This is a genomic window from Bifidobacterium sp. W8112 (assembly GCF_016101425.1).
GTDB classification, from domain to species: Bacteria; Actinomycetota; Actinomycetes; order Actinomycetales; family Bifidobacteriaceae; genus Bombiscardovia; species Bombiscardovia apousia.
Genome location: NZ_JACFQN010000002.1, coordinates 288,358 through 519,043 on the forward strand (window position 1 = coordinate 288,358; position 230,686 = coordinate 519,043).

The following is a 230,686-nucleotide window of genomic DNA, read 5'->3' on the forward strand; positions in this document are numbered from 1 at the left end:
CCTGGCTCCGGTCGGCATAGACACCGGCCTTGACCAGGGCATCGGCGATATGCGGGCGGCCCACCGTGGTCTTCGACCCCTCCTTGACCTGGTCCAGCACATCCTGCCAGGTGATCGGATAATCCCGGGAGATCCGCTCGACCATGGTCCTGGTTCTGGTCAGCCTGGCCTCCCTGGTCTTGGCGAAGAGCCCGGCGATGACTGGATCCTTGGGATCGTAGAGGTAGGCCAGCATGTGAACCGAGACGCGGCCGTCCTGCGCAGTGATTTCGGTGCCCGGCAGCAGGGGCATTCCCAGGGACTGGGCCGCCCGACGGGCCTCATCCCAGCCCGCATTGGTGTCATGGTCGGTGATGGCCAGACCTTCCAGTCCCAGTTGCTGCGCCTGCTCGACCATCCCCCGGGGCGTCACGGTGCCGTCGGAGAACACGGTGTGGCAGTGCAGGTCCCAGCCGGAGACCGTGACAGTATCCTCATGCGTCATGCCTCCATCCTAAACTCGTGAACGCGTTCCCGTCTCAGAGAACCCTCCCGACCATTGAGGTGATGGACCCCATGAGCGAACCGACCTCGTCAGCCCCTTCCAGCTATCTGATTGCCGCCCTGACCTCGTTTGCGGCGCTCTACGCCAGCCTGGTCCTGTCAGCGGAAACCCTCCAGCTGGCACGCCACCCCCAGGGCCAGCTCAGTTGTGACATCAACTCGGTGGTCTCCTGCTCAGCCGTGGCCCAATCCCCCCAGGCCGAGCTGATCCGCCTGGGCACCCTGCCGGTACCCAATGCCTTTCTGGGACTGATAGCCGAATCCGTCTTCCTGACGCTGGCCATAGTGGGCCTGTGCCGGATCAAGATGCCCGCACTGCTGGCGGCAGGGACCTGGCTGGCCTCCCTTACCGCCCTGGCCTATGCGCTTTGGCTGTTCACCCAGTCGCTCTTCGTCATCCACGCCCTCTGCCCCTGGTGCCTGGTCATGACCCTCGCCACCAGCCTGCAGTTCATGGCCTTCAGCCACGCCACAGTCATCCAGCAGGGTCTGCCGCGCAAGAGGTCGGGATGGCTGCAGACATACTATCAGCGGCACTTCGATCTGATGGTCGACCTGGTCTGGCTGGTCGCCCTGGCCACTATCGTCCTAGCTGTGGAAGGATCCGCCCTCTTCGGCTGATCAGCAACCGGGAATATGCTCCAGGGTCAGGCGGGCCACCATTCTGGCCGGTCCGGTCAGCCAGACATCCTGCGGATCCACGTCCACCTGCAGACGTCCTCCGCCCACCTGGATAGTCCAATGGTCGACCCCGGTCAGGGCTCGCAACAGCACGCCGCTGGCGCACAGACCGGTCCCGCAGGACAGGGTCTCGCCCACGCCACGTTCATAGACCCTCATGGTGGCCCGACCGTTGCCATTGTCGGCATCCAGGGCATCCAGACGCAGGAATTCCACATTCTGCCCTTCGGCCAGCCCGGGCCTGACCCTCGGCGGGGCCGACAGATCCAGATCGCCCGGATCGGGCAGATCGGTCCTGGCCAGCAGGTCGGTCACGGTTTCAGGCAGTCCACCGGCCTCCAATTCGGCATCGACTGCAGTCAGAACGACTGCATGAGGATTGCCCATATCCACCATGGTGCCAGGAGCCGAGCCACCTAGGGCGCCGCCGTCGACCAGCTGTTGCCCCACCGGGCCCATCCGCCAGGCCCCGACCTTGACCTTGAACACATGCTCGCCGTCGCACTTCATCGGACTGCGCGAGACGATCCGCTTGACCCCGGCCCGGGTCCCCAGCAGGAAGGAGGAGCCCTCCATGGTCGGTGTCAGCCCCTGCTTCTGGGCGAAAAGGGTGACAGCCCGGGTCCCGTTGCCGCACATCTGGGCCAGTGATCCGTCCGCGTTGCGGTAGTCCATGAACCACTGACAGCCGAAACGGTCGCAGGCATCCACCTGGTCCTGATTCAAGTCGCTGACATCAGCCGGATGGGTCAGCCGGATGACCCCGTCGGCCCCGACCCCGAAATGACGGTCGCACAGCCAGCGCACCTGGTCGGCTGTAGGCTCCAGATCCCCCCGGGGATCGGCGTAGACCACAAAATCGTTGCCGGTGGCTTGCATTTTGTAAACAGTCCGGGGAATACTCATGCTTGTAGCGTACGGCCCTTCGGCGACAGGCTAGGCTGGTTCTTCGGCTGCGAAAGGAGCGGATCAGATGACATCAGATGCACCGATCGGGATCTTCGACTCCGGACTCGGCGGTTTGAGCGTCACCGCAGCCATCCGCAACCTCCTTCCTCAAGAAAACCTGCTCTACTTCGGCGACTCCGCCTACGCCCCCTACGGCACCAAGGAGCCGGACCAGATCACCCAGCGCTGCCAGGTCATCGGCGACCGGTTCATGGACCAGGGCATCAAGGCCATGGTCATCGCCTGCAACACCGCCACCAGCGTCTGCGTGGATGACATGCGCCGACGTTACCCGATCCCGGTCATCGGCATGGAGCCGGCACTGAAACTCGCTTGCACGCGCGGCGGAGGTCGACCCCAGCGGGTTCTGGTCACGGCCACCCCGCTGACCTTGAAGGAGGCCAAGTTCTCACGCCTGATGGCACGGTTCTCCGGCAGGCACACCATCCTCACCCAGCCCTGCCCGGACCTGGTGACCATTGTGGAGTCTGACAGGCTGAACGACCAGGCCCTGGTCGACGCCACCCTGCACCGCTATTTGGACCCCTATGATCTGCAGACCCTGGATGCCCTGGTCCTAGGCTGCACCCACTTCGTCTTCTTCCGACAATCCATCGCCCGCATCTGCCCGCCGGGCCTGGCACTGGTCGACGGCAACCCTGGAACGGCCCGCCACCTCAAGGATCTGCTGGCCCAAGCCGATGCCCTCAACCCGGGCCCGGGCCCCGGCAGCGTACAGATCGCCAACTCTGATTCCTCACCGGCCATGCTGGATCTGTCCAAGAGGCTGCTGGCCTCCTGTCGCCCCTGAACGGCTTGTCCAACGTTCACGCATAAGCTGTCATCAAGCTCGGATATCTGTCAGGAAACGAGGTGCCCATGGTACGCAAAAGAACAGCCGTCATCGACGTAGGCGGCGGCTACCGGTCCATCTTCGGCGCCGGCGTCTTCGACCGCTGCATGGAGCAGGGCATCACCTTCGATCACTGCTACGGGGTCTCGGCCGGCAGCGCCAATCTGGCCTCGTTCCTGTCGGGCCAGCTCAGGCGCTGCTACCGCTTCTACACCGTCTACTCCTCCCGCAAGGAGTACGCGAGCGTGAGCAACTTCCTGACCAAGCACACCTTTGTCGATCTGGACTACGTCTACGGCAAACTGTCGGCCCACGACGGGGAATGCCCGCTGGATTACCAGGCTCTGAAGGCCAATCCGGCCCTGTTCACCGTAGTCGCCTGCAAGGCCACTGACGGATCCACCGTCTACTTTGACAAGTCCGACCTGGCCCAGGACAACTATGACATCCTCAAGGCCTCATCCACCGTGCCGGTGGCCAACAAGCCCTACATGATCGATGGGGTGCCCTATCTGGACGGCGGCATCGCCGACCCGGTCCCGGTCCGCAAGGCCATGGACGAGGGCTACGAGCGCATCGTCCTGGTCCTGACCCGCCAGAGGGATATTCTGCGCGAGCAGAAGAAGGATGTCCTGCCGGCACGGATCCTGGCCAGGACGTATCCGGCGGCCGGCGAGCGCCTGATGGAGCGCTACCGCACCTACAACGACGAGGTGGCCCTGGCCAAGCAGGCCGAGAAGAAGGGCCAAGTGCTCATCCTGGCCCCGGACAGCCTGTGTGGACTGACCACGCTGAGCAAGTCGCTCAAGGGACTCAACGCCATGTATGACAAGGGCTATCGGGCCGCCGAGGCCATAGCCGACTTCCTGGAAAGCTGAGCAAGGCCTTACAGAGCCGGCGTCCCGGCCCCGCCCTCTGCGCCCGCACTCCTGCGGCCGTGGCGGGGATCCGCACTGCCCTGGGTGCTCTGGGCGGTCATGAGCGCTGCGGTCATCTGGTTGAAGAGCTCGTTGTAACCACCGGGGGTCGCCGCTGGCAGAACCAGGGTCTTGGCATTGTCGGACTCGGCCAGCGAGCGCATCACATCCAGATATTGGTTGAAGAGCACCACATTGTTGACCGCATCGATATCCATGCCCACGGCCCGCAGACTGTTGATCTGGTCCACAATGCCGTTGGCGATCTCCCGTCGGTAGTTGGCCTGGCCCTCGCCCTGCATCCTGGTCTTCTCGGCATCGGCCCTGGCCTGGGTCTCGATCTCGATCCGACGGGCCTCGGCACGCTCCCTGGTGGCCTCCTTCTCACGCTGGGCCGCGTTGATGGAGTCCATGGCCTGCTTGACCTGGGTGGAGGGGTCGATAGCCGTGACCAGGGTCTTGATGACCGAGAACCCGAAGCGCTGCATCTCCTGGCCCACGGTCCGCTGCACGTCGGAGGCGATGTCGTCCTTGCGGGCGAAGGCGTCATCCAGGCTCAGGGCGGGAATGGCCGACCTGAGGGCGTCCTCCATATAGGAGCGCAGCTGGCCCGCCGGGTCGACCAGCTCGTAGTAGGCCGTAGACACGTTGGCCGCCTCCACCCGGAACTGTGCAGAGACCTCCACGGTGACGAAGACGTTGTCCTTGGTCTTGGTCTCCAGCTTGACGTTCAGCTGGTTGACCCGCAGGTTGGTTTTGGCGGCTATCCGGTCCACCAAGGGGATCTTGGCGTGGATGCCTGCCAGCGCCACCCGGTGGTACTTGCCGAAGCGCTCAATGACGTCCGCCTGCTGCTGGGGCACCACGAAAATCCCCAGAAGGAAGATGATCAGCGCCAGGACCAGCACGGCGATCACAATGGCGATGCCCAGATGCATGAGTGTTCTCCTTCGAGCTTAAAACCCTTGGGGCCGGACCTGAGAACCGCACCATTCCGGCCTTTCCTCTCATCACCATACATGATGGACTCGTCTGAACAATCGGTTCGGGCGCTCAAGCCGTAATAGACTCGGCTTTACGAGCCTTCAACCCGAAAGGATGAATATGGCAAAACTACGCGGCATTGACGCCGAAATCTTCCCCCTGGTCCTGGGCGGCAACACCTTCGGATGGACCAGCGACGAATCTGTGTCTGACCAGGTCCTGGACGCCTACACGGAAGCCGGGGGCAACCTGATCGATACAGCTGACGTCTACTCGGCCTGGGCCCCAGGCCACTCCGGCGGCGAGTCCGAGATCGTCCTGGGCCGCTGGCTGGCCAAGAACGGCAACCGCAACAAGGTCCTGGTGGCTACCAAGGTCAGCCAGCACCCCCAGTACTCCGGTCTTTCAGCCAAGAACATCGAGGCCGCCGCCGACGCCTCCCTTCTCAGGCTGGGCCTGGATGTGATCGATCTCTACTACGCCCACTTCGACGACAGCTCCACCCCCCTGGAGGAGACTGCGGCAGCCTTCGACAAGCTGGTCAAGGAGGGCAAGGTTCGGGCCATCGGCCTGTCCAACTACACCCCGGACCGAATCCGCGAATGGTTCAGCATTGCACGCAAGGAGGGCCTGACCCTGCCGGTGGCCCTGGAACCCCAGTACAACCTGGTTTACCGCAAGGACTATGAGAATGGCCTCATGCAGGTTGCCAAGGACGAGGATCTGGCGGTCTTCCCTTACTTCTCGCTGGCCTCGGGCTTCCTGACGGGCAAGTACCGGACCATGGACGACCTCAAGGGCAAGCAGCGCGAGGGCATGGTCAAGGACTTCTTCACTCAGGAGGGTCTGGATGTGGTCGCCGCCATGGACGGCATCGCCAAGGCCCATGGGGTCGAACTGGCCACCGTGGCCTTGGCCTGGCTCAACCATAGGCCCGGGATTGCAGCCCCTATTGCTTCTGCACGCACCCCCGAGCAGCTGCCGGCCCTTCTGGCCGCTGCCCATCTGGAACTGAGCGACCAGGATATGCAGACCTTGAACCAGGTCAGCGACAAGGTCAAAGGCTGATCAGCAGCCGGTACTCCATCGCGGTTGCCGGCAGCACGGCCAAGCGTGGCGCAGACGAGCACCTAGACAGGCAGGTCGTATAAAGAAGGGCTTCCATCTCCTATCAGATGGAAGCCCTTTTTATGCAATTATGATCAGGCTTTGACCAGGTCGACCTGTGGCTGGTCCACATCGCCAGCGTTGACGGTCAGGCTGGTGGCCAGGGTCTCGCCTGCGATCAGGTCGCTGAACTGCTGGGCCTTGGGGGCATCCTCCCCGGGCAGGGTCAGGGTCAGCCGGATCCGGTCGGCGATGTCCAGACCGGCGGTCTTCCGGGCATCCTGAACCTGGCGGATCAGATCCCTGGCATAGCCCTCGGCCAGGAGGTCGTCGTCCAGCTGGGTGTCGAGGATGACGAAGCCTCCGGTGGGCAGGGCTGCAGAGGCCGACCGATCAGCCTGGGAGCCATCCTCCTGCTCGATCCTGTTGTCCAACTCGTATTCACCGGGTTCCAGGGCCACCGGTCCATCGGGGGTAGTGACGACCACATGACCGTCCTGCTCTGACCAGTCGCCCTGCTTGGAGGCCCGGATGACGAACTGGACCTGCTTGCCCAACCGGGGTCCGGCCGCACGGGCATTGACCTTGAGATCGTGGATGATTCGCAGACCATGCTGGCCGGCCTGATCCAGGGTGCAGAACTCCACATCCTTGATGTTCAGCTCGGCCTTGAGCACGGCCACATAGGGGCGGGCCGCATCGGGGTCACGAACCACCACGGTCAGCAGGGACAGGGGCTGACGGACGCGAATCTGCTCGGCCTTGCGCAGGGCCAGAGTGGCCGAAACCACCTCGCGGACCTTCTCCATGGCGGCTACCAGGGCAGGATCGTCACGCAGGACCTGTCCCAGTTCGGTCTCCTGCCCGGTGGCCTCGTCGGCCAGGAAGGGCCAGTCGGCCAGATGGACAGACTCGCCACCGGTCAGGCCCCGCCAGATCTGCTCGGCTTCCATGGGCGCCAGGGGGGCCAGAAGGCGGGCGAAGGCCTCCAGAACCGTGTAGAGGGTATCGAAAGCCTGGTGGTCCTCGCCCCAGAAGCGGTCGCGGTTGTTGCGGATGTACCAGTTGGTCAGCACATCGATGAAGTCGGTCACCGCATCGCAGGCCTCGGAGATGGCGAAGTCGTCCAGGGCCTTCTGCACTGACTGGATCAGCCGACGGGTGCGTGCCAGCAGGAAGCGGTCCATCTCCGGCAGGCTCGCCACCCGGTCCGGCGTCAGCGCCTGGGCCTGGTAGCCGGCGCCCTTGTTGGCCGCGTTGGCGTAGAGCGTGTAGAAGTAATAGGAGCTCCAGACCGGCAACATGACCTGGCGGACCGTGTCGCGAATGCCATCGGCGGTGACGACCAGGTTGCCGCCGCGCAAGATGGACGAGCTCATCAGGAACCAGCGCATGGCGTCGGATCCGTACTTGTCGAAGACCTCGTTCACATCCGGATAGTTGCGCAGGTGCTTGCTCATCTTCTGGCCGTCGGAGCCCAGGACGATGCCGTGGCAGATCACATTCTTGAAGGCCGGGCGGTCGAAGAGGGCCGTGGACATGATGTGCATGGTATAGAACCAGCCACGGGTCTGGCCGATGTACTCCACCACGAAATCGCAGGGATCTCTGTCCTCAAAATACTGCTTGTTCTCGAAGGGGTAGTGGAACTGGGCGAAGGGCATGGAACCCGACTCGAACCAGCAGTCCAGCACATCGGTGATCCTGTGCATGGTGGATTTGCCGGTGGGGTCGTCAGGGTTGGGCCTGGTCAGCTGGTCGATCCAGGGCCGATGCATGTTGATCTGCCCCTTGTCATCAGTCGGGTAGCGGCCGAAGTCCTTCTTGAGCTCATCCAAGGACCCGTAGACGTCCACCCGAGGATACTTGGGATCGTCCGAGACCCAGACCGGAATGGGCGAGCCCCAGAACCTGTTGCGGGAGATGGACCAGTCGCGGGCATTGGCCAGCCACTTGCCGAACTGGCCGTCCTTGACGTTTCCGGGGATCCAGTTGATCTGCTGGTTGAGTTCCAGGAGGCGGTCCTTGATCTTGGTCACGGAGACGAACCAGCTGGAGACCGGCTTGTAGATCAGCGGGGTGCCGCAACGCCAGCAGTGGGGGTAGGAGTGGACATAGCTCTTCTCCTGGAAGAGGAGGGCCCGATGCTCGGCCGGGATCTGTGCCAGGGGGCCGTCGCCGGCGCGCAGGTTGCGGACGATGGGCATGTTGGCCTCGAAGGCCTGCAGGCCCTGGTAGTCCGGGCACTGCTCGGTGAAGACGGCCCCGGCATCGAGCACGTCCACGCTGCGGATGCCCTTGGCGTTCAGGGTGTTCATATCGTCCTCGCCATAGGGAGCCTGGTGGACCAGGCCGGTGCCCTCCACGGTGTCGACGTAGTCAGCCGTGTAGATGGTATAGGCATTGGGGCCAGGAGTGCCGCCCTCGGATTCGGCCTGCTCTCCGGCGAAGTAGGGGAAGACCGGCCAGTACCGCCAGCCCTCCATCTGGGACCCCTTGAGGGTGCGGACCACCTGGTAGTCCTCCCCCAGCTGCTTGGCGTAATCGCCCAAGCGTGCCGTGGCGATGTAGAAGCGCTTGCCGGCGAAGGGCCCCGACACCGGACTGACCTCCGAGTACTCGATGTCAGCGCCGACCACGATGGCCAGGTTGGTGGGGACGGTCCAGGGGGTGGTGGTCCAGAAGACCGCATAGGCGTCCTCGTCCCTGAGCTTGACGGCCACGGAGACGGTGGTGTCCTGCCGGTCCTGGTAGACATCGGCATCCATGCGCAGCTCATGGTTGGACAGCGGGGTCTGGTCCTTCCAGCAGTAGGGCAGCACCCGGTAGCCCTCGTAGGCCAGGCCCTTCTCGTAGAGGGTCTTGAAGGCCCACATGACCGACTCCATGTAGGAGACGTCCAGGGTCTTGTAGCCGTGGTCGAAGTCCACCCAGCGGGCCTGCCGGTGGACGTAGTCCTTCCACTCGCTGGTGTACTTGAGCACCGAGGCGCGGCAGGCGTCATTGAACTTCTCGATGCCCATCTGCTCGATCTGATCCACGCTGTCGATGCCGAGCTCGCGCTGCGCTTCCAGCTCGGCGGGCAGGCCGTGGGTGTCCCAGCCAAAGACCCTCTTGACCTTGTGGCCCTTCATGGTCTGGTAGCGGGGAATGACATCCTTGACGTAGCCGGTCAGCAGGTGCCCATAGTGGGGCAGGCCGTTGGCGAAGGGCGGGCCGTCGAAGAAGACGAACTCATTGTCGGCATGATCGCCGGACGGACGACGATCCACTGACTTGTTGAAAGTGTCGTCATGGTCCCAGTAGTCCAGAACGGACTCCTCCATATGAGGGAAGGAGGGATTGGGCGTCACCTTGGCCAGAGCCGGGTCCACCACCGCCTTGGGATAGACTTCGCCATCCCGTTTTGTCGCATCTGAGGTATCAGTGGTCTGATTCACCGTTCACGCTCCTCGCTGGTCGTTCATGTCGCCATGTCGAGGACGAGGGACCCATGGGGCCCACCGCGGTACCACCTCGCTTGCCCGGCCATGATCTGCGCCGGACCGCTTGAACTGGGCTGTGCGGGCCCGCCCGTCGGTTCTACTGAGGATCGCCGCAAGCGAGCCCGTTCTTCCGAGGGCTCCCCGCTGATGACGGATCAAGGCCCATTGCTCGTTAAGAATACACCACCCATCTACCATTTCTTCCCGCTCATTCACCTTGCGGAAACACCTATGAAGATCTGTTGCTCCTCACCTCTTTCACCCAGAAATTTGACAAGTTAAATCCAGTTTGATAATTTATTCACCACAGAGACGATAAAAGGTTTTATCTTCTTTGTTTTAAAGAATGCAAGTGAGGCAAAGATGCTTAGAGGGAGCGCAGATGCTTTGTATTCACTCATTGCTGCTATTGGAAAGGCTAACAATTGAGGAAGTTCATACTCGATCTTGATACCGGAATTGATGACACCCTTGCCATCGCCTACGCTCTTGGAAGCCCAGAGGTAGAACTGATCGGTATTACAGCAACCTACGGCAACGTAACCATGAGCCAAGGAATCCGCAACGACCTGGCTATCACCGATTTATTTGGTCATGCAGAAGTCCCTGTTTACGCTGGTCTACCCCATGCAACCAACAAGAACACCTTCGAGGTCTTGGAGGGATCACGGCTGATCCATGGTAAAAATGGAATCGGCGATGTAACAATACCTGATTCGCCTCGCTGCCAAGAAGCATCATCAGCGATCGACTTTATTATCAATTCAGCTCATAAGTACGGCAAAGATCTGACTTATGTAGCTACGGGACCACTGACCAATATCGCCGCGGCCGTGAAACAGGACCCTTCCATCAGGGAAATCATGGGAGGAATCGTGATCATGGGAGGCGCACTGACGGTTACAGGCAATGTGGCGCCATGGCGTGAAGCCAACATATCTCAAGATCCCGAAGCAGCTAATACACTGTTCACATCCGGAGCCCAATGCACCATGGTGGGTCTTGACGTTACCTTGCAAACTTTGCTGACGACAAATGAAACCAAGCAATGGCGAGCGCTGGGAACCCCTGCCGCCGCTTTTCTTAGCGACATGACGGATTACTACATCCACGCCTATGAGCTTACGTCTCCGGGCTTGGGAGGTTGCGGTTTACATGATCCCCTGGCCGTGGCAGTAGCCGTTGATCCCACATTGGTCAAGACCTTGGGTGTCAACTTGAAAGTTGAGACTGACGGAGCCACTAGAGGAAGAACTATTGGAGACAAGGATAGGCTCAACGATGCCACCAAGACAACTCAAGTGGCCATCAAGGTAGATGTGGAGCGTTTCCTGCATGAATTCATGACCAGAACCTCCCTAGTTGTCTCTGACCAGCAATGAAGCCAGACACCGGTAAACCTATTAATCGATATAGATAATAAAGAGAGAATAAGAGCAATCATGTCAGACAGTGCGACTGCAGCCAAGGACGGCTCACCATCACAGAGTTCCTCTCAACAGGCGGAAATAACAAGCGACATGGCTGTCAAAGCCTTAATTCCGCTGCTCATCACTTTCGTCCTGGGCACTTTATGCCTACAAGGATTCAATCTGGTTTTCCAGGAAATTGGAGAAAGCGTTGGAGCACCAGGGCAAGCGTCCTTGATAACGGCGATTCCCAGTATTGTTCTCGGCATCGTATGCTTCATCTACGGTTCGCTGGGAGATTTTGTCTCACTCAAAAAATTGGTAGTTGTAGGCATTACCTTGCTGGTATTCGGTTCGGTTCTCGGATTTGTAGCCAACTACTATTTCACTGCTAATATATGGACGGTCATTGTGGCCCGAGCTATCCAGACGGCTGGCGAGCAGGTGGCCGGCTCCGTTTATCTGGTAGTGGCGACAAAATATCTTAAGGATTCTCTTAAGGTCATATTTTTTGGGATCTTTACCGCTGGATATCAGATCTCGGCAGCCATCGGCGTCTTCGCTGCGGGCTTCTTAACTTCGATTCATTGGCAGTATCTATTCCTGATTCCGGCCGTGACTGTACTCTTCCTACCCCTTCTTCTTAAGAATCTTCCAAATAAAACTGGAAACGGTGAAAAAGTCGATGTGGTCGGCTTCACGATCTTCGGCCTGGCCACAGCTTTCATTACCCTCTTCTTCTCCTACAAGAGCTGGTGGATGCTTGCTGCTTCTGCCGTTCTCTTCATCGTCTTCGCTATATACATTCACAAGGCAAGCAATCCCTTCGTAACTCCGGCTTTCTTCCGCAACAAACGCTGGCTGATGGCAATATCTCTGCTTCTGCTCTTCTATCTGCCCAACTATTCCTTCTCCCCGCTCTTTAACGGAATAAGCACCAAGGTGTTCCACCTGACCACTTCACAGGTATCACTGCACATCGTCTGGGCTTTCGTCGTAGGGGCCACTGTAGGAATCTGCTCAGGGTGGATCGTTGGCAAGATCGGTCGTCGGGCCGCAATCATCACTGCGGGCTGCATGAAAATACTCGGCTTTGTTCTTGCCGTCTTCTGTGTCAATCTAGGACCGATTGCTTTGACCATTGCAGGCTGCATTTATTACGGTGGAGGCGGTTTCCTCTACTCGCCACTGGTCTCAACAGTTCTTGGCACCCTGTCTAAGGATGAGTCTGGACGCGGCGTAGGCATGAACGACCTGGCTATGAACGTCTCCAGTTCCATTGGTATCGCCATCATAGGCGGTCTGATGAGTTCCCCAACACTATCCATAGGCAGCATCAACGGAACTACTGGATTCGCAGCCAATTATTCCAATCTTTTCTTGATTGATGCAGGTATGATCGTCGTTGGCCTTCTTATCTACTTCGCTTTCAATAAGAAGATTTATAGCGAGAGCAAGTAATAAACAATACGTTCGCGGCCACGATTTGTTCGATTTGTGAGTCCAATGAACTACCAACCGGTGTCGGTAAGCATATCGGCACCGGTTTCATTTAATATTTAGCGTCATTCGAATAGCATCGAGGAATATTATTCAGTTATTAACTGGACTGAAACAAGGCTTGAATCGCTTTTCAAATTCCATTCAGTGATGTGAGTCCGAAGCTGGAGCCGGCCCTACCGATTCACGGTGAATGAAAATGGTGGGAATACTCATCATAGCCCCCAGACCACTTACTCCATTCCTTATCATTTCAAGTAACATCTCGACTCCTCTGCGCCCCATTTTCTCGGCCTGCTGGGAAATAATCGAGATTTTGGGCGTCATAAGATTGAAGACATCAATATCATCAAAAGAAATAAGCGACATGCAGGAACCTATTTTGATCCCACGATCATGGAAAATGCCCAAACAGCTGATAGCATCAGGCGAATACCCGAAAATGAGTGCAGTGGCTCCAAATTCTTCAATCCGGTTCAGTTCCATTTCCAGCGATCCGTTCTGGCCGTCGCTGGACAGAATCAGAGAACCCGACTTTCCGAAGAACTGGGGGCTTAACTTTTTAAATGCTTCCGCACGTTCATTCAAGCTAAAAGACTTCAAGGATGGATGAGCAAGATAAGCGATTTTCCTATGTCCGTCGGCATAAAGGGCGCGCATCGCCTCAACCAGACCTGGCCTTGGATCTGAAACCACATATGGAATTGTGTCCATACCGGGCACACGACGGTCTACAAAGACCGTGGGAATATTTCGCTTTACCAGAGCCTTCAAACCTGCGGATTCTACTCCTTGTGGAATAATAATTAACCCATCAAATCTCTGCCCTAAAATATTGGTAATGAATGAGTCCTGACGTTCCACGTTTTCAGCAGAAGTACCGATAAGCGTGTTGAAGCCTTCTTCATAGAGAATATTTTCCATGGAACTGACCAGATCCGCAAAATATCTGTTTCGCAAATCAGGTACCAGCAAACCGACCATCTTAGAATCAGACATACGGATGGCCTGGGCCCTTGAGTCAGGAATATACCCCAAAGCGTCAACCGTATTCATGACCAATTTTTTGGTTTTCTTGGAAAATCGGCCTTTCCCGTGCAAGATCTGCGAAACGGTCGCGATGGATACGCCTGCCTTTTGTGCCACATCGCGAATAGTCACAAATCCCATAAAGACTCTTTCTGAATTGGCCAAGTGTGTAACAGTTTAAGCATAACCCGAAGTCTTTGTTGAATGTCATATGAGCACGACAGCAGCTGAGAATTCATTCATCAGTTTTGTCAAAAGTAAACCGGCACTGTGCATTTCTGTGTTCAGGGTAAATGGTCTAGAAACCTACAAGGGACCCTAACACAATCCACTTCTTCTTGTGAACATAAATATAGTTACACTGGCCATCACTTCTGTAAATCAATATGAATAAAACAGTCTGAATTAGTGGGTTATGCCAAAATCGACTAAAGGCCTCCCAAGATCGACTGCATCGACACAAGGGAAGCCTTTGCTTGGTTTACAACAGCAATCAGTAGGGCAGCAGGAAGACTGACAAGATCAGTACGCTGACGATGCCCACGATGCTGGGCACGCTGGTCCTCTTGAGCACCTTGGTGGGCTCCACCTTGATGCTGGCCGCCACGATCATAATGACCGCCGCCACCGGGGATATGCCGCGGGCCAGGTTGGCGATCAGCTGCATGGGCATGGCGATAAGGATGCCGTTGACACCCGCAGCAGCAGCGATTCCAGGCACCAGGGCGATGACCGCGTAGAACATGGCCAGACCGCCACCGGACAGGAAGCCGAACAAGCAAGTAGCCAGGGCGAAGATAAGAGCCACGGTCAGGCCGGCCCCGGTGGACCCTTCCACCGAATGGGTCAGAGCATCAATCAGCCCCAGCTTCTGAACACCGGTGGTGAAGAGGGAGCCGCCGCAGACCAGGATGACCACCTGACTGAAGCCACGACCCATACCGGTGAACATCTCAACAACTGATCCCTGGATCTCCTTGAAGGAGCGGTGCCGGACGGCCTCGATGATGACTGCGATGAAGAAGGAGATGAAAGTCAGCACCACGATATCCATGGTCAGACCCTTGATAAACATGGCCGCGATACCGATGACAAGGATCAGAATGAGGGGTAGCAGGGGCAGAAAAGCGTAGTATCCAGGGATTCCCGTTGTGTCACGCACAGCTTTCGCATCATGCTCGACGGGGTCAGCGACACCCGTGCTCTCCTCGTGACGATCGCACCACTTCTGCCAGATATAGTGAGCCAAGGCCATAATCAGTAGGGAAGGAATGGCGATCTTGGCGTTGTTGCCGACATATTCGATCAGATCGTACTTGAGCGTTTTGGCGGCGATAACATTATCAGCACCCAGAGGAGTGGGCATGATTGTGGCTGTGCAGGCAATCACACCCGCAGCAGTCAGCGAGGAAAGCCCCATGCCCACCAGCACTGGGTAAAGGATGGACATGAGGATGATTGCCAAGCTGGATGCACTGGGAATAACGAGAGACATAACATTACCCAGCAGGAAAACTGCCGGCACGATGAGCGCCTTGTGCTTGATGTGACGAAGGGGCTTGACCATGTAGTTAACGGCGACCTGGTTAGCCCCAATGGTGTTCATGTAGGCTGAGTAGCCGAACAGCACCATGATGACCAGACCTGCAGCCTTGAGCTGGTCCAGAATGGTGTCCTTGAAAACCATGAAGACATCGAAGAGACCGAAACCGGTTCCCTTGCCCGCTGCATACAGAGGATGTCCCAGTGCCCAGGCACCTAGGAGGAGGACCAGGCCCCCGATAATCAGGGTCAGGGCCGGATTGTATTTCTTAATGATTAGGTACCCGATCGCCACCAGGACGACCAGAACCAGAACGATTTCCGCAATCACCTTGTGATTCTCTCTTTCTTGATCTTGGTCTTTGTAATCAAATGCACTTGCTCATGCCGTCCAGGAACCAGGCCCGGAATCCTTCGGAATCCACATCGACAGCCACGGAAGCGTTAGCTGTGCGCTTCCGATAACCCTTCAAGTCAACGACCGTGCAGCCGCGAGTCGGACCTTGCGCCAGCTCCACCTCAACAGAGGTCTCGGCGAACTCGAAGAGCTCGGGGGCCAGGATGCATGCGACTGCGCAGGGATCGTACATCTTCAGACCTGTGGCAAAGCTTCCTCCGCGGTACTTCTTGAACAGGTCATGGGTCATTGTGCCTACTTTCCCCATTGCGGGCAGCTGAGCACTGTCCTCGGGCATGACCAGAGCCTTAAGACCGACATCCAAACCTGCCATGACGATGGGGATTCCCGCCCCGAATACAATGGCTGCAGCCTCCGGATCTGTGGCCACATTGAACTCGGACATAACACCGCGGTTGCCGCGGGCTGTGGAGCCGCCCATCATAGCGATTCGTCCGATTCCCTTGGTGACCTCGGGGTACACTTTGAGCAGGAGGGCGATATTTGTCAACGGTCCGATAGTCACCAGGGTGATTGGTTCGGACGAATCCATGATTTCCCTGCGCATGGCCTCGATTGCGTTTTCCTTCAGCAACAGAGAACGATCAGGTTCAGGGAAGTCGAAGCCCTCCATTCCCGTCTTTCCATGTATATCGCTGGCATCCACGAAAGGTTCCAGCAGAGGCGCAGGTGCCCCCTGGGCTACTGGGACGCGACGCTCGAAATACGTCAACAGCCGCAGAGCGTTCGGCGTCGTCTTGTCCAAGCCGACATTGCCGGCCACTGTGGTAATCAATCGCACATCCAACTGAGGCGAAAATAGCGCCAGGGCAATGGCGACGGCATCGTCAATTCCTGGATCAGTATCGATGATGACTGGTGTTGGATTCATGATTCCTGCTCCTTTGATTTGCTTCCAGTTGATAACTGTGACCTATAGGCTCCATCCAGGAAGCGGACCATCCCGCTACCTAGATCCGGACCAGGCCGCCGAATAAAGCCATATTCCTCGTAGAAGCCTTCCTTGCCGGGAGTGGCCATAAGCCCCACGTAAGCATGCTCGCAAGCGTCTTGGCTGATTCGATCAAGTAAAGCCTGTAGAACAGCACTGCCAACACCCTGATGACGATAATGAGGCAGCACCACAAGATCCTTGATGAAGAAGGCTATACGTCCATCGGCAACGACACGGCCAATACCAGCTGGTTCACCATCCGCCTCGGCCACAACCGAGCAATAACCGCCAGATAGAGCGGCTCTTACGTCAACTGATGAATAAGGGTGAAAACCAGCCGTCGAACGTACACGTTCGTATAATTCCGGTGTCAGCGCATCATACCGAATAACAACCTCCATTGGAATCCCTCCGCTGCGAGTGACCAGTATTGCTATAACGTTTTATCAACCAGCATGAGTTTAACCCGACAGCAAAGTTTTGTCCAATTCAGCGAGCTTGCACGAAATATTAGCTTTGGAGGCGATCGGGATGGCGCGGGTCACCCGGCAGATCATCCAGAGTGTTCTCGGCACCGAGCGCCTGCCGCCAGAAGTCCAGAGAGTGCCCATAGGGGCTGGCCTGCCCGCCGTGGGCCTGCAGGTCGGCCTTGGCCTGGAGCACGTCCTCCTCGCTCACGCCATCCAAGAAGCCGACGAGTCTGGCGAATCTATCAGAGTCATAGAAAATGCCGCCGATAACGTCCATAAGCCGGCTGGCCCGTTCCATGGGCAGGGAGTCCCAGTGCCTGAGCTCGATGTAGTTCTTTAGGCGGACGTCATTGAAGTGCGTGGTCAGGATGTGCGCTATCTCGGCATCGTTGAGCCGGCGGTCAGGATAGATCTCCCCGGCGTTTTCATGCCAGGCAATGAAGACCTGCTGCCCCTGTGGTCCATCCACCTCAGGGGTGTGGGAGACATCGGCCACCATGAGCGGTGTGGAGAGCATGTCCACGGCATAGTCCTCCCAGCCGAAGCCATCCTCGAACAGCCCAGGAATCAGGCCCGTGCGCTGGGTGTCGAGCCAGTCCCAGATCCGCTGGCGTCGCAGGGGCATGCGGTTGGGCTTCCCCTCAAAGATCGGAGTATTGCGGAAGAAGTAGGCCACAATAGGCCCGATGGCCGTGCCCAGACGGACCTTGGCGATGGCATCATCCTCGTCCTGGTAGTCGATGCTGATCTGGGTGGAGGCGGTACTACGCATCATCATGGGCCCGCACTGGCCGATGCGACCCAGGTAGGTGTTCATGACCGCATAACGTTCCTTGGGATTGACGCCCACATCCGCATAGGACCCAGCCGGACGGTACCCGTACTCGACCAGACGGAACCCCAGTCGCTCGGCGATGGGGTCGACCTCGGCACGGAAGCGACGGTAGAGATCCTCGAATTCCCGGCTGTCCCGCACGACGCCCAAGGAGCACTCCACCTGGCTTCCGGGCTCCAGGGAGACCACGCAGCCTGGACGACTCAGTCCGACCAGATGACCATCTTCACGGTACTCTGCATCGCCGTCATAGCAGGGCTCCAAGGCAGACAGCAGGGCCTCGATGCCCTGCTCTCCCTCATAGGGAACCGGGGCATCGGAACCATCATTGCGCACCGGCAGATGCTCGATCTCAATACCGAACCGCCACTGGGACCGTGGTTTGGATCCGCGTGTGAAGTAGTCGACCAGGCTGGCCACATGCCGAGGATTGGGAACCGTCAACAGGTGCGCATACCCAGCGCCTACGCTTTTCCTCATGCTGTCATGGTAAGAGCGGCCGAGGGCCATGGGCAACCAACACGCGAGGAGTTCCACAACAAGGTATCGGTCAGTCGACTGGCGGCAATCCAGAACAACCGCAACCTAAAGCAACCGCAACCCGGTCGATTTCAGGCTCAGCCCACGGTCACCGTCACGGCCTGCAGGTCTTCCCTGCGCGAGGAGGAACCCACCAGCACCTGGAACTGACCGGGCTCGACCCTGCGGTTGCAGTCGGCATCAACCAGGGTCCACTCAGACACCGGTAGATCAAAAACCACCTTCCGGGTCTGCCCTGGATCCAGCTGAATCCTTTGGAAGGCCTTGAGCTCGCGGTCGGCCCAGCTGACGGAGGTCACCAGGTCGCTGATGTAGGCCTGGACGACCTCGGTGCCTGGGCGCTGGCCGGTGTTGGTGAGGTCCACAGTCACCCTGACCCTGTCTTCAGGGCCGACGGCATCCGGTCCGTCGATCTGGGGCTTTCCGTAGGCAAAGGTGGTGTAGCCCATCCCCTGGCCGAAGGCGAAGGCCGGCTCCTGGGTCAGGTCGGCATAGCGGTCACCATGCTGGCCTCGGATCTGGTTGTAGTAGACCGGGAGCTGGCCGGCATGCCTGGGGAAAGTGATGGGCAGCCTGCCTGTGGGCTCAACCTTGCCGGTGAGAATCCTGGCCAGGGCACGGCCGCCCTGCATGCCCGGGTCGGGCTGCCAGATCAGAGCCCTGGCAGACTGTGCGGACGGGGGCAGGATCAGCGGCTTGGAAGACATGAGCACGATGACCATGGGCTTGCCCGTCTGCGCCAGGGCATCCAGCAGATCGCGCTGAGGACCATAGAGCTCCAAGGTGGCAGTCGAACGGCCCTCGCCCACCAGCTGGACCACGTCGCCGACCACGGCAACCACCAGGTCGCTTTGCCTGGCCAGGTCCACTGCCCTGTCGAAGCGGTCCTGATCGATCCCGGCCGGGGCCGCCACCTTGGGTCTGGGCTGGCCATCGGGGAAGAGCGGACCCGCAGGGTCGTCGACCAGACGGAGCACGTCGACGCCCTGTTCGCAGTCGAGCCGCCAGTTTGCAGGCAGCTCCTGGCGCAGACCGTCGGCCACTGTCGAGATCATCTCCCGAGGCTGGTCCTTGATCCAGTCGCACTGACCCGAACCGCCGGCCCAGTCCCCCAGCTGGTTCTGGGCATCGTCAATCAGCGGACCCACCAGGGCGATGCTATGCGCTGAATCATCGCCAGGGCGGCCATCGGCATCGACCCCGCCGAACAGAGGCAGGATGCCGTCGTTCTTCAAAAGGACCGCCGACTCCTGGGCCACCTGGAGGTTGAGCTCCTGGTGCTCCTTAGAGTTGATGATCGCCTTCTGGGCTTGGGGGTCGGGCAGACGCGGATCCTCGAAGAGCCCCATGCGGAATTTCAGGGCCAGGATGTGCTTGACCGCCCGGTCAAGGTCCTCCTCGTGCAGAAGCCCGGCATCCAGTGCATCCAAGGCCCCCTGGTAGAAGCCGGGCGTGGTCATGATCAGGTCGTTGCCTGCCTTGACGGCGGCAGCGGCTGCCCTGGCGTAGTCGGGCTGCACCTTCTGCTCCCAGACCATCCGGCCCACGTTGTCCCAGTCGGTGATCAGGGTGCCCTGGTAGCCCCACTCCCCTCGAAGCACCTCGTTGAGCAGCCAGTTGTTGATGGTGACCGGGACCCCGTCGATGGACTCGTAGCCCAGCATGAAGGTGGCCACGCCCTCCTTGGCCAGACGCTCGAAAGGCGGCAGGAACCAGGAGAGCAGCTTGCGGTGCGAGAGGTCGGCCTCGGAGGCATCGCGCCCGCCCTGGGTCTCGGAATAGCCAGCGAAGTGCTTGGCCGTGGCCAGCACAGCATCCTTGGACAAGGTCCCGGTCATGGCTGATCCGCCCTGGTAGCCGCGCACCATGGCCGACGCCATTTCGCCGATCAGAAAGGGGTCCTCGCCGAAGGTCTCATCCACCCGGCCCCAGCGGGTGTCCCTGGCAATGCAAAGCACCGGAGAGAAGGTCCAGTGGACGCCTGTCGTGGCGACCTCCTGGGCTGTGGCCCGCCCCATCCGCTGAACCAGTTCAGGATCGAAGGATGCTGCCATGCCCAGCTGCTCGGGAAAAATGGTAGCCCCGCGGAAGAAGGAATGGCCGTGAATGCAGTCGTCCCCGATCAGCAGGGGAATGCCCAGACGGGTGCGATGAACGGCCTTGTCAGCCTTGATCATGTTCTGCGGAGAGACATGCAGCAGGGATCCAGCATGCTGGTCCATCACCTCCTTGTCCACTCCCGAGCGGGCATCCAGCTGCATCATCTGGCCCACCTTCTCCTCACGGGTCATTCGGCCCAGCAGGTCGGCCACCCGCTCATCCACACTCAGGTCGGGATTGCGGTAGGGTAGGTCCCCTGTCAACTTGCTTGATGCCATCTGGGCACCTTCCTTTCTTCATATCCGGTCAGTCCGAAGCCGATCAGACCGGGACCGGTCTATCGAACGATGATCGCCAGATCCCAGGGTCCGATGGTCATGGGCTGGCCCTGGTCGACATGAGCCTGAGGATCAGCCTGCCCGTCGGCCACCAGCAACTGCCCACCATAGGGCGCGTCCAGCCTGACCTCCTTGGATGAATAATTGAGCAGATAGGCGACCTGCTCCCCAAGGGCATTGATGCCCTCCCGCACGGTGATCAGACCAGCCAGGTCCCGGGTGGGACCGTTCAGACCAGCCGCATCCGCCGCATCCGAAAGCAGCATCCGCATTCCCTGGTCCGAGGGTAGGGTGCCTATCCATTCCGCGCTGCCGTGGCCGTAATCATGGCGGGTCACAGCCGCATACCGCCCCCAGACCGGGTGGTCATAGGAGGCCAGGACCTGGGTGCCGGGTCGCGGGTTCAGCAGTTCGATCAGCCCCTGGCACACCGGTCCAGCCTGGTCGGCCCCATGCAGATCCAGAGTCAGACCCTTGCCGGGACGGGTGAACTGGTTGTAGTCGATGCCGAACACGTCGGTCAGCAGGTGGGGGGCCTTGTCATGCCAGACCTTGAGGTTCTCGTCCGCCACAAAGGAGCGCAGCGTAGCCACCAGATGACCTCCCTGACGGACGTAATCGGCCAGGACCTTCAGCGTATCCTCATTGCTGCTGTAGAGGGCAGGAACCAGGACCATGGCATATCGGCCCAGTTGGGACTGGTCAGCCTTGTCGCTGATGAAATCGCACTCGATGTTGAGCTCGAAGAGGGCATCGTAGACCCGTCTGACCACATTGTTGTAGGAGATCTGCCCCTGCTCACGGGGGAAGCCGGTCTCCAGGGAGAACCAGTCCAGGGCGGTTAGGGAGTCGTTGCCCACCATGATGGCGACCCTGTTGCGCTTTCGGAGGTTGATCAGGCGCTCCCCCACACCCTTCTGCGCTACCTGCCTGCCGAACTGGCCGGCCTCCTCATAGGTGGGGTTGGGCTCCATGTCCTGCGAAAGCAGACCCTTCCAGTAGGTCTCGAAGGAGTTGTGGATGGAATGCCAATGCCAGTACATGACCCCGTCAGCCCCCGAGGCCAGATGGCTGTATGCCTGCAGCCGCAGCTGGCCCGGGTAGGGCAGCCATCCGTTCTGCCCCTGGGCCTCGGTTTCCAGGACCAGGTAGTTGGCCCCACCCTTCAGGCTGCGGGTCATGTCCCCGCCGAAGGCGATCTCCTTGCCGGTCAGGTCATCCTCGGTGGGATGGTAGATGTCCACACCGGCCACATCCAGGCACTCGGCCGCCTCGAAGTGATCGACAGCCGGCTGGACGCCGTATGACCAGCCCGGACCCCAATCGAAATCGAAGTTGTGGGTGACGAACTGGTCCTCTCGGGCATATTCGCGCACGATGCCAGCCTGCCAGGCCAGGTAGCGGCTGACCTGGCTTCGGCGGAAGCGGTCGAAAGCCGACCCCAGGGATGCATTGATGGTCCCGGTCAGATCGGGAAAGTCCTCCCAGGAGTCGATCCTGTTGGACCAGTAGTCCAGGCCGAAGGCCGCATTGAGACGGTCCAGATCATCGTCAAAACGCCGTCGGAGATCCTTGACGAAGAGCCGCTGCATGTCGGGCGACACACAGTCGTAGTACTTGGTCTCGTTGTCGACCTGGTAGCCGATCACCTGGGGGTTGTCGGCCACATGGCTTATCAGCCTGCGGATGACGCGCTCGCCATAGTACCGGTAGGAGGGGTTGACAATGTCCATGATCTGGCGGGCGCCATACCGGTTGTGGCCCTTGGGGGTGTCCGCCAGAACATCCGGGTGCATGGCGACCAGCCAGGAGGGGACCGCGTAGGTGGGCGTGCCCACGATGACCTGGATGCCGAAACGTCCAGCCGCTTCCAGCACCCGATCCACATGGCTGAAGTCGAATACGCCAGGCTGGGGCTCCAGGGTGCTCCAGGTGGATTCGGCGATACGAATGGTGGTGATGCCGGCGGATTTCATCATGGACATGTCCTTGTCCACCCGCTCATAGGGCATGTATTCGTCGTAGTAGGCGCATCCGAAGATGAGCCTGTCCGGCAGACGCGTGCCGCCTTGTGAAGCTGGGTGGTTCTTGGTTCGGACCGTCTGGTCTGACATGATGAACTCCAATCTTGATTTGCAGGACTCAATTCACAGGGCGAAGGTGCTGAAAGATCGCGGCTCCAGGTTTGCTAGGAAGCCCTGGGTTTCTTTACTAGTCCATTCCAGATCGGTTGACGGCTCTGAGACGGCCTTATGCGCCTGCAGCAGTGCCGAATCATCCAATGCCAGGGTTGTCGAGTCGCTCATGGTGCCGATATCTTTCAACTAGTCTTCTCTGACACTTCCAATGGCGGAAAAGCCATATCTACTAATCATTAGATAATGATATACCTAACAAGGATTCAATGGTTCTGTCAAGTCATCGGCTCCATCCAGGGCCGCGAGTGCCACGACTTCTTTTGCTCTCCCCAGACGAGTCGGAACCCTGCCGTGGGCCGAGCCATACCCCTTTTGCCGTTGCCAATACGCCCCCATGTACCATAAGTATCAAACGGCCGGGAGGATCCAGACACCCAAAAGCAGTGAAAAGGAGCCGCAAGACCAGGAAATGACGAGCCGTACCAGAAAATCACCAGAGGTGAGACGTGCGGAAATCACACAGGCCGCCGCCCACCTCATCAGCCAACATGGATACAACGGCATATCGCTCAAAGACGTCGCTGACATGGTAGGGATGTCGCAACCGGGCGTCCTCCATTATGTGGGCAGCAAGGAAGGCCTGCTCTCCCTCTTGGTCACGGATATCTATGATGCCAATGGCACCCCGGAGGAATTCCTGCAGACGGGCCTTCCCGGGTCCGACCCCGAACACCCGCATCTCCCGGCCTATTTTGACTTTTTGGTCGCCCACAATGCCGACCAGCCCGAACTCACACAGCTGTATACGGTTCTAGAGACAGAGGCCATTTCGACCAGCCATCCCTTGCATGATTATTTCATCCGCAGGCCGGCAGAGGTCTGGGAGCGCTATTCTGAATTCCCCTGGCTGCTTCCCGAAGGCATGGAGTGGGCGACAGACATGCGGGTCAGGGTGAGGATGAGTCTGGAAGTCATGGACGGCATACAGATACGGCTGCTGCGTGAGCCAAAAATCGACTACGTCCAGGAATGGGACCGGTTCAAAGCGCTGCTTTTTCCCTCACCACTCTGGGATGGATATTGCTGATCAGCGCAGGCATGGCAGTGGCTAAACCGCGGCTGCCAGACTCCAGTCAGCCAGCTTGATCAATCTTGAAAGGCCGGGCATCATAAGGCGCCTGATACCGACGATCCCTCCAGAAGTATTCATAATCGTGATCGTCGATGGGACGGACGACCTTGCAGGGGTGGCCGTAGGCGACCACGTCAGAGGGGATGTCCTTGGTGACCAGGGACCCTGCCCCGATGACCGTGTTGTCTCCGATGGTTACTCCCGGCATGACGATGGCGCCTGCCCCGATCCACACATTCCTGCCAATGCTGACCGGGACCGAGAACTGAGGCGTGCCGTAGACGCGTATATCAGGGCGAATGGTGTGCCCGGTGGTGACGATGGTGACGTTGGGTCCGAACATGGTGTGGTCGCCTATGTCAATGCGTCCGTCGTCGACCAGAACCAGGTTGAAGTTGGCATAGCATTTGCTCCCCCAGTAGGTGTTGCAGGCCCAATTGGCCCGCACTGGCCCCTCAATCCAGCTGCCTTCGCCGAATGAACCGAACATCTCTTTGCAGAGGTCCCGCTTTTTCTCCGCCTGGCTGGGACGGCAGGCGTTGAACTCGAAGACCAGATCCTGCTGAGCGTCCTGGACCTGCTTCATTTCGGGTGTATCGGCAATATAGATCTGGTCGGTGTCCAGCAGAGCCTTGATCTCCTCGCGGCTGGTCATGGGAAGCCCCTCTTTCCTTGATCCTCGTGGTTCAGCAGTTCCGAGGCCGGCGGGTGAGCCCCGGAACCGGCCTCGGCCTGGCGGCTACAGGCTCTCCAGAACCTTCTCCTCGTCCTGGACGGGTGCTGCCTGCCCAGCATCCCGACCGGTCGATCCAGATGCCTGGGGTTCGACGTTGGCCCTGTGGTCCTGGCTGAGCTTTTGCTGGTCGCCCGGCTTCTTGGCGGCGGCGATCATCAGCTTGATCCTGTTGAGCTGGTTGGCCTCCGAGGCGCCGGGATCGTAGTCGATGGAGACGATGTTGGCCTCAGGGTAGGTCCTGCGGATCTTGCCGAACATGCCGCGTCCTGTCACATGGTTGGGCAGGCAGGCGAAGGGCTGCGCACAGACGATGTTGGGGGCGCCGGACTGGATCAGCTCGATGATCTCGCCGGTCAGAAGCCAGCCCTCTCCCGCCTGAACGCCCAGGGAGGTGACCGAGGCGGCCTTCTCCCTCAGGTCAGTGATATGAGCGGGAATGTCGAACTTCCCATGGGAGGCCTTGAAGCCGGCGATCATGGGGGCACGGTAGGCATCCGCCGCCTTGAGGACGATCTTCTTGACACCTACTGGTCCGCCTGTGCCCAGCATCTCCTCGTTCCATTCAGCATTGGAGATGCCGTTGACCATGAAGTCGCAGACACCGGGGAGTACAGCCTCGCAGCCCTGGCTTTCGATCAGGTCGACCACGTGGTTGTTGGCATCAGGATGGTACTTGACCAGGATCTCTCCGACTACACCCACTCGAGGCTTGCGGGGAATATTGCGCAGGGGCAGCTGGTCAAAGGCCCGGATCATCCGCTTCATCAGCGTGCGGTAAGGCACATATCCATGACCGTAGACCTTCTTGGCGGTCTTGGAGTACCCGTGGTGTTCGATGGTCTCCTTGCAGATCGTGTCCCAAAGCTTGTAGAGCCTGTTGGCCGAGCCGGGCTCCTGCTCGTAGGGGCGGACCCTGAGCAGGCACTCGATCATGGCATCGCCCAGGTAGAAGGCCTTGACGGCGCGGTGCAGCAGGGCAGGGGTTACCTGAAGGCCCGGATTGGCCTTGAACCCCTGCACGCTCAGCGTGATGATTGGCACGTAGCCGTAGCCCGCATCAGCCAGGGCCTTGCGCAGAAGGCCATAGTAGTTGGTGGCCCTGCACATGCCGCCGGTCTGGGTGACGATGACCGCGCACTTGTGCGGGTCGAACCTGCCGGACAGGAAGGCGTTGACCAGCTGCCCCACCACGATGATGGCCGGGAAACAGGCATCGTTGTTGACGTACTTGACTCCGGTGTTGATGTCTTCCGCCGTGGCATGCTTCAGGAGCTCGAAGTGGTAGTCGGCGCTGGAGAAGACCGCCTCCAAGAGGGAGAAGTGCACAGGAGACATCTGCGGCGCCACCACGGTGAATTTGTGCCCCATCTCCTTGGTGAAGCGGTGCTCGGTGGCGTACTTGGACAGGGTCGGCTTGGCGGCGGCTCCGCCAGCCTGGACGTCTTTGCCCTGCTCAGCGGGAGTGTCTGCCGACTTGCTGTCAGCTTCCTGATCCTTCTGCCGCGAGGCCATGGTCTCCCGGATGGGCCTGATGCCCATGGGATGAAGACCGATCAGACCCTGATCGCTCTTATCGTGCAAAGCCACGAACCGTGCCAGAGCCACAATGTCGGCCTTGCGCTGGGATAGGCTGATCTTCTGCGCGTTGGTGGACCGGAATCCTTCGGATTTCGGCTGGTCGGACGCATTCGTATCCACTGCTTCGATATGTCCGGTAAGCCCTTGAGGCTCCTGAGAATCGGATGAATCCCCCGCCTGAACCAGGTCAGGCAATGGGTCAGCATCCTTGACCGCGACCTTGGCAGGCGCCTGATCCTTGGCCGGGGCTTCCTCCTGGGCAATATCCCGCTGATGGCGTTCGTCCATGGCGGCCTTCAGCGAGCGCAGACGGATCTTGGCTGCACCCAGGTTGGAGACCTCGTCGATCTTCAGCTGCGTGTAGACATCGCCCTTGTCAGCCAGAATCTCCTGAACCTGGTCAGTGGTGATGGCATCCACGCCGCACCCGAAACTGACCAGCTGGACCAGCTGCAGGTCGGGATACTCGGAGACGAACCTGGCTGCGGAATAGAGCCTGGAATGGTAGGCCCACTGGTCGGTCACCCTCAAGGGCATCTTCTGATGGTCGTCGCCGAAGCTCGGCACGGTCTTGCGGAACTTGGCGGCCGTGGGGTTGTTGGAGGCTAGGGCCCGCTCCCCCGCCGCCGGGATGATGTAGTCGCTCAGCTTGGGCAGTTTATGCACGTCCAGCTCGCATATGGAGTCCTCGGAGAGCACGGCCATGCCCAGGGAGCAGATGGTCTCGGGAATGCCGTGGTTGACCTCGGGATCAACATGGTAGGGACGGCCCGACAGAACCACGCCCTTGACTCCATACTCCTGCATGTAGGCCAGGGCACGGAGCCCCTCCTGGCGGACGTCCTCCTTGAAGCGGGCATCCTCACGGTAGGCCTCCTGGACGGCCGTCCTGGCCTCTTCCTCGCTCACCTTGGCCCAGTCGAAGACCTTGACGATCCGCTCGACCATCTTCTCCCTGTTGGACAGGTTGAAGTAGGGCCGCATGAAGCGGACGCCGTTCTCCTTGAGCTCGGCCATATTGGCCTCGATCACCACCGGGTAGTTGGCCACGATGGGGCAGTTGTAATGGTTGTCCGTATCGGGAACCAGCTCCTGCTCATAGGTGACGCAGGGATAGAAGATGGTCTTGATGCCCTTGTCGACCAGGGAGTGGATGTGCCCGTGGACCAGCTTGGCCGGGTAGCAGATGTTCTCGGAGGCGATGGACTCCATCCCACTCTCGAAGAGCTCATGGTTGGACCGCCCGGAGATCATGACCCGGAAGCCCAGGGAGGTCAGCAGGGTGAACCAGAAGGGGTAGTCCTCGTACATGTTGAGCACGCGAGGAATGCCGATGTCGCCTCTGGTGGCCTTGTCCGGGGTCAGACGACGGTAGGCGAAGGCCCGCTTGTACTTGAAGTCATAGAGGTTGGGCCTGTCGGAGCGCTTCCTGTTCTTGTCGCCGCCACGCTCGCAGCGATTCCCGGTCACGTAGCGGCCGCCGTCCTCGAATTCGGTGATGGTCAGCTTGCAGTGGTTCTGGCAGAGCTTGCAGACATCGTGGGTGGTGGTCATGGAGAGGTTGTCCAGATCGTCCCCTGCCAGAATGGAGCTGACCACATGGCCGTCTTGCACCTTCAGGTCAGGCAAGGTCGCCTTGAACCCCTGGTCATTCTTGGAGGCAATCTTGTTGGCGGCGGCCGGTGACACCTTTGGCTTGGTGGAAGTCGGAGCCTTGTTGGGGGTGGTGGGCGTGCTGCCCACGGACTTCACCCCGTCGGCCATGTGAGAGCCGGCAGCGGTCAGATCCTCGACCTCTTCATTCTGCGGGCAGTGCATGCGGGCCGTCAGTGCAGCACCATAGGCTCCCATGAGCCCGGCGATGTTGGGCCTGGTCACCTTGCGACCGGTCAGGAGCTCAAAGGCCCGCAGGACGGCATCGTTGAGGAAGGTGCCTCCCTGGACCACGACCACAGGCCCCAGGGCGTTGGCATCGCGCAGCTTGATGACCTTGTAGAGGGCGTTCCTGACCACCGAGTAGCAGAGCCCGGCGGCGATATCCTCCGGGGAGGCGCCCTCCTTCTGAGCCTGCTTGACCGAGGAGTTCATGAAGACCGTGCAGCGGGAGCCCAGATCGGTCGGAGCCTCGGAGGCCAGCGCCTGCTTGGTGAACTCCTGGATGCTGATGCCCATGGACTGGGCGAAGGTCTGCAGGAAGGACCCGCAGCCAGCCGAGCAGGCCTCGTTGACGCAGATGGAATCGATGACCCCGTCGTTGACGGCGATGTACTTCATGTCTTGCCCGCCAATGTCGATGACCGAGGTGACCCCGGGGCTGATCTCCTCGGCTGCCCGGTAGTGGGCCATGGTCTCGACCACGCCCTCGTCGACATGCAGGCCTGCCTTGACCAGGCCCTCACCATAGCCGGTAGCGCAGGCACGGGCGATGTAGGCCCCCTCCGGCAGGGACTTCCTGACCTCCTTGACGATGTTGGCGGCGGCAATCAGCGGGCTGTCCTTATGCACCCCGTAGGTGGACCAGACGATGGTCTTGTCGTCGTTGATCAGCACGGCCTTGATGGTGGTGCTGCCCGCATCGATGCCCAGGAAGTGCGGCCCCTTGGCTCCTGACAGGTCTCCAGTGGGAATGACCTGGGCCCCATGCCGGTCGTTGAACTCACTGCGCTCCTCCTCGTTCAGGAAGAGCGGGCGGATCGTTCTGGCCGTGGAGGGCATGTTCTCCAGGCCCTTCAGGGCGGAGAGGACGCCATCCAAGGAAGTCAGGTCAAAGTTCATGTTTTGAGTGTGGCTGGCATCCTTGGCGGTTTCGGTCGCGGGAGCCTTATGCTCACCGTCCACCAAGGTGGTGGTGCGGCCGTCCTGCATGGCATCCTGCAGAGCCATCTTGTCCAAGTTCGAGGCCTTCTCGGACCGTGCCTTGTCGACCTCCGCCTGATCCAGCCCCCAGGCCGGGCCGAAGGGGTCGTTCACATCGGTCTCTGGCGAATAGTCGGTCTTGACCTGCGCAGCGCTGTCCTGGTCGTCCTGCTCGCGGCGGCCAGCCATGATGGCAGCGCCGTAGGCCACATAGAGGTGCGCGTTCTCAGGGATGATGTAACGGCTGACCCTGTCCTGAAGGATCCGCTTGAAGGCTTCCCTGAGCTCGCTCATGAAGAAGAGGGGCCCGCCCAAAAAGATCACGTTGCCACGAATGGGACGTCCGCAGGCCAGTCCAGAAATAGTCTGTGTGGCCACGGCATTGAATATGGATGCAGCCAGATCCTCCTTGGCGGCTCCGTCGTTGATCAGGGGCTGGAGGTCGGACTTGGCAAAGACCCCGCAGCGCGAGGCGATAGGATAAATGGTCTTGTACTTGGCGGCCATATCGTTCAGGCCTGAAGCATCGGTGTTGAGCAGGGTGGCCATCTGATCGATGAAGGCTCCGGTCCCGCCTGCGCAGGACCCGTTCATCCGCTGCTCCGGCGTGGGCTTCAGATAGGTGATCTTGGCATCCTCGCCGCCCAGCTCGATGATCACGTCCCCCTCGGGGTAGGTGGCGTTGATAGCCTCGGTCTCGGCAATGACCTCCTGGGCGAACTCGGCCTGCAGCTGGCTGGCCAGTTCCAGCCCGCCCGAACCGGTGATCACCAGGCTGATGGGATTGCCTGCCAGACCAACCCGTGACAGGGAAAGCTTGATGTCGGTGACCAGCTCAGCCACGCACTGGCGCACATTGGCATGATGGCGGCGATAGTCGCTGAACAGCGCCTGATCCAGCCTGTCACCTGCGCCAAGAACCACGGCCTTGACTGTGGTGGAACCGATATCCAAACCCACACGCAGGAGATCCCGCGGTCCTGTGCCCTTATATCGACCCGTTATGTCGACGCCATCAGACATGAAACAACCTCAATCCGTGAGACCGCCGCATGATGGGTCCAAAAGCAGACACCACATCATATCCGGCTTACTCTATTTATGCTACCGCCAGAGCGTGAATAACTTTTGCGATATCAAGGAATCGAGGCTGTCGCCTTCGACACATCTTCCAGCAAAACCGCCTCTGTTGCAGGTAAGCCGCGGACTAGGGCAGGTACATTAGGGCGTTGGTTCCAACCCTTGTCCTCCACACTTTCCCCTCAATCCCAGCCTGCCGGCACATGGAAGAAAAGCCGCTGTGCCCTTGGCGAAATTGGCTCAAGAGCAATCGACAGAGGACCTTCAGAGAACCTGAAGAGTATATGGAATTGTCCCCGTATTGAGAGACCCTGAAAGAACGTTTCCTTCGCTGACCAACCCGAATACCATTCTGTACAGGCTATGCCAGGTGAGTTGGTCAGACTGGCGGAACCGATGGTCAGGAGGCATCAGGTGCGAGCATACATGGGTTCGAACATGCGCGGGTCGATGGGTGCGCCGACCGGCCCAGCACCGTCAGGACTGGCTCCCAAACCATTGGATCAGCTGCCCCGCCTGGCACGTGACACCACCGAGGAAGATCCCTGGCCGGTCAGCGTGCTCAGCCAGAAGTACCACGACGCCGTGGCCCGTTGGCCCGGAGCCTGGGTGGAGGGTCAGATCGTGGAGATCAACACCCGCCGTACCGGTTCCGCATATCTGACCCTGCGCGACAACTTCGAGGACATCTCCATCAACGTCATGGGCTTCCGGGCCTTCGCCACCCAGGCCAGGGAATTTCGTCAGGGCGACCGGGTGGTGGTGCATGGGCGGCCCGACCTGTGGATCAAGCAGACCCGTCTGAGCTTTATGGCCGACAGGATCAAGCGCGTAGGCACCGGTGACCTGAAGGAGCAGATTGACCAGCTTAGGCGCAAACTCAAGGGCGAGGGCCTCTTCGATGCAGAAAACAAGGTTCCACTGCCCGAGTTCCCCCGGCGCATCGGCCTGATCTGCGCGCCCAAGGCCAGAGCCGAGGGGGATGTGATCACCAACGCCCGCCTGCGTTGGCCCACCATCGAATTCTCCGTAGTGCACGCCCACGTCCAGGGCCCCCAGTGCCCGCCCGAGGTGGTCGAAGCCATCCAGAAGCTGGATGCTGATCCGGCTGTGGATGTGATCATCGTGGCCAGGGGCGGCGGCAGCTTCGAGGATCTGCTGGGCTTCTCGGACGAGTCCGTGGTCCGCGCCACGGCAGCCTGCGTCACTCCCATCGTCTCGGCCATTGGCCACGAGGATGACTGGACCCTGATTGACCTGGCCGCAGACCTGCGCGCCTCCACCCCCACTGACGCCGCCAAGCGGGTGGTGCCCGACCTGGTCGAGCAGGAGGGCATCATCCAAGAGGCCAGGATGCGCATAAACGCGCGCATCCAAAATATGGTCGAGGGCGAGACACGGCTGATTGAGGGATACGCCAACCGCCCCAGCCTGACCAAGCCGCAGACCATGCTGGACAAGCCCCAGCGGCTGGTTGACGAGTCGCTGGTCCGCCTGGACATCGCCCTGCGACGGATCGTGGACGACGCCTCCCTGACTGTGGAGAAGCTCCAGTCCTCGCTGACCGCCCTCTCTCCCCAGTCCACGCTGGACCGCGGATACGCAGTCGTGCAGACCTTGGACGGGAAGGTGGTCGTCAGCCCACAGCAGGTTCAGGCCGATCAGGATCTGACCTTGACCGTCAAAGAGGGCAGGATCGAGACCAGGGTCGTCAGCGGGCAGTGACCGATCCCACGTGGTCAGCCACATATAATCATCAGCGATAATCATCCTTATTAATTGAAAATTTGATAACACACCGTATAAGAAGAGGAGCAGGCATGAGCGACACAGACGAGGAGCAGACCCAGCAGAAGGAGACGGAGCAGGGCAAGGAACAGCCGGTACTGGCCTCGGCCCTGAGCCAGAAGGAACGCGAAACCATCGCCAAACTGCCCTATGAGCAGGCACGGGATCAGCTGATCCAGGCGGTTCAGGCGCTGGAGGCCGGCGGCCTGGACCTGGATGCCTCCATGCGTCAGTGGGAGATCGGCGAGGCTCTGGCCAAGCGTGCCCAGGAGCTGCTGGGCCAGGTTCGTGCCAAGCTCGATGCCGCCCAGCAGGAGCAGGCCAGCGCCGGAGCCCAGGCTGGCACCCAGTCCAACTTGGATGCCTGAAGTCCCCTACTCCACCATCACCGTGGCCAGCAAGGCCGCATGATCCGAACCCGCTATAGGTACGGCCTGCAGCCGATTGGCCCTGATGTCACGGTCCACCACCACATGATCGATGGCCACCAACCTGGGCAACGGAGCTCGGTTGGCCGGCCAGGTCATGCTCATGCCATGCCCGGCCTGACGTGCCCCATCACTGAACCGCTCCCCCAGCATGTCCCGGAAGACCGCATGATCATAGGTAGCGTTGAAGTCGCCCAAGAGCACGTATCGCGTGTGCTCGTGCTTCCGCAGTTTTCCCAGGTCGGACACGCTGCGTCGCCAGGCATTCCAACTGCCCGGTTGCGGCGAGGTGGTATGGACCGAGACGAATCTGACACTGGTCCTGCTCCTGCCGAAGTCGATGCTGGCCGCTGGCATCATGGAAGAGCGGGAACCTACGTCGTCCTTTGAAGGTGACTGCATTGGCGCGGCTGTCCAAAGACCGTTGGCGTATTCCTTCGAAGATGTGGAAAGCTGCTCGTGGGGCAGATAGCGGTCGATGCCGGCCTTGTGCAGACGATCCACGAAATCCTTGCTGACCTCCTGCAGAGCCAGCACCTCGACCCGGTTGTCGCTGACCGTCTTGACTACCTGATCGGCATCAGCCTGACCCTTGTAGACGTTCAGCGTCATGACCCGGGCCACGTCGTCGTGCCGGTCGGGGTGCTCAAGGGCCATGAGCTGATCGGCTTGCCCATTGAGCTCGGATCCTTCCTGATAGAAGGGATACTGCCAGTAGACATTCATGGCCAAGACAGCGATAAGCACCAAAGCCGTGAACCATCGTGAAGCCGTCAAAGCCAGGACCAGGGCCAGCAGACTCAAGAAGATGAACCAGGGTGTCAGAGCGGCCATATCAGGCAGGTAGGGTATCGATGACAGCCATGCCGGGCAGGCACGCGCCCCTAGGGCCAGCAAGCTGACCAACGTCAGCAGTCTGGCCGTCCACCCAAAGACATGCTTCACCAGGAAGGACTGTCTGAATTTCGCCATGTTCTCCTCCCAAGGGATACACAGTCAGCTTGACCGTTGAGCAATTGTAAACCATGACCGTATGGCAGGCAGGAATAGAGAGCTAACTTCTGCAAGAAGCGCATGGCGCTAGCCCGCACACCGGCGACCTGCCCAAGTCCCGCTTCGTGGTACAGTAGTTTCCGTTGCCCCGGTAGCTCAGGGGATAGAGCACTTCTCTCCTAAAGAAGGTGTCGTGCGTTCGAATCGCATCCGGGGCACCAAATGGCAATAGTAAAACAATATTATCGATTTACATACTTCTAATTTAATTAGAGAAGTTCCAAGCTTTGATGCACTTACTTATGAATATAAGACAACAACAGTAACACATTTTTCTCAGGAACACAGTGGCTATAATGGGCTATGAGTTCTGCATAAAACTGGCTACAAAACTCATTATATTAGCTTCTTATATTAGCTTCTTAATGATGTCCTAACCATTCAGCTTGCAACAAGTCAAGCTTACACTTGCATATAAAATACTGTGGCATTGATAATTAAAATGCAATGTTGAGAGCAATTTGATATAATTATATTTACCAAAATCCGCGCAAACTACTTTGCTGCTTGATACAAGATTTTTACTAAGCAAAGCTAAAAAGTGGAGACAATACTATGTAGATCATTCGTGTTGAGTGTGCAATTATGCTATTGCGAAACTTTTAAATATTATATGAAATGAAATTTGGTCTCAAATATTTATTTAATTCCTTTATCATTAGAAGTACGAACACAATATATTATAGAAAAGCATCACCTTTATACAGGCATCATTGAATAAGCACAATAGGCACGCATGCAATTACTTTAGAACCAGCACCTCGCTTTTCCCAGCAATAACTAATGTAAAGATCTAAACCAATTGAGATTAATATTAGACTGATAATTCAACTGTATAAGAAATTTTAAGATTGTCTTGCTGTACATGCATTTTTACTGATTTCCCGTTTTATATAAGTCTGTGTAATCAATGACAATTCAACCGGTCTAGCTATCTTTCCCCGGCGTACATCGATGCTAATCACGATACATTGAGAGCAAGAAAGCAAACATTGTTATCAACATATGTAATAAAGTCATACTCTAGCTCCAAATTGTATTGACCGTTCAGCTAGTCAAATCAGTGAGACGTGATAATCAATTCGGAGGATAGCGGATTTAATTCTTTGTGGCATTGCTTCGATTCAAAAGGTAACATACTCATGGAGGTTGAAATAATGCTATTTAACGAAAATACAGTAATAGACGAAAAGTCTTTTGACAATTATAATTTCGGAAAGCCCGTTAAGAAAGCAAGCATCATATTTGGAACGAACGGTAGCGGGAAATCCTCATTTTGCAAATCTCTTATGACACAGTATCAAGACGTGGTACGACTATTTGACACAGAATATGTAAACCACAACATACAACGTCCAGATATTCAAGGATCATCTCTATTGACCCGCGAACAAAAACAGAAGAAGGATGCAATAAATCGACTACAAGAGGAAAAAGGTGAAGCACAAAATAAGTTAAGCGATACACATGGTAGTCTAGATAAAGATCGCCGTCAATTATTCAAAATAATGACTGACATGCTTGATGAGGGAAAGCAGCAATTCGACAATGTCAAAATTAACCAAAAAGCAGGTTCTAAAGAAGCACCTGAGAAGATGCTGAAATATTGGTTCAAGGATGCCGAGAAAAAAACGCATACTACTGGAAAAGAAAGTTTAAAGGATCTTAACATAAGATTAGAATCACTTAATGATGAATATAAGAGAATCGTACCAATTGAGATTGACCTTTATACCAAGAGTTTAAATAGTATTCACGAATTATTTAAATGTTCCTACAGCAAGCCTAGCGAATCCTTAACAGCTGAAATAATTGAATGGATAAAACAAGGAGTGACAATCCACGATCTATCGGGATCACAAGCGCAGTGTCTTTTTTGCGGAAATACGTTTGAAGTAGACCAAGTAATGGAAGAAATCAAAAAAAGGGTAAATAATAAGTATTCCACAGCTATACAACAGGTGTCAGATATCCAAAATTCTGTTTCATCTCTAAAAGAAGAAATTTCTGCTGCCTTTACTGACTCTACCTATGAAAATAGGAAAAAAACAGCTTTACTGGACTGTGACCAGCTTCTTGAATTGATAGATAAGAAACAAAAAGACATGCAATTAATAATCGATATTAATGCAGACAAACTTATCAACGATGTTCGCCTGTTGTCTAATGATATGAAGCTGGGCAAACAGAGGCGGTCTAAGGAAATCAACCGTATTGAACAAATAAATAATAATAAAGAAGAAGAGGCCAAATCCTGGATTGGCAAGCAACTGAACAATGATATAGTTAACGAATTGAAAGACAGTATCGAAAATAATAAACGAAAAATTGAGACTTTAAATCGCTCTATTTCAGAATACGATAGAAGAATTATCGATGCAGAAAGTTCTTCTTCCTCTATGCGACCCTTCGAAAACCTTGCTAATAGAGCGTTACAAGCTACAGGCGCTGATTTTCGTCTCCAACTTCAGAAAGATGACACATTTAAGGTACTTAGCATTTCGGAAAGTCAAAATCCCCAAAATCAAAAAAAGATTGACTCACAAGATTTAAGCGAAGGAGAAGTAAGACTTTTAGGATTTATTCACTTTATGCTTTCCTTGTACAAAACTACAGAGGTACAGGATTTTAAAGATGGAATACAGCTTATACTTATAGACGATCCCATAACCAGTTTAGATATGGATAATCGTTATTACATAACAGAAGAGATCAACAAAATAATTAGAGATGTATATAACAATAAAGGGGATCTACAGGTTATAGTACTAACTCATTCTTCGATGGATTTTCACAACATTGGTTATCAGATGAAAGACATATCGAGACTCGAGATTTGCAAAGACCACGAAGGAAAAAGTAGTATAGAGACTACACAACTTAGCCAGAATAGATTCAGCGACTATTATGCGTCTGTCTTCCATGAACTTATCAAATTCGCAACTGCGAATAACCACAATGTAGCATCCTTTAAGCCTTATCAGCAGTATCCAGCAAAAATGCGTTTTGTGTTTGAAACACACGCTCGAACTCATTATAAACTGTCATATACCACAAAACATGTAATGCAAAATTTATGCGAATGCTATGAAACTCCAGATAATCCTGAATTTAAAATGCAATTTTCAAATTCACTTGACCTAATTAACTCTCTTACACACGGATTGACCTTTCTTGATGAACCCGTAAACGAAACATCACCAAGGGAGATACGCGATGCAATAAGAATCATAATTTATGTTTTATACAATAAAGATAAGGAACATGTACGTGCAATGTGTGCAGATGATGAAAATTGGAGCAAATTAAGAACTATCCTTAATCAACTAGATGACGAATTCAAAAACTAGTATTAACGGCTAATTGCATACTTGATTGAAATCTCTTCAGTCAGACAATCTTGGTAATGAATGAGCAATAAATGCTATTTCACTAGCTTTGACTGTGCCGTGAACGCGGATAGGCACAATTGTCAATTCATTAGAAACCGCCTTTATGATTGATCGTGCGATACCGATCAATCAATTGCTGTAAGGATTATTTGTGACGTTTGTGTGTTGTCTACTTTGCCTATAGTTTCAAATTACTTAAAACATATCGTATTATAGATCTCTTTGTGCTATGCAAAAACAAGGCACTTAACATATACAGCTATAGTTGGTCATACAAATAGATGCAACAATAGTAGTTGCGTTCACAAATAAAGCCACAAGATCTCGATTATGCAAAAACACTCACGTACATAGCTTCGTACAATATTAATATTCAAATATTAGTTTGTATCTACTAATGAAGCCTTTCTGTTCTAGGTTCAGATATAAGGTAAAGGCAAGCAGGTTTCAATGAAATAGGTATACAGCAAGGATTTATATGTGAAAGCGCGCTTCAGACTGATCCTGTATGGAAATCGAGATTTGTATAACCGGGAAGCATTGCACTGCCGAAATTCAAAAACCTGTCATGTCGACGTATTAGGTGATGATTGTCTTTTGCCCGACCAATCAAATGAAGTGTTACATACCGAAAAAGACACTTTGGCTACTTCTTTAGAGTAATCCGTTTCTACAAATTAGAACGTATATAGACAGTTGTGCCCACCATAACATTCTCCCGTTAGCGTCCACAACACTGTTACCCATCGATGGCTCGGTCAACAGGTCGGGAGAGATAGTATTTGGTATTTTGCCTCTTGAGCAGCCATTCTCCAATCTCATAAAGGTAAAAGTCAGCACCAAATACTATCCGACCATGACCACATACCAAGCTTCGAAAATCGCAATCTGTTTGAGTTAGCGCAAATCAGTCCTTTTGTATCGACGGATATGCGGAATCAGCTCGAAACAAACCAAGGCCGACAGCATGCTTAGAGCTGCCATCACTAGGAAGAATTCCGTGTTCGACCCCGTCTCTGAAAGCCTCGAACCCTCAGAATGCTTGTGAGTTCCAGTCTTGTGCTTTACACCGGCACCCTTACCGGGCTTGATGCCGGAGCTGTCAGCCGGATCACGAGGCTTGTTGGAAGAGCTGCCTCCAACGGGGCTGACCGTGACTATCCGCTTTTCAGATGCCTGTTTGCCCCTTGAATTAGCGACCGTGTAGTCGATCGTATATTGCCCTGTCTTGGCACTATTCACGGATCCCTGTACTTGAATCGCCCCGGTAAGATCACCTTCCAAGGAATCCACTGCAGTGACCCCGGCCTTAGGATCAAAGTTGGAACCCTGATCGATTTTCACATTGGACGCTCCTGCGATCACGGGCCGCTGCTGCACAGGCACTGGTCCTAGGGGCAGCGAACCCTTTATGGAAATCCAATTAAGTATCGGCCCAGTGCCCGTAGAGGAATCCAAGATGAAAGTGACTACCTTGTTCCAGCCCTGCGGAATCTTGATCTTTCCGGAGGCAATCGTTCGTCCGCCATCAACGGTCGCGGTCGTCAGTCGATTCTCTGCACGGGATGTTGGAAGACCGTCATAGGAATAGCTGATCACAGTCGGTCTGCTCTGGCTCCACCAATCATGGAAACCGAAGGAAACCTGATGTTCGCCAGGTGCCAGTAGGACCCTGTAAGACAGTTTATCTTTCTTGCCGTTAGCGCCGGCATATATCCCTGACTTATAGGGATCAGCATTGCCGTCAGCCTGTTTTCCAAAGTTACCGGAGGTATTGCCCCACAAATCATCAAAGCCCTGGTCGGCAGACCCATTGGCCAATTTGCCATCAAACAAGGTAGTCAGCGCCTTGTAGGTGGGCGAGGACTCCCCTCCATTGACATCAATGAAATAGGACAGCCCATCTTCCACCTCCTGAATGCTGGCTCTGGCAGGCAGTGTCGTGCCTTCAACGGTGCCCAGCACCTCGGTGGGCGCATAGAGGGTCAGACTCGATGCATCAATCAGCCAATGTACGGTCCGCTCCTCGCTTTTTCCATTCGCCTTGCTGACACTCACCTTGTCTGGAAGCCCGGGCTGACTGCCCTGCTTGAATGTTCTGATGCCTTGAACCTGTTGGACTGAAACCACCTGGTCGTCATCCTGCGCAGAGACCCCGATCCAACTCAGCAGAGGATCGCCGCCGCCTGTGGATCTTGTCAGGAAGGTCACGCTGTCGGCATGCTCCAGGGTGAAAGTGATCGGATCGGTGGCATTCCCGGCCTGAACAGGCACAATATTCGTCTTGCCTATGGTCTTGTCATGGCAGACGACCGAGAACTCAGTTTGGCGCTTGTTGTTCCACCACTCCTGATAGCCCGCCTGCACTGTATAAGTACCGGCTGGCAAATCCGCCTGATACCGTATATCCTTGCCGGACTTTGCCCAGTAGCCTGTTTCGTAGATACCGTTCTGGCTGGTCTCGTATGCTTCGACATCGGAACCTATGCGGCTGCTCAGACCCCACTTGCCTTGAGCAGTGTATTCCTGGTCGCTGCGGTCTGCATTCATCAGTCGTGGGGCCTTGGTTTTCAGCTTCCGGTAGTAACTCGATTCATTCGAAGGGGCCGAACCCGCGTCAATGAACAGACGGGAGTTTTCCGGATAGATGGAAGCCGTGAAGCTGATAGGCGCATTCTGGTATTCAGGCAGCTTCCCCTTGAACGTCACCTGCCCGTATGGACGGTCCGTACCAAAGTAGGGCTCCCAGTTGACCGTGGCCTGTCGGATGGCTGTCTGACCGCCCACTCTGATGCATAGGCTCTTGGGCAGCGCAGCAACAATTCGACTGACCGAACTGCTTTCAGTCGGGAGATTGGCATTGACCACATCGATGGCCTGATACTTGTCCATACCAGACAGTTTCCAGTCCGCAGCCGGCAGCACCTGGACATGCCCGTTCACCAATTGCATCGGTGTCATCACATACCTGGACTGGCTGATGTCATTCCCGGTGTCGGGATTGAACCAGCGGTCGCCCCAATAAAGGAAAACGCCGTGCGCGGGGTCATAGGGGATGACCGAGCTGGATTGGGTTGAGAAGGAATTGGCCGGGTTCTGGTTCCACCCCTCCCCTTTGACGAAGGGCGTCCCCACCTCCGAATAAGGTCCTAGAAAATCGTCACCCTGGCTGATTGCGTACTTGTTTTCATTGGGTGCCCAGCCTGTAGTGCCTGAATAGATGATGTAATATCTGCCGTTCCACTTGAAGGGAGCCGGCGACTCCTTGCTATTGCTGGCCACGATGTTGTAGGTGTCGCCTGCGGAGACATCGATGCCCTTTTGCTGTCGAGCGTTCGGCTCAACAAGCTTGGTGTAGGTCTTGTCCAGAAGCGAGATGGTCAGATCGCGGTTTTCGTTGCTGGAATACACCAGATAGGCATCATCAACACCGTCATGATTCTGATCTTTGCCGGAGTCCACGTACAGGTTCATGTCACGCGCCATGCCAGGGTTACCGGCATTGGCACCGGGACTCATACGGAAGGATCCCAGGTACTTGTATGGCCCAGCAGGATCGGAACCCTCAGAAATGGCGACTCCGGCCTTTGCCTTGGAATACGTTGCAGTGGCCTCATTGCCATATCGTGGCCCATCCGCATGGAACCAGATCACCCAGCGTTTGGTGGTCGGGTTATAGACCATCTTGGGACGCTCGAAGACACAGCTGGACTTCTTCGGATCCGATCCGTCGCCCTTCAGAGCCTTCAAATCCCAAAGCAGATAGTCCAAGGCTTGCTGAGGGCCGGAGATGTTGGCATTGGATGTATCCTTGGAGAATGCCTTGAAATCCTGGCCGTAGATATTCGTGTAATCCGGATCGGATTCAAGGTTGGCTACATTGTAATAACGCTGGTAGACGCGGTCAGAGCCCGCCAATTTACCAGCCAGATCCTTGTCGCCCTGGTAGGTCTGAAAGCCCAGCCCCTTATCTACCCAGTTACACAGATCGTCGGAGTAGTATATCCGCACGCCATGCGCTATCAGACCATCAGTTTTGTCCTCACCGCACATGACGTAGACATATCCGTCTCCATCCGCATCCAAGCCCCGATCGGCAGCGGGAAGAAGAGCAGCACTGACCCGTTGAATTCCGGCACCATGCGCTTGCAGCAGATCACCCTTGTTGTCAAAAATTCTGTCGCCATTAGTGCCTGTCACTGCAGTGTAATGGTAGATGAAGCGCACGGCGGCAAAGGCCTGCTTCAAGTCCTTGCCGGCCTGATCCTTCTCGCCTTCATCAGCAGAACCTGATGCTAGGATTCCCTCGGCCATAGACCGAGCATGCTTCAACCTATCCACGTCGTCCTTGTTAGGCTCTGCATGATCATAGGGCGCTGTGCTCTGATCATCGGTTCGATGACCTGAAGCCAGTGGCTGCAGATCCTCAACCCTCGTGGTATCCAATATCGTCCGGAGATCATCATCCTGAGCGGTTTTCAGCCGGCTGAATCCGGCGGAACCGGATTGCTCTGTCTTGTCCTGTACGGCCATAGCCGCAGATTCGGGCGATAGGAGTGCCAAGGCGACTACTGCCGCGGCGATTCCCAATATATTTCTTCGATTGAGCTTCATCGCTTTCCTCTTCTCCGCATCATCCCAGATGACGGCGAGCCGCCGCTAATGCTGATCCTGCGCATAGCAGGCAGACTACGATCGCTAGAATCGTTGGCATCACATTCGCGCCGGTCTGACTCAAGGCGCTGCTGCCATCTGAGCCGCCCTTTTGCTTGGCATGAGCGAGGGCTCCTGGACCACGACCCGAGCCGGGCTGTGAATCAGCGTTGCCGACATTGCCATCAACCACATCCACCTGGAAGGTCGCACTGACACCGCGGTAGGTCACGGTCACATTTTTCCTGCCTGGCTGTGCTGAATCAAAACCGCTCACCAGCAATTCAGGGTCGTTGATGCTGATATCCACCTTGACAGGTTCCTCATTCGGCACTGAATACACAGCTTTGACAACCATGCCGGATAAGTCGAGTCGCTCATTGAGCAGATATCGGGTTTTGCTGGGTGGAGTGACCAACAATTTCTGAAGAACGGAAGAAAGGTAGTTGACGGTGTACTCGGAACTCCCGCTGCCGTCAGCCGCTTTTACCGTGATCACATCCTTGCCGCCTAGAACGTTCCCGTCACGTTTGACGGACTCCTCGGCATTGACATGCCTGACCTTCACCATAGCGGCAGTATCGCGGGCAAAGGCTTGTAGCTTCGGATTGCTTTCCGCGCCGACCGGGAGCTGTACCGTGTAATCAGTCTTGTCAGGAAGGAATCCGTCTATGGTCTTGCCGTCTAACCGCAAATCGCCCAAGGCCTTATCAGCGGAGGGCATAGGTTCAGCCTTGACTTGCGCCTGAGTTCCCAGAACCTCGATTTCCGCGACGTTGATATAGACGCCTGTATCCTGCAGGGTGTTCGTCAGACGCAGTGCCTTGGCAACTATGGGTGTAGACATGCGGAAGTCAGCCACAGGAGTGTCCTCATCCGTAGATGTATCCGCACCGGAACCTGGCTGGACATACCAGCCGCTCTTAACGCCGACCCTCTGCCAGACACCCTTGTCGTCCTGATACTCCAAAGTCTGAGACTTAGGCCAGGAAGCACGGCCGTCTCTGAAGAAGGTAGTCTTGACCTCGCTGATGGATTGGAGGTTGTCGAAGGTGAAGGTAGCAACCGGAATCCCCGCCTGGTTCCAAGTGGACCAGCCCTTGTGACCGCTGTCGCCGTCTATGGCCTTTGCAGCCGTCGAACCTTCCTGCACATTCACCTTGAAGTGAGAGTTGGAGGACGGAGCGATATTGTGCACCGGATCAGCCTTGGGAATGGCCCAAGCCTGTATTTCGGAGGCGTTCATGAAGTCCCCCTGCACCGTATTGACAATTCGAGCCTGCCTGGCCTTGACCTGGGCATTGCCCTTGAATGTCACAGTCTGTCCCGGCTTTGGACTCGCAGCTGCTCCCAAGGGAAGCCAGGTGCGACCGTCCAAGCTGTATTCAGCCAGCGCACTGATTGGAGCGTGGTCGCCATAGGTGATGACCAGTGAGCCTAAGTCCCGCTCCTGGCCGAAATCTAGAGTGGCAGTGGGCTTGTGTGAGTAATCGCCTGCGGAGTTCCATGTCACCCAGGCCTCTGCGGAGGTATCCCCGTCTGTCAGCTTTTTCCACTGTTCAGCCTTGCCGTATTCGGTTTGCTGATCAGTGACTGTCAGGTTGCTGCTGGTGTCAGCAATGTTCTGCTCTTTGGCCTGCATCAGATAGACCGAGGCTGTCACTGGCAGCCCGCTGTCTCCGACCGACCCCAAGCGTCCTTTGACTGTCAGTCTGTCGCCTGCATGCGCATCGGCAAGCTGTCCATCCAGTTGGGAAAAGTCCCACTTCACAGCTGTGCGGTCTGCATCCATAGCCTCCGAGGCACCAACGTGCGCATGAACCGGAGCTGCTTTGATTGCATCCTCCACCTGCTGACGGCTTGCACCAACCATGAGGGTGACGGATACCGGATCAGTTACTGTAAAGTCGCCGATGTAAACCTCAGCCTTGCATGCGATGGAATTGCCAAACACATCGACGGCATGCCCAGTCACCTGATACCGACCTTCTTTGCTGACGTCGATCATACTGGTATCCCATTGAACAGGAACCGGAGACCCGAGTCCCCAAGGATAGTAGGGAGTGACCGTCGTCGGCATAGTCAAATGTCCGCCTTTTCGGGCCTGAACATAGACCTGCTGCACGCCCGAAGGCTTGGTAGACCTCAGAGTCCAAGCCTGGTTTTCACCACCATTGGAAGAGTAAAGACCGACCGGCGAACCAGCGGCAGTGGCCTGTCCACTCACTTCAAGTGCGTTCTTACTGGCTGCATTGACCATACTCCACGTGGTTCCATCCTCGGTATTAAATATCCAAGACTGCCGCGGATCTGGATTTGTCGTGTCGATAGAGCCGGCGACCATTCTGCCTTGATCATTCAATATCTTTTTCCCGGTGGGATCGGTGATCATGAACAGCTTGAGTTCAGGACGTTCTCGCGAGGCTTCGACCTGATGGTAGACGAAGGTCTGTGCTGGGCCACTCTGTGAATCTGCCGCCGAATTCTCAATGGTCAGGCTGCCATCACTCCCGGTTTGAAGAGCACGTCCGGATTGTTGCCCCACAAGCTGGTAGATCTCACCATCCTGCACGCCTGCCTGATTCGACTGGCCGCTCACACCAGACAGCTGAATGGAGGCGATCGAACGGGCCGGCAATTCAACAGTGGCCGTCTTGGCGACTGTATCGATATGGACTGCTCCCGGACGCTCCTGGTTGGAGTACCCGTTCATGTAATCCATGGTGGCCTCGTAAGGATCGCTTTTGGATTCAGGCGCAGTGGTCAGGAAGAGCTTGCCGCTGGCATTCTTGTCAATGTTTCCATAGTTGGATAGGTCAATGATTAAGCGCTGTTTATTGTCGCTGTCATTGCGATGGATGATGGTTTGCGTCCTACCGTCAGCCGAACGAGCAGTCATATTATCCTTGGTGGCATCGTTGGCTAGGATCGAATCCCCTTCATGGATAAAGTGGGTGTAGGCCCGGACCGCGTTGTACTTGGAGTTGACTACGACGGAGCAGGGCTTGATGCCTCTGGTCGTACCCCCATTGTTGTCCACAGCACGCTCGGAATACAGTTTTCCGTCACTGCCAGCAACAGTGCAGTCAAAGTCGATCAGGACGGTCCCCCAATTGGTGTTCTCCCCTCTGGGATTGGCTTGATGCCCATTGACATCCTGGTCCCCGGTCGACATATTGTACAGATCCTCGACCACCTGCCAGAAAGTGAAATCCTGCGATTGCAGTGCATAGACATCACTGTTGATCTTGCCTGCCATGCCCAGGCCGTTGTCGAAGCCATAAGGGTTGAATCCCCCGCTCTGCCAGGAGCCGTCTACCTCGCTCATGGACATGACCTTGCCGTCCCCCTGGGCGATGTCCCTGGCCACACGTTGACGATTGGTGCCGTATGAATGCGTGTTGTACTGCCCTATGGCATCACGCACATTCTGCGGATATTGGTTATAGGAATCAACAAACTGTCCGGAGTCGGTTGCATCCGTCGCAGAGACCTTGACATCCTTTAAGCCTTCTGACTTGAGCGCCTTGGCCAAGGCCAGCATAGTTTGCTGAGCCTGGGCGTTGTCGACATGCATCCCCTCCTGAGGCTTCTTCACCGCATTTGAATAGGGCGTGACAGACTTGTCCTTATCCGCATAGTATCGATCCCAATAACGTGTGATCAGGGTCTGTTGATCCCTGGACCAAGCGTCCGAGGCCCTTCCGCCCGGCGTCCCCCAGTAGGCCGTCTCCGACTCGTTCAAGGGTTCGACCGTATTGATCTTTACCTTCTTGCCGTTGTCAGCCTTCAACTGATCCAGATGACTTACCACGCTGGCCATGTATGCGGCGAACTTCTCAGGATCCTTGAGGTTGTTGTCTCCGGATCGAAAACCCCCAGTGGCGTACCCATCTTCGGTCATGAACCAGGGGGCTGAATTGGCAAAAGCCTCCAGATGAGTAATGTCGCCGTTCTTGACCCCGCGTTTCAGCCACCATTCCTGCGCCTGAACGGACTCGGCGGCATCGCTCTTAGAAGACTTGGGGCCCCACACATATGAATCCTCCGATGCCGGATCAAAGGCCTGATCCAAGGCATTCCCATCGGACTGTTTGGTCGTCACGCCACCATACAGCCCCTTGCTTCCATCAGGATCTTCCGCCCAATATCCAGGAACTGCCGCCCCCTGGCGCATAAAGGGGTATCCATAAGCCACGTCTGAGGCGTTGCCTCCGCCAATGTTGAAACGGGCCTTATTCAGCCCCAGTCCTTCTTTACCGAAAATACTTGTGTAGAACTTCTCCCGCAGCTGCTTGCCATACTCCAGTGCCTTGGCATCCGTCACGGAGTTTCCGCTGCTGCGGGTAATGGACCCTGGTTCACCGTATTGGCCTGTGGCATTGGCAAACCAGGCCAATGAAGTGCCCCAACCTTGGAAGGGACCATTGGCATACCACGGGTTAGGACGCACCGTCGCTGTTGTTGGGGAGGAAGGCTCGGCATAGGCAGGCATGAGACCGCCTACAGCCGTCGAAGTTGCCGCTGCCGCTATGATAACCGCCATAGTTCGCATGAATTTCATAAGTATGCCTCTTATCCTTCTTCAGACATTGAAGACAAGGAATTGCCGACGTTGCCTCTTCGTTGCACGACAACAATCGAACAGATGACCACTGCTAATGTGGAACATTCTGGTATTGATCATTCTTAAAAAGTCTTACCCGCTTTACGTCTTGTAGAAGACCGCGGGGAGAGCACCACGATGTGCATGAAAAAACCGGCCAGGGAAAGCCAAGGGAATACCCCGGGACCCCTCTGGCCGGTATACCTTATTAAGGAACCTGCTCTACAGCGCTGGCTCGATGAGAGTTACCCTTATTCCTTCACCGTGTAGCCCTGCTGCTTGGCGTAGTTCTGCAGATCCTTCTGCCAGGCGGCGATCCCCTGATCCAGCGTGGCCGACTTGGAAGTGAAAGCGGTCATCTTGTCGCCATAGATCCCGCGAGCATAGACCTCAAAGGGCAGGAACTTGTAGCCAGGCAGAACGTTCTTGGCGGCCTGCGACAGAACCTCGTTGAACTTCTGGCCGCCGAAGTAGGCGTTGTCCTTGCCGTCGGCATCCTTCAAGCTGGTCATCGAAAGGAACTCGTTGGACTTCAGCGTGTTGTTGTCAGCCGGGAAAGCGCCGCCATCGACACGGGTCTTGATGCCCTCGGCGTTGTGGCAAGCGTACTCCAGGAACTTGTACGCAGCCTTGCTCTTGGAATCATCCTTGGTCTTGATCATAGCCAGCGAAGACCCGCCGTTCTCAGAATTCTCTGTTCCGCCCTTTTCCCAGGTCGGCATCTGCGCCACACGCCACTTGCCGGAGGCATCAGGGGCACCGGACAGCAGGTTGTAGGGCATCCAGGCGCCCATGAGCAAGGAGGCGATTGATCCGTCGTTGAGGCCCTTGTTCCAGTCGTCCGACCATCCGGGAATCTTCGTGTTGATCAAGTCCTCGTTGATCATCTTCTGCCAGTAGTCGTCCCACTTCTTGACCTTGGGGTCACCGGTCAGATTGATGGTGACGGTCTTGCCGTCCTTGCTGGTCGCAAAGGGCTTGGCGCCGGCCTGCCAGGTCATGGAATCGAAGAATCCTGCATCGCCTGAGTCCGAGGTGATGTAGGAACCAACAGCCTTGATCTTCTTGGCTGCCTCGTAATACTCATCCCATGTCGTTGGAACCTCGGTCACTCCGGCCTTGTCGAACACTTCCTTGTTGTAGAACAGAGCCATTGGGCCGGAATCCATAGGCAGCGCGTAGACGCCCCCATTCAAATTCACTGAATCCCAAGTGCCTGGCGTGTAGAAGCTCTTGTACCCGGAGGCGCCCATGTCAGACAGATCCTGCAGCTTGTCCTGAGTGGCATATTCGGGCAGTGCATAATACTCGACCTGTGCAAGGTCAGGGGCGCCCTTGTTGGCGGACAGGGCATTGTTCAAGGCCGTGTATTCTTTTTTGTTGGTGCCGACATTGGTGACCTTCACCTTGATGTCGGGATTCTTGGCTTCGAATCCCTTGACTGTCCGAGGAAGAGTCGAATCCCAGGACCAGACCAAGATTTCGGTCTTCCCTCCTTTGCCCGACGCAGAGGAACCGCTGCCCGATCCGCCGCAGCCGGCGAGTCCGAACGCCATGGCCACAGCACCTGTCAGGGCTACGACCTTCGTCATCTTTTCGAACCTCATTGTCCCTATCTCCTTTTCTGTTGTCCTTGGCAACAACACATGACTACTGATATCTTTCACTGTCCTATGGCTCAAGGCCTATAGCACGGTTTGGGTTTCTTTGGTTATTCTTTGACGGCTCCTGCGGCGAGGCCGGATTGCCAGTATTTCTGCAGGAGGAGGAAAGCGATGACCAGGGGGATGATGGTGATCAGGCTGCCGGTGATGACCAGGTTCTGGATGGCCTGCCCGCCCGCGGTGCTGGCCTGGTCCTTCCACTGGTTCAATCCGATGGTCAGCGGGTACCAGTCCGCGTCCTTGAGCATGATCAGGGGCAGGAAGTAGTTGTTCCAGGTCGCCACGATCGTGAACAGGGCGCAGGTCACGATCCCCGGCGCCAGAAGGGGCAGGCTGATGGTGCGGAAGGTGCGCCACTCCGAGGCGCCGTCCACGCGCGCCGCCTCCAGCAGCTCCCCGGGCACGGCCTGGTCCGAGAAGATCCACATCAGGTACAGGCCGAAGGGGCTGATCAGGCTGGGGACGATCATGGCCCAGGGCGTGTTGGTCAGCCCCAGCTTCGCGAACAGCAGGAACTGCGGCACCGCCAGCGCGATGCCCGGCACGCTGATCGCGCCCAGCACCACCGCGAACACCGCCTTGCGGCCCGGGAACCGGAACTTGGCCAGCGCGTACCCGCCCATCACCGCCAGCAGCGTGGCGCCGCCCGCGCCCACCACCACGTACATGAGCGTGTTCGCCAGCCAGCGGGCGAAGATCCCGTCCTGGTAGGAGAACACCTCCCGGATGTTCTCCCACAAGGCGAACGAGCGGCCCGGCCCCAGGCCGAACGTGCTCGTGAAATCCGCCTGCGTCTTCGTCGCGTTCACCAGCAGGTAGGCGAACGGGAACAGGCAGTACAGGGCGAACACGCCGCACGCCAGCGTCAGCCACACCGACCGGCGCGGATTCGACGGGTTCGAGAACCCGCTCGACGCCGCACGACGCCGCTCCGCCCGCTCGTCCGCCGCCACCCGGCGCGCCCGCGCACGCTCCGCCGCACGCACCCGGCGGCCCTCAGCATCCAGCACGCTCATCGCATCTGCTCCCTCATGCTCCGCAGCTGCACCGCATACGCCACCAGCATCGTCAGCGCCGCCATCACGATGGCCAGCGCAGCCGCATAATTGGACTGATTGCCCGAAAAACTCAGATTATACGCATACATGTTCGGCGTGTAATACGTCGTGATCGCATTGCCCGGCACCATGTTCTGCATCACGCTCGGCTCGTTGAACAGCTGGAAGGAGCCGATGATGCTGAAAATCACCGTGATCGCCAGCGAGCCCCGCAGCTCCGGCAGCTTCACCCGGCGCACCACCTGCCACTCGCTCGCCCCGTCGATCGCCGCCGCCTCATACAAGGAGCGCGGCACCGTCGACAGCGACGAATAGAAGATCAGCATGTTATACCCCGTGAACTCCCACGTATTGATGTTCCCGATCGCCGCCAAAAGCACCGACGGCTGCAGCACGTCCACATGCGTGCCCAGCCACGCGTTCAACGAGCCCACCAGCCCGTACTTCGCCCCGTACATGAACCCCCACACCAAAGCCGACACCACCGCCGGCACCGCATACGGCAGAAACGTCGAAATACGGAAGAACCGCATCCCATGCAGACGCAGCGAATCCAACGCCAAAGCCATCAACGCCGACAAGCACAGCATGATCGGCACCTGCACCACCGTGAACACCACCACCCGGCGCACCGACGACCAGAACTGCCCATCAGCCAGCAGACGACGATAATTCGCCAACCCCACAAACACCGTCCCCCCGACCATCCGATGCTGGAACAAGGAAATCCACACCGCATACAACACCGGCACCACAAACACCACCACAAACACCACCGCAAACGGCCCCATAAACAACCAACCACGCCAACGAGAACCCATGTGGCCCCGGGGCGCACTACTCGATTGGGTAGCAGCGTCGCTAGTAACAGCAGCCATATCTGACCTTCTCCCTCGAAGCTCTGCAACAACACAAACAATCAAGCTCCGACCATATCGAACTGCAATGGACGTTCACCGGATGTTTTCGTTACCATAATAGCATGAATCAGAGAATCCAGTATTCTCTTAATCTTTGATATACTGGTGTTTATAAAAATGGTGTCGCAAACATATTGTCTGCCACCAAGGAGCAACCGACGCTAATGGCGGCAAGCTCCCATGAGCTGGATCAGGTAGGCATGGGACGGAAGAAACAGGTATCGATACAGGACGTTGCACAGTTTGCCGAGGTATCGCCGCAAACGGTGTCGCGAGTCGTCAATGACAGCACGGCTGTGCGCCCCCACACCAGGCAAAAAGTGCTGAACGCCATGGAAGCCTTGGGCTACCGACCGAATTATGCCGCCAGGGCATTGAAACACGGCCGGTTCAACAATATTGGCATCGTCCTGTTCAACATCACCACATTTGGCAATGCGCGCATCCTGGACGGAGCTGTGGAAGCCGCATCAGAATTCGGATATGCGGCGACCGTCCACGTCGTCAACCACTCATCGGAAATCACCTTAGCGGACATCGTAGAGCAGATGAAGCAGTTGCCTGTGGACGGTGTCATCGTGGTGCTTGAACAGAGAGTCGGCGATTTTGATCGTTTCAGACCCAGCAAGGAGCTTCCCGTCGTGCTCATCACCGAGAAGCCTTCCCCTCATTGCCCCACTATCGATGCCGACCAATACGGATGCTCGACTTCGGCTGTCGAATATCTGCTCAACAAAGGCCACCGCACTGTTTACCACATCTCAGGCCCCTCGACTTCACGGGCTGCGGAAAGCCGGGCCAAGGGCTGGAGAGATGTTCTTCAGGCTCATGGCATCCCAGTGCCGCCGACCTATATAGGCGACTGGGAAGCAGACAGCGGATATGAGGCAGGGCGAGCCTTGGCGCATGAAGCTGATTGCACAGCCATCTATGCAGCCAACGACCAGATGGCTTATGGGGCCATTGAAGGCCTCAAGGATTCCGGCAAAAGAGTACCTGAGGATGTCAGCGTGATCGGTGTCGACGATTCTCTGACCGGGACAGTCCCCAGATTGAGCCTGACCACCATGCGCATGGACTTCGAAACCATCGGGCGCGAGGCCTTCGCCAAGGTCAAGCTTCAGTGCGAGGGAGAATACGTTCCTACAAACACCAAGACGCTTATTCCGGCAAAGTTGATCCAGCGCGGATCGGTCAGCGACATCAGCCAGCGTCGGAAATAATCGAGGTAAGGTTGGCGACCTCCTCTGAACCATCTGACTCGGCTTCATTGCCTTGGTCCAAGTAAATGTCAGATATCTGATACCTAGCTGCTTGCTGCAACACCTGCAGAACAGCCCAAAGACCTCATGGCCACCTTCAACAACCCGACATGCACGCTTGTCTATACCCGAGAGACTATTTCATTAGCTAGCTGACTGTCTAATCGAGGAGAGTCGTTGAAGGAAGACTATGGCAAGCGTATCAAACGGGCGGCCAACCTCATGTCGCGATCCATGGATGCCTGCGCGGGCCAGTATGGACTGACCGGCACCCAGATGTCCATCATCGACTTTCTGGGCGAGTCCCAGGACCGCACCCAGCGAGACATCGAGATGGAATTCGACATCCGTCCGTCCACAACGACAAAAATCCTGCAGCGTATGGAGGCCAGCGGACTGGTCGCCATCAAACGGGATCCCAGGGACGGCCGTCAACGCATCATTGCTCTCACTACCAAGGCCCGGGGCCTGCAGACAGCAGTGCAGGCCTATATCAATGACCAGCAAACAGCCATGGAGCGTCGGTTCAACCAACGCGATCTGGCTGCCTTCGATCGTGTGCTGGCCTATTTCATCACCCTGAATTCCGATGAATCCTCCCAGGCCGGAAAGGAGTCTCGCTCATGAGCGCAACCCAAGCACCAAGCACAGCAATCCCCCGCAGAGTCATCGGGGCGTTGACCCTGGGGCTCATCGCCCTGGCAGTGTTCACCCTTCGCGCCTGGCATCAGGCCCAACTGATCATCGACATGCGCCTGTTCACCGACAGCCGCTTCTCCCTGCATGTCGGCGCCTACATCCTCTTCGAGATCAGCGCCCTGGCCCTCTCATTCATCCTGCCCAACCACCTGCAACTGGTTGATGGCTGCACCTCGCTGCAGGCCGGACTGGTGGTGCTGCCGGGCGCGGCGAGCTGCAGCCATTGGCAGCAGCCTGGCGGCCACCATCGTTGCAGCAGGCCAGTCCGCAGCCGCAGACCAACGGCTGGGCACCGTCAACGGCTCCCAGCATGCACTGAGCCTGCTGCTGCTCATCGGCTCCCTGGAGGTTCTGCTGATCCTGGCCGCCCTGCGTCGCTCTAGCAAACCACAACTCGATTGAAAGACGGTAAACCTTCAGTCCACGACCTGAACAATGCTCATCCATTGTTCGACAGTTGGAGCAAACAAAACACTGGAGGTGGTTGTGCAATCGATGTGCGATTTCCAAATACATTGAAACTGCTAGAAGACTCAGAAGAACGGGCACTTCGATTGGGCAGGCAAGATTGCGAGTTGCCCTGTGAGCTTCACTTTCTTCGCTCTGCATAATGGGTTTGAATTGCAGATTGACAATTGAGTCTTGCCTAAGCGCAATGGCTTGTGTCGCTGGATACAAGCAATAATCAGAGGGCAGATAACATTGAATAAGACAGCTAAGCAACTCCGGGATGCAGACAGACTCAGAAAAATTTCCTAGCAGCCGTTTCCGCTTTGATGGATGGCCGGTAAATACATAGCGACGTGGGCTCGTCTTAAAGACTTTCCCAAAAACAGATCAACACTCCTGTTTTGATCTCAGATCTTGAGTCGGTGTGAACAGCACACGTAATGCCAACGGTTGGCGAGCAGAATGATGGCCAATTGGATGCATAAAGCCAGCATTCGACCTCTGACGTTGCCAATTGGCAAATATTTGTATATCTTAAATAAAGAGCTAAACTTGTTTGAACCAACAACCGCTCTTCTGGGTTATGAAACTTAAATCTAATCAACAGCGTCGTGAACTCTCCCCCACCTACCTAAGGAGCACTGATGAAGAAGACAAAGGCTTTTGGACAGACGGACTTTGATCCGGCAGAGGCGCATCAGCAGGATCACCAGGGACACATGGGACGGCTCACGGCATTGTCAGCCCCGTTCCGTAGCGAGGCAAGAACGGCTGGGGCTATCTGGAAGAAACAGATAATTGCCCTCGTAGCAGTATTGATGAGTGTGGCCCTGTTCTCGGGCTGCCAGGGATCGAACCGTTCAGAGCCGTCCGTGGAACAGGTCTCCAATTATCTTTCATCTTTGACCAAATACGACGTTTCTGGTGACGGCACCGTCAAAACCATCTCTGCGGACAAATCGGGAACCCTGTATGTACTTGCAAAACGGGCCGACCTTAAGCAGACAGAGGCCGCGCAGTGCAAGGTGAATGGACAAGCCATGCAGCACTCTTCTTCAAACTTGAATTATTCAGCAGGCGACGGGCAGAACTTCTTCCCCTTTGCGAAAATCGACATTAAGCAGGGCAACCCGCACAAGCTCACATGCAACCAGCCCAATGGTGTCAAATTGATTGCATTGCTCGATCCCCACGTTCGAAGCTTGCCAAAGCAGGCCGCATAATTCCGTTTACATTCTTCCTGCGCTGATATGGCAAGTCGATTCCGACTTAGTCTCTCGACTCCTATCAGTAAGCGCCTTGATAAGCAACGAATCTCTTATGGCTGGGCTTTCCCGATTCATTGGCCGGTCAGTTTGCATTGACCAGGCCTTCCTGGATCGCAGCTTGTGGTAAAGACGAGGTAGGAACTGAAGGACCAGTCAAGCGAAAGAATCTACACTTAGAACATCCAGACCTAAACCGGACCACATCGCATTCTCCGACAGATGCAGTAAAGAATGGCTGAAATCCTGCTGCGAAAATCACACTTGCGGCTCAGCGTTTGCGGGACTCCCGCAGAGACCACGGCCACCGCCCTGCGGCCCATCCGGATCCCAGGTGCAGGAGCCGTCCTGCCCAGCGTCCGATCTTTCCTGGTGTCATCATTGATGTTTCCCTTCCGGTACTATGAAGGGGACGGCCTCATGACCGCCCACAAGTAACGCCAGCGGGATAGGAGACCTACCAAGCAACCGGTCCCGCTGGCAAATTCTTTAATTTTCCAATCAGTCAGCCGATGCCACAAGAACCATCAGGATTGCAACCGTGGTTTCCGATCGGCTTTTGATTATTCAGCCTGTCTCTCCAACTTGACCCTCCACCTTGGGGTGCGGTCTGAGTCGGAACCCCACCGCCGGCATTGCCTCCGCCGTTACCGCCACCCTGGTTGTATGAGGGCCGGTAGGTAGGCCTGTACCCACCGCCACCCCCATAAGAGGGAGCCGCCTGCTGTTGCGCTGCGTACTGCTGCTGGGCCTGCTGGGCCGCCTGCGCTTGTGCTGCTTGTGCTGCGGCCTGCTGGTCGGCCTGGCTCTTGGCCTGCACGGAGGCGTTCACCTGGTCGATGGCCGCCTGCAGGGCGTCCGCCGCATCCTGGTAGGCCTTCGCCTTGCCGGACCTGACCCGGCCGGCCTGGTCGATGGCCTGCTGCAGGCCGTCACGGGTGGCGTTGTCGGCCACCTTCCCGTCAGAATCGGCCAGCAGCCTGGACGCCTCGCCCTTCTTCCCGTCCAAAGCCGCCTTCGCATCATCCAGGGCCCTCGCATCCCGGGAAGCCAAAACCGCCCTGGCCGACTTCGCCACAACAGCGAATCTGCCGTCGATCCGCCGGACCTTGCCGGCCTCCGCATTCAGAGCATCCGTGGACATGGAGGCCTTGCACTGCACAGTCGGCGGCCTGAGTCCGCCGGCCACCTTCACGCTATGGCTCATAGCGTTTATAATCTTCACGTCCTTCACCTGGTCAGCCTGCACAGCTTCGGCTTCACGGTATCTGGCCAACATGAATGGTCTTGTCAGTCTATTTAAATTGTCAACAGCTTGCGAACATGAGGAGAGCGCCGAGTAATGCCGGCGATGCTCATAGGCACGCCAGGCGAAAACACCCGCCACGGCTAGCACAGACACTACCACCAGTGCAATCAAGGTAATGAGCCATTTCGGACGACGCTTCTTCGCTTCGCCAGAATTAATCTTGGACTTGTCACAGTTACTCATTTCTGTGAGCTGCCTCGATTCTCCTGATTCATATCGTTCACGGTCAATTTTTAATATAAACAAACACTGCAGGCTGGGCGGATAGGTACTTGACACATCAATCAGCCAATGCCGCAAGAGCCATCCGGATTACAACCATTACCGCCTGTAGTATTGCCTTTGAGTCTGTCGCGCCAACTCGACTTTCCACCTGGTGCTGTTGATGAGCCTGCTAGGTCTTGGTCGGACCCGTCACTGCTAGCTGCTCTGCCAGATTGGTCATCGGCTGGACGGAAGGGAGTGTAGCCGCTTCGACCTTCATTGTCGGAGGATGCCGCCTGCTGGACTGCGGCCAGCTGGTCGGCCTGGCTTTTGACTCGCATGGACGCGTTTACCTGGTCGATGGCCGCCTGCAGGGCACTCGCCGCATCCCGGTAAGATTTCGCCGTATCCGCTTTTATCTGGCCAATCTGATCAATAACCTTCTGCAGGTTGTCACGGACGGCAGAATCAGCCACCCTCCCATCAGAATCACCAAGCAGCTTCGCCGCCTCGTCCTTCTTCGCGTTCAGGGCCGCCTTCGCATCATCTAGGATCTTCGCATCCCGGGACGCTATTACTGCCTTAGCCGACTTGGATATGGCCGCATATTCACCATTAAGCTTCTTGGCCTTGCTAGCTTTGGTGTTCAGATCATCAGCGGACATGGAGGCCTTGCACTGGAAGGCTGGCGGCTCGAGGCCGCCAGCGGCCTTCACCCTGCGGCTCATAATCGCCACGGTCTTCGCATCCTTGACCTGGTCCACCTTCACGCGGGATGCCTCACGATAGCTGGCCATCATGGCCGAATCCGTCTTCTCATGCAGAGTCTTCATTGCCTGCTTGCAGGAGTCAAGCGCCGATTCATGCCGACGGCTCTCAACCACTCGCCAGCCTAGAAAACCTGCAACAACTACCACCACTGCAACTACTGCGACAATCACCGGAACCAGCCACTTCGGATGGTGCTTGCCTGAAGCGGCATCCCCATCCCCCGGCACGACCACCGGTGGGGCCTGTTCGAACCCGGCCTCTTCGCCTGCCTCCTCGATTTCTGACTGCTGGTCCTTATTACTCATAACCCTTTCTCCGATTTTCTTCGCCGAGTATCACACGCAACGTGCCAGGCTGAAAGATAACTATTGATTCATTATCACTCGCGCAATATCAAGAAAGACCTCGAGCTATCACTAATAAAGCTATGTACGCCACTGAAACGAGCCTGCCCGTTTACAGGATCCGCCGCTATTACCCGCACTACGGATCCGAGTGATCGTTGATGTCACACCTCTCATAACTACAGCGGTAAGCAATTGTCTAATTTGCAAAATTAATGGTCGTCTCCAACTGTGGTTTGTACCGAGGCGTGCAAATCGCTGTACTGTGAGATGCCATAGCCGACGATCGACCTTGCTTTTCCTATGTGGATATGAAAGCGTTGACCGACAATTTGCTACAAAACCTCAGTGGACGACGTTTTACTCACTTTGCTATCTGAGCTAAGTCTAATTCACAAAGGTAGAAAGTCTGAACGACAAGACACTAATTGTATTAGAAAGGTTGATTCTTATCCTTTTCGGCATTTTCCCTTTCCAAAAGCTCTTTCTGCTGCAGAAGCCATGACTGTGGGCATGATCTGCTTTTAGCACATTCATGCGCTTTCTGGCAGTAATTTTCATACTCATTTAATCATCGACCTATCGAATTACATCAAATGTTGTATCGTAAGAGGATTCACAATCGGCCTGCTGATACAGTATTGAATGTCAGCGCATCGATGATTCATTGCACAGTGACAAGGGAAAGTTATCGCTGTCTTGACGGAACCACAATAGCGAAGAACGTGCAGCAAGGGCAAGCTCTGAAGGGTGACACGTCGCATCGCCACAAGTATGAGAGGCGGCAATGCGCGCCTGCCCAGTTGACCATCGATCCTAAGACAAGACAGAGGTTGAGGGAAAAAGGGAGTGCTTCATGGCAGATCAGGGAGACGAGGAGACCGAGGGCCTGGAGAACGTGTCCGACCCGGTTGAAAGCGCGACTGCGTCTCCGCCGGCGATCATGCCGAATAACGGAGATGTTCCGTCGGACAGGCGGCGGCCGAAGTGGCTGGTTCCGGTGATTGTCGCCGTGGCGGCGGTGGTGCTTGTTGTGGCCGGCCTTGTGGGCTGGCACGTGGTGGAATCCCACCAGCACAATGCAGCGCTCGACTCCTGCATCCAGGCAACGAAGACCCTGCAGGACAAGACCAGCTCGGCCAAGATGGCCAGCTACCGTGAAGCCGCCGGCGTGAATGCGGGTCAGGTCAAGGATGCGAGCACCATGCTGGCCATGGCGCGCAGCGTAAAGAACGCTGAAGGACTCAAACAGCCGACGATACAGTGCAAGGCCTCCATGTCCACCGGTGATCTGAATACCGAGGCCGGCAAAGCCAAGAAGCTCGACAGCAAATATGAGGCTGTGGCCAAGGCGGCTAAGGCTGTGTTGGCCTCCCGGGACACGAAGGCCCTTGAGGATGCGAAGGCGGTCCTAGACGGAAAGCAGGATGAAGCATCGAAGCTGCTGGGCGACTCCGACGGGAGGGTGGCCGACAATGCGACCCGCGACAGCCTGCAACAGGCCATCGACAAGGCCGGCCAGGTCAAAGGGGGTGAGGTCAAAGCCTATCAGGATACGGCGAGCGCCTTGCAGGCGGCCATTGACCAGGTGAACGCCTCCATGCAGGCCAAAAGCCAGGCCGACCAGCAGGCCGCAGCCCAAGCGGCTCAACAGCAGGACACTACCCGGCGTCAGCCTTCCTACCGCCCGTCCGGGAACCGCGGCAGGTATCAGCCTGCGCAAGCTCCGGTTCCGTCGTCGCAACATCAGGGAGGAAGCCTCAACATTGAGGACTATCCCAACCTGTGGGAGCAGCTGCAAAAGGGGGACGGCGGGCCGGCCATCGACAACCAGGGCAACTGCATCGCCAACTGTTATGGATGGACAGGCTCTAATTGAGCTTTGACAGATCCGAGGGTCCTGCATTGCAAGACCATCCCATCCATCTGCTGGTCCTCTTTCTTGTCGAAGCCCATGGCTATTCCTGCCTTTCCCTACCGGGCTCTTGACACTCTCGTCCCAGACTGCCCTTTTGACGTACATAACCCTGTCTTGGGTTTGCTTCCTTCGCTGTTGCTTTGATCCATATCTATTTCCTGGTATTCCTTCTGTTTCGCTTACCAAAGCCGTAATGAACCCCTTGAGGAACAAAAGGTTGGTCACGGATGAAAAGCCGACGAATCCCATTAAATCGTCAGAAAGTAGACGGGAGTTTCCTTGATTGTGTTTGCTTTAGACCCTCAGAGGTTATGCTAATGTGTCATTAGTGGCCAAAGTTGTCTTCGGCGCTTGACTCGTCGAATGTTGGGGATAATCGACAATGCGGCTGCGATTCCTGGGGAAGGGGATCATACTAATGCCTCGTCAGCACTCGAACATAGCGACTCGACCGGCCTTGCTGGTCAGCCTGATGCTGGCTATTATCCTACCCGCAAGCCTCCTGGTCTGCACCTATGCCACGGCAGACAACGCTGCAACCGAGTCCGGCGTGACCGATGCAGTCGCGCCGACCACACAAGGAAATAGCGGGGGGGGGGGGGGTCGTCAGACCCCTCATGTAACTAAGCAACAGTCCAGCAATTCTCCTGACATCACCGCCCAGCCAACAGGAACTGCAAACACTCCTACAGCAACAATTCCTACTTCACCCTCTCCCCTGGCTACATCCTCCCCACTGAATCACACACAGCCAACCCCCTCCCTCTCTCCCACGCCGAACGAGACCAGCTCCTCCGACGACAAAGTCAACGCCGGGCTGCAGGCGCGCGCCTCCACACCGCACACCGTCAGCTTCAGCAATCCCCAAGGCACCGACACAACACAAACAGTAAATGATGGCGAGCGAGTGAAGCGGCCAGCAGATCCGACTCGAAACGGCTACCTCTTTGACGGGTGGTTCATTGGTGATACACCAGTAGCCTACGATTTCAGCAAACCAGTCATCAACGATCTGAAGCTCACCGCCCATTGGAGCAAGGATTGGAGCATGAGCCCCGTGCAGGGACCGGCTTCTGGTGGCACGAAAGTCACACTGACCCCTCCTGGGCCGCGTGGAATTCGCTTCAGCCAGGTCAACGCAGGAAGAGGACACACCCTTGCAGTCGCCTCGGACGGCAACCTTTACTCTTGGGGAAGCAATGATTATGGCCAACTCGGCGACGGGACAACAACTGAACGTCATGAGCCGGTCCAGGTGAAGAAACCCCAAGGCGTGTCCCAGAATTTCACCTGGGTCCAAGCTTCAGCCGGATACATGTTCTCTTTTGGCCTAGGGTCAGACGGCAAGCTCTACAGCTGGGGCAACAATCTACACGGATACCTGGGAGACGGCACAACTAACGATCGCCACACTCCCGGCCCAGTAGCTCTACCACCGAATGTGCCGACAGGATTCACATGGAATCTGGTCGCAGCAGGCAGCCTGCATGCTCTCGGTTTAGGATCCAACGGCAAGCTCTACAGCTGGGGCAACAACCTATACGGATACCTGGGAGACGGCACTACTAACGATCGTTACACTCCCGTCCCTGTAATCCCGCCACCAAATGTGTCTGCCGGTTTTACTTGGAAGCAAATAAGCTGCTGGGGTTGGCATTCCCTGGCATTGGGATCGGATAACTGGCTCTACTCCTGGGGCTATAATGGGACTAATGAGCTGGGTATTGGAGGTCCAACAGGATATCAACCAACACCCGTACGCGTAGCTGCACCGCAAAAAGCAGGTTCCGGATTCATTTGGGTAGAATCCAAAATGGGTGATTATTACTCTCTCGCCATCGGGTCTGATGGCAACATATATGGTTGGGGATACGGAGCAAGCGGCAATATAGGTAATGGTGCTGTTGATAATGAGCCCAGTCCGACACAAGCTTTTAAACCCAGTGGAGCGCTCCCAGGATTCGTGTGGAAGCAGATCAGCAGTCTATCTTTTGCATCCCTGGCTATAGGTTCTGACGGGAACCTCTATTCCTGGGGAGGCAACGCAAACGGCCAGCTGGGCGACAACACCACTACTCAACGAAACACCCCTGTCAAAGTTGCAGCGCCGCCAAAAACACCTTCTGGACTGACTTGGCTACAGGTAAGCGCCGGTTGGGACAACACATCCTTCGGTCTGGCTTCGGATGGCAACCTCTACTCCTGGGGCAACAACACAAACGGCCAGCTGGGCGACAACACCACCAGCGAACGACACATCCCCGGCCGAGTAAGTTTGCCGAGCACCACCACAGTCACCGCCGTCAGCTTCGGCGGGTCAGCAGGCACGAACATAACCAAGAACGCGGACGGCACATGGAGCGTCACCACGCCCGCACATGCGCGAGGAAAAGTGGACACGGCCGTCTCATGGACGTTGAACGGCCAACAGCCGGACGCCCACCTGGCCTACAGATACCTAGACTCCTACACCGTCACTTTCACCAGTGCGGACACTTCCTGTCCTGCACCCTCCGGGATGCCCCAAAACCAGACCCTCGCCGAAAGCAAACAGGCCAAACGTCCCTCCCCTGATCCGAAGGCAAACGGCTGCCTATTCGACGGATGGTTCATCAAGGGTGCCAGCAACGACTCCAAGATCGCCTACGACTTCAGTCAACCCGTCACCGGCAACATCACCCTGGCCGCCCACTGGACCAAGATGGACACCCACTGGGCCCTGAACCCTGAAAAAGGCAATGTGCTCGGCGGCCAGCACGTGACCATCACCCCGCCCACAATCAACCGAGGCATCCGCTTCAACCAAGTCAGCGCCGGAGGCTACCAGACCGCGAGCGCCAACAGTTTCTCCATAGGAGTCGCCAGCGACGGAAACGCCTATGCATGGGGAAGCAACAAGTACGGGCAGCTGGCTCAGAAACCGGCCGATGCCAGCATGCAGAAGGCCCCTGTCAGAGTCCCCCTGCCCGACGGAGCGGATTCCAGCTTTACCTACACGCAGGTTGCAGCCGGCGACTCGCACGTTCTGGCCATCGGATCCAATGGCATCCTCTACAGCTGGGGACGCAACGATCACGGGCAACTGGGTGACGGCACCACCACGGATCGGTACCAGCCTCAGCCCGTCAAGGACACCAGCGGCCAGCCATTCAAAGCCGTACAGGTCAGCGCCGGCTTCGCCGACTCGGCCGCCATCGACTCTGAAAGCCGCGTCTACACCTGGGGCAGCGAAAGCACAGGCAAGGGGCAGGCACCTATATACAGCACAACCAGGAAGAACCCGGCACCAGCCGCCGACCCGGACAATCCGGGACAGACCTTGCGTGCGGTCCAGGTCAGCCTCAACTGGAGCTTCGTCATGGCCCTAGACGCCGATGGCAACGTGTACACCTGGGGATACAACACTAATGGCCAGCTCGGCAACGGCACCATCGACAGCACCAATTACGCATCCAATCCGGCCCGACTGCCCAACCAGTCCTTCCAGGCCACCCAGATCAGCGCAGGAAGCTGGAATGCTCTGGCCATCGATACGGAGGGGAACACCTGGACCTGGGGATATAACGGATACGGCCAGCTGGGCGATGGCAGTACCAGCGACAAATATCAGCCTCAAACAGTGCAAAACCCCACTAATACCAGCCAAAGTCTTAAAGCCACTCAGATCAGCGCGGGCGTGAATCACTCCCTTGCGGTCGGCCAGGACGGCAATCTCTGGGCATGGGGATTAAACAGCAACGGACAGCTGGGCATCGGCAGCACCGTCAATCAGACAAAGCCCGCGCTCATCAAGGACCCCGCCAACAAGGCCCAAGCATTCAAGGCCGTTCGAAGCAGCGCGGGACAACTCCATTCACTGGCCATCAGGCAGGATGGGAATCTCTGGGCCTGGGGTGACAACCAGTACGGGCAGCTGGGCAACAATCAAACGGCAGCCAAAAGTACGACCCCCTTGGCGGTTGCTTTCGATCCGACGCCTTTGGTTCTCACTGGCGTCAAGTTCGGCGGCATCCCCGGGACCAGCCTGTACAGGAACGACGACGGCACCTGGAGCATAACCAACCCACCCCATGACGCAGGACACGTCGATGTGGCCGTCGACTGGACCATCGACCAAGTCGCGCAGACGACCGCACACCTGGGCTACACCTACGAGGGCATCCTGCCCATGGCCGGCAGCACCGGTCTCCTTGTCCTACTCGCCACAGGACTGTTGGCCGCTGCAGGCGCCACAGCAGCAGCCTCCCACCAGCGGGAAACCAGCAGCCGCCGCCACTGAGCTCTTTGCCCGAGTAAGCGGGGTGGCTCCGCAAACCCCCAAGATTGCGGGGTCACCCCATTTCTTCAATCTCTTTCAATCTCCTGCTTTGCTCCCCAACTGGAGCTTCCTCTTATGGATGGCCAACATTCTTCTGTCATAGGCCAGCTACTGTATACACCAGCTATTGCCACGCCCACCGGGACCCTGAAGGCTGGCGCCTGCGGAATCACTAAGCCAAGGCTACGGCCAAGGCATAGCAGTGGCATAGCAGCATAGACAGCATCCTGTCCCGCTCAGACTTAAACAATCCCCCAGGTCTTCTTCGTTGAAGAGTAATTATCGGATTCCCAACACTGCTGAGGTAAGCATAATACTTCCAAGACGATGCGAGGCGTATATCCCCACCACGCCACGTCAGAATATCCGAGAGCTGGCGCAGTCCACAAGAATCATGGTGAGACTGAGTAGTTAACAATGTTATTATAGTTTACATTGTTAATTAGCAACAATCGTCAGGAGGTATACCTTGCAACCTGCAAAAAACGACTCAGGGGAATATGCCCTGTCCTGTCGCCAGGTGCGCAAATCATTCGGGAGCAGGCAGGTGCTCAAGGGTGTGGATCTTGAAGTCAGGCGCGGCAGCATCCTGGGCCTGCTGGGCAGGAACGGGGCCGGCAAGTCAACCCTGATCTCGGCCTTGACCGGGCTGGGCGAGCCGGACTCAGGCCATATCACAGTCGAGGGGCACAACCCTTACCGAACCCCTTCGCGCATCTTCGGCCGGGTCATCGGACTCGCACCCCAAGACCTGGGCATCTATCCCCACCTCAGCGTCCGAGACAACCTGCGTGGCATGGCCGGCCTGCAGGGACTGAGCACCAAGCAGGGCGGCAAAAGGGCCGACGAACTGATAGAGCTCATGGGATTGGGATCCCAGTCAGGAACAGCAGCCGAGAATCTATCGGGTGGTCAGAAACGACGCCTCCACACCGCCATGGCCATGGTTCACAATCCCCCAGTGCTCTTCCTGGACGAGCCCACGGTCGGTGCCGACGTGGAGGCCCGCGCCAGAATACTGGACATGGTCAAGGCCATGAGCCGGCAGGGTACCACCATCATCTACACCACCCACTACCTCAAAGAATTGGAAGAGATGGGCGCGGACCTGGCCTTCCTGATCGACGGGCGGATCCAGGTCCAGGGCTCTCTGCAGGAGGTGCTCCACAAATACGCGCGGGCTTCCCTGCGCATCTCCTTCGTCGGGCAGACCCCAGGCCAGGTTCCCGGATGGCGGATGGCAGAGAGCTTCCTGGAGCCCGACCATCCGGTATCCAGTCCAGAGCAGGAGCTGGCCCGCCTTTTGCAGGAGCCAGTCATGAAAGAGGCCCGTCTGGCGTCGATTACCATCGTCCAGCCGGACATCGAATCGGCCTACATGACCGTCATGGGTGCATCCTCAAGCGACCCTGCCGGGTCACGAGCATGGGAAGACAGGTGAACGCCGTGCATTTCAACGGATATTTAGCGACATTCCGCCTCAATTTCAAAATCGAGCTGCGAAGCATCTGGCTGCAGGCGGTCATCGTGGCCATTCCCCTGATCATCATTCCCTTCATGCTGCCCTCCTACCGGGACTCCCTGCGGGCCCAGGGGCATCTGGGCGCCAATGGATCCGAGCAGGCGCTTCCGGGGTTCGCCATCCTTTTCGCCATGTTCTCCCTGCAGCTGGTCCTCCAACTGTTCTTCCAGGAGCACGAATGGCACACCTGGGACAGGATGCGGGTGTCAGCGGTCTCCCTCCTCGACCTGGTCATGGCCAAGCTGAGCGTGTCTTCCATGGTGCAGGTGGTCCAGGTCGCTCTGGTCATGCTGATCGGGACGGCGCTCTACCACTATCGGCCCAATGGATCAGTCCTGGCCCTGGCCGCGGTCTGCCTGGTCATTTCGATTGTGCTGACCCTCTTCGGCCTGCTGCTCTACATCTTCTCGTCCTCCCAGAACATGGCCATGTCCTTCAACAATATCCTCGGCATGCTCCTGGCTGGCATGGGCGGCGCGCTCAGCCCTGTCTCCGGATTCCCGGACTGGGCGCAGAAGCTGGCCAAGGGCAGCCCCGTCTACTGGGCCATGGATGCGGTAGGAAAAATCAATTTCGACCATGCCGGAATGGCGGATGTATGGCCTGACCTGCGTATCCTGCTGGCCTTCCTGCTCGCCCTGGCTCTCCTGGCAACGGTACTATTCAAGAGAGGAGTACAGCGGAAGGAGTGAGGAAAGCATGGCTGACCCACCCAAGGCACCCGTCAAGACGACGCTCAACCGCGACTACGTTCTGCGTTCCGCCCTCTATTTCGTCGATAAGCACGGACTGGAGGCCCTGAACATCCGCGCCCTGGGCAAGCAAATGGGGGTGTCAGGACCAGCCATCTACCGCCATGTACCCAGCAAGGCCGCCCTGCTTGATGGAATCGTCGAGCTCATCTGGCAGTCAGCCACCGACCTGGACTCCATACCCCAAGGCATGGGATGGCGGCAAGCACTGGAAGAGGTCATGCTCCAGGTTCACCGGACGCTGCTTTCGCATCCCCGGGCACTCCCGCTCATGGCCACGCATCCCATCAACACGGACCAGTCCTTCCACATGGTCAGCACCTGGCTGAACCAGCTGACCGCCCATGGGCTCAAGGTCGATTCCGACACCATCCACCTGCTCAACAGCCTTGCCGGACTGACCCTGGGCAGTGCCATCGCCCAGGCCTCTCCCCCGGTCGGCGGTGCGGGTGGCCAGACCAATACTGATCTGGCCAAAAGACTGGCCGACAACACCCAAGGATTCGATGACCTGAAGACACTCTTCGCTTCTACGGATGACGGAATTAGTGCCCTTATGGAGACCAGCTACCGCAAGGGCCTGCACGCCCTGATCGCCGGTTGGCCTGCCTGACCCGGGACTGCCGACCAGTTCAGCAAGACCACCGCACCATTAATCCTGCCTAGGAGTGCTTCCCCGACATTCCATCTGAGAGAACCTTATCAGCAGGTAGTATAGTTGAAAGACGCAAGGCTTCCTGCTCGCACCCTCGCACAGAGGGATGGGGATATGCGCTATGTCAGGAAGCATCCAAGGGTATCTCTACCGGTAGGGGCCGGTGAGTCAGTCTTTGGGGAAGGGGATTTCGCTTTATCATGCGTCAGCATACGAACACGCCAAGCCGTCCAATAAGGGCTGTCAGTCTACTGCTGGCCGTCATCCTGCCAGCCAGCCTGGCTATCTGTGGATTCGCCGCAGCAGACACGGCCACCAACGGGTCTAGTGTGGCCGACGCCAGCGCGCCGGCGACACTAGAAGGCACCGGGGGGGGGGGGTCGTCAGACCCCTCGCGTAGCTAAGCAAAATTCCGGCACTTTCCCTACCAAAGCAAAGACCTCCGCCACACCAACAACCCCTGAATCGCCGCTGGCTGAATATTCATCTTTAAATTCGACGAATCTAACTCCCAGAAATCATTTACAGACGCGTTCTTCAGTAGCACATTCTGTTGTCTTCACCGACCCTGAAGGCGGAAACGCTACGTTTTCGCAGAACGTCAACGACGGCAGCCATGCTGTTCGCCCCACTGATCCATCAAGAAGCGGCTACCTGTTTGACGGCTGGTTCATCAGTAACACCGACGGTGAATCAAAAGTAGCCTATGACTTCAGTCAGCCCATCACCAGCAAGACGGTATTAACCGCTCATTGGACCAAACAATCCAACACTTGGAGCATCAACCCAAATAACGGACCCGTAACTGGCAATACCACCGTAAATATCATTCCTCCTGACCACAGCCGTGGCATTCGCTTCAACCAAGTCAGCGCAGGCGGTGAGCAGGACAAGATCCTTGGCTTCTCCATAGGCGTGGCCAGCGACGGAAACGCCTACGCCTGGGGCAGCAACCAGTATGGGCAACTGGGGCAAGACCCAGCCAAGACGACTGCACAGAACACCCCTACTAAGGTTCCTTTGCCCAACGGCGTGGCTGCCGGCTTCACTTACGCTCAGGTCGCCGCAGGCGGCGCCCACACCCTGGCCATAGGCTCCGACGGAATCCTCTACAGCTGGGGCCGCAACGATCATGGCCAACTGGGTGACGGCACCACAAAGGACCGGTTCAAGCCCCAGCCCGTCAACGTCACTAGCGACCAGCCATTCAAAGCCGTGCAAATTAGCGCCGGGGCCTACGACTCGGCCGCCATCGACGACCAAGGCCGCGTCTACACTTGGGGATGCGAGAATAACAACTATTCCAATACGATCTTCAGCGCAACAAGAATGACGCCGACCCTGGCCAAGGATCCTAACGGCTCCAGCCAGGGACTGCACGCGGTCCAGGTCAGTGTCAAATGGAGCTTCATCCTGGCCTTGGACGAAGACGGCGACGTATACGCTTGGGGATACAACACCAACGGCCAGCTCGGCAACGGTCAGCACACAGGAGAATACAGCACCACTTATACGTCCGACCCTACGCCGGTCAAAGACCCCGCTGACAATAGCAAGACCTTCAAGGCTACTCAGATCAGCGCCGGCACATGGCACGCCCTCGCCATCGGACAAAACGCCAGCCTTTATGCCTGGGGAAAAGTAAATGACACCGAATACCTCACGCCATCAACAGCACCGATTCGAGATCCCAACAACTCCAACAAGGACTTCAAGGCTACCCGCATCAGCGCCGGCACATGGCATTCCTTGGCCATCGACCAGGACGGCGACGCCTGGGGCTGGGGCTGGAACTACTATGGGCAGACCGGCAGTGGCAGCACTAGCAACCAACAAGCAACCCCGATAAAAGTGGCTGGTTCGAACAATACAGGCCAGGGATTCAAAGCCGTCTGCGTCAGCGCATCCCATAATCACTCCCTGGCCATCGGCCAAGACGGCAACGCCTACGCCTGGGGCAAGAACGACTACAGCCAGCTCGGCAACACCAACATCCCGACAACAGGCAACAGCCCTGCACCCGTGACCACCATGTTTGACCCCACCCCGCTGCAAATCACCGGAATCCAATTCGGAAAAACTGTCGGCAACAAACCAACCAGCAAATCCGACGGCACTTGGACTACCACCACGCCAGCCCATACAGCGGGAACCCTCTACGTCACCATCGACTGGACTCTTGGTGGCATCAACCAGACACCAACTCAACTTAACTACACCTACATTGGGCCTACGCATTCTGTTATTTACAGTGATCCGCAGGGTGGACACGCAACGTTTTCGCAAACCATCGGCGATGGCGGTCAGGCTTCGCGCCCCTATCCTGATCCGTCCAGGAACGGTTATCGTTTCGACGGCTGGTTCCTCAAGGACACCAAAGAAGATTCCAATGTAGCCTATGACTTCAGCCAGCCCGTTACTACCGGCATCAGTCTGGTCGCACACTGGTCTCCGGTTGACACGCACTGGTCGATCAACCCGAGCCAGGGCAACGTGCTGGGCGGTCAGCAGACGACGATCACTCCTCCCGGTCACAGCCGAGGCATCCGTTTCAACCAGGTCAGCGCCGGAGGCGAGCAGGCCAGCGTCATCGGCTTCTCTGTAGGCGTGGCCAGCGACGGGAACGCTTACGCCTGGGGCAGCAACCAGTATGGGCAGTTGGGCCAAGACCCAGCCAAGGCATCCACACAGAAGACACCGACCAAGGTCCCCCTGCCTGACGGGGTGGCCGACGGCTTCACCTACACTCAGGTTGCAGCAGGCGGCGCCCACACTATGGCCATAGGCTCCGACGGAATCCTCTACAGCTGGGGCCGTAACGATCATGGCCAGCTGGGTAACGGCAAAACTGTCGACCATTCAAAGCCACAGCCCGTGCCGGACCCATCTGACACAGGCAAGTCATTCAAAGCCGTGCAGATTAGCGCCGGAGCCTACGACTCAGCCGCTATCGACGACCAAGGCCGCGTCTACACCTGGGGGTGCGAGCACAACAGCTACTCCTCCTACGGAACGGATAAGCCAGTGCCGACCCTGGCCAAGGACCCCAACGGCTCAAGCCAAGGGCTGCATGCAGTTCAGATCAGTGTCAAATGGAGCTTCATCCTGGCCTTGGACGAAGACGGCGACGTATACGCTTGGGGATACAACACCAACGGCCAGCTCGGCAACGGAACCGCCACAGGAGACGGCGACGCAAATTATGCCAACGACCCGGAGCCGGTCCAAGATCCCAAGGATGCCAGCAAGACCTTCAAAGCCACGCAGATCAGCGTAGGCACCAGGCACGCCCTCGCCATCGGAAAGGAGGACGGCAGCCTGTACACCTGGGGCAAGGTCAACGACACCAACTACACAAGGCCCACGAACGACCCCGCCAACACCGGCAAGGACTTCAAGGCCACCCAGATCAGCGCCGGCACATGGCATTCCCTGGCCATCGACCAGGACGGCAACGCCTGGGGATGGGGCTGGAATCAATACGGGCAGACCGGCAACGGCAACACCCAGTCGCAGGATACCCCTACGAAAGTGATCGGTCCGAGCAGCACAGGCCAGGGATTCAAGGCCGTCTGCATCAGCGCATCCCACAACCACTCCCTGGCCATCGGCCAGGACGGCAACGCCTACGCCTGGGGCAAGAACGACTACAACCAGCTCGGCAACACCAGCATCCCCACAACAGGCAACAGCCCCAAACCCATACAGACCATGTTCGACCCCACCCCCCTGAACATCACCGGGATCAGGTTCGACCAGACAGTGATCGGCACCCTGCGGCAGAACACCGACGGCTCCGTCACCCTGGCCACTCCTGCCCACAATCCGGGACGGGCCGATGTGATCGTGGATTGGACCTTGGGCGGGATAGTCCAGACCAAAGCGCACCTACCCTACACCTACGAAGGTATGCTGCCCCACGCCGGCAGCAGCGGGATCATGATCCTGCTGGCCGCAGGACTACTCGCAGCTGCGGGTGCTGCAGCAGCCGGACGCCACAGGTGGGAAGCACGCAGCCTGCAAGCCTGAAGACTTCGCACGAGTAAGAAGCCAGGCCGCATCCCAAGACAGCCCGGCTAAACAGGGTGGCCCCGCACTCCCCCAATACAGCGGAGCCACCCATTCTCTTTTGCAGCCGCTCGCCCAGAAGGATTAATAGGCCAGAGAGAACAAACTGTTTTAAGCGAAGCAGGATCGATTTCCTGGAGCATGTCACTGATTTTAGCGGAGCTGGTGCCTAGGCATGTCCACCGGGGTGATAAAGTTGTTGCAGATGAGGCCGGGATCGTGCCCGGCGCGGCGGGGGATTCGGACTGGGGAGTTCCGGGCATAAAGCCGCAGGTCCTGGGGAAGGGGATCATGCTTACCATGCGTCAGCATACGAACACGCACAGTCGTCCGGTCATGGCCGTCAGCCTTCTGCTCGCCGTCATCCTGCCGGCAAGCCTGATCGCCGGCGGTCTTGCCGCGGCCGACACGGCTACTAGCGAGCCTGCTGTAACCGGCGCGAACGCGCCTGCCACAGCAGGAGGCACCGGGGGGGGGGGGTCGTCAGACCCCTCGCGTAGCTAAGCAAAATTCCGGTATTTCCTCCAGCAAGGCAACATCGCTGGCAACACCAGCATCTCCCTTATCCACACCCTCTCCCCTGAACCCCACGCACGTCGAACCCGACGGAACCGACAAGCATAAAAGTCCTGACAGCCAGAAGCTGGCTCGCTCATCCACGCAATACACCGTCACCTTCACAAACCTGCAGGGCGCCGATATACAGCAAAGCGTCACAGACGGGAGACAGGCAAAACGGCCCGACGATCCCACCAAGGACGGCTACCTCTTTGACGGCTGGTTCAACGGCGATACGCCCATCGCCTACGACTTCAGCCAGCCCGTCACCAACAATCTGACTCTCAAAGCTCACTGGACAAAGGGATCAGGCGACTGGAGCATTAATCCGAATAATGGCCCCACTTCCGGCAACACCGATGTCACGCTTGCGCCGCCTGCCACAAGAGGCATACGATTCAGCCAAGTCAGTGCAGGAAAGAACCACTCTCTGGCCCTTGGCTCCGACGGCAACCTGTACACTTGGGGTTACAACAGAAATGGACAGCTGGGTCGAAAACTCGCCATACTGGCCGATAACCGGCCAGGGATGGTGACTATACCTGGCAACGCTCATCATACTTTCGTTTCAGTCAGCGCGGCTGGCGCCTATTGCTTGGCCATTGATAAAGACGGCAACCTCTACAGCTGGGGAGACAATCAGGATGGCCAACTGGGACGCGATACCGGAGGAGCCTCAACCGATCAGCCAGGCCAGGTGAAAGCGCCGACAGGAGTCAAATTTACCCAGGCTATCGCAGGAAACGGATTCTCCATGGCTTTCGGCTCAGACGGCAACCTGTACAGCTGGGGGGACAACGAATATGGCGAACTAGGACGTCCAACCGATGCCGACAACAATGTTCCCGTGGGAGTGGCCGGAAAACCTGCAGATGCCAAGCCTGGCTTCACCTGGACACAGGCCAGCGCAGGAATGAATCATACTCTGGCCATGGGCTCGGACGGCAAGCTGTACAGCTGGGGAAACAACGACTACGACCAGCTGGGACGGGACATCGGGAGTTCTTCAACCAGCCAGCCAGATCAAGTGGAAACGCCTGCAGGCGTCACTTTCACTCAAGCCGTTGCAGGTGTCTTCCACTCCATGGCCATTGACCAGAAAGGCGAGATGTACAGCTGGGGAAACAACGACTGCAAGCAGCTGGGACGGGACACCGACAGCATACCTAGAAGCAAGCCAGGCCTTGTGGGTATACCTGAAGGCACACAAATCGTCAAAGCCTATGGCGGATACTGGTTCAGCATGGCCATGGACGCGGACGGCAACCTCTACACCTGGGGATTCAACGATGCCGGCGAACTGGGACGTACCGCTTCCGGCTCAGTCATGCAACCCGGCAAAGTCGCTATGCCAACGAACATCACCGCCTCTCAGGCCGTTGTGGGAAACTTCCATTGTCTGGCCATCGGCTCGGACGGCAACCTCTACACCTGGGGACTTAACAATGGCGGCCAAATCGGCAGGGGCGCAATCGGCAACGATGCCTATTCACCTGGTCAATTGACATTCCCTGCATCGCCTATACTTACCAGCGTCACCTTCGATGAAACAGCCATTACGGAAGCGACATTCAATATCGACGGCACTTGGACCTTCGCTACGCCGCAGCATGCGGAAGGCTGGGTTCCCATCACCGTGACATGGAGGCTGAGTGCCCCGCAGCCAGACCAGACAGTATATTTGGGTTACACCTACATAGGAACACCGCGCACCGTAACCTTCGACCCAGCCAATGGCAGTGCGGCAAATAGCGAAACCGTCAACGACGGCTACCGGGTTAAACGACCAGCCGATCCGATCTGGAATGACCATCGCTTTGATGGCTGGTTCCTCAAGGATGCCAAAGGCGGTTCCAATGTGGCTTATGATTTCAGCCAGCCGGTCACCGCAGACATCACGCTGGTCGCCCACTGGAGCCCTGCCAACACCGGCGGTTGGTCGATCAACCCGATCAAGGGCAGCTCGATGGGCGGCCAGCAGGCAACCATCACGCCGCCCAAGATAAGCCGAGGCATCCGCTTCAACCAGGTCAGCGCCGGCGGCTACCAGGCCGGTGACTTCCACGGATTCTCCGTGGGCGTGGCCAGCGACGGGAACGCCTACGCCTGGGGCAGCAACCAGCACGGCCAGCTTGGCCAGGGCACCGCCAACAACACCACGCAGAAAACGCCGGTCAAGGTTCCCCTGCCCGACGGCGTGGCCGCCGGCTTTACCTACACGCAGGTTGCAGCTGGCGGCTACCACGTGCTGGCTGTTGGCAGCGACGGCATCGTCTACAGCTGGGGGGCCAACGACCACGGGCAGCTGGGCGACGGCACCACCAGCGACCATTCCAAGCCGCAGCCCGTCAAAGGCCCGGACGGTCAGCCCTTCAAAGCCGTCCAGGTGAGCGCCGGTGCCTACGACTCGGCCGCCATCGACCCGCAGGGGCGCGTCTACACTTGGGGCAGCGAAAACAACAATTACACCGCATACAGCACGTCCAAACTGGCGCCAGCCCTAGCCAAGGATCCCAAGGGCTCCGGCCTGGGACTGCACGCGGCCCAGGTCAGCCTCGGCTGGAGCTTCATCATGGCCAAGGACACGGACGGCAGCCTCTACACCTGGGGATACGACAACTACGGGCAACTCGGCAACGGAGCGGCCACAGGAGAATACAGCACCACATACGCCGCCGACCCGGCACCCGTACCCGACCCCGGAGACACCAGCAAGGCCTTCAAAGCCGCGCAGATCAGCGCAGGCGCCAACCACGCCCTGGCCATCAGCCAGGACGGCACAGCCTGGGCATGGGGATACAACGACCACGGGCAGCTAGGCGACGGTACGACAACCAGCCAGCCCTCCCCCAAGCAGATCCCGGATCCTACGAACTCCAGCCAAGCATTCCAGGCCGCATGGATCAGCGCCGGCGTGCACCACTCCCTGGCCGTCAACCAGAACGACGCAGCCTGGGCCTGGGGATGGAACACCGACGGCCAGCTCGGCAACGGCACCACCAGCGACCAGCCCACGCCCACGCGCGTATCGTCGCCCGCGGGCCAAGGCAAGGCCGACGGCGGGCTCACAGCCGCACGTGCCAATGCAGGACGAAACCACTCCCTGGCCATCGGTCAGGATGGCAACGCCTACGCCTGGGGTGACAACCAGTACAACCAGCTTGGCGTCGAGCAAAGCCTGACGCAGAGCAGTACTCCGGCTCTGGTGTCCTTCAACCCGGTCCTGCTGATCACCGGTGTCAGCTTCGACCAGACAGCAGTTGGTACTCTGCAACAGAACTCTAACGGCTCTGTTTCCCTGGTCACGCCCGCCCATAACCCGGGACAGGCTGATGTCATCGTGGATTGGACCCTGGGCGGAATCGCCCAGACTCAAACACACCTGACCTACACCTACGAAGGCATCCTGCCCCACGCCGGCAGCAGCGGGATCATGATCCTGCTGGCCGTCGGAATGCTGGCAACAGCTGGTGCCGCAGCCTCCGGACGCCACAGGCGGGAGACCCGCAGACTGCAAGCCTGAAGACTTCACACGAGTAAGCAGCCGGACCATACCCCAAGATGGCCAGGTTAAACAGGGTGGCCCCGCAGTCCCCAACACAGCGGAGCCACCCATTCTCTTTAGCACCCGTCCGCCCAGAAGAATCGATAAGCCAGTTAGAACAAACAGTTCTCAGGCGCCTGCGCCTAGGCATGTCCACCAGGGTGATAAAGTTGTTGCAGATGAGGCCGGGAATGTGCCCGGCATGCGGCGGGGGATCCGGACTGGGGAGTTCCGGGCATGTAGCCGCAGTTCCTGGGGAAGGGGATCATGCTTATCATGCGTCAGCATCAGCACACGTCTATCGGACCGGCTATGGCTCTCAGCACACTGCTGGCTGTCATCCTGCCTCTAGGCCTGCTTGTCGGCTCCAGCGCCGATGCCAGCACTGAGGCCAGCGAACCTGCTGTGTCCGGCGCGAGCGCGCCCACCACAACAGGAGGCACCGGGGGGGGGGGGTCGTCAGACCCCTCGCGTAGCTAAGCAAAATTCCGGCATTTCCTCTAGCAAGACAACATCACAGGCCACACCGTCAACACCCGAATCTCCACTAGTTTCACCATCTCCGCTGACCACATCCTCTCCACTAGCCACTTCTTCCCCTCTGCATTCCACGCCAGAGAAAACAAGCACCGAAGGCAGCTCCGCCCATAGCCTCTTACAAACACGTTCGAACACCCAATACACCGTCACTTTCAGCAATCCCCAAGGCACCGATACAACTCAGACAACAACAGACGGCGAGCGCGCAATACGACCGGCCGACCCGACCAAGGACGGCTACCTCTTTGACGGATGGTTCATCGGCGACACCCCGGTCGCCTATGACTTCAACCAGCCAGTCACCGGCAATCTGACCCTCACGGCCAGGTGGACCAAGGGTTCTGAAACCTGGAGCATCAGCCCTGATCACGGGCCCGAAACCGGCAATAACAAGGTCACTATTACGCCGCCTACAAGGCAAGACATCAGATTCAGCCAAATCCAAGCAGGCAACAGCCACTCTCTGGCCATAGGCTCGGACGGCAACCTCTACAGCTGGGGCAGCAACCAGAACGGACAGCTGGGCCGCAACATCGGATCGGCCTCATACGATGCCAAGCCAGGCATGGTCGCCAAACCCGCAGGAGCATCAGAAGACTTTACCTGGGTGCAGGCCAGCGCAGGATACGATCACTCCTTGGCCATAGGCTCGGACGGCAACCTTTACAGCTGGGGCATCAACAGCTTCGGTCAGCTGGGCCGCAGCATCGCTTCAGCCAACGATGCCCAGCCAGGTCTGGTCGCCAAACCCGCAGGAACTTCAAAAACCTTTACCTGGTCGCAGGTCAGCGCAGGCGGCGCATTTTCTCTGGCAATCGGTTCCGACGGCGTTTTGTACAGCTGGGGAAACAACCAATGGGGACAGCTGGGAATCGGCATCCGAGACTCGCAGACCCATATCACGCCAAGCCCCATCAAAGAGCCATCAACAGCAACCATCACATGGAGCAAGGTCAGCGCAGGATACGACCATGCATTGGCCATAGGCTCAGATAACAGCGTCTACAGCTGGGGCGGCAACAACCATGGTCAACTGGGCAACGGTGACTCAAGCTCCTACTGGAGCACTACACTCGTGAAAGCCCAACTGCCCGATGCCGCCACCATTACCAAAATCAGCGCAAAAAGCGACTCCTCCCTCGCTCTCACCTCTGATGGCACCCTGTACGCCTGGGGATGGAACGACAATGGCCAGATAGGACGAGGAGCTACAGGATCAAGCGCCTTCTATGTAAATCCAGACAAGCTCAGCGTGAGCGGAGTCAGCTTCACACAGGCCGGTGCCGGAAGAGGAACCACCCTGGCTTTGGGATCCGATGGCAAGCTCTACGGCTGGGGAAAGTACGGGGGGACGCCCATAACCGGCGCTCCCAGCCAGGTCAGCTTCACACAGGTCAGCGCTGGAGACGATTATCTTTTGGCCTTAGGCTCGGACGGCAACCTCTACAGCTGGGGCAACAACAATTACGGCCAGCTAGGACTCACCGACAATGTCGGCACATCAACAGGTACCCGAACCCCAAAGCTCACATCCTTCCCTGAAACAGCCATTCTCAGCTCCGTCGATTTCGGCGGAGCAGCGGGAACGAATCTGACTGCCGACACGGACGGCACTTGGAGCGTCACCACACCCCCACATGCAGCAGGCAAGATCGACGTCACCGTCACCTGGAGCATGAACGGCCAGCAGCCTGATGTGCACCTGACCTACCGATACCTGGGCATTTATAATGTCTCATTTTCGTCCAATGACAGTTCCTGCCCAACACCCTCAGGCATGTCCAAAGATCAGACTGCAGCGGAGGGCGAGCAGGTCAAACGCCCGTATCCTGACCCGCAAGCGGCCGGGTGCCTGTTCGACGGCTGGTTCATCAAGGACGCCAAAGGGGATTCCAATGTGGCTTATGACTTCAGCCAGCCCGTAACCAAGAACGTCGCGCTGGTCGCGCACTGGAGTCTTGCAGATACTGGCGGCTGGTCGATCAACCCGGTCAAGGGCAGTTCGATGGGCGGCCAACAGGTGACCATCAAGCCACCCAAAACAAGCCGGGGCATCCGCTTCAACCAGATCAGCGCAGGCGGCTCCAAAAACAGAGAGATGCGCGGCTTCTCAATAGGCGTGGCCAGCGACGGAAACGCCTACGGTTGGGGTAACAACAATTACGGGCAACTGGGAACCGGCGACAACAAGCAGCAGAGCACACCAACCGAGGTTCTCAAGCCGGAGGGTGTCAAAGAAGGTTTCACCTACACACAGATTTCGTCAGCGGGAGCACACACTCTGGCTATCGGCTCCAACGGCATACTCTACAGCTGGGGGCGCAACGATTTCGGCCAGCTGGGCAACGGCAGCACGGACACGAGCGTCCACACCAAGCCGGAAGCCGTCATCAACCCCAGTACGGGCCAACCGTTCCAGGCCATCCAAGTCAGCGCCGGAGCCTGCGACTCGGTCGCCATCGATACTACGGGCAAGGTCTACAGCTGGGGAAGCGAAACCACAACCCTCGGTGATAGCGTCAATACGGCAAACTCCGCTGCCAAGCCGAAGCCCACCCTAGTGGCCGATCCTGGCGGCACCGACCAGGGTCTGCATGCGGTCCAGGTCAGCGCCAACTGGAGCTTCATCATGGCCTTGGACGCGGATGGCAACATATACGCCTGGGGATACAACAATTGGGGGCAATTCGGCAACGGAACCTCGACCAACAGCACCTGGTCGGCCTACTCCTCCATTCCCACGCAGGTGCTCGATCCCACGGACACCAGCAAAGGATTGCAGGCCACTCAGATCAGCACGGGCGCATGGCACGCCCTGGCCATCGGTAAGAACGGTACGGTCTGGGCTTGGGGAATGGACAACAACGGCCAGCTCGGCTTCAGTACCGACTATCAGACGTTGCCTAAGCAGGTGCCTAATCTCAAAGCCCAGCAGGTTAGCGCAAGCACATGGAATTCTCTGGCCATCAGCCAGGACGGCACAGCCTGGGGATGGGGCAACAACGCCTACGGCCAGCTCGGCGACGGCACCACCAGCAGACGTACCGCGCCCCGGCAAGTCTCGCCCCCTGCTGGTCAGAGCAGCTCCAAGTCAGGATTCACATCAGTGCGAATCAGTGCAGGATGGGGCCATTCCGTGGCCATCGGCCAGGACGGCAAGGCCTATGCCTGGGGCAACAATCAGTATGGCCAGATTGGCAATGGGAGCACGACACAAAACAGTATCCCGACCCTGGTGGCCTTCAACCCGGAGCTGCTGATCACAGGTGTCAGCTTCGACCAGACGACGGCCGGCGCCCTGCAACAGAACTCAGACGGCTCTGTCTCCTTGACCACCCCTGCCCACAATCCAGGGCAGGCTGAGGTGATCGTGGATTGGACCCTAGGCGGGACCAGCCAGCCCCAGACGCACCTGACCTACACCTACGAAGGCATGCTGCCCAATGCTGGCAGCAGTGGAACCATGATTCTGCTGGCTGCCGGGCTACTGGCCGCAGCCGGCGCTATTGCAGCCGGGCGTCACCAACGGGAGACACGCAGCCTGCAAGTCTAATGACTTCACACGAGTAAGCAGCCGGACCATACCCCAAGATGGCCCGGCCAAACAGGGTGGCCCCGCAGACCTCAACACAGCGGAGCCACCCACCCCCTCTTCACCTCATTTCCCTCTCACATCAACTACAGCACCAAGCCAAAAGGAAAAACAACGTAATTTTGACATCCGCAAGGCAGCAACTAGTTGCCTGCAACCCCGCCAAATTCCAGTCCGGCAGTCAATGTGTGTAGAGCGTGGTAGCATGAAGACCTATAAGCCGGGGAAGTTCTCGGCAGACAGCTCGTTTTTCTTGGGGTTTTTATTGGAGAGCTGCTGATTTTGAGGAAGGGGATCGCACCCATCATGCGTCATCGTCGAAAAAAGCAGATTCGGTCATCCACTGTTGCTGGCCTTCTACTCGCGATTATCCTGCCTACCAGCCTTCTGACTGGCCTTGCTGCTACTGCCGAGCCAGTCACGAACGAGTCTAGAGCAGCCAGCGCGAGCGCGCAGACTGCTCTAAATGGCACCGGGGGGGGGGGGGTCGACCGACCGCTCGGGTAGATAAACAAAACCCTGGAACTTCCTCCAGCACCGTAAACTCGCAGAGCCCGTCAACAAAACCTGCGACACCGTCTTCACCTACAGCAACCCCAAACACTTCAACAGCGCCTTCCACCGCTCCAGGCACTTCAGATTCCCCGTCGGGTACTACCGCGCCCCAGAATCCCACCAAGCCGAATCCTTCTTCCGACTCCTCCCCAGCGCCGACGACCACCCCGCCTGAAACCAATTCCAAGGATTCTGACAAGGCCAGCAAAAACAGCGGAAACTCAGTCCAGCCACGCTTGTCCTCATACAGAGTAATTTTCGACAGCACTATAGGTTCGTCAGTATTACCGTCAACACTCGACCCAGGAAGTAGAGTGGTACGTCCCCCAGACCCCTACTCCAAAGGTTATACCTTTGTCGGCTGGTTCATTGGGAATACCGCTTATGACTTCACCCAGCCCGTCACCTCAAACCTCACGCTGACAGCCCGCTGGGCCAAGGGTCTCAATTCCTGGAGTCTCAGCCCTAGCCATGGTCCTGCCGCCGGCAACACGACAGCAACCCTGACCCCGCCGGCCATAGGGGATATCCGCTTCAGCCAGTTCAGCGCAGGAAAAGACTTTTCGATAGCCATCGACTCGGTAGGAACGCTATACAGCTGGGGCAACAACAGCGAGGGGCAGTTGGGACGCATACCAAGCGCCAGCGAACCTGCCGATCGGCCTGGACGAGTAGACGTTCCAGATGGCACCCGCTTCATCCAGGTCAGCGCAGGAGACGAATATGTTGTGGCCATCGATATCACTAACCATCTATACAGCTGGGGAAGCAATGAAAAAGGCCAGTCAGGACTTGGACCCATCCACTCATCAAGTTCAGTGCCAAATCAGGTGGTCCCAGCTGTAAATTCCTCCAAAAGCTTTGTTCAAGTCAGTGCAGGACCAAACTATGCGCTGGCCACATGCTCGGACGGAATCATGTACAGCTGGGGAGACAACAGCAGCGGCCAGCTGGGACGCGACACTACCGGAAAGGGAGGTGACAGCACGTACCCGAACCCTGTGCCGCTGCCAAAAGGCGTAAAGATCACCCAGGTGACCGCAGGCGGCAAGGCCTCCCTTGCACTCGCATCCGACGGCAGCGTGTACAGCTGGGGAGACAACAGCAACGGCCAGCTGGGACGCACACCCAACGCCAGCGAACCTGCCAATCAGCCATACAGAATGAATACGGCGGACGGCATGAGCTTTAGCCAGGTCAGCGCAGGATACCGCCACACACTGGCTATTGATTCAGATGGCAATGCATACAGCTGGGGGTACGGCAGCACCAGCCAGCCCAGCAAGGTAACCCTGCCCGACGGCGTCAAAACAAGGCATGTCAGCGCGGGATACGACTACTCCCTGGCGACTGGTTCCGACGGCAACATCTATAGCTGGGGAGACAACAGCAGCGGCCAGCTGGGACGGGATACGGGTGGAGAGACCACCAACCAGCCGGACAAAGCGAACATGCCCGACGGCATCACCTATACTCAATTCAGTGCAGGGTACAGGCACATCCTGGCCATGGGTTCGGACGGCTACCTCTACGGCTGGGGAGACGATAGCAGCGGCCAGCTGGGCGCTGGAAATACCAGCAGTGTGCCAGTTATCACACCGAACAAGGCAGACTTCCCACAAGCATTCACATTCATCAGCGCCAAGCTGGATGGAACCCCGATCACCGACTTGACCAGGAACCAGAACGGCACCTTGAGTTTCCGCACCCCTGCGCACGAAAAGGGCCAGGTGGAGGTAACAGTCGCCTGGGCCAGGAACGGCCATCAGCCCGATGCACACCTGCCTTACAAGTATGATGGTTCAACGTACTCAGTCGCTTTCGACAGCGCGGGCGGTACACCAACACCAGATACCCAGCGGGTCATGGATGGCGATCAGGCTGCTCGCCCGGACAAGGATCCAGCCAAGGACGGCTATCTGTTCGACGGATGGTTCCTCAAAGACTCCAAGGGCGACTCCAATATAGCCTACGACTTCAACCAGCCTGTCACCGACGACATTACCTTGGCCGCCCACTTCAGTCCCGTCTCGCACTGGACCATCTACAAGAAGGAGGGGCCCCAAACTGGCGGCCAGAGCATCAAACTGACCCCACCGCAAGGCACACGCGGAATTCGCTTCTCTTGGATCCAATCAGGAGATGATTTTTCCCTGGCTCTCGGTTCAGACGGCAACCTCTACAGCTGGGGAATCAATTACGATTACCAGCTTGGACACACCACTTCAGATAAGCCTGTCATGGTGGAGACTCCAGCCGGAGTCCGCTATACCCAGGCCGCTGCAGGACAAAAGTTCGCCTTGGCACTCGGTTCAGACGGCTATGTATATACTTGGGGAAACAACACTTATGAACAGCTGGGACGCTACACCTTCGGCAACGATCACAATGCCCCCGACAAAGTCGCGCCGCCTGCGGGCATCCGCTACACTCGAGTCTACGCGGGTGATCGCTTCGCCTTGGCATTAGGCTCCGATGGCAACCTCTACGCCTGGGGAGACGATCAAGGAGGCGCACTAGGGCAAGGCAAATCCGTATTCAAGAACAGAGCCCCTCTTAGAGTAGCTGCACCCGAAGGCGTCACATTCACCCAGGTTTTCACAGGTCCATTCAAGCAGGCATGTCCTCGCCCTGGGCTCAGACGGCAACCTCTACAGCTGGGGATACAACGATTCGTTCCAACTGGGCCGCCAACGTACTACGATAACTGATCTATATGACCCCCTGCCCTACAAAGTAAAGGCCCCAACCGGCGTCACATTTACGCAAGCCAGCACGGGACTGAACTTCTCGCTGGCTCTGGGCTCCGACAATAATCTCTACAGCTGGGGAGGCAACGGCAAAGACCAGTTGGGGAACATGGAACCGATTTCTGCGACCCCTTCCAGGGTCGTCATGCCTTCAGGCGTTCACTTCACCCGGTTTGCGGCGGGAAGTTACTTTGTCCTCGCTGCAGGATCAGACGGCAACACCTACAGCTGGGGATACAATGATTGCGGACAACTTGGACGCACCACCAGTGGCAAATCCGACTATCTGCCCACCAAAATGGACGCTCCAACGGGCATCACCCTCACCCAGCCTAAGGCAGGAAGAAACCACTCCTTGGCCATAGGATCAGACGGCAACACCTACAGCTGGGGAAGCAACGACCAAGGTATACTGGGACGCGACATCAGCGGCAACCAGGATTCGCATCCAGGCAAGGTCATCTTCCCTGGAGTCGGCATTCCCAAACTCGTTCAATTCGGCAATACGAGCGGAATTTATCCGACCGACAACAATGACGGTACCTGGAAGGTGACCACACCGCCTTACACTCCAGGGCCGGTTACGGTAACCATCAACTGGACGCTGAACGGGGTTAAGCAACTTCCTGACACCAGCAACACCTACCTGTACACCTCCATCAGCGTCCTGCCCCGGGCCGGCGGCGCCGGCATATTCCTGCCCCTCGCCGTTGGTCTGCTCATCATCACAGCAACCATGGCAGCGCGACGCCTGAGAAAGGCCAAAAGCCTGAATCAGTAGACTTCGCACGAGTAAGCAGGCCCGGATTACGTCTATCCCCAAATTATGACGATCCTGGCCCTACAGGGTGGCCCCGCAATCCCCCAACACAGCGGAGCCACCCTTCTTATTCGCCCTGGTGTTGCTCCTACTCTTGCCCGTCCGCGCGTGATAGACTGCAATACAGCTGTCGGGATGGTCCCCGGCACACGTCTCGTGAAGCGACTTGGGGATTTTCATCATCGAGCCACCTGTTTGGGGAAAGGGGTTCGCAGCCATCATGCACCATAGGGATGCTTCTGCCCAGCCATGCATTGCCGTGAGCCTTCTGCTTGCCATCATCCTGATCGCAAGTCTGATCATGGGCAGCCTCGCCACAGCCGACACTGACACCAACACCGACACCGACACAAGCCAGCCAACGCTGCAGGCCACGCCGACGACACCCCAGTCCCCATTGACACCAACACCCTCGCCACTGAACACCATACCCGAACACGATCAAACACCTGACAGTCGCCCCCAAGCACGCTCAACAAGGCACACCGTCACCTTCGACAGCGCCGACGGCAGCAGCATCGACCCTCAAAACGTCGATGACGGCGCACTGGCCAGCCGGCCCGCCAAGGACCCGACCCGGGACGGCTACCTGTTCGACGGCTGGTTCACCGGCAATCTTGCCTACGACTTCACCCAACCCGTCACTGCAGACCTCACCCTGACCGCCCACTGGACCAAGGGAACCAGTGCCTGGAGCCTCTCCCCCACCTCCGGGTCAGCCGCCGGAGGCGACAAGATCACCTTGGTCCCACCCGCCAAACCCGGCGTACGATTCAGCCACATCAGCTCGGGTCTATGGCATACCTTGGCCATGGGCTCGGACGGCAACCTCTACAGCTGGGGACAAAACAAAGCAAGTCTGGGACGCGACACCAGTGAGACACCAGCCACCGCACCGAGCAAGGCGCCAGAAGGCACCCCAGGCCTGGTCACCCCGCCGACCGGCGTCCACTTCACCCAGACCAGCGCAGGAATGAGCCTTTCCCTGGCCATGGGCTCGGACGGCAACCTTTACAGCTGGGGACTAAACGACAACGGGCAGCTGGGACGCAGCACCACCATCACGCCAGCTGACAGACCGGGCCTGGTCACCCCGCCGACCGGCGTCCACTTCACCCAGTTCACCGCCGGATACTCGCAATCCCTGGCCATCGGCTCGGACGGCAACCTCTACAGCTGGGGAGACAACAGCCGAGGCCAGTTGGGACGCGACACGGGATCAGCGACCTACGACGCCACGCCAGGCAGAGTGTCAATGCCGACAGGCATCACCTGCACACAGATCAGCGGGGGAACCTTCTATTCCCTGGCTCTGGGCTCGGACGGCAACATTTACAGCTGGGGAGACAACACTCAGGGCGAACTCGGACGCAACACCAACAGCGAACAGCCAGGAACCCTGCCGAACAAAGTGATCCTGCCGACAGGCGTTACGAAATACACCGCGATTGCCGCACAGGGATGGTGTTCTCTGGCCATGGGCTCAGACGGCAACCTCTACAGCTGGGGTTACAACAGCTACGGCCAGATGGGACGAGATACCGACACACCAACACAAAACATCGATCCAGGCAAAGTGACGCTGCCCATAGGCGTCACGAGATTCACCCAGTTCGGCGCAGGAAACCAACACACCCTGGCCGTAGGCTCGGACGGCAACCTCTACAGCTGGGGGAGCAACAAATTCGGCCAGCTGGGGCGTGATGCCAACAGCTTGAGAAATGTCACACCGGGCAAAGTATCCCTGCCGGCAGGCATCAGCTGCATCCAGATCAACGCAGAAAATACCTCCTCCCTGATCCTAGGCTCGGACGGCAACCTCTACAGCTGGGGAGACAACAGCCGAAGCCAGTTGGGACGCACGACCACTGGTCGTTCTGACGCCCTCCCCGGCACAGTCACATTCCCCGAGGATCCCAGACCCGTCAGCGTCAGCTTCGGCGGGACGCCCGGCACCAACCTCATCACCGAGTCGAACGGCACCTGGAGCGTCACCACGCCCCAGCATGCAGCAGGCAAGACCGATGTCACCATCATCTGGGGCATGAACGGCCAGCAGCCCGACGCCCACCTGACCTACCAATACGTGAACACCTACCATGTCACTTTCTCTTCCGACAGTGACTCCCCTACAGCACCCGCGGGCATGCCCGGACCCCAGTCCGTCACCGAAGGCAGGCAGGCCACACGCCCGATCACAGACCCGACCAAAGACGGCTTCCTGTTCGACGGCTGGTTCCTCAAGGACTCAAAAGGCGAATCCAAGGTGGCTTATGACTTCAGCCAGCCCGTCACCAGCAGCATCACCCTGGTCGCCCATTGGAGCCCTGTAGACATCGGCAGCTGGGCAATCAGCCCGAATAATGGCGATGCCCAGGGCGGCCAGCAGGTGACCATCACCCCGCCCAAAACCAGCCGGGGCATCCGCTTCAACCAGATAAGCGCCAGCGACAATTTTGCCGGTTTTTCTGTAGGGGTGACCAGCGATGGGAATGCCTACGCCTGGGGCGGCAACGACTACGGGCAGCTGGGCCAGGATCCGAGTACGACGGCCACACAGTTTGCGCCGACCAAGGTCCCCCTGCCTGACGGCGCAGCTACCGGGTTCACCTACACGCAGGTCGCCGCAGGCGGAACCCACGTGCTGGCCATCGGCTCCGACCAGACCGTCTACAGCTGGGGACAAAATCAATATGGCCAGCTTGGCGACGGCAGCAGGCAAGACCACTCCAAGCCACAGCCCGTCAAGGGCCCAGACGGACAACCCTTCAAGGCCACCCAGGTGACCGCCGGATTCACCGACTCGGCAGCAATCGACCTGAATGGGCGCGTCTACGTCTGGGGCAGCGAAACCAAGGACCAGGACACCTATAGCGCGCCCAAACTGACGCCGGCCCTGGCCAAGGATCCCAGCGGCTCCGACAAGGGGCTGAAGGCGGTCCAGGTAAGCGCAAGATACAGCTTCCTCATGGCCCTGGACGCCGACGGCAACGTATACACCTGGGGATACAACAACCACGGACAGCTCGGCAACGGCCAAAGCACAGGAAAATACAGCACCGCATATGCTGCCGACCCAGCTCCCGTGCCTGATCCCAAGAACGCCAGCAAGACCTTTAAGGCCAGGATGATCAGCAGCGGTGAAGTCCACGCACTGGCCATCGGTCAGGACGGCACAGCCTGGGCATGGGGAATGAACGCGGATGGCCAGATCGGCGATGGCACGCTGACCGACCGGTCCACACCCACGCAGGTAAAAAACCCTGCCGATGCCAGCCAGGGATTCCAGGCCGCCCAAATCATCGCCGGAGCCACATATTCGCTGGCTATCGACCAGAGCGGCACAGCCTGGGGATGGGGAGAAAACACCTTTGATCAGCTGGGCAGCAACCAGGGCACCTCCGAGCTGCTCGTCCCCTCACAAGTGTCACCCCCCGCAGGCCAGGGCAACGCAGGCAAGGGGTTCGCGGTCGCGCGGATCAGCGCAGGATCGGCTTGTTCCATGGCCATCGGTCAGGACGGCAAGAGCTACAGCTGGGGATACAACTACCGTGGGCAACTCGGCACCGGCAGCAACAACGGCACGAAGATCATTACGCCGACGCTGGTGGCGCTATATCCGCCGCCGCTGATTACCGGCGTCAGGTTCGACCAGACACCCGCCGGCAGCCTGCAGCAGAACGCGGACGGGTCGGTCACCCTGACCACGCCAGCCCACAATCCGGGACTGTCTGACGTGATCGTGGACTGGTCCCTGGGTCCCGCCAACCAAGCCCCGACCCACCTCAGCTACACCTTCAAAGGCATTCTGCCCCTCACAGGCAACACGGGGGTACTCCTCCTGCTCGCCTCAGGCCTGCTTGCCGCCGCCGGCGCCCTGGCAGCCAGACGCCACAGGCACGAATTCACTTCGCTCGAGTAAACGGCCGGGCCGCATCCCAAGAACGGCCCGGCCATGATGGGTGGCTCCGCACCCCCCAACATCAGGGAGCCACCCATTTTCATTTTTACCTCTGCGCCTAGAGGAAAATATCCGTATCTCAACTTGACATAATATTTTTTATCCGTTTTAACCGAGTGTTGCTCCCCTTCAGACCCGAACCTGCATGCTAGCGTACTTTTTAGCAACCGGGAACGTACCCGGCATGCAGCCGATGAAAAAACTTGGGGTTTTCATCATCGGACCGCCTTACCTTGGGAAAGGGGTTTGTAGCGATCATGTGCCATCCGGACGTGTCTTCCCGGTCAGCCATTGTTGTAGACCTTTTGAAGGTCATCGTCATTCTTCCAGCCAGCATGATCATCGGCGGCCTCACTGCAGCCGACGCCATCGCGAAACCTATCAGCCCGGCCCAGCAAACAGACGCATCCGTCAGCACAACCACCGCCCGAGCTCAGCCAGGTTCAACTTCATACCAGGTCGTCTTCGACAGCGACAACGGCAGCAGTGTCGACTCACAAACCATTGCCGAAGGCACCCAGGCCAATCGACCCGCGCAAGACCCGACCAAGGACGGCTACCTGTTCGACGGCTGGTTCACCAAAGACGCCAAGGGCGACTCCAAGGTCGCCTACGACTTCACCCAGCCCGTCACCACAGACCTCACCCTGACCGCCCACTGGACCAAGGGCACCAGCGCCTGGAGCCTCTCCCCCACCTCAGGGAAAGCCACAGAATACACCAGGATCACCCTGACCCCGCCCACCACACCAGACATACGCTTCAGCCACATCGTCCCAGCAAAAGAAGAAGGCTCCCAGGCCATAGCCTCGGACGGCAACCTCTACAGGTGGGGAGACAACAACTACAAATTGGGGACTCCTGAAGACGAAAAGCGCACGCCAAGCCTGGTCAACCCGCCGACCGGCGTCCACTTCACCCAGGTCAGCACAGGCTACACCCATTTCCTGGCCATCGGTTCAGACGGCAATCTCTACAGCTGGGGGAACAATGCCGACGGAGAACTGGGACGCGAAACTGTCAGCACAACACCAAAAGACAACCCCCAGATAGACAATCAGCCGAAGCTGGTCACTCCACCGGCCGGCGTCCACTTCACCCAAGCATGTGCAGGCAAATGGCATTCCCTTGCACTGGGATCGGACGGCAACCTCTACAGCTGGGGAGAAAACAAGTACGGCGAACTTGGACGTGACACGGGTTCTGCCATATACGACGTCAAGCCAGGCAAGGTGAACTTGCCGAAGGGCATCACAAAAATCACTCAAATCAGCGCAGGAACCTTCTACTCCATGGCTCTGGACTCGGACGGTGACCTTTACAGCTGGGGCGACAACACTTATGACGAGCTGGGACGCTACGCCGGCGGATATCCCTTCCGTGACCGTTCACCGCGCAAGGTGACCATGCCGGCAGGCGTCAAGAAATTCACCTGGATCAAGGCTGGAGAGTGGACATCCCTGGCCACCAGCTCAGACGGCAGTCTCTACAGCTGGGGATGGAACGAATATGGCCAGCTAGGACGCAACACCGCCGCGGCGAGACAAGACCGCACACCGCGCAAGGTGACCATGCCGGCAGGCGTCACGAAGTTCACCAAGGTCAGCGCAGAACACAGGCATTCCCTGGCTTTGGGTTCGGATGGCAACCTCTACAGCTGGGGACTAAACGATTGCAAACAGCTGGGCCGCGACACCGGGTCAGCCAAATACGACGTCAAGCCGGGCAAAGTGCCTACACCAGCAGGTGTCGCACAATTCACCGAGGTCAGCGCCGGCTATTCCCACTCCCTGGCCATCGGCTCCGACGGTAACCTGTACAGCTGGGGACAAAACAAGTATGGCGAACTGGGACGCCCCACCAGCGGCAAGTACGACAGCAGCCCCGGCATGGTCGCATTCCCCGAGGATCCCAAGCCCGTTGACGTGAGTTTCAGCGGTACACCCGGAACCAACCTCGACCCCAACTCGGACGGCACCTGGAGCGTCACCACGCCCCCACATGACCATGGCAGAGTAGATACAGTCATCACCTGGAGGATGAACGGCGAGCGTCCAGACGCACACTTGTCCTACAGGTACCTAGGCAATTATCTCATCGTTTTCGACCCCGACGGTGGCACTGGGTTCGGTTTCCAAATCGTCACTGAGGGAAACCGACTGAAACCCCCCGCCAAGGATCCAACCAAGGATAAACACCTGTTCGACGGCTGGTTCATCGGCGAAACAGCCTATGACTTCAGCAGGCCAGTCACCGACAAGGTGACCCTGACCGCCCACTGGAGCAGTGCTGAAAGCAACAGGTGGAAGCTCGACAAGGACAACGGGCCCGAGTCAGGCGGCCAGACCGTCAAGCTGACTCCACCGCCAGCACGCGGCATCCGCATCAGCCAGGCTGACGGAGGAGACCTCCATTCCGCAGCCGTGGGCTCCGACGGCAGCCTCTACACCTGGGGAGACAACACCCACGGCCAGCTGGGCCGCGACACCACCGACAAGCAGGACACCCATCCGAGCAAGGCAGATACTCCTACGGGCGTCAAATTTGTCCATGTCAGCGCAGGCTATGGATTTTCCGTGGCCCTGGCCTCGGATGGCAGCCTTTACACCTGGGGAGACAACAGCCGAGGCCAGCTGGGCCGTGCAGTCACCAGCAACACCCCCGCCAACAGGCCCAACAAGGTTGAGGCCCCGGCAGGCATCACCTTCGTCCAGACGAGCGCAGGCGGAGCACATGTGGCGGCCTTGGGCTCAGACGGCAACATCTACACCTGGGGCGACAACACCGCTGGCCGGCTGGGCCGTGCCGTCACCAGCGACACCCCCGCTGACAAACCCGGCAAAGCCGACACCCCGGCAGATGTTACTTTCACCAGTGTCAGCGCAGGCCGGGGGCACACGGTAGCTGTGGACACGCAAGGCGATGTCTACACCTGGGGCGACAACACCCACGGCGAACTCGGTCGCAGCACCACCAGCACTCCCGCAGACAAGCCCGGCAAAGCCGACACCCCAGCAGGCGTCACCTTCACCCAGGCCAGCGCAGGCGGAAGCCACTCCGTGGCCGTAAGCGACGACGGCAGCATCTACACCTGGGGCAACACCGCCAATGGGCGCCTGGGTCGCGACACCAGTGGCACTCCCGCAGACAAGCCCGGAAAGGTTGAAACCCCGGCTGGCATCACCTTCACTCAGGCCAGCGCCGGAGGCACGCATTCCATCGCCTTGGGTTCCGACGGCAACCTCTACACCTGGGGCGACAGCGGCAAAACCTCGTCAGACAGGCCCAACAAGGTGGATGCCCCAGCAGGGATCACCTTCACCCAGGCCAGTGCAGGAGCATCGTACTGCCTGGCCCTGGGATCCGACGGCAACCTCTACAGCTGGGGAGACAACGAGAGCGGCCAGCTGGGCCGTGACACCGGCAGCGCTCAGGCCGCCAGCCCGGCCAAGGACACCTTCCCCGAGCGAGGCATCCCCACGCATATCCTGTTCGACAGTGTAGAAGCCTCTCACCTCACCAAGAACTCCAACGGCACCTGGACAGTGACCACGCCGGCACACATGCCCGGCACGTCAACCGTCACCATCGAATGGAGGCTAAACGGAGCAGCCCAGACCCCCGACACCAGCAACACGTATCGGTACAACTCCATCAGCGTACTGCCCAGGGCCGGCGGAGGCGGCCTGCTTCCCCTGCTCATAGCCGGGCTGCTTGCCTTCGCATGCGCCGCAGCAGCCAGGCGCCACAGGCTGGAAACTCTCAGCCGGCAGCAATAAAGACTTCCCTCGTGTAAGCAGGTCCGGGTTATCACTATCCCCAACACACTCCCGGACCACAAGGGTGGCCCCGACTCCCCCAACGCAATGGGGCCACCCATATACTTCCTGTAGAACGGCATTGGCCTTATCTCTGACTAGCGGCTTGTCCCTTCTGACCCTCGCAAAACAGGGGATAAGCCACCGAGAAGGGCGGCCAGATCAGATTGGTGCCCTCAGTCATGCCTCGCTTTCCTTCGTTTTATTAGTAAGCTCGATTTGCTTCCAGACAGATAAGAGTCTGGAAGTTGAAGCACTTGTTAGCGAAGCGACGCTTAGCAGAAGGCTAAGGGGGGGGGGGGCCTCTACATTCGAACGCATGGCTCCGGCTCGTGTGTGTTGTCGGCGGGCTGGGTGGTATGGTGAAAAACGGGGGACGTCGAGAAGACGGCTGGCTTGCGCCATCGGCTCCTGCAATCCGATGCAGGGCTGGCGCTGAGCAATGTGTGGCTTTCCGGCAGGCAGAACTTTGATAAACAGGCGGTGTTGATCCCGTTTGGTGTTTGGTGAAGGGGTTTTGGTTTGATGCATCTGGTTTCCCGTCTGCGCCGCATCCTGGCGATGACGATCATCCTGCTGGGAATGCTGGCAGGCCTGGGCGTCGCATCCGCCCAGGCGGACGCTCCCATCCTCACCGGGGGGGGGGGGTCGTCAGACCCCTCGCGTAGCTGAGCAAACCCCCGGCATTTCCCCCAGCAGCACTCCAGAAACCCCGCTAACCTCGCCCTCGCCGATACCAGCCACCACACCATTAAGCCCAACAGCAAATCCAGGAACCCCGTCATCGCCGACGGGAACACCCGGCAGCACAGATGCCGCCCAGGCCAAGCCAGCCGAGAACACGGATGGTCAGGCTTCGCACACAGTGCGCTTCGACCCGGCCGACGGCAACAAACCTACACAGTCAACTGTGAAAACCGGGACGCTCGCCGCTCCCCCGGAACAGAACCCTGTACGCGATGGCTTCCGGTTCGACGGATGGGCACTCAACGGCCAGCCCTTTGACTTCCAGGCCCCCATCATCCAGGACACGACCCTGAAAGCACAATGGTCGAAGACCACGGACTGGACGCTGAGCCCGGACCACGGGCCCGCCTCCGGCGCCCGGCTGACCATCAGCCCGCCCGACAAGCTAGAGCCCTACTACGTCAGCGTGCAAGCCGCCGAAGACCAGACCGTCGGCCTGACCGGCGACGGCCGCATCTACACCTGGACGCAAGACAGCACGCCCAAACAGGTGCCCTTCCCCACCCAGGCTCCCGACGGGTTCCGCTACCAGCAGGCCGCAGCCGGCAGCCGTCTGCAGGCCGCATTGGGATCCGACCAGCGGATATACACCTGGGCCAGCGGACAGCCCACGCCCACCATCCTCGACACCAGCCGGAACACCCAATTCAGCAGCATCAGCCTGGACGACGACCGGCTGCTGGCCGTGGACCGGCAGGGACAGGTCCACGCCTACCGGGCCAGCAAGGCCAACAGCCAGGCCCTGAACCCGAAATTCTTGGAGCAGGCCGCAGCCAGCCTGCCCGAGAAAGCGCAAGCCGTCACCGCCGTCGCCTCCGCCAGCCAGGCGCTCATCGTGGACGAGGACGGGCAAGCCTGGACCTGGGATGCAGGCAAGACCGGAAGCGGCAAGCCCGAACGCGTCAAGCAGGACCCGGGCATGCGCATCGTCCAGGCCCAGGCCCTCAACCAGGGGTTCCTCCTCCTGGACGCGGACGGGCAGGCCCGGTACCTGCCAGACGGCACTACCGCCATGATCCAGCTCAGCCTGCCGGACGGCGTGCAGGCCAGCCGGATCACCGCCAACAAAGATCAGGCCGCCATCACTGATACCGACGGCCACGTCTGGGCCTGGAAGCCCGGCAAAACTCCCATACGCGCGGACGACGGGAGCCAGCAGTACGTGCGGGCCGCCGCTGCCGGCGGCAGGATCGCCGCCATCAGCAGGCAGGGCAGCCTATACAGGTGGAGCCTGGACGGGCAGGGCCAGCCCGGCAAGCCAGCCAGGATCGACACCGCACAGGCGCCCACCTTGGCATCAGCCAGCCTGGACGGCCAGGCATTGCCGCTCAGCAGGAGCAACGGCTCCTGGCAGGCGGACATGCCCGCCCATAAGCCCGGGCCGGCCGCCATCCTCATCACGGGCAGGCAGGACGGGCAGCCTTTCGCCAGGAGCCTTGCGTACACGGTCGACCAGCCGCCGGCACGGGCGGCGGAACCAGGATCCGCGTTCACGGTCCGCTTCGACACGGGCGGCGGAAACCCGAAACCAGCAGACCAGCATGTCCCCGCCCCGTACGGGAGGGCGAAACGCCCCTCCCCCGACCCTGTACGGGAAGGCTACCTGTTCGACGGCTGGTTCACCGGTCAGGTCGCCTACGATTTCAGCAGGCCCGTCGACAAGGACCTGACCCTGGCCGCCCACTGGACGCCGGCAAGCCGGAACAGCGGGTGGAGCATCAGCCCTGATAAGGGCAGCCAGCTGGGCAGGGAACCCGCCACCATCACCCCGCCCGACAACGCCAGCCGCGGCATCCGGTTCAGCCAGGTCAGCGGAGGGAAAGACCCGAGCTATGGTTTTTCCTTGGCGGTGGGCAGCGACGGCAACGCCTACGCCTGGGGATGGAACAGCGAAGGCCAGCTCGGCGACGGGACAAGAGACGACAAGCATGCGCCGGTCATGGTGAGGAAGCCCGACCGGAAGACGTACCCGGACCTGCCAGAGGACTTCACCTACCTGCAGGTCAGCGCAGGACAATATCATTCCCTGGCCCTGGGCAGCGACGGCAACGCCTACGCCTGGGGATCCAACGGCAGTGGCCGGCTCGGCGACGGGACAGGCAGCAGCTACCGGAATGCGCCGGTCATGGTGAGGAAGCCCGACCGGAAGACGTACCCGGACCTGCCAGAGGACTTCACCTACCTGCAGGTCAGCGCCGGAGGCTCTCATTCGCTGGCCCTGGGCAGCGACGGCAACGTTTACGCCTGGGGATACAACTACTATGGCCGGCTCGGCGACGGGACAACAAGCGAGCGGCATGCGCCGGTCAGGGTGAGGACGCCCGACCGCAGCACGTACCCGGACCTGCCAGCGGACTTCACCTACCTGCAGGTCAGCGCCGGAGGCTTTCATTCCCTGGCCCTGGGCAGCGACGGCAACGCCTACGCCTGGGGATACAACGGCTCTGGCCAGCTCGGCGACGGGACAAGCAGCAACCGGTACACGCCGGTCAGGGTGAAGACGCCCGACCGCAAGATCTACCCGGACCTGCCAGCGGACTTCACCTACCTGCAGGTCAGCACCGGATACTATCATTCACTGGCCCTGGGCAGCGACGGCAACGTTTACGCCTGGGGAAACAACGGCTCTGGCCGGCTCGGCGACGGGACAACCAGCGACCGGACTGCGCCGGTCAGGGTGAAGACGCCCGACCGGAAGGACCTGCCAGCGGACTTCACCTACCTGCAGGTCAGCGCCGGAGGCGATCATTCACTGGCCCTGGGCAGCGACGGCAACGCCTACGCCTGGGGATACAACTACAGTGGCCAGCTCGGCAACAACACCACCAGCGGGATCAGTGACAAGAATCCTGTTCCTGTGCGCGTGCGCGACCCCGCCAGCCCCGGGGACAAGAGCAAAGGACTGCAAGCCACACAGGTCAGCGCCGGATACGCTCATTCCCTGGCCCTGGGCAGCGACAGCAACGCCTACGCCTGGGGAGTAAACAGCAGTGGCCAGCTCGGCAACGGCACCACAAACGCCAAGTCGGCTCCTGTGTCGGTGTCGTTCAACCTGGCTCTGGCGATCACCGGCGTCAGGTTCGACCAGACCCCCGCATCAGGGCTGACGCGCGGCGACGGCAGCAGCGTCACCGTGACCACGCCCGCGCACCAGCCGGGCACGGTCACCGTCAGCGTGGACTACACGCTGGGCGGCGCACCACAAACGCCCGACACATCCTTGAAGTACACGTACCTGCCAGCAGGCGTGCTCCCCAAGGCCGGAGGGGAAGGCATCCTGCTCGCCCTGGCCACCGGCATGACCGGCATGGGCGGGGTCCTCGCCTCACGCCGCCACCGGAAGGAAACACGCCAACTATTGCACGCTTCGCACGAGTAAGAGCGGCCGGGCGGCGTATCAATCCCCCCGCCCCCGGCCCTACATAGGGGGAGCAGGGAGGAAAAGTGCCAATCAAGGCTCAACCCCAAGAGAGCCGACACTTCCCTCCCGCGCCCCCACCACACTTCTGCAGGCGGAAGCCGAGGGCAGGCATGCACGCCCCCGCCTCCGCCCGGGAGAGAGGGAAACACGGCCAGGCCGGCCAGGAGGCTCAACAGCCTCCAGCCAGCCCGGCCGCTGTTCGTTTCCCTTCCCCCTCCCTCCTCATAATTTGGCGAGCAGCCGCCTTTACCCAACCATCGAAGTCATCGCCACCCAGCGCTCGGACCTGGCTCGTGTGTGTTGCCTGTTGATCCGGTGGTATGGTGAAAAACGTGGGGGCGTCGAAAAGACGGCTGGCTTCCGCCATTGGCTCATGCAATCCGATGCAGGGCTGGCGTTGAAGGTCAGAAGGGCTTTCCGACGGACAGAACTTTAAACAAGCAAGCGGCATTTGGATTCGTTTGGTGTTGGTAAGGGGTTTTGGTTTCATGCATGTGGTTTCTCCTCTGCGTCGCGCGTTGGCGATGATGATCGTCCTGCTGAACCTGCTGGTAGGCTTGGGCGTCGCGTCCGCAAACGCGGCGGACGCTCCTGTACTCACCAGGGGGGGGGGGTCGTCAGACCCCTCGCGTAGCTGACGGAACCTCCGGCACTCTCCCCAGCAACGCAACACACACTCCACTTCCGACCCCATCACCACTGACAACCACATCATTATTAAATCCCGAAACAACAGGTCCGTCTGCTCCGTCATCGCCGACGGCTACTACCAGCAGTACGAATTCCGCTTCAACCAAGCCATCCGGCAAGCCGGATGATCAAGCCACGCACACGGTGCGCTTCGACCCGAATAACGGAAACAAGCCAACACAGTCAACCGTGAAAACCGGCACTCTCGTCATCCCTCCAGAACACAACCCTGTACGTGAAAGCTTCCAGTTCGAAGGATGGACGCTTGACGGCCAGCCCTATGACTTCCAGACGCCCATCCTGCAAGACCTAACCCTGACTGCAAAATGGGCCAAAACCACGGACTGGACCCTAAGCCCGAACCATGGGCCCGCCACCGGCGCCCGACTGACCATCAACCCGCCAGACAAGCAAGAGCCCTACTACACCAGCATCCACACCGCAGGAGACCAAACCGTAGGCCTGACCGGCGACGGTCGCATCTACACCTGGGCGCAAGACAGTGCACCAAAACAGGTCCCCTTCCCCACCCAGGCTGCCGACGGGTTCCACTACCTGCAAGTCGCAACCAGCAGCCAATCGCAGGCCGCATTAGGATCCGACCAGCACATCTACACTTGGACCAGCCAACAGGCCACGCCCACCATCCTCGACACCAGCCGGAACACCAGGTTCACCAGCATCAGCCTGAACGATGACCGACTGCTAGCCGTGGACCAGCAAGGACAGATCCACACCTTCCAAGCCAGCCAGCCCGGCACCCAGGATCCGACTGCAAAGCCCGGAGAGCAAACGGCAGCAGGCCTGCCCGGACAGGCACAGGCCATCACCGCCCTCGCCTTCGGCAGCCGGATCCTCATCGTGGACGCGGACGGACAAGCCTGGACCTGGGACGCGAACAACACCGGAAAAGCCAAACTCGTACGCGTCAGACAGAACCCAGGAGTCCGCATCGTCCAAGCCCAAGCCCTCAACCAAGGGTTCCTCCTGCTGGACGCGAACGGGCAAGCCTGGTACCTGACCGACAGCACCACCAGCCCTACGGCTCTCAGCCTGCCGGACGGCGCGAAAACCAGCCGAGCCATCGCCAACAATGACCAAGCGTTGATCACGGACACAGAAGGACGCGTTTGGACGTGGAAACCCGGCAATACGCCCGTACGCGCAGACAACGGGAACAAACAGTACATACAAGCCGTCAGCGTCGACAGCAGGATCACCGCCATCGACAGGCAGGGCAGCATAGTCGCGTGGAGCCTGGACGCTCAAGGCAAACCCGGCAAGCCAGCAAGACTCAACACCAACACTGCGCCCAACCTGGAATCAGCCAGCCTGGACAGCCAGCCGCTCAAACTCAGCAAGAACAATAACTCGTGGCAGACGCCGATCCCCGCACGCAAGCCCGGGCCAGCCGCCATCCTCATCACCGGCAGGCAAGACGGCCAGCCCTTCACCAGAAGCCTCAACTACACGGTCGACCAACAGCTGGCCAGAGACACGGAACCAAACACCACCCACACGGTCACCTTCAACACAGACAGCGGAACCCCCACACCAGCAGACCAGCAGGTCTCCTACCCATACGGCCGGGTCCAACGGCCCTCCCCCGACCCAACACGCGACGGCTACCAGTTCGACGGATGGTTCACCGGCAGCATCGCCTACGACTTCAGCAAACCCGTCACCACAGACCTCACCCTCACCGCCCACTGGACCTTCAAAAACCCCAACAACACATGGAGAATCAACCCCAACAAGGGTAGCCAACTCGGCAACGAAACCACCACCATCACCCCGCCAGCAGCAACCAGCGGCATCAAGTTCAACCAGGTCAGCGGAGGAAGAAACTCCAACGGTTATGGTTTTTCCTTGGCTGTGGGCAGCGACGGAAACGCCTACGCCTGGGGGTACAACGGCTATGGCCAACTCGGCGACGAAACGAGAACCAGCCGGAATACGCCGGTCATGGTAAGGACGCCTGATCGCAAAACGTATCCGGACCTGCCAGAGGATTTCACCTACGTGCAGGTCAGCGCCGGAGACGATCATTCGCTGGCACTAGGCAGCGACGGATACGTATACGCCTGGGGAAGCAACAGCAATGGCGAGCTCGGCAACAACACCACCAGCAATTCATTGGTTCCTGTACGCGTGCGCGACCCCGCCAAACCCACCGACACAAGCAAAGGACTGCAAGCCGCACAGATCAGCGCCGGAGGCCGGTTTTCGCTGGCCGTGGGCAGCGACGGATACGCCTACGCCTGGGGAAACAACGAGCATGGCAAGCTCGGCAACAACACCACCAGCAATTCATTGGTTCCTGTACGCGTGCGCGACCCCGCCAACCCCACCGACACAAGCAAAGGACTGAAAGCCACACAGGTCAGCGCCGGACGGGGATGGGGTCATTCGCTGGCCGTGGGCAGCGACGGATACGCCTACGCCTGGGGATACAGCTACTATGGCCAACTCGGCAACAACACATCAAGAACGGATTCGCATGTTCCTGTGCGCGTGCGCGACCCCGCCAACCCCACCGACACAAGCAAAGGACTGCAAGCCACACAGATCAGCGCCGGATGGATGTATTCGCTGGCTGTGGGCAGCGACGGATACGTCTACGCCTGGGGAAACAACGAGCATGGCCAGCTCGGCAACAACACCGCCAGCAATTCATTGGTTCCTGTACGCGTGCGCGACCCCGCCAGCCCCAAGGACAAGAGCAAAGGCCTGCAAGCCACACAGATCAGCGGCGGAGGCGGGTATTCGCTGGCCGTGGGCAGCGACGGATACGCCTACGCCTGGGGAACCAACGACTATGGCAAGCTCGGCAACAACACCAATAGCAATTCATTGGTTCCTGTACACGTGCGCGACCCCGCCAACCCCACCGACACAAGCAAAGGACTCAAAGCCGCACAGGTCAGCAGCGGATACTTTCATTCGCTTGCCGTGGGCAGCGACGGAAACGCCTACGCCTGGGGATACAACTACTACGGCCAGCTCGGCAACGGCAACACCAGCCCATCGACTGTTCCTGTGCCGGTGGTGTTCAACCTGCAGCCGGTGATCACCGGCGTCAGATTCGACCAGACCCCCGTACCAGACCTGACACGCGGCGATAGCAATAGCGTCACCGTGCTCACGCCCGCACACCAGCCGGGCATGGTCACGGTCAGCGTGGACTACACGCTGGGCGGCGCAGCCCAAACGCCGGACACCTCCCTCAGGTACACGTACCTGCCAGCAGGCGTGCTCCCCAAGGCCGGCGGGGAAGGCATCCTGCTGGCCCTGGCCACCGGCATGACCGGCATGGGCGGGGTCCTCGCATCCCGCCGCCACAAGAGAGAACAGCACAAGCCATTGCGCACTTCGCACGAGTAAGAGCGGCCGGGCGGCGTATCAATCCCCCCGCCCCCGGCCCTACATAGGGGGAGCAGGGAGGAAACGTGCCAGTCAAGGCTCAAACCCCAAGAGAGCCGACACTTCCCTCCCGCGCCCCCACCACACATATCAATCGACCGTCCGAACGCAACAGAGGAAGCAGCTCCTCTTGCCGCGCCCGGACGGTCGACTGCAACTGTTCTACTGCTGGTCGGCAGTCGTGGCGTAGATGGTCTTCTTGCAGGCCAAATACACGACCAGGCCCAGCAGGGACACGGCAGCTCCGATCAGCAGCAGGTTGCTGTAGTTGGCAGCCGGGCCGGTGGCGCCCATGATGCTGAAGCCCTCCAGACTGGGCTTGCCCATCAGACCGCCGATGATGGCGATGCCGATGGAGCCGGTCACGTTCATGACCAGGTCGTTCATGCCCACGCCGCGGCCCGACTGGTCCTGGGGCAGGGTGTCAAGCACGGTGGAGACGATGGGCGAATACATCAGTCCCACCCCGGCATAGTAGACGCAGGCGGTCAGCGTCAGGGCCAGCAGGCCGGAGTTGACCACCAGAGCCGTCCCTGCGAAGCCCAGAATCATCAGGCAGGCGGCGATGATGATGGCAGGCTTGCGGCCGATCCTGTCCACGATGGCGCCCGAGGTGGTGCCCAGCACAGCGGCCACCAGGAAGGCCCAGACCACATGCAGGGAGACCGTGGTAGTCGACACCTTGTAGACGTCACGCCCGATGGCGTTGAAGATGGGCGACATGCAGTAGTTCATGAAGTAGAAGATCAGGATCAGCCCGATGCCCATCAGCCAGCGCTTGTTGCGGAAGAAGTCCGGGGTGATGAAGGGGCTCTTGGCCCGACTGATGTACACGGCGAAGATCAGGTAGCAGACAGCGGAGGCCGCCAGCAGCCACCAGGCCGTGTAAGAGAAGAAGAGGGTCAGCAGGGCCGTGGCCAGTCCGAAGATGACGAAGCCCAGCCAGTCCACCTTCTCGCCGTTGCCGCCGCCAGTGGGCAGGCTCTTGAGCAGGATGGGCAGGAAGACGATGGTGACCGCGGGAATCAGGAAGAGGTACTGCCAGGCTATGGAGCTGAGCAGGCCGGCGGCGAAGATGCCGATGGCTGCAGACACCTGGTAGCCGGCCGTGAAGATGCCGAAGAAGATCACCTTCAGGGAGGGCTTGAGGTACTTGGTGGCCACGACCAGGTAGGCCGAGCCAGCCACCTGCTCGCCGGCGGTCTGCAGCAGCCGGGCCGCGATCACATTCCAGATGTTGGGGGCCATGATCGTGTTGGCCACGTATCCGTAGACGGACCCGATGAACAGTATGCACAGGCCGAAGGTGACCAGCTTGCGCAGGGATACGAAGTCGCCCAGGGACCCGTAAATGAAGCAGACGATGCCCAGGACGATGCTGGGCAGAGCCGTGATCAGCGAGGCCTGGTCGGGGGCGCCGGCGTCCTTGCCGACCTGTTGGAAGACCAGGTTGAAGCCCTGCAGGCACAGGGTGCCCAGGACGAAGGTGATCAGCAGCAGGATCAGCGATCGTACCGCTGTCGAATCCTCGGTGGATTGCTTTTCGGACATGATGTCTTCAATTCTCTTTCTCTTGCGTGAACTTGCCGGGGATGACGGACCTCAGTCAGCCTGGGAGGCCAGCCGGGTGATGCGGGTCATGAACTCGTCCAGGAAGCGGGGCACGTCCACGCCGACGGCCACGCGCATGGTCTTGTTCGGGTCGTTGAGCCGCTGCTCGTCTCCGATGGTGCGCCCGCGAGTGGCGCCTTCGGTCTCCACCTTCATGTTCATGGGCAGGGTGGTGACCAGGGTCGGATCCACGGCCACGCCCACGGCCAGCGGATCGTGCAGGCCGCAGCCACCCAGGTGGGGCGAGGTGGTCTCGTAGGCCTTGATGTAGAAGTCGGTCATGTCCGCCAGGAAGTTGCCTGCCGCGGTGCCCAGCTGCCGCCAGCGGGCGGTCTCCTTGTAGGTCAGCAGGGTCTGCAGGGTCACGTCCAGGCCGACCATGGTCACGGGCGCGCCGGAGCGGAAGAGCACGTCGGCCGCATCCGGATCCTGGGAGATGTTGGCCTCCTGCCAGGCGTCCACATTGCCCGGCACGGTCAGGGCCCCGCCCATGAGCACGATGGAGCCGATGCGCTGGGCAATGTCAGGCTCCTTGGCCAGGGCGGCGGCGATATTGGTCATGGGGCCGGTGGGCACGTAGACCAGATCCTTGCCGTAAGTGTTGACCGCATCGATGATGAAGTCCACGGCCGACTCCGTCTCCGCCTTGCGGCCCGAGTCGGGGATGGCCACGTCGCCGATGCCGTTCTGTCCGTGGATGAAGGCGGAGACGGGCAGCACCTGGAAAGAGTCCGCCTTGGAGGCGTGGGACAGGCCCGGGTAGACCTTGACCTCGGGGTGACCCAGCAGGTCGGTGATGGCAAGATCGTTGCGGATGCCCTGCTCCAGCAGCACGTTGCCATAGGTTCCGGTTATGCCGATCAGCTCAACTTCGGGGCTGCCCAAGGCATAGGAGATAGCCAGAGTGTCGTCGACACCAGTGTCCAGATCCAGAATCAGCTTGCGCATACAATGTTTCCTTTCATTGCCATGGCTGTATGGAACCATGGCCGTATGCATCCACGATGTCCTTGTGGTGAATGCTTGTTTATCATATGCGAAATTGAGCAGTTTCGCTGCCCATGACATGCGCAAGTCGTGGACAATATCCTCAAATGTTCATGCAGCCGGCGACCAGGGCCCGGATGACGAATCCAGATAGCGAATCCAACAGCTGGTTTTCCGGCCGATTGCCCTGTCCACAATGGCGAGCCGGATCGACGGACCGGTCCCCCAGGTGCCTATGATTGCTTTAATTATGCCCGGATGATCCGGCGAAAGGGGAGCCCATGGCTGCAATCCAAGGACGGCGGCGCAATCTGCAACTGATGACCGCCCTGGGCGTACTGGCAGGCGGCCTCTACGGCTATACATTGACCGTCATCTCCGGAGCGCTGATCGGCATGAACCTGGGCTCCGGCTCGGGCGGACACCTGACAGCCGGCGAACAGGGCATGGTCACCTCGGCCCTGCTGATAGGCGCCGCGCTGGGATCCTACCTGGCAGGCAAGTTCAACGACCGCTTCGGCCCCAAGCACATCATCCTGGCCGGGGCCCTGCTGGCTATCCCCGGAGCCCTGCTGAGCGCCCTGGCCCCCAGCCTGGCCCTGCTGGGACTGGGAAGACTGATCATCGGAGCCGGCATCGGCATGACCTCCACCATCGTGCCCATCTACCTGGCCGACATGGTCGGCACGGCGGAACGCGGACGGGTGGTTTCGGTCAACTCGGTCATGATCGTGGTCTGGCAGCTGCTGGCGGTCAGCGTCAACGCCATCCTGGACCGGATGGGTGCCGACTGGCGGACCATGCTCTGGGCCCTAGTGCCGCCCGCCATCCTGCTGGCCCTGCTGGCCTGCTTCCTGCATGACAGCCCGGCCCACCTGATCCGCCGAGGCGAGCCGGACCAGGCAGCAGCCTTCCTTCAGTCCACCCGCGACCAGGCAGAGGCCCGGGTGACCATGCAGGAGCTGTCGCAGCCGGCGAGCGCGAAAACCCCCAGCTTCAAGACCCCCTGGCTGCGGCGGGTGCTGATCGTGGGCATCGGCGTGGCCATGATCAACCAGCTGACCGGACTGAACATCGTCAACTACTACGCGCCGACCATCTTCACTGACACCCTGGGCTTCGACCCCTCACTATCAATGATCGCCACCGTGCCCGTCATCCTGGTCTCCGCCGTAGCGGCCACCATCGGAGGGCTGGGACTGATCGACCGTTTCGACCGTCGCGCCATTCTGGCTGTAGGACTTGCAGGCACCATCGTCTTCCTGGCCGCTATCGGGGTCTGCTACCGGTTCGTCGGCACCCCGGGCTCCGGGTCACGGACGGCCGCCTGGATCATGATCGGCATGATGATGATCTATGTGGTCTTCGTCCAGGGGCTGGTGGCCCCGGTCACCTGGCTGCTCCTGTCCGAGATCTTCCCCCAGCAGATCAAGAGCCGCGGCATGGGCTACGCCAACGTGGCCATGAACCTGACCAACTTCGGGCTCTCCCTGGTCTTCCCCACCCTGCTGGCCCGTCTGGGCGGCACCGGCACCTACCTGCTCTTCGCCCTGATCAATGTGTGCGCCCTGGTGTTCGCCTGGATCATGGTGCCCGAGACCCGAGGCAAGAGCCTGGCCCAGATCGAGCAGGAGGCCCGGGCCCGGGCATGAAATCGGGCATAAAAAGAGGGCGGAACCGAACACCAGCCCGCCCTTATGGAATCTGATACTTCAGATTCTGATGCCTCAGATGTTGAAGGCCTTCTTGGCCAGCTTGGCGATGGTGTCGCCGCCCAGCTGTGCGACATCATTCTTGCACTGGTTGATCCTGCCGAAGAGCTGGTCCGCGTCGTTGTACGACAGCGGCTGGCCGATCTCCTTGGACAGATCAACCAGCTGGTCGATGGTCTCCAGGTTGCCTAGCTTCTCTACCAAGGTCTTCTCGTCCATGAATCACTCCTCTGTAAGCGGCGGTGCAGACACCGGGGGCCTTGCGCCATCGATGCCCACCTTTCTCCTCCCATCATAGCCAGCAACCGGATGAACCGGGCGCGCACAGAGGCTCAAATCAGGTCGTAGGAGAAATCGTGGATCTGGTCCAGGGCCTGCCGGCTCTCCTCCAGCCAGGTCATGGCCACCGGATAGACGTGTCCCAGGGTCTGCAAACGGTTGGGCCTCAGGTCGTGCAGCTCGAAGTCGCGGCCCTTCCTGCACAGAATCTCGGCCATCTTAAGCGCATCACCCTGCAGGAAGTCGTCGGCGCTGGTGTTCAGGAATACCGGCGGCAGGTGGACCATGTCGACCATAGTCCTCAGGTCGGCCACCTGATCGCCCCCAGCCTGCACGAAGCTCCTGAAGAAAGATGGTGCGACCCTTGTCAGGTCATCGGTGGGCGAACCGGTTGGATGGAAGTCTTCCAAATCCACCGATAAGTAAGGAGTCAGATCAAGCAGGCCTGAGACGAAAGCAGCCCCCCGAGGCCGCAGACCGGCAGGCTTCAGACCCAGCCTTTGCGCAAATTGATCATCGGACTCGACGGCCAGCGTATAGAGTGCCAGGGTGCCTCCGGCCGAGTCTCCCGTCAGAAAGATCCGGTCGGGCGAGACCGGATACTCGTCCAGGTGGTTCTTTATCCAGGTCAGAGCGATCAGCACGTCAGACAGCTGGCCCATGAAGTCCGTGCTGGGGATCAGCCGGTAGTTGACCGAGAAGACCGCGAAGCCACGCTTGGCCAGGTGGGTGCAGAAGTTCCGGTTGAGCTCCTTGTAGCCGTACATGAACCCGCCGCCGTGGATATCGATGTAAACCGGGGTCACCCTGCCGTTGCGCAGCAGGGCATCATGAGGCAGGTACAGATCCAGCTTGTGGGCGCGCAAACCATCGTCCACATAGGCGATGTCGTTGAAGCAGTCCACTCCCTCGGGCACCTGCCAGTGACGGGAGCGGGGAGCATCCATGCGCCCGAAGGTCAGCCGGGACCCCAGAACGGCCCGAACCATATCCGGACTGCAGCCCTCCAGGTCCCCGTCGACCTCGGTCCAGCCCTCCAGGAGTTCACGTTCCTCGTCGGTTACCGTCATCTCTGCATCGTTGCTCATCATTCAGCCCTCATCACTCCAACCCGCACAGCTCCTCGCATCCGGTCCTGCGGGTTTACAGCCAATATACATTGCCGGCAGACGGACACTCTTGCCCCTGGTCGCACTCCTGCCGGTAGAATAACGGCAACAGCGACAGAAAGGCCAAGGATGACAATCGCAAGCTACGAAGGCGTATCCGCGCGCTCCCTGGGCCTGCCGCCCACCACCGCCATTCCGGCAGCCAGGGGCGAACTGCCTATACGCGCTTTCACCACGCGGCCGCCCGTCTCCTCACGGCTGCGTCAGCACTTCTCCACCAGCGTCGACAAGATTGTCATGCTGGCCCTGCTGCGGCCCGGAACCATCCCTGCAGCGGATGGCGCACACTGCCATGAGGTGCTGGTCATGGCCATCGGGTTGAAGACCCCCGATGTGCCGGAGGACGTGCTGGAACACATCGCTGCCATGCGCTCATCAGGCATGGTGTTCATCACCATTCACCAGGGTGAAGAGGGACTCGTCTGCACGCCGGCCATCCGCCGGGCCCTGCCCACCAAGGCCGGTCACGAAACCAGGCATACGCTCCACCTGGGCAGGCCCCGCCCTGCTGATCAGACCAGTCTGACCTTGGTCGGCAAGAATATGGACCAGCTCTGGGACAGCCTGTGCGCCCAGGTGACCCTGGACCAGACCGACGGTACGGATCTGGACAGCCGCCTCGCCGTCCGCGAGCGCATCGAGCTGCTCAAGGCCCAGGAGGTCAAGCTGACCGGAGACCATGGCCGGGCCAAAACCACCCAGGACCGCAACACAGCCTTTGCCAAGCTCCAAAAGGTCCGCGCCGAGCTGAAACAGCTTTCCGCCGATAACCAGGCAGCGAAAGCTGCAGGGCCGAGCCAGGCCTAGTCTGACCTAGTCCATACCTGCCCAAGCGGATCGTAAACCTCATCTGCTCCATGGTCGTGCCCGAACCCATGCTGTCACCCATCGCCGGCATCCTCATGGTCGCCGCCACTTCCACAAGCGTCATCCTGGGCAGCAGCTCCCTCACCAAGTCCTTGAACATGACCTGGGCGAGCACGGTGAGGGCGGCCCCCTTTGAATTGCGGGTAGGCCTTACTATGACTCTGGTGGCCATGCTGGTCTATCTGGTCTTCTGAAACGACGGGTCAGGAAAGGTCACAACCATGAAAATCATCATTGCACCCGACTCTTTCAAAGGCAGCCTGACCGCCAAGGAGGCTGCAGAGGCCATCGAACGCGGATTGCGACGCAGCCCCCTCAAGGCCGAAACGGTCCTGGTACCCATGGCCGACGGCGGCGAGGGCACGGTCCAGTCCCTGGTCGATGCCACCGGAGGCCATATGATCCAGGCCCAGGTCACTGGACCTCTAGGGCAGAGCGTCATGGCCAGCTACGGCATCCTGGGCGACGGACGGACCGCCGCCATCGAGATGGCTGCAGCCAGCGGGATCCAGTTCGTCAACGAACAGACTCGCGACCCTCTGATCACCACCACCTACGGCACGGGCGAGCTGATCGTCAAGGCCTTGGACCAAGGCGCACAAGAGATCATCGTCGGCCTTGGAGGCTCGGCCACCAACGACGGCGGCGCCGGTATGGCACAGGCCCTGGGAGCCCGGCTCCTGGACGCTGACGGACATGAGCTGACCCAGGGAGGAGCGGCATTGGCCCGGCTGGACCGGATTGATATCTCCGGGCTGGATCCCCGTCTGGCCCGCACCCGCATTCGTCTGGCCTCGGACGTGACCAACCCCCTGACCGGCCCCGAAGGAGCCTCGGCCGTCTTCGGCCCGCAAAAGGGAGCAGACCCGTCCATGGTGGCCACCCTGGATGCGGCCCTGGCTCACTATGCAGCCGTCATTCGCAAGGACCTGCACCGGGAGGTGGAAACCAAGCCGGGCGCGGGGGCCGCCGGTGGCCTGGGCGCAGGATTCCTGGCCTTCACTCCGGCCGTCATGGCCTCAGGCGTCAATATTGTCGTGGAGACCACCCGTCTTAAGGAGCTGGCCCGCGGCGCCGACCTCTGCTTCACCGGCGAGGGCGGCATCGACTTCCAGACTGGTTTCGGCAAGACCCCCTTGGGCACAGCCCAGGCCGTCAAGGAGTCCTCCCCCGGCTGCAAGGTCATCGCCCTGGCGGGCAGCGTGGGCGCAGGAACCGAAGAGCTCTACAAGCTGGGCATCGACGCCATCTTCAGCATCAGCCCCGGAGCCGTCAGCCTTGAGGAGGCCATGGCCAAGGCCGCCGACAATCTCGCCGCAGTGGCCGAGAACATCGGCAGGCTCCTGGCCTGATCCGGCTCTCGGATCAGCAGAACAACAAAGGGGCTCCGGATGCCTTGCGCACCCGGAGCCCCTGTAATCTGTTCGGCATAACCTTCAGCAGTCATGCCGTTAAGTTGGAAGGGATCAGTCGAATTCGGTGATGACCGAACGAATGACCTCGCCGTTGACCAGCTGCTTGTAGGCTTCGTCGATCTGGCTCAGCTTGATGTGCTGGCTGACAATGTCATGCATGTTCAGCCGTCCATCCACAGCGAAGTCGGCATACATAGGAATGTCGTGCTTGATGTTGGTGGAGCCCATCCACACGCCCTTGAAGCCACGCTGATGGACCAGCAGGTCGGCCGGGTTGATCTCCAGAGAGATCGTGGCATCCGGCTTGGCCAAGCCGATCGGGTAGGCAGTGCCGCCCACACCCAGTATGTCCCAGGCCTGCTTCATGGTGACGGGCAGACCGATGGCCTCGAAGGCCTTGTCCACGCCGCCGTTGGTCAGCTCGCGCACCTTGGCCACCGGATCCTCGTTCTTAGAGTTGATGACGTCGGTAGCACCAAACTTACGGGCAAACTCCAGCTTGTTGTCCAGCAGGTCGATGGCGATGATCCGCTTGGCGCCGCAAATCCGGGCTCCCGAGATGATGTTCAGACCGATGCCGCCGGTACCGATCACGGCCACGGTATCGCCGGGGCGCACATGGGCGGTGTTGATGGCTGCTCCTGCTCCGGTGATGGTGGCGCAGCCGATGCAGGCTGCCTCATCCCACTTGACCTGGTTGTTGACCACGGCCAGCTGGTTCTCGTGGACCAGTGCCTTCTCGGCGAAGCCGCCGACGCCGAAAGCCTGGGTGATGGGCCGGCCGTCGGGGAAGGACAGACGAGGCTTTTCATCCGCGCCACGCACGCACTCCTGCTGCTGGGTGCAGGACTGAGGCTGGCCCTTGAGGCAGTTGGCGCAGTGTCCGCAGACCTGCTCCAGGGAGGCCACCACGTGGTCGCCGACCTTGATGCCGGACACCTCGGGGCCCACAGCCTCGACAATGCCCGAGATCTCATGGCCGATCACAGCCGGGAATGGGAAGAACTTGTCGTCATCCTCGACCAGATGCAGATCCGAATGGCACAGACCCGAGGCCTGCACGTCCACCAGAACCTCCGCGCCGATGGGGTCGTCAATGATGACCTCCTCGGGCTGGGCGAATCCCTTGCCGATACCGTAAGCAATCGACGCCTTGATCTTCTGAGGCATAAGCCATCTCCTAATAACCATGTTCCCGCCGGTTCCATCCGGCAGGACAAATATATATATCGTTGAATACTGTACTGCAGCCACAGCGGTCTTCAATGCAGACACCATTGTTGCAGACCACTTTCTATGGTAGCAGGGAAAGGCCTGAACTACCATGCAAACTTTCCCTGGAAGAGGCCTCCGGCGTTTCCTCGACGGGGGCTCCAAGCATCCATAGAATGGGCTTCATGTGTGGACGATTCGCGGCTGACCTGGACTACTCCAGTCTGGCCCAAGACTACGGTGCCCGGCAGGCTCCGGGACTGCCCAAGCCCTCCTGGAACATCAGCCCCGGGTCGGTCATCGCCCTGGTGGCCCAGGACCGACATGGGCAGCGACACCTGCATACGGCCCGCTGGAACCTCGTCCCCTCCTGGTCGGACACCGATCAGATGTCTTATCCCACCCACAACGCCCGAGTCGAGAGCGCTCTGACCAAGCGGACCTATGCGGATTCAGCCAGAAATCAGCGGGCCATCATTCCGGCCAGCGGTTACTACGAGTGGACACCAGACCATCAGCCCTACTACTTCCAGGCTCCCGACGGCCACACCCTGAGCATCGCCGGCCTCTACTCCTGGTGGCGCGCCAGACCTGGCCAGCCCTGGCTGCTGACGGCCACCATCCTGACGACACAAGCCACGCCAGATGCCGCCCGGGTACACGATCGGATGCCCCTGCTGATCACTGGTGAGAATCTGGATTCCTGGCTGGATCCGAGCATAGGAGGCCAGGAGATCCTGCCCAAAGCCGTGGAGCCTGGCCGCCATGCCTCCGAGACACTGACCATGCACCCGGTGGCACCCCTGAAGGGTGACGGACCGGAACTGACTGAGGATATAGCTCTGGATCAGAGGGTGAAGAAAATTTAGAAGGTTTGTAGGATTCAGATGGTGAATCCCAGCTCCCGCGCCGCCTCGGTGGGGACCGGGTCGTAGGCCCAGTACTCGCTCAGGTTGTCGTCGGAGGACAAGCTGCGAATCTCGGCCTTGTCGATGTAGACCTCGCCCGACAGATGGTCGGTCTCATGCTGGAAGATGCGGGCCGGCCAGCCGTGCATGTGCTGGCGGTGCTTGCGCCCGGAACGATCCTCCCAGCTGGCAGTGATGTCCAGCCAACGCCGCCGGACCGCCTGGAATCCTTCCAGGGACAGACATCCCTCATAGAAGGCCGCGGTCTCCTGCCCGATAGGTTCATAGGAGGGGTTGATGATGACCCTGAAGGGCAACTCGTCGATCTGGCGCGGATCATCCTCGTCGTCGCGGACATGGTCCTCGATGACGGCGATGGCCAGCCCCAGGCCCACCTGGGGCGCTGCCAGTCCCACGCCCGGGGCCTCAAGCATGGTGGTGCGCATGGCCTTGAGCAGCCTGTTCAGCGTCTTGGCTGCCAGCTGACCCTGGTAGGGCTGAGTCTGCTGGCGCAGGACGGGCTCGCCCATCTGCACGATGGGCAGGAGCTCTTCTTTGCCGGCCTCGGCCAGCATGGACTCCACCCGGTGGTTGAGGTCGGCGTCGAAGGCCGCCTTTCTGCCGAACATGGATGATTCCGCCTTTCTGGTTCGTCGCTTTAGATGGCCAGCTCGTCAGCCACGACCGACGCCAGCCGCTGGCAGACCTGGTCGGCCTGCTCCTGGGTGGCCGCCTCGACCATGACCCTGACCAGGGGTTCGGTGCCCGATGGCCGCAGCAGAACCCGGCCGGTGCTGCCCAGCATCCGCTCCTCCGCCTCGACCGCATCCTGAACCTTGGCGTTGGTGCGTGCCGCGTTTTTGTCCACCCCGGGCACGTTGATCAGCTGCTGGGGCAGCTGGGGGAAGTCGGCGGCCAGTTCCTTGAGGCTCTTGCCCGAGCGCACAACCTCCTTGGCCAGGGTCAGGGCCGTCAGGGTCCCGTCGCCGGTGGTGGCGAACTCCCGGTTGATGACGTGCCCGGACTGCTCGCCGCCCAAGGTATAGCCTCCGCGCAGCATCTCCTCCAGGACGTAGCGGTCGCCCACAGCCGTCTGGACGGTGACGATGCCCATCTGCTTCAGGGCCAGCTTGAGTCCCAGGTTGCTCATGACAGTGACCACCAGGGTGTCGTTGGCCAGCTTCCCCTCGCGCTGCTTAGCACGAGCCAGGATGCCCATGATCTGATCGCCGTTGACCATGTGACCCTCTTCGTCCACCGCCAGACAGCGGTCGGCATCCCCATCGAAGGCCACGCCCATGACCGCATCCGAGGCCCGGACCATGGCCTGCAACTGCTCGGGATGGGTGGATCCGGCGTGCTTGTTGATGTTGTAGCCGTCAGGCGAGGCGTTGATGACCACCACGTCCGCCCCGGCCCGGCGCAGGGCCTCGGGGGCTACCACCGAGGTGGCTCCGTTGGCGCAGTCGGCCACGATCCGCAGACCATCCAAGGGCTTGGTCTGGGTCTTGTCGGGGGCGACAGGGGCAACTGCTTCAACAAGGTGGTCGATGTACATGTTGGTGGCGGTCACGGTGTCATGGGAGACGCGGCCCACGCCCTCGCCTACCGGACGCTCCCAATCCTGGCCCAGGACCGCTTCGATGTCGTCCTCCTTGGAATCCTGGAGCTTGAAGCCGCCCCGGGCGAAGAACTTGATGCCGTTGTCGGGCATGGGGTTGTGGGAGGCGGAGATGACCGCACCCATCTCCACGTTCAGCACGCTGGTCAGGTAGGCGATGCCCGGAGTGGGGATGATGCCCACATCGATCACGTCGAAGCCGCCTGATGACATACCGGCAGCCAAGGCTGATGCCAGAAAGTCCCCGGAGACCCGGGTGTCGCGGCCGATCAGGGCCCGTCGGCGACCAGCGGACCGATCCGCGCCACGACCTAGGACACGGACCGCTGCATCGCCCAGATCCAGGGCCAGCTGTGCAGTCAGGTCTCTATTGGCTAAACCGCGTACACCATCGGTACCGAATAATCTGGGCATTGCTCTCCTCCGAACCTACCATTCTGCATACAGGCGACAGATTCATTATGGCCCCGCCCCTGACCCGTCGCCACTCGGATCGGGGCAGGCAGGGTGTTCAGCGCAGACGCTCGTTGTATTCGCGGACCTTGAGAATGCGCCTGGAGGACTCCGTGTTCTGGATGATCATCCCGCGCAGGGCCTTGGGAGCCTCGGCGTGGTCGGCCAGCCAGGCATCGCCCGCCTTGACCAGGGCGGCCGGATCGGCCTTGGACGGGTAGAGTCCGCCTGCAGACAGGGGGTTGAGCAGGGTCTCCGCGATGTGGAAGGTCTTCTGGGCCCATACCTCGTCCACGGCTGTGAAGAAGCGGTCCACGTAGGGTGTGAAGAGCTCCTGGTCCCCCGAGCCGGAGAAGCCGTCGGCCACAGCTTCGATCTGCGAGTTGGTCAGATCCTCGTTGTGCAGGGCCTGATCCCAGGCCCAGGCCTTGGCCTCAGCCGTCGGGCGGGCGGCCCGGGCGCCCATGGCGAACTCGCGGTTCTCGGTGGTGTCTCGAGCGGCCAGCTCCCGGTCGATCTCGCCGTCAGCCAGCAGGTCGTGGGCGGACAAGGCGTGAATGATCAGCCAGCGGGTGTTGTTGTCGATGGTCAGCCCCTCCAGCTTCAGGTCGCCGCTCAGCAGGCCACGGGCGTGATCCTCGAAGTCGGCATCGTCCCCATAGCCCAGGTAGGCGCGGACCAGCTGGAACTGCTCGTCAGAACCCGGCTGGGCCTTCATGGCCAGATCCCAGAGCGTGCTGGCCACCAGCTGCAGCATGGGCTGGCGGCGACGGGAGGCGGTGAAGTGGTGGGCGGCCGTGGAGATCTGCGACAGGGCGTAGCGGAAGGTGGTGGACTGGTGCTCGGTGGCCAGGGCCTTCAGGCTCAGGCTGATGAAGCGCTCAGCAGGGAACTGCGCATCCCGGGTCATGTCCCACAGGCTGAGCCAGACCACGGCCCGGGCCAGGCGATCCTCGATCCGGTACAGGTTCTGCGTGGCATACTCCAGAGAGTCCCGGTCTAGGCGCAGCTTGGCATAGGTCAGGTCATCGTCGTTGATCAGGATCAGGGCCGGACGCTTCCTGCCAACAGCCTGGGGCACTTCGGCTCCCTGGCCCTCCAGATCCAGCTCGAACCGGTCTGTACGCACCACCTTGCCGGACTGAGCCTCGTCGTAGAAGCCCACAGCCAGACGGTGCGGGCGCAGGACCGGATGCTCCTCGGGGGCGGTCTGGTCGATCCGCATGGCGGTGATGATCCCCTGCTCGTCGGTCTGCACCCGGCTGGTCAGCGTGGTGATGCCGGCCTCCTCAAGCCAGAGCCGGGACCAGTTGCCCAGATCGCGGCCGCTGGTCTTCTCCAGCTCGGTCAGCAGATCCTTCAAGGTGGCATTGCCATGGGCATGAGCCGTCAGATAGTTGTGGATGCCCTGGAAGAAGCGCTCACGGCCCACGTAGGCGACCAGCTGCTTCAAGACGGAACCGCCCTTGGCGTAGGTGATGCCGTCGAAGTTGACCTCGGTGTCGTGCAGGTCGCGGATGGGGGCGACAACAGGATGGGTGGTGGGCAGCTGATCCTCGGTCAGGGCCCAGCTCTTCTCGCCGGAGCAGAAGGTGGCCCAGTCGTCGGTCCACTCAGTGGCCTCGGCAGTGGCCAGGGTCGACATGAACTCGGCGAAGGACTCGTTCAGCCACAGGTCGTTCCACCACTTCATGGTCACCAGGTCGCCGAACCACATGTGGGCCAGCTCGTGCAGGACAGTCTCCACGCGGCGGTTGATCTGGGCACCGGTGGCCTTGGACTCGAAGACGTAGGAGTCGCGGAAGGTGACCAGGCCGATGTTCTCCATGGCGCCCGCATTGTATTCGGGCACGAAGATCTGGTCATATTTGGCCCAGGGGAAGGGCAAGTCCCAGGTCTTGGCGTAGAAGGCGAAGCCCTTCTTGGTCACATCGAAGAGGTATTCGGCGTCCCCGTCCAGGGAGTCCTTCAGCGCCTGGCGGCAGTACAGGCCCATGGGGATGGTCCGCCCATCCTCGTTCTGATACTCGCTGGTCCACTGGGCATAGGGTCCGGCGGCGAAGGCGGTCAGGTAGGAGCTCATGACCGGTGTGGTCTGGAAGACCCAGCGGGTCACGCCTTCGATGCGGCCGCCCTCCAGGGTTCCCTCGGCGGTGCGGCTGTCCAGGTCCTGATGGGAGGCGGGAGGCATGTTGGACAGGACCGTCCAGGACGCCGGGGCGTCCACGGTGAAGTCGAAGACGGCCTTGATGTCCGGCTGGTCGAAGACCGCGTAGACCCTGCGGGCGTCAGGCACCTCGAACTGGGAGTAGAGGTAGACGTTGCCATCCGAGGGGTCCACGCTGCGATGCAGCCCCTCGCCTGTGCGCGAATAACGGCAGAGGGCCTCCACCCGCAGCTGGTTGTGCTCGTGCAGGTCGTTAAGCTCAATCCGGTCGTCCCGGAAGGCCAGGGCCGGGTCCAGGCGCTGGCCGTTGAGCTCGATCAGGCTGACCTGGTCGGCGATCAGATCCACAAAGGTGGGCTCCCCCGGCCGGGCATCAAAGTCGATCAGGGCCGTGGAGGGGAAGGTGGCAGGCCCCTTGGTCAGGTCCAGATTGACCTTGTAGCTGACATTGGATACGACGACGGCTCGCTCTTCGGCTTCCACACGAGTCAAATTTGCTCCAGGCATAGGTTCCTTTCCTTTTATGCGGTTTGTGCCGCTAGGCGTATGGACCGACAAGGGGGCCGAGGCTCCTCCGAGCCAATCACTGCTCATGTAGAACAAGTTTAGCCAACCATGCCGAGCAGGAATCAGCGCATGAGAAACAGGGCTACCTGCTCGGCATCGTCATGAATCGACGCTTTAAATCCATCCAAAGCCACATGCCCCGTGAGGAGCATAGAACCAACCTCGTTTGCCACAGTGCTCTTCTCGACACGTATGTTGGGATCTTTCTATGCCTCAGCCATAAATTGGCTATTTCACGTCAACACAAGCATGATTCTAAGCATATTGACTTGTTACGGAAAGTTATGCTATGGTAACTTGTTGAAACGTTTCGACGATGATCGTAAGCATAAACAACGAGGTGGAGATGCCTGGCATAAAGGATGTGGCTCGACTGGCTGGAGTATCCGTGAGCACAGTCTCGTATGTCTTTTCAGGCAAACGCTCCATTTCTCCAAAAACCGCTGAAAAAGTTCGTCAAGCAGTAGAAGAGCTAGGCTACATCCCGAATGCCAGCGCGCAGCGCCTGCGGGGCGGACATAATCGGATCATTGCTATAAGTGAGCCCATCCGCGATGAAATGAACCAGACCCAATACAATGCGTATTTTCTGGAAACTGCCAAACAGGCTAAGGACGCTGGGTACGACGTACTCATATTGACCAGTGAAGAGGCTGTGATCGACATCCAACGAGTGACGGGCAGCAATCTAGTCGAAGGGGTAATCCTTCTCGACTTGATGCACAACGATCAACGGGCTGCGCTAGCTCATCTGTATAGCAAACCATGTGTGGCCATCGGCTACCCTGTCGAGCATCAGGACTGTGCCTGTATTGACATTGACTTCACTAAAATGGGACAAATGGCCGCGCAAACCCTCTACCGCCTTGGACACCGTACCATCGCCTTTCTCAGGGGTCTGGAAGAGGACTATCAGCGCGGTGCAGGTTACATGATTCTGTTCTACGAAGCACTTCTCAAGGAGACACAAGCTCTAGGTATTACTTTGATCGAATCGGAAAAGGTGGATCATCACAACTTCGATGCTAATCAATTTACCCAAAGGATTATCAATGGTCCAGAACATCCCACAGCCCTTATCAATCAGTCCGGCTCGGATATACTCAATGCCGTTTTGGATTCCATGCAGAATGCCGGAATCTCTATACCAGATGACTGTTCTGTTCTCTCTTGTGGAACCTACTTAGAAAAGGAACTTGTTCATCAGCCCATCAGTGAAATCCCATTTACCCCTGGCAAACTGTGCACTGGAGCCGTCAGCATTTTGCGGAATGCTATCGAGGATAAACGCGATATACGGGGGGCTGTCCGTCTATTTGAACCAAAACTGGTCGATCGTGGTTCCTTGGCCAGTGTTCGGTCCATCACTGAAGGAGGTACAGTATGAAATAATCAATCAGCTCCTTGCATCAACGAGGCAAAGCGATGAAGCTCCTCAGTCTTATAAGTTCCGACCGACATTCACAAGTTTATGTCCATAAATATCACAAATAGGGAGGTATATTTTTTTGAATCGAAACGTTTCGATCACAGAGTAGTTTTCGTCAAACGCAAAAAGGAAAGTGAAGAATATGAGAATGAAGAAAGCGCTAGCCACTTTATTAGTTGCCGCATCGACGGTAGCGACCTTGGCAGCATGCGGGAGCGGTGGAAGTCAGTCGGAAGAGCAAAAGCCTGAGAGCATTTCCTTCTGGCACTATGACAAAGAGACCTCCGCTCAAACCATGGCTTGGAAAGAGGCTGCAGCCGATTTTACAAAGAAGACAGGGGTCAAGGTCAAATTCGAAGTCAAGTCCTTCGCCCAGATCGCACAGAATAGCAGCCAATTCCTGAATTCTGACCAAGCTCCAGACATTATGGAATCCAATAGAGGAAACGGCAGCGCTGGCATGCTCTCCTCCATGGGACTCCTCAGTGACTTGGGTCCCTATGTCAAGAAGTATGGATGGGACAAGAAAGTGACCAAAGCAGATTCCTCCATGGCCAGGTACAACGACAAAGGTGTCATGGACGGCGACACTTGGTACGGTGCCCCCAATTATGCCGAGTACCAGCGCGTCTATTACAACAAGGATCTGTTTGCCAAGCACAACATCAAGGAACCGACTACTCTAGCCGAGTTCGAGGAAGCCTGCCAAAAGTTCAAGGATGCAGGCGTTACACCCATCGCAGCTGATGCCGGTGAGTTCGGCGTGCTCTGGCTCTGGTGGCAGCTGGTCTCTACCAAGGCAGATAAGGGCTTGATTCAAGATTGGCAGATGTATAAGCACCCGGTAAATTGGAAAGATCCAGCCCTGTCCTATGCCACTGAGACTTTGAATGATTGGTTGAACAAAGGATACATCTCCCGTAATGCCACCGGTCTCAAGGCTGAGGACACCACAACTTCCTTCATCAAGGGCGATTACCCGATTTACCAGACCGGCACTTGGAACCAAGGTCGTTTTGTGGAGCAGATTAAGAACTTCGACTGGGATGCCTCTATTCTGCCTGGTTCCAAGTTCGCACAGGGATGCACCGGCAATCTGCTGACTATTCCTGAGAAGAGCAAGCATAAGGAACTGGCCGCTCAGCTGATCGACATTGTCCTGTCCAAAAAAGAGCAGAATGGAATCGCCAAGCATGGTGGAATCCCTGTTGCCGCAGATAACAACAGCATCGACAACCCCAAGAACAAGGCCATGGCCGAAGAGTACGCAAAATTCTCCAAGAAGAACGCACTCTCCTATTACCCTGATTACCCTGCTGCCAATCTGACAGATGCCATGCCTGCCGCCCTTCAGGAGCTTGTCAATGGCACCAAGAACCCGGATCAAACCCTGAACGCCATCAAGGATGCCTATACTTCAGGCGTCAAAGACATGGACGTTAAGGATTAGGCTCCACGCAATCCAATCATTATCTGGGCTGGACGGTGCTTGTCATGTTCGGAAAGCACCGTCCATCCTTCCCAATATTAACTAGCAAATAAGGAGATCGGGAGGCTGCCATGTCCCAAGGCGCTAGCAGTAAACAGTCGACAGCGTCAAGACTGCCCGGCAACAAATCGACCAAGTTCATCCCCTATCTGATTCCAGGGATATTGTCCTTGGCTGTAATCATCATTGTTCCCTTCATCTGGAATATCTATCTCAGCTTTACGCGCTGGCGGGGTGTCGGCCCCGTTCGATTCGTGGGCCTGCACAACTGGCAACGGCTGATCGGTGACGCGACTTTCTGGAAATCGTTCATCAACTCTTTCTGGATCATCGTGGCAATAGTCGTCATTCCCACTATTTTGGGCCTACTTATTTCTTCTGTCCTGACAGATGTGATTCAGAAAAAGTTCAACTCCGGCAGTGCCTCTTTCATCAGGGCGCTTTACTATCTTCCCCAGTTGCTTCCAGTGGCCGTGGCTTCCATCATTATGGGTTGGATCTTCCGGCCGGAGGATGGCGCGTTCAACGCACTCTTACAAAAAATAGGACTTGGCGGTCTCCAGCACAACTGGCTGGGAGACCCAGGCAGCGCATTACCCGTACTCATGTTCATCTTGATCTGGATACAGCTGGGCTACCCAATTGTCATCTTCATGTCCGGGCTGCAGCGCGTTGACCCCGAACTCTACGAAGCCGCCAGCCTAGATGGGGCCAACTGGTGGCAGAAGTTCAGAGTAGTAACCCTCCCATCCATTATCCCAGAACTCCTGGTAGTCATTCTGACCGCCACCATTGGAGCCTTGAAAACCTTCGGGCCAGTCTACCTGCTGACCAAGGGCGGACCCGGCACAAGCACCATTGTGCCTTCCTACTACTCCTACAATCAGTTCTTCCAACTTCATCAAGTGGGTTACGGTGCTGCAATCTCCACAGCCCTGACCATTGTGATTATCGTCTTTTCTATCGTGTTCACCCTGATTCAGGGACGCGTCGAAAAGAACATGGACTAGAGAGGGGAAACCATGACACAAGCAAATGCGGAAATGGTAACCGAACAGTCAGGCTCTACACTTCCAATCACATCCAATGACAAGAAAAGCAAGCATATTCGTAGTTGGGGCAACTGGCTGGCTCTGATCCTCCTTGTTCTGGGCGCGGTCATCATGCTCTTCCCTCTGCTCATCTTGGCCATGAATGCCTTTAAGACCATCGGAGACTATAACGCAACAGGGCCGCTCTCTCTTCCAGCGCACCCGACAATGAGCGGCATCACATCTTTCTGGGTCAGCAGCAACTTCCCCATGAAATTTGTCAACAGCTTGGTTATCTCTCTTGTTGTCGCAGTGATGGGGGTTGTGCTCTCGGTTCTCAACTCGTTCGCCCTGGGCATCGGGCGCGTCAAAGGTAACCGGTGGATCATACTCTTGATTATGCTGGCCAATATGCTGCCTCAAGAGTCCTTGCTCTACCCGCTCTATACCGTCTTTAAAGACATCGGTCTCTATAACACTCAGCTCTCCATAATCATCATTTTCACCGTGATTCAGAGCGCATACGGCACCTATCTTCTCTCGGCGGTATATGGCACTTTCCCACAAGCCATTCTTGAAGCAGCCTCCATAGATGGCGCCAACCGCCGACAGGTGCTGAGCAAGATCGTCCTTCCCATCTCGTGGCCAACCATCAGCGTACTGTTCGTGTTCTTCTTCGTATGGACCTGGAACGAGTACATGATTCCCATGGCTTTCCTCATGGACGACTCAGTGCAAACCGTCCCTCTGGCCTTGGCCACCATTCAGGGACAGCACACCATGGATGCTACTTCCCTGGCTGCAGCTTCATTGCTCAGCATCATCCCGACTATCATCTTCTACGTGATCTTCCAGCGCAAGCTCAACCAAGGGATCGTAGCAGGCGCTGTCAAGTAGACGACGCTTCTTCTGTTGCATTTTGGGACGATCCCTTCATCGGGAACCGTCCCAAAACTCCCCTTACTGCGGCTGCATATCAGCGGTAATATGAGAATCGGGCGGTCTCCAACGAGGGAGCGTCACCCACCCGCAAGGATGTCATGTTGGGTATTCAACTTCGTCCATGCAGGACCTTTACGCATATCAGAGAGGATATACGATATGAAAGCATTGATGTACTACGGCAAGGAAGATGTGCGTCTGGAGGACGTGCCCGAGCCTGAGCTCAAACCCGGGACCATCAAGATCCACCCCGCCTTCACCGGCATTTGCGGTTCCGATGTCCATCTGTACTACGACGGAGCAGTCAACGGCGGAGGCAATTCGCCCGACCATCCCCATCCTCTGACGGGAGAGACCCTGCCGGTGGTTTTCGGCCATGAGATCTCTGGTACCGTCGAGGCCATCGCCGACGACGTGCACACTGACATGAAAGTGGGCGACTCGGTGGTGGTCGAGGCCGAAATCGCCTGCGGCGAATGCCCAGCCTGCAAGGCCGGCAACTACAATGACTGCGACAAGCTGGCCGGCATCGGCATCAATGGAGGCGGCGGCGGACTCAGCGAGCACATCGTGGTTCCGGCAGAGCACGTCTTCCCCGTGGGCGACATCCCTCTGGATCAGGCTGCCATGATCGAGCCCTTCGCCGTGGCTCACCACGCCATCCGCGCCATGGATCCCCACGAAGGACAGACCGCAGTGGTCGGCGGCGCCGGGCCCGTAGGATTGCTCATCGGCACCATCCTGCGGGCGAAGGGAGTCCGGGTGATCATGTCCGAGCTCTCCTCGGCCCGTAAGGAGAAGGCCCTGCAGTCTCATTCGGCCGACATTGTGGTCGATCCCAGCAAGGAGGACCTGGCGGAGCGGGTCCGCCACGAGACCGACGGAGCCGGGGCTGATCTGGCCTTCGATGCAGCTGGAGCCGAACCGGTCGACCACCAGCTTTTGGAGGCCTTGAAGGCCACTGGCGGGCTCATGGTCGTAGCCCTGCATGGCAAGCCCATTACGCTGAACCTGACCAAGGAGCTGGGCTTCGGCGAGAAGTTCATCCGCGGTACTATGGGATACGCCAACGACCATCCTGACGCCATCAAGCTCATCCACGACCGGAACATCGACCTGTCCACCTTCATCACCGATCGGATCAAGGTCGAGGACATCGTGGACAAGGGCTTCCGTCAGCTGCGTGAGGACGCGGAAAACCACGTCAAGATCATCGTGAGCATGTAAGCGCTCCCTTTTACTGATAACACTGAAGGCTCCGGCCGTCCATCTGGGCGACCGGAGCCTTCGGTATCAGTATGCAGGCAGTGGCATCAGTCCTGCGGCTGCACGTCGGTGGCGATGTCGGCCACCACGGGCACGATCATGGGCCGGCGGTGCAGCTTGCGAGAGATCCAGCCGCCCAGGGTGCGGCGCATCATCTGCTGGAGCTGGTAGGTGCCGGTGGTGCCCTTGGCCATGGCATCCTCAAGCTGATCGACAATCTGGGCGTTGATGGACTTGAACTCGCTCTCGTCCTCGGCTACGGCGTTCAGGTAGAGCTTGGGGCCGGAGACAACCTTGCTGGTCTCGGTGTCGACCACGGCGAAGGCGGAGACGAAGCCCTCGGTGCCCAGAATCCGGCGCTGCTCCAGCTCGTCGTCGGTCAGCTGGCCCACGGAGTCGCCGTCCACATAGACGTACCCGCAGGGCACTGATCCGACCACAGCGGCCTGGCCATGGTAGAGATCCACCACGTCGCCGTCCTCGGCCAGCACCACGTTCTGCGGGTCCACGCCGGTCTTGACCGCGATCAGACCGTTGGCCACCAGGTGCCGGTTCTCGCCGTGGATGGGCATGGCGCACTTGGGCTGCACGATGTTGTAGAAGTGGAGCAGTTCGCCCTCGTCGGAGTGGCCGGAGACGTGGATGGCCGCGTTGTCGCGGTTGACCACCTTGGCCCCCAGGCGCACCAGCTTGTTGATGACCTTGTAGACCTCATGCTCATTGCCGGGGATCAGCGAGCTGGCCAGGATGACCGTATCGAACTCATTGATGGTGATGTCGCGGTGGGTTCCGTCGGCGATGCGGCCCAGAGCCGCCATGGGCTCGCCCTGGGAGCCGGTGCACATGTAGACGATCTTCTCGTCCGGGATGCTGTGGGCATCCTTGAGGTCGACCACGGTGTCCTCAGGCAGGTGCAGGTAGCCCAGGTCGGAGGCGATGGACATGTTGCGGACCATGGACCGGCCCGCGAAGACCACCTTGCGGCCGAACTTGTGGGCGGCGTCGACCACCTGCTGCACCCGGTGGACGTGGCTGGAGAAGGAGGCCACGATGATCTTGCGCTGGGCCTCGGCGAAGGCCTTGTCCAGGGCGGGGGCGATGGAGATCTCGGGCTTGACGAAGCCGGGGACCTCGGCATTGGTGGAATCGACCATGAGCAGATCCACGCCGGACTCGCCCAGCTTGGCGAACTCGCGCAGATCGGTCAGCCTGTGATCCAGAGGCAGCGGGTCGATCTTCATGTCGCCGGTGTCGATGATGTGGCCTGCCGGGGTGCGCACGGAGACGGCCAGAGCGTCAGGAATGGAGTGGGTGACCGCAACGAACTCCAGGTTGAAGGGGCCTACCTTGAGCTTGTCGCGGCCCTTGACCTCCACCTCGGTGGGCTTGAGATGGTGCTCTTCGCACTTGGCATCGACGAATCCCAGGGTGAGCTTGGAGCCGATCAGGGGGATGTCCGGACGCAGCTTGAGCAGGTAGGGCACGCCGCCGATATGGTCCTCATGCCCGTGGGTCAGCACCAGGGCATCCACCTGGTCCAACTTGTCCTTGATGTAGCTGAAGTCGGGCAAAATCAGGTCCACGCCCGGCTGCTCCTCCTCGGGGAAGAGCACGCCGCAGTCGATCAGCAGAATGTGGCCGTTGTACTCGATCACATTCATATTGCGGCCGATCTCGCCCAGGCCACCCAGGGGGACGATGCGCATGGAGCCCTTGCGGTACTTTGGGGGCGCCACCAGACGCTGCTCAGTCTGAGTGCCCTTGCCGCGGGCGATGGTGCCATTGCGGCGGCTGCGGGATTCGCCCCGGGACCTGCCTGACCCCTGCTTGCCGTTCTTGGAGGAGGACCGACGATTTCTGCTCTTGCCGGTCGCGTTTGATTCTTCTTGTTTTCTTGCCATTGTCACTTGTGTTTCTATCATCTGTGCCCCTGCCTATACAGGGGCGACGTTGCTTTCAGGACTGATTCAGATCAGCCCCGCGGCCTTCATTCCCTTGCGGGCGAGAGCCACCTGGTCCTCATCGGGACCCAGATTGGGCAGCCTCATGGCCGTCTGATCCAGTCTGCCTGCCACCTTCAGAGCGGCCTTGGCCATGACGGCCTGCTGACCCTGACCGTTCAGAGCCTGGACCAGCGGATCCAGACGTGCGGCCAGTTCCCTTGCGCCATTCAGATCGCCGGCATCAAAGTCGTCGGCCAGACGCTTCATGGGCCCGGATGCCACATGAGCGATGACCGAGATGACGCCGACCGCGCCCAGGGCCAGGAAAGGCAGATAGAGCCCGTCGTCGCCTGAATACCAGGTCAGGCCGGTCTCCTGGCGCTTGCGGGTCATGGAGGCCAGATCGCCCGTGGCATCCTTGACGGCTGCGATCCCATCCAGCTCAGCCAGCCGCCGGTAGGTGTCCAGCTCGACGTGCAGTCCGGTCCGTCCGGGCACATCGTAGAGAATGATCGGTCGCTGAGCCGACTGGCAGACCGAGCGGAAGTGGGCCACCACCCCGTCCTGGGAGGGCCGCGAGTAGTAGGGCATGACCACCAGCAGGGCATCGGCCCCGGCCTCCTGGGTCATCTCCACCATGCGTACCGTGTGTGCTGTGTCATTGGAGCCAGCTCCGGAGATGACGGGCACATCGACAGCATCCTTGACGGCCCTGACCAGGTTGACCTTTTCCTCCATATGGGTGACGGGAGACTCGCCTGTGGTGCCGTTGACCAGAATGCCGTCGGCCCCATCGGCCACCAAGGTGCGGGCCAGATTGGCGGCAGCCTCGTAATCCACGGATCCGTCCTTATTCATAGGCGTGATCATGGCGGGGATCACCCGTCCGAAGGGTGCAGAAGGAAGCAGATGGGTAACGGTCTCAGTCATATCTTCACGCTACTTGCAGATGGGGACGCTCTTGCGAATATCAGAACAGGTAGTGGTCCAAGCCTACGGTCAGTCCGGGGATGCTTCCAGCACGGCGCACGGCCAGGAGAACTCCAGGCATGAAGGAGACACGCTCGAAGCTGTCTGCGCGGATGGTCAGCTGCTCGCCGGGGTTGCCCATGAGCACCTCCTCATGCGCATTGAGTCCCCGCAGCCGGACGGCATGGACATGGACACCGTCAACCACCCGGCCTCTGGAGGGATCAGGTTGTTGGGTCGCGTCGGGCATGGGACCCATCCCAGCCTGACGGCGGGCCTCGGCGATGGCGGAAGCGGTTCCCAGAGCCGTGCCGGAGGGGGCATCGACCTTGTCGGGATGGTGCAGCTCGACCACCTCGGCCGACTCGAAGTAGCGGGCCGCCATGGCTGCAAACCGGTCGGCCAGCACTGCGGAGATGGCGAAGTTGGGAGCAATGAAGACGCTGAGTCCAGGATGCCCGTCCAGGGCCTGCCTGACCTGGTCCAGGCGCTCCTTGGTCCATCCGGTGGTGCCGATGACGGAATGGACCCCCTGCCCTATCAGGGTCAGGGTGTTGCGCAGGACGGCATCGGGGCTGGTGAAGTCGACCGCCACATCCGTATTGCTCGGATTGATGGACGACGGATCGTCATCCGGCCCCAGCAACAGGGCCGTCTGCATATCCTGCGCGTCCTTGAGAGCACGCACCACCTCGGTTCCCATGCGTCCGCCTGCGCCCAGCACCGATACGCGGATCATCGGCTGCCTCCTTCTCGACTGTTCATTCACTATGCATTTTCGGTCTTTTCCACGACCATACCCCTCCTGCGGCTCCTGGCCCAGCCCAGCAGGGCCAGAGGAACAGCGCAGCAGGTGACCACCGCGGGGATGGTCATGCCGCCGTGGGGCCCGAACTGATCCAGGGCGACTCCGGCCAGGGTAGATCCCAGGGAGGTGCCGATGGATCCGCCGGTGGACAGCCAGGAGAGCCCCTCGGTCAGGGCACGGGCATCCACATTCTCGCGTACAATCAGGTTGCCGGTGGCGAAGATGGGCGAGACGCACAGGCCGGTCAGCACCTCAGCCAGACCCAGCAGGACCAGGTTGTCCATGACCAGGCGGAAGACCACGTAGCCCAGGGTCAGCAGCACCAGGAAGGTCGTCAGATAGCGCCAGCGGGATCCTTTGAGCTTGACCGAGCCGAAGATCAGCGCTCCGCAGAGGGAGCCCAGGGCGAACAGGGCCAGCTGCAGGCCTACCGCACCCTCTCGTCCCATGGACTTGGTCAGGGCGGTCACCGAGACGTCCACCGCCGAGAAGCTCATGTTGAAGACGACGAAGATCACCACCAGCAGAAGGATGCCCGGGTAGACCAGAGCCGAACGAGAACCCTGGTGACCGTCAGTGTCGCTTGGCAGGACGTCCCCATGGGCGTCCACCGGGGAATGATCCGCTGCAGACTGGCTGACGGCCTCCATGCGAACGACGGCCGGAGGCTCGGTGGAACGCATGGCGAAGAAGGTCAGCCCGCCGACCAGCAGAGCCAGGGCAGGCAGGTAAAGCTGGGAGACCGGGCTGACCGAGGTGGCCAGGTAGGCGGAGAGGATGGGTCCCAGGATGAAGACGCACTCGTCCAGGCCCGACTCCAGGGCGTAGGCGGTGTTGAGCAGATTGGTCTTGTCGTCGCGCAGCACCCAGGCCCAGCGGGTGCGCACCAGGGCTCCGAAGGCGAACTGGGTCAGGCCCATCAGGGCCGCCAGCACAAAGAGCACCCCCAAGGGAACCCGGCGCATGGCACCCACCGCAAATCCCAGTATGGCCAGGGCCTGCACGAGCAGGGCGGTCACTCCGACCCGACGCTGGCCGAACCGGTCGAACAGACGGGCGTAGAAGGGGGTGACCAGGGCCGCGCAGAGCGTGTAGACGGCGCTCATCAACCCGGCTGAGGTCCAGTTGTCATAGATGTTGTTCAAGGCCAGTACAATGCCCAGACCCATCATGCCCAGGGGCAGGCGGGCCAGGACGGCCGACAGGCAGAAGCCGGCGGCGCCCGGGTAGGTGAACAGGCGCAGGAAGGGGGATTTAGCGGCCGCCATGATCACCGTCCTTGCCCAGCTGGTCGCTCACACGGCCTCCGTAGATGAAGATGTCGTCGATACCCTCGAAGAACTGCGGATCGTCAGAGGGGTCGCGCCCGGCGAAAGCCGCATGGTCCCTCCCCCTGAGCTCGGCCAGCCGCTCCATGCCCTGGTGGTCGTAGAAGCCGACGTCGCAGGAGGAGTCCGTGTGCAGGTAGAAGCGCTCGATCCCCGCCTGGTCCAGATGCTCCAGGGTGTCCCGCCATAGGGCGCCGCCCACGCCTCGTCCCCGGGCACGGCTGGAGACCAGGAAGAGCCTCAGTTCTGCCTGGGGCGGAACAGCCAGACCACACTGCTCCTCCAGCTTGACCTCGGTTTGCTGCCACTGGCGCGCCCGGTCCAGGGTCTGGGCGCCCAAGGTCGTGGCAGACAGCTGCTGATCGACCTGCTCCAGCTCCTCTTCGGCCTGAGGGAAGCACAGTTCGCCACGCCCCTCAGCAAGCAGGGTCACCCCCAGAAAATCCTGCCCATCGACAGCTATCCGGGCCCTGGTGGCGCCCACCAGGTAGTGCAGGATGAAGTGGGCAGCGCTCAGCCGGGACACGGTGCCCTCGGGATCCTCCTGCACCTTCCAAGTAGCGTCGAAAGTCCCCACCAGGTCGGGCATATCCGCCCAGACCATAGGTCGTATCGCCACGCTCCCCCTCCGCCGGGAGGCCTGGTCGTGAATACTGGACGTTGTCATCTGTCTCATTGCTCCATTCGGGCGTGCCCGGCCCAACGACGGCACTTGGCCGTCTGCCGATCGCCTGCTGTTCATGATTGCTGATGCGCGGCACCCATCGCCTTATCTGGCGGGGTCTGCCGCAGACTCAGTCCTCGTCCGACTGCTCGGGTATGCCCTCGGCCAGGGATGCGAGAATTTCTTCTTCGGTCCTGGCACGGGCCCTGATGAGTCGATCCTGGGGCCGGTCTTCGCTTACATAATAAAGGCAGGCGTCGATGGTCGACAGGCCGATACCCTCCAAGCGTGACAGGAGCAGCCGGTAGAAGTCCAGCTGGACCAGACGGCGCTTGGTCGACTCCTCTCCGCGCGGTCGGGCTCCGGTCTTCCAGTCCACGATGCTGTAGCGCAGGTCCGTGCGTTCAGGGTCCAGTCCGCCGGCAAAGACCGCGTCCAGCTTGCCCTTGACGATTTGGCCTGCCAGCACCGCCACGATGGGCCGTTCCACCCAGACAGGAGTGCGATGGGCCCAGTCAGACTCGGCCAGCCGCTGTTCCCAGGTCAGCAGACGGGCCTGCACGGGGTCGGCCTGGGGGTCCAGGGACTCCCGCTCCTGGTCAAGCTCAGCCAGCATGCGGGCCCGCTCGGCCATGGCTCCGGGACCCAGCGGACCATCGAGCAGATTCGGTGCTTCCGCCTGATCGGGCAGGTCCACCAGTCCTTCAGGGGCGGAGATATCGGGCAGGATGAAGCGCCTGGCCCAGTCGTGGAAGCGGGTGCCCGCCTCGGCCTGCGGGGAGGCCACCTGAGGTATGGGTCTGACCAGCCCCTGCCAGTAATCCCTCTCCATCTTGGGATCGCCCCCTGCCGAGCCGGCCTGGATGGCGGTGACGCTGCTAGCCCCATGCCCCAGGATCCGACGGCCGGTGCGCCGCAGCAGATCCAGGTCCGTGAGCAGCTGGTCGTCAGCTACCCCCAGGCGGCCGGTGCTGACCTGCAGGACGCGGACCGCATTGGCGTAGAGCCCGTCATCGCCCTCCTCATCAATTACGGGATCGCCGGGTTGCCCGGCGCGCACCCAGGCGGCCGAACGATTCAGGGCTTCACGAGTGCGCACACTCAGCACCGGCGGCCAAAGCGCCTGGTCACGCTGACCGTCTCGAGCAGCGACCTGATCCACCTGATCCAGCGCACGGTCGACGATGGCCTGACGGTAGGACTGGGCATGCTCGCCGACAAAGAGCCCCAAGGGCGGCGTTGGCTGGCCCTCCTGGGCATCCTCTGCCTGCTCCAGCTTGACCGCATCAGGCTCTTCCTGGAAGAGCTCCACCAGCTCGCTCCAAAAGTTGGAGGCCTTATCCGGGTCCGGAGCCGGGGTATTCAGGGCCGCCGACTCTGCCTGGGAATCCTGGCTGAAGGTCAGCAGCAGATCATGCCGGGCCCTGGTCGCCGCCACATAGATCAGCCGTCGCTCGTCGTCCAGCAGCCGACGGCCGTACTGTTCGCGCTGAGAGGGGGCGATGGCATCGGCCCTGACCGGGCGGGCCTGGTCGTCCAGCCCGCTCTCCCGAGACAGGCCCATGGCCTCCTCCTCCAGACCCGCCAGATCCAGACGACCCAGCAGATCCTCAGGGTCAGCTCCCAAGGGAGCGTCGTGAGGAAAGCGAGGCAGGATCATGGCATCAGCCCGCACCGGCACCGGCACAGACTCGGGATCGACCAGCCAGGTACGGGCCGTGCAGCTGTACTGGTAGACCGGGCCGTCCGGGGATTGGACCACCGGCTTGTCCAAGGCGGGCTTGACCGCGAGCCGGTCGCCCTGGCTGCTGGGGAAGGCTCCCCGCTTGAGCCCGACCACCGCCACGGCATCCCACTCCAGTCCCTTGGCCTGATGGACGGTCATCAGGACCACGTCAGCCTGCCGGTCGTCCCCATCAGCGGGCATTTCGGGGCTCTGGTCCAGGGAGGACAGCCAGGAAACGAACCCGCGCAGGCTGGGCCCCAGACCCTGTGGCAGCTCGGACAGGTAGACATCCACTTGGTCCAGCAGGGCCTGGATGCCCGCCTTGGCCTGACTGGGCTCCAGAGGCCGTTCAGGATTGGCCAGGGAGCGGGCCAGCACCAGGTCCGCGTCCAGATCCAAGGCACGGATGGCGGCGATGACCACCTGGCGCAGGGGGGCCGATGACTCGGCCTGGACCTGGCAGATGACCCGGGCGGCCTCGGCGGCCAGGACCCGCCCCCTGGCGGATAGGCCTGAGCCCTTCAAGAGGTCTGGCAGATCGTCGCGCAGCAGCAGGTCCACCAGGAAGACATCGTTGGGAACCTGGTCACGGTAACGGTGCAGATCCTCGCGACGGCGGCGCGGGTCGGGGTCGGACTCGACCAGGCCGGCCCTAACCAGGGCCCGGTACTGGCTGTCCTCATTGACCTTGGCGGCCAGGGAGGCAAGAGCGCTCAGGTCGGCCGCGTCCATGCCGAACCGGGCCGAGGCCAGTAGACGCATCAGGGAATCGCTGTCGGTGTGGTCGCAGACCAGGGAGAGCAGGGCTCTAAGGTCCATGACCTCGGGCCGGTCGAAGAGGGAGGAGTACCCGACGACCTGGCAGCTCAGCCCAGCAGCCTCCAGGGCCTGGCGGTACCTGGGCAGGGCGGCCTTGGAACGGAAGAGAACAGCCACGTGCGGCGCATCGCCGTGATTGCCATAGAGCTCGCGTGCCTTGAGGGCGAACCTGACCACGCCGTCGATCTCCTGTCCGCCGGTGCTGTAGCCCAGGAGGCCCACGGTGCCCGAGTCGGCGTCCTCACGGGGACGGAGCCTGGCCACGTCCACCTCGCGGAGTTCCGCTTCGGACCGGCTCCCCTGGTCCCGGTGGCGCAGGGGAACGGTCAGCTGATTGGCGGCCTTGAGCACCCAGCTGGAGTTGCGGAAGGTGCGCGACAGAGTCAGCGGGTCCTGGTCCTGCGAGCGCCCAAAGGCGGTCACTCCAGACAAGGGACCGCTGCCGGATGCGGGCCGGTCGGCCAGCATGCCGAACTGGGCCTGGAAGGTGCGGAAGGCCCCGGGGCTGGCCCCGCGCCAGGCATAGATGGACTGGAAGGGGTCGCCCACGGCGGTCACGGCCGACCTGCCGGGAGCCTGGTCCGCACTCCCCTGATCCTCCTGCCGATTCTGTGGATGGAAGATAGCCGCCAGCAGCAGGGCCTGGGTGGTGGAGGTGTCCTGGTATTCGTCCAGAAAGACGTGGCTGTAGCGGCGTCGCAGCTGGGCGCTGATGGAGGGGAAACGCTCGACCAGCTGGAAGGCGGCCAGGGTGAAGTCGCCGAACTCGGCCATGTTGGCCTGCCTCTTGGCACGCTGGTAGTCCTGGACCAGGGTCAGCAGCTTCTCGCGTGTCAGAACCGCCCGTCGCATGGCATCCACCCGGTAGAGGCGAATGCTCTGCCGCTTGTCTTGGAAGGCCTTGATTTTACCTTGATAGTGCTCGTCGGTCTCTTTCTTGCTGCGCTTGGGCGGCGTCTGGCTGGCTCTGGGCTCGGCGGCCGGCACGGGCTGGTCGCCGATGAGCTGGTCCGCACGATCCACAAAGGCGCGGTCCCAGGCACGGATCCGTTCCACAGCCTGGTCGAAATCAGGGCAGTCGCTGCTGATCATGGAGGTGGTCACCGCCCCGGTCAGCCCCAGGACCCGGTTGACGGTGGTCGAGAAGGTCGCGGAGCCCAGGTCGTCGGATTGGCCATCCTGCGCCGAGGAACCAGCGGGAAAGATCAGATCCAGATGGTCAGCGACCACCTGGGAGGCCAGCTGATAGGCCCCTGCCGAACTCAGGGGACGGGTGTCCTGGTCCATGCCCACCAGCAGGCCATACTGGCGCACGATGGACTGGAAAAAGGCATCATAGGTGGACACGGTCGGCTTGAGGAAGTTGCGTTCGGGATCCACGGCCGAGGCGCCTCTGCCCTGGTCGCGTCGAATGACCGCCGCCCCCACCCTGGATTGAAGTTCGGAGGCGGCCTTGCGGGTGAAGGTCAGCCCTAGAATCTGCTCGGAGGGCACGCCCCGACGGATCAGGGCAATGATCCGGCTGGTCATGGTCATGGTCTTGCCCGAGCCGGCCCCAGCCACTACCAGAAGATCCTCATTGACATCCGCATCGACGATGGCGGACTGTTCGGCAGTCTGCTTCATTCCTGATCCTCCAGTAGATTGGGCGCCACCAGTTGCCATGCCTGACATTCCTGACCATTGCCGGCCCGATGACAGCGGGCCGGATCGAAGACCGCGTCATCCCGGCCAGCCGTCAGCTTGACCCCGGCGGCGAAAAAGACCCTGGCTATCATGGTCAGCCCCCATACAGCCTGGGAGGAGACCCTGGCTGCTCGAACCATGGCCCACAGGTCCGCATCCACCCCGGGCGGCACCTGATCAGGCAGGTCCGTGGGTTCGGCCTTGGACTTGAGCGGGGAGGGCATGCCGGTTCTCGGTTGAGCGACAGTGACCAGCCTGTCACGCTCGAACAGGGGCGGCTGGTAGGCCATCTCCTCCCGGCGCAGCCCCGTTTGCGCATCCTTGGGCGGGGCCTGCAGCTGCAGGAGCAGGGACTGGCTCAGCTTCATCCCCTCGGTCCTCTCCAGGTCGGGGGCCTGCGACAGGCTCCAGGCCGCCCCCACCTCCGGACTGCTGCCGGGCGTGGGCGGGAAGGCCAGTCCCAGCTGATAGCAGACCAGCTGCAGGTCGTTGAAGAGCTGCCCCTGGGTATAGGGGACTCTGCCGGTCTTGTAGTCCACCAGCCGCAGACGGATGCCCTCGGGTAGGGACCTGACCTCTAGACGGTCGATGCGGCCGGTCAGCCTGACCGTTGTCCTGGCATCCAGGGCTGTGGGGAAGCCGTCGACCAGGCCGGACATCAGGGCGAAGAGCCCGTCGGCATCCAAAGGCCTGTCAGGGAAGGTGGCCTTCCAAAGTGGGACCAGGTCCTCCACGGACAGGCTGACGTCGAAGGACCGCTCGCTCTGGACCCCCAGCAGGTCGCCGACCGGGACCGGGCTCCTGCCCTCCACACCGTATTCGGAATCCGAGGAGCGGACGAAATAAGAGGCCAGGTTGTCCAGGATGGACTCCACCCGGCTGCTGCGGCCGCGCTGGTCATAGAGCTCGTCAGGGTCCCGCAGGCGCTGTTCCTGGGGAGCCAGTTCCTGATAGATGTCCAGGAGCGCATCCCGCACCTGCTGCTGGCGGACATCTGGATCGCCCTGGCCAGGGCGATCCAGACCCTGGGCTGTGCCCTCGCTGGCCACCTTGTGAATCAGCGAGCCGAACTCCGTAGGCACCCTGGATGGGGAGGGGCCGGAGAACTGGTCTCCTAGGGCCCACTCCAGGGGGCAGTTCCAGATGGCATCGACCGCCGAGGGCGAAAGGAGGACCACCTGGCGGTCGGACCGGCGTTCATGGCGATGGTCACGGTCGTGGGTCCGATCCGATCGCTCAGCCTGCCCGGCGGCAACAGGTGCGGGCCGAGAAGCACGGTCCCTTTCAGCAACCGATGCGACGCCTGAGGCGGCGGCCTGTGCAGTATGAACTTCTTCCTCCGAGGCCGGCTCAGCAGCGCCATCCTGGCCATAGTCATAGAGGAAGGGCCAATGCCTGGGATCGGCCGAATCCTGGCCCTGGTCGGCCAGCAGCCGCAGGGCTTGCACGGCATCGTCCACTCGCTCACGGTCGACCTGATCTTCCGGGAGCAGCGCTTGAACAGCCAGGATGGACCGGGCGGCCGCCGTCAGGCCCCTGGCAGACACCTCCAGCCCTCCGTAGCGCTCACTGCCGCCTGAGCCAGCGCCGACCATGCTGAACTCGGCCTGGCTCATATCGGCGGTGTGCGGATAACGTTCGGGCAGGTAGCCGTAGAGGAAGTCCGAAGGAACCAGGTCATCGTTCCAGACCGCGCTGATGCGCACCTGGGTCTGGGCCCGGGTCAGCGCCTCCAGGAAGCCCTTCTTCTCGGCATAGAGGATGGAGCGCAGGGCAGGATCATGGCTGAGCGTGTCCGCCAGGGGGTCGCCGATGCGGTCGTGCAGAACCAGGTCGGCCAGCTCCTCGGCGCCGAACATGGTGTCGCGGGGAATCAGATTGGGCCAGACCCCGTCCTGGACGGCGGGCAGCCAGACCAGGGGCCAGTCGGTGGCCAGGGCGGCGGCACCGGCTGGTGTGGTCAGGGTGACGGCGTGCTCGATGGGCCCGATCCGCGCCAGGGAATCGGCCTCGATCTGCATGGTGCGCACCTGATCCATGAAAGCCTCGACCGTGGGGAAACGACGGGAGCCAGCCGCGTACTGGAAGAGCCGCATGAGCGCGTCCAGACGGTCGTTGGCCTCCTCCCCCTCCTGGGTGGCCATCAGGGCCCGCCGCTGCCAGTCGTCGGCCAGGTTCAGGCTCCGCCAGGCCTCCCAGAGCACGTATTGGGGCTGACGGTCCTCCAGGGCGCTGATACGGGTGGCCGTCAGGCGCAGAACCTGCAGGGCCTTGTCCAGGGCTTGTACGTCAGGATCCTCACGGCGGCCTCCGGCGATGGCGGTCATGGCCTCCAGAATGATTCCCGAGGATCGGTCATCCGGGTCCAGCACCAGCAGGGTCTCCAGGGCCTGAACAGACAGAAGGGCTGGCCGTTGAGCATCCCGGTCGCCCAGATCCACCGGCTGGTCGGGGGCCGAGGAAGTGGAGAAGGGGCCGGACCCGCCCCCTGGCTCGACGGAATCGTGCCTGGCCAGCAGGGAATCGTCGACGCTGATGCCGGATGAACGCTCTTGTTGAGCCCGCCGCTCGGCCAGATCCTCGACCCAGGTCTGCCAGGCCTGTCCTAGGAGCGGCAGGTCGTCCAAGGAGCCTGATGAGTCCGGATGGCTCCCCTGTTGGCCGGACAAGGGGGCCAAGGCGGCCATGGTCTCCATGATGGACTCCAGGCGTTCCATCCTGACGGGACGCTCTTGACGAGCGGCTGTGGCGGGAACTCGGAAGAGCGGGCCAGCCATCAGGGTGCGCAGGCGCGAACGGATCCAGGCGGCCACCTGGTCAGGATCGTCCGGGTCGCTTCCGGCGGTGCCAGGGTCCAGCACCGATTGGGCCAGCTCGACCAGGGCGAAGAGACCCTGGATGGCGGGCTCCTGGCTGAGCGGACGGGTCACCGAGGAGAAGCGCACCGGCACGCCCTGGACGCGCAGCTTGCGGCCCAGGGTGCGCAGGGTCATGTTGTCGTGGGCGATGACGGCCATGTCGTTCCAGTCACGCTCGTTGGCCAGAAACTCATGTTTGATCTGCCAAACCAGGTCATCGTCCTCCTGGTCAGGGGAGTGGAAGAGCCTGGTCTGCACGCTGCCGTCGTGAATAAGACTGTCGCCGGCGGTCAGGGGCGCCACCGGGCCGGCGCCGGGCCAGGCGGGCAGCTTGCCGGGTCTGTCGGGCAGAGGGGTGTCGTTCTCCTCAACCCCAGCGATGCCCAGGCTGACCCTGGCAGCCACCAGATCGGCGTAAGAGCCCTGGACGCTTTCGGCATGCTCTGCGGCCGCTTCAGGAACCACCATCCTCCGGGGTTTCAGGGTCACGGTGGCAGCGCCCAGGCAGGCGAAGTCCTGGGCCAGAAGGGGGGCGGCGACGCCTGGCATGGGCTTGGACAGGGCCGTCAGGCGAGTGGCCAGAAACTCAGGATAGGAGCCGCGGAAGGACTGGACCGACTGATCGGGGTTGCCCACCAGAAGGAGTCGGCAGCCAGCCTGGTTCAAGCCCTGCAAGAGGCCCATCCCGGCCAGGGTGATGTCCTGCCAGTCGTCTACGACCAGCAGGTCAGGCAGATCGCCATCAGCCAGCCCGCCTAGGCTGCGGGAGGCTTCGACCATGAGCATGGAGGGATCCAGACGGAATTCGTCCGGGTAGCTCTCGGTGATGCTCTGGCGGTATTCGTCCTCCAGGGCGAAGGCCAGCCGCCACTGCAGGCCCAGCCGGTCGCGACGGTCAGGATCCATGGGCTGTACGGCCAAGGCATCCAGAAGCTGGTCCCGGTCACCCCTGTCCAGGCCTAATTCCGTCATGCGGGCGAACATGTCCCGCAGCTGGGCGATGAACCTGTCGGCGACCCCTACGACCCGTCCTTGACCGTCGCCGACCAGGACGGCCGACCAGCCTGCCCCGTTGCGGAAGTAGCGTTCCAGGAGTCGGCAGACCGCACAGTCATCCCCGGCCTGTACATGCTCCAGATGGACGGTCATGACCTGCCTGAGCAGGGCATCCTCTTCGGCGCCGTTCAGCAGTCTGGGCAGGAGTGGATCGTGGCCTCCCTGGGCCAGCCTGGACCGTGTCAGCATACGGAAGGCCAGAGCCTGCAGGGTGCCCACAGGTCGGGTGCGGTCGGCGCTGCCCCTCTCCAGAATGACCTGGCGGCTGACCTGGTCGGCAGCGGTCCGACCTGATACGGCCATGCTGGCACCGTCACCGAACCGTTCCATGCCTGCCAGCAGGGCCTGGGTGGCCAGCCTGGTCTTGCCGCTGCGGGGAGGACCAGCCACCACCAGGACCCGGGTGGGCCGACCCTCCTCGTTCTGGAGCCGATCGCCGATAAGGGCGCGGACCGGTTCCATGGCCTCTTGCGGATCCACCGGTGGCTGCTTGCTCATAGCTACAAGAATAGGGTCCGGCATGGTCCATCTACAGGCCCCGGAACCAGCTGATCCGGAACCGTCCGCAAGAGGCTCAATCGATGCCTGATCGGGAACGGCGTGCTGTTATCGTGGATTACAGTTCTCAGGCAGTCCCCAGGAGGTGATGTCCCTTGCAGCAGAATGGTTCCCAGGCCCGGCGCCCGGGTGCGGTTCCAGCCATGGACCAGGCGCCGACGCTGTCCGGGCTGCGGCTCCTGCGACCCTTGGACCTGGGAGGCACCGCCGCCGTCTATCTGTACGAGCAGGAGGGGCTCAACCGACCTGTGGCGGTCAAGGTGGCCCTCCAAGGCAGCATGGACCAGCAGACCCATCAACTCTTTCTGCGCGAGGCCAAGACCCTGGCCAAGCTCTCCACCCATCCCTGCATCCTGAGCATCCACCAGGCCCTGGTCAGCGATGACGGACGGGATTGCCTGGTGCTCGAATACGCTCCGGGAGGCAGCTGCAAGACCATCATGCTCAAGGGAGGCATGGACCAGGAGGACGTGCTGGACCTGGGAGTGCGCATGGCCTCGGCCCTCTGCTGCGCCCATGAGCGGGGGATCCTGCACCGGGACGTCAAACCCAGCAACTTTCTGATCACCGACCAGGGCCTGCCCGTCCTGGCCGACTTCGGCATCTCCTCTGGCATCTATGGAGGCGAACGGACCGGCGGGCTTTCCATACCCTGGGCGGCCCCGGAGATCCTGGCCAACCGCTCGGGAGGGTCCGAGGCCAGCGACATCTACTCCCTGGGCGCCTCGCTCTTTGGCATGCTGGCCGGCCGCTCCCCCTACGAGTACGCCTACCGGGCCCGGGATGAGGATCACCTGGCACAGCTGATCCTGACAGCGCAGACCCCGGTTCTGCACATGGGTGAGGCCTCCCCTATGCTGGCTGCGGTTCTGGAGAAGGCCATGGCCCATGACCGGGACGACCGCTACTACTCGGCGCTGGAGTTCGGCCGCGCCCTGCAGGAGGTCCAGCAGCAGCTCTACGGCCATGCGACGCCCTTCATCGGCGAGGGAATCGACCCCTATCCCAAGGGGGATGTACGCCCGCACGCCCGAACCGGGACCGGGGTCAGCTCCGAATCGCGTCTGCAACCGGGCAGAGAGGCGGAGGCCAACCATGCAGGCAGCCAAGCCAAGCGGTTTCCTGCCGGCCGCCGCCGTGTGATTCTTCTGGCGCTGATCCTCGCTGCCGTCCTGGCCGTTGCCTTGGTCTGGGCCTTGGTTGTCGGCCTGCCGAACGGATCCGAGCGAGGTTCACAGCCGACTGCAGGTTCCTCCCCGGTCCAAACCCAGCAGGCGCAGTCCCCGGACCCGACGGATTCGAGCGACCCTCATGACCTGCAGGAGGGCTCAGTTCCCTCGCCCACCCAGGGTCAGGGCCACTACCAGGGCACCACGGCAGTTTTCACTTGGTCCAATCCTGACCCCAAACCGGGAGACAGTTATGTTTGGCATCCCCTGGACCAGGGTGGCAGCGGCGACCGTGGCCGCAGCGTGCAGACCCGACAGCCGACCGCCCGCATCGACGATCCGCAGGGGGGCCAGACCTGCATCAGCGTCACCCTGGTGCGGGCCGACCGGAGCATGTCCCAGGAACCGACCATCATCTGCGCCGTTCAGTAAACCCTCGGTGGATGAATTTTCACATTCGACCACCCCGACTTTCACAGACCGCCAAGACCCTGCAAACCAGCTAAAATCAGTCCTCAGAGAGAGCATTGACGGCGGTCCGGGACGAGTTAAGAAGCCAAGCCTGTGTGGCAGGACAGGAAAGGAACCCAGGGGATTATGGACTTGCAGGGACGATTCCTGCGGATGCGCCGGGCCGGGCTGCGCCTGCGGCGTGCTCTGGCCGTCCGCGCCAGGAACCCTGCCGCCATCCTGGCCATCACGCTGACGGCGCTGGTCCTGCTCATCCTCGGAGCCCTGTTCATGCATGGGGTGAACCGCCGTGCCGTTCAGGTGGATGACGGCAGCATCTGGATCACCTCCCAAAATGAACGCAAGGTCGCCCGGTTCAAACCCGACATCGGAGAGGCGGATGTGGCCCTGTCGACGGGCACCGACCACTTCGATCTGGCCCAGAGCGGATACGCGGTCATCCTGGGTCGGGAGGGAGGCATGGCACCCATAGCGGCCTCCACCGCCACCCTTGGGGACACCACCCGTTCGGATGCCAGGGTCCAGCGGATGGTCAACGGGCCCACCCTGACTCTCTTCCAGGCTCGGACCGGCAAAATCTGGGTAGGCCGGGCCGCTTCGCCGGGAGATCTGGACCCGCAGCGCCGAGACCCTGTGCTGACCCTGGGCTCCGGGGCCGCCGTCACTGTGGATGCCTCCGGAGCTGTCTACGCCTACCGGCCCTCGGACGGGGTCGTGTTAAGGATCGACGGACCTGACTCCCGGGCCCATCGTGAGCTTGACTCTCTGACGGACCACACCCCCGTCCGGGCCACTGCCTTCAGCGTCATCGACGGAAGACCCGTCCTCTTGGCAGGCGACCGGCTTTACTGGCCCCAAGGATCCATCCGGATTCCACACCGGGGAGACCTGCAGCTCCAGTCCACTCCAGTGGATATGGACCGCCAGGGGCCCTGGGTGGGCCTGACCGACCAAGAAAGCGTCCACCTGGTTGATCTGGATCACCCCCGGAATCAGGTTGAGACTCTAGGCACCGGCGGCAGCGGCCAACCCGCCCAGCCGGTCTCCTCGGGCGGATGCTTGTGGACGGCCTGGGCCTCCTCGGGGAACAATTTCCTGCGACTGTGCGCAACAGGGACAGCCATGCCACAGGTTCGGTCACCGCAGCCGCGTCCCTCCACTCTGGAGGCCATCGGTCCCACCTCGGATCTGGTCTTCCGGGCCAACCACCGGAGGGTCATCCTCAACGACGTACTGACTGGCGATGTCTGGAATCCCCGAACCTCCACCAAGGTGATTCGGCCACAGTGGCAGACCATGGAGGTCAAGCACGCGGACAGGACCGATCAGCGTCAGGACTCGGCCGACAATCGTCAGCGGTTCGCGGCCACCTGTCGATCAGGATCCCAACCCATCCAGGCCGAGGACGACAGTCTGGGCATTCGGGCCGGATCCAGAGCCCTGCTGGATCCCCTGCGCAACGATCGCCAGACCGACTGCTCGGTTCTGCGAATCGAGGATGCGCGCAGCTCGCAAGGCAATCTGCGCCTGACCCCGGTCATGAACGGCCGCTACCTGCAGGTGGATGCCAGCGACGCACCTGTCGGCCGAGCCCGAATCAACTACTCCATCACCGATGGACGCGGCCAGGTCTCCTCGGCTGGCATCGACCTCAACATCGCCCCTGCCAAGATGGACCGAGGCGACCAGGCACCGGTCCAGAACGACACCCCTCCCGAATACGAAGTGGAGCAGGGCGCCACGACCACTGTCAATGCCCTGGCCGGCTTCGAGGATCCTGATGGGGATCCGCTGACCCTGACCGGCGCCGAACCGGTCAACTCCGATCGGATATCCCTGTCCACCAGGGCTGACGGACAGCTGACCATGAGCGCCGGGTCGGCCACCTCCGGTCGGCTGGCTGTCAAAGTCACTGTTTCGGACGGAGTCATGAGCGGTCAGGGACTGATCTACTTCACCGTCAAACCTGTCAATACCCTGGCTCCACTGGTCGATCCGGTCATACGCCAGGCCACTGCCGGCCGAGAGGCCACCGTGGACCTGAGCAGGAGCGTACACGCCAATGCCGCTCAGCCACTCCGCCTGGTCCGGGTCGACAAGCCCGACGGAATCCAGGTAAAGGTCAACGCCGAAAGCCTTTCCTTCACTGCCACCGCCGCCAACCCGGGCACCTATTATGTCCCCTACCGGGTGGCCCAGGGTGACCAGGAGACCCAGGGGCTGGTCAGGCTGGAGGTAGAACACAGCCAGGGCGGATCCGCGCTGCCGGTTCCTGTCAACGACGTAGCCCTGCTGGGGGCCGACCAGACCGCCATCGTCGATCCGCTTGACAACGACCTGGATCCCATGGGCGGAGTGCTGGCCCTGACCGATGTGCGCGTGGATCCGGACTCCGGCATCAAGGTCGGCATCGTGGACCACCGCCGGGTCTACCTGTCTGCCAGAAAAATCCCCACACGGTCGCTGAGCATCGCCTACACAGTTGCCAACGCCGATGGTACGGCTCAGGGGACCATCGTCCTGCAGCCCCCCTCCCTGAGCAGGGCGGCCTCGGCGCCCAAGGCCCCGAATCTGACGGTTGGGGTCCGCTCATCGGGCCTGGTCACGGTTTCGGTCATGGACAAGGTCGCTCACGCTGACGGGACCAGCGTCACCCTGGACCAGCAGCTGGCTACGGATCAGCAGACTTTTGCGGGCTTGGCCTTCGTATCCGGGGACACGGTCAGATATCAGGCCAGCGAGCGCACCGGGGACTTCCCGGCCACCTATACGGTCAGGGACGATCTGGGCAACGCGGCCTCAGGCACCATCACCTTCCGGGTGCATGCCTCCGACCCGGCCAGCAAGCCCGCGCCTACACCCAAGGATTTGCGGGCCCAGGTGGCTGCCGGGACCAAGGTGCGCATCCCCGTCCCATTGACCGGCATCGACCCGGACGGAGACTGTGATACCCTGTCCGGCTTGGGCAACCAGGCGCCCAGGCTGGGCAGGATCGTCAAAGCCGGGGCCGACTACCTGATCTATGAGGCCTATCCCGACTCGCATGGCACTGACGAGTTCACCTACGCCGTGGAGGACTGGATGGGGCAGCGCGCCCAGGCACACGTGCGCATCGGCGTCTTCCCTGACTCCTCGGTGACCGGGGTCTTCGCCCGGGACGACAAGGTCAGGCTGCGGCCCGGGACCGTGGCCGACGTTCCGGTCCTGCTCAACGACATCTCTGGGGATGACGACTCCTTGAGTCTGGACCCCCACCTGGAGTGCCAGGGCCTGGACCAAGCCAGCGTAAAGGACGATATGATCCGGCTGACTGCCCCCTCACAGCCAGGCACCTCCTATCTGGTCTACCGGGCACGCAACCGGGCGGGACTGAGCGACCAGGCCACCCTGACCGTGATCTCGGATCCTCAAGCCCCCATCCAGCCGCCCATAGCCCAGGATTACCAGGTGGCTCCCGAGGACACGGTGGACAAGCGCAGCGTGGAAGTCAATCTGGCCGACTCCATCAGCAATCCATCCGGCACCCTCGATGACCTGCGCCTTGGGATTCATCCTGGAGCCAGGGCCCACGCCAGGACCGCAGGCGAAGCCGGCTCCACCAAGCTGGTCATCGACCTGACCGACCAGGCCAAGGCCGTGCCCTACACTGTCACCAATACCCGGTACAAGATCACTTCAATGGCCTTTGTGAAGGTCCCCGCCTATGGGGTGTTCCCTCCGGTTCTAAGACCCCGCGCTCCGGCCCTCAAAGTGCGGGCTGGTCAGAGCATCACCATCGACATCGCCGATCAGGTCAGGGTGGGCGCAGGCAAGACCGCACGGATCTCCTCCCGCCAGTCCGTTTCGGCCACCAAGTCCGACGGATCCGACCCCTATGTGGACGAGCACACCCTGAGGTTCACCGCCGCCAAGGACTATGCCGGTCCAGCCTCACTGACCTTTGCCGTCCGTGACGGGGATCCGGGCGGTCAGGCCATCGTCAACGAGTCAGTGCTGACCCTGCCCATCACCGTGGTGGGCGGCAGAGCAGCCCCGCCGGTCCTCTCGGCACCGGTCATCGATCTGGTGGCCGGGGAGCCGGCACAGACCATATCCCTGCCTGCCATGACCCGTTGGCCCCAGGGAAGCGACCCGGCAGACAGCACCTTCTCCTCCGGGGACCCCCAGGGGCCGATCCATGCCAAGCTGAGTCCTCGGGGGCAACTGAACGTGGCCGCCGACAAGACCGCAACACCTGGCACCAAGGCCACCCTGCCGGTAACCATCGCCAGTTCATCCGGCGAGGCGCATACGGTCCTGGCCTTCCGCATCATCGCCACCACTCGGCCCCTGGCTTCGGTCCCCTCACGTCATGTGGGGCTCAAGGCCGGGCAGAGCCTGGAACTGAACCTATTCGACGATGCCCTCAACCCCTTCCCCGACACTCCGCTGCGCTTGGTGGGCCTGGTCAGCGACGACACCTCACGTCTGACAGCCAGCAACCTGGGCGACGGGAGGATCGCCATCAAAGCCGATCGTGACATCGGCGCCTCTACCAACACCATTCTGGCCACGGTCGAGGATGGCAGCCGTGACCCGGGACGCCGGGTCAGCGCCACCATCACCGTGGGCATCATCGACCGCCCGCAGGCCCCCAGAATGCTGGCGGGCGCGGCCCAGGCAGGCGACGGAACGGTTCTCCTGGCCTGGGAGCCGGGTGCAGCCAACGGCAGTCCGGTGGACGAGTATCGAGTCTCCTACACCTCATCGGCAGGCTCAGGACAACGCTCCTGCGGCAATGCCGTCACCTGCCGAATCGACGGGCTGGCCAACGGCCATGACTACTCCTTTACTGTCCAAGCCCACAACCAGGTGGGCTGGTCCCCCGCCTCCTCGCCGGCAGCAGCAAGGCCGGACGCGATCCCAGGAGGCGTGCAGGCACTGACCGTGGACGGCGGCAGCAAGGAAACCCTGACCGTCACCTGGCGCCCACCGGAGAATCACGGCTCACCCATCCAGGGCTATACGGTCCACGGCGAGGGTTCAGGCTGCGGTTCGCCACGATGGCGGTCGGCCACCGCCACCAAGGCGGTCTTCGATGTGGGCCATGACGAGGCAGGCGGCACTTGCACAGTGAGCGTGACCCCGTCCAATATGGCCGGATCAGGACCTGTGGCCTCAGCCTCTGGAGCCACCTGGTCACATCCGGATCCCCCTACATTCCAGACTCTGGAGTACCAGGGCAAGGACCAGGTCAAGCTGGTCCTTGCCCCCGGGGGCGAACACGGCCGGTCCTGCGCAGACATCCAGGTGAGCATCGATGGCCTCGACTCCGACAAGGCCTCCTGGACCCTGCCCTGCAACCAGCCGGAGGTCAGTGAAGTCATCACCCTGCCTGCTGGATCCGCCAAGCCAGGTGACACGCTGACCTTCCGGGCAGTCGCTCGCATCCGTGGAGTGGGGTCTGAAGGCCATTCGCCCGCTGCCACCAAGGAGCTGACCCTGCCTAAGGATGCCGACAAGCCAAGCGACAAGACTCATACCCGTCAGGGGTCCCCTCAGCAGACAAGGATGAATGACCATGGATGATCGAAACGCGCAGGAACCCATCCAGCAGGACGGCACCATCCCGGATGACGCGACCAGGAGGAGTACCCCCAAAGCCGCCCGCGAGGAGAGCAGCGAGAGCCGACGGATCCCTGCCGACCGACTGGATGTACTCAAGCGACAGCGCCAGGCCCTCATGGCCGGTCTGGGCCAGCAGGAATCCACTCCGGCGGTGAGCGATGACCGGACCCGGCCCGGTCACATCCCTGTGGCTGCCAGGCAGGAAAGGACTCAGGAGTCCGGGACGGAATCCATCCCATCGGACCGCACCATGGTGGAAGACGGGACCATCCCCGGCCGCCAGCCGGTCCGTGACCTGTTCAACCGGCCCTCATCAGCTCCTGCAAGGCCTGACCTTGTCGATGTCACCAATCAGTCCCGTCGCCCCCCGCTGGAGAAGACCTCGACCCCCACTTACGCAGTCAGGACCGACGAACCAGGGGAGGTAGACCAGACAGGACAGAACAGGCGGTCTTCCACCGAAGCAGGAGATCAGGCAGCAGGGACAAGGCAGCCAAGACGATCCGGCCAGGCCGCAGTGGATGTGTCGACCTTCGCCAACCTCTTCCGCTCCATCGTGGACAACGTCGGCCAGGCGGTGCTGGGCAAGGAGGATACCATCGCCCTGTGCGTCACCGCCCTGATCGCAGGAGGCCATGTGCTCCTGGAAGACAATCCGGGCACTGGCAAGACCCAGCTGTCACGCGCCCTGGCCGCCTCCATCGCCGTGGACTGCAAGCGGATCCAGTTCACCCCGGACCTGCTCCCCTCCGATCTGCTGGGCGTGACCTTCTATGACCAGGCTCAAGGACAATTCTCCTTCCGGCCCGGCCCGGTCTTCGCCTCCCTGGTTCTGGCCGACGAGATCAACCGAGCCTCCCCCAAGACCCAATCGGCCCTGCTGGAGGTCATGGAGGAGGGTCAGGTGACCGTGGATGGCCGCACCTACCGCCTCCCCCGGCCATTCATGGTTATGGCCACTCAGAATCCCATCGAACAGCTGGGCACCTATGCCCTGCCCGAAGCTCAGATGGACCGCTTCCTGATCCGCACCTCGCTTGGGGCGCCTGGACACGATGCCAGCATGCGCATTCTTGAAGAGGCCGACATCCGCGACCGGGCAGGCCTGGTGGAACCGGTGGTCGACGCCGCCCAGGTGGAGGCCATGGCCGCCTGCGCCTCCGAGGTCTTCTGCGACTCCTCCATCATGGAATACGTCATCCACATCATCGAAGCCACACGGCACAGTCCCGCCATCCAGGTCGGCTCCTCCATCAGAGGCGGGCTGGCTCTGGTCCGTTGTGCCAGGATCCGGGCCTGCGCCCAGGGCCGCGACTACGTGATCCCCGATGATGTCAAGAAACTGGTCGACCCCATCCTGGCCCACCGGCTGATCCTGACCTCCCAGAGCAGGTTGGCGGACATGGATGAACACCAGGCGCTGGCCGAAGCCCTGGCCAAGGTCCCCGTCCCCACAGGAGAGCAGTGAGCCATGACCGCCTTCGCCAGCCGAACTGCCCCGAAAGCGAGACCGGCATCCTCGACAGGATCCGAACAGAGCCTGCGATCCCGGGCCGTCGGCCTATGGCAGTCGATCACTGCCCTGGGCCGGGCTATGGCTCTGGCCGCGCTTCTGTGCGCTTTGGCCTTCGTCCCTACAGGCTGGCGTGAACTGCTGGCGGGCGCTCTGCTGGGCGCGGGCATGCTGCTGTTTGGGCTGCTGACGAGCCTGGGCAACCTGTCCTGCAACGCTGAAACGAGTCTGAACCAAGGCCATCTGGAGGTGGGTGGCCAGGCCGAGCTGGTTCTGATTCTGACCAACCCAGGCAGCCGTTCCACCCGTCGCGGCCGAATCGGTCTGGCTCTAGGCCAAGGAACGGTCATTGCGCCCCTGCCAGCCCTGGCCCCCGGCCAGAGTCACCAGATCCGCTTGAAGCTGGAAGCCAGGTCCCGTGGCGTGATTGACCTGGGCCCGGTGACCATGGAGGCCGGCGATCCGCTGGGGCTCATCCGTCGCCGCCGAATTCTGACCGGCGCCCGAAAACTCTACATCCATCCCCGCACCGTGGCACTGCCGCCCCTCGAAGCCGGGCTGGAGCGCGACCTGGAGGGGGACCCTGGCCCCGGCATTGTCGACGACGATCTGGAATTCCATGCCCTGCGTCCCTACGTTCCAGGCGACGACATCAAACGGGTCCACTGGTTGTCCACCGCCCGGGCCGGCACCTTGATGGTCCGCCAGTACGAGCCCACCCTGCGCACCAGAATCAAACTGATCCTGGACGGCCAGGCTGCCTCCTACCGGAACGCGGATGAGTTCGAGCTGGCAGTCGAAATCTATGCCTCTCTGGGCTGCCGATGCCTGCTTGACGGCCGTCGGCTGCAAGCGCTGGCCCCGGAACCGGACGATCCCGATGCCCATGGAACCACCCTGCCCACGGAGGATCCCCGAAGCTTTCTGGATGCCTGCAGCGCCATCCGCCCCCGCCAGGACAGCTACGACAAGCCCGATCTGGCTGATACTCCCGAGCAAACCAGTCTGACCATCCTGGTGACCGGTTCGCTGGGTGACCGCCAACCCTCAGTCCTAGCGGACGGATCGGCCCAGAACGCATCCCCGGTCATGCTGCTAGCTGCTGACCTGGATGCCAATCCAAGCCTGCAGACGCAACCGGGGTTGGTCAACACTGTTGTGGGCAACAGGAAGGACCTTCCCATCCTCTTGGAGAACCTGCCATGAGCACATCCGCATCATGGATGGACCAAGCCCAGAGGAAACCTATCCGCCTGATCGACCGGTCTGGTCTGCAATCCACTGTCGATCCGACCAGGCGCCGCTCACCCGCTATTCTGGTCGCCGCATTGGCCCCACTTGATCTGCTGGCCGGACTCCAGCTGCTGCCGGTCTATGGCAGCCTGCCCTTCTGGCTGACAGTGGGAGCCGCCGCCTGTTTGACCGGACTGCTGATCGCCATGCTCCCCCGCCGTGGGATCGCCACTGCCCTCCTGCAGCCTCTGTTGCTGATCGCAGCCCAGTTCCTGCTGGGGCCCATCCTCGCTCTGAACGGGACCACCCTGGCCCATGTCCTGCCCACCTGGGCAACTCTGACACAAGGGTGGTCCGCCACCTTCGGCGCGTTCAAGACCCTGGCAGCCATCGATCCGCCCCTTGGACAGGAGGCAGGCGGACTGATGGCCCTGTGGACGCTGATGCTCTGGACCTGTTACCTGGCCGTGTTGCTGGCCCGCCATGGCCTGGGCCGCAACCTGGGACGGCCAGCGCACCCCGTAGCCGTCCTGACAGCCACCCTGCCCATCCTGGCCACCATGGCTCTGTCAGCAGCCCTAGGCACCAGCAGAGGCCTCTATCCGGCATTGACAGGTGGCATCCTCTGGCTGCTCCTGCTGATCTGGTGCGCCAGCGGGCTGGGGCTACTGCGTCTGCAGGGGCCCGCATCCACCCTCCTGACCCTAGTCCTGGCAGCCGGACTGATTTGCTCCGCTGGACTCCTGACTGCCCCGACCCGACTGGTCATTCGCGACCACTACCAGCCGCCCATAGACCCCTACCAGTTCACCAGCCCTCTGAGCGATTACCGCGCCTACATCAAACGCCACCGCGACGATACCCTGGTCACGGTCCGCAACCTGCCCGCTGGCACCCCGGTCCGCATGGCCGTCATGGACCGTTATGACGGCAAGGTCTGGAATCTGTCCGACTCCTCAGGCGCAGGAGCCGCCGACTATCGGCGCATTGGCGCCCAGATCCGGACAGAAACACACCAGGAGAAGGCCAAAGACACCAAATCGACCGGACGACCTTTTACAGCGACCTTCCAGATTCGAGAGGGATTCAACCACGCCTGGCTGCCTTCCGCCGGACAGGTCAACGGCATCGATACGGCTAAGGGCCTGCAACGGGAGGACCTCTACTTCAACAAGGCCACAGACACCGCCCTGACCGATCAGACCCTGCAGAAAGGGACCAACTATACAGTGCACGGCGTGGCCGAAGATAGACCCGCAACCCGTCGCATCGCCGACAGCGATCCGGGCGATGTGCAGGTGCCTCCCCTGGCGGATGCTCCTGAGAGCCTGCCCAAGGCGGCTGCCTCCATGACCTCCATGCAGGTGCGCGGCGGTGCCAGGGCTCTGGCCATCGAGGAACGGCTGCACCGGGAGGGGTGGTTCTCCCACGGTCTGGCCGGCGACTACCCCTCGGCATCCGGCCATGGTGACTATCGGATTAATCAGCTCCTGCAGGGTCAGGCCATGGTGGGCGACAGCGAACAATACGCCTCGGCCATGGCCCTCCTGGCCCGGCAGATGGGTCTGCCATCCCGGGTGGTACTGGGATTCCTGCCCAAGAACCGCGATGGCTCCATCAGCCGGGCACGGACGAAGACCCAAGCGGACGGGAGCACCCGAGTCGACTTCACAGGGCGCGATGCCCAGGCCTGGGTGGAGGTCAACCTAGAGGGTCTAGGATGGGTCCCCTTCTATCCCACGCCACCGGAGACCAAGACCCCGGACAGGTCCCTGGACTCCACGCCACCCAATCCGCGCACCCTGGTCCGCCAGCCGCCGCCCCCACTGGTCAATCCTCCCCGCGACGACCGGGCCACCCAGGGTCGAACTACCGTCGGCGGACAGGAAGCATCGCGACAATCTTCACCCTCCTTCTGGAAACGGTACGGACCTTTGATAGCCAGAGTGACGCTCTGGACCATGCCGCTCTGGCTGCCGGCTCTCCTGGTTCTGGCCCTGCTGGCCGTCAAGGCCTGGTTGCGCCGACGGGCCCGGTCGACCGGCGATCCGAAGACACGCATCCGCGCCGGCTGGCGGCAGATCGGCAACCTGGGCAGACAGACCGGCCTGTCCCTGGAGGGCACCCGTAGCGAGCAGGCAGCCCTGATCGCCCAGACCCTGCTGACCGACCCCCCAGGGTCCTCGTCGGCTGGGCTGCGTCGGGATCTGAATCGACTGCGCAGCATGGCGGATCAGGCCTCGTTCGACCGTCACCCTTCAGATGAGCAGGAGGTCGAAGACTGCTGGCAGCTGGTAGACAAGCTGCGATCCGCCATCCTGGCATCCCTGCCACGAACCCGACGCTGGCGGACCCTGCTTTCCCCTAGGCACCTGCGCTGACCTATCTGCCACTGTCTTCCGGCAACCTAGACCGCGAGAAAAACAAGATGAGGACCCGTGCGATCGCTATGATCGTACGGGCCCTCATCCTTTATCACATATCCGGCGGCCGAATCCGTCTGGGCCGGGTCATCCGGCCCAAGCGGATCAGCGGCTACTGGCCGTGCATGCACTCACTGGTTGGAGTGCTGGTCCTCCGAGGAGGAGAAGGTGGCCGAACCAGGCTGCTGGGACGGCTTCTGATCGGAGTCACTGCCATCGGCGGCATCCGAAGATCCGGTGCCCGCGGCAGCCGTCTGATCGCCGGTCTCAGCTGACGGATCCTGCACGTTGGGGGTATCCAGATGGCTCTGGCCGCCCTGGTCGTTGAGGAAGTCGTCAGGGTTGAAGTCGTCGCCCAGCTTCAGATCCCCGAAGTCGATGTTGGAGAAGTCCACATCGTTCAGGTCGGCGTCGCTCAGATCCACGTCGCCGCCACCCAGACCGAAGTTGGGGTAGATGGTGTCGCGGATGGCCTTGTCGGGCTCCACAGTGGCGTTGCGGTACCTGGCCAGGCCGGTGCCGGCAGGGATCAGCTTGCCGATGATCACGTTCTCCTTGAGGCCCTTCAGGTCGTCGACCTTCTGGTTCAGGGCGGCCTCGGTGAGCACGCGGGTCGTCTCCTGGAAGGATGCGGCCGACAGCCAGGAGTCGGTAGCCAGGGAGGCCTTGGTGATGCCCATGAGCTCGGGGCGTCCCGCAGCCGGCTTGCCTCCGGCCTTGACGGCCTTCATGTTGGCGGCCTTGAACTTGGCCTGGTCAACCAACTCGCCGGGCAGCAGGTCGGTGTCGCCCGAGTCGATGACCGTGACACGGCGGAGCATCTGGTGGACGATGACCTCGATGTGCTTGTCGTGGATGTCCACGCCCTGGGAGCGGTAGACCGTGTGCACCTCGTTGACGATGTTCACCTGGGCGGCGCGCGGGCCGAGGATGCGCAGGATCTTCTTGGGATCCACGGAGCCCTCAATCAGCTGGGTGCCGGCCTCGACGTGCTGCCCGTCCTTGACCATCATGGGCGCACGGCGGGTGACCGGGTAGGTCAGCGCCTCCACAGAGGTATCGTCCGGGGTCAGGGTTACCTGACGGCCGCGGTCGGTGTCCTCCACCTTGACGGTGCCGGGGAACTCCGCGATGGGAGCCTCGCCCTTGGGGGTACGGGCCTCGAAGAGCTCGGTGACACGGGGAAGACCCTGGGTGATGTCGGAGGCCGAAGCCACACCGCCGGAGTGGAAGGAACGCAGCGTCAGCTGGGTGCCGGGCTCGCCGATGGACTGGGCGGCCACAATGCCCACAGCCTCGCCCACATCCACCAGCTTGTTGGTGGCCAGGGACCAGCCGTAGCACTTGGCGCACACTCCGCGGGTGGACTCGCAGGTCAGGACCGAGCGGGCCTTGACTTCCTCCACGCCGTGGGCGACCATGTCGCGCAGGACATCCATGGACAAGGCGTCGCCGCGCTTGTAGAGCACGGTCTTGCCATCCTTGGGATCGATGACATCAGCGGCCAGGAGCCTGGAGTAGGGTCCGCCGTCGGCGGCCTTGACCAGAACCAGGTTGCCCTGCTCGTCGCGCTCGGCCACCTTCATGGTCAGACCGCGCATGGTGCCGCAGTCCTCCTCGCGCACGATCACGTCCTGGGAGACATCGACCAGACGACGGGTCAGGTAGCCCGACTCGGCGGTGCGCAGTGCGGTGTCGGCCAGACCCTTGCGGGCGCCGTGCTGGGAGATGAAGTACTCCAGCACCGACAGGCCGTCGTGGTAGTTGGACTTGACGGGTCGAGGGATGATCTCGCCCTTGGGGTTGGCCACCAGGCCTCGCATGCCGGCGATCTGGCGGATCTGCATCCAGTTGCCTCGTGCCCCGGACTGGACCATGATGTTCACGTTGTTGTCCGGAGTGAAGTGCTTCTGCATGGCATCAGCCACCTTGTCGGTGCACTCGGTCCACAGGTTGATCAGCTCCTGACGGCGCTCCTCGTCGGTCAGCAGACCCATGTCGTACTGGGAGTTGACCTTGGCGGCCTGCCCCTGGTACTCGTTGACGATCTCGCTGCGCTCGGGCGGCACCACGATGTCGGAGAAGGCCATGGTCACGCCGGACCACTGGGCCCGGGTGAAGCCCAGATCCTTCAGGGCATCCAGGGTAGCCGCGACCTGGGCGGTCGAGTACCGGGTGGCGATGTCGTCCACGATGCCTGACAACTTGCCCTTGGGCACCTGCTCGTTGATGAAGGGGTAGTCCACAGGCAGCGTCCGGTTGAACAGAACCCGCCCGTAGTTGGTGGCGAAGAGCCTGGATCCGTCCTTGAAGACCTCCTCCTTGACCACGTCGGGGCTGCCGGGCTCGGGGTCGATGACCTTGAGGTCGCCGGGCTCCCAATCCTTGGGCATGACGAAGTCGGCGGGGACCCGCAGCAGGATCTTGGCCTGCATGTCGATCTCACCCAGGTCCAGGGCCATCCGGGCCTCGGCCAGGCTGGAGAAGATCCGGCCCTGGCCCTTGGCACCGTCAACCACAGTGGTCAGGTAGTACAGACCCAGAATCATATCCTGGGAGGGCATGGTGACCGTGTGGCCGTCGGCGGGCTTGAGGATGTTGTCGGAGGCCAGCATGAGCGAACGGGCCTCAGCCTGGGCCTCTGCCGACAGGGGCAGATGGACTGCCATCTGGTCGCCGTCGAAGTCGGCGTTGAAGGCCGCGCAGGCCAGCGGGGGCAGGTGGATGGCCTTGCCCTCGACCAGGATCGGCTCAAAGGCCTGGATGCCCAGACGGTGCAGCGTAGGCGCACGGTTGAGCAGGACGGGATGCTCGGAGATGACCTCCTCCAGCACGCCCCAGACCTCGGGGTCGCCACGGTCGACCAGGCGCTTGGCGCTCTTCATGTTCTGCGCGTAGTTGAGGTCCACCAGCCGCTTGATGACGAAGGGCTTGAAGAGCTCCAGGGCCATGGGCTTGGGCAGGCCGCACTGGTGCATGCGCAGGGAGGGCCCGACCACGATCACGGAACGGCCCGAGTAGTCCACGCGCTTGCCCAGCAGGTTCTGACGGAAGCGGCCCTGCTTGCCCTTGAGCATGTCTGCCAGGGACTTCAGGGGGCGGTTGGATGCACCGGTGACGGGACGGCCACGGCGGCCGTTGTCGAAGAGGGAGTCCACAGCCTCCTGGAGCATGCGCTTCTCGTTGTTGAGCATGATCTCAGGGGCGCCCAGCTCGATCAGGCGCTTGAGCCTGTTGTTGCGGTTGATGACGCGCCGGTAGAGGTCGTTGAGGTCGGAGGTGGCGAAGCGGCCGCCGTCCAGCTGCACCATGGGGCGCAGGTCGGGCGGAATGACCGGGACGACGTCCAGGACCATGGCCTCGGGCTTGTTGCCGGTGTTCAGGAAGGCGGAGACCACCTTGAGCCGCTTCAGGGCACGGGCCTTGCGCTGGCCGGAGCCAGTGTCGATCTCGTGGCGGAGCTCCTTGGCGGCACCCTCCAGGTCGAAGTCCTGCAGGCGCTTCTTGATGGCCTCGGCGCCCATGCAGCCCTCGAAGTAGTCACCGTAGCGGTCCTGCATCTCCCGCCACAGATCCACGTCGCCCTCCATGTCGCCGGGCTTCAGGGTCTTGAAGCGGTCGAAGACGGCGGTGACCCTCTGGATCTGGTCGTCGTAGCGCTTGCGGATGGCGGTCATGTCCCGCTCGGCCCCGTTGCGCAGACGGGCCTTCATAGAGCCCTTGACCTCGTCGGTCTTCTCCAGCTCGGCCAGGTCCTCCTCCAGCTTCTTGGCGCGCTTGTCGATCTCCAGGTCGCGCTTCTTCCCCAGCTGGGTGATCTCGTTGTCGAACTCGTCCTGCAGGTCGGGCAGATCCTTGTGGCGCTTGTCCTCATCCACCTTGGTGACCATGTAGGCCGCGAAGTAGATGACCTTCTCCAGGTCCTTGGGCGCGATGTCCAGCAGGTAGCCCAGCCGGGAGGGCACGCCCTTGAAGAACCAGATGTGGGTGACGGGGGCGGCCAGCTCGATGTGGCCCATACGCTCGCGGCGGACGCGGGAGCGGGTGACCTCCACGCCGCAGCGCTCGCAGACGATCCCCTTGAAGCGCACGCGCTTGTACTTGCCGCAGGCGCACTCCCAGTCGCGGGTGGGTCCGAAGATCTGCTCGCCGAACAGGCCGTCCTTCTCGGGCTTCAAGGTACGGTAGTTGATGGTCTCGGGCTTCTTGACCTCGCCATAGCTCCAGCCGCGGATGTCGTCGGCCGTGGCCAGTCCGATTCTCAGTTTGTCAAATGCATTGACGTCCAGCACTCTATGTCCTGTCTCTGATCTTGTAACTGCTCTGAAGTTTGCCTTTTAGCGGGATGCCCGCAGTGCGGGCATCCCTGTGACTGGTGGTTCAGCGGTACTCCGGCTCGGGAGCTGACTGGTCGGCCTTGGCGGCGGCGTCCGGGCGGGCGCCGATGTTGAAGCCCAGGTCGTCGGAGGCGGCGTTGGGGTCGTCGTCCTCGTCCTTCATCTCGATCACGTTGCCTTCGGCGTTGAGCACCTCCACGTTCAAGGAGAGCGACTGCATCTCCTTGAGCAGCACCTTGAAGGATTCGGGAATGCCGGCCGCCGGCAGGTTCTCCCCGCGCACGATGGCTCCATAGGCCCGCACACGACCGTCCACGTCGTCGGACTTGGTGGTCATCATCTCGTGCAGGGTGTAGGCGGCACCGTAGGCCTCCAGGGCCCAGACCTCCATCTCGCCGAAGCGCTGGCCGCCGAACTGGGCCTTGCCGCCCAAGGGCTGCTGGGTGATCATGGAGTAGGGGCCGGTGGACCGGGCGTGAATCTTGTCGTCGACCAGGTGGTGGAGCTTGAGCATGTACATGTAGCCCACGGAGATCGGCTTGGTGAAGGGTTCGCCGGTGCGGCCGTCGTAGAGCACGGCCTTGCCGTCGTCGCCCACCAGGCGCTCGCCGTCACGGTTGGGCAGAGTGGTCTTGAGCAGGCCGTTCAGGGCATCCTGCCGTACGCCGTCGAAGACCGGTGTAGCCACGGCTGTGCCGGGCTCGGCCTTCTCGGCACCTGCCGGAATGTGCTTCTTCCACTCGGCCTCCAGGTTGGGATCCAGGCTGATGTCCCAGCCGGAGTGGGCGATCCACCCCAGGTGGAGCTCCAGGACCTGGCCCAGGTTCATACGCGAGGGCACGCCCAGGGGGTTGAGCATGATGTCGATGGGGGTGCCATCGGCCATGAAGGGCATATCCTCCTCGGGCAGGATCCTCGAGATGACGCCCTTGTTGCCGTGGCGACCGGAGAGCTTGTCGCCCTGGGTGATCTTGCGGTGCTGGGCGATGTAGACCCTGATCATCCGGTTGACGCCGTTGGGCAGCTCGTCGCCGTCCTCCTCGGCATCCTCGCGGGTGACCTCCTTGACCTCGATGACCGTGCCGGTCTCGCCGTGGGGCACCCTGAGGCTGGTGTCGCGCACCTCACGGCTCTTCTCGCCGAAGATGGCCCGCAGGAGCCGCTCCTCGGGGGTCAGCTCGGTCTCGCCCTTGGGGGTGACCTTGCCGACCAGGATGTCTCCGGCCTCGACCTCGGCACCGATGCGGATGATGCCGCGCTCGTCCAGGTTGGCCACTGCGTCCTCGCCCACGTTGGGCAGGTCGCGGGTGATCTCCTCGGCGCCCAGCTTGGTCTCGCGGGCGTCGGTCTCGTACTCCTCGATGTGGATGGAGCTCAGGGTGTCGTCCTGGACCAGACGCTGGGAGATGATGACGGCGTCCTCGTAGTTGTAGCCGTTCCAAGGCATGAAGGCCACCAGGAGGTTCTTGCCCAGGGCCATCTCGCCCTTCTGGGTGGCGGGGCCATCGGCCAGGACCGTGCCGGCCTCGACCCGCTCCCCATCCTTGATCAGCGGGACCTGGTTGTAGCAGGTGGTCTGGTTGGACCGCTGGAACTTGGCCAGCTTGTAGGAGGACTGGGTGCCGTCGTCATTCATGACGCGGATCATGTCGGCGGAGACGTAGGTGACCACGCCCGGCTTCTCGGCCAGGATGACGTCACCGGAATCGATGGCGGAGCGCCACTCGGAGCCGGTGCCCACCAGGGGACGCTCGGACTTGACCAGGGGGACGGCCTGACGCTGCATGTTGGTGCCCATCAGCGCTCGGTGGCCCTCGTCGTGCTCCAGGAAGGGGATCAAGGAGGCGCCCACCGAAACCATCTGCCGGGGGGAGACATCCATCAGGTCCACCTGGGAGACGGGCACATCCTTGGCCTCGGCCTCGGCGTCACGCACCAGGGCCTCGTCCTCGACGAAGTGTCCGGTCTCGTCGATCTCCTGGTTGGCCTGGGCGATGGTGTGCTCGGACTCCTGGTCGGCGGTCATGTAGACCACGTCGTCGGTCACCTGGCCATCGATGACCTTGCGGTAGGGGGTCTCGATGAAGCCGAAGGGGTTGACCCGGGCGAAGGTGGCCAGGGAGCCGATCAGACCGATGTTGGGGCCTTCAGGGGACTCGATGGGGCACATGCGTCCGTAGTGGGAGGGGTGCACATCGCGCACCTCCATGGAGGCACGGTCGCGGGACAGGCCGCCGGGGCCCAGGGCCGAGAGACGACGCTTGTTGGTCACGCCGGCCAGCGGGTTGTTCTGATCCATGAACTGGCTCAGCTGGGAGGTTCCGAAGAACTCCTTGATGGTGGCGTTGACCGGGCGGATGTTGATCAGGGACTGCGGGGTGATGGCCTCCGCATCCTGGGTGGTCATCCTCTCGCGGACCACGCGCTCCATACGGCTCAGGCCGGTGCGCAGCTGGTTCTGGATCAGCTCGCCCACCTGGCGGATGCGGCGGTTGCCGAAGTGGTCGATGTCGTCCACGTCCACCCGCAGCTCGATGTCCTGTCCGTTGCGGCGGCCGGGGAAGGTCTGCCCGCCGGCATGCAGGGTCACCAGGTACTTCAGGGTGGCGATGATGTCCTCGGGATGCAGGCTGCGATCGTTGAAGTCGGCCTCAAGGCCCAGCTTGCGGTTGATCTTGTAACGGCCGACACGGGCCAGGTCGTAGCGCTTGGTATTGAAGTAGAAGGAGTCCAGCAGGTTGCGGCCGGCCTCGGGCGAGGCGGTGTCCGCGGGCCGGATCTTGCGGTAGAGGTCGGTCAGGGCCTCGTCCTGGGTCTCGATGGTCTCCTTCTCCAGGGCGTCCAGCACCAGCGGGTAGCCCTTGAAGGCCTTGCGGATCTGCGGCTTGGTCATGCCGATGGCCATGAGGAAGACGATGGCGGACTGCTTGCGCTTGCGGTCCACGCGCACGCCCAGCACATCGCGCTTGTCGATCTCGAACTCCAGCCAGGCGCCCCGGCTGGGGATGATCTTGGCCCCGAAGATCTCCTTGTCGGAGTTGCGGTCCTGGGTCCGGTCGAAGTAGACGCCCGGGGAACGGACCAGCTGGGAGACGATGACGCGCTCCGAGCCGCCGATGATGAAGGTGCCGTGGGGGGTCTGCAGCGGGAAGTCGCCCATGAAGACGGTCTGCGACTTGATCTCGCCGGTGTCCCCGTTTTCAAACTCGGCGTTCACGTACAGAGGAGCGGAATACGTATAGTCCTTCTCCTTGCACTCCTGGACCGTGTGCCGGGGTTCCTCGAAGTAGGGATCCGAGAAGGTCAGGCTCATGGTCTGGGCAAAGTTCTCAATGGGAGAAATCTCCTGGAAAACCTCATCCAGGCCCGAGACCGGGGCCACGGTATGGGTTCCGTTGACCTGATCCTCCTCGACCCGCTTCTTCCAGCGGTCGTTGCCGACCAGCCAGTCGAAGCTGTCGGTCTGCACACCCAGGAGGTAGGGCACCTCGATGGGTTCGCGGATGGATCCGAAGTTGACACGGTCGGTGGCCTTGTGCAGTTTGATGTCGTGTTCGTCAGCGCGTGCCTGCGTAGTGGTGATACTTCTTACAGCTTTATTGGCAGCCAAAATGGACGTTCCTTATCGCTCGCCGTACTCGATCATTCCTGTTACCCCAGGGAGATGCCGAATGGCCGCCATATGCCTATTCGCGGGCATCTCCTCGATGATGCATGCCCGCTATATGACACACCTCATGCAAAGACAAAACTATAGCAGACAAGAACCATGGATGCAATCGGCGTGTCGTCTTTGGAAAGCTGCTATTGGACCATGACCGGCACAGGCTGGGAAACCACCCGGGGATTGGCCTTGAGGACCAGCTTGGCCTGGTAGGAGCCGGCATTGACCCGAGGCAGCTGATCGTCGGGCAGGCAGCTGTCCTGGCTGCTGTCAGCATTCCAGGTGATGGTCTGCACGTCCTTGTCGCCGGTGGCCATGAGCAGAGTGCGCGCCCCAACCGGGCAGGCATCGGAACGCCAGATGGTCTCCTGGCCGCTGGTGATGATCAGCACCCGGCCGCCGTCGGAGCCGTCCACCAGACAGGACCCCGTTCCCTTGTGGCGAATGGTCGCCGTAAAGTCGATGGATCCGCCGACCCCAGTGCTTGGATCGGGCGCGGCCAGCTCCAGAGCCAGGTCCCCCTTGCCACAGTCAGGAGCTCCAGAAGAACGCTTTTTGCCGGAGTCCTTCTTCTGATCCTTCTTCTGCTTGTCCTTGTCCTTGGATTTGGTCTTTGGAGTCTGCTGCTGGGCGCTGGTCGAGGCTCCCTGGGCCCCGCTGCCTCCACGCAGTGCTCTGATGCCGGCCCCCACGCCCCAGACCAGACCGGCGCAGACCAGCAGGAAGAGCACCGCCAGCAGAGCAGCCGCAATCCTCCGGCGACGGTACATCCGCCGCTTCTTCTCGCTCATGCGTCGCTTGGCCATACTTCTCCACTCTAATCGCCAGGGCGGCCTTCACTGCGGCAGACTCAGGCTGCCGTCCTGTCCGATCTCCAGAAGGCCGTCCTCGTCCAGGGAGGCGATGCACCGATCAAGTCGGATTTCGTCGTCGCACAGGGATTTCAGATCCTTCCTGGAGACGGGCGCCCCCGAAGCCTGCCGCAGCGCCTGGAGGATGGATCCGCGGATCTGCCGGTCGGTACCTGCGAAGCGCTGCCGGGGTCTGGTCCTGCCTGCGCCCAGACCGGGCAGCCCAGCCTTGAGGAAACGGCAGTGACCGGCCAGAGGGCAGATGTCACAGGCCGGCTTGCGGGCGACACAGACCGTGGCGCCCAGCTCCATGACGGCCTGGTTCCAACGGGCCGAAGGCGGCTCCCGCCAAGCCGCAGAAGGGATCTGCGGATCAGCCGTTCCCAAGCGGTCATCACCGGTCACGCGATGACCGGAAGCCCCTGGATCTTCGTCTTCGGGCAGGACATGCCAGGCCAGCTGGCGCTCTTCTCGGTTGGCAGCACCCCCGGTGGATTCACGCCCCAGAAAGACCCTGGAGAGCACCCTGCGGATATTGGTATCAATGACGGCAATTCTCTCGCCGTAGGCAAAGCTCATGACAGCGCTGGCCGTATAGTCGCCGATGCCGGGCAGGGCCACCAGCTGGTCGTAATCCCGAGGCAGCCGGTCTGCATATTGGCCCGCCACCTGCCGCGCGCACTCCTGCAGGCGCAGGGCTCGGCGCGGGTAGCCCAGCCGGCCCCAGGCCGTAATGACTTCAGCCTTGGGGGCGGCGGCCAGTGAGGCCGCATCCGGCCAGGCGTTCATCCAGGCCGTCCAGTAGGGCACCACCCGACTCATCTGGGTCTGCTGGCTCATGACCTCGGAGACCAGGACCCCCCAAGGCGTGGTTCGTCCAAAGCGCCAGGGCAGGTCGCGGGCATACCGGCTCCACCAGTCGAATAGCCGCAGGCGGATGGGCTCAGTCTCCGCCAAGGCCGTTTCCGTCTTCTCCATGGTCACACCGCCCTTCGCCATTGGATCCTGCCTCATTCAACCGCCGTATTCTGCCCGACGGTGCCGACCGTCACTGCCTGGCCTGTCGTTTGGCGACGGTAGGTTGGCCTCATGAACAGGCAGGAGCAGGAGCGGTCCGGCGACCCATCAAAGGCCGTCGAAAGCATGTACGAGTACGGATACCGCAAATCGAATTATGGCCCTGACGAGCTGGTCACCGACGCCCACGGCAACCCCATCTCCGTGGTGGATGCCATGATGAAGGCCGATCAGGCCAGCCGGGTCAAGACCTCCACGCCCCACCTGTGCTACTACTCGCCGCGGATCCCCGGCAACACCGGCTCGGCCATCCGCCTGTGCGCCGTGACCGGGACCATCCTGCATCTGATAGAGCCCCTGGGCTTCAACCTCAAGGACACCAAGCTGCGCCGGGCCGGCCTGGACTACCATGACATGGCCCACGTGGTCCTGCACCCGGACTTCGACGACCTGGTCCGCTCCATGCCCGACAGCCGGATCATCGCTTTCACCGCCCACGCCGACAAGCTCTACACCGAGGTCAGCTACCGGCCGGACGACATCCTCCTGTTTGGCCCCGAACCGGGCGACATCCCCGACCCCATGGACATCATGGCCGGCCCTCATGTAGCCGAGCAGGTCAGGCTGCCCATGCGGCCCAGCCTGCGCAGCCTGAACCTGACCAACTGCGCCTCCATCGCCATCTACGAGGCCTGGCGGCAACTGGGATTCCAAGGCGGTCGCTGAACCCCGCGAGCGCACTCAGTTCTTGAAGCTGTGAATGGGCGCTGGGATGTGTCCGCCTCGATTGACGAAGTCCGCGCAGGAACGGGTATTGACGGGCACGACCGGCCCGCCGCCCATGAGCCCGCCGAACTCGGCCCACTCGCCCACCTGCTTGCCGATGACAGGAATGACCCTGACTGCAGTGGTCTTCTGATTGATCATGCCGATGGCCGCTTCGTCGGCGATCAGGCCGGAGATGGACTCGGCAGAGGTGTCGCCGGGGATGGGGATCATGTCCAACCCCACCGAGCAGACGCAGGTCATGGCCTCAAGCTTCTCCAGGGTCAGGCTCCCCTCTTGTGCAGCCTGAATCATGGCGGCGTCCTCCGACACGGGAATGAAGGCCCCGGACAGCCCGCCCACCGAGCTGGAAGCCATGATGCCGCCCTTCTTGACCTGATCGTTGAGGATGGCCAGGGCCGCAGTGGTCCCGGGGGCGCCCACCTGCTCCAGGCCCATGGTCTGCAGGACCTCCCCCACTGAGTCTCCGACAGCTGGGGTGGGCGCCAGGGACAGGTCGATGATGCCGAAGGGCACCTCCAGGCGACGGCTGGCCTCCTGGGCCACCAGCTGCCCCACGCGGGTGATCTTGAAGGCCGTACGTTTGATAGTCTCACAGAGCTGCCCGAAGTCTGCTCCCTTGGCTGATTCCAGGGCGGTCTTGACCACGCCGGGTCCGGAGACCCCCACGTTGATGACGGCCGACCCCTGGCTGACCCCATGGAAACCACCGGCCATGAAGGGGTTGTCGTCCGGAGCATTGCAGAAGACCACCAGCTTGGTGCAGCCAGAGCTGTCCGAGTCGGCGGTGCTCTCAGCAGTGGCCTTGACGACCCGCCCCATGAGGGCGACGGCATCCATATCGATGCCCGTTCTGGTGGAGCCCACGTTGACGCTGGCGCAGACGCGTTCCGTCTGGCTCAGCGCCCTGGGCAGGGACTTGATCAGCAGCCGCTCAGCCGGGGTCATGCCCTTGCCTACCAGGGCCGAGTAGCCGCCGATCAGGTTGACCCCGACCTCCTGGGCCGAACGATCCAGGGCCTTGGCCACGGCTACATAGTCTTCCACCGTGTGGCAGGCGCCGGCGGCCACCAGAGAGATAGGAGTGACGGTGATGCGTTTGTTGACGATGGGAATGCCGTACTCACGGGCGATGGCATCGCCTGTGGACACCAGATCGCCGGCCAGGGAGACGATCTTGCGATGGATGTTCCGACAGAGCATGTCCACATCACCGCTCACACAATCCAGCAGGCTGATGCCCATAGTGATGGTGCGCACGTCCAGGCGCTCCCGGTCGATCATGTCGTTGGTCTCGAGGACCTCGTCGCGTGTGATCATGGCCGCCTCCTCAGACCCGGTGCATCCTGGTGAAGATCTCCTCGCGCTGGCAACGGATGGAGACCCCGATCTCTTCTCCCAAAGAATCCATCCGCTGGCTCAGCGCGTCGAAATCATCCTTACAGGCGGTGCAGTCCACGATCATCATCATGGTGAAGAAGCCATCCAGAATGGTCTGCGAAATATCCAGCACATTGATCCCCTGCTGGGAGAGGTCTGTACAGACCTTGCCGATGATGCCGATGGCATCCTTGCCCACCACTGTGATGATCGCCTTGTCCATGACCGTCCTCCTCATCCACCTCGCCCTTGACTGGACCCCTGAAAACCGGGACCCCGCTCCCCCAGCTTAGAGGAGCGCCGGGAGAAGCGGGGTCGTAAGAGTCTGCAGTCCGATTCAGGATTCGCGCGCGGCCGCCGAGGAGGGCAGGGCGATCAGGGCTCTGGGGGACTTGAATCCCTTGGAGACGAATCGTTCGGCTATCTCACGGGCAAGATCGGAGCCCTTGCCGGCATCAGCCAGGGCGATGATGGATCCGCCGAACCCGCCGCCGGTCATGCGAGCCCCATAGGCCCCGCCCTGACGTGCCGCATCCACGGCCTCATCCAGCTCCGGGCAGGTGACCTCGTAGTCGTCCCTCAGGGAGTCATGGGAGGCGTTGAACAGGCGACCAGCCAGGACGTAATCGCCCCTGCCGAAGGCCTCGATAAAGCGGTCCACCCGTCCTATCTCGCTGATGACGTGGCGTACCCGCCGACGCATGGTCTCATCCGGCAGCTGCTCCAGCAGGGCAGCCAGGGCAGATGGGGGATCAGCGGCACCATTGACCTGGTCTGCCGCCTGGCGCAGGTTGGCTACTCTCAACAGGTGTGCAGCCTGCTCGCAGGTGGCCCGTCGCTGATCGTATTGGCCGTCGTTGAGCTGGTGCTGGGCCCTGGTGTCGACCACCAGCAGCTCTAGCCCCGCAGCCTCCAAATCGAAGGGGACCTGGCGCACATTGCTCATGGCATCCAGTTCTGGCCGGCAGTCCAGCCGCAGGGCGCAGCCTGATCGACAGCGCATGGAGGCGCTCTGATCCATGCCGCCGGTGGAAGCGCCAGCCATGTCGTTCTCAGCAGTGATGGCGGCCTGGATCAGCCTGACCCGGCCAGCCTCGTCGCCTCCCAACCCCAAGGCGAACAGGTCATCCAGGGCCAGGGCCACGGCACAGGTCATGGCCGCCGAGGAGCTCAACCCGGACCCCACGGGCACACAGGAGGCCAGCGCCAGGTCAAAGCCTTGGACCTGAGGGAAGCCATCCCGCTGCAGGGCCCAGGCCACGCCGACCGGATAAGCCGCCCATCCGCTCACCCCTCGAGCCTGAAGCCCATCCAGATCAGCCTGGACCGGATGCTCGGGATCCATGGTGGAGACCAGGCGAACCCGGCTGTCCGTCCTGGGGCTGGCGGCCACATAGGTACGAGTGGGCAGGGCGATGGGCAGGCAGAGTCCAGCGTTGTAATCCGTGTGCTCGCCAATCAGGTTGACCCGGCCAGGCGCGCTCCAGACGCCCTGAGGATCCTCCCCATAGACCTTTTGGAAGAGCTCCCGGGCCTTGGTAGCGCCTTGGCCGTCGGCGCCCTGGGTCCAGGCCTGCATGAATTCCACTGTCGTCGTCATTGATTCTCTCCATTCTCCAGATCCAGGGGTCCCAGCTGGCGGAAACGGTCGGCGATCCGCTCGGGGGTGGTGTCCGACACCCAGGCAGCCATGCCTGACTCGGATCCGGCAAGATACTTGATTTTGTCCACGGCTCGACGGAAGGAGAAGAACTGCAGGTTGAGCCGGTAGTCCTCCCGCCGCGGATCGTGCAGCGGTGCCTGGTGCCAGGCGGCGATGTAGGGCAGATCCATCCCCCTGCCGTCGCCCTTGTCGAAGAAGGCGTTGCCCCGCTTGAGCAGGGTGGAATACATGACGGCCAGGTCCCAGCGCTCCTGGTCGTTGAGCTGATCCAGGCTCAGGATCCCGTCACGGATGGGGGCCACGTGGACCTCCAGGGGCCAGCGGGCGGCGGCAGGCACATAGGCCACCCAGGTGGCGTTGCGGAAGACCACCCGCCGTCCGGAGTCCAGCTCGGCCTTGAGGATGTCCGCCAGGAGGTTGCCGCCGGTGCGCTCCCGGTAGTCGGCGCACTGCCTCAACTCCTGCTCCAGCCGGGGGGCTATGAAGGGGTAGCAGTAGATCTGTCCGTGAGGGTGGGCCAGGGAGACGCCGATCTCCTGGCCGTGGTTCTCGAAGGGGAAAATCTGTTCGATGCCCTCCATGGTCGAGATCTCAGCAGTCCGGAAGGCCCAGGCCTCCACCACCGTCCGCAGACGGGAAACCGGCAGATCGGCAGGCAACGCGTGCTCGTCAGGGTCGAAGCAGACCACCTCGCAGCGCCCGTTGGCCTCGCGCACCGGCCAGAGGGGGTTACCGTCCACCAGGGAGGGCTGGTCGGCCGCCTGGGTATTGGGCACCTGCATCATGGAGGGGAAACGGTTCTCGAAGACCGCCACGTTGTAGTCCACATCGGGGATCTCCCCGTCCTGGTAGGGGTCCCCGGGCTTTCTGGCTGCCAGAGGGTTGCCCTTGGCGGTGGCCTGCGGTCCGGCGGTGATGGGCCGGTTCATCCGGGCCGTGGCCATGGGAATCCAGTCGCCGGTCAGAGGGTCCCGGCGCATCTGCGGCGGCTGGAAGGGCACCGTCCTGCCCTCCTGATCCTGATGGGGGGCGAACCGGTCGGTCAGCGGACGGGGATCGTCCAGACGCCTGGTCCTGCGGCCGGAGACGTACTCAGGATCGTCGTCCAGGTAGAAGAACCGGCGCCCGTCGGCCAGCCTGGTGGGGGTGATGCGGATGTGCTCCCTGGCGTAGTCGCCAGGAACATACCGCTGAGGGACATACTGCTCTGACTTCATGCTGCTCCTTCATCGTCCGTGATGATTGACAATCCATGGCAACCAGCTATGGCAACCCGCACACCCCTGTGTGACCTACCTCTCATTGAACCTGGTCCCCAGACCCGTCTGAGGCTCCGTCCTGAGCCTGGCCTTCCTCGGGGTTGACCGGCACCAACACCAGCCGCTTGACCAGGGAGCGGGTGGCCTCGGCCGACTCCTGGTCCAGCTGGTCGTCGGTGATGACGGTGTCCACCTGGTCGAAGGAGGCGAACAGGGACAGGGAGGTGCAGCTCCACTTGGTATGGTCAGTCAGGATGATGGTCCGGTCGGCGATGTCCATGAGCGCCATGTCGGTGGCCGCCTCCAGGGAGTTGGGCATCAGGAAGCCGCGTGGGATGGAGACCGAGTGGGTCCCCAGAAAAACCGTGTTGACCCGCAGGGAGGCGATGACCTTATCCGCAATGGGGCCTACCAGGGAGTTGGATCGGGTGATGACGCCGCCGGTGACGATGACTTCGACGTCCTTGCTCTCCATGGCCTGAACCAGCTCGGCCACAGGGATGGAATTGGTCAGCAGGGTCACGCCGGCGCACTGACGGCTCTCCAGGAGGTGCTGGGCGAAGACATAGGCCGTGGTTCCGCCGCCGATGGCGATGACGTCGCCCGGGGAGACATAGTCGATGGCATGACGGGCGATGGTGTCCTTGAGGCCCATGTCCATCTGCGACTTGACCGAGAAGAGCGGCTCAGCCAGCAGCGAGCTGGTGGTGACGGCCCCTCCGTGGACCCTCTTGAGCAGGCCCTTGTCCGCCAGGTCGGCAATGTCCCGACGGATGGTCATGGCGGAAACGCCCAACTCCTTGGAGAGGGCGGTGATACGGACTGCGCCACGAGTACGCAACCGGTTCAATATCAGGTGTTGGCGTTGTGACGATATCATTCGAACATTATCGCACACATTCGCCCAAATTGGCAAGCCGGCCATGGGACTGCGGTCGCCGTCCAAAAGCAGGGGCGAACAATCGATGTTTCTTCGATACCCCGACCATTCTTCCATACGCCAGAGGCCTGCCGCGGCTATTGCGGCAATCGGTCAGCCATGGCACATTCTGTCTCCAAGTCGCCCACAAGGGCCTGCGGGGTCGCCCGAGAAAGCGAACACGATGGCGATGCAATGTCAGTTTCGATGGGTCAACCGTTCAAGTCCCCATAGGGTCACCTGGACCATGGCCTCCAGAACGATCCCGACATCCATCTTCGAGCTGCCGCGAACCCGCTCCACGAAGACTATAGGCACTTCGACGACGCTCAGACCCATGGCCTGGACCCGACGCAGCATATCCACCTGGAAGACGTAGCCGCTGGAGCGGACCCTTCGCATGTCGATCCGCCTGAGCACATCCGCTCGATAGACCCGCAGGCCGGCGGTCATGTCCCGCACGGAGGATCCCAGGGCGGTGCGGGCATACCAGGATCCCACACGCGAGATCAGGTCCCGATACCAGGGCCAATGTTGGGTGCAGCCTCCGCGCACCCGGCGCGAGCCGATGACCAGATCCGGATGCGCCTTGCCTCGGGCCACCGCCAGCATCCTGGCCAGATCCTGGGGCCGATGGGAACCATCCATGTCCATCTCGCAGATCAGGCCATAGCCATGCCCCAAAGCCCAGCGGAAACCCTGCACGTAGGCAGGGCCCAACCCGCGGCGGTCCTGCCGATGGATGACGTGCACGCGAGGGTCGCGCTTGGCCATGTCCTCGGCCTTGGCACCGGTGCCGTCCGGCGAGTTGTCGTCGACGACCAGGACATCGACTTCCGGGCAGCAGGCCAAGAGCTGCGGAAGGATCACCCCGATATTGTCGGCCTCCTGATAGGTGGGCATGACCACAATGGTCCCTGCTCTGCCACCAACAGCGTCCATGGCCGCTCTCAGCGTGCGACGCCGTAGGCCCCGCGCCGGTAAGGCTCAGGGTAGGGGGCCTGCTGAGCGGACAGCCCCAGTTTGTAGGCGGCCCTGAGCGGCCAGTAGGGGTCGCGCAGACTGGCTCGACCGATCTCGACCGCATCGGCCAGACCCTTGCGTACGATCCGGTCAGCCTGCCTGGGCTTGGTGATCAGCCCCACGGCTGTGGTGGGAATCAGCACTTGGCTGCGCACCTGGTAGGAGAAGGGCACCTGGTAGTTGGGAGCGGCTGGGATATTCACGCCTGGCACCAGACCCCCGGTGGAAACGTCAATCAGGTCCACCCCGTGCAGCTTGAGCACCTTGGCGGTGCGGATGGTCTCGTCCAGGCCCCATCCGCCAGTGGCCCAGTCGGTGGCGGACATGCGCACCAGCAGGGGCATGCCCGAGGGAATGACCTCGCGCACGGCATCGGTCACCTGGATCAGCAGGCGCATTCTGCCGGACAGGTCACCCCCGTACTCGTCGCTGCGGCGGTTGATCAGTGGATCCAGGAATTGGGAGAGCAGGTAGCCGTGGGCGGCATGCAGCTCCACGCCCAGGAAGCCGGCTTGAACGGCTCGCACGGCAGCGGAACGGAAGTCGGCCACAATGGAGGCTATCTGCGCCCGCGAGAGCTGGACCGGGACCGCCATCCTCCCGAAGGCGATGGGGCTGGGGCCCACAGGTTGCCAGCCTCCTTCGGCCACGGGCACGGTGGCGTTGATATAGCCCATGGAGGAGCACCCGGAGGAGCCCTTGCGCCCCGAATGGTTGAGCTGGACGATAGGGACGGCTCCAGCGGCCTTGACATCCCGGACGATGCCCTGCCAGGCCCTGGTCTGCTCGTCATCCCACAGCCCCACGTCGCAGGGAGAGATCCGCCCCTGGGGGTTTACGGCCGTGGCCTCCCCGATGACGACTCCGAAGCCGCCCAGGGCCCTGGACACATAGTGCTGATAGTGGAAGTTGGTAGGAACCCCGTCATGCCGCAGGGACGAATAAGTGTCCATGGGCGGCATCCAGATCCTGTTGCGGATGTGCTGGTCGCGCAGTTCCATGGGCTGGAAGAGCGCAGGCAGGGCCTTCTCCCGTCTTCTTCCCGATTTTGGTTTCCTGGCCTTGTTGACGCTTTTCGCCTTCTTGGCCTTCTTGTCCTTTTTGGACGATTTGATCCCCTTGGCAGCCTTGCCAGTCTTCTTCTTGCCGTCGGCGGCATCCGACTCAAAGGACCAGATCGGTTTGGACACATCCAACCTGCCAGAGCCGCTCACCGGCCCCGGCATGGCCTGATCCTCATGAACCCGGCCGTCGGCCCGAGGGGCCTTGTCATCCAGCTCTGAATATTCCTGGACCATCTGTTCCTGCCTCTCCCGGCGGACGGCCGTACCCCTCGTGGTCCCGCCCGTCGACGAATCCCTGATGGTCTCCATTGTAGGCACAGCCTCGCTCGGATCCCAGCCGAGGCCCGACAAGCAGTCATCCAGCCAGGTACTAGTCGGCCGCGGGCACTGTTTGAGCCTCTTCCGAGGTCAACTCCCCGATCTCCGGCTCCTGCGCTTCTACGCCACGGGTCACCTGACGCTGCTGCATCGGAGCCGGCTGCTGAGGCTGGACCCCGCCTGTGAAGCGTGCATCGGGATTGCCATAGGAGTTGTCCGGTTGAATGTTGGCAGCGGCCAGGTAGGTGTTCATGAACTCCTTCCATGCCGGGGTGGCGATGTACATGCCGTACCAGGTACCCATGGACCGTCCGTTGATGACCTTGCCATTGAAGGAGACCTGGCCCTCGGCATTGCCCACAGTGACGAAGGAGGCCACCTGGGGCACGAATCCGCCGGTCAGCATGTACTTGTCCTCATGGGTGCCCGTCTTGGCGAAGGTCTTGCGACCCCCGTCCAGCTGGGTCACGGCCGCCTCACCTCCGGGCTGGACCACGCCCTGGTTGAGGGCATAGGCGGTGGTCTCGGCGATGCCCGGGTCGATGGCCTGATGGCAGTTGGCCTTGGGCACCTTGATGGACCGTTTATTCTTATCGATCACCTTGGTCATGGCGATAGGGCTGCAGGCCACGCCCTTGGCGGCGATGGTGGCGTAGACGTTGGCCATGGTCAGCGGTGAGGCCTGGACCGATCCGATGGTCATGGGCGGCTGGAAGCTGTTGTCTGAGTGGATGTCCATCTGGTCCTTGGGCGAATTGTGGTAGCCCATGTCCTTGGCTGTATCCGCTATGGTGCACAGGCCAATCTGCTGGGCCATGGAGGCCTGGGTGGTATTGTGCGAGCGAATCAGGCCCTGCAGGGGGCTCTCCGGTGAAGTGGTGCCGCCGCCCGAGTTCTCAACGTGCCAGCTGCCCGTGCCGAATCCATAGGAGGTACCGTCAGCCGTCTTGCAGGCGAAGGCGGTCTGCGGATAGCTGGTAGAGGTGCGCAGGGGCTGATTGATGGACTTGCCGGCCTTCATCCAGGCCACCAGGTTGATGGGTTTCCAGGTGGAGCCCACGGGGAAACCCCAGCCGCCGCCGTCCTGCTGGTCCACTGCATAGTTGATGGCCGTGCGGGTGCCGCCGCCGGAGTTCTGGGTGGCGTCGTAAATGCGGTTGATGCCGAAGCCCAAAACCTCGCCGGTGCCCGGGCGAATGGCCGCCATCGTGACCTCGAAGCCGGTCGGATCATCCACTGGGATGGTGTCCCGAGCCGCCTTCATGGCTGCGGCGTTGGCATTGACGTCCATGGTGGTGTAGATGTCCAGGCCGCCCTCCTTGAGGAGTTTGTTGCGATCCTCTTGGCTCTTGCCGAACTCCTTGGAGTTGAGGATCTGCTTGGTCACGTAGTCACAGAAGAAGGCCGCGTCCCCGGCCGCCTGGCAGCCGGCGTCCGCAGACTGCACATGCAGCATCTGATCCAGCGGCTTGGCCTTGTTCTCTTCATACTGGCGCTGGCTGATGTAGTTCTCCTGCCTCATCAGATCCAGGACGATGTTCCGCTGCTCCTGAGCGGCCTTGATATTGACGGTGGGGTCGAAGCGTGCGGGATTCTTGGTCACGGCGGCGATGGTGGCCGACTCGCCCGGATCCAGCTCCTTGGCCGACTTGCTGAAGTAGCGCCTGGCAGCCGACTCAACCCCGTAGACGTTGGTTCCGAACTGGGCGATATTCAAGTACCCTTGAAGAATCTCGGCCTTGGAGTACTTCTTCTCCATCTGCACCGCGATCAGCATCTCCCGCATCTTGCGGGCTATGGTCTCCTCCTGGGCGTGGTACTCGGCGATGGGGTCGTTGTTTTCCTCGGCCTGGTTCATGAGCACGTTCTTGACGTACTGCTGGGTCAGGGAGGAACCGCCCTGGGTGTCGCCCTGCTTGATGTAGGTCTGGATGAAGGCCCTGAGCACGCCCTGGGTATCCACGCCTGCATGCTCGAAGAAACGACGGTCCTCACGGGCCACCACGGCCTTCTGCATGTAGTCGGAGACGTCCTTGATGGGCACCACGATCCGGTTTTGCGCATAGAAGGTGGCGATGACGGTATGCCCGTCGGAGGCGTAGAGGCGGGACTGCTGGGGCAGATCGTTGACGTTGAAGTCGATGTTCTCCGTCTTCAGGGCGGGCATCAGATTCCTGGAGACGGCGTTGATGCCGAAGACTGCGGGGAACAGGAAACCAGAGACGACCACGCCACCTGCGACGCAGAAGATGAGGTAAGCCAGCAGCAGCGTGAAGAAGCGCCTGACCGACATGGATTTCTTTTGTTCGGGCATGGTCTCTATCCTAGGCCGTCGGCTCTACCGGGCAGCGGCGTTCACATGCGTGAGCGTCGAATCAGAGGTCCGGGCTGGAAAATGATGATGGTGCGGCCCTTGCGAGAGATCCATCCCCGGTTGGAGAAGTCCATCAGGGCCTTGTTGACGGTCTCCCGTGAGGCACCGACCAGCTGGGCCAGCTCCTCCTGGGTCAGATCGTAAGGGACCATCAGCCCCTGCTCGAAGGGTTCGCCGAAGCGTGTGGCCAGATCCAGCAGGGTCTTGGCCAGACGGGCCGGCACGTCCAGGAAGACCAGGTCGGAGATGCGCTCGTTGTCGGTCCGCAGGCGGTGGGCCAGCACCTGAAGCATGTCCACAGCCACCTTGGGATGCTGGTTGAGCCAGTCGAAGAGGGCATCGTGATCCAAGGCAGCCACCTTGGTCTTGTTGACCATGACCACAGCCGAGGCGGTACGCGGCCCGCCGGAGGGGTCAAAGACGGGAATCTCGCCCAGGATCTCCCCGCGCCCATGGATGCTGAGCAGCTGGATGCGGCGGTCGGGCGACTGGCGGACCAGCTTGACCCTGCCCTCCTCCAGCAGATACATCCGATGGTCGGTGTCCCCCTGCCGGAAGACCGTGGACCCCTTGGCATAAGTGGACTCGTGCATGGTGTCCAAAAGCTGGTCGGCGTCCTGCCTGGGCACCTGTTTGAATAGGGCGGTCTGCCTGAGGGCGTTCCCGTCATCGGGAATCTCGTTGGGCTTGTGAACCGCCATACTCCGCACTCCTTTTCGCCATGTCTGGCGGGTCTGCACCGACTCACGCATGGTTGATGACCTCGCGCCGGGTTCGACGCGACTGAGCACGATTATACCCACACACATCAACCCCCCTTGCCGGTCAGGCGATCTGGGCGGTCCACTCCCCACGGCCGTAGCGCTGCCGGGCCAGAGTGCGGGCCCGTTGCTCAATCTCGGGCGGAGGACTTGATATGCGTAGATCCGACACCAGGGAGGGCAGGGTGTCCAGAAGGGCATCGATCAGGGATCGACGGGACAGACTGGTCTGCCTGTCGATGGGATCCACCCGGCTTCTGACCGAGGCCACGGCCTTGTCGTGGAATTTCGCCGGATCCACATTAAGCACCTGGGCCATCAGATCAGGATCCACTGAGTAGGAAAGCGTGGTGTGGTGGAGCAGTCCGCCCGGTCCGCGGGAACCTGCCGGCAGCCTGCGCTGGGCGGCGCCCCCCATCTTGCCCCGCGGGGAGGCGATGTCATTCATGCCCTGCCATCCGGCCTGAATCCCCTGCATGCGCAGACCGCGAACCAGCCAGTAGTCGCAGATCCGGTAGGAGTCGATCAGATCGGTCCCCTTGACGAAGTCCAGGGGCAGATAGAGCGAATAGGTGATGGCCCGGTCGGGCTGAATGACCATGGTGCCACCGCCGGTGCATCGGCGAACCAGGGTAAAGCCCAGACTGCGCGCCCGATCCGCGTGGACCTCCTGGCTCAGGGACTGGAAGCGCCCCAGGATCACTGCCGGCGCCGACCAATTCCAAATGCGCAGGGTGGGCAGCAGCCGGCCTTGGGCTACGGCATCATTGAGAGCCTGATCCATGGCCATCTGCATGACGGGCTCCCGTGGGCGGTCCCTGATCAGATTCAGCTTCAGGCCGGACCAACGGCGGCGGCATTCGACCTCGTCCAGCTGCGACTGTTGAAAAGACGTCTGTTCGGGCTCCTCGCGCCCATGGCTGACCAGGCCATCCGGCAGGGCGCGCTCCAGTGCGGTCACCAGGGTCCATGGGGACACGCCGACTACTCGTTGACCATCCCCCTCTGCCATGACCTTGTCCAGCCTCTTCAGCGCCAGACCAGGATCCAAGGGCAGCGGGATACCACAAATTGCGGATTCCAGCCGGGATACCGGCCTATGATCCTCCTCGTATTCACGGGAGGCTGCCGGGGCCGGCTCCGTAAAGAAGTCGCCGTCAATCCTGCAGGAAGCAATGACTGGACGGGAGTCTGGCCCCTGGCCCAAGGTCAGGGTTACGGCCGCAAGTTTACCGCCCATCTGCTTGCCGACGCCGCGCAGAAGGGCCGGATTCAATCCGTCAACTCCCACCCGCGAGCGTCACGATGCCAGAAGGAGCCGGTTGAGGATGACAGAATCAGGATACCTTCGATCAGCCCCCAGATTATGGCGATGGTCGGCCCAATGAAGAAGAAGAGGAACCCTATCAGGGTGAGCATGAGCTGAGCCACACCCCGGCCGGTTCTGCCCAGGTAGAAGTTGCCCACGCCGAAGCAGCCCAGAAAGATGCTGAGCAGTCCGGCTGCCAACTTGCTGTGCGGAGTGGGTGATATCGGATAGGGACTCCTGCCGCTGGGCATAGCCCCGGGATACCCGCCCTGGGGCATGCCCGGGTAGGGCCAAGGCATAGGAGCCTGCGGCGGATACTGCCCGCCAGGATACTGATTGCCTGGATACTGGCCTGTTGGGTATCGATTGCCCGGGTACCCACTCGGTGGGTACTGGCCAGATGGGTACTGGCCGGGATAGCCCGGTCCCGGTTGATAGGGACTTGGAGGATTCTGGCCCCCAGGATACTGGCCACCGGAATACTGCCCAGCAGGATACTGCTGACCGGTCGGATACTGCTGACCAGCTGGATACCCGGCCGTCGGATACTGACTGGGCCGATAGGGCCCTGCCTGATACGCCCCAGGATATTGTTCGCCCTCCTGAGGGGCAAACGGGTATCTGGCATTGCCCCTCTGCCCTGTCGGATACCCATCATGGGGATACTGACTGGCGGGAAACTGCCCGGTCTGATAGGGGCTCTGGTTCCCCCCGCCGACATCATGGCCAGCTGGATAGCCCGAATCCTGCTGCTGCCCGTCGGCTGCATCTGGACCTGACTGGCCCGGCTGGGCTGCGCTGGCAGCGGCATCTTCCCCGGCAGGTTCCTGATGCTCGGGCGGAACCTGCGGGAACGGGGAGGGACCGAAGCCGGGATTCCCTGTCGGCATATCGCTGGACTGCCGGTCGTCCGGCTGGGGGACATCATCCATAGTCATGCCCTCCAGTCTAGCCGCCATCCGGCCCGATCACAGACGGCTTAGGATATCCCTGCCGATCTGCTCCGTGCTCCGCTGGGTGGAGCCGGAGCGTTCGATGTCGTCCTCCACGGCCCGTTCGATGCTGGCCGCCTCATCCTCGAAGCTCAGATGATCCAGGAGCATCCCGGCCGAGAGGATGGCCGCCGTGGGGTTGGCGATCCCCTTGCCGGCGATGTCGGGGGCGGACCCGTGGATGGGCTCGAACATGGATGGGTAGGTGCCCGAGGCGTTGATGCAGCCGGAGGCCGAGTAGCCCACGCCTCCCACCACAGCCCCCGCTTCGTCCGTGAGGATGTCGCCGAAGAGATTGTCGGTCACGATCACGTCGAAGCGGCTGGGCTCGGTCACCAGGAATATGGTGGAGGCGTCGATGTGCAGGTACTCGCGCTCCACATCGGGATACTCCTGGCCCACCTGGTCGACCAGCCGCTGCCACATGTCTCCCGCGTTGGTCAGCACGTTCTTCTTATGGACCAAGGTCAGGCGACGGCGACGCTTCATGGCCAGCTGGAAGGCGTAGCGGATGACCCGTTCCGCCCCGTAGGCCGTGTTGATGGAGACCTCGGTGGCCACCTCCTGGGGGGTGCCCCGGCGAATGGAGCCTCCGGCCCCGGCATAAAGCCCCTCGGTGCCCTCCCGCACGACCACGAAGTCGATGTCACCCGGATTGGCCAGGGGCGACACCACGCCCTTGTAGAGCTTGGATGGACGAAGGTTGACATACTGGTCCAGCTCGAAACGCATTTTGAGCAGCAGTCCCCGCTCCAGAATGCCGGCCTTGATCCGGGGGTCGCCGATGGCCCCCAGGAGGATGGCATCCTGCTGCTTGAGCCGGTCCAGATCCTCGTCGGGCAGAACGGCTCCATCACGCAGGTAGCGCTCAGCGCCCAGGTCGAAGTCCTCATAGCGGATATCAGCCTTGCCTCGGGTCACCTTCTCCAAAACAGCCTGAGCCTGGGGAACGATCTCCTTGCCGATGCCGTCACCGGCAATGACCGCAATGTGATATGTTTTCTGCTTGCTATTTGTCATACCCCGAGCATAACGAGCCTGCCAGGGCCCTTTCCCGACCCCGACCGAATCCCGGACAGGCCAGGTTCAGCAGCTTTGAGGGACCATGATGGACAGACACCAGGCGTTCTCGAAGGCCAGCTCCTCCCACTGCCGGTAACGTCCGCTGATGCCTCCGTGGCCTGCCTGGACCTCGATCCTGATCAGCGCATCGGCCCCCACCTGCGGCTCCTGCAGCCTGGCCACCCACTTGAGCGGCTCCACATAGAGCACCCGGGTGTCGTTCATAGATGTGGTCACCAGGATGGCAGGGAAGTGGTCGCTGCCGAAGAGCCGGCGCCTGCTATCAGCGTCAGGCACGTTCTCGTAGGGCGAGTAGGAGCGCATATACCGGTAGACCTGCTGATCATGCAGGGGGTCTCCCCATTCGTCCCATTCGGTCACGGTCAGCGGCAGGTCCGGGTCCAGGATGCTGGTCAGCGCATCCACGAAGGGCACATCCGCCTCGATGCCGGCATAGAGCTGAGGGGCCATGTTGGCCACGGCCCCCATCAACAGCCCGCCGGCCGACCCGCCGTTGGCCACCGTATGACGTGGATCCGCCCAACCCTGGGCCTGCAGGGCGGCAGTCACGTCGATGAAGTCCAGGAAGGTGTTGACCTTGTGCAGCCGCCGGCCCTGCTCGTACCAGGCGCGGCCCATCTCCCCGCCGCCGCGCACATGGGGAACAGCGTAGAGCACGCCTCGGTCCAGCAGGCTGAGCCTACCGGTGGAGAAGCCCGGATCCTGGCTGATCTCGTAGGCTCCATACCCGGTGATGAACATGGGTGCGGACCTGCCAGGATCATGGTCCGGCCAAGGGCGGCGTTCAGGGTTTCCGGGAGCCTGGATGACCGTATCGTCGGGCCCAGTCCTCCCGCAGGCATCCAGCTCCGGATGCATGCCCCGCCGCCAGACCAGAGACACCGGCACCAAAGCCCCATCCCTCACACGTACCAGAACCCGACGCTCGGCGTAGTGCTCGGGCCGGAAGTCGCCCAGCACCCGGGCCCGCTTGAGCAACCGGTCCACGCCCCGGACCGGGTCCAGCTCGCGCAGCTCGGCCGGGGTCCCATAGCTGCCCCGGATGTAGCGCAGCCCGGGGGCCTGGTAGGAGGGGTTGTCCGTGGGGCCGATGCTGTAGAGACGGTCAATGCCGTCCCTGGCCTGGCCGGGCAGGACCTCATGGAAGCGCCAGGGCCGACCAGCCCGCAGATCTTCAAGTGCCTGATCCTTGGCGATGACAGCCATATGAGGCAGGCTGTCGGCCCGGTAGGTCAGAACCACAAAGCTGCGGTGGATGCCCAGCCCCTCGATTCCCAGCCCGCGAGCGCCTTGAAGAATGGCGGGATTGCCCGGGTCATGGTAGGGCTTCTCGGGCGGCAGGGAGGCCAGGTCTCCGGAGCGCTCGCAGCCATAGGGGCTGCCTTGTGCCAGCCGCACCCCTTCTCCCAGTCGAAATGGCGGACGGTGGCTGCGCAGATCGATCAGATCCACCTCGAAGTTGGGGTTGTTTACATTGTGGTAGACCACAGCCACCGGCAGGTCCTCCCCTGCCGGACCGGCATCTTCGAATCTGGCCAGGCTGATGTCGTACTCGACCCCCTCCTTGCGGGGGATCAAGAGCACAAACTCGCCCTGCGGATCCTTCAGGTCCAGCATGAGCACCTCGCTGGTGGTCTTGGACCCGGTGGCAATCAGCATGGCGGATTCGTCGTAGCTGAGGCCCAGCCCCACCCAGAAACGCTCGTCGCCCTCCTGGTAGACCAGGACATCCTGGTCGGCCGAAGTGCCCACCTCATGCCGCCAGACCGTGTCCGGACGCCAGGCCTTGTCCAGGCCGGTGTAGAAGACCCATCGGCCGTCGGGGGTCAGCACTGCCCCGGAGGAGACCTGGTCGATCCGATCAGGCAGGTCTCGACCTTGGGAAAGATCCCGGATGCGCAGGTCGTATCGTTCGTTGCCCCTGGTGTCCAGTCCGTAGAGCATCCATCGACCGTCGGCGCTCAGATCCAGGCAACCTAAGGAGAAAAAGTCGTAGCCCTCCGCCTCGGCGTTGGCGTCGAAGATGACCTCCTCGCCCGGCATGGACCCGGGCGCCGATGAAGCCTGAACCGTTGGAGGATCCCAGTCATTCTGGCCGCGCACCGGCAGACGGCACTGCACCCCGTACTCCTGGCCCTTGAGCGTCCGTGAGAAGTACCAGTAGCCGTGCATCCGGGTTGGCACAGACATGTCGGTCTGCTGCACCCGGTCGGTGAACTCCTTGAGCAAGGTAGCCCGCAGGCCCTTCTGGCCGGCCAGCCGTTCCTGGCAGTAGCTGTTCTGGTCGCGCACATAGGCCTGGGTGGCAGGATCCTCCCGGTTGCGCATCCACTCATAGGGATCTTCGAAGTGGTCCCCATGGAAGCACCGATCAGCGGGACGGCGTTGTGCATGAGGAGGCGCGGGATTGACGGCCGAAAAACTCATGGGGCGATTATATTCTGGCGCGACGACGCAGATAGGGCAGCAGGGTTCGCATCAGGTTGGCGCCCGTGGTCCCGTAGAAGACCGGCACCTGCGTCACCGGCATCGGCTGGGTGGCCGTGCGCTTGAACAAGGATCCCAACCCGGTCTCCTGGGGGCTCAGCTGGCGGATGCCGATGGCCAGGACCCGGTCCGGATATTGGCGCACCACCTGGGCGAAGGTGGCGGGGTCGCTCTGCCCGTCATCGCCCATGAGCACGAAGCGCATCCGAGGGAAGTCGGCCATGAGCTGGTGGATGAACTCCATCTTGTGCTGCACGATGGAGGGCACGAAGGTCTTGGGCCTGGGATCCAGATCCCGCAGCAGCAGGGGGCCGGCCGGAAAGCCGTGGTCGCGAATGAAGCCGCGTATGGACCCTTCCACATTCCAGGGCGAGGCCGACAGGTAGAAAAAGGGCATCCGGGGATCCAGGTCGCGGATGCGGTTGTAGAGCACGGCCATGCCCGGCACCGAGGACCTGCGGTGCGGATTTGACAGGAGCAGGTTCCAAGCAGCCTTCCAATGATTGGGCACCTGGCTGATCATGATGGTGTCGTCCACGTCGGATATGACGCCAACCGGCGTTTGGCCGGGCACGATGTACAGCGGCGCGTCCACAGGCCTGCGGCCCCGCACCTGGTAGGAGACCCGGTGCACGCCTGGGGTCAGCCGATGCTCGGCCACCAGATCAAGGTAGCCCGATCGGTCGGAGAAGACCGCATCCGCGCTCAGGCTGCGGCTGGGATCGACGGCATCGTAGACCGAGGAATCGCCCACCTGGACCCTCCCGATGGCGGTGCTGTCGATGGCCAGCCTGACCCTGGTCCGGGGCGCGGGTACGGTCAGCAGACCGCGAATGCCTCGGATGGCCGGATCCTCGCGTCTGCGGCCGTCGGTCAGAATAGTGCGACAGATCAGCCGGGAGTATGACTCAGTGCCATAACCCACATAGGGTTGGACGTCGGCCGACCAGCCCATGCGACCGGTCATATTGATGGATAGCCCCACCCAGAGGTCGAAGGCGCCCGTTACCAGATGCCTCAGCAGACGCACCGGAGCAGGTCTGCTCTGGATGTCCTCCCCGGGCGTAGCTGAATCGAAGGTGGTGCTGACCGATCGAACCCGCAGGGGCCCTCCGTCACGGCCGGATCGCCTGGTCATATCCGAACCGTCAGTTCAGGCTCTTCAGCAGCTGACCGTACTCCTCGGCGCTCATCAGATCGGGCTCGTCATCCTCCAGGTCGATCTTGGCTATCCAGCCCTCCCCATAAGGGTCGGAATTGATGACCTCCGGATCGTCCGAGGCCGCCCTGTTGACGTAGGCGATGGTGCCCGCCACTGGGCAAACCACCGGCTCCACCGCCTTGGAGGACTCAAGCTCGATGACCTCGTCGCCAGCATCGACGTGGGTGCCGGTCTCGGGCAGATCCAAAAATACCAGGTCTCCCAACTGGTCCGCCGCATATTCGGTCACGCCCATGGGCGCAGGAGACTGACTGGGGTCGATCCAGACGTGATCCTGGGAATACCGCAGGTGGTCGGGCACGTCCAAACGGGAGGTTCCATCACTGTGTTCATCGCTCATGGTTCCAGCCTACTCGACCGTCTGCCGCGACAGGTGCATCTACCGGGCCGGACCCGGCGGAACCTGCCCCTCCACCTTGACCATGGTCCCGGCCGGGGCGTTGTCGTAGATCCACTTGGCATCCTGCTCGTACATATTGATGCAGCCGTGGGATCCGTAGTGGGTGGGGTCGCCCTTGGCGATGCCCCCGTAGTTCCAGTCGGCCGTATGGAAGCCCTCGCTGCCGTTGTAGTAGGAGACCCATCTGACATTGGGCGAGACGTAGCCGGGGCCGCGCATGGTCTGGACTGTGTAACGCACGTTGATGAAGAAGGTGCCGGTATCTGACTGGTCCCCATCGTAGGGCTTACCCGAGCAGATGGGGAAGGTCTTGACCTCGGTGGTGCCATGGTAGGCGGTGGCGGTCTGATCGCTCAGGTTGACCCGGATCCAGGTGTCGCCGTCAGGCACATCGTAGCGGGCCACACGTGTCTGCTCCTTATGCGGGGTGACCTCGGCACGCGCCTGAACCGGGTTCGCGTCACCCTGGACCAAGGCTTTGACGACCAGATCAGCTGTGGCGGGTACATCCGAAACCCGGACCCCGTCCACACCCTTGGTGGTCTCTGCTACCACTTCACCCTTGGTGTTCTTGACGTTGACGGCGGTGACCATATCCCGATCCAGATGCCGGGCCAGCTCCTGGTCCAGATACTGCTGGATGGCCTGCCGATCGAAGCCCAGCTCCATGGTCCCCTTGCCGAGGTCTGTCACCGGCTTGACCCAGGTGGCCACGGTGGCGGCCGGAACAGTCATGACATCGTCATCGGTCCCCTTGATGACCAGGTCCTTGGCCAGCCGTTGATTGGCTTGAGAAGCCACCTGATTGGCCGTATCCAGGCTGATGGGCATGCCCACGTCCTTGTAGACCAACCCTACGGCCAGCCGCCTGCCGGGCTTGTCTATCAGGGAGGAGACGGCATTTTGCACACGGCCCAGCTCGGGCCCCTTGCCGCCACGCCCCTCCTGGGCCCTGAAAGCGTGGGCGCCGGAATCAAAGACGATGGTAGAGGGGACGGAACGGTCCTGGCGGTCGATGAAGTGCTCGGTCAGATACTTATTCATGGCCAGTTGGTCCCGCTCGGCCACCAGGGGTACAGCTTCGCTATGGAAGGGGTTGAGCCGGGAGAGGCCTGCAGAGCCCTTGGCAGTCATGACCCGTGTGACCGTGGCATCCTGATCCACGCTCACACCCAAGTCCTTTAGCCCGGCCCGGGCGGAGGCCCCTTCGCCTTTGAGCTCCACCTGGGAGTCACGCACCTGTTGATCGACGATCTGACGGACCTGGTCGCTGGTCCGGCCCATCATCATCTTTCCGCCCAAGGTGACGCCGGGGGCCACCCGATCACGGAAGAAGGCACGAGCACCGAGCCAGCACCCTACCAGAAGCAACACAGCCAGAAGCAGCAGGGCCAGGATGGTACGCCCCCGATGACGGCCCGACGAGGCCTCGTGGGCAGGACCTGCGCCCAGTGCCCGATTTGCTTGCTGATCAGCGGACAGGTCCACAGGGTCGGGCCCGTCGCCGGTCGTCGGCGGCATGGTCACAGTTTCGGCCTGGTCGACGTCCGAGATACGAGGCTCTTCTTGCCCCTCCATGGCCATAGCACACCTTTCGCTGCATACAGTTCCCTGCAATATCTTACGACAGGACCGGGTCCGAAAGCACGGGACTTGCCAAACGGGTCAGAGCTCGCTGCCGTACCACTGTGCAATCATGTACCTGGCTACGCTGGCTGCCTGGGGTATGCGCAACCGGTCTGAGGCCAGGGCCGCGCCGAATTCCTCCCGCGTGAACCAGTTGGCGTCATCGGTCTCCTGACCATCCACCCGGATATCCGTATTCAAGGATCTGGCTCTGAAGGCCACCATCAGGGAGGATGGGAAGGGCCAGGGCTGAGAGCCCAGGTACCGCATCTCCCCCAGGTTCAGGCCCACCTCCTCCAGGGTCTCCCGCCGGACTGCATGCTCCAGATTTTCCCCCGCCTCGACGAATCCGGCAGTGACTGAACGAAAATCTGGAGCCCACTGCCGATTGTGCTGGAGCAGAAGCCGATCGCGGCTGTCCACCACAGCCATGATCACCGCGGGTTCGATGCGGGGAAAGAGCGTGTGCCTGTCTCCTGATGCACGCCCCTGGCAGATCTGAGCCCATCCGGCCTGGCAAGGATGGACCGGAGCGCCGCAGCGTGGGCAGAAGACCTGGCGTCCATGCCACACGGACAGAGCGACTGCGCAGGTTGCCAGGCCCACCTGCCGCGGACGGCCATGAGGGGCGTACTCGCGCAGGGCGAGCCAATCGAAGCGCTGGTCCGCGGCCTGGGCCAGGTCACGAAGAGGGTCCTGGACAGCCCGACCAGCGCAGGCAAGATCCAGATCCAGAGCCAGCCAGGCCTGACGGTCGGCCGTCCCCAGGTAGTAGCAGGGCGGCTCAAACTGGCCCGTCGAGCCTGCCAGAGGACCCCGCAAGTAGGCAGCGGGCAGGGTGGCCAGACGGATGCTGGCCCCGGTGCGACCAGCCAAGGCCCCCTTGCCCCTAGGCACGGCCACCTTCTCGCCCCGCACCAGGATGACCCCAGTGCCCTCCTGGTCCAGCAGGCGGTCAAGCAGCCCAGGCTGTTGCCGCGATGCCGTGTCATAGTCCACGTCCCCCTGAACCAGGGGCAGGAAGGGCAAGGGCCCGGTAAGGGCCAGCGGGGAAAAGACCGTTTCAGGATCGCTCATGCCTGCCTCCTTACACGATCAACCAGGTCCAGCAGGGCAGCGGCCACCTGATCTGGATGCTCGACGGCGCTGAAGTGGCCACAGTCATCGATGGCGGTGAAAGTCACGTCGGTTCCAGCCTGGCGCATGGCCTGAGCCAGAGGCTCCATGGCGTGTGGAGGGCTGGAGGGATCGCAGCGGCCGCTGACCAGGGCCACGGGCACTCTGATGCTGCCGGCCAGGCCGCTCTGATCCGGGCGGCCTGCAGCCATCCGTTCCCGCCAGGCGATGCCCCGGGGGTCCTGGGACTGTATCCATTCGGTCATGGTCTGCACGAAGGCGGGCGAGCGCTTAACCGTGGAATCGCCCTCCTGGGGCCTGGCGAAGTGCATGACCGGATCCAGCGTCCCCTCCACCTCGCAGGTTCTGGCGATCTGCAGGCGGTTGGCCCTGGAGGCCGGACGGTCAGCCATCATGGTGGTGTCGCACAGGGCCAGCCCGGCCACCGTCTGCGGATAAAGCCTGGCCACGGCCTCGACCAGGTAGCCTCCCATGGAAAGTCCGACCCAGATGGCCTTCTGCGTCCCCGTAGCGGCGATCATGTCTACAAAGGCCTGAGCCATGGCATCCAGGGCGCCAGGCAGGGCGCCATCAGAGTCAGCCGGACCAGAGGACGCCGGCTCAGGCAGGGGGCAATTGCCTGCCCCGGGCATATCCGGAGCATAGACAGGGAAGGGTGCCATGCCTGCACGGTCCGCTTGGGCGATCAGCGAGGCCGCACAGCGATCCCACATGCGGTGGTCCACAGGAAAAGCATGGACCAACACCAGCGGCAAGCCCTCCCCATGGCGATATACGGTATTGGCGATGGCCATGCTCGCCTCCAAGGATTCGCGGCTCACAGCGCACCGGCCCAGGTCAGGGCGCTCATCAGCACCTTGCCGTGCCCACCGGGCATCTGGCTAATGAAGGACTCCAGCATGTCACCCTTGGGATCGATCCACTCCACATCCAGGGTCTCATCCTGGGGCTTGCAGTCCCCGGCCACCGGCACCAGATAGCACAGAGCAATGGCATGCTGGCGCGGATCGTAGTACTCCGAGACCCCTGGCGTGGGGAAGAACTCAGCCACGGTGAAGGGCTGGGGGCTGGCAGGCAGTACAGGCAGGGCCAGCTGGCCCAGATCCTTGGCGATATTTCTGGCCAGAGCCTCCCTGATGGTCTCATGGTAGAGGATCCGCCCGGTGATCAGGGTGCGCTCGATGTTGCCCTGATCATCCATGCGCAGAAGGGTGCCCACCTGGGTGACGGCGCTCATCTCATCCACGCGAACCGGCACTACCTCCACGTAGGGCATGGGCAGACAGCGCCGCGCACGCTCGATGGCGTCTCGATCCAGCCATCCAGGGGGATTCGAACCCGAAAAGCCTCGGTTGAAGTCCTCCGGGGTGATGTGGGAGAAGGCACCACGGTCGCGATCGGCATCGAAGTCGTCATCATCGGGAATCTCGTCGTTCAGCACTGGCATGGTTCCATTATCCGTACCAGGCTTGACTGCCCACGGGACCCCGCCGGACATCTCCACCCAGAGCATATTCGGGCGCTTTCTCCAGCCTTGATGGAATGCTGATGATTGAAAGCGGTTGCTAAGCACGGGAGCTTCCCGCGCGACAGTCAAACTACTTTAAGGAGCGTTATCATGGCCACCACGACTATTACCTCGGAAAACTTCGAGCAGACCATCAAGGACAACGATCTGGTGCTGATTGACTTCTGGGCCACCTGGTGCGGACCCTGCAAGGCCTTCGGCCCCATCTTCGAGAAGGCTTCGCAGGCCAACACCGACATCGTCTTCGGCAAGGTAGACATCGACCAGAACCAGGATCTGGCCGCGGCCGCCGACATCCAGGCGGTGCCCACCCTGATGATCACCAAGCAGGGGCAGATCATCTTCAAGCAGGCCGGCGCGCTCAGGTCTTCGGATCTGGATGACCTGATCGACCAGGCACGCAAGGCCGATTTGTCAACCCCGGCACAGGTCTGAGTCAGTCGAGTTGGTTCCACAACAGGTTTGCACTAAAGTAGAGCCGTGTGTGTCCAGTGACCCTTTCGGCACTGCCGGAAGCGTGCGGTCGATAGGAACTGACCAGTCGACTGATCACTGAGGATCTGTCGGTCCAACAGAGGAGAGTAATGGCGAACCACCGTAGAGGACGGATGAGTGCGGTCAAGGCTCTGACCAAGCGTCAGTGGCTGCGGCTAGCCGCCGGCGTTACCGTTCTCGGCATGGTTATTGGCGCAGGCTTCGTCTCGCGCGACTTCTATACATCCACTGAGAGCTCGGCCAAGTCAGGCGTAACTTCCTATTCCGCTACCCAGAATCTGGGCACAGTGTCCCGTGGGAGCACCAGACAGGCTATCCGCAATGGTGCGGGCGGTGCCAATTCCGATACCTCCTACGTGAATGTGCAGATCAACGGGAAGAACAAGGTGGTGCTGGGCAACGGCTTCACCAATGTCAAATCGGTCCTGGAGGCCGGAGACATCACCCTGCAGCCGGGCGACCAAATTACTCCCTCGCTGACCAGCCGGGTCAGCGAGAAGACCGTCATCCGCATCGACCGGGCCAACGCGCAGGTCAAGACGGATGAATCGCCCATCCCCTTCAACACCATCGAGGAGAAGACCGACTCCCTGCCTGCAGGCACCACCAAGGTCAAGACCGAGGGACAGAACGGCGTCATGGAGACCACCAGCCTGGTCACCGCAGCCGGCAACAAGCACCTGACCAGCAACATCTTCGCATCCTTCGTCAAGACCGTCCCCGTGGACAAGGTGATCCTGGTGGGCACTGGCGGCGGCACCCCTGCGCAGTCCGGCTCGACCACCACCACGACCCCTGTAGGCGAAGCCCAGAGCATCGCCCATGATCTGGTCACCTCCCGCGGCTGGGGCGAGGACCAATTCACCTGCCTGGTGCAGCTGTGGAACAAGGAGTCCGGCTGGCGGACCAACGCAGCCAACCCCTCAGGCGCCTATGGCATTCCCCAGGCATTGCCCGGCAGCAAGATGGCCTCGGCTGGCCCCAACTGGCAGACCGATGCCCACACCCAGATCGTCTGGGGACTGGGCTACATCCAGGGCCGTTACGGGAATCCCTGTGGCGCGTGGGCCCAATCCCAGTCATCCAACTGGTACTGATCCCTTTTCATAAAACTCAATCAGGAACTTCCGGCAGGCTTCTTCAGTTTGCTGGAAGTTCTTTTTTGCCTAAGAAGCAATCAGTTAATTACCTGCCTACAATTCGATCGTAAAGGCAAGAGCAAAGCCCGGATGAAACCCCTATATTCCAAGGCAGTGATAGACTAATTCCGATTGAACGTCATGCAAGCTGGTCTTGGGGATTGAGTCGGGGACGCAGGTGCCACGTTGCATGCACTGTTGCTTTCGAAGGAGACTGTATGCAATCCTCATCTAGGAGTCGTGCGTGCTGCATAGCTTCTCTTGCAGCTATTATCGCCTCAGGGCTCGTATTGGCAAATCTCTCTGGAATCGACCTGGCACAAGCGGATGCTACCGCATCCCCAACGGCATCGCAAAGCAAAGAAAATCAGGGGGGGGGGGGGGGCTGATCCCAAGCATACCTGGTTCAACTCAAACTCCCTCTAATACTCCCACGCCAACAGTGGCCCAAACGCCAGATTTCCGTATCCAAACAACACCCTCCCCTACTTTTCCATCCCCCACTGCACTAACCTCAGCAAGCTCTGCCACTTCCACCCGGTCGGCAAGCCCCTGCGCCAATAATCAATGTTCAGTCACCTTTGACACGACTCAGGCTGACACAGCGACCCCTGCCACTCAGACTATGCCTTCGGGAGGTCTGGCAAAACGTCCGACCGATCCAACCAGGCACGGGTACTTCTTCGATGGCTGGTTCATCGGTCAAGTAGCCTACGACTTCAACCAGCCCGTCACCAGCAACTTGAAGTTGACCGCAAAATGGACAGCTGGCGACGGCCATTGGTCCTTGGCGCCTGCACACGGAACTGCATTGGGAGGCACCACAGTGACACTGACTCCCCCAGCGACCCGTAACATCAAATTCTCTCAAATTACTTCAGGAGCAACCCATTCCTTGGCTCTTGGGTCGGATGGAAGTCTTTATGCCTGGGGTGATAATAGTTCAGGGCAAGTGGGCGATAACAGCACCACTTTGCGACAAACTCCAGTGAAAATAAACAAGCCGGCCAATACATCGGACCAATTCACATTCACTACCATTGCCGCTGGCGACCATTCCTCTCTTGCTATCGGTTCTGACGGAAATCTCTACGCTTGGGGAAACAATACCCGTGGACAACTTGGTGACGGAACTACTGAAAACAAGTTGGCTCCTGTCAAGGTTCCGAAGCCTGCAGGTGTTTCAAATGGATTCACCTGGACACAAGTAAGCGCCCGATGGGATCACACCCTGGCATTAGGCTCAGATCACAATCTGTACGCCTGGGGCTGGAACGGGTACGGCCAGCTCGGCAACACCAGCATCCCTACAGGCAGCGATAATCTAGCTGCGTACAGTAGCAAGCCTGTACTTGTCAGCACGCCAGCCGGAGTCACTTTCACTCAGTTAAGTGCTGGACGGTATGATTCCTTGGCCCTAGGCTCAGATAAGCAATTGTACGCCTGGGGTTTAAACGCCAGCGGCCGCTTGGGTGACGGAACCGAGATTCAGCGATTTACTCCTGTTCCGGTCCACCAACCCGCCGGCGTTATCTTCTCACAGTTCAGCGCAGGAGATACATCTTGTTTCGCAATCAGCACGAATGGGGATCTTTACGCCTGGGGATGGAACGGGTACGGACGGCTAGGAGATGGCAGCAATGCTGAAGATAGAAAGACGCCCACTCTCATATCCCCGCCCGACGGGGCATCGGCAGGATTCACCTGGGCTCGAGTCATGGTGAGAGACGATCACGTCCTGGCCATTGGCTCGGACGGCAATCTCTATTCCTGGGGACTTAACGAATACGGCCAACTAGGGATCAAAGATATAAACACCGATGGTTCGTACATCAATAGACCGCATATTGTCGATCAATCAACTACCTCAACTGCCCAAAAATTCACTTGGACTCAGATCAATGCAGGATGGAGAGAATCATCTGCATTAGGATCAGATGGAAACCTGTACACCTGGGGATGGAACAACGGCGGACAGCTAGGTGATCCAGCCGTTCCCATAGGCGATAATAGCCAGGCGAGGAGGCTGACTCCCGGTTTGGCGGCCTTCCCTCTTACACCGGATGTTACTGCGGTCAAATTCGATCAAACCCTGGGCAGCAATCTGAAAAAATCGGGTACAAACTGGCAGGTGGCAACGCCAGCTCATAGGAAGGGTCAAGTAAAAGCGACCATCACCTGGAATCTCTATGGTCCGCAGCCCGATGAGATCCTGGACTACACCTATGACCCGCTCACCTATGTTGTCACTTTCGACAAGGCCGACGGCAGCCAGCCCACCAGTCAGTCGGTCATCGAAGACCAGATGGCTTCCAGACCGGATCAAGACCCGACCCGTCCCGGCTTCCTATTTGATGGCTGGTTCAACGGCGATGCGGCCTACGACTTTTCTTCCCCCGTCAAGGGTTCCACGAAACTGACAGCCCACTGGACGGCAGGCACCGGGCAATGGAACATCTCTCCCAAGCAGGGTCCCGACAGTGGTCAGACCAAGGTGACCCTGGTTCCACCTGCAGCGCGAGGCATTAGGTTCAGCCAAGTCAGTGCCGGCGATGATCATTCATTGGCTCTCGGATCGGATGGAAATGTCTATTCCTGGGGTGCCAATACATACGGACAGCTTGGCGATGGGACCACAACGGACCGCTTGACCCCGGTTCAGATTCCCAAGCCGACAGGCGTGAACCGATTCACACAGGTCAGTGCAGGAAAAGCCTTCTCATTGGCCTTGGATGACCAGGGCCACGTCTGGGCATGGGGTCTTAACAGCTCCGGACAGCTGGGCAACAATACCATTGCTACCAATGGCTCATCTGCATACAGTTCAAGCCCGATTCGCGTGCAAGCCCCAAGCGGGATGACGGCAACAAGCTTCAGCCTCACCGGCATCAGTGCAGGAATCACTCATGTCCTCGCCGTAGACGGGCAGGGCAGAGCCTGGGGTTGGGGGTCCAATGAATTCGGTAAACTGGGTATTTCCTCTGGCACTGTGGCGATGACAGGAATCACCACCAGACCCGTCCAGGTCGCAACCCCGCAAGGTGAGACGACGGGATTCCGCTATGCACAGGTCAGTGCGGGCGGCTCACATTCTTTGGCGACCGACACCCAGGGCCGTGCCTGGGGCTGGGGATCAAACCAGAACGGTGACCTGGGCAATACGAGCGATGTGGCGCTTAATAGCTACACCTTCACACCTGTCCAGGCCAAGCCGGGCACCAATCCGACAGGCGGCTTCAAGCCTGTTCAGATCATTGCCGGCAACGGCCACTCCTCCGCCCTTGATGATCTGGGACGTCTATGGACCTGGGGCGGGAACAGCAATGGAGAGCTCGGCCTGGGCGACACCACCACAAGGACTGCCCCATCCTTGGTAGCCATGCCTGCAAACGTCAGCACGTTCACGCAGTTGACAGGCAGCAGAGTTAGCGGCAATTCGCTGGCTCTGGACCAGAACGGAAACATCTGGGGCTGGGGTCAAAACTCAACAGGTATGCTGGGGACTGGAGGCACAGGCAGCCTAAACAAACCAACCAGGATGAGCAATCCATCAGGCATTGACCATTTCGTCAAGGTCAGCGCCGGCACTGGCCACACCCTGGCCATCGCCTCCAACGGCAGCACATTGGGGTGGGGAAACAACAGCCAAGGAAGGCTGGGGAACAACGCGACACAAACGACTTATTCTCCTGTCAATGTGCTCTTCCCCTTCAGACTCGGTACTCCGTCTGCAGTGCAATTCGGAGATACCTCAGGAACCAGCCTAAGCTCCACGGGGCAGAAGGACGGCGCCTGGACTGTGCTGACGCCGAACCACCAGGCCGGCGACACGGCTGTCAGCATCGCTTGGACGCTCAATGGGGCTCCACAACCCAACGATGAGACCAATGCCTTCCGTTTCATCCACTATGGCATCCTCCCCCTGACCGGAGAGGAAGGCATCCTAGTGACCATTCTAACCGGCTTGCTGGCCGCAGTCGCTGGCCTGGCCGCCAACCGGCAACGCCTTGAAGCACAAAGCGCACAAGGCGGAAAAGCAGCCGCTCGGCACAAGCACTGACAGGCACGAACGAGCAGGGCCCCGTCACTACAAAGGTGGCGGGGCCCTGCTGCGGTCTCTGTGCCTGATTTGCTCTCTGCGCACCCTCAAACAGTCAGGTCAACCTGACAACAGCATGACGACGAACCGCACTGCTGAGCAATGGTCCTGAAGAATGCTGCTTGTGGAGAGCTCGTAATTCTAAAACTGGCTTAGAGAACAGCCTGGAGCACGAAGTCCAGGATGAAGAGGGCAGAGACCGCCCAAATGATGGGGTGAACCTCCTTGCCCTTGCGCTTGCAGACCATGGTCAGGCAGTAGGTGATGAAGCCGGCGGCCACGCCGTATGAGATGGAATAGGCAAAGCCCATGAAAATGGCCGTGAAGAAGGCCGGTATGGCCTCAGACAGCTGGCCCCACTCAATCTCGGCGAAGGAGCTCATCATCATGCAGCCCACAATGACCAGGACGGGCGCAGTGGCCGCCGAAGGCACAGCCGAGATCAAGGGAGCGAAGACGGCACTGAGCGCGAAGCAGGCGGCGATGACTACCGAGGTCAGTCCCGTCCGGCCGCCAGCTGCGATGCCCGCTGCGGACTCCACGTAGGTGGTGGTGTTGGAGGTGCCGAAGAGAGCACCGATGGAGGTGGCCGTAGCATCGGCGAACAGGGCCTTATCCATCTTGGAGCTGAAGCCTCGGCCGCTTTCCAGAGCCTGCTCGTCCTCGGCTGAGAAGATGCCTGAGCGCCGGCCGGTGCCCACAAAGGTGCCGATGGTGTCGAAGGTGTCCGACAGGGAGAAGGCGAAGATGGTCACCAGAACCACTGGCAGCTTGGCCGGGTCTGAGAAGAGCGCAGGGAAGCCCTCCGGACTGAAAATGGCCAGGAAGGTCTGCGGCAACTGTGACCAGGCCTGACCCAGATCGACCGACTTGGCCATGCTGGTGACCCCCATGGGAATGCCCAGGAGCGTGACCGCGATGATGGCGATGACGAAGGCGCCCTTGTTGATGAAGGCCAGATGGCCCTTGAACTTGAAGATCAGCAGGAAGACGGTCAGCAACAAGCCGATGACGAAGAGGATGACCCCGGGGGTGTTGAAGGTGGTCAGCCCAGGGTTGGCGCCGGCCGCCGAGGTCTTGTCAGGCGTGAACTTGATGATGCCCACATTGAGCAGACCCACATAGGCGATGAAGACGCCGATGCCGCCGCCGATGGCGTGCTGGAGCAGGGGCGGAATAGCCTGGATGATCATCTTGCGCAGCTTGGTGGCCGTGACCAGGATGTTGATCAGGCCGCACAGGAAGACCATGCACATGGTCTGCTGCCAGGTGAAGCCCAGCCCCTTGACCACGGTGAAGGTGAAGAAGGCATCCAGTCCGACTCCTGGCGCCACGCCGTAGGGCACGTTGGCCACCAGCCCCATGATCAGAGTGCCGATGATGGCAGCGATCAGAGTGGCGAGAAAAACGGCGCCCCAAGGCATGCCCGCTGTAGAGAGCACTGAGGGATTCACCACGATGATGTAGGCCATGGCGAAGAAGGTGGTGATGCCTGCTACCACTTCCGTAGAGACTGTGGTATTATTATCCGAAAGCCGAAATAGCTTATGCATATTCGATTCCTTATTGTCTTATTTGGCGATGAGACAAGGAAAGAATATCACGAGCACTCGGCTTTTTCTGTTACAAGTCCCCCACCCTATTGAGCTCTAGAGTTATACGCCAAGATTTGTGCACGTTAGTCTGCGATTTCAGAGTATTTGACTGATATGTGGGATTCGGTCCAGTCACTGGCGGTGCCTAGGTGTTGTGCTAGTGAAATCAGAAGCTATTGGGATGTCAAAAGCTTCCACGACAGAAGTGTTCTAGCTTTCATCTCTGTTTTCAATGGTGCGCAAACTTGTTTCCATGAAATACAGAGTTTGTGCGATGCCTGTCCAGACTGTTGCAGCTTGGCTCGTGAAATGATGCTGCTGATGAAGGACCGTGTTGCCGGGTACATGATTTGATCTAAATCGGCTTCGGATCCTTCCAACGAAACCAGGAAGTTCTAACTCGTATCCTGATCTGTGATTCACAGACTCCTTTAATATATGACCACAAGCCATACCCAGTATGGCCCGGACTAATCGTGCAATATGCGAAAGGCTACCGCCTAAGCAGAGTGCGCCTTATCGCCATGCTTCAAGGTATGACCCTACAATTCACAGCACTTTGCTCCAGTTGAATCCGTGGTGTTGAAGTCTACGGATTCTTTCACGTTCTGAACGGAATCTCGGTACCTATCAGCAGCTTGCATGATCTGAGACTGGAAATTAATAGAGGCTGCCGTGGATGAGGAAGCATGGGGGCTTCGTTGTGTTTGGTCTGGAAGGCCGAAATCCTAGTGTTGGTTAAAAACCTGAGATAAGGGGTGATGACTTATGGAGCCTTCTGGGAAAGCGCCTGCAACGTTCTTATAGTTCCATTAAGCCATGCAGGAAACATATGAGGCTATGAGGTTAGTCTGATTTGGGAATAGGAGTGTTAGGACTATTAGTCGTGGCAGACATATCTCATTGTTACCTGCCCTGTGAAACAGCCGGGCACCTTCTGGCCGTCTTTGGTTTGGTAACCGATGACCCGTCCGCCTTGGCAGTCGACTTCGTATAGATTCCTCACAGCGAACCAAGCCTTTCGCTTTTGATACCGCTTCTCGTATGCCGGAGGCTCGTATCCTTTCGGCGGCTGTGCGTTGTTCCCATAGCCGTAGGCGACGATTTCACCTACGGCCGCTTTCTTGCCTCCAGCATCAACCAGGAGGATTTCCCTGAGCTGGGACCTGTTCTTTTCTAGCGGTGGTTTCCCGACGGTCATAAAGGTGCGTCCTCCATGACTCTGTGAGTTCTCCAATTGGGCTTCAATGACCTCTGCCCCGCTGTAGGAACCACTGGAGGTCAGCTTGTAGGCCACGATTTCCTTACTAGAGGGGAGTGGATCGTTTTGCTGGTAGGACTGCAGCAGCCCCGGGTAATATTTGAGTTTGGCCACTGTCCGGTAGGTGCGGCCTGTTTGGCCCATGACCCAGTCGCTAATGTGGGGGTCGATGGCCGACAGGACTGCGAGCATCTTATCCAGATACTGGTCCGTTTGAATACTTAGGACGTTCTCGCCATGGGAGACCCTGTTACGTAGGCGGCGAATTCTATCGATGTCAAGCAGGAGTTTCACCCGTTGTCGATCATTGACCTTGTTATGGGTCATCTCCGGAAAGGCCTTATACAAAGCCTCTTTCCAGAGCTGTCGTGCATCCGCTGCCCACTTGAGGACTGTTGGGTCTTTGCTTGTGAAATCCGTAGGTCCGAGTAACCGTTGCCAACCTCCGAACATCAATTGCGCGAATGCATCATTCCTGTTCGGGTATTGGCCATGCTTTTTGTGATTAGGATTCTTTTCCCATATCCGGTATACCCTGCGGCATGAGTCCCACAGCTTCCTTATATGGCCTGCGCCCAGTAGTTCCTCAATAAGAGGCGGCACCTGGCTCAAAGGAGCGGTCTTATGACCTTCGAACCATTCGGACGGCGGCGTTTCCCCAAGCCAGTCGTCGAATCCGTTAGCATGAGCCCAAAGCATCAGCTCCTTGTCCATTGCATTGCGCACACTCATCTCGACAAAGGAGATCTGCGTGACTGCCACTCCGGAGAATAAGGTATTCCAACGGTATAAGTCCGCGGCTTCCACTCCCGGGTGTTTCCGAGCCTCGTTCTTATAGGGTTCCAAGCGCTTCTCTGATATCGCCAGATCCATAATCGAGTGAGTTGCAGTCTGCATAAGGCCATGATACTATATAAGAGCAATAAGTTCTTCGCCCTCACATCGCGAGATGTGGGGGCGTCGTATTTTTTGGGTCATATGCCAAAATATTCGCAGGTTAGTCGGTGCTGCTGGGGTATCTGACGGGGGTGTGCAGTTCGTTCTAGTCGATAGCGGTGGCTTGGTGCAGATCTTGTTGGCTGTGTTGCCAAGCGAGGTCGTTCAACCGTTCGAAATTCTGGTCACTGCAAGTGTGGGTGGCCGGCCGGACATCTCTCTGGGGGTCGGCGGCGTGTTGATGACCCCGCTGGCAGATGGCTCTGATTTCGTGTTCCGAGCCCAGCCCATTGTGGTTCCTGGGCAAGGCGCGCAGTCGTTAGTTCATGATTCGAGCAGATTGTTATTCGTGGGAATCGGGGCCCCGCACCGCTAGCACCGCCACTGGGTGCGACCTGTGCTGGTAGTGCCCAGACCAGGCAATTCGGTGTCTTCATGCTTTCTAAGGAGAGCAGGCATCTACTGGATGCTTCTAGCCCCACCCCGATAAGGGCTTAGAGGATGAAAAACGCACACATTTTGGCGTATAGCCCGAGTTCCAATACCGCCGCAGAGCTGTCCGCCCACCTATAATCGGCATACCGGCAGGGCCCTGAAGCCTTCCTTACCTGGGGATGAGTTGAAGGGCACGGCGCTTTCTAGGAGGGGTATATGGCCAGGAACAATCACTGGGACCAGGACGATCAGAAGCAGTATCAGCATGTCCACGACAGCGAAGTCGATCGCGGACAGGATGAACGTGCTGCCGAGCGGATTGCAGCAGCGACGGTCAACAAGCAGCGCACCCGTGAGGGCCGCACCCTGCGCCAGGAGCAGGCGCGCCGCGACCAGGGCACAGACGTCAAGAAGGACGAGAAGAAGGACTGAATCCTCAGAGGGCGCCCATCAGCAGATGCGCCAAGACCATGAGGACCGCACCGATCACCGCAGTCAGGGCCAAGGTGAATCCGGCCAGACGGGCGTTGCCCAGGACCTTGTCGGTGAACATGGTGGCGAAAACCGCCGTAGGAGCCAGGCAGCACAGGGCCACCGCCTGACGGATCAAGGGTTCGAAGGGCAGCAGATACCATGCGGCCGTCGCGAACAGGATGCCGAAGGGCAGTCGCCAGGCCAGAATCTGCAATACGGACTTGACATCATCCCGTCCGCCAGGCAAGTCCATGAGCATGCCCACCATAAGCATGGAGCAGAAGGCGTTGGCTGCCGAGAGTGGACGGGTGATCTGGGCCGACCAGTCTGGCAGCGAGATCCCGGCCAGCGTAAAGCCCACCATGACCATGTAGGTGTCGAAGGATGGCGAGCTCAGGAAACCCTTGGCTATGGAGATGGCTGCCGCCTTGCGATGGAGTTTGCGCGCATCAGGGTCATCCAGCTTGACCGGCTCTCCTGCATCGGGATCCAGGGACTGGCCGGGGCGAATATGCAGAAGCCCCTGGGTCATGACATTGGTTCCAGCGGAAACCATGACCGAGTTGCCGATGTCGAACATGGCGGCGGGAACCAGGGCCGCCGTGCCAAGCAGCGACTGAAGCATGGGGAAGCAGAAGCATCCGATGTTGAAACCCGATCCGTTGAGCATAAGAAAAGCCCGCTGAGCCGTAGGCCGATGCTTGCTGGTCAGGAAGATGGCCAGGGGCGGAATCAGCGAGGCCACAAAGGCGAAGGCCGAGACCAGCAGCAGGCTGGGATCGTGAGGGTTGGTAGCGAAGGAGTAGATGATAGCCCCCGGCAGGACCAGGTCGAACACCACGGTCTGCAGCACCCGATAGTCCAGTGGGCGAAAGAGACCAAAGCGCTTGAACAGGTAGCCCACCAGGATGATGCCCAAGAGAGTGGCTGGTTCCAGCAGTACTCCCATGCCCTCGCTCCTTCCGTGGATGCCGGAACCATGATACCTGACGGGCGGAGGCGCAGACCGGTTCTGTCTCAGCCGAAGCGACCGGAGATGTAGCGCTCGGTGTCCGGCTCGTGCGGGTTGGAGAAGATGGTGGTGGTGTCGTCCATCTCCACCAGATGGCCGGGCTGACCCAGGGCCTTGAGATTGAAGAAGGCTGTATAGTCCGAGACCCTGGCGGCCTGCTGCATGTTATGAGTGACGATGACGATGGTGTAGTCCCGCTTGAGCTCGTTGATCAGATCCTCCACAGCCAGGGTGGAGATGGGGTCCAGGGCCGAGCAGGGTTCGTCCATGAGCAGGACCTGGGGGTGGACGGCCACGGCACGGGCGATGCAGAGCCGCTGCTGCTGACCGCCCGAGAGCCCGATGCCCGGCTTGTCCAGACGATCCTTGACCTCGTTCCAAAGGTTGGCCCCGCGCAGGGCCCACTCCACCAGGTCGTCGGCGTCCGACTTGGCGATGTGCTTCTTGTTGAGCCGGATACCAGCCAGGACGTTCTCCCGGATGGACATGGTCGGGAAGGGGTTGGCCCTCTGGAAGACCATGCCCACATCCCGCCGCACCTCGACCGGGTCCACATCCGGTCCATAGAGGTCGCGACCCTCCAGCAGCACCTGCCCGCTCACATGCGCCCCCGGAGTGATCTCGTGCATGCGGTCCAGGGTGCGCAGAACCGTGGACTTGCCACAGCCGGAGGGACCGATGAAGGCGGTGACCTTGTTGGCCTGGATCTGCATATTCACGTCCTGAACGGCCAGGAAGTCGCCGTAGTAGACGTTCAGATGGCTGATGTCTATGCGTTGGCCCATGTTCCGGCCTCCGTTTCTCTCATGGCGGCACTCAATGGGTCCGCCCAACAGCAAAGATGCGCGAGACCAGCCGCCCCAGCAGGTTGAGCAACAGGACGATAAGGATCAGCACCAGGGCCGCAGCCCAAGCCCGCTGCATGTGGATATCAGTCAGGCATCCCGGGTCGGCGCTCGGTCCACAGACGGCCAGCCCCTGGGAATACTCGTTGTAGACGAAGACCGGCAGGGTGGTCATCCTCCCGGAGAAGAGGTTGGGGTTGGTGGTGGCGATGAAGCCCGAAGCGATCAGCAAGGGCGCCGTCTCACCGATGACCCGTGCCACAGCCAGGATGGTGCCCGAGACGATGCCGGGCAGGGCCGTGCGCAGAACAATGCTGGTGATGGTACGCTGCTTGGTCACCCCCAGGGCATAAGCGGCCTCGCGCAGGTCGTTGGGCACCACAGCCAGCATATCCTCAGAGGTCTTGACCACCGTGGGCAGCATGAGCAGGGAGAGGGCCACCGAACCAGCCAGGCCGTTGACTGTGCCCGGTCCGACCACCAGGGCGAACATGGAGAAGGCGAAGAGGCCGGCCACGATGGAGGGGATTCCGCTCATCACGTCCACCATGAGACTGATGGCCTTGGCCAGGCGGCCTCCGTGGGCGTACTCGACCAGGTAGACCGCGCACATGACACCCACTGGAATGGAGATGACCATGGATCCAAAGGTGATCTCCAGGGTCCCGATTACCGCGTGCAAGATGCCGCCATAGCCTCCGGTCGGCGTGGGGTTGCCCCCTACCACACCGCTCATGTTATGAGTGAGGAAGTCCGGCGTCAGCCGTCGCACCCCCTTGGACAGACTGACCCAGAGCACCGAAACCAGCGGAATCAGGGCCACCAGGAAGGAGAGCCCGATCAGGACGGTCATCAGCCGGTCCTTGCGCTTGCGCGCCCGGATGGAGGATCTGGTTGGCCTGAAGCGGTCAAAATCGATAACCGGTCCGCGATCAGTTCGGCTTGCCATCATGCACCCGCCTTTGCTGTGATCCTGCGCGCCAGATAGTTGACGATAAAGGTGATGATGAAGAGGACCAGACCGGTGGCCACCAGGAGGGCCACGCCCTGGGAGTCCGCCTCAGGGAACTGGGCGGCGATGTTGGCGGCGATGGTCTGGCTGGTGGAAGCCTGCAGCAGCCGAAGGGAGTAGCTGAGGCCCGGCGAGAGGATCATCAGCACCGCCATGGTCTCGCCCAGGGCGCGGCCCAGCCCCAGCATGGAAGCAGAAATGATCCCCGAGCGACCGAAGGGCAGGACCGCGAGCCGGATCATCTCCCACTTGGTGGCGCCCAGGGCCAAGGCGGCCTCCTGCTGGAGTCGAGGGGCCTGGATCAGGATGTCGCGGGTGACCGAGGTGATGATGGGCAGAATCATGACCGCCAGCACCAGGGCCACGGTGGCCACGGACCGGGCCGGGGCTGCAACGGGTCCGGAAAAGAGCGGAATCCATCCCAAATGAACAGACAGCCAACGCCAGAAGCCGGTGATATTGGGAACCAGGACCAGAGCCCCCCAGAGCCCGTAGATCACCGAGGGCACGGCGGCCAGCAGGTCGATCACCGTGCTGAGCAGCGTAGACAGGCGGGCGGGGGCGTAGTAGCCGATGAAAAGGGCGATGCCCAGGGAGACTGGGAAGGCCAAGAGCAGGGCCAGGCCGGCAATCAGAATGGTGCCGAAGACCAGCGGGCCCACATAGCCCAGGAAGCTGCTTGCCCGTCCACCGCTCAGGGAGCGTATGGCCTGGGTGCGGGAATCCGGGTCCCCGGTGAAGGCCGGAAAGGCCCGCAGGATCAGAAAGAGGGTGACCGCAGCCAGAGCCAGCAGGATCAGAACGCCCGCCCCGATGGCGCAGGCCTTGAAGATTCGATCCACCCGTTTGGCCTGGTGCAGGGTTGCGGTCTCGTCCGGTTTCTCGCTCATGCCTTCCCCCCGATGGTCTCCACCGAGGCCATGGCCTGGCTGCGCAGCCCCTGCCCCAGCTCGGCGCTGCCCGCATTGGCCGCAGCCATGCGCTGGCCCTGCTCGCTCAGCAGATAGGTCAGCCAAGCCTTGGCGAACCGGGCCTTGGATCCGTCCGGATCATGTCGATAGGCGGTGCAGACCACATCGTAGGAGACCAGGACGATGGGATAGGTATGCTCCCGGCTGGTGCGATGGTCCACAGCCAGGACCACCCGTCCTGGCTGGCTGGCCTGGGGATCCCGCTGGGCCAGATCAAGCAGGTTGGCTGTGGTCTTGGCTGTAGGCGGCTGCCAGGTCTTCCCCACTTGGACGGCCACCGTGCCCAGCCCGGTGGTCTGGGCCGCGTCCGCATAGCCAAAGGTGCCCTCCGCCTGGTTCATGGTCATGACCACGCCGGCAGTGCCCTTGGCGCCCTGCCCCAGGTCGTTGGGCCAATTCTCGCCAGCCGGATAAGGCCAGGCAGACCCGGCTGTGTCGTGCAGGTAGGACAGGAAGCTTTTCGTGGTGCCGGACTTGTCCGAACGATGGATCACGGTGATGTCCAAGTCAGGCAGATTGGCTCGCGGATTAAGGGCTGCGATGCGCGGATCCCGCCAATTGGTGACCTTTCCGGAGAAGATCATGGCGATCAGAGCCGGATCCATCCGCAGATGGCCGCCTGAGCCCTTGGGCCACAGGTCAGGAAGATTGTAGGCTACGGCGATTGGAGTGGCGTAAACGGGCAGGTCAATGGCCGTACCGGAACCGCAGACCTGACGCGAGTGCTCAAGCTGATCGGCGGTCAACGGCGCATCGGTGCCGGCCCAGATGGTCGAACCTGACAGGAAGGCGTTGACACCAGCACCGGAGCCTGCCGGATCATAGGAGATGCGCCCCCCCGGATGCTGCTTGCGGAATCCGGCTATCCAGGCCTCGTCAGCACTCTGCTGGGAGGATGCACCAGATCCGGCGAACTCGCCTTGGAAGAGGGCTTGGTCTGCAGTATTGCCTGATCCGCTGCTTGCGGCAGGGACGTTGTCACCGCAGGCCGCCAAGGGAATCATCATTGCCAGGGACATGAGGAGGGCCGGGACTCTGCCACGACCATGACCATGTGCATGCATGCTACCTACCTCGACCGCCGTTGCATTTCAAACGTCCGTCCTCATCAGCCCGTGTCGGATCCTCCCGTACTCACATTACCGAAGCTCGCCTCACACAGCATACTGGAAACGCTGACCGCCGAACAAGGTCGCGACATTCGCGTCAGCCATGTGGAAAAACCCAATCGCAATCCGCAGACTGGTATATCATAAGTTCATTGTCAGACGCTTAGCTCTCTTGTTCTTTTCATAGTGTCACCGGTATCGGTATGCCCTGATTTGCTTTCTAGGACGGCACCGCGGGGAGCGGTATGCGCAGTGAGGACTAACCCAAAGGAAGTGGTGGTGCATGAGGAAGCAGGAGCTCGCCAAGCAAGGGCGGACCCTCAGCAAGGATGGAGCCTTCGTCAACGGAAAGCTCACCCATGAGGCCTTCCTGTCGCTGGCCATCCTGACCGTCATCACCTTCCTGGGCAACTTCACCCAGCTGCAGCTGGCTTCGGCCCTGCCCACCATTGTGGACGAGTTCCACATCACCCTGACCACCGGCCAGTGGCTGACCTCGGTATTCCAGCTGGTCATGGGCGTCATGGTGCCGTTGACCGGTTTTCTGACCAAGCGCTTCTCCACCAGGCAGATCGTCATCACCTCCATGGCCGTCTTCACCCTCGGGTCCCTGCTCAGCTGGCAGTCGCAGACCTTCGCCCTGGTCCTGCTGGGCCGCATCCTGGAGGCCATAGGCACGGGAACCATGTGGCCCGTTCTGCAGATCACCGTCTTCTCCATCTATCCGTTGTCCAAGCGCGGCATGGCCATGGGCACTGTGGGCCTGGCCATGAGCGTGGCCCCGGCCATCGGCCCAACCCTGGGCGGCTGGCAGACCGACGCCAACGGCTGGCGTTCCATCTTCCTGACACTGAGCATCTGCGGGGCCGTGGCGCTGCTCCTGTCCATCTTCGGCCTGCGCAACTTCGGCCAGCGCGACACCAGCGTCAAGGCGGACTTCTTCTCGGTGGCCCTGTCCATCTTCGGATTCGGCGGCCTTATGTTCGGCTTCACCAATATCGAGAACTTCCCCATCACCTCCTTCATGACCTGGCCCTTCATGCTGGTCGGCCTGATTGGAATCATCTGGTTCGTTCTGCGCCAGCTCCACCACGACAAGCCCCTGCTGGACCTGCATGTGCTGCGGATCAAGAACTTCACCGTGGGCACCATCATCGCCTCCATGTCCTTCTTCGCCTTCAGCTCGGTCACCGTCATCCTGCCCATGTACATCCAGACGGATCGTGGCTTCTCAGCCACCATGAGCGGCCTGGTCATGCTGCCTGGAGCCATCGGCACCGCCATCGCCCAGTTCTTTGGCGGCCGGCTGCTGGACCGCTGGGGTGCACGTCCCGTAGCTATGACGGGCTGCTCGGTCCTGCTGCTGGGCACCATCGCCATGAGCCTGATCGGCGCCAATACCTGGATCGGCCTGGTCTCCATCTGCCAGTTCATCCGCCAGATCGGCATGGGCTTCACCCTGATGCCCTTGACCACATGGTCCCTGAACAACCTGGCTCCCAAGGATGTTTCAGCTGGTTCGGCCGTCACCAACACGGCCCGGCAGATCGCCGGCGCTGTCGGCGCACCCATCCTGGTCATCCTCATGGAGACCATCACCACCCTGCGCCACAACGCCATGGGCGGCGGTCACTCCACCCAGATCGCAGCCAACATCTTCGGCGTGCAGTGGGCCCTGCGCATCTCGGCACTGATCTGCCTGGGCATGGTTCTGCTGGTCTACTTCGGCGTTCGTGGAAACGGCGCCGGCTCCGGCCGTCAGATGACCCGCATGCTCCTGCGCCACATGCACATCATCCACACCGATGCTCCTGCCGTCACAGCCTCCACCGCCGACTCCGAAACCCAGGACTGATCACCGGGTGGTTTTGCGGGCTATGACTTGTGATCCGACGACAAGATCCTGGGGTGCCGTAGCTCTGCCTCCGATACGTCCCAGGACGCGGTCGACACAGGTTCGCGAGATCCATCCCAAGCAGGAATCCATGGTAGTAAGCGGAGTCTGCAGATAAGCCGACTCTTCGATATTGTCAAACCCGATGATCTGAACCTGGTCGGGTACGGCTCTGCCGTAAGCAGTCAGAGCCGAGAGTGCGCCGATAGCCAGCTGATCATTGAGAGCAACCACCCCATCGAAGGGCACGCCCGCCTCTAATATCCGTTGCATGGTCAGGTACCCGCTGCCCAAGGTCCAGTCATAACCGGTTACACCCAGAAGCCGGTCATCCAGCTGCAGTCCCCTGGCATGGACCGCCTTAAGCACGCCTTTCATCCTTAACTCGGCATTGCCTTCGATTGCAGCCTCCAACTGATTCTGGTCGAGCGGCGCATGCAGGCCGATGACCGCCAGCGAGCGCACCGACCGATCAAATAGATACTCTGTGGCCATCCGAGCTGCCTCGGCATCATCGACCATGACATGATCCGCCACCCCATGGGTAGTCCGTGCGCCTACGCAAACCAAGGGATAGCGCACATCCAGATCCTCCACGGCGAACCGCTCAAGCTCCGACATGGATAGGATGATGCCGTCGCTGATAGTGCTGTTAAAGGAGGCCAAAATCTCATGCGCACCCTTGGCAGACCCCTCGGCATATGTGCTGACATAGACTGCATAGTCCCGCAGGCGAGCGCTGTCGATGACCCTATTAGCCAATTCGGACAGATAGGGAGGTGTCAGCGAAGGGACAGCCAGCGTAATGATACCGGTTTTGTTCCGATGCAAATTACGGGCCGCAGCATTGACCTTGTATCCCGATTCGTCGATCACCTGCTGCACTCGCGCACGGGTCGCATTGGACATACGGCCATTGCCGTTGATCACGTTGGATGCGGTCTTCAGCGAGACACCCGCCTTGCTGGCCACCTCGCGCAGGGTGATCCGTTTACCTGGACGTCCTTCATCCGTAGCCATAGACACCCCCTAGAATGCGACAACCTCCAAGGCACTATGGCGATCACATCTACTGACGGGTGACCACCACACCATGCACTCCTATAGTGTACCGATTGCCAGATAAACCACCCCCACTGCACCGGGCTGCTCGTTGAACCACTAAAGCCTCACCCATGGTGGACACATCTCTGACAACTGCCGACCCCCGGTTGAAATAGAAATGATAACGGCCTTGTGGCCCGGATCTGATCAGGTGCACCAACCGCGGGTCGCCGTCACATCCATTATGCAACCCTGCCCCTGCTGCGCCGGTGAGGAAATCAGAAGGAACAATCCGGTTGATCACCGAAACCAGCGATTCCTTGGTGAAGCCCGTCCCCAGATAGAGAACGCAGCCCTGACCGTACCCATGGATGGTCACCGCAGGTTTCCCAGCCATGTCGAGATCATAGGAACGACGCCCTTGGTAACGAGCCAGCACCCTTACCGAGTCCTCTACGCGCAAGGGCTCGTTAACCCATATACGGCCCTCAATGCCCTCCGACACCAGGATGGATCCACCACCTTGGTCACTGGTACCCAAGGCGATCATCTCTTGGGAAGCGATACCTGTCAAATCACGCAAAACCGCAGGATATCCACCCAGGCCGACGTGCATATGGTCGTCCATAATGCCACTGGCGAAGTCCACCACCAGCCGGCCACCGCCGCTCACATAGTCTCGCAGACGGTCGGCTTGCTTCTGATCCAGCAGAATCAGGGCCGGCAACACCACCACGTCATAGCGCTCCCACTGCCCTTTCAGTGGCATTACATCCGCCCTGTATCCAGCTTCGAGCAGTGCCTGATACCAGATATAGACCTGCTGCCAATGATCTACAGAACAATCGGGCAGAGTTGAATCAGCCATAGACCACTGGCAGTCGGCATCAAAGAGCAGGGCAATGGACGAGGGTTCCAATTGGGTCCCGGCCAGTCCACTGCTGGAGAGTGTGCGCAGAATACTTCCCAAATCGGCAACCTGTGCATAAATCGCCGAATCTGGCCCTGCGTGGGGGATCATGGCCGAGTGGAAGGCCTCCGCTCCGAAGGCGGACTGCCGCCATTGGAAGAAGTTGACTGCATCCGCCCCCATGGCCACGTGGGCCAGAGCATCCCGGATCAGTTCACCTTGACGCTTGGAAGCGTTGAAATTGCGCCAATTGACGGCTGATGTAGAATGCTCCATCAGGCACCAAGGATGACCTTGGGCATAGGCATCCACCAGTGAATCCGAGCAGAGCAGCTCATCCAGGTGTCCAGGTCCATGGGCGAAATAGTGGTCATTGGCCACGAAATCGACCTGGCGGGACCAACGCTCATAATCAAGGACGCATTGGTCTGTCGAAACCATGAAGTTGGTCGTCAACGGTTTATCAGGGGTGAGCTCCTGCAATTGATCACGTTCGGCACAGAAAAAATCCATCAGCGCGTCTGAGCAGAATCTACGAAAATCCAGACGCAGTGCCGGATTGATAAAGGCATCACGTACGCCAGCATGTTCAGGCAGGGGAACCTGATCGAAGTTCTGCAGACGCTGGGACCAGAAATCGTTGCCCCAGGCTCGGTTCAGCTCCTCGATGCTGCCATAGCGGCGGCGACACCAGCCTTGGAAGGCCTTTAAGGCATCCTGCGAGTAGTCAGCAGCGTTGTTCCATCCATATTCATTGCCTACATGCCAGGCAACCACAGTCGGATTGTCGCGGAAGTGCTCTCCCATGACCCTGCAAAGGCGAAGGGCATAACGTCGAAAAACAGGAGAGGTGGGCCTCCAGGATTGTCGAGCTCCCGGATGAACGAGCGTTCCATCCGCCTCCACGGGCAACACCTCAGGATGTGCCTGGTAGAGCCAGTATGGGGCCGTTGCTGTAGCTGAAGCCATGTCCACGGCGATACCGGCTTCTCCTAGCAAGGTCACCACCCGATCCAGCCATCCGAAATCCCAGACTCCATCGCTGGGCTCCAGACGTGCCCACGAGAAAATGCCCAGTGTCACCATGGTGACGCCGGCCCGTTTCATCAGCGCAACATCTTCGGTCCATACCTGCTCTGGCCATTGGTCCGGGTTGTAATCCCCGCCGAACCAGATTCCTCCCGAATGACCGTTGGGCTCCTTCGGCCATCGGTAAGGTCTATATGGTTGGGGCTGCCGACGGTCATGATGGTCCGTTTTGCTCATGCCTAATCCCGTCTGCGTGTTTCTGCTATTCCTTGACAGCACCAGCAGCCAAGCCGGATTGCCAGTATTTCTGCAGCAGCAGGAAGGCGACGATGATGGGAATGATGGTGACCAGGCTGCCAGTCACCACCAGGTTCTGAATGGCATGGGCACCAGCTGTCGATGCCTGATCCTTCCAATTGTTGAGCCCGATTGTCAGCGGATACCAATTGGAATCCTTGAGCATGATCAAGGGCAGGAAGTAATTGTTCCAAGTGGCCACAATAGTGAAAAGCGCCGTGGTTACGATGCCGGGGGCCAGCAGAGGCAGGCTGACCTGCCAGAAAGTACGGAACTCCCCAGCCCCGTCGACTCGGGCTGCCTCCAGCAGCTCAGTAGGCACTGCCTGGTCGGAAAAGATCCACATCAGGTACAGGCCGAAGGGCGAGATCAGACTGGGGATGATCATGGCCCAAGGCGTATCGGTCAGTCCGATCTTGGCGAAGAGCAGGAACTGAGGCACAGCCAGAGCGATGCCCGGCACGCTGATGGCTCCGATGACTACTGCGAAGACCAGGCGACGGCCAGGAAAGCGGAACTTGGCCAGGGCATATCCACCCAGCACAGCCAGCAAGGTGGCGCCACCGGCTCCCACAACCACGTAAAGCAGGGTGTTGAGCAGCCAGCGCCCGAAGATCCCGCCCTCATAGGTGAACACTTCGCGCAGGTTGTCCCAGAGGGCGAACTTGTGCCCAAAGGCCAAGCCGAAGGTGCCAATGAAGTCCGACTGGGTCTTTGTGGCATTGATGACCAGCCAGATCAGGGGAAACAGGCAATAGAGCGCGAAGATTCCCGCAACCAGGGTCAACAGCCAGCTGCGCCGCGGATTGTCCGGATTGGAGAATCCCGTTCGAGCTGCCCTTCGACGTTCCGCGCGCTCATCACGTGCGACGCGTCGAGCACGCATACGCTCAGCCTTGGCCCCGTCGGTAGTCCTCGAATCAACCGTGCTCATTGCATCTGCTCCTTCATTCCCCTGAGCTGGACGGCGTAGGCAGCGACCATGGTAATGATGGCCATGACGATGGCCAAGGCCGCCGCGTAATTGCTCTGACCGCCCATGAAGCTCAGGTTGTAGGCATACATATTGGGGGTGTAATAGGTGGTGATCGCATTTCCTGGAACCATGGTCTGCAGGACCGAGGGCTCATTGAAGAGCTGGAAACTGCCGATGATGCTGAAGATGACCGTGATGACCAGGGAGCTCTTGAGTTCAGGAACCTTGATGCTGCGCACGATCTGCCACTCCGAGGCCCCGTCGATGGCCGCTGCCTCATAGAGCGAGTGCGGCACAGTCGACAGCGAGGAATAGAAAATCAGCATGTTGTAGCCCGTGAACTCCCAGGTATTGATGTTGCCGATGGCGGCCAGAAGCACGCTGGGCTGCAGAACATCGATATGCGTGCCCAGCCATTGATTCAAGGAACCCACCATTCCGTACTTGGTGCCGTAGATGAACCCCCACATCAGAGCCGCCACCACAGCAGGCACCGCATAGGGCAAGAAGGTGGTGATTCTGAAGAAGCGCGTGCCGTGCAGCTTGAGCGAGTCCAGGGCCAGCGCCATCAATGCCGCCAGAAGGAGCATGATGGGCACCTGAACCACAGTGAAGAGCGCCACACGGCCAACTGATGACCAGAACTGCCCGTCCTTGATCAGCCTGGCGTAATTGGCCAGACCCACAAAGACGTTCCCTCCGATCATGCGCTTCTCATACAGACTCAGGTAGATGGCATAGAGCACCGGCAGGACGAAAACGAATACGAAGACCAGGACAAAGGGTCCCATGAACTTCCATCCACGCCAGTCGGGCCTGTGAGGCCGCTCCCCAGTGCGACTCTCACTGGTTCCGCCAGGGCCTTGAGCCCGCGCGGGGGCCGGAACCCGCACAGTCGAACCTTCGACTTCACTCATGATGCCTCTCCTTCTTTCCTGTCGCTGCCCGGAGACGGCCATGGTCAGCCGCCTCCATAATCACTCACTTATTGACCTGATACCCCTGCTGGTTGCCGTGATCCACCAGCTTCTGCTGATAGTCCTCAAAAGCCTTCTCCAGTGTGGTCTGCTTCATGTAGGCCTTGCCGATGGAATCTCCATAGGTCGACTGGGCGAAGGGGTTGTATGGCAGATACTGGAACTTGGAGACCTTGAGGTTGGCTGCCTCGGTCAGAACCTTGTTGACTTCCTGACCTCCGAAGTACTCGTTCTTCTTGCTGGTGAATTCAGTCGAGCTCAGGATGCGTTTCAGCGAGGGGAAGCTGCCCTGGTCGGCCATGACCTGAGCTCCCTTGCCGTGCGTCAGGTATTCTGCGAACTTCCAGGCGGCCGCCTTGTTCTTGGCTTTCTTGGGCACAACAAGAGCCGAACCGCCGTCCTCTGCGGACACGCTGTCTCCCTCTTTCCACTGAGGCAGAGGCGCGACCCTCCAGTTGCCCTTCTGGTCGGGTGCACCGGACTCCAAATTGGTGGGCATCCAGGCACCGATGGTCAGCGAGGCCACCGATCCATCGTTAAGCGCCCTGTTCCAGTCATCGGACCAGTTGGCGGTCTTGGTATCGAGCAGGTCTTCATCGATCAGCTTCTGCTGAAAGTCGATATACCGCTTCATGCCGGCATCCTTGGTCATGTTGATGGTGATCTTGTCACCATCGACCTTCCATGGGTGGGCCCCAGCCTGCCAAGCCTGTGCGGTGAATGGCTGATAGGCACCCTTGTCACCGGCATTGTTGGTGATGTAGGAGCCCACAGCTCGGATCTTCTTGGCGTCCTGATAGTACTCATCCCAGGTCTTTGGGGGCTCGGGAATACCAGCCTTGTCGAAGACCGCCTTGTTGTAGAAGAAAACCTCGGGACCGGCATCAATGGGCAGAGCATAGGGCTTGCCGTCATACTGGACTTTGTTCCAGGGTCCCGGAGCGAAGTCATCAGCAAACTTATCCGCCCCATACCCTGACAGGTCTTCCAAGTTGTCTTCAATCGCGAACTGCTGGACGGTAGGATCCTCCAGCATGCTGACATCGGGGATGCCCTTGCCTGCAGCGACTGCGTTGGACAAGGCCACCTGAGTGTCACCAGCAGTGCCGGTGTTGTTGTACTTCACAGTGATGCCGGGGTTGTCCTTTTCAAAAGCAGCAATGGTCTCCTTGATACCATTGCCCCAGCCCCAGAAGACTATACGTCCAGAGGCCTTGCTGGTGTCCGCTGGCTTCGTTGCTGATCCAGACCCGCTGCTTCCACAGGCAGCGAACGAGGCCAAGGCGACCACGGTGACGCCCATGGTCAGGATTTTCCTTGCAGATTTCATGATGAACCTTTCGATGTTTGTAAAAACCACGTCCTTGATAAGGTTTTGACGCCCTGCTCCTTCCGACTGTTGATACAACTGTGTACCAACGTGTTATTCAGTATAAGCCGTAGCTTTGAATTGTCAATTCTGTTCAATGAGACGCCGCCGACCGTAGACGGCCACGACCATGAACAGAATGCCCGCCGCCAGGCAGCTCGCTACGAGAGTTGGAGCACGGCCGATAGCGCTGCCTGTTGCAGCCAGAGTGGAGGATAGACCGCCGCTGCCAGCGACAGGACGGACAGGCAGGGATTTGTCTGGCTCCACAGAACCGGACGCGGACCCTCCAGGGCCTGCCGGCGTACCATTTCCGTCGTGATCGACCAGGTCATTGGTCTCATCGCCCTTTTCAGGCACACCTGTCAGGGACACGTCATCCACATGCAGGGTCTGGCCCAAACTGCCGGAGGCTTCAATAGTGATTTTGGTATGCCCGCCTGGCAGATCGACCGGCAAGGAGGCCTGCTTCCAGTCTGTGCCGGTAGAGGCAGCCAGGTCAATCTCCGAGGTCTTCCCGCCGGATTCAATCGCGATCCTGGCATGATCCATGCCTTTAGGGTTCGCATAGGAGAGTTTCAAAAGGAAACGGCCGGCGTGCAGGGGAACATGACCTGGTTCATCCAAATCCTGGACAATGGAGGCGCTCCGGGAACGTCCAGGGGCGAATCGCAGATCATAGTCGCCCACTCGCCCATAGGCATCGGCTACATTGTTCACGGCATCTGGATTGACCCGCCGCCATCCGGCGATATCGGCAATCACCTTGCCGTCCTTGTCCCGATACCCCTGTTCACCCACCGAAACCCTGTCCGCTTCGAAGGAACCATTGAGCACATAGTCATTGGCATCGTCAACCGACCAAAGGCCGGTATCGGCATCCAGCTTCCACCGACTCATGGAATTGAAGCGAGGCGTGCCGGAATCATCAAAACTCAGCGGATTCCACTGGTTGTATCCAAGCCCATTACCCGCAAAGTCAGCCCATCGATCGCCGCAGTGAATGACGGTCTCTGCTCGGCTGCCGTGCAAGGTGTAGTAAAAACCGGTCTGAGTGATGTGTCCGAAATCCGCTCGGCTGCCATCCATGATCACCGTCTGATTGACGGGCTGATAGGGACCAAACAGATGATCTGCTACCTGAAAATGAATTCGGGATGCATCCCACCCGAATAGATCGGAACCAGCCAGATAATACCGGCCAGCATACTTGAAGAGCGCATTGCCTTCACGCCCGAAGCCCTGGTAGAGCTTGGTAGGTTCAAGCAGATCCACCTGACCCCCTTTAGCGCCTATTCTGGCCGCCCAGACACTGCCACGGCCACGGCCATAGGAATAAATCAGATAACCTGTGCCGTCCTCATCCTGGAAGACACTCTGGTCACCGGTATTGCTGGTGCCCAGCCCGTAATCGCGCATGTCAATACGCCTCTGGGCTTTGAACGGTCCAGCAGGCGAATCGGCTGTAGCGATCATCACCTTTTTGTCGAAATTGCGACCCGTTGCATCCGTTGGCATTTCATGTTGGATAAGCATGGCATAAGTGTGCAACTCAGGGACATAAGCAACTCCCATTCTGCATACCCAACCCGCACTACGGCCACCAAAGTCACTGGAGAATGCATCAGCCTGCGCCCTGTCCAACGCCACGCCTTGATACTGCCAATCGGTCAGATTCGCGGATTTATAGGCATCCACCGAAATGAAATCATTGCCAGTGAGCGCATGGGTTGGGTCCTGTCGATAAGCTTCAGCCTGGGAAAAGTGAACACCGTACCAAAAATGAGAGACCTTCCCCGTCGCGGGATCCGGGAAATCGAAAATTCCTCCGCCCTGCATATACATTGGATTACCGTCAGCGTCATCCCAAAAACGGTCATTGACGATCAGCCCGCTTCCGCCTGCAGAATCGGACTTTTGCCCTGCTCCTTGAGCAGCAGCCGCCTTTAGCGCTCCAAAGGACAAGCCCAGAATCATCGCTAGAACGATAAGAAGAACGGCCAATCTGTGCCTTGCCAGCGTATGATCCCGAATACGGTTTCCGTTTCCGGGTATATCCGAGCCGATATTCTCATTCATAGTCAACCTCTCTGTTGCTGATGGTTGCGGTCATAGACCCTGATCAAATCGAAATCTATGCAGTTGATACAACTGTGTATCAAACTGCAATAATACTAACACAACCTAAACGATCCAACTCAATGCAGAAGTCGGACTATAGAGCTCCTATGCGAATAAACACTTACCTAGCGTTCAATTCTGCCTATCCTCCAAAAGCCGGCGATCAGCGATCCTGCGGAAGAGGTTGACCTGGGCAGGTATGCAGAACAGCCAGCATGGCCTGTTTTTCCGAGCTGGTGACACTCAGGGAGTATTTGTCCTTGACTCCTATCTGACGGGCCACATACGAGCACTGATAGTCCTTGTTCTCGGGCAGCCAGTAGTCGGCCGAGGCGCTCCCCTTGGCCTGGTTGGCCGGGCCGTCCACAGCAAGCAGATTGTAGGGGTCGTTGCCAAAACGATAGCGGCGGGCCGTGTCCCACTTGCTGGCTCCTGACCGCCAGGCATTCTCCAGAGCGACCACGTGGTCGATCTGCACGGCCGAGCTGGTTTTCGGCCCTCTGACGAATTCGATGGTTCGCCCGGTATAGGGATCCTGCAGACGACCGCCGGCCACCTTGCACCCGCCGGGAGTAGTGGTGCGCAGGTCAGTCAGGTCGCGGGTCAACACATCCTCGCGTACATTGCAGCCGTTGCCATCCTCATCCGTCTCCTTGAAGCCGAAGGAATCACGCCGGTACTGGTGGCCAGGGCGGGCATGATCATCAACAGTCAGACCCTGCAGGGTCTGGGCCGCATCGCCGGTTGCCGTATATCGGCCGGTCAGCCGTCCGACTCCACCGTTGACCCTTGGCAATATCAGGCCGATGGTGATGCCTAGGACCACAGCCACCACCAGAAGAATCAGCACCCGTTCCGTGAGCGATTCGCGACGGAAGCGGGCCGGTGCGGGATTGCGCCAGACAGAACCATACCGGCTGCGGCCTCGATACCGATATCTTCTGCGTCTCGGACCGGTCATCTACCGCCGATACCTCCTATGTCGACTGCTTGCATGAATCATCCATCATAGCGGTCAGGCGTAGGCGTAGGTCATCGGGTCGTGTCCTGCACGCACCGGGGAGTCCATGGCATCGATGGCGGCATGCTCCTCAGGGGTCAGGCTGAAGCCGAACAGGTCCAGGTTCTCCGCCTGCCTTTCCCGGTGGACGGACTTGGGGATGATGATGGTCCCGTTCTCGATGTGCCAGCGCAGCACCACCTGGGCCGGCGTGACCCCGTGGGCCTGGGCGATTTGCTCCAGCCTTCCGCCGCCGGCTGTAAGGTCTGCGCCACGCGCCAATGGCGAGTATGCCTGGACGGCTATGCCATGCTCCTTGCAGAAGGCCGTTACCGTGCGCTGCTGCCAGCTGGGGTGCAGCTCGATCTGATCCACGGCAGGGTACTCCCCCGTCTCCCGGTACAGCCGTTCCAGATGCTCGGGTAGGAAGTTGCAGACTCCTAGGGTCCGCACCCGCCCCTGGTCGCGCAACCGATGGAAAGCCCGCCAAACCTGGTCGGCCCGCCAATCAAACGGCGTGGGCCAATGGATCATATACATGTCGACATAGTCGGTGCCCAGCAGAGCCAGCTGGCGGTCGAAAGCCCGCAGAGCGCTGTCATAACCTTGTTCGGAATCACGCAGCTTAGTAGTCAGCCACAGGTTGTCACGCTCAGGTCCGCTCTGGCAACCGAAGGCTTTGAGGCCACGGCCCACGCCTCCTTCATTGCGGTAGCCCGCTGCCGTATCGATGTGGCGATAACCCAGTTCCAAGGCAGATTGCACTACTCCAGCGGTTTGATCATCGTCGATCCTGAGCACGCCCAGACCCACCTGCGGAATGCGATTGCCGACAGACAATAGAATGTCAGGAACTGCTGTCATGGTCCACACCTTCCCAGGATGTAGCCCAGCCGTCTGCCGGGCCATGCTCGCTCCATTCTAGAGCCAGGCAAAAGCCCGGTTGAAACAGAACAGTCCTATGTGGTCAAACCTGCCCGCTCATGCACCGGCTTAGATTTTGCTGATGCTGAAGAAGTACAGCACGTGGGTATCGAACCAATGGTAGCCAAGGTCGAATACGGGCAGCAGGCTGATCTTCATCATCATGCCGACCGTGCCCCAGGCGAAGAAGAGGCCGAGCACAGCCAACAGCCACATGAAGGCGCTGCAGATTCGTCGGGTTTTGATCAACCGGCGACGGCGTGTGGCTTCTGAACGGGTCTCCTGCTCATGGCTGACCATGATCGTGGCCAGCGGCTCCCCCATGGTCCCCGGTCCCGTCGCTCGAGATTCCAGATGCTCCATTTGCTCCAGCTCGTGACGGCAGTTGCGCCGGCGACGTGAAAGCAGGTACCAACCCACCAGGCAGGCCAGGAACAGGGCCAGAAGTACCCAGACCATGTAAATGGGCGCCCCCTCAGGCTGGGTAGGAGGCACGTCGTCGCCGATATAGTGACCACGCACTATCAGTCGGTGGGAGTTGACGCCATAGGGATAGCAGGTCAGCAGGGTCACATAGTTGGAATTCTGGACTGGCTGCAGTGCACTGACATCGGTAGGCAAGATGATCTTAATCTGGTCCACCTTGTAGCTCATATGCCGTTTGAGGACACGTATCTGGAAGACATCACCCTTGCGCAGCTGGGTCAGGTTGTCGAACAGCATGTAGCCGACTTCGCCGGTGTGCCCCGTAATGACGGAGTGGATGGTTCTGTTGTCGGTAGGCACGTGGGTCGTGGCGATGTGCCCCGTGCCATCCTTGAGCACAACATCGCTGGTGCCGTGCCGCACGGGCAGCTTGACATTGATCTTGGGGATCTCCACATAGGCCATCATGCCTTTGCCGTCTACATTGAGGATTTTGTAGTAGCGACCCAGTGGTTCCTTGACTTCCTTGTACTTGAAGGGGTCCCTCAGCGTAGGCTTGCCTAATTCCTCGTCGTACTTCTTGGCATCACGCCACATGGCTCTGCGCTGTGCAGGTGAAAGTGCATCCACGATCTGGTCGTAGTTGTCGACTGCGGTGGAATCCTTGGAATAGTTTACATAGGCCGCCAATAGCGGGTAGAGGAAGATTGCCAGACCAATCATGAAGGCCAAGGTCTCCAGGAGGCCGAACCCCCGCCCTGACTTGCGAGCCTTACCACCGTTCTTGGCCTGTTTGGAGGCTGCCGCAGCTGCCTGACCAGCGTTGCCTTGTTGACTTGTTTCCTGGGAATGATGTCCTGAAACTACAATTATGGGAGCCGACGTTGTAGCTTGGCCTGAAACAGACACTGGAGCTGCTATTGTATCTAAATCATCCGATGCTGAAGCTCCTCTATCCTCAGGTGTTGCCGAAGGCGGATAGGAGGGTGGTATATCGGAACTTGGAGCATAGGCAGGCGGCATATCTGCTTGCCCAGCAGGTATGTCTGACGAGGTTGATTCTGTCGGAATGGACTCGTATGCAACATCACCGTTGCCGGCGGTATGAACTGGGCTCATAGTAGCGGAGTCAGTGTTCTGGTCCATCTATAGCCTTCCTCGCACAGCACTTCAAATAGTCCCGTTACTACCTTTTGACATACAAAGACCGGCGGCACCTATATGATACCGCCGGTCCTTAGGCATCCTCACAAATGCCTACGATGCCATTTGCTAGCATCACACCGACATGGGCAGGAGAATACCTAGTGTTCATCCCTGTTCCAGGAATGTGCGACTACCGCCAAGTAGAGGCCCATCATGGCCAAGATCATAAGCAGAATGCCAGGCGCTACCATGGATACGCCGGTAGCGGCAAGCTTGCCTGGTCCTGGTCGCACTACTGGCACGACCTGAGGCACGTCCACAAGCTTGGGGCTTATTGTCACATCATAAAGCGGATGGACTTCACCCTGTTCGCGGTAAAGCGGCAACTGCACGACCACTGGGTCGGCTTTTACCTTTGCATTCTTGGGTGTGGCCACCAGAGTGACCAGCCAATACGAGGCATGGAAATAGTCACCGTCGAAAACAGCAGGACTTCCGCCTGTCAGACTGGGTACATCTGAATCGAGTTGAGCTCCTGTAAGCCAAACACCTTGAGATTTTGCTTCTGATGAGTTGGTTATGGTGCCTCCCTGATCAGAGACACCGTAGTATTCAGCGGGTTGCGCCTTGTCCTTGAAAGCATCTGGGTTGGCTGCCACCTCATTGCTGATGGCCGCTTGTGCCTTATCAGCGCCAGGATTATGGTCTAATGCCTCCACCCGGCTCTTCAGAGTACTGGCATCCAGCCTCAGGGCACGAAACACATACCCTGCTCCAGCCGATACAGGAGCACTCGGCAGGATGTCATTCTGACCTCCTTGACCTGAATGCCCTCTCTTGAGTTGCACCGTCAGGGTCGGGTTGACCGTCTCCGCCTCTGCCGCCGGCGTCATATCGAAAGCGGTAAGGCCTAAACAGGCCAAGGCCGCAATCAGACAGGGCAGAACCCGGTGGGTGAGGCATTTCGGCAAGGCAATTCCCTTCATAAACCTTCCCTTCCGGCCGCCTTTCGACGACGTAATTGCGTCAGATCCGCTGGTCCAAATGAATCAAAACCAACGTCCCAACATACTCGGACTGAAGAAGATCTCAACGGTCCGTATGAAAATGGCGGACGATTCACGGAGGAACCGTCCGCCATCGGGTCACCTCACATGATTCTTGATGTGACCGTGATCATCAGGCCCGGGCGGCGTTATTGCGCCGACTACGGGCGTAAAGGGCACCACCCATGATCAGGGCACCGACAACCAACAGCAGCAGGATGCCACGACCACCAGTCAGAGGCAGGGCCAATGGTGAATCACCATCAGTAGTCGCATAATGCATCAGATAAGTTTCGACTGGCACATTATTAAACTTTATCGCCGAACCGCCAGCATCGGTAATCTGTTGAGGAGTCCTTCCGAACTTGGCAAAATGCAACTCACTGTACGTGGGCTGAACCGTAGCATGGGGACCATACTGCTGTGCAATTTCCTGCTCAGTCTTACCCGCATCCCCAAATGTCACCTTCTGGAAGGGGACACCAGGACTACGCCAGCCATTGGGGGTCTTGGTTTCTACCAGCCACCAATTACCTTGCAGTACTTTCTTACTCCCATCAGCAGCTTTCGCTGTATCACCAAATATGGGCAAACCAGCGAATGCTACCACACCATTGTTGTTAGCCGTAGCCTTATAGAGTTCGACGTTTGTCGGCTTAGTCGCGTCATCGGCAGTATAGAAGTTGCCATCAGAACCGAGATACTTGTCGGGTTCCGTTTGATCCTTAACCAGACGGAACTCGGACCCTGGCAGAGCCGCATACTTTGATGCTTCATTCTTCACATTACCGAAGGCAACGACTCCGTTGATCACATTCGTATGTTCAGGAATAGGATCTAGACGGTTACCGCTTGTATCAAAGTTTTCGCTGAAATCTGAAGCTGCATCGTTGGCAACACCATCCGTGCCAGTAGAATCACCATCTCCAGTGACCTTGGCATTATAGGTGATGACAATCGAGAAGGATGGAGCATCGAAGCCCTTTACCTTGTCAAGACTAGTGAAGAACTTAAAAACATAGTAAGAGACATTGCTAGTAGGTGCATCGTTAGTAAACATCTTCTTACCAGAAACCAAGCTTTCAGGATTTTCTGTTGGAGTTGACTCCGTATAATCCGTATCCTTGACCAGTGGTACGTCTTTAGGAGAACCGGTATCGGAACGGAGCACAACAGTGAAATCACCGTCCAGTCGCAATGAGCTAGACATACGGTCGGCAATGATAACATCGTTTCCTTCGCCCTTTAACTCTGTCACGTCAAGTTTACCATCGTTAGATTTCGCGTCGCCCTTGTAGAGCTTCTGTGAAAGCTTGTAATTGATGGTATCGCCGGCAACGGCAGTCCGCTGAGTCTTTACGTCGCCATTTGAACCCGTAATAGACTGCACAGTCTTGGAGAACTGAGTGGAGTTTAAGTTCTTCGGATACAGATGCAGATTATAAATGTATCCTTGAACCTTGTTTGCAGTATTCGTGTCGTCCGTGAGCGAAGTGGCTGCATAAGGCAGGCCAAAGAAAGATGGCGCCGCATCTTGGTACTTCAACGCATCAAGCTTGTTCGGATTGTCCGGGTTGAAAGCCCATGACTTAGCGCGATTTTCCTGCAGAATGTACCAATGGTTGGCACCTCCTGGGAAGGCGGCTTCTGCCGTGCCTTTAGCCGGCATACCGCCGTCCTCAGCAGCCGGATACCACTTATTGATTACACCTTGGCCGTCGGTCACACCGACATAGTTTTTCTGAACAGTGTACGTAGTATTATTCATTGGATCAATGTCAGCCAAATTATCTGTGGCAGACTTGACCTCCATGACATTAAACGTAACGTCCTTTGCAGGAACCATGTCAGCGTTCGCATTTATTTTTGCAGCATCCACAGAGGAACCCGTGGGGTTATACCCCGGGATAAGCGACAGGTACTTGGTAACTGTCAGCTTAGGACTCACTGTTGATTGCAGCGGACCCGGCCTGAAGTCATCTTCGGCATTATATCCATAGTCAGTAGCGGCCGAAGCCTGTGTGGCTGGCAAAACGACCATGCCCGCCAGGAGCGTCGCTCCGGCAACCGCCAAGCCTAAAAGCTTAGGGAGCCTTATCCCTTCATTATCTCGTTGCATGTGCATGCACGCATTCCCTTCTTTGTTAATAGGCACAGGATGGCCAGGCACATCTTCGCCTCCCCAACCGATCACTTCCCCGACTCAGGGGGGTGGGCAATATGTCAACTTTGGGACATGCCACTGTTCCCATTGCCTAATCATCACTGTACCGACAAAGTAGGGACAACGCAAACCGACAAGCCGAATGTCAAAGGCCCCGCCACATGTGCAGTGGCAGGGCCTTGCAACCTTTTCTGAAACAGGCGATCAGTGCCGGTTGTCCAGCCGATGGTAGAGCTCGGCGGCTCGCAGATCGGCCTCAAAACGGCGCGGTTCGGTGTTCTCGTCGATGACAGCGAGCTCCACGCCGGCCATCCGGGCGAAGTCCTCCCAGGCTTCGCGACCCACGGTGGTGGTCATGCAGGTATGGTGGGCCGCGCCGGCGCGCAGCCAGCACTCAGCCGAGACCTTGAGCGAGGGCCGGGGCTTCCAGAGGGCACGTGCCACAGGCAGCTGGGCCAGGGACCCGCCGGGCTCGACCACATCCACCACGTTCATGACCAGGCGGAAGCGTTCGCGTACATCCGCCAGGGAGACCACCACAGCATCGGTGCAGGGGGTGGCCGTGAAGACCAGACGCACCGGATCCTCCCTGTCGCCGATGGACAGGGGGTGGATCTCCAGGCGGGGCCGCCCCTCGGTCAGCAGCGTGGGCGAGACCTCCAGCATGTGGGCGCCCATGATCTCCTCATGGCCAGGCACGAAGTTGTAGGAGTAGTCCTCCATGAGCGAGCAGCCGCCCTTGAGCCCGTAGCCCATGACGTTGCCGATCCGGATCAGAACGGAGGTCTTCCAGTCACCCTCTGCCGAGAATCCGTACCCATCAGCCATCAGCCGCTGGGCTCCCACGCCGGGTAGCTGACGCAGGCCACCCAGATCCTGGAAGTTGTCAACAGCGGCAGTGGCGCCCACCTCTTCCATCATGGCCCGCATGCCGAGTTCCTCACGAGCGGCCACCACCAGGGAGTCGTACCGGGAGTCCAGAAGTTCGGGAGCCACCTCATAGCTGCGCTTGTAGTCCTCGATCAGATCCTTGACCTGAACGTCGGTGACGGCATTCACATGCTCGACCAGCTCGTTGACCGGCCAGGTGTTGACAGAGACGCCGAAGACCCGCTCAGCCTCGGTCTTGTCGCCCTCGGTGACGGCAACGTCGCGCATGTTGTCGCCCCAGCGGCAGACCTTCATGTTGTTGGCGGCATCCCAGCCGGCGCAGGCGCGTGCCCAGACGCCGATCTTGTCGGCAACCTCGGGGTCGGTGTAATGGCCGACCACGATCTTGCGCGGAATTCCCAGCCTGGTCAGGATGTAGCCGAACTCACGGTCGCCGTGAGCCGACTGGTTCAGGTTCATGAAGTCCATGTCGATGGTGTCCCAGGGGATCTCCACATGGTGCTGAGTGTTCAGCTGCAGGAGCGGCTTGCGCAGCTTCTCCAGACCCCTGATCCACATCTTGGCCGGGCTGAAGGTGTGCATCCAGGCCACCACGCCGATGCAGGCCGGGTTCGACGAGGCATCGACCATGAAGTTCAGGATGGAATCCGAATCCTTCAGCGTGGGCTTCAAGACCAGCTTGACCGGGATCCGACCCGAGTCATTGAGGGACTTGGCGATGTCCGCCGCTTGGACGCCCACCTGGCGCAGGGTCTCCTCGCCGTAGAGGTCCTGCGAACCAACGGCGAACCAAAGCTCCTTGCCCTCGAAGGGATTTTTCATGCTCATACTTCTTGCTCCTTTGCTTATGCTTTCCAGCTCAGTGCTGGCCGTAGACGTGCTGGTACCGGTCGTTGAGCTTGGCTATGTCGGCCGGATCAATGGGTTTGGGCGTGCCGATCTGTTCAGCTGCCCAGACCGTGTGGGCCACCTCCTCGGTCATGGCCGCCGCCTTGACCGCTGCCTCGGCATCGGCTCCCACAGTGAAGGGCCCATGGTTGCGCATGAGCACAGCTGGGCAGCCCGGGTGATCCTTGAGGGTGTCAACCACGCCCTTGCCGATGGCCTCGGAGCCAATCAGCTCGAAGGGGCCCACCGGCACGGGGCCGCCGAACTCGTCGCCCATCATGGTCAGCACGCAGGGAATGTCCCTGCCGGTGGCCGCCCAGGCGGTGGCATAGGTGGAATGGGTGTGAACCACGCCGTAGACCTCGGGCATGTGCCGGTAGATATAGGCGTGGGATAGCGTGTCCGAAGAGGGAGCCTCGGTACCGTCAACCACATTGCCATCCAGATCGGTGACCACCATGGAGCCAGGGGTCAGATGCTCATAACGCACCCCCGAGGGCTTGATGACCATCAGATCGGCAGAGTGCAGGCGCTGCGAGACGTTGCCTGCCGTCCAGACCACCAGATTCCACCTGGTCAGCTGCGCATGCAAGGTGGCCACCTGCTCACGCACCAGTTTCACCTCGTCGCGCACCTCGGGCGAATAATCAGCCAAGGACACCATCTGCAACTCCTTTTCCCGGCCTGATCCTGCTGATCCGGCCGCTTGACGTTTTCAGCTCCGGGCCTCATCCCTGTAGGGGGATGGTCTTCACGGCCGCCTGCTCGATGGGCAGGCCCTTGGTGAAGCGGTCGAAGAAGGTTCTGAAGCCCTTCACATCAGCCGGATCCGGCTGCTCTGTTGTGGACTGGACACCCGCAAAGACATTGGCATCCAGGTAGTCGGCCAGGGTCTGGTCGGCATGGCCCAGATAGTCGGCCAGGACGGCCATGCCCCAGGCGCCCCCTTCCACAGCGGTGGACATGACCTTGATGGGGGCATTGAAGGCGGCGGCCAGGATCCGCTGGGCTACCTTGGGCGTGGCGAAAATGCCGCCATGCCCGACCATGGTGTCCACCTGGACATGCTCCTGGCGGGTCATCACATCCATGCCGATGGTGACCGGCGAGAAGGCCGAAAAGAGCTGGGCACGCATGAAGTTGGCCAGGGTCATTCGTCCCTCGGGGCCGCGGGCAAAGACGGGCCGGCCCTCCTCCAGTCCAGCCAGGAATTCCCCGGAATAGAAGCAGTAGTTGATCAACCCGCCGGCGTCCTTATCTCCCTGGAGCGCCTGGTTGAACAGGGTGGCATAGAGCGCATTCCCCTTCAGGTCCAGACCGGCGGCCTTGGCGAAGTCGCCGAACAGTCCCACCCAGGCGTTCAGGTCCGAGGTAAAGTTGTTGGCATGGCTCATGCCGGCCGGATCCCCAGCCGGTGTGGTGACCGGATCCACCTCGGGGTGGAAGTCACGCAGGGGATGCTCCAGAACCACCATGGCGAAGATGGATGTGCCCGCAGACACATTGCCGGTGCGGGGGCGAACTGCGTTGGTCGCCACCATGCCGGTTCCCGCGTCGCCCTCGGGCGGAGCCATGGGCACGCCGGGCTGCAGCTGACCACTGGGATCGAGCAAGGCGGCCCCTTCTGCGGTCAGTGCCCCCGCATCGCTGCCGGCGGTCAATGGCTCGGGCAGTAGGTCGTGAATGTCCCAGGGCTGGGCCTGGACTCGGGGTAGTCGGGAGAAGATGCCCAGCAGGCCCTGGTCGAACTCCTTGCGGGAGGAATCAATGGGGAACATGCCCGAAGCATCGCCGATGCCGATGACCTTGCGACCGGAGAGCCTCCAGTGCATGTAGCCAGCCAGGGTGGTGATGTAAGCCACCTTGGGCACATGCTCTTCGCCGTTCAGAATGGCCTGGTAGAGGTGGGCGATGGACCAGCGCTCGGGAATATTGATCCTGAAGGCCTGCGACAACTCCTCATGGGCCTGGCGGGTGTTGGTGTTGCGCCAGGTGCGGAAAGGCACCAGCAGCTGGCCATCCTTGTCGAAGGCCAGGTAGCCGTGCATCATGGCCGAGATCCCCATGGCGCCGATCTTGGTCAGCGTCACCCCGTACTGGCGACGGACATCCTCGGCCATGGCCGCATAGGCCGCCTGCAGACCCTGGTGGATCTGGTCCATGGAGTAGGTCCAGAGGCCGTCCTCCAACCGGTTCTCCCACTCAACATCCCCGGTGGCCAGTGTCCGGTAGTCATGGTCGATCAGCACAGCCTTAATGCGGGTGGAGCCGAATTCGATGCCCAGACTGGTCGCGCCCTCCTTTAATTCGCTCACGATGACGCCTTGTTCGCCAACAACCATGTCTGCTCCTTTGCCTGATATGTTAACGCTCACATAGTCTGGTTCCGATTGTAACTGAGTCCAGAGCATCAGGCAAGCTCACGGGATGCGGGCCGCCAGTGGTCAGAGGCGCTTGATTGCGTAGCCCAGGGACCGACGCTGAATCACGTCCGCCTGGATCAGTCCCACGCCGTGATGGGTGACCGGGAAATCCACCGGCTGCCCTTGGTGAAGCAGGGCCAGGACCTGCCGCATGGTGGCCACCCCCAGATCCTCAAAGCGGGGACGGACCGTGGCCAGCGGCGGAAACATGTTGTCTACCGTAGGCACGTCGTCGAAGCCCACCAGACTGATGTCACTGGGAATGCGGATGCCATGCTCCTTCAGGGACCGGGCCACGCCCACGGCCTGGTTGTCGTTGGCGGTGACCACGGCCGAGGGCAGGGAGGTGCCGCTCATGCCCCGCTGATCGATCAGGTGGTTCATCAGCGTGTAGGACTCCCCCGCCTCCCAGCTGCGGGCGTGGACCACGGCCGTTCGTATGCGGCAGCGGGCGCAGGCCACCTTCCAGGAGGCCAGTCGGGTGGCTGCATCCCGCCACTGCGCAGGTCCGGCCATATAGAGCACTCGCCTGTGGCCCCGAGAGACCAGCAGCCGGGCCAGGCGCTGCACGGCACCCCACTGGTCGATTCCGGTCAGGGCTATCTGACCGTCGCCGCGTCGGCGGCTCAAAGCCTCTTCGACGCTGGTGATGCCATGAGTGGAAGTGACGATGACCCGAGGCTGGCTCACTTCAACCTGGCAGGCGGCCTGGAACATGGTGTCAGTGGGCGTCAAAAAGATGAAGGCATCCACATTCTGCTCCAGGAAGGTGCCGCAGAGTTCCTGGAATCCGGCAAGGGTGCAGGCTGACTCGTCCACCATCATGACCGACATGAACAGCCCATGGGAACGAGCCACGGTCTCGATGGCCGTGATTGACGAAACAGGCCCGAAGAGACTGACACCGCCGGCCACCAGTCCGATGGTCCGGCTACGGCTGGATGCCAGGGCCCGCGCAGAGTTGCTGGGTCGGTAGCCCAGCTTCCTGATGGCCTGCTGGACCTTGATCCGCGTTGCCGGCGAGACGTCCTTGGAATTATTGATGACCCTGGACACGGTCTGGTGGGAAACCCCGGCCAGCCGGGCAACCTCGAACATGGAGGGGCGCTTGGACCGTGACCTGCCCCCGCTGCCTGCGGGCATGTGACCTTCTTCCGATAGCCGTACGATAGCCGTGTCAACCGTTCCGATATTAGCCCCTGCCGGGATCGGATGAAGGCAAATGCCAGCTGACCCGGTGCAGACGGCTGGGCCCCAGACGGCGAATGGCCTCCAGATGCGCAGGCGACCCATAGCCCTTGTTGTGCTCCCACTGGTATGGGGCCAGGGCAGGATCGGAGGCAGCCAGCCGAACCATGAGCTGGTCACGGGTGACCTTGGCGATGACTGCTGCGCAGGCCACACTGGCACAGTGGGCATCACCCTTGACCTGGGTGGAAACCTCGGGCAGAACCGGGAGGTCGGGGGCGTCAAAGCTGTCGGCGGCCGGGGTGATGTAGTCATGGGGACCGTCGAGGATGGCAGCCAGATTGCAGTCTGCCCCCAGGTTCATCCCATGCTCCAACTCGGCCAGTGCACGCAGGGCAGCGATGCCCAGGGCGTGGACGATGCCCCACTGATCGATCTCATGATTGGAGCAGGCCCCCACCGCCCAGCCGGCAGCCCAGTCCTCCAAGTCACGGTACATGGCCAGCCGACGCGCAGGGGTCAGCATCTTGGAATCCGCCACCCCGTCAGGGACCTTCAAATGGGGCAGGTCAGCGGAACGGACCGCCACCACGCCGACCATGGCCGGACCCGCCAGGGCTCCGCGGCCGACCTCATCCAGCCCCAGCACATACTCGGCTCCCTGATCAGCCAAGGCAGCCTCAGTGGCCAGGGTCGGCAGAATCCGCCTCACAGCCGGTTCAGTCCTGCGTCGGCTCGGGCACAGCGTCGAAGACCTTGTGCTGGTTGTTGAGCAGCTTCCAGCTGCCCACCGGGTAGTAGGTCAGCAGTGCAGTGCCCTTGATGTTGTCCATGGGGACCAGGCCATTGTGGCCGTCATCCTTGTGCAGACGGGAATCGGCGGAGTTGGAACGGTTGTCGCCCATGACGAAGACGTACCCAGGGTCCACCTTGACCTTGAAGGCAAAGGAGCTGGGCTCCACTCCTGGGTGCAGGTAGGAGCTCTCGTCCAAGGCGACGCCGTTGACGGTGACTGGGGCGCCATGACCCTTGCAGGCCACCGTGTCGCCGGGCATGCCGATCAGGCGCTTTACCAGGTGACTGCCGCGGAAGCTCGGAGTGGACTCTTCGCCTAGCCAGTTAGCAGGGTCAGTAAAGACCACCACATCCCCTCGACGGGGGGCCATCATGGACCTGGTCAGCCGGTGAGTGGTCAGGATTCTGTCTCCGACACCAAGGGTGTTCTCCATGGAGCCGGAGGGGATGACGTAGATGCTGAACAAAAATATACGCAGGACGGCGACGACAGCCAAGAGAGTAACCAGCTCAAACAGAAACTCAGGCAGGAAACCGCGTTCGCCCAGACGCGGGTGGCTGCCCTTGGTGGAGCCGCGTCCGCCAGGGCGGTCAAAGGCATGGCGGGGCGGCACCGGGGCTGAGGTGGCCTGTCTGCCGTCCGGATACCAAAGTCCCGACGAGGACGCTTCCTCATCCCGAAAGGCCATATCCACTCCTTGTCATCCACCGGCACCCGCCCGCAAACAGATTCCGCATGACTCATAGCGTACACACCCAAGCATGGAAAAACCCGGGAGCATTACATCCCGGGTGTTAGCGGCCAGGCCTGGGCTGGGTCGCCCTGGCTGAATCCTACTTGTTGGACTCGGCCTTGTTGTCGCGACGCTCGACAATGCGGGCGGCCTTGCCGTGCAGACCACGCAGGTAGTAGAGCTTGGCGCGGCGGACACGGCCGTGGCGCAGCACCTTGATGGAATCAATCTGCGGGGAGTGCAGAGGGAAGCGACGCTCGACGCCCACGCCGAAGCTGACCTTGCGCACCAGGATGGTCTCGCGCACGCCGGAGCCCTGACGAGCGATCACCACGCCCGTGAAAGCCTGGATACGAGAGTTGTTGCCCTCAGTGATGTTGACGTTGACCTCGACGGTATCGCCGGGGCGGAAGTCTGGGATCTGCTCCGCAGGCTTCATGTGGCTGGCGTCAAATTCCTGAATCGCGTTCATGCTGTTCCTCCATGGCCGCCGCACATCGACCCATGACATGGACCGCAACCACCAAAGGAGGCGATCCTGGATGGAACCCGACGGTCTGCCGTCGGGGGTGCCGATCCGCCGGAGCATCCGGCTGGACCTGAAAGGAAGGGAGCCCATGCGGCAGCTGCCCTTCCGGCAAACAACTGTCCAATAATATACCACCAACCGGACCCGCTGGGGCCCGGCATGACATCAGCGGCGGTGTGCCCTGTAGAAGGCGATCAGGGACTTGGTGGACTGGTCCTGCTCGGCCAGCGCCTGGTCATCCCGGGAGATGGCCGGGGTGATCTCGCGGGCCAGCTTCTTGCCCAGCTCAACACCCCACTGGTCGAAGGAATCAATGCCCCAGACCGTGCCCTCGGTCAGCGTGATGTGCTCGTAGAGGGCGATCAGCTCGCCCAGAGCGGCCGGAGTCAGCGCATCGCCGAAGATAGAGGTGGTGGGCCGGTTGCCGGTGAAGACCCGGGCCGGAACGATGGCCTCCGGAGTGCCCTCGGCGCGGACCTCATCGGCGGTCTTGCCGAAGGCCAATGCCTTGGTCTGGGCCAGGAAGTTGGCCAGGAAGAGCTCATGGACGTCCTGGTCCCCGTCCTTGGCTGGATTGGGGGTGTTGGCGAAGGCGATGAAGTCAGCGGGGATCAGGCGGGTGCCCTGGTGGATCAGCTGATAGAAGGCGTGCTGGCCGTTGGTGCCAGGCTCCCCCCAGAAGATTTCGCCGGTCAGGCTGGTCACCGGCGTGCCGTCCCAACGCACGGACTTGCCGTTGGACTCCATGGTCAGCTGCTGCAGGTAGGCCGGGAAGCGGTGCAGATACTGGTCATAGGGCAGCACGGCGTGCGAGTGGGCGCCGAAGAAGTTGACATACCAGACGTTGAGCAGGCCCATCAGAGCAACTACGTTTCGATCCAGGGGGGTGGCGCGGAAGTAGCGGTCGACAGTGTTGAAGCCCTTGAGGAACTCCTCGAAGCGCTCGGGACCGATGGTGATGGCCAGGGAGGTGCCCACGGCGGAATCCACCGAGTACCGGCCGCCGACCCAGTTCCAGAAGCCGAAGACGTTGTCCGGATCGATGCCAAAGTCGCGCACCTTGTCCAGGGCGGTCGAAACGGCGATGAAGTGCCGACGGATGGCCTCGGCCGAGAGGTCCTCGCCGTCCTTGGACAGCAGGCCACGCTCCCCCAGGCTCTTCAGGAGCCAGGCGCGGGCCTGGCGGGCGTTGGTCAGGGTCTCCAGGGTGGTGAAGGTCTTGGAGACGATGATGAAGAGCGTGGTCTCCGGATCCAGATCGCGCGTCTTCTCAGCCAGGTCGTTGGGGTCGATATTGGAGATGTAGCGGGCGCTGATGCCGGCATCCGCGTAGGGCTTCAAGGCCTCGTAAGCCATGACCGGACCAAGGTCGGAGCCGCCGATGCCGATGTTGACCACGGTGGTGATCCGCTTGCCGGTCAGACCGGTCCAGCTGCCCGAGCGGACCTGGTCGGCAAAGGCATAGATGCGCTTGAGGGTGTCGCGGACGTCGCCGACAACATCCTGGCCGTCCACGATCAGCCGGCCGCGATCCTCCTCGGGACGGCGCAGGGCTGTGTGCAGGACGGCCCTGTCCTCGGTGTTGTTGATGTGCTCGCCGTTGAACATGGCCTCGATCCGCTCCTCAAGGCCGACCTCGCGGCCCAGCTGGGCCAGCAGTGACAGGGTCTCGGGCTGAATCAGGTTCTTGGACAGATCGATATAGAGATCGCCCAGCTCGAAGCTGAGCTTTTCGGTGCGCTGCGGGTCCTTGGCGAACCATGCGCGCAGATCGATCCCTTGGCGCTGCATGTCGTCGAAGTGCTGGTGCAAGGCCGCCCAGGCCTTGGTGCTGGTAGCGTCCACTGGAGGATTGATGGCCATGGTTGTTCGGGTCCTTTCATGAGGTGATGCCCGGTCTACCGAGCACCCGGTTCTGTACCCCAAACTACTCACAAAAGCAGACAGAAGACAACAAAATCAGTCAATCTTCTGAGCACAGCCGAATCACTTTCAGAGTATGTCGTCACAGCCGTACTGGGCCAGCTTGGCCACCATGTCCTTGACTTCCTGACTGCGGGCCCTAGGAGCCACCAGGAGAGCATCGGGAGTGTCGACGACGATCATGTCATCCACACCCAGAAGAGCAACCGTGCGTTCCGAACCGGGCACGACCATGTCTCCGGCTGAATCCAAATACATGACCCGGTCGGCATCCCCAAGGATCTTGATGTTGCGCCTGTTGGACGATGGCAGCAGGCCCGCCACTGAATTGAAATCGCCGATGTCATCCCAATCGAAGCCACCTGGAACAACCGCAACGCCGCCGGCCGCCGATAGGGGCTCGGCTACGGCATAGTCGAAGGCGATCTTCTCGATGCCCGGCCAGTACTCCTCCATGGCCTGGCTGCGGGCTTGCCCGCCCTGATCCCAGACCTGGGCAATGGCCATGATCGCGGCGTGGAGCTCAGGCTTGTAACGACGCAGGCAGTCCAGGAGCACCTGCGCTTGCATGACGAACATGCCGGCATTCCAGCGATACTCTCCTGTTGACAGGTAGGCCTGTGCCGTAGAGGCATCCGGCTTCTCGACGAATTCGCTGACCAGGCGGGCATCAGGGGCCCCGGGAATGCGATCGGCCAGGGAAGGGCCTTGGTGGATGTAGCCGAAGGCGGTGGAGGGACGGGAGGCGGCGATGCCGATGGTGGTCACATACCCCGCTCGGGCCGCTGCCACCGCCTGCCCCACTGAGGCCGCAAACGCCTTGTCGTCTCGGATGACGTGGTCAGCGGCGAAGGAGCCCACGATGATTTCCCCGCCGTGCCGCTGGGCCAGTACAGCAGTAGCCAGGGCAATGGCCGCCGTGGAATCGCGAGGAACAGGCTCGGCGAAGAGCGCGTCCTCAGCCAGATCAGGAAGCTGCTGACGCACCTGATCCACATGCCGCTGGCCAGTGGAGACGACCACATGATCGGTCCCGCAGATGCCAGCCAGCCGGTCAAAGGTGCCTTGGATCATTGTTCTGCCTGACCCCAACAGATCGTAGAGGAACTTGGGCCGGTTCTGTCGGCTCAATGGCCAGAGCCGGGTACCCACGCCACCGGCCGGAATGACGGCATAGAAATCATTGAGATCCATGCCCTCCATTGTGTCAAGAAGCTTGTACACCCTTGGCCCGAAGCTCAAGGCGTTTTTATCGCGCGCATCCAGTATGATGTAGCATGTTGTCTTCTTCCGGCAGGTCCGGACGGGAGGCGAAGGCCACTTTAGCTCAGTTGGCAGAGCGTCTCACTCGTAATGAGAAGGTCGACAGTTCGATTCTGTCAAGTGGCTCTTCCACCAGCTGCCCTTTTCAACGGCAGGGCATGTCGTACGCGCGAGTGGCGTAATGGTAGCCGCGCAGGATTTAGGTTCCTGTGTCTTCGGACGTGTGGGTTCGAGTCCCATCTCGCGCACAGGTATTAAGAACAGGGCCCGCAAGAACAGGCCCTGTCTGATGCTGCCGTGGTCAGTGCCGGCTTTCCTGCTTGTTTCTCAGACAGGCCACAAAGCCGACCAGGCCCAACGCCATAAGCGACAGGATCCTGAGCACCGAAAGCGGCCATCCACCGGTCAGAGGCAAAGCCGAGTTGGAAGGACGGAACTCCAGCTCATGCGACACCGGGGCCGACTGGTTCCCGCCCTGGAACCTGCCTTGGGCATCAGGGCCCTCGGCATCGTCGGAAAGTACCTGAGCTGTAAACTCACCCTGGTTGACACCCTCAGGCGGAGTCGCCTGCCATGAACCCTGGTCCCCCACAATGACATCGGTGCTGTTGTTGCCATTTCCAGGCCAGGTTATCCGGACAGCGGTCCCCTTGGTCTCGGGAACCTTCCTGTCCCCGTCCACGTACTTGTAGGCTTTGCCAGCCACCTGGAAGACGTCGTACCGCTCCAAGACCAGTGTGGTGGACGTCATGTCGACCTTGCGCTCGATGAATGCCGGATTCGATCGGAGGTTCATCGGGTTGATCATCTCAACCTGGAAGGTATAGGTCTGCGTCTCGTCGCTGCCGTTGTAGCCAGCGAACTTGTCAGCAGGAATATCCAGCGACCAGGACCAGGTGGAATCCGCCGTCTTGGTCAAGCCCAGCGTAAGACCTGTCGCGGAATCCGCGACGGAAGACACAGTGCTGACCGCCGCATCCCTCTGGAAGGTGTTGGCCGAGGTGGTCACCAGGGGCGTCCAGTCCGAGTCAGCATTCTGCTTCATGGAAACAGCCATCCTGGAATCCGTCATCCCCAGCCCTCCCGAGGACCAGGCCGTATACACAGGCGACACCTCACCCTTGAATGTGACCACCGAATCCGCCGGGAGACTCCCGTTTACCGTGTGGGGCACGGTGACCGAGAACTTGCTGGCATCCGGGACGTTTTCTCCCGAAACGAAATAAGCCGTGCCAATATTCGAGAAGTAGGAGGTCAGGCCGAACCCGGAGACAGACTCAGTCACCCAGGCATGGTAACGCCTGTAGCCGCTGTACTTGTTGCCAGAATCCGGCGACGGATACAGCTTGTTCCTGTCCTGTATCCGCCAGGAACCCCCTTGTTTGCTGCCAGTGTCGACCTCACACACGGTCTCGCCCAGCCTGAACCCCCACGTGTCCGTCCCTTTCACCAGGTCATCGCCATTCGTGCCCTGCCCCTCCACAATGGGATTATTGGGATCCTCGCCGTAGAGAACGACCTTGTTGGGGCGCGCGGCATCCTTGGAGGGCATGCACTCACCACTGATTACCGGCTCAAGCTTGGTCGTATACACGCTTCCAGAAGCATCCAAACCGGCATCAGCATCGTTTTCGATCTTGGTGATCGTAGGATCATCAGGACGAGGCACGTCATACTTATAGAAAGCGGTATTGATAGTCCACCCCGCAGAGATATTCGTATCCTTCTCCACGGTGGACATACCATCGTTTATCCCTACAAGACCAGCGCTCTTGGGGTCGTACACTTCAGGGCTGACGGTGCAAGCGCTGCCATCCCGGTTCGTGGTGACAGGCCAGGTGACCATCTTGAAGTAACCGTCAAGATCCTGCTTCTCCTTGGCCTCCTTGAAATCAATCCCGCCATCATCCTTCTGAGCAGGCATAGGATTGCCATCCTTGTCAGTGGCAAAAAGCACGTTGGGATTGTCGAGATATTGAGGATCCTTCGGACTCACGTTGAAAGCGGAATACTTACTGACTTGGGCCGCCTTGCTGGTCGTGGTAGTCGCCGTATTGGGAGACGGCTGCTGGCCTGTCACCAGGACCGGCTCAGGGGTCAGCTCATTGACAGGCACCCACTCGCTATCCTTCAGAGCCACCCACTGGTAATAATAGGAATTGGTCTCAGAACATATGCCATCAGGATTGTCATTTGTACTGCCACGCGGATTCAGCCAGTACACGAAGAACGACCGTGCCGGAGCTGTTCCCGGAGCAGTACCGGCGATTGGCCCAGTAACATTGCTCTTATAATCAGGAAAACCGTAATCCGTCACCATGCCCCAATTAGCCTGATTGTTTTGGTAGAGATTTGGATTGTAGTCCCAACCGACCCAGGAATACGGGCCACTGCACTTCATATCCTCTTTGCTGTCCAAGCAGTAACCCATATACACTTTCATCTGTTTATCCTGGGACATGCTCGCTGTGATATTTGAATATCTATCCTGAGCCTGTAAATCACTCATGGAAGCCGGATCAAAGCTTGTGCAGTTATTGGTAGTCCAGGACCAGGAAGAATTGCCGCAAGACAGGGCGGTATTCTGGTCACCAACGATGGCAAAGACATTCAAGGGCTCAGGGTGACCGCCAACCGCAAATTTTGCGGGATCTGGAGACTTATCCTTAATGTTCATATCACCCTCAATGGATATGGTCAGGTAGTCATACAAACCAGAATTGATGATCTTGTGAACGGTGAAGAACTCATCCTGATTCCTGGCCCAGGCTAGGGCGCCATCATAAGCGTTCGCATTTTTATTGCTGTCTACGTAATCATCCGGGGTAATAGTGTTCATATACCGCACGCGTCTGTAATAGTCAGGATTTTCAGAACCAACAAACTGATATATGAAAGATAGATTGCATTGTGACGGATTTTTGGTGTCAGTCCCACCAACACCGACACAATCCGGCTTAAACTCATTGTGCTTCACGCGCAGGATGAAGTCCATGCGCAGCTCATCCTGGTAGGCATCGATCCTGTCGTTGAAGGCCATCATCCTATAGAGCTTCGGTGTTCTACTGGCCGTTTCGTCCTGTCCATCAACGGCATTGGCCCGATTGGCCGAAAGGGCGCTCAGCCCAAGCGGAACAACCATGGCCAGCGTCGCCAGAAGGGTTACCAGAACGGCGATGATCGGACGGCTCGCATGCTGCGAACCCTTGGCGATCCGTTCTTGCAAACGCTTCAATACAATACCCCCAAATCAAGTTACAATTATGCTTAAGATTGGCTAAACTTTGCTCTTTTAATCTGTCCCCAATTGCTTCGACTCTATCATAGCGATAAAAAAATAGCATCTTCGCTTTTTCCATACATGCTCCACGAGCACTGGAATTGCAAGCATTATCCGGGATTCCGATAGGGTGTGTCACGACCGGTATTGCGCAACAGTTTATGGTCTTCATCTGGCTGGTCTGGGTTGGAGGTGGAGGCCACTTTGTCATGGAAAGGTCGACTGTTCGCTTCTGTCAAGCGACTCTTCCACCAGTGGCCTTCAGACGTCTAGGCTCGAGTCCCATCTCGCACAGGAAACACAAGCAGGGCCTGCTCCCATCCTCCTCATTCCATGGAGGTGAGAGCAGACCCTGCCTTATGCCCGCCGGAGAATCAGTATCGGCTCTCCTGCCTGTTCCTCAGGCAGGCCACAAAGCCGGCCAGACCCAGTATCAACATCAACAGGATCTTGAGCACGGAAAGCGGCCATCCTCCAGCGAAGGGCAGGGATGAGGTGGAGGGCCGGAATTCCAGCGCATGCGACACCGTAGCCGACTCGTTTCCTCCCTGGAAGCTGCCACTTTGAGGATCACTGCTTTCAGCATCATCGGAGGCAACCTGAGCGGTGAATTTTCCCTGATTGATGCCCTCAGGCGGAGTCGCCTGCCACGAACCCTGGTCTCCCACGGCGACATCGGTGCTGCCATTGCCGGGCCAGGTTATATGTACCATGGTGCCTTTGGTCTCAGGAACCTTAGTGTTGCCGTTGACATACTTATAGGCCTTGCCCGCCACTTGGAAGACATCGTACCGCTGCAGGGTCAGAGTAGTTGGCGTCATGTCGACCGTCCGGTTGATGGAAGCCGGATCCGAAGGGACATTCAGGGGGTTAATCATCTTGACCTGGAAGGTATATTTCTCTGTCTCATCGTCACCGTTGTAGCCGGTGAACCTGCCAGCAGGTATGGTCAAGGTCCAGGACCAGGTCGAAGCCCCTGTCTTGACGACCTTGAGCACAGAGCCCGATGTGGGGTCAGTGACGGAAGGCGACGTGGTATTGACCGCCGCATCCCTCTGGAAGGTGTTGGCCGGTGTGGTCACCAGACTGGTCCAGTCCGAGGCAGTGTTCTGCTTCATGGAAATGGCCATCCTGGAATCAGTCATCCCCAGCCCTCCCGAGGACCAGGCCGTATATATAGGCGAAACCGAGCCCTTGAACGTGACCACCGAACCCGCCGGTAGAATCCCGTTTTTCGTATGGGGGACTGTGACGGAGAGCTTGCCATCCGGAGCATTCTCGTTGGAGACGAAATAGGCTGTCCCTATGTTCGAGAAGAAGGAGGTCAAGCCGAACCCGGAGGCGGACTCAGTCACCCAGGCATGATAGCGCCTGTAACCGTTGTACTTGTTGCCCGGATCCGGCGACGGATACTGCTTATTGGTGTCCTGTATCTGCCAGGAGCCTCCCTGCTTGCTCTTGGGATCGACCTTGCATACGGTCTCTCCCAGCTTGAACCCCCAGGAGTCCGAGCTTTTCACCAGATCGTCACTGCTCTTGCTCTGCCCCTCCTTGAAAGGATTGCCAGGATCCTCTCCGAACAAGGTAACCGTGTTGGGATGTGTGTCATCTTTGGAGGGAGTGCACTCACCGCTGACCACAGGATCAAGCTTGCCGGTATAGACGCTTCCTGAGGCATTCAAGGAACCGTCGGTGTCATTCTGGATGTTGGTGATCGTCGGATCATCAGGACGAGGCACATCATACTTGTAGAAGGCAGTGTCAATAGCCCATCCTGCGTCCAAATTCGTATTTTTCTTAGCTGCAGGCATGTCGTCTGTTATCCCAACAAGACCATCCTGTTGCGGGTCATATATCTTAGTGGTGACTTCAGGAGTGCTTGCCGTCGGCTTGCACTGGGTGCCATCGTCATTAGTGGTGACAGGCCAAGTAACTAATTTGAAATAACCATCGAGCTGCTGATACTCTTGAGCTTTCTTGAAGTCGATTGAACCGTCAGGCAACTGGGCGGGCATGGGGTTCCCATTCTTGTCAGTTGCATACAATTCGTTCGAATTGCCCGGACTTGTCGGCAGATTGTACGCAGTGTTGTCATTGACCTGATATTGAAGACCCCAGGAACTGGTCAAGCCATTCACTGCTGGCTTCTGACCTGTTACTAGCACCGGTTTAGGCGTCAACGCATCTACAGGCACCCATTGGCTATTCTTCTGCCCTACCCATTGGTAGTAATAGGAGTTGGTCGTGGAGCATATTCCACCTGCACTGTTATTTCCACGCAAATTGAACCAATACACAAAGAAGGACTTGGGGGGCGCCACTCCGGGTCCAACGGCTTTTATTCCATGACTGGAATCGGCAGGAAGACCGTAGTCAGTCACCAGGCCCCAATTAGACTGATGGCTAAGATAAAGACTCGGATTGTTGTTCCAACCAACCCAAGAACCGGGTCCGCTGCACTTAGGATGAGGACTATCACCTAGGCAGGTGCCCATATACAGCTTGATGCCCTTGCCTTGGTCTGCAGTGATATTGGCAACCCTGTCTTGGACATTGCTGCTGATAGTGCTGGGATCGAAGGTGCAGTCATCCGTGGTGTAGTCCCATGGAGAAGTCGATGGGGGACTTCCACACGACAACGTATTGTTTTGTTGACCAACAATCGCGAAGACGTTCAAAGGTTGCGGATAACCGCCAGTCACATAATAATTTGGATCGGATGAAGTATCCATATAAGATAAATCACCCTCTATGGATACAGCCAAAAAATCATATAAGCCAGAGTTGATCACTTTATGAACAGTAAAGAACTGAACCTCGTTTTCCGCCCATTGCTCAGCACCGCCAGTAGGGTCATTGGGGTTTGTCGAAATAGTATTCAGATACCGTATCCGGGTATAATGGAGCGGATTTTGTGATCCTTCGAACTGATATACGAAAGACAAATTGCATTTTACTGAATCATAGGGAGAAGTATCACGCATCGGTACGCATTGCGGATCGAAATCGTTGTGTCTCACGCGCAGGATGAAATCCATGCGCAGCTCATCCTGGTAGGAATCGATCTTGTCGTTATAGGCCAACATCTTATAAAGTAGTGGCTTCCTGCTGGCCGTCTCACCTTGCCCATTAATGGCATTGGCTTGGTTGGCCGACAGAGCGCTGAGCCCAAGCGGAACAACCATAGCCAGGGTCGCCAGAAGAGTAATCAAAACAGCGACTATAGGGCGATCCACATGCCGTGGACCCTTATTGCCCCTTTCATGCAATCGGTTCAACACGCTACCCCCCACACCACGATGCAACTATCTCCAAGATCAGATGGACTGCCCGCTTGATTGGTCCCCGGTGCAGGCCACGAAACCCTAGAGCACAAGTGCTGCATCTTCACTTATGGCATCTTCTTTTTCCCTTTACACGTTTTAAGAGTACCGAGCCTGAAAGCGTGATCTGGGATTCAGACAAAGGTGTTTCGCGACCGTCCAGAGTCTTGACTAATCACAGTCTGCATTGGTGGGATGGGGGTCGGTTGGACAACGGCAGTACCCCCTCCCCACCCAGCCTTTCAACTTCATGAGGTGGGGGCGGGTCCTGTCTTATGCTGCCATAATCAGTGACGGCTTTCCTGCCTGTTCCTCAGGCAGGCCACAAAGCCGGCCAGACCAAGGGCTATCAGCAGCATGATCTTGAGCACCGAAAGCGGCCATCCGCCGGTCAAAGGCAAAGCCGAGTTGGAAGGCCGGAACTCCAGCGCGTGAGATACCGAAGCCGACTGGTTTCCGCCCTGGAATCTGCCCTGGGCGTCAGGGCTCTCGGCATCATCGGAATGCACCTGGGCAAAGAACTCACCCTGGTTGATGCCCTCAGGAGGAACCGCCTGCCATGAACCCTGGTCCCCTACAACCGCATTTGTGCCGCTGCCACCGGGCCAGGTCACATGCACCACGGTGCCCTTGGTCTCGGGAACCTTCGTATCACCGTCCACGTACTTGTATGCTTTGCCAGCCACCTGGAAGACGTCGTACCGCTCCAAGACCAGCGTAGTCGGTGTCATGTCGACCTTTCGCTCGATGGACGCAGGCTCTGACCGGCTGCTCGTCGGGTTAACCATTTCAACGCGGAAATCATACATTTGCTTCTCGTCGCTGCCGTCGTAGCCGCTGAACCTATCAGTGGGTATGTTCAGCGTCCAGGACCAAGTGGATGCCGTTGTCTTGTTCAGGCCCAGCGTGAGGCCTGTTGCAGAATCTTCCACGGAAGACGTGGTGCCGGCCGCCACATCCCTCTGGAAGGTGTTGGCTGGAGTGGTCACCAGGGGCGTCCAGTCCGAGGCGGTCTTCTGCTTCATCGAAATCGCCATACTGGAATCCGTCATCCCCAGCTCTCCTGAGGTCCAGGCCGTATATACAGGAGACGCCTCGCCATTGAACACAACAACTGAATCCGCAGGCAGGCTCCCGTTGACGGTATGAGGCACAGTGACCGCGAGTTTGCTCGCATCCGGTGTGTTCTCCTCGGAGACGAAATAGGCCGTCCCAACATTCGAGAAGAAGGAGGTCAGGCCGAACCCGGAGATAGACTCGATCACCCAGGCATGATAACGCCTGTAGCCGCTGTACTCGTTGCCTGGGTCCGGTGAGGGATACTGCTTATTGGTGTCCTGTATCTGCCAGGACCCTCCCTGCTTGCTCTTGGGATCAACCTTGCAGACAGTCTCGCCCAGCCTGAACCCCCACGTATCCGCTGCTTTCACCAGGTCCTCACCATTCGAACGCTGCCCGCCCGCAATCGGATTGGCAGGATCCTCGCCATAGAGAACGACCTTGTTGGGACGCGCGGCATCCTTGGAGGGCGTGCACTCACCACTGACCACCGGATCAAGCTTCGACGTATACACGCTCCCCGAAGCATCGAGAGCGCTGTCGGCATCGTTCTCAATCTTCGTGATCGTCGGATCATCAGGACGAGGCACATCATACTGATAGAAGGCACTGTTGATCGTCCAACCGGTAGACAGGTTTCGTTCTATATCCGAGCTGTCCATGCCGTCACGTATCCCGACGAGACCTTTTTGATCAGGGTTGTATACCTCAGGACTGACGGTACAAGCGCTGCCATCCCGGTTCGTGGTGACAGGCCAGGTGACCATCTTGAAATAGCCGTCAAGGTCCTGCTTCTCCTTGGCCTCCTTGAAATCAATCCCGCCATCATCCTTCTGGGCAGGCATGGGCTGGCCGTT

141 protein-coding genes, 3 tRNA genes and 1 pseudogene (2 of these 145 running past the window's edge) are annotated in these 230,686 nt (G+C 60.2%); 55 read left to right on the forward strand and 90 right to left on the reverse strand.

Going from position 1 to position 230,686, the window contains the following annotated elements; translation table 11 throughout:
* Positions 1-484, reverse strand: partial view of a PHP domain-containing protein gene (locus H3T92_RS05575; protein WP_198189545.1) — the 5' portion only. It extends 404 nt beyond the left edge of the window; 484 of the gene's 888 nt are visible here — the first part of the coding sequence; its start codon is at positions 482-484; the stop codon falls past the left edge of the window.
* 71 nt (positions 485-555) lie between these two features.
* On the opposite strand from H3T92_RS05575, the gene H3T92_RS05580 reads away from it, so the two are divergent.
* Entirely contained in the window at positions 556-1,164 is a 609-nt protein-coding gene (locus H3T92_RS05580) for a vitamin K epoxide reductase family protein (RefSeq protein WP_198189546.1), read from the forward strand.
* Here H3T92_RS05580 and dapF read toward each other — a convergent pair whose 3' ends face one another.
* Positions 1,165-2,130, reverse strand: coding sequence for a diaminopimelate epimerase (dapF, locus tag H3T92_RS05585; RefSeq protein WP_198189547.1), 966 nt, complete (start codon positions 2,128-2,130; stop codon positions 1,165-1,167).
* Positions 2,131-2,197: 67 nt separating this feature from the next.
* Here dapF and murI point away from each other — a divergent pair, with 67 nt between their 5' ends.
* Positions 2,198-2,983 carry a glutamate racemase gene (murI, locus tag H3T92_RS05590; protein WP_198189548.1) on the forward strand — a complete coding sequence of 262 codons (786 nt, stop codon included), beginning with the start codon at positions 2,198-2,200 and terminating at the stop codon, positions 2,981-2,983.
* Positions 2,984-3,051: 68 nt separating this feature from the next.
* Positions 3,052-3,903 (forward strand): patatin-like phospholipase family protein, encoded by an 852-nt coding sequence (locus H3T92_RS05595; RefSeq protein WP_198189549.1) that lies wholly within the window; start codon positions 3,052-3,054, stop codon positions 3,901-3,903.
* A gap of 8 nt (positions 3,904-3,911) precedes the next feature.
* Here the strand turns inward: H3T92_RS05595 and H3T92_RS05600 are convergent, their stop codons facing one another.
* Entirely contained in the window at positions 3,912-4,880 is a 969-nt protein-coding gene (locus H3T92_RS05600; protein ID WP_198189550.1) for an SPFH domain-containing protein, read from the reverse strand.
* 166 nt (positions 4,881-5,046) lie between these two features.
* On the opposite strand from H3T92_RS05600, the gene H3T92_RS05605 reads away from it, so the two are divergent.
* The gene (locus H3T92_RS05605) at positions 5,047-5,994 is read left to right on the forward strand and encodes an aldo/keto reductase (protein WP_198189551.1); all 948 of its coding nucleotides are present in this window, start codon (positions 5,047-5,049) and stop codon (positions 5,992-5,994) included.
* A gap of 134 nt (positions 5,995-6,128) precedes the next feature.
* Here H3T92_RS05605 and ileS read toward each other — a convergent pair whose 3' ends face one another.
* Complete coding sequence (gene ileS, locus H3T92_RS05610; protein ID WP_198189552.1) at positions 6,129-9,473, reverse strand: mupirocin-resistant isoleucine--tRNA ligase; 3,345 nt, start codon at positions 9,471-9,473, stop codon at positions 6,129-6,131.
* 470 nt (positions 9,474-9,943) lie between these two features.
* On the opposite strand from ileS, the gene H3T92_RS05615 reads away from it, so the two are divergent.
* Both H3T92_RS05615 and H3T92_RS05620 read left to right on the forward strand, forming a co-directional pair.
* Positions 9,944-10,900: a nucleoside hydrolase gene (locus tag H3T92_RS05615; RefSeq protein WP_198189553.1), complete on the forward strand. Its 957-nt coding sequence runs from the start codon at positions 9,944-9,946 to the stop codon at positions 10,898-10,900.
* Positions 10,901-10,960: 60 nt separating this feature from the next.
* On the forward strand, positions 10,961-12,388 hold the full coding sequence (locus tag H3T92_RS05620; RefSeq protein ID WP_198189554.1) for an MFS transporter: 1,428 nt from the start codon (positions 10,961-10,963) through the stop codon (positions 12,386-12,388).
* A gap of 183 nt (positions 12,389-12,571) precedes the next feature.
* Here H3T92_RS05620 and H3T92_RS05625 read toward each other — a convergent pair whose 3' ends face one another.
* The 8 genes from H3T92_RS05625 to H3T92_RS05660 form a co-directional block, all read right to left on the reverse strand.
* Positions 12,572-13,597 (reverse strand): LacI family DNA-binding transcriptional regulator, encoded by a 1,026-nt coding sequence (locus H3T92_RS05625; RefSeq protein ID WP_198189555.1) that lies wholly within the window; start codon positions 13,595-13,597, stop codon positions 12,572-12,574.
* 352 nt (positions 13,598-13,949) lie between these two features.
* Positions 13,950-15,329, reverse strand: coding sequence for a C4-dicarboxylate transporter DcuC (dcuC, locus tag H3T92_RS05630; RefSeq protein WP_198189556.1), 1,380 nt, complete (start codon positions 15,327-15,329; stop codon positions 13,950-13,952).
* Positions 15,330-15,366: 37 nt separating this feature from the next.
* Positions 15,367-16,287, reverse strand: coding sequence for a ribonucleoside hydrolase RihC (gene rihC, locus H3T92_RS05635; RefSeq protein WP_198189557.1), 921 nt, complete (start codon positions 16,285-16,287; stop codon positions 15,367-15,369).
* Positions 16,284-16,751, reverse strand: a complete 468-nt coding sequence (locus tag H3T92_RS05640; RefSeq protein WP_198189558.1) for a GNAT family N-acetyltransferase — start codon at positions 16,749-16,751, stop codon at positions 16,284-16,286. The genes rihC and H3T92_RS05640 overlap by 4 nt, the downstream gene beginning before the upstream one ends.
* A gap of 109 nt (positions 16,752-16,860) precedes the next feature.
* Positions 16,861-18,135: a glutamate-cysteine ligase family protein gene (locus H3T92_RS05645; RefSeq protein ID WP_198189559.1), complete on the reverse strand. Its 1,275-nt coding sequence runs from the start codon at positions 18,133-18,135 to the stop codon at positions 16,861-16,863.
* Between the two features lie 137 nt (positions 18,136-18,272).
* Positions 18,273-20,573, reverse strand: a complete 2,301-nt coding sequence (locus H3T92_RS05650) for a glycoside hydrolase family 3 N-terminal domain-containing protein (protein WP_198189560.1) — start codon at positions 20,571-20,573, stop codon at positions 18,273-18,275.
* A 59-nt stretch (positions 20,574-20,632) separates the two neighbouring features.
* Positions 20,633-22,747: a beta-galactosidase gene (locus H3T92_RS05655; RefSeq protein WP_269748529.1), complete on the reverse strand. Its 2,115-nt coding sequence runs from the start codon at positions 22,745-22,747 to the stop codon at positions 20,633-20,635.
* A 33-nt stretch (positions 22,748-22,780) separates the two neighbouring features.
* Positions 22,781-22,939, reverse strand: coding sequence for a hypothetical protein (locus H3T92_RS05660; protein ID WP_198189561.1), 159 nt, complete (start codon positions 22,937-22,939; stop codon positions 22,781-22,783).
* Positions 22,940-23,240: 301 nt separating this feature from the next.
* On the opposite strand from H3T92_RS05660, the gene H3T92_RS05665 reads away from it, so the two are divergent.
* Entirely contained in the window at positions 23,241-23,858 is a 618-nt protein-coding gene (locus tag H3T92_RS05665; RefSeq protein ID WP_198189683.1) for a TetR/AcrR family transcriptional regulator, read from the forward strand.
* A 46-nt stretch (positions 23,859-23,904) separates the two neighbouring features.
* On the opposite strand, the gene H3T92_RS05670 is transcribed toward H3T92_RS05665, so the two are convergent.
* Together H3T92_RS05670 and H3T92_RS05675 are read right to left on the reverse strand one after the other, a co-directional pair.
* Positions 23,905-24,558, reverse strand: coding sequence for a sugar O-acetyltransferase (locus tag H3T92_RS05670; protein ID WP_198189562.1), 654 nt, complete (start codon positions 24,556-24,558; stop codon positions 23,905-23,907).
* Positions 24,559-24,642: 84 nt separating this feature from the next.
* On the reverse strand, positions 24,643-30,096 hold the full coding sequence (locus H3T92_RS05675; RefSeq protein WP_198189563.1) for an acyl-CoA dehydratase activase-related protein: 5,454 nt from the start codon (positions 30,094-30,096) through the stop codon (positions 24,643-24,645).
* A 507-nt stretch (positions 30,097-30,603) separates the two neighbouring features.
* On the opposite strand from H3T92_RS05675, the gene xseA reads away from it, so the two are divergent.
* On the forward strand, positions 30,604-31,878 hold the full coding sequence (xseA, locus tag H3T92_RS05680) for an exodeoxyribonuclease VII large subunit (RefSeq protein ID WP_198189684.1): 1,275 nt from the start codon (positions 30,604-30,606) through the stop codon (positions 31,876-31,878).
* Positions 31,879-31,973: 95 nt separating this feature from the next.
* Positions 31,974-32,309, forward strand: a complete 336-nt coding sequence (locus tag H3T92_RS05685) for an exodeoxyribonuclease VII small subunit (RefSeq protein WP_144085441.1) — start codon at positions 31,974-31,976, stop codon at positions 32,307-32,309.
* 6 nt (positions 32,310-32,315) lie between these two features.
* Here the strand turns inward: H3T92_RS05685 and H3T92_RS05690 are convergent, their stop codons facing one another.
* A complete protein-coding gene (locus H3T92_RS05690; protein WP_198189564.1) occupies positions 32,316-33,341 on the reverse strand; it encodes an endonuclease/exonuclease/phosphatase family protein in 1,026 nt (341 codons plus the stop codon).
* Between the two features lie 166 nt (positions 33,342-33,507).
* On the opposite strand from H3T92_RS05690, the gene H3T92_RS05695 reads away from it, so the two are divergent.
* Together H3T92_RS05695 and H3T92_RS05700 are read left to right on the forward strand one after the other, a co-directional pair.
* A tRNA-Arg gene (locus H3T92_RS05695) sits at positions 33,508-33,583 on the forward strand.
* Positions 33,584-34,564: 981 nt separating this feature from the next.
* The gene (locus H3T92_RS05700) at positions 34,565-36,772 is read left to right on the forward strand and encodes an AAA family ATPase (protein ID WP_198189565.1); all 2,208 of its coding nucleotides are present in this window, start codon (positions 34,565-34,567) and stop codon (positions 36,770-36,772) included.
* A gap of 939 nt (positions 36,773-37,711) precedes the next feature.
* Here the strand turns inward: H3T92_RS05700 and H3T92_RS05705 are convergent.
* The 5 genes from H3T92_RS05705 to H3T92_RS05725 all read right to left on the reverse strand — a co-directional run bounded on the left by H3T92_RS05705 (position 37,712) and on the right by H3T92_RS05725 (position 49,673).
* The gene (locus tag H3T92_RS05705; RefSeq protein ID WP_198189566.1) at positions 37,712-41,128 is read right to left on the reverse strand and encodes an immunoglobulin-like domain-containing protein; all 3,417 of its coding nucleotides are present in this window, start codon (positions 41,126-41,128) and stop codon (positions 37,712-37,714) included.
* A 319-nt stretch (positions 41,129-41,447) separates the two neighbouring features.
* Positions 41,448-46,013, reverse strand: coding sequence for a discoidin domain-containing protein (locus H3T92_RS05710; RefSeq protein ID WP_198189567.1), 4,566 nt, complete (start codon positions 46,011-46,013; stop codon positions 41,448-41,450).
* Positions 46,014-46,324: 311 nt separating this feature from the next.
* Positions 46,325-47,680: an ABC transporter substrate-binding protein gene (locus H3T92_RS05715; protein ID WP_198189568.1), complete on the reverse strand. Its 1,356-nt coding sequence runs from the start codon at positions 47,678-47,680 to the stop codon at positions 46,325-46,327.
* 104 nt (positions 47,681-47,784) lie between these two features.
* Complete coding sequence (locus H3T92_RS05720) at positions 47,785-48,753, reverse strand: carbohydrate ABC transporter permease (RefSeq protein WP_198189569.1); 969 nt, start codon at positions 48,751-48,753, stop codon at positions 47,785-47,787.
* A complete protein-coding gene (locus H3T92_RS05725) occupies positions 48,750-49,673 on the reverse strand; it encodes a carbohydrate ABC transporter permease (protein ID WP_198189570.1) in 924 nt (307 codons plus the stop codon). The genes H3T92_RS05720 and H3T92_RS05725 overlap by 4 nt, the downstream gene beginning before the upstream one ends.
* A gap of 242 nt (positions 49,674-49,915) precedes the next feature.
* Here H3T92_RS05725 and H3T92_RS05730 point away from each other — a divergent pair, with 242 nt between their 5' ends.
* From H3T92_RS05730 to H3T92_RS05745, 4 genes are all read left to right on the forward strand, one after another.
* Entirely contained in the window at positions 49,916-50,938 is a 1,023-nt protein-coding gene (locus tag H3T92_RS05730; RefSeq protein WP_198189685.1) for a LacI family DNA-binding transcriptional regulator, read from the forward strand.
* Between the two features lie 216 nt (positions 50,939-51,154).
* On the forward strand, positions 51,155-51,604 hold the full coding sequence (locus H3T92_RS05735; RefSeq protein WP_198189571.1) for a MarR family winged helix-turn-helix transcriptional regulator: 450 nt from the start codon (positions 51,155-51,157) through the stop codon (positions 51,602-51,604).
* A complete protein-coding gene (locus tag H3T92_RS05740) occupies positions 51,601-52,059 on the forward strand; it encodes a hypothetical protein (RefSeq protein ID WP_198189572.1) in 459 nt (152 codons plus the stop codon). Before H3T92_RS05735 ends, H3T92_RS05740 begins: the two co-directional genes overlap by 4 nt.
* Before the next feature lie 711 nt (positions 52,060-52,770).
* On the forward strand, positions 52,771-53,349 hold the full coding sequence (locus H3T92_RS05745) for a hypothetical protein (protein ID WP_198189573.1): 579 nt from the start codon (positions 52,771-52,773) through the stop codon (positions 53,347-53,349).
* Between the two features lie 547 nt (positions 53,350-53,896).
* Here the strand turns inward: H3T92_RS05745 and H3T92_RS05750 are convergent.
* Together H3T92_RS05750 and H3T92_RS05755 are read right to left on the reverse strand one after the other, a co-directional pair.
* Positions 53,897-54,598: a hypothetical protein gene (locus H3T92_RS05750; protein ID WP_198189574.1), complete on the reverse strand. Its 702-nt coding sequence runs from the start codon at positions 54,596-54,598 to the stop codon at positions 53,897-53,899.
* 386 nt (positions 54,599-54,984) lie between these two features.
* Positions 54,985-55,980 (reverse strand): hypothetical protein, encoded by a 996-nt coding sequence (locus H3T92_RS05755; RefSeq protein ID WP_198189575.1) that lies wholly within the window; start codon positions 55,978-55,980, stop codon positions 54,985-54,987.
* Positions 55,981-56,875: 895 nt separating this feature from the next.
* Here H3T92_RS05755 and H3T92_RS05760 point away from each other — a divergent pair.
* From H3T92_RS05760 to H3T92_RS05840, 16 genes are all read left to right on the forward strand, one after another.
* Complete coding sequence (locus H3T92_RS05760) at positions 56,876-57,898, forward strand: hypothetical protein (RefSeq protein WP_198189576.1); 1,023 nt, start codon at positions 56,876-56,878, stop codon at positions 57,896-57,898.
* 457 nt (positions 57,899-58,355) lie between these two features.
* A complete protein-coding gene (locus tag H3T92_RS05765) occupies positions 58,356-62,216 on the forward strand; it encodes an RCC1 domain-containing protein (protein WP_198189577.1) in 3,861 nt (1,286 codons plus the stop codon).
* Positions 62,217-62,724: 508 nt separating this feature from the next.
* A complete protein-coding gene (locus H3T92_RS05770; RefSeq protein WP_198189578.1) occupies positions 62,725-63,696 on the forward strand; it encodes an ABC transporter ATP-binding protein in 972 nt (323 codons plus the stop codon).
* A gap of 5 nt (positions 63,697-63,701) precedes the next feature.
* Positions 63,702-64,469 (forward strand): ABC transporter permease, encoded by a 768-nt coding sequence (locus tag H3T92_RS05775; protein ID WP_198189579.1) that lies wholly within the window; start codon positions 63,702-63,704, stop codon positions 64,467-64,469.
* Positions 64,470-64,476: 7 nt separating this feature from the next.
* Positions 64,477-65,142: a TetR/AcrR family transcriptional regulator gene (locus tag H3T92_RS05780; protein ID WP_198189580.1), complete on the forward strand. Its 666-nt coding sequence runs from the start codon at positions 64,477-64,479 to the stop codon at positions 65,140-65,142.
* A 513-nt stretch (positions 65,143-65,655) separates the two neighbouring features.
* Positions 65,656-69,213, forward strand: a complete 3,558-nt coding sequence (locus H3T92_RS05790) for an RCC1 domain-containing protein (protein ID WP_442859987.1) — start codon at positions 65,656-65,658, stop codon at positions 69,211-69,213.
* A 339-nt stretch (positions 69,214-69,552) separates the two neighbouring features.
* Positions 69,553-69,756 carry a hypothetical protein gene (locus H3T92_RS05795; protein WP_198189582.1) on the forward strand — a complete coding sequence of 68 codons (204 nt, stop codon included), beginning with the start codon at positions 69,553-69,555 and terminating at the stop codon, positions 69,754-69,756.
* A gap of 139 nt (positions 69,757-69,895) precedes the next feature.
* Positions 69,896-73,333: an RCC1 domain-containing protein gene (locus tag H3T92_RS05805; protein ID WP_442859988.1), complete on the forward strand. Its 3,438-nt coding sequence runs from the start codon at positions 69,896-69,898 to the stop codon at positions 73,331-73,333.
* A 397-nt stretch (positions 73,334-73,730) separates the two neighbouring features.
* Positions 73,731-77,447: an RCC1 domain-containing protein gene (locus tag H3T92_RS05810; RefSeq protein ID WP_144085421.1), complete on the forward strand. Its 3,717-nt coding sequence runs from the start codon at positions 73,731-73,733 to the stop codon at positions 77,445-77,447.
* An 830-nt stretch (positions 77,448-78,277) separates the two neighbouring features.
* On the forward strand, positions 78,278-80,752 hold the full coding sequence (locus H3T92_RS05815) for an RCC1 domain-containing protein (protein ID WP_186279370.1): 2,475 nt from the start codon (positions 78,278-78,280) through the stop codon (positions 80,750-80,752).
* Positions 80,673-81,572 (forward strand): RCC1 domain-containing protein, encoded by a 900-nt coding sequence (locus tag H3T92_RS05820; protein ID WP_332460634.1) that lies wholly within the window; start codon positions 80,673-80,675, stop codon positions 81,570-81,572. Before H3T92_RS05815 ends, H3T92_RS05820 begins: the two co-directional genes overlap by 80 nt.
* A 298-nt stretch (positions 81,573-81,870) precedes the next feature.
* A complete protein-coding gene (locus H3T92_RS05825; RefSeq protein WP_332468205.1) occupies positions 81,871-85,533 on the forward strand; it encodes an RCC1 domain-containing protein in 3,663 nt (1,220 codons plus the stop codon).
* Positions 85,534-85,829: 296 nt separating this feature from the next.
* Complete coding sequence (locus H3T92_RS05830; RefSeq protein ID WP_198189585.1) at positions 85,830-89,351, forward strand: RCC1 domain-containing protein; 3,522 nt, start codon at positions 85,830-85,832, stop codon at positions 89,349-89,351.
* A 564-nt stretch (positions 89,352-89,915) separates the two neighbouring features.
* The gene (locus H3T92_RS08220) at positions 89,916-90,062 is read left to right on the forward strand and encodes a hypothetical protein (protein WP_232341928.1); all 147 of its coding nucleotides are present in this window, start codon (positions 89,916-89,918) and stop codon (positions 90,060-90,062) included.
* A 193-nt stretch (positions 90,063-90,255) separates the two neighbouring features.
* Positions 90,256-93,516: an RCC1 domain-containing protein gene (locus H3T92_RS08330; RefSeq protein WP_332460628.1), complete on the forward strand. Its 3,261-nt coding sequence runs from the start codon at positions 90,256-90,258 to the stop codon at positions 93,514-93,516.
* A gap of 921 nt (positions 93,517-94,437) precedes the next feature.
* On the forward strand, positions 94,438-97,632 hold the full coding sequence (locus tag H3T92_RS05840) for an RCC1 domain-containing protein (protein ID WP_332460627.1): 3,195 nt from the start codon (positions 94,438-94,440) through the stop codon (positions 97,630-97,632).
* 201 nt (positions 97,633-97,833) lie between these two features.
* Here the strand turns inward: H3T92_RS05840 and H3T92_RS05845 are convergent, their stop codons facing one another.
* Both H3T92_RS05845 and H3T92_RS05850 read right to left on the reverse strand, forming a co-directional pair.
* Positions 97,834-99,222, reverse strand: a complete 1,389-nt coding sequence (locus H3T92_RS05845) for an MFS transporter (RefSeq protein ID WP_198189587.1) — start codon at positions 99,220-99,222, stop codon at positions 97,834-97,836.
* A gap of 51 nt (positions 99,223-99,273) precedes the next feature.
* Complete coding sequence (locus H3T92_RS05850) at positions 99,274-100,230, reverse strand: nucleoside hydrolase (protein WP_198189588.1); 957 nt, start codon at positions 100,228-100,230, stop codon at positions 99,274-99,276.
* A gap of 320 nt (positions 100,231-100,550) precedes the next feature.
* On the opposite strand from H3T92_RS05850, the gene H3T92_RS05855 reads away from it, so the two are divergent.
* Positions 100,551-101,921: a sugar porter family MFS transporter gene (locus tag H3T92_RS05855; protein WP_198189589.1), complete on the forward strand. Its 1,371-nt coding sequence runs from the start codon at positions 100,551-100,553 to the stop codon at positions 101,919-101,921.
* Between the two features lie 75 nt (positions 101,922-101,996).
* On the opposite strand, the gene H3T92_RS05860 is transcribed toward H3T92_RS05855, so the two are convergent.
* Positions 101,997-102,200, reverse strand: coding sequence for a hypothetical protein (locus tag H3T92_RS05860; protein WP_024627492.1), 204 nt, complete (start codon positions 102,198-102,200; stop codon positions 101,997-101,999).
* Positions 102,201-102,313: 113 nt separating this feature from the next.
* On the reverse strand, positions 102,314-103,348 hold the full coding sequence (locus tag H3T92_RS05865; RefSeq protein ID WP_232341927.1) for an alpha/beta hydrolase: 1,035 nt from the start codon (positions 103,346-103,348) through the stop codon (positions 102,314-102,316).
* A 150-nt stretch (positions 103,349-103,498) separates the two neighbouring features.
* Here H3T92_RS05865 and H3T92_RS05870 point away from each other — a divergent pair, with 150 nt between their 5' ends.
* From H3T92_RS05870 to H3T92_RS05880, 3 genes are all read left to right on the forward strand, one after another.
* Positions 103,499-104,236: a DUF4391 domain-containing protein gene (locus H3T92_RS05870; RefSeq protein ID WP_144085411.1), complete on the forward strand. Its 738-nt coding sequence runs from the start codon at positions 103,499-103,501 to the stop codon at positions 104,234-104,236.
* A 68-nt stretch (positions 104,237-104,304) separates the two neighbouring features.
* The gene (locus H3T92_RS05875) at positions 104,305-104,490 is read left to right on the forward strand and encodes a hypothetical protein (protein ID WP_186279367.1); all 186 of its coding nucleotides are present in this window, start codon (positions 104,305-104,307) and stop codon (positions 104,488-104,490) included.
* Positions 104,491-104,517: 27 nt separating this feature from the next.
* Positions 104,518-105,648, forward strand: a complete 1,131-nt coding sequence (locus tag H3T92_RS05880) for a glycerate kinase (RefSeq protein ID WP_144085409.1) — start codon at positions 104,518-104,520, stop codon at positions 105,646-105,648.
* Positions 105,649-105,762: 114 nt separating this feature from the next.
* Here H3T92_RS05880 and H3T92_RS05885 read toward each other — a convergent pair whose 3' ends face one another.
* Positions 105,763-106,881, reverse strand: coding sequence for a zinc-binding dehydrogenase (locus tag H3T92_RS05885; protein WP_144085408.1), 1,119 nt, complete (start codon positions 106,879-106,881; stop codon positions 105,763-105,765).
* Positions 106,882-107,099: 218 nt separating this feature from the next.
* Here H3T92_RS05885 and H3T92_RS05890 point away from each other — a divergent pair, with 218 nt between their 5' ends.
* The gene (locus H3T92_RS05890; RefSeq protein ID WP_232345822.1) at positions 107,100-107,792 is read left to right on the forward strand and encodes an SOS response-associated peptidase; all 693 of its coding nucleotides are present in this window, start codon (positions 107,100-107,102) and stop codon (positions 107,790-107,792) included.
* Between the two features lie 14 nt (positions 107,793-107,806).
* Here H3T92_RS05890 and H3T92_RS05895 read toward each other — a convergent pair whose 3' ends face one another.
* From H3T92_RS05895 to pepN, 3 genes are all read right to left on the reverse strand, one after another.
* A complete protein-coding gene (locus H3T92_RS05895; RefSeq protein ID WP_144085406.1) occupies positions 107,807-108,460 on the reverse strand; it encodes a peptide deformylase in 654 nt (217 codons plus the stop codon).
* 29 nt (positions 108,461-108,489) lie between these two features.
* On the reverse strand, positions 108,490-109,866 hold the full coding sequence (glmM, locus tag H3T92_RS05900; protein ID WP_144085405.1) for a phosphoglucosamine mutase: 1,377 nt from the start codon (positions 109,864-109,866) through the stop codon (positions 108,490-108,492).
* Between the two features lie 97 nt (positions 109,867-109,963).
* A complete protein-coding gene (gene pepN, locus H3T92_RS05905) occupies positions 109,964-112,579 on the reverse strand; it encodes an aminopeptidase N (RefSeq protein ID WP_144085404.1) in 2,616 nt (871 codons plus the stop codon).
* Between the two features lie 406 nt (positions 112,580-112,985).
* On the opposite strand from pepN, the gene H3T92_RS05910 reads away from it, so the two are divergent.
* The 5 genes from H3T92_RS05910 to H3T92_RS05930 all read left to right on the forward strand — a co-directional run bounded on the left by H3T92_RS05910 (position 112,986) and on the right by H3T92_RS05930 (position 118,757).
* On the forward strand, positions 112,986-114,026 hold the full coding sequence (locus H3T92_RS05910) for a LacI family DNA-binding transcriptional regulator (RefSeq protein ID WP_198189686.1): 1,041 nt from the start codon (positions 112,986-112,988) through the stop codon (positions 114,024-114,026).
* A 337-nt stretch (positions 114,027-114,363) separates the two neighbouring features.
* On the forward strand, positions 114,364-115,518 hold the full coding sequence (locus H3T92_RS05915; RefSeq protein WP_232341925.1) for an ABC transporter substrate-binding protein: 1,155 nt from the start codon (positions 114,364-114,366) through the stop codon (positions 115,516-115,518).
* A gap of 110 nt (positions 115,519-115,628) precedes the next feature.
* Positions 115,629-116,567, forward strand: a complete 939-nt coding sequence (locus tag H3T92_RS05920; protein ID WP_144085402.1) for a carbohydrate ABC transporter permease — start codon at positions 115,629-115,631, stop codon at positions 116,565-116,567.
* Positions 116,568-116,600: 33 nt separating this feature from the next.
* Positions 116,601-117,485 carry a carbohydrate ABC transporter permease gene (locus H3T92_RS05925; protein WP_144085558.1) on the forward strand — a complete coding sequence of 295 codons (885 nt, stop codon included), beginning with the start codon at positions 116,601-116,603 and terminating at the stop codon, positions 117,483-117,485.
* Positions 117,486-117,689: 204 nt separating this feature from the next.
* Entirely contained in the window at positions 117,690-118,757 is a 1,068-nt protein-coding gene (locus tag H3T92_RS05930) for a 2,3-butanediol dehydrogenase (protein ID WP_144085401.1), read from the forward strand.
* Between the two features lie 86 nt (positions 118,758-118,843).
* Here the strand turns inward: H3T92_RS05930 and H3T92_RS05935 are convergent, their stop codons facing one another.
* From H3T92_RS05935 to H3T92_RS05965, 7 genes are all read right to left on the reverse strand, one after another.
* Complete coding sequence (locus H3T92_RS05935) at positions 118,844-120,697, reverse strand: ribonuclease J (protein WP_144085400.1); 1,854 nt, start codon at positions 120,695-120,697, stop codon at positions 118,844-118,846.
* 66 nt (positions 120,698-120,763) lie between these two features.
* A complete protein-coding gene (dapA, locus tag H3T92_RS05940) occupies positions 120,764-121,669 on the reverse strand; it encodes a 4-hydroxy-tetrahydrodipicolinate synthase (RefSeq protein WP_144085399.1) in 906 nt (301 codons plus the stop codon).
* Between the two features lie 40 nt (positions 121,670-121,709).
* Positions 121,710-122,447: a 4-hydroxy-tetrahydrodipicolinate reductase gene (gene dapB / locus H3T92_RS05945; RefSeq protein WP_144085398.1), complete on the reverse strand. Its 738-nt coding sequence runs from the start codon at positions 122,445-122,447 to the stop codon at positions 121,710-121,712.
* 29 nt (positions 122,448-122,476) lie between these two features.
* The gene (locus H3T92_RS05950; protein ID WP_101432017.1) at positions 122,477-123,784 is read right to left on the reverse strand and encodes an MFS transporter; all 1,308 of its coding nucleotides are present in this window, start codon (positions 123,782-123,784) and stop codon (positions 122,477-122,479) included.
* Complete coding sequence (locus tag H3T92_RS05955; RefSeq protein WP_186279366.1) at positions 123,771-124,511, reverse strand: GNAT family N-acetyltransferase; 741 nt, start codon at positions 124,509-124,511, stop codon at positions 123,771-123,773. Before H3T92_RS05955 ends, H3T92_RS05950 begins: the two co-directional genes overlap by 14 nt.
* Before the next feature lie 127 nt (positions 124,512-124,638).
* Positions 124,639-128,679, reverse strand: coding sequence for an ATP-dependent DNA helicase (locus tag H3T92_RS05960; RefSeq protein WP_144085396.1), 4,041 nt, complete (start codon positions 128,677-128,679; stop codon positions 124,639-124,641).
* Entirely contained in the window at positions 128,676-133,133 is a 4,458-nt protein-coding gene (locus H3T92_RS05965; RefSeq protein ID WP_186279365.1) for a PD-(D/E)XK nuclease family protein, read from the reverse strand. Before H3T92_RS05965 ends, H3T92_RS05960 begins: the two co-directional genes overlap by 4 nt.
* A 173-nt stretch (positions 133,134-133,306) precedes the next feature.
* On the opposite strand from H3T92_RS05965, the gene H3T92_RS05970 reads away from it, so the two are divergent.
* From H3T92_RS05970 to H3T92_RS05990, 5 genes are all read left to right on the forward strand, one after another.
* Positions 133,307-134,812 (forward strand): serine/threonine-protein kinase, encoded by a 1,506-nt coding sequence (locus H3T92_RS05970; protein ID WP_144085394.1) that lies wholly within the window; start codon positions 133,307-133,309, stop codon positions 134,810-134,812.
* A 165-nt stretch (positions 134,813-134,977) separates the two neighbouring features.
* A complete protein-coding gene (locus tag H3T92_RS05975; RefSeq protein ID WP_198189590.1) occupies positions 134,978-140,419 on the forward strand; it encodes an Ig-like domain-containing protein in 5,442 nt (1,813 codons plus the stop codon).
* Positions 140,412-141,926 (forward strand): AAA family ATPase, encoded by a 1,515-nt coding sequence (locus H3T92_RS05980; protein ID WP_232341924.1) that lies wholly within the window; start codon positions 140,412-140,414, stop codon positions 141,924-141,926. Before H3T92_RS05975 ends, H3T92_RS05980 begins: the two co-directional genes overlap by 8 nt.
* Positions 141,927-141,929: 3 nt before the next feature.
* Entirely contained in the window at positions 141,930-143,177 is a 1,248-nt protein-coding gene (locus H3T92_RS05985) for a DUF58 domain-containing protein (protein WP_144085392.1), read from the forward strand.
* Entirely contained in the window at positions 143,174-145,585 is a 2,412-nt protein-coding gene (locus H3T92_RS05990; protein ID WP_144085391.1) for a transglutaminase family protein, read from the forward strand. The genes H3T92_RS05985 and H3T92_RS05990 overlap by 4 nt, the downstream gene beginning before the upstream one ends.
* A 173-nt stretch (positions 145,586-145,758) precedes the next feature.
* Here H3T92_RS05990 and H3T92_RS05995 read toward each other — a convergent pair whose 3' ends face one another.
* The 4 genes from H3T92_RS05995 to H3T92_RS06010 form a co-directional block, all read right to left on the reverse strand.
* Positions 145,759-149,919, reverse strand: a complete 4,161-nt coding sequence (locus H3T92_RS05995; RefSeq protein WP_198189591.1) for a DNA-directed RNA polymerase subunit beta' — start codon at positions 149,917-149,919, stop codon at positions 145,759-145,761.
* 88 nt (positions 149,920-150,007) lie between these two features.
* A complete protein-coding gene (gene rpoB, locus H3T92_RS06000; RefSeq protein ID WP_232341923.1) occupies positions 150,008-153,574 on the reverse strand; it encodes a DNA-directed RNA polymerase subunit beta in 3,567 nt (1,188 codons plus the stop codon).
* A gap of 194 nt (positions 153,575-153,768) precedes the next feature.
* Positions 153,769-154,434, reverse strand: a complete 666-nt coding sequence (locus H3T92_RS06005) for a hypothetical protein (protein WP_144085389.1) — start codon at positions 154,432-154,434, stop codon at positions 153,769-153,771.
* A 30-nt stretch (positions 154,435-154,464) separates the two neighbouring features.
* A complete protein-coding gene (locus tag H3T92_RS06010) occupies positions 154,465-155,457 on the reverse strand; it encodes an A/G-specific adenine glycosylase (protein WP_415873699.1) in 993 nt (330 codons plus the stop codon).
* Between the two features lie 111 nt (positions 155,458-155,568).
* On the opposite strand from H3T92_RS06010, the gene H3T92_RS06015 reads away from it, so the two are divergent.
* Entirely contained in the window at positions 155,569-156,222 is a 654-nt protein-coding gene (locus tag H3T92_RS06015) for a tRNA (cytidine(34)-2'-O)-methyltransferase (protein WP_101432005.1), read from the forward strand.
* A gap of 15 nt (positions 156,223-156,237) precedes the next feature.
* Here H3T92_RS06015 and H3T92_RS06020 read toward each other — a convergent pair whose 3' ends face one another.
* From H3T92_RS06020 to H3T92_RS06110, 19 genes are all read right to left on the reverse strand, one after another.
* On the reverse strand, positions 156,238-157,602 hold the full coding sequence (locus H3T92_RS06020; RefSeq protein ID WP_144085387.1) for a PFL family protein: 1,365 nt from the start codon (positions 157,600-157,602) through the stop codon (positions 156,238-156,240).
* Positions 157,603-157,612: 10 nt separating this feature from the next.
* The gene (locus tag H3T92_RS06025) at positions 157,613-157,885 is read right to left on the reverse strand and encodes an ACT domain-containing protein (protein ID WP_144085386.1); all 273 of its coding nucleotides are present in this window, start codon (positions 157,883-157,885) and stop codon (positions 157,613-157,615) included.
* Positions 157,886-157,999: 114 nt separating this feature from the next.
* The gene (gene galK, locus H3T92_RS06030) at positions 158,000-159,262 is read right to left on the reverse strand and encodes a galactokinase (RefSeq protein WP_144085385.1); all 1,263 of its coding nucleotides are present in this window, start codon (positions 159,260-159,262) and stop codon (positions 158,000-158,002) included.
* Positions 159,259-160,542, reverse strand: coding sequence for a galactose-1-phosphate uridylyltransferase (galT, locus tag H3T92_RS06035; RefSeq protein ID WP_144085384.1), 1,284 nt, complete (start codon positions 160,540-160,542; stop codon positions 159,259-159,261). The genes galK and galT overlap by 4 nt, the downstream gene beginning before the upstream one ends.
* Positions 160,543-160,624: 82 nt before the next feature.
* Complete coding sequence (locus tag H3T92_RS06040) at positions 160,625-161,482, reverse strand: DeoR/GlpR family DNA-binding transcription regulator (protein ID WP_260804409.1); 858 nt, start codon at positions 161,480-161,482, stop codon at positions 160,625-160,627.
* Between the two features lie 219 nt (positions 161,483-161,701).
* Complete coding sequence (locus H3T92_RS06045; protein WP_144085382.1) at positions 161,702-162,445, reverse strand: polyprenol monophosphomannose synthase; 744 nt, start codon at positions 162,443-162,445, stop codon at positions 161,702-161,704.
* Between the two features lie 8 nt (positions 162,446-162,453).
* The gene (locus tag H3T92_RS06050; RefSeq protein WP_144085555.1) at positions 162,454-163,824 is read right to left on the reverse strand and encodes an NADH:flavin oxidoreductase/NADH oxidase; all 1,371 of its coding nucleotides are present in this window, start codon (positions 163,822-163,824) and stop codon (positions 162,454-162,456) included.
* 136 nt (positions 163,825-163,960) lie between these two features.
* On the reverse strand, positions 163,961-166,222 hold the full coding sequence (locus H3T92_RS06055; RefSeq protein WP_144085381.1) for a transglycosylase domain-containing protein: 2,262 nt from the start codon (positions 166,220-166,222) through the stop codon (positions 163,961-163,963).
* A 41-nt stretch (positions 166,223-166,263) separates the two neighbouring features.
* Positions 166,264-166,983 (reverse strand): Crp/Fnr family transcriptional regulator, encoded by a 720-nt coding sequence (locus tag H3T92_RS06060; protein ID WP_024627458.1) that lies wholly within the window; start codon positions 166,981-166,983, stop codon positions 166,264-166,266.
* A gap of 124 nt (positions 166,984-167,107) precedes the next feature.
* Positions 167,108-168,334, reverse strand: a complete 1,227-nt coding sequence (locus H3T92_RS06065; RefSeq protein WP_144085380.1) for a lipoate--protein ligase family protein — start codon at positions 168,332-168,334, stop codon at positions 167,108-167,110.
* Entirely contained in the window at positions 168,316-169,290 is a 975-nt protein-coding gene (locus tag H3T92_RS08385) for an NINE protein (protein WP_415873697.1), read from the reverse strand. Before H3T92_RS08385 ends, H3T92_RS06065 begins: the two co-directional genes overlap by 19 nt.
* 30 nt (positions 169,291-169,320) lie before the next feature.
* The gene (locus tag H3T92_RS06075; protein WP_144085379.1) at positions 169,321-170,364 is read right to left on the reverse strand and encodes a 3-isopropylmalate dehydrogenase; all 1,044 of its coding nucleotides are present in this window, start codon (positions 170,362-170,364) and stop codon (positions 169,321-169,323) included.
* 66 nt (positions 170,365-170,430) lie between these two features.
* Positions 170,431-172,854: a S9 family peptidase gene (locus H3T92_RS06080; RefSeq protein ID WP_198189592.1), complete on the reverse strand. Its 2,424-nt coding sequence runs from the start codon at positions 172,852-172,854 to the stop codon at positions 170,431-170,433.
* Between the two features lie 7 nt (positions 172,855-172,861).
* Entirely contained in the window at positions 172,862-174,052 is a 1,191-nt protein-coding gene (locus H3T92_RS06085; RefSeq protein ID WP_198189593.1) for an App1 family protein, read from the reverse strand.
* A 10-nt stretch (positions 174,053-174,062) separates the two neighbouring features.
* Positions 174,063-174,476: a glycine cleavage system protein GcvH gene (gene gcvH, locus H3T92_RS06090; protein ID WP_024627451.1), complete on the reverse strand. Its 414-nt coding sequence runs from the start codon at positions 174,474-174,476 to the stop codon at positions 174,063-174,065.
* A gap of 39 nt (positions 174,477-174,515) precedes the next feature.
* A complete protein-coding gene (locus H3T92_RS06095; RefSeq protein WP_198189594.1) occupies positions 174,516-176,120 on the reverse strand; it encodes a L,D-transpeptidase family protein in 1,605 nt (534 codons plus the stop codon).
* Positions 176,121-176,201: 81 nt separating this feature from the next.
* Positions 176,202-177,239 (reverse strand): NAD(+) diphosphatase, encoded by a 1,038-nt coding sequence (nudC, locus tag H3T92_RS06100; protein WP_144085375.1) that lies wholly within the window; start codon positions 177,237-177,239, stop codon positions 176,202-176,204.
* Complete coding sequence (locus H3T92_RS06105; protein WP_144085374.1) at positions 177,236-178,093, reverse strand: alpha/beta fold hydrolase; 858 nt, start codon at positions 178,091-178,093, stop codon at positions 177,236-177,238. The genes nudC and H3T92_RS06105 overlap by 4 nt, the downstream gene beginning before the upstream one ends.
* A 23-nt stretch (positions 178,094-178,116) precedes the next feature.
* Positions 178,117-178,746, reverse strand: coding sequence for an NUDIX hydrolase family protein (locus tag H3T92_RS06110; RefSeq protein WP_144085373.1), 630 nt, complete (start codon positions 178,744-178,746; stop codon positions 178,117-178,119).
* Positions 178,747-178,917: 171 nt separating this feature from the next.
* On the opposite strand from H3T92_RS06110, the gene trxA reads away from it, so the two are divergent.
* The 4 genes and pseudogenes from trxA (at position 178,918) to H3T92_RS08235 (ending at position 184,521) form a co-directional block, all read left to right on the forward strand.
* A complete protein-coding gene (gene trxA / locus H3T92_RS06115) occupies positions 178,918-179,262 on the forward strand; it encodes a thioredoxin (RefSeq protein WP_144085372.1) in 345 nt (114 codons plus the stop codon).
* A gap of 149 nt (positions 179,263-179,411) precedes the next feature.
* On the forward strand, positions 179,412-180,419 hold the full coding sequence (locus tag H3T92_RS06120) for a G5 domain-containing protein (RefSeq protein ID WP_144085371.1): 1,008 nt from the start codon (positions 179,412-179,414) through the stop codon (positions 180,417-180,419).
* A gap of 484 nt (positions 180,420-180,903) precedes the next feature.
* Positions 180,904-182,466, forward strand: a pseudogene (locus tag H3T92_RS08390) (RCC1 domain-containing protein); the annotation flags it as partial.
* A 126-nt stretch (positions 182,467-182,592) separates the two neighbouring features.
* Positions 182,593-184,521 (forward strand): InlB B-repeat-containing protein, encoded by a 1,929-nt coding sequence (locus H3T92_RS08235; RefSeq protein ID WP_332460626.1) that lies wholly within the window; start codon positions 182,593-182,595, stop codon positions 184,519-184,521.
* A gap of 191 nt (positions 184,522-184,712) precedes the next feature.
* On the opposite strand, the gene H3T92_RS06130 is transcribed toward H3T92_RS08235, so the two are convergent.
* Both H3T92_RS06130 and H3T92_RS06135 read right to left on the reverse strand, forming a co-directional pair.
* Positions 184,713-186,113 carry an NCS2 family permease gene (locus tag H3T92_RS06130; protein ID WP_144085369.1) on the reverse strand — a complete coding sequence of 467 codons (1,401 nt, stop codon included), beginning with the start codon at positions 186,111-186,113 and terminating at the stop codon, positions 184,713-184,715.
* A 922-nt stretch (positions 186,114-187,035) separates the two neighbouring features.
* On the reverse strand, positions 187,036-188,313 hold the full coding sequence (locus H3T92_RS06135; protein ID WP_144085368.1) for a hypothetical protein: 1,278 nt from the start codon (positions 188,311-188,313) through the stop codon (positions 187,036-187,038).
* Positions 188,314-189,003: 690 nt separating this feature from the next.
* On the opposite strand from H3T92_RS06135, the gene H3T92_RS06140 reads away from it, so the two are divergent.
* On the forward strand, positions 189,004-189,219 hold the full coding sequence (locus H3T92_RS06140; protein WP_144085367.1) for a hypothetical protein: 216 nt from the start codon (positions 189,004-189,006) through the stop codon (positions 189,217-189,219).
* A 4-nt stretch (positions 189,220-189,223) separates the two neighbouring features.
* Here H3T92_RS06140 and H3T92_RS06145 read toward each other — a convergent pair whose 3' ends face one another.
* The 5 genes from H3T92_RS06145 to H3T92_RS06165 form a co-directional block, all read right to left on the reverse strand.
* Complete coding sequence (locus H3T92_RS06145) at positions 189,224-190,210, reverse strand: AEC family transporter (protein WP_144085366.1); 987 nt, start codon at positions 190,208-190,210, stop codon at positions 189,224-189,226.
* A 68-nt stretch (positions 190,211-190,278) separates the two neighbouring features.
* Entirely contained in the window at positions 190,279-191,058 is a 780-nt protein-coding gene (pstB, locus tag H3T92_RS06150) for a phosphate ABC transporter ATP-binding protein PstB (protein ID WP_144085365.1), read from the reverse strand.
* A gap of 31 nt (positions 191,059-191,089) precedes the next feature.
* Positions 191,090-192,070, reverse strand: a complete 981-nt coding sequence (gene pstA, locus H3T92_RS06155) for a phosphate ABC transporter permease PstA (RefSeq protein ID WP_144085364.1) — start codon at positions 192,068-192,070, stop codon at positions 191,090-191,092.
* The gene (gene pstC / locus H3T92_RS06160) at positions 192,067-193,020 is read right to left on the reverse strand and encodes a phosphate ABC transporter permease subunit PstC (protein WP_198189596.1); all 954 of its coding nucleotides are present in this window, start codon (positions 193,018-193,020) and stop codon (positions 192,067-192,069) included. The genes pstA and pstC overlap by 4 nt, the downstream gene beginning before the upstream one ends.
* Complete coding sequence (locus tag H3T92_RS06165) at positions 193,017-194,165, reverse strand: phosphate ABC transporter substrate-binding protein PstS (RefSeq protein WP_198189597.1); 1,149 nt, start codon at positions 194,163-194,165, stop codon at positions 193,017-193,019. Before H3T92_RS06165 ends, pstC begins: the two co-directional genes overlap by 4 nt.
* 328 nt (positions 194,166-194,493) lie before the next feature.
* Between H3T92_RS06165 and H3T92_RS06170 the strand changes: the two genes are divergently transcribed.
* Complete coding sequence (locus tag H3T92_RS06170) at positions 194,494-196,065, forward strand: MDR family MFS transporter (RefSeq protein ID WP_101431979.1); 1,572 nt, start codon at positions 194,494-194,496, stop codon at positions 196,063-196,065.
* On the opposite strand, the gene H3T92_RS06175 is transcribed toward H3T92_RS06170, so the two are convergent.
* From H3T92_RS06175 to H3T92_RS06270, 20 genes are all read right to left on the reverse strand, one after another.
* Positions 196,066-197,124, reverse strand: a complete 1,059-nt coding sequence (locus H3T92_RS06175; RefSeq protein ID WP_198189598.1) for a LacI family DNA-binding transcriptional regulator — start codon at positions 197,122-197,124, stop codon at positions 196,066-196,068.
* Positions 197,125-197,173: 49 nt separating this feature from the next.
* Positions 197,174-199,324 (reverse strand): beta-galactosidase, encoded by a 2,151-nt coding sequence (locus H3T92_RS06180; protein WP_198189599.1) that lies wholly within the window; start codon positions 199,322-199,324, stop codon positions 197,174-197,176.
* A 25-nt stretch (positions 199,325-199,349) separates the two neighbouring features.
* Entirely contained in the window at positions 199,350-200,318 is a 969-nt protein-coding gene (locus H3T92_RS06185) for a carbohydrate ABC transporter permease (protein ID WP_198189600.1), read from the reverse strand.
* On the reverse strand, positions 200,315-201,277 hold the full coding sequence (locus H3T92_RS06190) for a carbohydrate ABC transporter permease (RefSeq protein WP_156147894.1): 963 nt from the start codon (positions 201,275-201,277) through the stop codon (positions 200,315-200,317). Before H3T92_RS06190 ends, H3T92_RS06185 begins: the two co-directional genes overlap by 4 nt.
* A gap of 64 nt (positions 201,278-201,341) precedes the next feature.
* Positions 201,342-202,667, reverse strand: a complete 1,326-nt coding sequence (locus tag H3T92_RS06195; RefSeq protein ID WP_198189601.1) for an ABC transporter substrate-binding protein — start codon at positions 202,665-202,667, stop codon at positions 201,342-201,344.
* A 123-nt stretch (positions 202,668-202,790) separates the two neighbouring features.
* Positions 202,791-204,785 (reverse strand): family 43 glycosylhydrolase, encoded by a 1,995-nt coding sequence (locus H3T92_RS06200; RefSeq protein ID WP_198189602.1) that lies wholly within the window; start codon positions 204,783-204,785, stop codon positions 202,791-202,793.
* A 205-nt stretch (positions 204,786-204,990) separates the two neighbouring features.
* Entirely contained in the window at positions 204,991-205,788 is a 798-nt protein-coding gene (locus tag H3T92_RS06205) for an HNH endonuclease family protein (protein ID WP_232341920.1), read from the reverse strand.
* A gap of 54 nt (positions 205,789-205,842) precedes the next feature.
* Complete coding sequence (locus H3T92_RS06210) at positions 205,843-206,691, reverse strand: aldo/keto reductase (RefSeq protein WP_198189603.1); 849 nt, start codon at positions 206,689-206,691, stop codon at positions 205,843-205,845.
* Positions 206,692-206,820: 129 nt separating this feature from the next.
* Positions 206,821-207,900, reverse strand: coding sequence for a class C sortase (locus H3T92_RS06215; protein ID WP_198189604.1), 1,080 nt, complete (start codon positions 207,898-207,900; stop codon positions 206,821-206,823).
* A 581-nt stretch (positions 207,901-208,481) separates the two neighbouring features.
* Positions 208,482-209,309: a hypothetical protein gene (locus tag H3T92_RS06220; RefSeq protein ID WP_198189605.1), complete on the reverse strand. Its 828-nt coding sequence runs from the start codon at positions 209,307-209,309 to the stop codon at positions 208,482-208,484.
* A 193-nt stretch (positions 209,310-209,502) separates the two neighbouring features.
* A complete protein-coding gene (locus tag H3T92_RS06225; RefSeq protein ID WP_144085350.1) occupies positions 209,503-211,494 on the reverse strand; it encodes an LPXTG cell wall anchor domain-containing protein in 1,992 nt (663 codons plus the stop codon).
* Positions 211,495-211,737: 243 nt separating this feature from the next.
* A complete protein-coding gene (araA, locus tag H3T92_RS06230) occupies positions 211,738-213,252 on the reverse strand; it encodes an L-arabinose isomerase (protein ID WP_198189606.1) in 1,515 nt (504 codons plus the stop codon).
* A 31-nt stretch (positions 213,253-213,283) separates the two neighbouring features.
* A complete protein-coding gene (locus H3T92_RS06235; RefSeq protein WP_198189607.1) occupies positions 213,284-213,976 on the reverse strand; it encodes an L-ribulose-5-phosphate 4-epimerase in 693 nt (230 codons plus the stop codon).
* Between the two features lie 64 nt (positions 213,977-214,040).
* Entirely contained in the window at positions 214,041-215,654 is a 1,614-nt protein-coding gene (locus H3T92_RS06240) for a xylulokinase (protein WP_198189608.1), read from the reverse strand.
* A gap of 102 nt (positions 215,655-215,756) precedes the next feature.
* The gene (locus tag H3T92_RS06245; protein ID WP_232341919.1) at positions 215,757-216,878 is read right to left on the reverse strand and encodes a LacI family DNA-binding transcriptional regulator; all 1,122 of its coding nucleotides are present in this window, start codon (positions 216,876-216,878) and stop codon (positions 215,757-215,759) included.
* A 49-nt stretch (positions 216,879-216,927) separates the two neighbouring features.
* On the reverse strand, positions 216,928-217,635 hold the full coding sequence (locus H3T92_RS06250; protein ID WP_198189609.1) for a ribonuclease HII: 708 nt from the start codon (positions 217,633-217,635) through the stop codon (positions 216,928-216,930).
* Positions 217,636-217,642: 7 nt separating this feature from the next.
* Entirely contained in the window at positions 217,643-218,407 is a 765-nt protein-coding gene (lepB, locus tag H3T92_RS06255) for a signal peptidase I (protein WP_198189610.1), read from the reverse strand.
* Between the two features lie 145 nt (positions 218,408-218,552).
* Positions 218,553-218,924 (reverse strand): 50S ribosomal protein L19, encoded by a 372-nt coding sequence (gene rplS, locus H3T92_RS06260; RefSeq protein ID WP_024627419.1) that lies wholly within the window; start codon positions 218,922-218,924, stop codon positions 218,553-218,555.
* Positions 218,925-219,146: 222 nt separating this feature from the next.
* Positions 219,147-220,844, reverse strand: a complete 1,698-nt coding sequence (gene pgi / locus H3T92_RS06265) for a glucose-6-phosphate isomerase (protein WP_024627418.1) — start codon at positions 220,842-220,844, stop codon at positions 219,147-219,149.
* Positions 220,845-220,973: 129 nt separating this feature from the next.
* Positions 220,974-222,098 (reverse strand): mannose-1-phosphate guanylyltransferase, encoded by a 1,125-nt coding sequence (locus tag H3T92_RS06270; RefSeq protein WP_198189611.1) that lies wholly within the window; start codon positions 222,096-222,098, stop codon positions 220,974-220,976.
* A gap of 122 nt (positions 222,099-222,220) precedes the next feature.
* Here H3T92_RS06270 and H3T92_RS06275 point away from each other — a divergent pair.
* Positions 222,221-222,293 (forward strand) — tRNA-Thr (locus tag H3T92_RS06275).
* Between the two features lie 41 nt (positions 222,294-222,334).
* Positions 222,335-222,415: transfer RNA gene (locus H3T92_RS06280), tRNA-Leu, on the forward strand.
* Between the two features lie 53 nt (positions 222,416-222,468).
* On the opposite strand, the gene H3T92_RS08240 is transcribed toward H3T92_RS06280, so the two are convergent.
* From H3T92_RS08240 to H3T92_RS06295, 3 genes are all read right to left on the reverse strand, one after another.
* Positions 222,469-224,283, reverse strand: coding sequence for a hypothetical protein (locus H3T92_RS08240; protein ID WP_232341918.1), 1,815 nt, complete (start codon positions 224,281-224,283; stop codon positions 222,469-222,471).
* Positions 224,284-225,821: 1,538 nt separating this feature from the next.
* Entirely contained in the window at positions 225,822-228,728 is a 2,907-nt protein-coding gene (locus tag H3T92_RS06290; protein ID WP_332460625.1) for a hypothetical protein, read from the reverse strand.
* A gap of 329 nt (positions 228,729-229,057) precedes the next feature.
* Positions 229,058-230,686 carry the 3' portion of a hypothetical protein gene (locus H3T92_RS06295; RefSeq protein WP_332460624.1) on the reverse strand. The gene runs 1,233 nt beyond the window's last position, so 1,629 of the gene's 2,862 nt are visible here — the last part of the coding sequence; its start codon lies beyond the right edge, outside the window; it ends in the stop codon at positions 229,058-229,060.

Bases quoted from the DNA above. Each gene is read 5' to 3' on its own strand.
- H3T92_RS05580 (WP_198189546.1), top strand. From the start codon at position 556: ATGAGCGAACCGACCTCGTCAGCCCCTTCCAGCTATCTGATTGCCGCC.
- dapF (WP_198189547.1), bottom strand. From the start codon at position 2,130: ATGAGTATTCCCCGGACTGTTTACAAAATGCAAGCCACCGGCAACGAT.
- murI (WP_198189548.1), top strand. From the start codon at position 2,198: ATGACATCAGATGCACCGATCGGGATCTTCGACTCCGGACTCGGCGGT.
- H3T92_RS05595 (WP_198189549.1), top strand. From the start codon at position 3,052: ATGGTACGCAAAAGAACAGCCGTCATCGACGTAGGCGGCGGCTACCGG.
- H3T92_RS05600 (WP_198189550.1), bottom strand. From the start codon at position 4,880: ATGCATCTGGGCATCGCCATTGTGATCGCCGTGCTGGTCCTGGCGCTG.
- H3T92_RS05605 (WP_198189551.1), top strand. From the start codon at position 5,047: ATGGCAAAACTACGCGGCATTGACGCCGAAATCTTCCCCCTGGTCCTG.
- H3T92_RS05620 (WP_198189554.1), top strand. From the start codon at position 10,961: ATGTCAGACAGTGCGACTGCAGCCAAGGACGGCTCACCATCACAGAGT.
- H3T92_RS05625 (WP_198189555.1), bottom strand. From the start codon at position 13,597: ATGGGATTTGTGACTATTCGCGATGTGGCACAAAAGGCAGGCGTATCC.
- rihC (WP_198189557.1), bottom strand. From the start codon at position 16,287: ATGAATCCAACACCAGTCATCATCGATACTGATCCAGGAATTGACGAT.
- H3T92_RS05640 (WP_198189558.1), bottom strand. From the start codon at position 16,751: ATGGAGGTTGTTATTCGGTATGATGCGCTGACACCGGAATTATACGAA.
- H3T92_RS05645 (WP_198189559.1), bottom strand. From the start codon at position 18,135: ATGAGGAAAAGCGTAGGCGCTGGGTATGCGCACCTGTTGACGGTTCCC.
- H3T92_RS05650 (WP_198189560.1), bottom strand. From the start codon at position 20,573: ATGGCATCAAGCAAGTTGACAGGGGACCTACCCTACCGCAATCCCGAC.
- H3T92_RS05655 (WP_269748529.1), bottom strand. From the start codon at position 22,747: ATGTCAGACCAGACGGTCCGAACCAAGAACCACCCAGCTTCACAAGGC.
- H3T92_RS05660 (WP_198189561.1), bottom strand. From the start codon at position 22,939: ATGAGCGACTCGACAACCCTGGCATTGGATGATTCGGCACTGCTGCAG.
- H3T92_RS05665 (WP_198189683.1), top strand. From the start codon at position 23,241: ATGACGAGCCGTACCAGAAAATCACCAGAGGTGAGACGTGCGGAAATC.
- H3T92_RS05670 (WP_198189562.1), bottom strand. From the start codon at position 24,558: ATGACCAGCCGCGAGGAGATCAAGGCTCTGCTGGACACCGACCAGATC.
- H3T92_RS05675 (WP_198189563.1), bottom strand. From the start codon at position 30,096: ATGTCTGATGGCGTCGACATAACGGGTCGATATAAGGGCACAGGACCG.
- xseA (WP_198189684.1), top strand. From the start codon at position 30,604: ATGGGTGCGCCGACCGGCCCAGCACCGTCAGGACTGGCTCCCAAACCA.
- H3T92_RS05685 (WP_144085441.1), top strand. From the start codon at position 31,974: ATGAGCGACACAGACGAGGAGCAGACCCAGCAGAAGGAGACGGAGCAG.
- H3T92_RS05690 (WP_198189564.1), bottom strand. From the start codon at position 33,341: ATGGCGAAATTCAGACAGTCCTTCCTGGTGAAGCATGTCTTTGGGTGG.
- H3T92_RS05700 (WP_198189565.1), top strand. From the start codon at position 34,565: ATGGAGGTTGAAATAATGCTATTTAACGAAAATACAGTAATAGACGAA.
- H3T92_RS05705 (WP_198189566.1), bottom strand. From the start codon at position 41,128: ATGGCCGAGGGAATCCTAGCATCAGGTTCTGCTGATGAAGGCGAGAAG.
- H3T92_RS05710 (WP_198189567.1), bottom strand. From the start codon at position 46,013: ATGGCGGTTATCATAGCGGCAGCGGCAACTTCGACGGCTGTAGGCGGT.
- H3T92_RS05715 (WP_198189568.1), bottom strand. From the start codon at position 47,680: ATGAGGTTCGAAAAGATGACGAAGGTCGTAGCCCTGACAGGTGCTGTG.
- H3T92_RS05720 (WP_198189569.1), bottom strand. From the start codon at position 48,753: ATGAGCGTGCTGGATGCTGAGGGCCGCCGGGTGCGTGCGGCGGAGCGT.
- H3T92_RS05725 (WP_198189570.1), bottom strand. From the start codon at position 49,673: ATGGCTGCTGTTACTAGCGACGCTGCTACCCAATCGAGTAGTGCGCCC.
- H3T92_RS05730 (WP_198189685.1), top strand. From the start codon at position 49,916: ATGGGACGGAAGAAACAGGTATCGATACAGGACGTTGCACAGTTTGCC.
- H3T92_RS05740 (WP_198189572.1), top strand. From the start codon at position 51,601: ATGAGCGCAACCCAAGCACCAAGCACAGCAATCCCCCGCAGAGTCATC.
- H3T92_RS05745 (WP_198189573.1), top strand. From the start codon at position 52,771: ATGAAGAAGACAAAGGCTTTTGGACAGACGGACTTTGATCCGGCAGAG.
- H3T92_RS05750 (WP_198189574.1), bottom strand. From the start codon at position 54,598: ATGAGCCATAGCGTGAAGGTGGCCGGCGGACTCAGGCCGCCGACTGTG.
- H3T92_RS05755 (WP_198189575.1), bottom strand. From the start codon at position 55,980: ATGAGTAATAAGGACCAGCAGTCAGAAATCGAGGAGGCAGGCGAAGAG.
- H3T92_RS05760 (WP_198189576.1), top strand. From the start codon at position 56,876: ATGGCAGATCAGGGAGACGAGGAGACCGAGGGCCTGGAGAACGTGTCC.
- H3T92_RS05765 (WP_198189577.1), top strand. From the start codon at position 58,356: ATGCCTCGTCAGCACTCGAACATAGCGACTCGACCGGCCTTGCTGGTC.
- H3T92_RS05780 (WP_198189580.1), top strand. From the start codon at position 64,477: ATGGCTGACCCACCCAAGGCACCCGTCAAGACGACGCTCAACCGCGAC.
- H3T92_RS05795 (WP_198189582.1), top strand. From the start codon at position 69,553: ATGCGTCAGCATACGAACACGCACAGTCGTCCGGTCATGGCCGTCAGC.
- H3T92_RS05810 (WP_144085421.1), top strand. From the start codon at position 73,731: ATGCCAGCACTGAGGCCAGCGAACCTGCTGTGTCCGGCGCGAGCGCGC.
- H3T92_RS05830 (WP_198189585.1), top strand. From the start codon at position 85,830: ATGTGCCATCCGGACGTGTCTTCCCGGTCAGCCATTGTTGTAGACCTT.
- H3T92_RS08220 (WP_232341928.1), top strand. From the start codon at position 89,916: ATGCATCTGGTTTCCCGTCTGCGCCGCATCCTGGCGATGACGATCATC.
- H3T92_RS05845 (WP_198189587.1), bottom strand. From the start codon at position 99,222: ATGTCCGAAAAGCAATCCACCGAGGATTCGACAGCGGTACGATCGCTG.
- H3T92_RS05850 (WP_198189588.1), bottom strand. From the start codon at position 100,230: ATGCGCAAGCTGATTCTGGATCTGGACACTGGTGTCGACGACACTCTG.
- H3T92_RS05855 (WP_198189589.1), top strand. From the start codon at position 100,551: ATGGCTGCAATCCAAGGACGGCGGCGCAATCTGCAACTGATGACCGCC.
- H3T92_RS05860 (WP_024627492.1), bottom strand. From the start codon at position 102,200: ATGGACGAGAAGACCTTGGTAGAGAAGCTAGGCAACCTGGAGACCATC.
- H3T92_RS05865 (WP_232341927.1), bottom strand. From the start codon at position 103,348: ATGAGCAACGATGCAGAGATGACGGTAACCGACGAGGAACGTGAACTC.
- H3T92_RS05870 (WP_144085411.1), top strand. From the start codon at position 103,499: ATGACAATCGCAAGCTACGAAGGCGTATCCGCGCGCTCCCTGGGCCTG.
- H3T92_RS05875 (WP_186279367.1), top strand. From the start codon at position 104,305: ATGCTGTCACCCATCGCCGGCATCCTCATGGTCGCCGCCACTTCCACA.
- H3T92_RS05880 (WP_144085409.1), top strand. From the start codon at position 104,518: ATGAAAATCATCATTGCACCCGACTCTTTCAAAGGCAGCCTGACCGCC.
- H3T92_RS05885 (WP_144085408.1), bottom strand. From the start codon at position 106,881: ATGCCTCAGAAGATCAAGGCGTCGATTGCTTACGGTATCGGCAAGGGA.
- H3T92_RS05890 (WP_232345822.1), top strand. From the start codon at position 107,100: ATGGGCTTCATGTGTGGACGATTCGCGGCTGACCTGGACTACTCCAGT.
- H3T92_RS05895 (WP_144085406.1), bottom strand. From the start codon at position 108,460: ATGTTCGGCAGAAAGGCGGCCTTCGACGCCGACCTCAACCACCGGGTG.
- glmM (WP_144085405.1), bottom strand. From the start codon at position 109,866: ATGCCCAGATTATTCGGTACCGATGGTGTACGCGGTTTAGCCAATAGA.
- pepN (WP_144085404.1), bottom strand. From the start codon at position 112,579: ATGCCTGGAGCAAATTTGACTCGTGTGGAAGCCGAAGAGCGAGCCGTC.
- H3T92_RS05910 (WP_198189686.1), top strand. From the start codon at position 112,986: ATGCCTGGCATAAAGGATGTGGCTCGACTGGCTGGAGTATCCGTGAGC.
- H3T92_RS05915 (WP_232341925.1), top strand. From the start codon at position 114,364: ATGGCTTGGAAAGAGGCTGCAGCCGATTTTACAAAGAAGACAGGGGTC.
- H3T92_RS05920 (WP_144085402.1), top strand. From the start codon at position 115,629: ATGTCCCAAGGCGCTAGCAGTAAACAGTCGACAGCGTCAAGACTGCCC.
- H3T92_RS05925 (WP_144085558.1), top strand. From the start codon at position 116,601: ATGGTAACCGAACAGTCAGGCTCTACACTTCCAATCACATCCAATGAC.
- H3T92_RS05930 (WP_144085401.1), top strand. From the start codon at position 117,690: ATGAAAGCATTGATGTACTACGGCAAGGAAGATGTGCGTCTGGAGGAC.
- H3T92_RS05935 (WP_144085400.1), bottom strand. From the start codon at position 120,697: ATGGCAAGAAAACAAGAAGAATCAAACGCGACCGGCAAGAGCAGAAAT.
- dapA (WP_144085399.1), bottom strand. From the start codon at position 121,669: ATGACTGAGACCGTTACCCATCTGCTTCCTTCTGCACCCTTCGGACGG.
- dapB (WP_144085398.1), bottom strand. From the start codon at position 122,447: ATGATCCGCGTATCGGTGCTGGGCGCAGGCGGACGCATGGGAACCGAG.
- H3T92_RS05950 (WP_101432017.1), bottom strand. From the start codon at position 123,784: ATGGCGGCCGCTAAATCCCCCTTCCTGCGCCTGTTCACCTACCCGGGC.
- H3T92_RS05955 (WP_186279366.1), bottom strand. From the start codon at position 124,511: ATGACAACGTCCAGTATTCACGACCAGGCCTCCCGGCGGAGGGGGAGC.
- H3T92_RS05960 (WP_144085396.1), bottom strand. From the start codon at position 128,679: ATGAAGCAGACTGCCGAACAGTCCGCCATCGTCGATGCGGATGTCAAT.
- H3T92_RS05975 (WP_198189590.1), top strand. From the start codon at position 134,978: ATGGACTTGCAGGGACGATTCCTGCGGATGCGCCGGGCCGGGCTGCGC.
- H3T92_RS05980 (WP_232341924.1), top strand. From the start codon at position 140,412: ATGGATGATCGAAACGCGCAGGAACCCATCCAGCAGGACGGCACCATC.
- H3T92_RS05985 (WP_144085392.1), top strand. From the start codon at position 141,930: ATGACCGCCTTCGCCAGCCGAACTGCCCCGAAAGCGAGACCGGCATCC.
- H3T92_RS05990 (WP_144085391.1), top strand. From the start codon at position 143,174: ATGAGCACATCCGCATCATGGATGGACCAAGCCCAGAGGAAACCTATC.
- H3T92_RS06005 (WP_144085389.1), bottom strand. From the start codon at position 154,434: ATGGCCAAGCGACGCATGAGCGAGAAGAAGCGGCGGATGTACCGTCGC.
- H3T92_RS06010 (WP_415873699.1), bottom strand. From the start codon at position 155,457: ATGGAGAAGACGGAAACGGCCTTGGCGGAGACTGAGCCCATCCGCCTG.
- H3T92_RS06015 (WP_101432005.1), top strand. From the start codon at position 155,569: ATGAACAGGCAGGAGCAGGAGCGGTCCGGCGACCCATCAAAGGCCGTC.
- H3T92_RS06020 (WP_144085387.1), bottom strand. From the start codon at position 157,602: ATGATCACACGCGACGAGGTCCTCGAGACCAACGACATGATCGACCGG.
- H3T92_RS06025 (WP_144085386.1), bottom strand. From the start codon at position 157,885: ATGGACAAGGCGATCATCACAGTGGTGGGCAAGGATGCCATCGGCATC.
- galK (WP_144085385.1), bottom strand. From the start codon at position 159,262: ATGACGACGACAGTGGAATTCATGCAGGCCTGGACCCAGGGCGCCGAC.
- galT (WP_144085384.1), bottom strand. From the start codon at position 160,542: ATGAAGTCAGAGCAGTATGTCCCTCAGCGGTATGTTCCTGGCGACTAC.
- H3T92_RS06045 (WP_144085382.1), bottom strand. From the start codon at position 162,445: ATGGACGCTGTTGGTGGCAGAGCAGGGACCATTGTGGTCATGCCCACC.
- H3T92_RS06050 (WP_144085555.1), bottom strand. From the start codon at position 163,824: ATGGTCCAGGAATATTCAGAGCTGGATGACAAGGCCCCTCGGGCCGAC.
- H3T92_RS06055 (WP_144085381.1), bottom strand. From the start codon at position 166,222: ATGCCCGAACAAAAGAAATCCATGTCGGTCAGGCGCTTCTTCACGCTG.
- H3T92_RS06060 (WP_024627458.1), bottom strand. From the start codon at position 166,983: ATGGCGGTTCACAAGCCCAACGAGATTCCCGATGACGGGAACGCCCTC.
- H3T92_RS08385 (WP_415873697.1), bottom strand. From the start codon at position 169,290: ATGACTATGGATGATGTCCCCCAGCCGGACGACCGGCAGTCCAGCGAT.
- H3T92_RS06075 (WP_144085379.1), bottom strand. From the start codon at position 170,364: ATGACAAATAGCAAGCAGAAAACATATCACATTGCGGTCATTGCCGGT.
- H3T92_RS06080 (WP_198189592.1), bottom strand. From the start codon at position 172,854: ATGAGTTTTTCGGCCGTCAATCCCGCGCCTCCTCATGCACAACGCCGT.
- H3T92_RS06085 (WP_198189593.1), bottom strand. From the start codon at position 174,052: ATGACCAGGCGATCCGGCCGTGACGGAGGGCCCCTGCGGGTTCGATCG.
- gcvH (WP_024627451.1), bottom strand. From the start codon at position 174,476: ATGAGCGATGAACACAGTGATGGAACCTCCCGTTTGGACGTGCCCGAC.
- H3T92_RS06095 (WP_198189594.1), bottom strand. From the start codon at position 176,120: ATGGCCATGGAGGGGCAAGAAGAGCCTCGTATCTCGGACGTCGACCAG.
- nudC (WP_144085375.1), bottom strand. From the start codon at position 177,239: ATGAGCGATCCTGAAACGGTCTTTTCCCCGCTGGCCCTTACCGGGCCC.
- H3T92_RS06105 (WP_144085374.1), bottom strand. From the start codon at position 178,093: ATGGCCATCGCCAATACCGTATATCGCCATGGGGAGGGCTTGCCGCTG.
- H3T92_RS06110 (WP_144085373.1), bottom strand. From the start codon at position 178,746: ATGCCAGTGCTGAACGACGAGATTCCCGATGATGACGACTTCGATGCC.
- trxA (WP_144085372.1), top strand. From the start codon at position 178,918: ATGGCCACCACGACTATTACCTCGGAAAACTTCGAGCAGACCATCAAG.
- H3T92_RS06120 (WP_144085371.1), top strand. From the start codon at position 179,412: ATGGCGAACCACCGTAGAGGACGGATGAGTGCGGTCAAGGCTCTGACC.
- H3T92_RS06130 (WP_144085369.1), bottom strand. From the start codon at position 186,113: ATGCATAAGCTATTTCGGCTTTCGGATAATAATACCACAGTCTCTACG.
- H3T92_RS06135 (WP_144085368.1), bottom strand. From the start codon at position 188,313: ATGCAGACTGCAACTCACTCGATTATGGATCTGGCGATATCAGAGAAG.
- H3T92_RS06140 (WP_144085367.1), top strand. From the start codon at position 189,004: ATGGCCAGGAACAATCACTGGGACCAGGACGATCAGAAGCAGTATCAG.
- H3T92_RS06145 (WP_144085366.1), bottom strand. From the start codon at position 190,210: ATGGGAGTACTGCTGGAACCAGCCACTCTCTTGGGCATCATCCTGGTG.
- pstB (WP_144085365.1), bottom strand. From the start codon at position 191,058: ATGGGCCAACGCATAGACATCAGCCATCTGAACGTCTACTACGGCGAC.
- pstA (WP_144085364.1), bottom strand. From the start codon at position 192,070: ATGATGGCAAGCCGAACTGATCGCGGACCGGTTATCGATTTTGACCGC.
- pstC (WP_198189596.1), bottom strand. From the start codon at position 193,020: ATGAGCGAGAAACCGGACGAGACCGCAACCCTGCACCAGGCCAAACGG.
- H3T92_RS06165 (WP_198189597.1), bottom strand. From the start codon at position 194,165: ATGCATGCACATGGTCATGGTCGTGGCAGAGTCCCGGCCCTCCTCATG.
- H3T92_RS06170 (WP_101431979.1), top strand. From the start codon at position 194,494: ATGAGGAAGCAGGAGCTCGCCAAGCAAGGGCGGACCCTCAGCAAGGAT.
- H3T92_RS06175 (WP_198189598.1), bottom strand. From the start codon at position 197,124: ATGGCTACGGATGAAGGACGTCCAGGTAAACGGATCACCCTGCGCGAG.
- H3T92_RS06180 (WP_198189599.1), bottom strand. From the start codon at position 199,324: ATGAGCAAAACGGACCATCATGACCGTCGGCAGCCCCAACCATATAGA.
- H3T92_RS06185 (WP_198189600.1), bottom strand. From the start codon at position 200,318: ATGAGCACGGTTGATTCGAGGACTACCGACGGGGCCAAGGCTGAGCGT.
- H3T92_RS06190 (WP_156147894.1), bottom strand. From the start codon at position 201,277: ATGAGTGAAGTCGAAGGTTCGACTGTGCGGGTTCCGGCCCCCGCGCGG.
- H3T92_RS06195 (WP_198189601.1), bottom strand. From the start codon at position 202,667: ATGAAATCTGCAAGGAAAATCCTGACCATGGGCGTCACCGTGGTCGCC.
- H3T92_RS06200 (WP_198189602.1), bottom strand. From the start codon at position 204,785: ATGAATGAGAATATCGGCTCGGATATACCCGGAAACGGAAACCGTATT.
- H3T92_RS06205 (WP_232341920.1), bottom strand. From the start codon at position 205,788: ATGACCGGTCCGAGACGCAGAAGATATCGGTATCGAGGCCGCAGCCGG.
- H3T92_RS06210 (WP_198189603.1), bottom strand. From the start codon at position 206,691: ATGACAGCAGTTCCTGACATTCTATTGTCTGTCGGCAATCGCATTCCG.
- H3T92_RS06215 (WP_198189604.1), bottom strand. From the start codon at position 207,900: ATGATTGGTCTGGCAATCTTCCTCTACCCGCTATTGGCGGCCTATGTA.
- H3T92_RS06220 (WP_198189605.1), bottom strand. From the start codon at position 209,309: ATGAAGGGAATTGCCTTGCCGAAATGCCTCACCCACCGGGTTCTGCCC.
- H3T92_RS06225 (WP_144085350.1), bottom strand. From the start codon at position 211,494: ATGCACATGCAACGAGATAATGAAGGGATAAGGCTCCCTAAGCTTTTA.
- araA (WP_198189606.1), bottom strand. From the start codon at position 213,252: ATGAGCATGAAAAATCCCTTCGAGGGCAAGGAGCTTTGGTTCGCCGTT.
- H3T92_RS06235 (WP_198189607.1), bottom strand. From the start codon at position 213,976: ATGGTGTCCTTGGCTGATTATTCGCCCGAGGTGCGCGACGAGGTGAAA.
- H3T92_RS06240 (WP_198189608.1), bottom strand. From the start codon at position 215,654: ATGGTTGTTGGCGAACAAGGCGTCATCGTGAGCGAATTAAAGGAGGGC.
- H3T92_RS06245 (WP_232341919.1), bottom strand. From the start codon at position 216,878: ATGCCCGCAGGCAGCGGGGGCAGGTCACGGTCCAAGCGCCCCTCCATG.
- lepB (WP_198189610.1), bottom strand. From the start codon at position 218,407: ATGGCCTTTCGGGATGAGGAAGCGTCCTCGTCGGGACTTTGGTATCCG.
- rplS (WP_024627419.1), bottom strand. From the start codon at position 218,924: ATGAACGCGATTCAGGAATTTGACGCCAGCCACATGAAGCCTGCGGAG.
- pgi (WP_024627418.1), bottom strand. From the start codon at position 220,844: ATGGCCATCAATCCTCCAGTGGACGCTACCAGCACCAAGGCCTGGGCG.
- H3T92_RS06270 (WP_198189611.1), bottom strand. From the start codon at position 222,098: ATGGATCTCAATGATTTCTATGCCGTCATTCCGGCCGGTGGCGTGGGT.